This window comes from Nonomuraea sp. NPDC049309 (assembly GCF_043196965.1).
Classification (GTDB): domain Bacteria; phylum Actinomycetota; class Actinomycetes; order Streptosporangiales; family Streptosporangiaceae; genus Nonomuraea; species Nonomuraea fastidiosa.
On sequence record NZ_JBICSH010000008.1, the window covers coordinates 57,672 to 261,073 of the forward strand.

The window sequence follows — 203,402 nt, forward strand, 5'->3', positions numbered from 1 at the left end:
CGTTGAGTGGTGGACGATACTGGGATTGAACCAGTGACCTCTTCCGTGTCAGGGAAGCGCTCTCCCGCTGAGCTAATCGTCCATCGAGGTGGCGACGGGATTTGAACCCGTGTGGACGGCTTTGCAGGCCGCTGCCTCGCCTCTCGGCCACGCCACCGAGGTCAAACCCCTCTCCGAGCGGAAGACGGGATTCGAACCCGCGACCCTCACCTTGGCAAGGTGATGCTCTACCCCTGAGCCACTTCCGCGCTGTTGCGTGGTTAACAATAGCGCGTTTTCGGACCGGATGCTTACTTGCGAAGCTGGCGGGCCACGCTTCGCTCGGTCGCCGGGAGGCTCAGGAAGATCTCGAGGATGCGCGTGAGCCGGTGGACCTCGATGCGGTGGAAGGCCGGGCCCTCGCTGCGGGCGAGCAACAGGGAGAGCGCCAGCGGCGGCAGCGGCGCGTGGATCAGGTGGAGGCCGCCCTCGACGGTCAGCGCCGTCGGCCGGGCCGGCACGTCGGCGGGCAGCGTGAAGTCTTCGGGGGCGCGCCAGCTCGCGTACACGATGCGGCCCTCGGCGGCGGTGGCCGCCCAGTCGGCGCTGAACAGCACCGGCAGCGAGTCGATCAACGTGGTCAGGGCGCGGTCGCCCGCCGTGGTGATGTACTTGAGTATCTCGAGCTCGGGGTAGGTGCCCGGCGCTTCGCGCGTGGGCCAGATCCCGTCGACGGTCACGCCGTCGATGCTCTCCAGGGATGTGGCCAGTTCCTGCCTGGACATGCTCTCAGGGCTGAAGATCGTGATGTCGTCGACCGCCCGGCCGTCGCCCCTGTCGAGCACGGTCACCTGCGTGATGTCGGCCCCGGCGGCGCCCAGGGCCTTGGTCACCTGCGCCAGCGAGCCCGGCCGGTCGGGCAGCGTGAGGCGTACGCGAAGAAGCATCCATCCCCCTCAACCGAAGATGCCGATCACAGACTATCGGGCGGAATACCGGTTACGGCCTGACCTGCGCTACAACTGACGGGGTGAAGATTGGGCCGATCGGGGTGTGGCCCCCGGTGGTGCTGGCGCCGATGGCGGGCATCACGAACGCGCCGTTCCGGGTGCTCTGCCGGGAGCAGGGCGCGGGGCTCTTCGTGTGCGAGATGATCACCACGCGGGCCCTGGTCGAGCGCCATCCGAAGACGATGCGGATGATCAGGTTCGCCGAGTCGGAGCGGCCGAGGAGCATCCAGCTCTACGGCGTCGATCCCGTCGTCGTCGGCAGGGCGGTCCGGATGGTCGTCGAGGAGGACCTCGCCGACCACATCGATCTCAACTTCGGCTGCCCGGTGCCCAAGGTGACCAGGCGCGGGGGCGGGGCGGCGCTGCCGTACAAGCGGAATCTGCTGCGGCGCATCCTGCGCGAGGCGGTCTCCAACGCCGGGCCGCTGCCGGTGACGATGAAGATGCGCAAGGGCATCGACGACGACCACCTGACCTACCTCGACGCCGGGCGGATCGCCGTCGACGAGGGCGTGGCGGCGATCGCGCTGCACGCCCGCACGGCCAAGCAGCACTACGGCGGCGTCGCCGACTGGGATGCCATCGCCCGGCTGAAGGAGGCCGTGCCGGAGATCCCCGTGCTGGGCAACGGCGACATCTGGTGTGCCGACGACGCGCTCGCCATGGTGGCGCGCACCGGCTGTGACGGGGTCGTGGTCGGGCGCGGCTGCCTCGGGCGGCCGTGGCTGTTCAAGGACCTGGAGAACGCGTTCAACGGCGGCTCCGAGCGGGCCCGCCCGACGCTGGGCGAGGTCGCCGACGTGATGGCCCGCCACGCCCAGGGGCTGGTGGAGAGCTTCGAGACCGAACGCTACGCCATCGCCGACTTCCGCAAGCACATCGGCTGGTACCTCAAGGGCTTCACGGTCGGCAGCGAGCTGCGGCGCGAGCTGGCCACCGCGAACTCGCTCGATGAGCTGCGCGAGAGCCTGGCGAAGCTGGACCGCGACCAGCCCTGGCCGCCCAACACCGACACGCCGCGCGGCAAGTCGGGGGAGCGGCCGAAGGTGCACCTGCCCGACGGGTGGCTCGACGACCCGTGGGACTGCCCGGTCCCCGAGGGCGACGCCGAGTCCGACATCTCCGGCGGCTGACCCGGTCCGCCGCCGAGACCGTCCGGCCTCGTCTCGCGCCGCTTCGGTCCGGTGGATCCGGCTCGACCGGCTCGCACCGCTTCGGCCTGGCGGATCCGGCTCGACCGGCCGGCGCTGCCCCGGGCACGCGTGAGCGGGTCCCGCGCGGCCGTTCGACGCGCCCAGCAGCGGGTGACCGGGCGGCGGGTGATCGGGCTCAGCGGGTGACCGGGAGCGGGCCCGCGTCGGGGGTGAAGAGCTGCTCGTCCAGGTGCTCGACGGCGTAGTCGATCGCGCCCGCCACCACGCATTCGTCGCCGAGCGGCCCGGCAGGCCCGAGTCGCCGGAACGGTGGCAGGCCAAGCTGGACGCCTGGACGCGCAGGCTGCGCGCGCTGAGCTGACGGCACCGCCGGGCTACGGCCCGCCCTCGCGCGCTTCGTGAGCCGCCCGGCGCTTGCCGGGCGGTCCCGTGGACGCGAGAACCCTCAGACGTCCACGGGGCCGCCGCTGCGCCAGTACACGTTGCCCTCGCGCGACAGCAGCCCCTCGTCCACCAGGTAGCGGCGCAGCGCCGCGTAGTCGTCGTGAAAGGCGCGCAGGGCGACGTTCACGTCCTTCTCCGGGTAGCGCACGCCCGGCTCGAAGACGCGCGAGATGTAGCGCAGGACGACGAGCCGCTTGTCGCGCCGCATCGCCAGCGTCGTCAGCCGTCCGTCCACCAGGAACGTGCGCAGCACCCGCTCCTCCTCGTCGAGCCGCGGGGACGGCTCGGCGTGCGAGCGCAGCAGCTCGCGGAAGCGCTCGGGGGTGGCGCGCCACTTGCCGCCCTCGTCGCAGGCGGCCAGCCCGCCGGCCGCCAGCTTGCGCAGCGCCTCGGGCGACTGGCCCTCGGTCAGGCCGAGCACCAGGGAGGCGAAGGCGGTCAAGGTGTCGTGCTGATAAAGCAGTCCCAGAACACGGCGGATCTCTTCATCGTTCATTTCTCTCATTCTGATGAACGACCCGCCCGCACCGCCATGCGTTATCACCCAGGTCAGGTCCCGGCGGTGTCCGCACGGTCACAGGCCCCCGGATACGGGGAATGTCACGACCTTGCGACACGACCATGACGAATCTCCGACGTTTTCCGGCCGACACTGAAGGTGACAGGCCGGTGCCGGGACGCCCGTTGCCAGTCCGTTCCGGCATACGGCTTGTTCTTTTTCCTCCTGCTTTCCCCACACGCTTTCCCCGGCGCGCCGCAGCCGATCCTCCCGCCGCGCTACAGCCGGTTGAGCCCCTTCACGTGCAGGACCGCGCGGCCCTCCTCGTCGGAGGCGGCCAGATCCACCTCGGCGTCGATGCCCCAGTCGCCGTGACCCTCCGGGTCCCTGATCGTCTGGCGCACCTTCCAGACGCCGTCCTCCTCCTCGATCCGCAGCAGCGCGGGACCGCGCGCGTCGGCGTCGGTGAGGATCTCCTCGTGCTCGTCGTAGTACGCGTCGAGCGCCGCACCCCAGTCGACGTCGGGAGCCAGCTCCTCCAGCTCCTCCTCCTTCTCCAGGGCGCACAGCTCGACCAGCCGGAACATCGCGTTGCGCACCAGCACCCTGAAGGCCCGCGCGTTGCCGGTGACCGGCCGCACCTTGGTCTCCAGCTGCTGCTCCTCCTCCAGCGCCGCCGCCGGGTTGGCCAGCTTCTCCCACTCGTCGATCAGCGACGAGTCGACCTGCCGCACCATCTCGCCCAGCCACTCGATGAGATCGACCAGGTCGTCGGTCTTGAGGTGCTCGGGCACCGTACGCGACAGCGTGCGGTAGGCGTCGGCCAGGTAACGCAGCACCGTGCCCTCGGAGCGGGCCAGCTCGTAGAACTGGATGTACTCGCTGAACGTCATCGCCCGCTCGTACATGTCGCGCACCACCGACTTCGGGCTGACCGTGTAGTCGGCCACCCACGGGTGCCCGCGCCGGTAGGTCTCGTACGCGCCGAGCAGCAGGTCCTCCAGCGGCATCGGGTACATGACCTCGGTCAGCCGCTCCATGCGCTCTTCGTACTCGATGCCGTCGGCCTTCATCTGCGCCACGGCCTCGGCCCGGGCCTTCTTCAGCTGGGCCGACAGGATCTGGCGCGGGTCGTCGAGGATGGACTCGACGATCGAGACGATGTCCAGCGCGTACGACGGCGACTCGCGGTCGAGCAGCTCGAACGCCGCCAGCGCGAACGTCGACAGCGCCTGGTTGAGCGCGAAGTCCTCCTGCAGCTCGATCGTCAGCCGGGCCCGCCGCCCCTGCTCGTCGGGCTCGGGGAACTGCTCGACGATGCCGCCCGCGAGCAGCGACCGGTAGATCGCGATGGCCTGGCTGATATGCCGGCGCTGCCACTTGCGGTCCTCGTGGTTGTCGGTCAGCAGGTGCTTCATCGCCTGGAAGCAGTCGCCGGGACGGTTGATCACCGCGAGCAGCATCGCGTTGCTCACCTTGAAGCGCGAGGTGAGCGGCTCCGGCTCGGCCTCCTGGAGCTTGACGAACGTCTCCTCGCTCCAGCCCACGAAACCCTCCGGCGGCTTCTTGCGGGCGTAGCCGCGCCGCCGCTTGGGATCATCGCCGATCTTGGCGAGCGCCCTGGCGTTCTCGATCTCGTGCTCGGGCGCTTGGCAGGCGACGTAGCCGATGGTGTCGAAGCCCGCGCGCCCGGCACGGCCGGCGATCTGGTGGAACTCGCGGGCGCGCAGCCTGCGCACCTTGTTGCCGTCGAACTTCGACAGGGCCGTGAACAGCACCGTGCGGATCGGCACGTTGACGCCGACGCCGAGCGTGTCGGTGCCGCAGATGACCTTGAGCAGCCCCGCCTGGGCCAGGCGCTCCACCAGCCTGCGATACTTCGGCAGCATGCCGGCGTGGTGGACGCCGATGCCGTGGCGCACCAGCCGCGACAGCGCCCGGCCGAAGCGCGTGGTGAAGCGGAACCCGCCGATCATCTCGGCGATCGCGTCCTTCTCCTCGCGGGTCGCCATGTTGATCGACATCAGCGCCTGGGCCCGCTCCATCGCCGCCGCCTGGGTGAAGTGCACGACGTAGATCGGCGCCTGGCCGCCCTCGAGCATCTCCTCGATGGTCTCGTGCAGCGGCGTCATCCGGTACGAGTAGACCAGCGGCACCGGCCGCTCGGCGTGCTTGACCACCGCGGTCTCCCGCCCGGTGCGGCGGGTCAGGTCCTCCTTGAACATCGTGACGTCGCCGAGCGTGGCCGACATCAGGATGAACTGCACCTTCGGCAGCTCGAGCAGCGGCACCTGCCAGGCCCAGCCGCGGTCGGGCTCGGCGTAGAAGTGGAACTCGTCCATCACGACCTGGCCGATGTCGGCGTCGGCGCCGTCGCGCAGCGCCACGTTCGCGAGGATCTCGGCCGTGCAGCAGATGATCGGCGCTCCCGGGTTGACGCTCGCGTCGCCGGTCATCATGCCGACGTTCTCGGTGCCGAAGATCGCGCACAGGTCGAAGAACTTCTCCGACACCAGCGCCTTGATGGGAGCCGTGTAGAACGTGCGCTGGTCGCGGGTCAACGCCGTGAAGTGCGCGCCGGCCGCCACCAGCGACTTGCCCGACCCGGTCGGCGTGGCCAGGATCAGGTTGTTGCCGGAGACGACCTCGATGAGGGCCTCTTCCTGAGCGGGATAGAGGGTGAGCCCCCGCTCGGCGTTCCACGCGACGAACGCGTCGAAGATCTCGTCGGGATCGGCGTCGATGTCTTCGGGCAGGCGGTCAACGAGTAGGCTCACACCCCTATCCTGCCGAAGTTCACCCGGTGCTCGAACCGCCGGAGGCCATCCGAGTCAGGAAGCCCGCAGGTCGAGCTGGAAAAGCGCGGTGTCGATCCAGCGGCCGAGCTTGAAACCCACCCCCCGCAGCCGCCCCGCCGCGCGGAAGCCGTGCTGCTCGTGCAGCCGCGCCGACGACGGGTCCCCGGTGTCGGCGATCACCGCGATGAGCTGCCTCGCGTGCGTCTCGCGCGCCCGCCCGATCAGTTCGCCGAGCAGCCGCCCGCCGAGGCCCTTGCCGGTGCGGCCGGGCGCCAGGTAGATGCTGTCCTCCAGCGTGTGGCGGTAGGCGGGCTTGGGGCGGTACTGGGACAGGTAGGCGTACCCGGCGACCTCCCCGTCCGCCTCCGCCACCAGGAACGGCAGGCCCGCCTCGGCGATGGCGGCGGCCTTGGCCCGCCAGTCGCCGAGCCCCGGCGGCGTCTCGTCGAAGGTGACCGCGCTGGTCGTCACGTAGTGGGCGTAGATCTCGGCGACGGCCGGCAGGTCCGTCTCAACGAGCGGGCGAATCAACGTCATGTCCCGATTCTCGTGATCGGCGGATGACGACCGTGTTTCCGAACCATCACCGCGCTCGGGCGCGCCGCCGGCTCAGGACTTCAGCCGGGGCACGGTCATCAGCAGGCCGCCGAGCACCGCCAGCACCGCCAGGAACGGCCCCGCGCCCGGCGCGAAACCGCCCACCGTCAGCGTCAGCACCCCGGCGCCGACCAGCGCCGACGCGCCCAGCATGCCGCGCATCCCGGTCCTGCCGTACGGCAGCGCCGGCGGCGCCTCGAACCTCGCGAACCACCTCACCAGCGGCCACAGCACCAGGCACAGCAGCCCGAACCAGACCGGCCAGCCGGCGAACCACAGGACGCTGCCCGGCCGCGGCGTGTCCACGCCCAGCAGCACCACGACCACCCCGGTCACCGCGAACAGCGCCGGCATGTGCCACAGGTACACCGTCATGACGCGCGGCCCCGCCCAGTCCAGCAGGCGGCCGACCGGCAGCCGCACCAGCACCGGGCGCAGCAGCACCGCCAGCCCGATCTGGCCCAGTCCCACCGCCAGCATGGCCAGCGTGGGCGGCGCCATGTTCGACACCTCGGCCCCCGGCAGGCCGATCATGCTGCCCGGGTACGGCCCGTACGCCACCAGCAGCGCCGCCGCGCCGAACCCGCCCGCCGCGAGCGGCCACGCGCCGCGCAGCCTGCCCTCGGCGTAGAAGAAGCCGAGCTGGTGCACCGCCAGCCAGACGAACACCACGTTCACATAGCCCACCGGATCGAACCCGGTCGAGAACCGCGCCACGTCCGTCACCACCGCGCCCAGCGCCAGCGCCGCGGGCACCCGCCAGCCGTGCCGGGCGTGCAGCCGCAGCGCGTACGGGGTGGCGACCACCGCGATCAGGTACACCGCGAGGAACCACAGCAGCTGCCCGGTCAGCCGCGCGCCCACCTCCAGCGGCTGGGCGGGCACCCCCAGCGTGAGCAGCACCTGCGGCAGCGGGATCCACACCGCCGCCAGCGGCAGCAGCGGCCAGGCCAGCCGCCGCAGCCGCACCGCGAGCCACGCGGGCGCCTGCGCCCCGGCCTGCTCCGAGCGGGTGAAGCCGATCGCGTTCGCCGCGCCGCCCGCGAAGAACACCAGCGGCATCACCTGGCTGAGCCAGGTCACCACCCACACGCCGGGCGTGGCCAGCGCGTTGCCGGTCGTCAGCCGGCCGTCCTCGTAGTCGAGCACCGGGATCGTCCAGTGCTGGAAGACGATCAGCGCCATCCCGGCCACGCGCAGCAGGTCGATGAACGGGTCGCGGCGCGGGCGCGCGGGCGGCGCGGGCGCCGGCGGCGCCGCCTGGGCAGGGGGCCGGTCCAGCAGCACGGTCATGACGGGAGCCTCGATTCGCACGGGGGAGAGCGGACGAACTCCAGGCTCCCGCCGCGCGGCCCCGCGCACATTGACGCGAGCCGCACTCCTTCGGTCGGCACGCCACCACCGCCGGCGGTAGGGACAGCCCTACCCCTGGACACCGGCGCACCCACTCGATCCGCCGCGTCCCGCCGCCTACCGTGGTGGCCATGCGCTCCCTGACGAGGCGTGTCCTCCTCGACTCCCGTTACACGCTGGTCGGCTTCCCGACCACGCTCATAGGCTTCGTGCTCATGGTGACCGGCCTGGCCGCAGGCGTCGGCACGGTGGTCATCTGGATCGGGCTGCCGGTGCTGGCCGGGACGCTGCTGATCGCGCGCGGGTTCGCGGACGCCGAGCGGGGATGGCTCGCCGACGTGCTGCAGCGGCCGCCCGTACGGCCCCGCTACAAGCCCGCGCCGCCAGGTGCCGGCCGCTTCCGCCGCATGGTCAACCCGCTGTTGAGCGGGCAGTCATGGCTCGACCTGCTGCACGGCATCATCAACCTGCCGTTCGCGGCCATCGCGTTCGTGCTGACGGTCGTGTTCTGGGCCGTCCCCCTGGCCTGCCTCGCCTGGCCCCTGTACGGCGTCATCACCATGCGCATCCCCGGCAACGTCGAGCTGCCCGAACTCCTCGGGCTCGGCGACGGCTACCTCGTCAACGCCGCCTTCTACGTCCTCGCCGGCCTGTTCTTCCTGCTGCTGAAGCCGTTCGTCATCCGCGGCGCCGCGCTGCTGCGCGCCGGCCTCGGGCGGGCGCTGCTGACCGGCGTGGCCGAGCTGCAGGAACGCATCGACGACCTGCAAGAAGGCCGCGCCGCCGCCGTATCCGCCGAGGCCAACGCGCTGCGCAAGCTGGAGCGCGACATCCACGACGGGCCGCAGCAGCGGCTGGTCTCACTCGCCATGGAGCTGTCCCGCGCGCAGCGGCAGCTCGCCAAAGACCCCGAGGCGGCCCAGGCCACGCTCAAGTCGGCCATCGACGCCACCCGCGAGACCCTCGACGAGCTGCGCGCGCTCTCGCGCGGCATCGCGCCGCCCATCCTGTCCGACCGCGGCCTCGCGCCCGCCCTGGCCGCGCTCGCCGGCCGCTGCACGGTCCCCGTCGATCTCGACGTACAGACCGTCGAGCGCTACTCCGCCGCCATCGAGAACGCCATCTACTTCGTCTGCGCCGAAGCCCTCACCAACGTGGCCAAACACAGCCGCGCCACCGTCTGCACCGTCCAGCTCGTCCGCCTCGGCGACGCCCTCATGCTCACGATCGGAGATGATGGGGTCGGCGGCGCACACGTCGCCAAGGGACACGGGCTCGCGGGGCTGGCCGACCGGCTGCGCGCCGTGGACGGCGAGCTGACCGTCCAGTCGCCTGAAGGCGGGCCCACGGTGATCGTGGCGGAGGTGCCGTGCGGGTAGTCGTGGCCGATGACGCGGTGTTGATCAGGGAGGGCCTGGTCAGGTTGCTCGAGGAGTTCGGCTGCGAGGTGGTGGCGGCGGTCGGCGACGGAGACGCCCTCGTCGAAGCCGTCACAGAGCACAAGCCCGACGTGTCGGTGATCGACGTGCGCATGCCGCCGTCGTTCACCGACGAGGGCCTGAGGGCCGCCGTCGAGGCCAGGCGGCGGGTGCCCGGAGCGCCGGTGCTCATCCTGTCGCAGTACGTCGAGGTCTCCTACGCCGACGACCTCCTGGCCGACGCCAGAGGCGCGGTGGGCTACCTGCTGAAGGACCGCGTGGTCGACGTCGACGAGTTCCTGGAGGGCCTGCGGCGGGTCGCCGCGGGCGGCACGGTCTTCGATCCCCAGGTGGTGTCCCAGTTGATGGTCCGAAGGCGCAAAGACGACCCTCTCGCCTCGCTCACGCCGCGCGAACGCGAAGTGCTCGGGTTGATGGCCGAAGGCCGCTCCAACCCCGCCATCGGGCGGCAGCTCGTCATCAGCGACGGCGCCGTGGAGAAGCACATCAGGAGCATCTTCGCCAAGCTCGGCCTGTACGCCGAGGACACCGACCAGCACCGCCGCGTCCTCGCCGTCCTGATGTACCTCCGCTCCTGACCCATCACCCGCCCCACCCGGCACCACCCGCCCCGCCGGCGACGCCTCCCGCCCGGCACCACCGGCCTCGCCGGGCGGCGTGCTCCCCGGCCGGCACGGCCCGCCTAGCCGGGCGGCGTCCGCCCTCACTGGCATGGCCGGCCCCGTCAGGGAGCGCGCGCCCCGGGCCGGTCGCCTCCGTTCCGGCCCCTGCGCGCCCGGTGCCTACGCCATCTCCCCGGTGATGCGCCCGCCCGGCTGGCTCCGCGGGCCCTCGGCGGTCGTGCCGGTCCCGGTCGGCTGCGCATGCCCGGCCGGTTGCGCACGGCCGCCTCGGCCCGGACTGTCACTCAGGATCCGGCACGGCGATCTGTCCTCTTGCACGGGCTGGGCACGTGGGACTGCCTGTCTGCACGGGCCTGGCGCGTCGGTCTGGTCTCTGTGGCCGCTGCTGATCCGCCGGTTCCTTCGCTCCGCTCCGGCGATGATGCGGTACGGGCGATGGCCCGTTGGCGGTAGCGGGCGTTCTGGGGGGCTTCCGGCCTGACGCGGGCGCCCCACGGGCGTGCTCCGGTTCCGTCCCGGTCGATGCGCCCGAGGGTTACCGGACGCGTTCTCACCCGGATGCGCCGGTCACAGGCCGGCACCGAGACGGGCGCGCCGTCTACCGGACGCGGGGTATGCCGGCCGGTCCTTCGCCGGACTCGTTGCAGGACTCGCTCCGCCGCCTGCCGTGACGCGGCCAGGACCGCTCGTCGCGAAGGGGCGGGCCCTGAAGGCCGGGAGGCCGCGGAGGAGCGTCGAAGACGGCCCAGAGGGCGGTCTCGGTGCGGTGAGGCGACGTTGGAGGGGGAGTGGGTCCTGGGCGGCGGGATGGGGGTGGCCCCTGGGCGGGAGCCGGGGGAGGGCTCCCTGAGGGGCGGCCCGCCGGCCGAGCGGGGCGGCTCCGCTCGCCGGGTTCTCCTGGGCTGCCAGGGTCGCCGGCCGGTCCGCGCGGCCTCACGCGCGCGGACCTGGCCGCCCGGCATCAGCCGAGCGCTTCGACCAGCTTCTTGCGCTGCTGGGCGCCCAGGCCGCCGAGGCGGCGCTTCTCGTCGACGCCCGCCTCCTCCATCAGCGCGCTGGCCTTGGCCGGCCCCACGCCCTTGACGGCGCGCAGCGCCTGCGACACCTTGATCTTCTTCGCGATGTCGTCGTCGCGCTCCAGCAGCTGGGCGAACGTCAGCTCGCCCGCCTTGACCTTGGCCAGCAGGGCCGTGCGGGCGGCACGGGCCTCGGCGGCCTTGGCCAGAGCGGCTTGACGCTGCTCGGGGGTGAGAGTGGGAAGTGCCATCTCAGTTCTCTCCTCGGGGAGTTTTACGTTCGGGTTCTGTCACCCGTGGTGCAGTGGCTAATCATGGCGGATACCAGCGGTTCGTGTTGCGGAAAGCGGCCTGTCAACGTGCCTGTCGCCCCGATGCGGCGGCCTCCGCACACCTCGCGCCCGGCGCGACGGTGCCCCCGCTGACCCCTATGCCGCCGACCACGCGTTCTGTCCCACCGTAGCCCTGAAAGAGCCGAATGCCCCCTTTGCTCGGGCCATTCCGCAGCCGTCCGCGCCCGCCGCGGCCCCTGCGGAGGGTGACGGCCGCCACGGCTCCCCCGGGAGCGGTGAGAGCCGTGTGCGGGCATCGATCCGAGGCCTTTCGGACCCGTCGTGAGCTGGGCGGACGCGCGGTGCGACGCCGGGCCGGCGGCACCCGCGAAGATCGCCGCCGGGTGCGGAACTCCAGCTCGGGGGCCGCCTCGGTCCGTGCGGTGCGGGTACGGGAGCGCCGCGCCCCCGTCCCCGTACCATGATCGTCACGCCTCTCCTGACTCCGAAACTCCACTCGCGGACGCCTGGCCTGCAAAGATCGCGTACGAGGCCTTCCTGGAGCGCCCTATCACGCCCGATCCCCGGCCGGGGTGGAATGCGTCACACTTTGCCGTCCGGGCGTGTCGCGGGCCTGGTCAGGGTGGTTGTCGCGCCACATCTCCAGCCCCTCGACGGTCAGGAACGCGTCGAACACGGACTCCATAGCACCCAGAAGCGCTCCCCGCCACCCGAGCGCCGACGCCTCGATCCGCGGCGGCCGTTCGCGGCGGATCGCCATCAGGTACGGCTCGCACGCCTCCAGCAGCGCCGCTCCGGCCCGTTCGTACAGCTCGGGGCCGTGGCCCGACAGCGTGACCACCTCGGGGTCGTGCGCGTTCACCAGGCTCGCGATGCCGCGTCCCAGCGTCCGCGCGGTCTCCTCGACCGCCGCCGCGCCGGTGGCCAGCACGCGCTCGGCCTCCTCGCGGCCCCGCCCGCCTCCGTGAGCCAGGCCCGCGTGCCGCAGCAGCGCGTTCGCGCCCACGTCCGCGCCCCAGCAGCCGAGCGCCCCGCACGCGCACAGCCGCTCGCTCCCGGTGAGCGTCATGTGGCCGAACTCCGCGCCCACGCCGCCCGCCCCGGCGACCGGCCGCCCGTCCACCACCAGGACGCCGCCCAGGTCGAAGTCCACGTGCAGGTGCAGGCCCACCCGCACGTCGCGCAGCCGCCCCCGCCGCGCCTCGGCCAGCGCCGCGAACGCGGTGTCGTTCCCGACGACCGGCATCCCCATCCCCCCGAACGCCCCCCGCCCGGTTTCGGCCTCACCGTCCGGGCTCCCATACGGCCCGCTGGATGCCCCGGCCGCGCCTTCGGCGCCGGTCCCCCCGGGTACACGAGCCGCCCGGGACGGCGCGCTGGTGTGCGGCCGGTGGTGCGCGTCGGTCTCATGCGCGCCACAGGGGTCCGGGATGGCGGGCGGCAGTCCGGGTGAGCCGGTCCCATGTGCGCTGGAGGACGGCGCGCTGGTGTGCGGCCGGTGGTGCGCGGCGGCCTCATCCGCACCCTGGGAGTCCGCGACCGTGTGCGGCGGGCCTGGCGCGTCGGACTCGTGTGCGCCTTGGAGGTCCGCGCTCGTGTGCGGCCTGCCGGTGGCCTCCGCACCGGCTGTTCCGCTCGGACTCCTCCGGCCGGCGGGGTGGTTCTCGCCGCGGGCGCCGGCGGCCAGCAGGGCGGGGACGTCGACCGCGTTCCAGCCCAGGTGGGCGATGTCCACCAGGCCGCCGTGGCGTACCGGGCCCGCCAGCGCGACGCCGACGCCGATGAAGCGGTTGCCGAGCCGTTCGCGGTGTGCGGCCAGGGCCGCGCCCAGCGGGCGGAGCGCACCCTCCGGCGTGCCGTCGTGCGGGCGTACCTCCAGCACCGTGATCCGGCCGCCCAGCTCGCACTCGGCCAGCTCCCAAGCGTCCTCGCGCACGTCCACGGCCAGGGCCACCGGCCCGTACGGATGCGGCCCCGGCACCTGCGTCGGCCGCCCGCGCCCGTGCTCGCGCGCGGGCTCCTCGTGCAGCAGCGCGTCCTCGACGAGCCCGGCGACCAGGACCGAGGCCGTGCCCCTGGCCAGGCGCAGGTCGCGGGTGAGCTGGGAGCGGGTGCGGGTGGCCCCGCAGTCGTGCACGGCGCGCAGCAGCCTGACCCGGTTGTGCGCGCGAAGTTCGCCACTCGTCGTAGCACCGTTCACGGGCCACAGTTTATGCTCTAGCCGTGAACAAAAGCACCAAAGTCGCCAGACGGGCTCGTGTCGGAGTTTTCGGATTCTTCTTTCTCGCCGGTCTCGTCATGGGTGTGTGGGCCGCCGGGCTGCCCTCGCTCAACGACCGGCTGGACCTCGGGCCCGCCCTGCTCGGCCGGGTCCTGCTGCTGATCTCCGGAGGCGCTCTGGCGTCGATGCTGCTCGCCGGGCGGCTGGTGGACCGGTGGGGGAGCAGGCGGCTGTGCTGGATCGCCGGGCCACTGTCCGGGGCGGCCCTGCTCGGGCCCGCGCTGGCCCCGTCACCGGGGGTGCTGATGGTGCTCGCGGTGGTGTTCGGGATGGGGCTGGGGATCCTGGAGATCGCCATGAACGCCCACTCCGTCGAGGTCGAGCGGTGCTACGGCCGGCCGATCATCTCGGCCTTCCACGGCACCTGGAGCCTCGGCGGCGCGGCCGGCGGCGGGCTCACCTCGCTCGTCCTGCAGGGCGGGCTGGACGCTCAGGGGCTGCTCGTGGTGGCGGCGATCGTGGTGCCGTTCCTGTACCTGCCCGCCGCCCGCCTCCTGCTCCCCGACGCCTGCACCCGCCCGGGCTCCGCCGGTGACACGGCGGCCGACGTGAGCGGGGGAGAGGCCGGGGCCACCGCGGCGACGGGCGGGGGAGCCGGTGAGCCGGCGGGGAGCGCCGCAGCGCTCGGCGAAGGCGCCGGTGAGCCGGCTCGGGCTGCTGCGGGGCTGACCGGAGGTGCCGGTGAGCCGGCTCGGGCTGCCGCCGGGGTGGGCCGGGATGCCGGGGAGCCGCTCCGGAGCGGCCCAGGGGCGGACGGCGGTGCCGGGGGCGGTGACAAGGCCGGCCAAGAGGCGCGGACGTCCGCCGGGCGCGGGGGTGACGGCGGGCTCAAGTGGGGGCTGATCGCGCTGCTCGGATTGGCGGCGTTCGCCGGGCACCTGAGCGAGGGCGCGGCCATCGACTGGGCCGCGCTGCACGCCAAGATGGTGCTGGAGACGGATCCGGCGCTGGCGCCGCTGGCGTACACGATCTTCTCGATCGCCATGACGACCTTCCGGCTGCTCGGCGACCCGATCAGGGGACGGCTCGGCTCCGTGCCGACCATCAGGCTGGCGGGCGTCCTCGCCACCGCCGGGTACGTCCTGGTGCTCGCCTCGCCGCTCCTGGGCGATCCGCTGCGGGTGGTGTGCGCGTGGACCGGCTGGGCGCTGGCCGGCATGGGGCTGGCGACGGTGGTGCCGGTGCTGTTCAGCGCCGTGGGCGCGGCCGGCGGCCGGGTCGGGCGGGCGCTGGCCATGGTGACCGCCTTCGGCTACAGCGGCCTGCTGCTCGGGCCCGCCGTGCTCGGCTTCGTCGCTGAGGCGGCGTCCCTGCCGGTGGCGCTCATCATCCCGGCCGTGCTCGCGGCCGTGGTCACGGCGGCCGGCTCCCCGGCCATCCGCGCCCTGTCCGGGGCCGCCCCGTCAGAGCCCTCGGCCCCGGAGAAGGCACCGGCCCCGGATCCGGCGGCCGTCCGCGACTGAGCCACCGCCCGGGGCCGGTCCGGCGGCCGCCCCGGAGCGTGATCGGTTTGCGGGAAACGGCGCTGACCTGGTGTTATGCGATCGTGACTTGACCTGCACGTTACACCCAGGTTTCATGTCCCCCACGCCGTAAACGTTTACAGCAGATCATCTGTAAACGTTTACATCACGAGGGAAGGACAGCCTTGGCCGACGGACCCACGATCACCACGATCGCCGAGCGCGCCGGTGTCTCGATCGCCTCCGTCTCGCGGGTCCTGAACGGCCTGCCGACCAGGCAGGAGACGGTGCGCAAGGTGATGGCGGCCGCGGACGAGCTGGGCTACGTGCGCAACGCCGTGGCCAGGTCGCTCAAGTCGCGCCGCACCAACCAGATCGCGTTCGCGATGGCCGACGTCGGCAACCCGGCGTACCTGGCGATGCTGCGCGAGATCCAGCCGGTGCTGAAGGCGGCCGGCTACCGGCTCGTGCTGCACTCGACCGACGCCGTCGTGGCCGACGAGATCGACGTGCTGCACAGCCTCGGCGAGCGGTACGTGGACGGCCTCATCATGAGCCCCCTGCGCGTCACCGACGCCCACCTGGAGATGCTGGCCGCCGCCAGGGCCCCCGTCGTGATCATCGGCTCGGTGCCCGACGGCACGCGGGTGGACAACGTGCGCGCCGACTCCCGCACGGGCGTCCGCCTGGCCGTGGACCACCTGTACGCGCTCGGCCGCCGCCGCATCGCCATGGTCAACGGCCCGCTCGACACCGTGCCGGGCGCCGCGCGCGGCGCGGCCTACCGGGAGGCGCTGGCGGACCTCGGGCTGCCCTACGACGAGAACCTCGTGCAGATCGGCGACTTCTACCGCGCCGAGGGCCGGCGCGCGGTGGCCGAGCTGCTGGCGCGCGCCCCCGAGGTGGACGCGCTGATGTGCGCCAACGACCTGATCGCGCTCGGCGCGCTGGACGTGCTGCGCGAGCAGGGCCGGCGGGTACCGGAGGACGTGGCGGTGGTCGGCATGGACGACACCGACCTCGCGGCGGCGTCGTGGCCGTCTCTGACCAGCGTCTCGCTCGGCTCGGCCGAGCGCGGCAAGGCGGCCGCCGAGCTGCTGCTCGAACGCCTCCAGGGCGACGACGGGGAGCCCAAGCGGGTCACCGTTCCGCCCCGGCTGGCGATCCGCGCCTCGACGGCCGGCCCTGATTACGAGCACTCGCTGAGGAAGGAGGGCGGCGCGTGACGGCGACCGTGGCGCGACCCGCGCCGCCGCGCACGCCGGGAGCCCGGCACCGCGCGGCCTCGCGGCAGCGGCGCGAGATGTGGCTGCTGATGCTGCCGGCGCTGGTGCCGGTGGTGCTGTTCAGCGTGGGCCCGCTGCTGTACGGCATCGGCCTGGCGTTCACCGACGCCCGCAACACCCGCAACCACCAGACCGAGTTCGTGGGCCTGGAGAACTTCACCAGGCTGCTGACCGACGACGAGTTCTGGGCGTCGTTCCAGATCGGCGCGATCTGGTCGGTCTCGGTGACGGTGCTGCAGTTCCTGGCCGCGCTCGGCCTGGCGCTGCTGCTCAACGAGAAGCTCAGGGGCCGGTCGGTGGCGAGGGTGCTGTCGGTGGTGCCGTGGGCGATGCCGCCGGTCGTGGTCGGCCTGATGTGGAAGCTCGTCTACCACCCCGACGCGGGCATCCTGAACGACCTGCTCGGCACCCACGTCAACTGGCTGGCCGACTTCTCGCTGGCGCTGCCGGCGATCATCGTGGTCGGCGTCTGGGCGGGCATGCCGCAGACGACGGTCGTGCTGCTCGCGGGCCTGCAGAACGTGCCCAAGGAGCTGTACGAGGCGGGCGCGATGGACGGCGCGGGCACCTGGCGGCGGTTCTGGAACATCACGCTCCCGCAGCTCCGCCCGGTGATCGTGGCGATCACCTCGCTCGACTTCGTGTGGAACATCAACCAGTTCGGCCTGGTCTACGTGCTCACGCAGGGCGGGCCTGGCGGGCGCACCCGGCTGCCGATGCTGTTCGCCTACGAGGAGGCGTTCAGGTACCGCATGGCCGGCTACGCCTCGATGCTCGGCCTGGCCATGGCCATCGTCGTGCTCGCGGTGCTCGGCCTGTACCTGTGGCGCCAGATGAGGGAGGCCAGGTGAAGCGCGTCTCGCAGTACGCGGCCCTGCTCGCGTACGTCGTCTTTCTGGCGTTCCCGCTGCTGTGGCTGCTGTCCACGTCGCTGAAGACGCCGCAGGAGATGGCGCTGACGGAGCCCACGTGGATCCCGCGCGAGCCCACGCTGGCCAACTTCAGCGCCGCGTTCGGCGAGCAGGACCTGGTGGGCGCGGCGCTGCGCAGCCTGGTGGTGGCGCTGTTCGCCAGCGTGATCACGGTGCTGATCTCGCTGCCCGCCTCCTACGCGATGGCCCGCTACCGCGGCCTGGTCAACAAGATCGCGATCGGGTGGGTGCTGGTCAGCCAGGTGTTCCCGTTCATCCTGATCATCATCCCGCTCTTCCTGATCCTGCGGGACCTGGACCTGGTGAACACGCTGCCCGGCCTGGTGCTCGTGCACGTCACGTTCACGCTGCCGTTCGCGCTGTGGATGCTCCAGGGGTACGTGCGCGCGGTGCCGTCCGAGCTGGAGGAGGCCGCGGCGGTGGACGGCGCGTCCCGGGTGCGGGCCATCGCCACCGTGGTGGCCCCGCTGCTCGCGCCCGGCGTGGTGGCGACGCTGCTGTTCTCGTTCATCTCGTCCTGGAACGAATTCATGTTCGCGCTCGTGATCCTCCAGGACCCCGACGTCATGACGCTCCCGCTGACGCTGGTGAGGTTCACCGGTCCTGAGGGGGTGGCCAGGCTCGGCCCGCTCGCCGCGGCGTCGCTCATGGCGACGATCCCGAGCCTGATCTTCTTCGCAATCATCCAGCGGCGCCTGAAGTCCGGCCTGATGGCCGGCGCCGTCAAGGGCTAGGAGGCTCATATGCGTATCAAGTCCGCTCTGGCGGTGGCGGCGGTCCTCACGTTGGCCGCCGCGTGCGGCGGGGGAGGCGGCGAGTCGTCCGCCCCCGGCGAGCCGGTCAAGATCGATTTCCTCAGCCTGGCGTGGCAGAAGGAGTCGGTGGCCGCGAACAAGCAGATCGTGGAGGAGTGGAACAAGGCCCACCCGGACATCCAGGTGACCTACGTCCAGGGCAGCTGGGACAACGTCAACGACCAGCTCGTCACCCAGTTCTCCGGCGGCACCGCCCCCGACGTCATCCACAACGACTCGCCCGCGCTGGCCGGCTTCGCCTCCGACGGCTACCTGCTCGACCTGAAGGACAAGCTGCCCGCCGAGCTGAAGAGCGACATCCCGCAGGCGGCCTGGGACACCGTCACCTTCGACGACGGCCAGGGCGGCCAGGGGATCTACGGCGTGCCGTTCCTGCAGGAGTCGCAGGTCATCATCGCCAACAAGAAGCTGCTGGACGCCGCCAAGGTCCGCATCCCCACCCCGGACGACCCGTGGTCGTGGGACGAGTTCTCCGAGGCGGCCAAGAAGATGACCAAGGGCGGCACGTACGGCATCGCCTGGCCGATGAAGTCGCCGGTCAACAAGACGCTCAACCTGGCGCTCAACTTCGGCGGCACGTTCTTCCAGACCACCGACGGCAAGACCACCGTCAAGGTCGGCCCCGAGGAGCGCGAGGTGCTCCAGCGCATCCACGACCAGCTCTACAAGGACAAGTCGGCCGACCCGGCCGCGCTCGGCCAGGGCACCGCCGACCCGCTGCCCGCCTTCTACCAGGGCAAGTTCGCGATGCTGCCGACCGGCGTCTACCTGCGCCAGCAGGTGGCCGAGCAGGCGCCCGACGACTTCGAGTGGGTCACGCTGCCCGCGCCGAAGGGCACCACCGCCGAGCAGGGCGCGGTCTCGCAGACGCTGTCGATCGCGCAGGACAGCAAGCACCCCGACGAGGCCATGCAGTTCATCGCGTTCTTCCTCAACGCCGAGAACCAGGCCAAGCTCGCCAAGGGCGACTGGCTGCTGCCGACCTCGCAGAAGGCCGCCTCCGACCCGGCCATCACCACGAAGGAGAACGGCTGGGACGTCGCGACGGCCTCGGCCAAGAACCTCGTCGTGGCGCCGTTCCTGAAGGTGAACGGCTTCGACGAGTGGAAGTCCAAGGTGGCCACCCCGGTGCTGCAGGAGTACTTCGCCAATAAGATCACCATCGACGAGGCGGCCAAGCGGCTGGTCGAGGACGGTAACAAGGTGCTGGAGCGGTACTACCGGTGACGTCACCACGCGACAGGGCCCGGGGGTGCCTGCTCGGCCTGGCGGCCGGCGACGCCCTCGGCGCCCCTGCCGAGAACCTGACCCCGGAGGAGATCCGCCGCAGGTGGGGACGGCTCACCGAGATCGAGGGCGGCGGCACCGACGACACCGAGTACGCCATCTACGCGGCCTCCCTGCTGGTCCGCCACGGCCACGCGCTCACCGCGGCGGACGTGGCGGCGGCCTACCGGGCCGAGGTGATCCCCCGCGTGACGGGCCCCATGCGCGGAGCCGGCTTCTCCGAGCTGGGCACCGTCGAAGCGCTTCGCCGCGGCCTCGAACCGCCGCTGACCGGGCTGGTGCACAACCACGGCTGGTCGGACGGGCTGGCCATGCGCGCGGCACCGTACGGGATCTTCTGCCCCGGCGACCCCGCCGAGGCCGCCCGGCTGATCGAGCAGGACGGCCTGGTCAGCGCATCCGGTGAGGGCATCACCGGCGGCCGCGCGGTCGCCGGAGCCGTGGCCGCCGCCATGGGCGGCGCGACCCCGCAGGAGGTCGTCGACGCGGCGCTGTCGGTCGTCCCGGCCGGCTCGTGGACCGCGCGGAACATCGTCAGGGCACGCGAAGCGCTCACGGCCGGCGACCCCGCCGCGCTGCACGACGCCGTCGTCGTCCGGCACTACCCGTGGACCGACGTCGCGCCCGAGGCCGTGGCGCTGGCGATGGCCGCGTTCCTCGCCGGAGACGGCGACGTCGAGGCGGCCGTCACGTACGGGGTCGGCCTCGGCAGGGACGCCGACACCATCGGCGCCATCGCCGGCGCGCTCGCCGGAGCCTGCCAGGGAGAGAGCGGCGTGCCGCCCCGCTGGGCCGCCAAGATCGGGCCCGTGACCGGCAAGTGCCTGCCCGTGGTGGCCGGACGGCACGTCCTGGACGTCGCCGACGAGCTGGCCGACCGGCTGGCGGAGGGCGGCGGACGGGCCGGCGCTCCCGCCGCGACCGGAAAGCCCGCCGAAGCCGGCAGAACGGCCGGAGCCGACGTGCCGGCGGAAGGACTGTAGATCGATATGTCGGGGGACAGAATCAGGGGAGCCTTCGCCGGGCTCGCCGCCGGTGACGCCGCGGGCTGGCCCGCGCCCCGGCACCGGGCGGCCCTGCACGCGCCCTGGAGCCGCCGCCTGCACCGCGAGCTGGACGCGTTCGCCGAGGAGCACCGCGTCACCACGCTGCCGGTGCCGTTCGCGCTCAACCAGCCGGTCGCGCCGCTGCGCCTCGGCCCGTCGGACGACGCCGAGTGGCTGGCCTGGACGGCGCTGACCATCGACCGGCCCCGCGAGGAGGCGTACGCGGAGCTGGTGCCCGTACGTCCGGGCACCGGCCCGGAGAGCATCAGGGCCCGCATCTCCGTCGCGACGGCGCTGGACAACCTGGCCAAGGGGATCGCTCCGCCCGCGTCCGGGCACGACAACCCGCACCACTTCGACGACGCCGCCGCCGTCAGGGCGGTCGCGTACGGGGTGCTGCGCCGCGACCCCACATCCGACGCCCAGGTGACGAACGCCTATGACGGCGTGCTCGCCGCCCGCGCGATGGCCGCCGCCGTGGCCGAGGCCGTCACGTCCGGCCGGATCACCGGGGCGGTCGAGGCGGCGCTGGCCGAGCTGCCCGAGGACACCGCGATCGGGCACAACGCCCGGCTCGCGCTGGCCGCCGCGCGTAGGGCGGGCGACGCGTTCGCCGCCGTGCCCGCGCTGGACGCCGCCCTGCTCGACCACGTCTACAGCTACGGCGTCGGCGCCGCGCAGACCGTGCCGGCCGCGCTGGCGCTGGCCGAGGCGGCGGGCGGCGACCTCGCCCGCGCCGTGCCGGCGGCGGCCTGCCTGGCCGCGCTCGCCGACTCGGCGCCCGCGCTCACCGGAGCGCTCACCGGAGCCTGCGGCGGGCTTGAGGCGATCCCGGAGGGGTGGATCGCCTCGGCACGCACGCTCACCGGCTGCTGCCTGCCGGAGCTGGCGGGCCGGGATCTGATCGAACTAGCGGACACACTTTCGGAGGGAATCGCATGACGCCGCTTGAGGACAGGGCGACTGGCTGCGTGGCGGGGGCGGCGGTCGGTGACGCGCTGGGCGGCGCCACCGAGGGCTGGACCGCCGAACAGATCGTGGAGCGCTACGGGGGCCGCGTCGAGGGGATCGTGCCGCCGTACAACGCCGACTGGCGCAACGCCCGGCCCATCGCCCCGTACCACAAGGGCGACGGCCACATCACCGACGACACCCTCATGACGCACGCGCTGATCCGCGTGTACGAGAAGGCCGGGCGGCACCTGGACGCCTACGCGATGGCCGAGTATATGGTGCCCGAGCTGATCGGCGAGAAGCGCTGGATCCCCGAGCTGGAGGACGAGGCGCTGCCGCTGCAACGGATCTTCCTGGCCGAGAAGTGGATCGTGGCCCGCCTGCACTACGGGCACGCCGACCCGCGCGAGGCCGGCGTCGGCAACATCGTCAACTGCGGCGCCGCCATGTACGTCGCCCCCGTCGGCATCGTCAACGCCGCCGACCCCGACGCCGCCTACGCCGAGGCCATCGACCTGACCGGCGCGCACCAGTCCAGCTACGGCCGCGAGGCCGCCGGCGTGATGGCCGCCGCCGTCGCCGAGGCCATGCGTCCTGGCGCCACCGCCGACTCCGTGGTCGCCACCTGCCTGCGCCTGGCCAAGGACGGCACCAGGGCCGCCATCGAGGCGGTCTGCGAGACCGCCTCCGGTCTCGGTCACTGGGAGGGCTCGTTCGAGGCGCTGCGCGCGGCCATCCGGCCGTTCGACACGGTCGCCGACACCTACCGCGACCAGGGGCTCGGCGCGCGGCGGCCGAGCCGCGTGCACAGCATCGAAGAGCTGCCGCTGGCCCTCGCCTTCCTGGTGATCGCCAAGGGCGACTACCGCGACACCGTGCTCGGCGGCGTCAACTACGGCCGCGACGCCGACTCCATCGCCTCCATGGGCGGCGCCATCGCGGGCGCGCTCGGCGGGCTGTCCAGCGTCCCGGCCGAGTGGGTCGAGCAGGTGGGCACGGCCAGCCGTACCGACCTGGTGGCGCCCGGCCGGGCGATCGCCGAGGTCGCGCGCCGCCTGCACGCCGCCGACGTGGCCCGCCGCCGCGTCCACGAGGCCGCCTTCGCGGAGCTCGACCGCGCATGATCCGCCTCACCTGGGTCCAGCCCGAGGACCTGATCGGGCACGAGCTGCGCCAGGCGGCCGAGGACGGCCGCGACGCCCGCGAGATCGCCGCGCGCTGGCACGCCGCGGGCGGCCACGACGCGCCGCCGCGCGCCGGAGCCTCCGAGCCGGGCGCCGCCCGCCTGCGCGGCCTGGCCGAAGAACTGCTGGACGAGCTGGCCGCGCTGCCCGCGCCGCCCGGCGAGCCGTCCGACTGGGACGCCATCGTCGCCGCCTGCCCCGACTGGCCCGCGCCCCGCGAGGGGAGCGCCGACGTGGACCCCGACCGCGTGCTGGGCGCCTGGCGCGGCAGGGCCGCGGGCTGCGTGCTCGGCAAGCCCGTCGAGAAGATCCCGCGCGAGGGCATCAGGGAGATCGCCGAGTCGACCGGCAACTGGCCCATCACCGGCTGGTTCACCGCCGAGGGCCTGCCGGAGGACGTCGCCCGCCGCTGGCCGTGGAACCGCCGCAGCCGCGTCAACTCCCTCGCCGAGAACATCGACGGCATCCCCGAGGACGACGACCTCAACTATCCGCTGCTCGCCTTGTCGGTGCTGGAACGCCACGGCCGCTCCTTCACCACCGACGACGTGGCCAAGCTCTGGCTGGACGAGCTGCCCGCGGGGCGCACGTTCACCGCCGAGCGGGTCGCCTACCGCAACCTCCTCGACGGCGTCGAGCCGCCGGAGACCGCCACCAGGCGCAACCCGTTCAGGGAGTGGATCGGCGCGCTCATCAGGGCCGACGTGTACGGCTGGGTCAACCCGGGCGACCCGGCCACCGCCGCCGAGTACGCCTGGCGCGACGCCCGCCTCACCCACACCGCCAACGGCATCTACGGCGCCATGTTCACCGCCGCGATGTGCGCCGCCTCCCTGGTCGCCACATCGGCCGAGGAGGTCGTGCGGGCCGGGCTGTCCGTGGTGCCCGCCGGGTCGCGGCTGCACGAGGCCGTCACCCTCGCCGTCGCCGACGCCGAGCGGGAGAGCGACTTCGAACGCGTCATCGACCGCCTGCACGAGCGCCACGGCCACCTGCACTGGGTGCACACCGTCAACAACGCCGCGCTCATCGCCGCCGCCCTCGTGCACTCGCGCGGCGACTTCACCGCCGCCATCGCGGGAGCGGTCGCAGGCGGCTGGGACACCGACTCGGCCGGAGCCACGGCGGGGTCGGTGGCGGGGGCGCTGAACGGTGGCGTGCCCGAGCGCTGGCGCATCCGCGACAGCCTGGCCAGCAGCCTGACCGGGTTCGACGGGGTCAGTCTCGCCGGGCTGGCCGCGCGTACGCAGGAGATGATGAAGCCATGATCTCGGTATTCGGCAGCGCCAACATGGACCTCGTCGCGTACGTCTCCCAGGCGCCCAGGCGCGGCGAGACCGTCACCGGCCACAGCTTCCGCACCGTGCCCGGCGGCAAGGGCGCCAACCAGGCGATCGCCGCCGCGCGGGCGGGCGGCGAGGTGGCGTTCCTCGGCGCGGTGGGCGACGACTCCTTCGGGGCCGAGATGCGCGCCACGCTCGCCGAGGCCGGCGTCGACGTGCGCGGGCTGCGCCAGGTGCCGGGGCCCAGCGGCATCGCGCACATCGTGGTGGACGACTCCGGCGGCAACTCGATCATCGTCGTCCCCGGCGCGAACGGCACGGTCACCGGGCCGTCGGGGAGCGACCTGGCCGTCATCGCCGGTTCCCAGGCGCTGCTGCTCCAGCTCGAACTCCCCATGGAGGCCGTGGTCAGGGCCGCGCAGGCCGCCCGCGTCTCCGCCGCCCACGTCTACCTCACCCCGGCGCCCGCCCGGCCGCTGCCCGGCGAGCTGCTGGAGGCCGTCACGACGATCGTCCCCAACGAGCACGAGGCGGCCGCGATCACCGGCGTCACCGGTCCCGACCAGGCCCTCGACGCGCTGCTCGAGCTGGTGCCCGAGGCGGTGATCACGCTCGGCTCCGAGGGCGCGCTCTACGGCTCGCGCTCGGGTGAGCGGCACCGGGTGCCCGCCAGGAAGGTGAACGCCGTGGACACCACCGCCGCGGGCGACACGTTCGTCGGCGCGCTCGCCGTCGCCAGGACCGAGGGAATGCCGGTGCCGCGCGCGCTGGAGTTCGCGACGGTGGCGGCGGCGCTGTCGGTGCAGCGGGAGGGCGCCAGCACCTCGATGCCGGCCCGCCGCGACATCGAGGCCGCCCTCACCTGACATCCGCCGGCATCGGCCCGATCAGGGGCGGAGTTCGTGCAGGCGGGCGAGGGTCCGGTCCAGCTCGTCCTGCAGGATCGCGCCCGCCGCGTCCGCCTCGCCGTCCCTGATCGCGGCCACCAGCGCCGCGTGCGCGTCGTGACCCGTGTTGGGGTCGCGCTCGCGCAGCGACAGCATCTCGACCAGGTCGATCAGCCCTTCCCTCAGCACGGGCGCGAACTCGGCGAACAGGTCCGACAGGACCGGGTTGCGCGCCGCCGCCACGACCGCCGCGTGCAGGTCGATGTCGGCCGCGACGAAGGCGGCGTCGTCGCCGTCCGACGCACGGACGCGGGCGGCCAGCGCCGCCTCCAGCGCCGCCACGTCCTCCTCGGTACGCCGCTGTGCCGCCAGCCGCGCCGCCTGGATCTCGACGATGGCGCGGACCTCGTACACGTCGGTGACGGCGGCCCGCCGCAGCCGGGCCGGCCAGTCCTCGGCCGGCTCGGTGGCGATCACGTACACGCCGGAGCCCTGCCGCGCCTGCACCAGGCCCGCGCCGGCGAGCGCCCGCAGCGCCTCGCGCACCGTCGAGCGGCCCACGCCGAGCGTCTTGGCCAGCGCGTTCTCCCCGGGCAGCCGGGTGCCGACCGGCCACTCTCCCTGGGTGATCTGCTCGCGCAGATGTTCGGTGGCCTGCTCGACGAGCGGGCTGGGGCGGATCGAGCCGAGCGGCATGGGCGCCAACCTCTCAGGTTGTCTGAGGACCTGTGGTGTGGTTAGTTTACCCGGCATGACGTCGTACGGTCTGCTGCTTCTCGGCCGCCGCGGCGGGGCTTGACCGGACCGGCACCCCGCCGCGGTGGTCAGGGTGCCCGCCGGTCCTCCAGGAAGCGACCGTGAAGGAACACATCATGTACGACTGGAACCGGCAGCGCCCGAGCGCGATGCCGTACCACCGCTACCGCCCCGTCCACGAGCGCGTCGAGGTGCCGCTGACCGATCGCACCTGGCCCGCGCGCCGCATCACCGAGGCGCCCCTGTGGGTGCCGGTGGACCTGCGCGACGGCAACCAGGCCCTGGCCGAGCCGATGGATCCGGCACGCAAGCGCCGCATGTTCGACCTGCTCGTCCGCATGGGCTACAAGGAGATCGAGGTCGGCTACCCCTCGGCCAGCCAGATGGACTTCGACTTCGTCCGCCACCTCGCCACGCCGGGCGTCGTGCCCGACGACGTGAGCGTGGTGGTGTTCACGGCGGCGCGGCGCGATCTCATCGAGCGCACGTTCGCCGCCATCGAGGGCATGTCCCGCGTGGTCGTCCACCTCTACACCGCCACCGCCCCCACCTGGCGGGAGGTCGTGCTCGGCCACGACCGGGCCGAGCTGTACGCCATGATCAGGGACGCCGCCGGGCACGTCGCCCGCCTGGCCGGCGACCGCGACATCCGCTTCGAGTTCTCGCCCGAGGTGTTCAACCTCACCGAGCCCGACTACGTGCTGGAGGTCTGCAACGGCCTGACCGCCCTGTGGGACGCCTCGCCCGACCGGCCCGTGATCCACAACCTCCCCGCCACCGTCGAGATCGCCACCCCCAACGTGTACGCCGACCAGATCGAGTACATGCACCGCCACCTCGACCGCAGGGACGCGGTGATCCTGTCGGTCCACCCGCACAACGACCGCGGCACCGGCGTGGCCTGCGCCGAGCTGGCCGTGCTCGCCGGAGCCCAGCGGGTGGAGGGCTGCCTGTTCGGCAACGGCGAGCGCACCGGCAACGTGGACCTGGTCACGCTGGCGCTCAACCTGCACTCCCAGGGCGTCGACCCGATGGTGGACCTGTCGGACATCGACGAGGTCCGCAGGGTCGTCGAGCACTGCAACCGGCTGCCGGTGCCCGACCGCCACCCGTACGCGGGCGACCTCGTCTACACCGCCTTCTCCGGCACCCACCAGGACGCCATCAGCAAGGGCCTCGCCCGCCACGCCGAGCGCGCCGCCGAGCTGGGCGTGCCGCCGGGGCAGGCGCCGTGGGACGTGCCGTACCTGCCGATCGACCCCGCCGACGTGGGCCGCGACTACCAGGCGGTCATCCGGGTCAACAGCCAGTCGGGCAAGGGCGGCATCGCGTACCTGCTGCACACCCGCTACGGCCTGGAGCTGCCGCGCCGCCTGCAGATCGACTTCTCCGCGGTCGTGCAGCGGGCCACTGACGGCAGCGGCGAGGAGATCACCGCCGAGGAGCTGTGGGAGCTGTTCCGCGCCACCTACATCGCGCCGGGTGAGAGCGCCGCGCCGCTGGAGTGGAAGGCGGTGGAGACCGGGCCCGGCGTGCACGAGTTCGAGGGGACGCTGCCCGACGGGCGCCGCCTGCACGGCACCGGCAACGGCCCGCTGGCCGCCCTCGCGTCCGCACTCGCCGAGGACGGCACCGAGGTGGACATCCTGCACTACACCGAGCACGCCCTCGACCCCGGCAGGGGCGGCAGGGCCATCGCGTACGTGGAGGTGCGCGCGGGCGGCGTCACCCGCTGGGGCGCGGCCGAGGACACCTCGGTGCTGACGGCGTCGGTGCACGCCGTGCTGGCCGCGGTCGCACGGGCCAGGAGCGCTGGGAGCGGCGGCGCGCAGGGCTGAACGGCCGTGCGGAGCGCCCGCGCAGGCCGAGCGCCGGACCTGCGGCGCCGCCCGGCCCTGGGCGGCCGCCTCTGCGGTGGCTCAGGGCCGGGCGGCTGCGGTCTGGGGCGACAGGCAGGCGGCGCATTCGTCGCGGTAGCGCAGCACGCGCTCGCGCAGCCGCGCCGGGTCGCCGAGCACGGCGCGGGAGACGGACGGCAGGACGGCGTGGCGCACCGGACCGAACAGCCGCGCCACGTCGGCCGGCGTCGCCCCCTGCGCGCCCACGCCCGGGGCCAGGATCGGGCCGTTGAGGTCGTCGAGCGGGTGGTCGAGCCGGTCGAGCGTCGCCCCGATCACCAGGCCGACCGGCCCGAACGGCGCGTGCCCCGCGTTCACCTCGGCCGCCCCCTCGATCACCTGCCCGGCCACCGGCCGCTGGAAGCCGGCCGACTCGGGATTGGAGGTGCGGGTCACCACGAACACGGCCGCGTCGTTGGCGATCGCCGACGTGATCGCGCCCTCCAGCGACCCGAACCCCTGGTAGGGGCTCAGCGTCACCGCGTCGGCCGCCAGCGGGCCGCCCTGGTCGAGGTACGCCTCCGCGTACGCGGCCATGGTGCTGCCGATGTCGCCGCGCTTGGCGTCGAGCAGCACCAGCGTGCCCGCCGCGCGCAGGTCGGCGATGGTGCGCTCCAGGACGGCGACGCCGCGGCTGCCCCAGCGCTCGAAGAAGGCCGACTGCGGCTTGACCACGGCGGCCACGTCGGCGACCGACTCGGCCACCGTGCGGCTGAACCGCTCGAGACCGGCCGGGGCGTCGTCGAGCCCCCAGGCGTGCAGCAGCGCGGGGCTGGGATCGATGCCCACGCAGAGCGGCCCGCAGGCGTCCAGCCTGGCTCGAAGGCGGGTCCCGAACGACTCGATCACGGTGAGACCTCCTCACGGCCGCGTCTGCGGCGGCCACGGATGGGCGCGGGCACGGATGGCTCTCCGGTGACCCTACGGCATGGGGTGAGGCCATGCCTCGCCTCCGCCCGATCCGCGCGGCGGACGCATCTTTCGCGCGCGCCGCGAGGGGTAGTGCGACAGGCATGTACGAGATCGCCCAACGGGTCCTGGTGCTGCACACCGAGCCGCCGCGCGAGGTCGTGGTGACGATCGGCCTGCCCTTCGAGGAGCCCACCGGCGAGTGGTCGTGCCCGTACCGGATCGACGGGCTCGAAGGGTGGGAGCACGAGCGCAAGGTGACCGGGCTGGACTCGCTCGAGGCGGTCGAGCGGGCGATGACCACGGTACGGGAGGCGCTGGCGGGCTCGCCCGAGGCCAAGGAGGGGCTGCTGTCCTGGGAGGGCGCGTTCTGACACCCGTACGGGAGATCAGCGGGACAGCAGCCAGCGCCAGCGGGGCAGCTCCAGCACCGCCGTCACCACGCCGAGCACGGTGACCACCCCGGCCACCACGGGGTGCCAGACCGTCCACGCGGCCGCCACGGCCGCCACGATGTGCAGCACGACCAGCGCGATCGTCACCCATCCCGGCACCGCGACCACCACGTGCCGCTTGTCGCCCGGCGTGGAGAACACCGTGGGCAGCCCGATCAGCACCACCACGGAGAGCACGGCCAGCGGCACCGAGGACGCGGCGAGCGCCCACGGCGTGGCGACCCACGCCAGCAGCTCGACGGCGAACCGGAACACCGAGGCGAGCCGGTCGTCGGGGCGTGCGGCGGAGGGCCGCGATGAGGGAGCGGCAGATGACACGCGCGTACCCTAACAGGCCCGGATAGAGATGATCTAGAAGGTTAGGTGTGGATAATCACGTTTGTGACTTCCGCCCCCTTTCCGCGCATCGTGGCCACCGACCTCGACGGCACGCTGCTCGCCTCCGACGGCACCGTCAGCCCGCGTACCAGGAAGGCCTTACAGGCGGCCCGCGCCGCCGGCGCCGAGATCGTCTTCGTCACCGCGCGGGCGCCGCGCGGCGTCAGAGAGGTCGCCGGGCAGGCGGGCGTGAACGGCATCGCCATCTGCAGCAACGGCGCCCTCGTGTACGACCTGGCCGCCGATGAGGTCGTCGGCGGCACCCCGCTCGCCCCCGAGGCGGCCCGGGAGGTCGCCGAGGCGCTGGCCAGGGCGGTGCCCGGCGTCGGCCTGGCCGTGGAGACCGGCACGAACGTGCTGGCCGAGGCCGCCTACACGCGCCGGGTCGCGCAGGACATCGCCGCCTACCGCGAGGTCGCCTCGGTCTTCGACACCGGCCGGCCCATCGTGAAGCTGCTCGCCATGTCGGCCGCGCACACGGCGGACGAGATGTACCAGGCCGTCGCCGGCGCGGTCGGGGACCTGGCGGAGGTCACGTACTCGGGGTCCGAGGGGCTGCTGGAGATCAGCGCCGCCGGGGTGAACAAGGCGTCCACGCTCGACCGGGTCTGCCGGGAGCGGGGGATCGGCGCGGAGGAGGTCGTGGCGTTCGGCGACATGCCCAACGACCTGGCCGTGCTGATGTACGCGGGGAAGGGGTACGCGATGGCCAACGCGCACCCGCTCGTGCTCGCGGCGGCGCCGCACCGCACGCTCTCCAACGACGAGGACGGCGTCGCCGCCGCCCTGGAGGCCCTGCTGGCGTGACACCGGCCGCCCGCGTGCCCGCGTTCTGAGGGCCGCTATCGGTTGCTCCGCGTCTATGGCGCGTCGTGGGAACGCATGGCATCCATCCGCTCCTGTGCCGCCAGCACCTCGTCGGCGTGGTCGAACGCCCACGCGCCGAACGCCTCGATCGGCGGGAGCAGGGAGCGGCCGAGCGGCGTGAGCTCGTACTCGACCCTGGGCGGGGCCTCGGCGTAGGCGTGGCGGGTCACCAGGCCGTTGTACTCCAGGCGGCGCAGCGTCTCGGTCAGCACCTTGGTCCTGATGCCGCCGATCTCCTCGCGCAGCTGCCCCGGCCGGCGCGGGCCGTGCCGCAGCGCCCACAGCACGACCGCGTTCCAGGTGTTGCCCAGCAGGTCGAAGGCCAGCCTGGCCTGGCAGTCGGCGAGGAACAACGGGAGCCTCCGCTAGACAGGTCGATAGGCACCGAATGGTGCGTGACGCGCTTCCTACTGTCCTCCTCAACGGTAAAGCCCCACATCGGGGACTTATAGCAGGAGGGCATGACATATGAGGATCGGGATTCTGGGCGCGGGCGGCATGGCGGACGCCCTGGGCACGCAGTGGGCCCGCGCCGGGCACGCGGTGATGATCAGCGGCCGCGACGCCGCGCGCACCGCCGGACGAGCCGCCGCCATGACCACCGCCGCCGGCCAGGCTTCCGCTGCCGGGCCCGTGGAGGCGGGGTCGTTCGAGGAGGCGGCCGCGTTCGGCGACGTCGTGATGGTCGCGGTCAGGGAGGCGGGCCTGCTGGACACGCTCAGAGTCACCGGTACGGCCCTGCGCGGCAAGCCGCTCATCGACGTCGTCAACGCCGCCGACATCTACGCCTACGACCCCGCCCGCCCGATCGCCAGGCTGATCGCCGACGTCACCGGCGGGCACGTGGTGAAGGCGTTCAACCTGTGCCACGTGGACGTGTGGCGGATGACGCCGCCGGTGTTCGACGGCCGGCCGCTGGCGGTGCCCCTGTGCGGCGACGACGAGGAGGCGCTGGCGGCCGTCCGCACGCTGGTCGCCGACCTCGGCTGCACCCCCGTGCACGGCGGCGGCCTCGACCGGGCGACGCTGCTGGAGGCGACGGCGGCGTTCGTGATCGGGCTGTGGTTCGGCGGCGCCGACGCCCAGGCGATACTCCCGCCGCTGGCCGCGTCGGGCGCGCACGGCCGGGGCTGAGCGCGCGTACATCCGGTGGTGTAGAGGCGATCGCGACGTACGGCGGATGCCCGCTCCGCCGCCTGCCGAGATGCTGAAGTTCTTCGTTCAGCTGTCCGTCAGAAGGAGAAGTCGAGTGGTCACCGAGGTCGCACAGAAGAGCGGGTACGCAACCACGTTCAAGGTCGTCGCCGCGCTCAACGCGCTCATCGTGCTGCTGCAGGCGGTGACGGCCGGGCAGCTCATGAGCGGGGGAGCGGGAGGCCTGCACGGCCTGGGGTCGTTCGCGGTGCACCTGCTGGGGCTGGTGCTGCTCGTCGCGGGCGTGCTGCTGTGGCGGCCGGGCCGGGGCGCCGGATGGCCGGCGCTGGTGAGCGCGGCGGTGCTGCTGCTCGGGTTCGTCCAGTCGGCGGCGGGCGGCGCCGGTGCGATGGCGCTGCACGTGCCGCTCGCGATGGCGCTGTTCGGCCTCAGCGTCTGGCTCGTCGTCTGGGCCTGGCGCCGCTGACCCGTTTCCGGGGCGCGGCAGCCGGACCGCACGAGGATCGGGTGGCCGCACGGGTGCGCCGAGCCGCCGGGCCGGCCCGGCGGCGGCCGGTGCGGCCGGTCAGGGGTGGCGGGCCAGATGGTCGGCGCGGCGGATCGGCTCGGGCAGCCGGTAGCGGGCGGCCAGGTGGAGCACCTGCTCGGTGGCGACGTCCAGCGAGATGCGGTGGCCCTGCGAGACGTACACCGGCTTGACGCCCCGCTGCGTGCGCAGGGCACGCCCCACCACGGCCCCCTCGTGCACGATCGGCGTCCAGGAGCCGCGCTCCTCCCCGGGCGGCTGGTGCGTGCCGACGAACGGCGTCTTTCCCACGCCGAGCGACGGCAGCCCGGTCAGCACGCCCAGGTGGCAGGCCAGGCCGAAGCCGCGCGGGTGCGCGAGCCCGTACCCGTCGCAGACCAGCAGATCGGGCGTCGTCGTGAGCCGTTCCAGCGCGTCCACGAGCGCGGGCAGCTCGCGGAAGGCGAACAGGCCCGGCACGTACGGGAACGCCGCCTCCCCGTGCGCCACCACCTGCTCGACCGGCTCCAGCGTGGCGGCGTCCAGCACGACAACGGCGGCCGTCAGCGCGCCGTCGCCCCTGTAGTGCACGTCGAGCCCCGCGACCAGCTCGAACGTGTCCGGCCCGGTCAGCTCGACTCTGGACCTCAGCCGGTCCTGGATGGCCTCGGCCTCGGGGATGCCGGCCGGCCACGGATGAAGCCGCTCCACACGCACGCGCCTAAGCTATCCCGTCGCCCGCCCCTCAGGAGGGTCGGGGATCATGAACGAGGTCCTGGTCGTGGTGGCCGACGCGCGGCTGCTCGACGAGATCGCCGAGCGCGAGTTCGCCGCCGGCTCAGCGCCGGAGCGGTCGCCGCACCCCTCGGCCACCCGCCACGCGAGCGGCGCACCGGCCGGTACGCCGCGTCGTCCCCGCTGCTGCACGTCCCCCTGGGCGTCCCGCAGCTCGTCGCCCAGGGCGCCGATGACGATCTCGACCTGGTCGACTTCTCCCGCCGCTACGCCGCGGCGGCCAGGGCGGCGGGCGACGACGTGACGTACCTGGAGCCGCCCGGCGGCCACTTCGACATGATCGACCCGAAGAGCCCCATCTGGCGGGCCACGGCGAGCGTCATCGCCGCCGCGCTCACCTGAGAGGGTCACCCACGGCCGTCGGAGGCGGGGGAGGAGGCGGCGCCGGCGGTCAGGGCGGCGAAGCGGCCCGCCACCCGCCGCCAGACCGGCGTGGACACCGGCTCGTCGGCCACGGCCTGTGCGTAGACCTCCTCGGGGTCGAACCCGTCGGCCCGCCACTGGCGTACGCGCTCAGGCAGCACCTCCGGATGGAACTGCACGCCCCACGCCCGCGCGCCCACCCGGAACGCCTGATACGGGCAGCGCTCGGTCTCGGCGAGGTGGACGGCGCCGTCGGGCAGCCGGGTGACGGCGTCCTTGTGGTGCTCGATGGCGGGCACGACGGGCGGCAGGCCGTGAAAGAGCGGATCCTCGGCCGCCTCGGCCCGGATGGTGACGGGCAGGCTGCCGTTCTCGGGCCGGCCGGTGTCGCCGGTCACCTCGCCGCCCGCGACCTCGGCCAGCATCTGCCCGCCCAGGCAGATGCCGAACAGCGGCACCTCGTCGGCCAGCGCCTGCCCCATGAGCCGGCGGGCGTCCGCCAGCCAGGGCGCGCGGTGGTCGTCGCCGGGCAGGTAGCCGCCGCCGAGCATGATCAGCGCGTCGTGCTCCAGCCGCTGGGGGAGCGCGGCGCCCTCGTGGGCGGGCACGACGTCGAGCCGCAGCCCTGACTCGGCCAGCCAGTCGCCCAGGCGGCCGGGGCCGCCGCTCCTGCTGTTCTGGATGATGAGGACGTCAGGCAACGCCGGCCTCCAAACACAAAGGGGTGAAACACGGTGGCGGGGACGGGTCAGCGCGGACCCCGCCGTACGGGCACACTCGAATCGAGCAGAGCCGAATCGAGCACGATCGCATCGAGCAGAGCCGAATCGAGCACGGCCGGATCAAGCAGGGTCGAATCGAGCACGGCCGGATCAAGCAGGGTCGAATCAGTCAGGGGCGAATCAAGCACGGGCACGTTCACGGAATCAGCCACGATCACGGACGGACATGACCAGGGAGGAGCGCGGTCACGGCAGGCCGGCCGCCCTCGCGGTGTGGCGCAGCAGCAGCGCGGTGGTCACCGGCCCGACGCCGCCCGGCACCGGGGTGAGCGCGCCCGCCACATCGGCCACCGCGGCGGCGTCGACGTCGCCGGTGAGCCCGCCGTCCTCGGTGGGGTTGGTGCCCACGTCGATCACCACCGCGCCCGGGGCGACGTGGTCGCGGCCGATCAGCCCGGCCCGGCCGGCGGCGGCGATCAGCACGTCGGCCTGCGTGGTGACGGCGGCGAGGTCGCGGGTGCGCGAGTGGGCGACGGTGACCGTGGCGTGCCGGTCGAGCAGCAGGTGTGCGACCGGCTTGCCGACCACGGTCGAGCGGCCGACCACGACGGCGCGGCGCCCCTCGAGCGGCACCTCGTAGTGGTCGAGCAGCGCCATCACGGCGGCGGCCGTGGCGGGCGGGAACGCGGGCAGCCCGGCGGCGAGCCGGCCGAGCGAGAGCGGGTTGGCGCCGTCGACGTCTTTGCGCGGGTCGATGGCGGCGGCCGGCTCCTGCGCCGAGGCGCCGGCGGGCAGCGGGGTCTGCAGCATGACGCCGTGGACGTCGGTGGCGGCGGAGAGCCTGGCCAGCGTCTCGCCGATCTGGTCGGGGGCCGCCTCGGGGCCGAGGTCGACGATGTCGCAGGCGATGCCGACGGCGGCGGCCGCCTTGGCGATGGAGCGGACGTACCACAGGCCGGCCTCGTCGGCGGTCGCCACCACCACGGCCAGCCGTGGCTGCGGACCCGCGGCGGCCTCGGCCTGCGCCTGGGCTCTGATGGCGGCCGCCAGGTCCTTGCCGGTCAGCGTCTTCAACGGTCGTCTCGCCCCTTGCTGTCGCGCGCCGCTGCCGTCACGGCTTGATCTGCTCGCGTACCTCGGCGGTCACCCAGTCTGCCTTGGCGACGGCGGAGTCGACACCGGACAGGCGGATGTTCAGCTTCTCGCGTACTCGCTCGTCTTTGATGCCGCCGAGGTTGATCTCGACGTTGACCCGGCCCGTGGTGAGCGCGGCGCGGGCGGCATCGGATGCCGCGGCCACGTCGCTGAGCACGTTGCGGTTGCAGATCGGCAGCAGCACCTCGCACAGCTCGACCACGCGCGCGGCGGTCTCGACGACCTGGGCGGGCGGCTCGGCCGCGCCGGCCAGCGCCCTGGCGATCGTGGCGCTGCGCTCCTCGCCCTTGGGCAGCAGGTAGGCGTCGGTGACGGCGGTGAAGGCGGCGATGTCCTCCTCGGCCAGCTTCAGCGCCCGCGCCCGCAGCGTGTCGGTCTCGGCGATCACGGCGGCGACGGTGCCGGCGTGGCCGGCGTACTTCTCACCCGTGGTGTAGCGGGCCACCATGCCGAGCAGCGCGGCGGCCTGGGCGGCGTGCAGGGCCGCCGTGGCGCCGCCGCCGGGCGCGGGGACCCGGCCGGCCAGTTCGGTGAGGAAGCCGTCGATCGTCATGTCGCGCATGACGGCCATTCAATCAGGCCCGGCCCGATCGGACAGGGCTCGTTCAGGCCGCGTTCGTGCAGGTCGCGTTCGTTCAGACAGGGCCTGATCAGACAGGGCCTGATCAGACAGGGCCTGATCAGACAGGGCCTGATCAGACAGGGCCTGATCAGACAGGGCCTGATCAGACAGGGAATGATTCAGACAGGGCCCGATCGGACAGGGCGCGTCTCACTCGCGGTACATCGGCCGCGTGGCGTCGTCCGGCAGTCCGGTGGACGACGGCGGCAGGTACGGCGACGGCGTGGACCGCCACTGCCCGTCGTACGCCTCCACCTCCCGCGGCCGGCCCCGCCAGCGCGACGGGAACGCGGAGGCGGCCAGCAGCGCCACGCCGATCAGGAACTGCAGTCCCGTGAAGCTCAAGGTCGTGAAGCCGGTCCGCAGGTATCCCGGCAGCAGCCCGTCGGGCAGCAACCGCAGGCCTGTGGTGATCTCGACGAACGGCAGCACGCCGGTCCCGGTGAAGGCGAGCCCGCCGAGCAGCGAGGCCACGGGCGAAAGGCGCGAGCCGAGCAGGACGGCGAGAAGGACTCCCGAGGCGGCCAGCGCCGCGACCCCGATCCAGGAGATGCGGTATTGCGCCTGGGCGGTGAGGGACAGCTCGGCCACGCCGTACCAGAGGCCGGCGGCGAGCAGCGGCGGCAGGAGCAGCCCGGCGAGCACTCCCAGGGCGTGACGGGCACCGTTTGTCATGATCTACCCCGTTTGGTTGGCTCCGTCCCAACCTACTCGCCAGGCTCGCCGGCCGCAGGACCCAAGTCGCGCGAACTCCTCCGGCGCCGGGCATCGCCGGCGGTCACGCTTACTTCACCGGCTCCAGCGACCCCGTCCGGTACAAGCCGAACCTCGGCAGGGGCGGCAGGCCGCCGGAGGAGGCGGTGAGGATCCCGCTCAGCGGGGCCGTCGAGTACGGCGACGGCGTCGTGCGCAGCCCCCGCCGCCGCTCGCTGCTGATCGTGCGGTCGAACACCGGCCAGCTCTTCGAGGTGAACCCGACGTCAGAAGCCACCACGGAGGTCGGGCTCGGCTCACTTCGTGATCGTGTAGCGGTCGCCGTACAACTTCCAGGTGAGCGGCGGCGTCAGATCGAGGTTGCGCCGCCTGAGGAAGACGCGCTGCATGGTGTCGATCCTGGAGGTGTCCTCGTGGGCCTCCTCGGCCTTCATGGCGGCCTTGCGGGCGTCGAGGAAGAGGAAGGCGTTCAGGTAGCGCGTCTCGTCGCCGCCCCGCGCCGGCGGCCTGGCCTTGGCCAGTGCGCGCTTTTTGATGCCGCCGAAGCTCAGCCGGTCGTCGCCGGGGCCGTGCATGACCATGGCGTCGTAGGAGACGAACTGGCCGAGCGCGCGCAGGCCGTCCTTCTCGGCCAGGCGTACGGTGGCACAGGCGGGTCCGTAGCGTCGGGGATCTTCCCGGCGGACCCTACTCGCGATGTCCGTTCCCCGCCGCCGAGCCCCGGCCGTCCGGGCGCAGCGCGGCGAGCTGCTCCTCGAACGGCACGACCTCCTCGGGCTCCCCGGGTTCGTCCCGGCCGCCGGGCCGGCTCGGCACGCGGCCGGCCAGCAGCGCGGCCAGCTCCCCGGCGGCGCGCTCGATGCGCTCGCTCAGCCCGTCGGTGAAGTCGTCCTTGCCGCCGCCCCAGTCCTCGGGGGCCGCGTACACGGCGGTCGGCACCACCACGGCCCGCAGGTACGCCAACAGCGGCCGCAGCGCGTGATCGAGCGCCAGCGAGTGCCTGGCGGTGCCGCCGGTGGCCGCGATGAGCACCGGCTTGCCGGTGAGCGCGGTGTTGTCCATCACGTCGAAGAAGCTCTTGAACAGCCCGCTGTAGGAGCCGCTGAAGATCGGGGTGACCGCGACGAGCGCGTCCGCCTCCGTCACGGCCTCCAGAGCGGCCCGCAGGCGGGCGCCGGGGAAGCCGGTGACGAACGCGTTGGCGATGTCCACGGCCAGGTCGCGCAGCTCCACGTTGCGGACGTCGGGGGCCTCATCGACGCCGGCCCGCCGCGCCACCGCCTCGGCCAGGCGGTCGCCGAGCAGGCGGGTGGAGGAGGGCTGGGTGAGTCCCGCCGTGACGACGGCAAGCTTCATGAGGGGTCGTCTCCCTTCCGGAGAGATCGGGGGTCAGGCGCCGACGGCGGCCGAGGCGTTCTTCGCCGCCACCAGCGAGGCGTGCGTGGGGGCGTCGGGCACGCCGGCAGGGCGGTCCTTGGCGAACTCCTTGCGCAGCACCGGCACGACCTCCTCGCCGAGGATGTCGAGCTGCTCCAGCACGGTCTTCAGCGGCAGCCCCGCGTGGTCCATGAGGAAGAGCTGGCGCTGGTAGTCGCCGAAGTACTCCCTGAACTCCAGCGTCCTGTCGATGACCTGCTGCGGGCTGCCCACGGTGAGCGGGGTCTCGGCCATGAACTCCTCCAGCGAGGGCCCGTGGCCGTACACGGGGGCGACGTCGAAGTACGGGCGGAACTCGCGTACGGCGTCCTGGGAGTTCTTGCGCATGAACACCTGGCCGCCGAGCCCCACGATGGCCTGCTCCGGCGTGCCGTGGCCGTAGTGGGCGTAGCGCTGCCGGTAGAGGTTGATCAGGCGCATGAAGTGCTCCTTCGGCCAGAAGATGTTGTTGGCGAAGAAGCCGTCGCCGTAGTAGGCGGCCTGCTCGGCGATCTCGGGGCTGCGGATGGAGCCGTGCCAGACGAACGGCGGCACGCCGTCGAGCGGGCGCGGGGTGCTGGTGAAGCCCTGCAGCGGCGTGCGGAAGCGGCCCTCCCAGTCGACCACGTCCTCGCGCCAGAGCCGGTGCAGCAGCGCGTAGTTCTCCACCGCGAGCGGGATGCCCTGGCGGATGTCCTGGCCGAACCACGGGTAGACCGGTCCGGTGTTGCCGCGGCCCAGCATGAGGTCCACCCGCCCGTCGGCGAGGTGCTGCAGCATCGCGTAGTCTTCGGCGATCTTCACGGGGTCGTTGGTGGTGATCAACGTGGTCGCGGTGGACAGCAGCAGGCGCTCGGTCCTGGCCGCGATGTACCCGAGCAGGGTGGTGGGGGAGGACGGGACGAAGGGCGGGTTGTGGTGCTCGCCGGTCGCGAACACGTCGAGGCCGACCTCTTCGGCCTTGAGAGCGATGGCGACCATTGCCTTGATGCGCTCGTGCTCCGTCGGGGTCCTGCCGGTGGTGGGATCGGTGGTCACGTCACCCACGCTGAAGATGCCGAACTGCACTGGTCACCATCCGTGATAGTTGAATATTTGACGGCTACCCTAGCGCCGGAGCACGTCGCGATATTCCATCATCGGGCATCCCTCCGTAAACGACCCATGCGAAAGAGGGCCGGTCAGAGGGCGTTGACGGCCGGGTGAAGCGACGGGTCAGAGGGCGTTGATGTCGGCGGGGCCGAGGATCCGCTTGGGCGCGCCGTGCTCGGCCACCGCGATCATCGCCTGCCCGATGCGCTCCGTCGTGGTCACCTGCTCGGCGAACAGCCGCCGCAGCAGCGGCCAGAGCGGCCTGGTCACCATGTACGCCACCCGGTACAGCGGCGTCTGCGAGGTCACGCCGTGCAGCGGCTGGATGTAGCCGGGCCGGAACATGTACGCCTCCAGCGGCAGCTCCAGCAGTGCGTTCTCGGTCTCGCCCTTCACCCTGGCCCACATGGCCCGCGCGCCGGCGTCGGTGCCCGCGCCCGAGACGTACACGAAGGTCGATCCCGGGTTGAGCCGGGCCAGCGTCCGCCCGGCCGACAGCGCGAAGTCGTAGGTGATGCTGCGGTATTCGGGCTCGCGCATGCCGGTCGAGGAGACCCCCAGGCAGTAGAAGCAGGCGTCGTGGCCGCGCAGCTCGTCCTCGATCGGGCCGAGGTCGGCGAGGTCGGCGTGCCGGATCTCGCGCAGCTTCGGGTGCGAGAGGCCCGTGAGGCGGCGGCCGACCGCGAGTACGGCGGTGACCCGCGCGTCGGCCAGGCACTCCCTGAGCACGCCCTGCCCGATCATGCCGGTCGCCCCGAACAGGATCACCCTCATGCCGCAGTCCTACCCTCAGCCGGGCGATCACGCGAGGTCGCAGGCGGCCTCGGCGAGGCGGGCTCGGGCGCGCACGGGGACGCTCAGCCCGTGGGCCGAGATGCCCACGGCCCACGACGTGCCGGGCACCACCGCGCCCGCGCAGGCCACCTCGTCCCTGAACTGCCCGTGCTCCTCCACCACCTGGCCGGGGCGTAAGCCGGCCAGCTCCGCCTCGACCTCCTCGACGCTGGCGGGGGTGGAGGAGGTGAAGCGCGGCAGGCCGTACCCGGTCAGGATGTCGCGCCGCACCCGCGGCGGCAGCGCGAGCAGCAGCGCCTTGCCGAGCGCGGTGGCATGCGGGGCGGCCTCCAGTCCCGCCTGTAAGTCCTCAAGCCACGGCGAGCGCGGCCCCTCGGCCACGTCGAGCACGACCAGCCGCCCGCCCACCAGCTGCGCCAGGTACGCCGTGTGCCCCGTCACGGCCGCAAGGTGGCGCAGCACCACCGAGGCGCGGGGCGGGCGATCGAAGGCGCCGATCATCTCGTGGAACCGCTCGGCGATCTTGGAGCCCGGCAGGTAGTCGCCGTCGGGGCAGCGGTGGAGGTAACCCTCGTAGCACAGGGTGCGGACGAGGTGATAGGAGGTCGACAGGTTCAGCCCGCACCGGCGTGCGATGACCTTGACGGACAGCGGCCGGTCGGCGCGCGAGACCTCCTCCAGGACGCGAAGGGCACGGGAGACGCTGCGGATCAGATCGCTGGGTGCTTCGGTCATCCCTCAAGCATGTGCGCTATCTGAAAAACGGACGCCTACCCCGGGCGGCACACCCGTCCGGCGAAGAGGCCATGCCGGACCTACCGCGGCGGGGGAGGGCGCCCGGCTCTGGTGACCGCGCGACGACACCGCTCCCGCACCGTCCGGGGAAGCCCGCCGGTATCCGGGCAGGCCGCGCCTTCGACCGCTCATCCGCGGCCTGATGAGCCGCGCAGCGCACAAGAAAAAGCCCCGGCCGGTGAGGGCCGGGGCCGAAGAGTGGACGATACTGGGATTGAACCAGTGACCTCTTCCGTGTCAGGGAAGCGCTCTCCCGCTGAGCTAATCGTCCTTCGGTGCGAGGTGGCGACGGGATTTGAACCCGTGTGGACGGCTTTGCAGGCCGCTGCCTCGCCTCTCGGCCACGCCACCGAGCCGGAAGCTCCGAGCGGAAGACGGGATTCGAACCCGCGACCCTCACCTTGGCAAGGTGATGCTCTACCCCTGAGCCACTTCCGCGTGTCGCCCCGGTTGCTGCCGGGTGACGAAGAGAACTCTAGCGAATTCCGGCCGAGTCCCCAAACTGAAAGCCCGCGGGCAGGTCGCGGCCAGGGCGTGAGCCGCACGCCGACCGGGTGCGGGCCCTCCGTCTCCAGCCGGTACTCCCGCCCGGAGACGGCCCGGTCGCCGGCGATGACCCGCTCCGACGGAGGCTCCTCGCCGTCCATGGCGGCCTGCTGCATCCGGGTGAACCGCTCGTGCGCCTCGCGTACGTACCCGGTGCCCAGGGTGGTGACGTCCACCTGGGTCGTGAGCAGGTCGCGGATGTAGGCCTTGTTCGATTCGACGTTGGACCCGACGCTCGACTCGACGTGCGGCTCGAACGTCACCGGCGGCGGCAGCTCGGGCGCGAGCACCTGCTCGGGGTCGCGCCCGTCGAAGCGCTAAGCGGATGTACGGATCCGCGGCGTCCGGGGGCGACCGGCGTGACGTTCGGCTCCCGCCGGTCGCGCAGCTGCTCGTCCAGCGGGATACCCCGCTCCTGGAGCGGGTCGACGGCCATGCCGCAGCGCGTACCCGCGCCGGTGCCCGGCAACCTCCGCGTTCGGTGCGCGAAACGCCCGCGTTCGGTAAGGCGGCGCGTGCCGGGGCAGGGGCGGGGTAGGCCGCTCGACGTGGCTGAACGCGTGGCTGAACACGATGTCATCGACCTTCTGATGGCCCAGCACGGGCGGATCAGGGATCTGTTCGACGAGGTGGAGCAGGCGCCCCCCGACAAGATCGGGGAGGCGTTCGAGCGGCTGACGCGCCTGCTGTCGGTGCACGAGACCGCCGAGGAGGAGATCGTCCACCCGTACGCGCGCAGGAAGCTCGACAACGGCCAGGGCGTGGTGGCCGACCGGCTGGCCGAGGAGAACAGGGCCAAGCGGCTGCTGCTCGACCTGCACAAGGCGGGCGTGGACGACCCGGGGTTCTGGGAGGGTCTGGCGGAGCTGCGCACCGCCGTGACGGCGCACGCGCGCAGCGAGGAGCGTTACGAGTTCACCAGGCTGCGCGCCAAGACGTCGGTGGCGGAGCGGCGCACGATGGCGGCGGCGGTGCGCGCGGCCGAGTCGATGGCGCCCACCCGCCCGCATCCCGGCGCCGAGTCGATGACGAAGAACATACTGCTCGGCACGCCGATGGCGATCATGGACCGGGCCCGCGACATGATCCGCAAGGCGCTGGGCAGGCGCTGACCCTTCGATACCGGACGAAATGTGGGCGTACTAGCGTCGCAGGCATGGAGTACATCGCCGCGGACGCCGACATCGCACCCGTCGCCGCGCTCATCGCCGAGCCCGCGCGGGCCGCGATCCTGACCGCGCTGCTCGGCGGGCGCGCGCTGGCGGCGGGCGAGCTGGCCAGGATGGCCGGGGTCAGCCCCGCCACCGCGAGCGCACACCTGGCCAGGCTGCTCGACGGCGGTCTCGTCGACGTCGTACGCCAGGGCCGCCACCGCTACTACCGCCTGGCCGGTCACGAGATCGCCGAGGTGCTCGAAGCGCTGGCCAGGATCGGCACTCGTCCGCCGGTGCGCTCGCTGCGCCAGTCGCGCCAGGCCAGGCTGCTGGAGGAGGCCCGCACCTGCTATGACCACCTCGCGGGCCGCGCCGGGGTGAGCCTGCTCGACGGGCTCAAGCGCGGCGGCCACCTCGACGGCTCCGGCCTGACCGGCTCAGGGGAGTCGCTGCTCGCCGGGCTCGGCGTGGACGTGGACCGCGCGCGCAGGTCGCGGCGGCTGTTCGCGCCCGAATGCCTCGACTGGACCGAGCGCAGGGCCCACCTGGGCGGCGCGCTCGGCGCGGCGATCACCGAGGCGCTGTTCGAGCGCGGCTGGCTGCGCAGAGGCGCCGTCCCGAGGGCCGTGATCGTGACCGACGCGGGACGGGAGGGGCTCGCGGAACTCCTTGGAAGTAAGGAGCTAACATCGGGTACGCCGGTTACCTAATCGAGAGAGACGCACCATGCGCGACAACGAAGTCGTGACCGTCGGCCCAGAACCGCTGACCTTCGACGACGTCATCAAGGTGGCCCGCCACGGCGCCCACGTCCGCCTCAGCGACGACGCCGTCGCCGCCATCGCCGCCGCCCGCCAGCGGGTGGACGAGCTGGCGGAGAGCCCCGTCCCCCACTACGGCATCTCCACCGGGTTCGGCGCCCTCGCCACCCGGCACATCGACCCGGCGCTGCGCGCCCAGCTCCAGCGCTCCCTCGTACGCTCCCACGCCGCCGGCAGCGGCCCCGAGGTGGAGACCGAGGTGGTGCGCGCCCTCATGCTGCTGCGCCTGCACACCCTCGCCACCGGCCATACCGGCATCAGGCCGGCCACCGCCAAGACGCTGGCCGCGCTCATCAGCTCCGGCATCACGCCGATCGTGCACGAGTACGGCAGCCTCGGCTGCTCCGGCGACCTCGCCCCGCTGGCCCACGTGGCGCTCACCCTCATGGGCGAGGGCGTCGTCAGGGACGCCTCCGGCGCCGTACAGCCCGCCGCCGAGGCGCTCAAGCAGGCCAGGATCGAGCCGGTCGAGCTGGCCGCCAAGGAGGGCCTGGCGCTGATCAACGGCACGGACGGCATGCTCGGCATGCTCATCCTCGCCATCGACGACCTCACCCGCCTGGTCAAGACCGCCGACGTCAGCGCCGCGATGAGCGTGGAGGCTTTGCTCGGCACCGACCGCGTCTTCGCGCCCGAGCTGCAGGCGCTGCGCCCGCACCCCGGCCAGGCGCTCTCGGCGGCCAACATGGTGAAGGTGCTGCGCGACTCCGGCATCATGGCCAGCCACCGCGACCCGGCCGCCTGCACCCGGGTACAGGACGCGTACTCGCTGCGCTGCGCCCCGCAGGTGGCCGGCGCGGCCCGCGACACGATCGCGCACGCCGCCACCGTCGCCCAGCGGGAGCTGGCCGCCGCCGTGGACAACCCGGCCGTGCTGGCCGACGGCCGGGTCGAGTCCAACGGCAACTTCCACGGCGCGCCGCTTGCGTACGTGCTGGACTTCCTCGCGATCGTGGCCGCCGACCTGGCCTCGATGTCGGAGCGGCGTACCGACCGGTTCCTGGACGTGGCGCGCAACCACGGCCTGCCCGCGTTCCTCGCCGACGACCCCGGTGTCGACTCCGGGCACATGATCGCCCAGTACACCCAGGCCGCCATCGTCTCCGAGCTCAAGCGGCTGGCCGTGCCCGCCAGCGTCGACTCCATCCCCAGCTCGGCCATGCAGGAGGACCACGTCTCCATGGGCTGGTCGGCGGCGCGCAAGCTGCGCAAGGCCGTGGACGGCCTCACCCGCGTGCTCGCCGTCGAGGTGCTGACCGCCGCCCGCGCGATCGACCTGCGCGCCCCGCTGGAGCCCGCCCCCGCCACCGCCGCCGTGGTGCGGGCGCTGCGCGAGACCGTCCCCGCGCCCGGCCCCGACCGGTTCCTCGCCCCCGAGATCGAGGCCGCGGTCCGGCTGGTCGCCGAGGGCGGCGTGGTCGCCGCCGCCGAGTCGGTCACCGGCCCGCTGGACTGACTCCTCTCGGCGAGGCTCCCGGCGGGGCCGTCGGCGGGGCTGCCGTGGGGCTGCCGGTGGGCCTATCGGTGCGGCAGGGCCACGATCAGGTCCACCTCAAGGCGCAGCCCCGGCAGGAACAGCTTCGACACCTCCACGGTGGTGCTGGCCGGGGGAGTGCCGGTGATGTAGCGGCTGCGCACGTCGCGGTAGGCGGGCAGGTCCGACAGGTCCGTCAGGTACGAGCGGATGAACGCCACGTCCTCCCACCGCGCGCCCTGGTCGGCCAGGATCCGCGTGATGACCTGGAAGACGTGCTCGGCCTGCTCCGCCATGGTCTCGCCGACCACCTGGCCGCGCTCGTCGAAGGCGGCCTGGCCGGAGACGTAGAGCATGTCGCCGACGCGGACGGCGTGGGAGTAGGCGCCGTTCGTGCGCGGGACCGTCGGCGGGTTGATCGGCACCGTCCGGCGCCTGGCCGGGCCGGCGGCGTGACCGCCCGCCGGAGCCCCCGCTGGTCCGCTCGCCGGAGCCTCCGCCGGTCCGGCCGCCGGAGCTCCCGCCGGTCCGGCCGCCGCCCCGCCTGCGGGTCCGGCGAGATGGGTCGCGATGGCCGTCAGGTCGTGGCCGCCGAGCCCGGCCGCCTGCGCCTCCTGCAGCCGGGCGCGGGCGGCCGTGGCCAGCGTGGCCTCGGGCCAGGCGGCGAGGCCCAAATCCTTGGCCGCGTGCGCGAGCGCGTACCGGGTCTCCTGCGCCGGGGTGCGCAGCCGCTCGGCCAGCGCGCCCAGCGGGGTCGCCGCCAGCACGTCCGCCAGGGCGTCCCGATCGACGCCGTGCGCCCCCGCGTACGCGAACGTCTCGGCGAGCAGCACCTGGGCGGGCACGAGCGCGCTCATGACGGCGAGCTTCATGGCCGCCCCCGACCCGAGCGGGCCCAGCTCGCGCACCTGCCCGAACACCGACAGCACCTCGCGGCAGCCCGACACGTCGCCGCCGGCCAGCACCGTCAGCGTCCCTTCGGCCGCCGGGCCCACGCTGCCCAGCACCGGCGCGTCCACCAGGCCCACTGCCGGCGGCAGCAGCTCGCGCAGCTCGCGCACCGCCTCGGGCCCGATCGTGGACATCTCCACCACCGTCGCGCCCGGCCGCAGTCCCGGCAGCGCCGCCGTCAGCACCTCGCGCACCGCGGCCGCGTCGCTGAGCATGGTGATCACCAGCTCAGCCTGTTCCACCGCGGCGGCCACCGGGACACCGTCCGCGCGCCGCCACGTCGTCACCTTGTGCCCGGCCTCCATCAGCCGCCGGGCCATGGGGACGCCCATGCGTCCCTGTCCGAGGAAAGCAATCACATCCGCGAGTGAAGCCCACGGCTTGGTATTCCACAAACAACTTGATTGCATGGATGCCATGCATCCCGTGCATGCCTTTGACACCGGCACGCTGCGGCTGTTCGACGAGGTGGTGCGCAGCGGCTCCATCACCGCCGCCGCCGAGCTGCTCGGCTACACCCAGTCGGCGCTCTCGCGGCGCATCGCCGCCCTGGAACGCGCCGCGGGCGGGCCGCTGTTCGAACGCCTGCCGCGCGGCGTCCGCCTGACCCCCGCGGGTGCGGCCCTGCACCGGCACGCCGTCGCCGTGCTCGACCGGCTCGCCCGCGCGGGGGAGGAACTGGCCGCCATCCACCGGGGGGAGGGCGGCCAGCTGCGGGTCGGCTCGTTCGCCACGGCCAACGTCGCGCTCGTGCCGCGCGCGCTCAAGCGCTTCGCCGAGCGGCGGCCCGGCGTCGAGCTGCGCCTCGTCGAAGGGCTCAGCCGGCCGCTGGTCGAACGGCTGCACGCCGGAGCGCTCGACGTGGCCGTCATCAGCGACTACCCGGCGGGGCTGCCCGCCGAGGCGACGCGTGTCGTGCCGCTGCTCGAGGACCGGCTGCTCGTGGCCCTGCCCGCCGGGCACCGCCTGGCCGCGGAGCCGGACGTGGACCTGCGCGACCTCGCAGAGGAGACCTGGATCGAGGCCGCCCCGCGCGGCCAGCCGACGCTGCTGCTCAGAGCCTGCGCGGCGGCCGGGTTCACGCCGCGCGGCGGGCTGCGGGTGGCCGAATGGACGGGCAAGTTCGGGTTCGTCCTCGCCGGGCTCGGCGTGACGCTGGTGCCGGAGCTGGCGGCGGAGGCCGTACCGTCCGGGCTGGTCCTGAAACCGCTCAGGGGTACCGAGCCCGCACGCCGGGTCTACGCGGCCCTGCCCGATACGCCACTGCCCGCCGCGCTGGAACTGGTGGACATGCTGGGAGAATGGGAGATGTGCACCGCGACTACGCCCACTTAGGGCACGTCCTCGCCACCGGGCTGCGCGACGTGACCTCCGACCTCGCCGCACTCGACGGCGAGGGCTGGTGGGCCGTTGTCGTCGACTACGAGGGCAAGGTGACGTGCGCCCGCTTCGACCACGTACGCCCCGCGCCCCTGCCCGCTCCCACCAGGCCCTGGCACGGTCCACGCCCCGGCGAGTGGCGCAGCTCGCTCGACCGCGCCGCCTACGAGCGGGGCGTCCAGACCATCCGCGAACTCATCGCGCAGGGCGAGGTCTACCAGGCCAACCTCTGCCGCGTGCTGAGCGCGCCCATCGCGCACGACGCCGACCCGCTCGCCCTGGCGGCCAGGCTCGCCGCGGGCAACCCGGCCCCGTACGCGGGCGTGATCAGCCTGCCCGGCCTGAGCGTCGTCACCGCCTCGCCCGAGCTGTACCTGTCGCGCGACGGCGACGTGGTCGAGTCCCGCCCGATCAAGGGCACCGGCGTCACCGCCGGCGACCTGCTCGACAAGGACTACGCGGAGAACGTCATGATCGTCGACCTCGTCCGCAACGACCTCGGCAGGGTCGCCGAGGTCGGCTCGGTCGAGGTGCCCGCGCTGTGCGCGGTCGAGGAGCACCCGGGTCTGGTCCACCTCGTCTCCACCGTGCGCGCCCGGCTCCAGGCCGGAGCGGGCTGGCCCGAGCTGTTCGAGGCGACGTTCCCGCCCGGATCCGTCACGGGCGCGCCCAAGTCGTCCGCCGTGCGCATCATCAATCAGCTCGAACCAGCGCCGCGAGGCCCGTACTGTGGGGCCGTGGGCTGGGTCGACGCCGACCGCGGCAGGGCGGCGCTGGCCGTCGGCATCAGAACATTCTGGATCTCGTCCGGCGAGATCCGGTTCGGCACGGGAGCGGGCATCACCTGGGGCAGCGACCCCGGGCGCGAATGGCTCGAGACCGAGCTCAAGGCAGCCAGGCTGATCGCGCTGGCATCACAGGAGGAATCTGCATGAACGTCCCTGTCTGGGTCAACGGGGAGCTGATCGACCCCGCTCAGGCCACCGTCTCGGTGTTCGACCACGGCCTCATGGTCGGCGACGGCGTCTTCGAGACCATCAAGATCGTCAACGGCAAGTCGTTCGCGCTCACCCGCCACCTCGATCGGCTCACGCTCTCCGCCCAGCGCATGGACCTGCCGGAGCCCGACGTCGAGGCCATCGCCGACGGCATCGGCAAGCTGCTGGAGGCCGCGCCCGCCTGGGAGCTCGGCCGTATCCGCGTCACCTACACCAGCGGCCCCGGCCCCCTCGGCTCCGACCGCGGCGACCAGGGCACCACCACCGTCGTCATCGTGGACGAGCAGAAGCCGTTCCCCGCCACCGCCAACGTCACCGTCGTCCCCTGGCCGCGCAACGAGCGCGGCGCACTGGCCGGCGTCAAGAGCACCTCGTACGGCGACAACGCCAAGGCCCTCGCCTACGCCAAGCAGCGCGGCGGCGGCGAGGCGATCTTCGGCAACCTCGCGGGGAACCTGTGCGAGGGCACCGGCTCCAACGTGTTCATCGTCCGCGACGGCCGCCTCATCACCCCCACGCTCGCCTCCGGCTGCCTGGCCGGCGTCACGCGCGCGCTGGTGCTCGAATGGTGCGGCGCCGAGGAGGCCGACGTCCCCCTTAAGGCCCTGTACGAGGCCGACGAGGCGTTCCTCACCTCCACCACGCGCGACGTGCAGCCGATCAGGCTCGTGGACGACACCGATCTGCCGGTCGCCCCCGGCCCGATCACCACCAAGGCGATGCGGATCTTCGCCGAGCGCTCGGCCGCCGACCTCGACCCGTGACCTGACGGCCCCGCCACCACGATCCTGCGGGCCGGAAGGCCGGTCCGCACATCGGCCCGGCCCTTCGCGACGCGGGCCCGGCCGCTGCGCCCTCGGCCTCTCGGACATTTCCGAATACGCACTGTTTTCGTATGGCTGCTCGGCGGCGCGCTCGCCCGGCGTTACGATTTCGTTGCAGATGACGCCCGAAGCGAATGAGGGTTCGCTATGAGTGGGGATGGCGGCGCCTGCGTGCCGCCGATTGCGAAAATGGGCGCGATCGTCACCGTCGAGCGGGTGCTCGCCCGCACGCCCGCGCTCGCCGTGCTGCTACCGATGATCCAGGTCTACGACGTCGGCTGCCTGCTGCACCTCGACGTCGTGGCCCGCAACGCCGCCGCGCCTCCAGGGCTCGCGCTCCAGCTCGATTCGGCGTTCTCCGGCGAGGGGAGCACGTCGATGCACATCGTGCTGCGCTACCCGGGCGGCGTCGAGGTGCACTCCGACCACGACCGCGACTGCGCGCCGCCGAACCTGTCCTGGTTCCCCGGCGGCGTACGCGGCGACGCCGCTCACACGCTCTACCACATGCCGCTGTGGCTGCACCCCGTGCCGCCCGCGGAGGAGCTGCTGCTCACCCTGGAGTGGCCGTGGGCCCGCATCGAGCCCACGGCCGTCACGCTGGACGGCGCCGCCATCGCCCGCGCCGCCAAGCGCTCCTCGCCCTGCTGGCCGCCCTAGACCGGCTCAGTACGACTTCTGCGTCTGGACGTTGAAGTCGTCCATGTGGACCTTCTCGGCCGGGTCGGTGAGCGGGTCGTCGATCTTCAGCACGTCCAGGCCCGCCCTGATGTCGCTGGAGTAGATGTAGCCGTTGTAGTAGTACGCCGACCAGGAGCCCGCGATGCCGTCACCCGGGTAGGGGCCGCGGTCGAAGAAGCCGATCTCCTTCGGGGCGGACGAGTCGGTGAAGTCCCAGATCGACACGCCGCCCTGGTACCACGACTGCACCATGATGTCCTTGCCGGGCACCGGGATGAGCGAGCCGTTGTGCGCGACGCAGTTCTCGTTCGGCTGCTGCTCGCGGGCGATCTTGAAGTAGCCGCGCCGTTCGAGCCGGCCGTTCACCAGGTCGTACACCGCGTTCGCGCCCTTGGTCGGCGGGGTGTTGCGGTCGCAGGTGGCCTGGCTGCCGCCGCCCAGCTCGTCGCTGAAGACGACCTTCGTCCCGTCGTTGTTGAACGTCGCCGAGTGCCAGATCTGGAAGTTCTCGGTGTCGGTGAGCCGCTGTGTCACCCGCGGATTCACCGGGTCGCTGATGTCGAGCAGCACGCCGTCGCCGAAGCAGGCGGCCGCCGCCATGTTCTTCTCCGGGTAGGCGGTGATGTCGTGGCAGCCGGAGTCGTAGTCGCTGTTCGCCCGGTCGGGGAACAGGTCCGGCTTGGCCACCACCCTGGCCGTCTCCGGCGCGTCCAGCGGGATCTCCACGATCTGCAGCAGCTCGTGCGGGGCCGGGCAGGTCGGCGAGTCCGGCTCGGGGCCGGGGGAGGAGACGTACACGTAGAGCTTCTCGCCCGCGGGGACCATCGTGTGGGTGTGCGAGCCGCACTCGGTCTGGACGGCGCCGATGTAGCGCGGGCTCGTCTTGTCGCTGACGTCGAAGAGCCGCAGGCCCTCCCAGGCGCGGGGGCTGTCGGCGGCGTCGCACTCGGGGCCGCTGCGCGGCTCGTCGATCGAGAGCACCAGCAGGTCGCCGTGGATCGTCACGTCGTTCTGCTGGGCCGGGCAGGAGACCTGGCTGACCACCCGGGGCTGCTCGGGCCGGCTGATGTCGACGATCGAGAAGCCGCCGAAGTTGCCCACGTACGCGTAGTCGCCCTGGAAGGCCAGGTCGGTGTTGAAGTCCTCGTCGCCGTTGAGCGGGGCCGTCCGCGGGATGTTGGCGACATGCCGGACATTGGGGCTCGTCTGCGTGCCGTTCCCGCTTTGCCGCTGCGTCCTGGACGGGTCGCCCTGCTGCGTGCCCGGCGAGGCGGGCTCGGAGGTGCCCCGCTCCTCGGCGGGCGCCGCGCCGCAGGCGGCGACCAGAACCAGGACGGCGCCGAGCAGCGTGGCCCGCAGAGCGCCGCGCCGCAGCGCCCGCCTGCGGGGCGCGCCGCCGGGTGCGGACCTGTGCGCTCCTTGCGTGGCCCCCGTCATGGCCTCGGCCTTCTCCGCTGTGGCGTCACGGTGTGTGGCGTCACGCACTTCGGCCTTACCCCCTTGATCAAGCGCACCTTGGTCTCGCGCGATTCGGCGAAGATCAACGCGCATCCCCTTTGTCTCGTAGCTCACTATGGAAGCTATGTCAGCAGGTTCGGGGACGCGTACGGTAATCGTCACGCTTATGGTGACATTCGCCCTTGCAGGCTGCTTGCAATCACCGGCCGCTCCGGCGGGGCCGTCTCCCGTGGGCACGGAGGCGCCGGTGATCGTGCCCGGCCGCCCGGGGGAGCCCGCGCGTACCGCCCGGCCGGGCGAGCGGGTGGGGCGCACGCCGTCCGAAGTCGTCGCCGCCGACGTGCGCTTCGCCGAGAACATGATCCCGCATCACCGGCAGGCGCTGGAGATGACCGCGCTCGTCGAGGAGCGTACGACGACCGAGAGCATCCGCGCGCTGGCCCGCCAGATCACCGCCGCGCAGACGCCGGAGATCAAGGCCATGACGGCATGGCTCGCCGGGCTCGGCCGCCAGGCCCCCGCCGGTCACGACCACGCGCAGGAGAGCGCGTACGGGATGGCCACCCAGGAGCAGCTCAACGCGCTGCGGGCGGCCAGAGGCGGCGCCTTCGATCGCATGTTCCTGCAGCTCATGACCCGGCACCACGAGGGCGCGGTCAAGATGGCGGGCGAACAGCTCGCCGACGGCCGCGACCAGCGCATGCGGATGATGGCCAGGGACGTCTACTCGGGCCAGAGCATCGAGATCGCGCGGATGCGCCGCCTGCTGGAGTCGCTGCCGGCGTAAGGACCCCGTGCATGAGCACGTCCGGCGCTCTCGGGGGAGAACGCCGGACGCCTTCGGTCTTTCAGGATGCGGGGGGTCAGGACGGCCAGAGCATGTTGGTCAGCTCGGCGTCCAGGTCCATGTAGTCGGTCTCCCGCCCGGCCGGAACCTTCTCGTACGTACGGTGCAGGAACTCCGTGAGCGGGGCCAGCGGCACCTCGAACAGCGCCTGCCCGAAGGGGGAGGTCAGGCTGATGTGCAGGGTGCGCTCACCGTCGGCGCGCGCCGGCCACACCTGCACGTCGCCGTCGCCGACACGCCGCACGATGCCCACGGTCAGCAACTCGCGGGCGAAGATCCACTCGACCGGTTCGTCGTTCCCTACGTGGAAGGCCATGCGGATGGCGTACGGGTCGTCGGCTGTATAGCTCAGCCCGGCGAGCAGGGGGACGGTCGTACGGTCGGGGACCACAAGCCGAAGGCCAAGCTCGGCGGAGACGGTGGTGCTGTTCATCGTCAGCCAAACCTTTTCGTCGTAGGTCCCCTCTTCGGGGCTTTCACTGCTCTGACGGACTTCGTCCTGAGCTATGACGCGGAACGAAGAAACCCGTAGGAAAGATTCCGCCTCAGGGGCCTTCTGTAACGCACATCACAGCTGGACATTTAGGCATCTACCAGGCTAAACGGCATCAATCGGGTCGTATTTACAAGGGTTTTGCGTGCTGTGGAGCCTGCCCCGGACGCACCGTCCATGAACGTTCCAGGACCAAGATCCTCTCCCGAGATCGTGGCCGATGCTTCCCGGACAGGACGATGGTATGCCACACGCCCGCCCCGCCGGTGGGCAACCGCCGCGTTTCACCCGAATCCCTCTGGCTCGGCCCCTCTGGCGGGCTATCGGTTCGCTGTAGGTGCCGGAGTGCGGTATGGTTTTCCCCGTCGGGACCGCGAGGGGCCGGCAGGGCGGGCGATTAGCTCAGCGGGAGAGCGCTTCGTTCACACCGAAGAGGTCACTGGTTCGATCCCAGTATCGCCCACCACAAAGACGCAGGTAGACGGGGTTTCGGAGCTGATCCGGGGCCCCGTTCCTCGTATCCGGGGGTTGTCGGGGCCGGTGGGGGAGTCACCGCGCTCCGGCTCCCTGGCGGGGTCTTGGCGAGTAAGGCGGCCCCTTCCCTCGGTGATCTTCAGCCTCGGTCCCAGCGTGGCGCTCAAGCTTCCTCGGTTCCGTCCCCTGCGGTGAGTCTCGGCCCATCGCGCGAATCGGCTCATTGCGCGAAGAAGAAGAGGCATGAGGCGCTGAGGTGCCGCGAGGGGCGAGCGCTTCAGTGCGGCGGCGAGGCTGATCGCCTCGTGCGGATCCGCGACGCCTGCGGCCCTCCCGATGGGAGGGGTGCCCGGGTAAGGGGCTCGTGGGGCGCTGGGCGAGGTGGTGCCCGCGCAGGCGCATCCGGTCTGGGTGCGCGGGCGAAGCCACACGATCAGCGCTGCGGCCAGGACGACCGCAGCGATGATCGGACACTCGGCCATCCCATCCCCGGCATCCCGCGCCTCCGATCGTGACCTCGTCTCAGCCGGGCGGGTGAGGGCCGAGGAGGGTGGAGCGGGAGGCGCGCCACATCGTGTGCTCGCGGCTGATCGCCTCTTCGGCGTCCCGGGCTTCGGCGGCCCACGCCTCTTCCGTGCGCACCGCCTCCAGGCGGGCGCGGATGATGGAGAGTTCGTTGGCCGCCAGCGCGTACGCGCGGCCGAGCGTGTCGTGCTGCTTGATCGCGAGCCAGGCGACGCCGATGCCGATCATCGCGGCGATGACCCCGGCCAGGTCGATCGAGATGACGCCGAACGCGCGGAGCATCGCGGTGAGCACACCGAGGATTTCGACGACGACCAGGGCGATGCTCCACGCGAGGCCGCGTTTACGATTCCACTCCGCTTTGCGGGCGTACCACGATTGCTGGCCGATGATGCGTTCTTCGATGTAGACCTTCTTGCGGCGCGCTAAATCCGAGCCGCGCAGCTCGCGCATCTCCGGGCTGATGGCGGGGGCGGCGCTCGGCGCTATTCCGGTGTGCGGCGCGTCGTGCAGCAGGTTCGCCAGTTGCTCGATGTACCGGGAGTCCGTCCGGCTTTCCTCGCCGTCCTTACCGAAAGGGGCGGCTCCCACGGCATATCGCCAGGCCGTCGTTTTGGCGGATTCGGCCAGAGCGCGCCCGTCGTACCAGGTGCGGTCCGGTTTCTCGGTGAGCAGCCAGGTCTCGACCAGGGCGGTGCCCACGAGGGCGACGGCCGTGGCGGCGGCGGCCAGGTCGAAGGCGGAAGCGCCCGCCCGGAGGGTCACCGCGCCTCCGATCGCCGCGACGAGCACGAGTCCGAGACGGATGCGCGACGCCGTCAGAAAGCGGCGCTGGCCGTCGAGCGAAGCCCGGTCGGCGGCCTGGAACAAACCCGGGAGCGAAGCGTCCGGCAGGGCCATGACCTCGGCGCCGTCACGTTGTTCGAGGGCCACGATGCTTCTCCTGGGCGACGTTGGGCCGGGCGAGTTCGCCCGCGTCCGGCGGAACGTCGCCGGTTCGCTCGCACTCGCCTGTCGAAGTGTGCCACCGAGAGCCACATTAATCGCAGCGATGGCGCCGGCACAGGTGGTGATCTTCTTTGTTCCCGCGGCGTGCTGAGTTCCCGCGGCGTGCTGAGTTTCCGCGGCGTGCTGAGTTTCCGTGGCGTGGCCGGTTTCCCAGCGCGGCGAGTTTCCGCGGCATGGTGAGGAGATGCGGTCTTGTATCGTGCCGGAGGCCGAATTCTCGGCGTTCTTTTCTCCGCGGAAACCGCGCGCGGATGGTCGGCGGAACGCGAAATCGGGAAAGCGCCTCGTCAGGGGACGTAGGCGAGGACGTGGTCGCGGAGAAGGGCGGGCAGGGCGGGGTCGTCGCGTTCGATCGCCTCGACGAGCGGCTCGTGGTCGCGCGCGTTGTCGTACGGCCGCAGCCCCAGCAGCCGGATCGACAGGTGGGTCCAGACCTCGACCCCCAGCGACTCCCACACCGACAGCAGGACCTCGTTTCCCGCCGCCGCGACGATCTCGCGGTGGAAGGCCACGCCGTGGCGGACCTGGTCATCACGGGAGCCGGTGGCGATTGCACGGCGCAGGTGGCGTAGGTTGTCTCGGAGCGCGTCGGGGGAGGGGCGGCCGAGACGGACGGCCGTCTCCTCCAGGCCGGCTCTCACCTGGTAGACCTCCCGCAGGTCGGCCTCGGTGAAGCCGCGCACCTGCGCGCCCTTGTTAGGGGAGGTTTCGATCAGCCGCAGTGTCTCCAGCTCGCGGAGCGCCTCGCGTACCGGGGCCTGGCTCACGCCGAGCTCAGCAGCCAGCCGGCGCTCGACGATGCGATCGCCGGGCGCCCATCGGCCGTTGATCAGCCCCTCAACGATCGAGGTGCGGATCTGTTCGCGCAACGGGACCCTCACCACCGGTTTCACGCCACGATCCTAGCCGCCTTCGCACATCGGATGATCGATCATAGGATGGATGTATGGAGACAGACTGGGACCCCCAAGAGACGGCGGAATGGCTTGAGTCGCTGGAAGCCGTCCGCCGGGAGGCCGGCCCCGACCGGGCCGAGTTCCTGCTGCGGCGGCTGGCCACGAGCAGCCGCTACGTCAACACGGTGCCGACCGAGGACGAGCCCGAGTACCCGGGCGATCTGGAGCTGGAAGAGCGCATCGCGGCCTACGACCGCTGGAACGCCGCCGCGATGATCACCAGGGGCAGCAAGCTGGGACTCGGCGGCCACCTGTCCACGTACGCCTCTGCCGCCTGGCTCTACGAGGTCGGTTTCAACCACTTCTTCCACGGCGAGCACGACCAGGTGTACTTCCAGGGTCACGCCTCGCCGGGCATCTACGCCCGCGCCTTCCTGGAGGGCCGGCTCAGCGAGCAGCAGCTCGACCTGTTCCGGCGCGAGCCCGAGGGCGGCCTGCCGTCCTACCCGCACCCGCGGGCGATGCCGGGGTTCTGGCAGTTCCCCACCGTGTCGATGGGCCTGGGGCCGCTCAACGCGGTCTATCAGGCTCGGTTCAACCGCTATCTGCACAACCGTGGCATCAAGGACACGTCGGCCTCCCACGTATGGGCGTTCCTCGGCGACGGTGAGATGGACGAGCCGGAGTCCACGGCCGCGCTGACGCTGGCCGCGCGCGAGGGGCTCGACAACCTCACCTTCGTGATCAACTGCAACCTGCAGCGGCTCGACGGCCCCGTACGCAGCAACACCCGCATCGTGCAGGAGCTGGAGGGCGTCTTCCGCGGCGCCGGCTGGAACGTCGTCAAGGCGCTGTGGGGCCGCGACTGGGACCTGCTGCTGCAGGACGACGAGCTGGTGGCGCGGCTCGCCGAGGTGCCCGACGGGCAGTTCCAGACGTTCGCCGCCTCCTCCGGCGAGTACATCCGCGAGAAGCTGTTCCACGGCCTCAAGGTGCCGGTCTCCGACGAGGAGCTGCGCCGCATCGTGGGCGGCTCGCGGGCGGGTCACGAGCCGCGCAAGGTGTACGCCGCCTACCGCGCCGCGCTCGACCGCAAGGGCGTCCCGACGGTGATCCTGGTCCAGACGGTCAAGGGCTGGACGCTCGGCGCCGGCGTCGAGGCGCGCAACGCCAACCACCAGATGAAGAAGCTCTCCCAGGACGAGTTCCGCGCCCTGCGCGACCGCCTGGGCCTGCCGATCAGCGACGAGGCGCTCTCCGGCGAGCTGCCTCCCTACGCGCACCCCGGCCCCGACTCGCCCGAGGTCCAGTACGTGCTCGAGCGGCGCCGCGCGCTGGGCGGCCCGGTGCCGTCGAGGAAGGTGTCGTACCACCCGCTGCCCGTCCCCGCCGACCGCAACTTCGCCAAGCTGGCCAAGGGCTCGCAGCAGCCGGTCGCGACCACGATGGCGCTCGTGCGGCTGCTGAAGGACCTGATGCGGGAGCCGGAGACGGGCCGCCGCTGGGTGCCGATCGTGCCCGACGAGGCGCGTACGTTCGGCATGGAGTCGCTCTTCCCCTCGGCGAAGATCTACTCGCCGCTCGGCCAGCGCTACGACGCGGTGGACCGCGACCTGCTGCTCGCCTACACCGAGTCCACGGAGGGCCAGATCCTCCTGGAGGGCATCACCGAGGCCGGCTCGATGGCGTCGTTCACCGCCGCGGCCACCAGCTACGCCACCCACGGCGAGCCGATGATCCCGTTCTACATCTTCTACTCGATGTTCGGCTGGCAGCGGACCGGCGACCAGATGTGGGCGCTGGCCGACCAGCTCGGCCGGGGCTTCCTCATCGGCGCGACGGCGGGCCGCACCACCATGACGGGCGAGGGCCTGCAGCACGCCGACGGCCACTCCCAGCTGCTCGCCTCGGCCAACCCGGCCTGCCTGGCCTACGACCCGGCGTTCGCGTACGAGATCGGCGTGATCGTCCGCGAGGGTCTCCGGCGCATGTACGGCGAGCAGGGCGAGGACGTGTTCTACTACCTGACCGTCTACAACGAGCCCAAGCCGCAGCCCGCCATGCCGGAGGGCGTCGAGGAGGGCATCATCAAGGGCATGTACCGCTTCCGCGAGGGCGGCGGACAGGCCCACCTGCTGGCCAGCGGCACCGCGATCCACTGGGCGCTGGCGGCGCAGGACCTGCTGCGCGAGGAGTACGGCATCGGCGTCGACGTCTGGTCCGTCACCTCGTGGAGCGAGCTGCGCAGGGACGCGATGACGGCGACGGGCGTGCCGTACGTCCAGGAGGCGCTCGCCGGGGCCAAGGGCCCGGTGATCGCGGTCAGCGACTGGATGCGGGCGGTGCCCGACCAGATCGCCCCCTGGGTACGCCAGCCGTGGACCTCGCTCGGCACCGACGGCTTCGGCCTGTCGGGCACCCGCGAGTCCGTGCGCGAGCACTTCGGCGTCGACCCGCGCTCGATCGCGGACGCCGTGCTCAAGGCCGTCCAGGACAACGCCTCCTGATCGCTGTTCCGAAAGAGCCGGGCGGGGCGTCCCGCCCGGCTCTCCGGCGCTCTCAGGGCTTTCCCGCGGGCTCCGGGCGGGGCTCGACGGCGGGGCCCGGCTCGTGGGCGGGCAGGCGTACGGTGAAGGTCGCGCCCTCGCCGGGCCGCCCGTCCGCGGTGATCGTGCCGTGGTGGCCCTCGACCACCTCGCGCACCAGCGCGAGTCCCAGCCCGAACCCGGTCCCCTCGAACCGGCCGAACAGCCGCTCGGCGTCCCCGGGATCCAGGCCCACCCCGTCGTCCTCGACGGTGAGCAGCACGACGCCGGGCGCGCCGGACAGCCGCACCCGGATGTGCCCGCCGGGCCCGGTGTGGCCGAGCGCGTTGTCCAGCAGCGCCGAGACGACCCGGCGCAGGGCCGACTCGACCCCGCGTACGACGTGGTCGCCCGGACCGTCGCAGCGGACCTGCAGCTCCACCCCGCGGGCGGCGGCCCTGGGGCTCTCCGCCGCCACCACCTCGGCGGCCAGCACTTCGAGGTCCACCGGCCCGAACGGCCGCCGCAGCTGCTGGAACTGCGCCGAGCGCAGCAGGTCCTCCACCACCTCGCCGAGCTGCCTGGTGCCGGTCACCAGGTGATCGACCTCGTCGATGAGCAGGATCGGGTCGGTGCCGCCGCGCAGCCGCCGCGACAGGAGCTGGGCGCGGGTGTTCAGCCGGGTCAGCGGGGTGCGCAGCTCGTGGCTGACGTCGGCGGCGAAGCGCCGCTGCCTGGCCAGCGCCTCGCCCAGCGGCGCGATGGCCCGCCGGGACACCACGTGGCCGACGACCAGGGCGGCCAGCAGCCCGGCCACCTCGGCCCCGATCAGCGTCCGCAGCAGCCGCTGCCGCTCCGACACCTGGTAGCGCAGGTCGAGCGCGGCCTGCACGACGGTGTCGCCGCGGCGGCGGGTGTGCACGATGTACTCCTGCCCGGCCACCGTGACCTCGAGGGTCTCCTCGCTCTGTCCGCCGCCCGCGACGTGGTTGAGCGAGCTGCGCACGGGCAGCTCCGCGGGCGCCCCGGGCGAGGCGGCGATCGTCCCGTCGGCGCGCAGCTCGTACAGCCACACGCAGGGCGGCGGGTACGCGACCGGCGAGCGGGCGGCGGTGGCGGTCAGGTCGCGGACGGCGGCGGTGCCCTGGCTGTGCACCATCGCGCACCACACCAGCACGCCGACCAGCGCGAGCACCACCGAGAACGCGCCCGCCACCTGGAAGGTGATGCGCCGCCTGGCGCGGGCCAGCAGGCGGCGGTCCGGATCGGGGCCGGGGCCCGGCGGCCTGCCGGGATCGGCCGGGCGGCGCAGCGGCGCGATCACGCTCACAGCGAGCCCAGGCGGTAGCCCACGCCCCGTACGGTGCTCACCACACCTTGTCCCAGCTTGCTGCGCAGGTAGTACACGTAGGTGTCCACGATCGACTCCTTCTTCGCCCCGTCGAAGACCTGCTGGCGCAGCGCTGCGCGGGTGTGCACCTGCCGCGGGCGCGCGGCCAGCGCGCTGAGCAGCCGGCACTCCTGCCCCGACAGCGTCACCTGCTCGCCGCTGGGCAGCCGGACGACGTGCGACTCGGCGTCCAGCCAGCCGTCGCCCAGCGGCAGCAGCGTGGCCATGTCGAGGTTGCGGCGGTGCAGCGCCCGCACCCTGGCCAGCAGCTCGTCGATGTCGAATGGTTTGACCAGGTAGTCCTCCGCGCCGGCGTCGAGCCCGGTGACCCGGTCGGAGACCGAGCCGAACGCCGTCAGCAGCAGCACCGGGGTGGTGATCGCCTGCCGCCGCAGCCGGCGCAGCAGGTCGATCCCGTCCATCGAGGGCAGCCCGCGGTCGACGATGAGCACGTCGTACGGGCGGCTCAGCCCCAGATGCAGCCCCCGCTGCCCTTCCAGCGCCAGATCGACCGTGTAGCCCTGATCGGTGAACAGGTCGACCAGCATCTGCCCCAACTCGCGGTCGTCCTCGACGAGCAGCAGCCGGCGGGAGGGCGAGCCGGCCGTGCCTGTAGTCCCAGCCACGGCACCACGGTTACACCACTGTGGCGGAAAAACCAGGTCCACTTCGCTCTCCGGCTTTCCAGAAGACGTGTCAACAGCGGCTGACCTGGGCGATCATGAGGAATTGGACTGCAACTCCACGGGCTGCGGCGCGGGCGCGCCGGCCTTCCTGGTGCCGAGCTCCAGGCGTTCGGGCAGTGCGAGCTTGTACAGCGGCATCGCGCCCGCGGTGGTGAGCACGGCCACGAGCACCAGCATCGAGAACAGCTCCGTGGTGATCATCTGCTGGGCGAGCCCGATGTTGATGAAGATGAGGATCATCAGGCCGCGGGCGTTCATCAGCCCGCCCACCGCGTACGACTCCCGCCACGAGAACCCGAGCCCCCGCATCGCCAGCGAGCACCCGAAGTACTTGCCGGCGAACCCGGCCGCCAGGATCAGCAGGAACGCCAGCACCATCGAGCCGCCGGCGATGCCGCCGAGCTGCGTGTTCAGCCCGGAGAACGTGAAGAAGACCGGCAGCAGCAGCGTCGAGACGACGTCCATCATGCGGCCGTGCAGCACCTGGCGGAAGGCGGCGTTCCTGGGCATGGCCAGGCCCGCGAAGAAGCCGCCGAAGACGGAGTAGACGCCGATCCAGTCCGTGATCCAGCCGGCCGCCAGCGGGACGAGGACGACCACGTACATGCCGGTCGGGCCGAGCCGCCCGGTGCGCGCGACGCTCTCGCCCAGCGGGCGCAGCAGCGGGGCCACCACCTTCAGCATCAGGATCGCGAACCCCGCGGTCAGCGCGACCGTGGGCAGCGCGCCCGTCACGCCGTCGCCCAGATGCATGGCCGTCAGCACCGCCAGCAGGCACCAGGCGAGCGCGTCGTCGATGGAGGCGCCGAGCAGGGAGAGCCGGCCGAGCGGCGAGTTCTCCAGGCCGCGCTCGTACAGGATCCGCGCCAGCATGGGGAAGGCGGTCAGCGACAGCGCGCCCCCGACGAACAGGGCGAACTGCAGCGGCGGCACCTCGGGACGGGACAGCAGGTCGTACAGGACGAGACCGGCGCCCGCGCCGAGCAGCAGCGACGGCAGGACGCCCGACGCGGCGAGCACCGACGCCTTGCGGGCCTCGCCGGGCGTGCCGGCGCTGTGGTCGAGGCCGGCCCCGACCAGGAACATGTAGAGGGTCAGGCCGATGGTGCTCAGCACGTACAGGACCGGCCGGACGTCGGGCGGGAAGAGGGCCGCCTGCGCCTCGGGGAACAGCCAGCCGAACAGCGTGGGGCCGAGCAGCACGCCGGCGACCATCTCGCCGAGCACGCGCGGCTGCATCACGAGCTGGGCCAGCCGCCCGCAGATCGCCGCCGTGACGAGGATCACGACGAGCGCGGGCAGCACCTTGAGCACCAGGGAGAGGTTGGGGTCAGCGGGTGCGGCGTGAGCCAGGGTGACGACCATGGTGTGCATACCGGTTCTCCGCATCGAAGGCGTCGGAAGCGTCAGGAGCTTGCGGTGCGTCGGTGGTGCGTTCGGGGTCTTCCGCGGTGGTGCGGGCCTGCCCCTCGGCCGGGTCGCGGCCGGCGGACCCGGCGAAGTGGCGCTCGCACAGCCGCAGCCGGTGGGCGTCCCAGACCATGTACGTGCCGAGCACGAGCTGCACGAGGCTGCGCCAGACGTCCTCCCAGCGATCGCGCGCCCGCATGTAGGCGAGCGCGAGGCCGGGCCGGTGCGGGGCGCCGAGCGGCGTGAGCAGGCAGGGCCCCCGGCTGGGCAGGGACCTGGTGTGGGAGACGGACGAGTCCAGCACGTAGCGGTCCAGGACCTCCCGCGCCACCACGCGCATGACGATCGGCGCCAGCCGCCAGGCCGGGCAGGGGCGGTTGGCCGCGACGCCGAAGGGGATGTGGTTGAGCTCCTTGGCGGGCCGGTCGAACCGGCCGGGGTCGAAGCGGCCGGGATCGGCGAACCCCGCCCGGTGGAACTCCGGATAGTTGAAGCAGAGCACCGAGCCGGCCGGGATCGTGGTGTGCTCGTCCAGCGCGATGTCCCCGCTGGTGATCCGGTGGGCGATGCCGAACAGCGGATACATCCGCAGCGTCTCGTTGATCACCCGGTCGAAGTGGCGGTCATCGGACGTACGGGCGCGCTCCTGCTCCTCCGGATGCTGGGCGAGGACGAGCAGCAGGTGCGCCATGCCCTCGGAGAGCTGCACGACGGCGGTGTTGAAGAACGCGCCCTGCAGGTAGTACGCCTGCTCGAGCGGCGTCAGCCCGTCGGGCAGCGGCACCCTGACCTTGTCCAGGCGGGGCAGCAGGTAGCGGGTCAGGCGGTCGCGGCGGTCCATGTGCCGCAGGCCCGTGCACTTCAGCGAGGTGACGACGTCGTTCGCGTTGGCCGCGATCAGGTCGCGGGCCTCGCGCGGGCAGGGCTCGGCGAAGACCAGCTCGTACGCGAACTCCGCCCACAGCGGCATCATCAGATCCCGCAGCCTGACCATCCCGCGCACGCCCTCCAGGCGGCGGGCCGCGCAGCGGCGGGCCAGCTCCTCCGCCTCGGCCTTGGGCACCGCGAGCAGCGCACGGGTGGTGCGGGCCACGGCGTCGTACCGCTCGCCCGGCTCCAGGTGCTCCTGGTGCATCTCAGGGCCGGGGGACAGCCAGTACCAGAACAGGTCGGACAGGGCCGCGCCCTTGCTGCGGCCGTTCGCGGCCGGATGGGAGTACAGCTCGCGGAAGCGGTCCACGCCGACCAGGTCGCCCGGCACCGGGATGCCCTCGTCGCCGTTGATCTTCGCGAACACCCGCTCCCGCAGCGCCACCACCCGGCGCGGCAGCCAGTACGGCAGGCTCACCAGGACGGCCACCACCGCGAGCGCGACGGCGATCGGCACGGCGACGGCCGGCTTGGGCACCATCAGCGGGGGCGCCAGCAGCGGGGGCCCCATCAGCACGGGCGCTGTCAGCAGGGGCACGCTCAGCATGGCGGCACCACCCTCCGCACCATGTCGGGGGTCAGGTCGCCGGCTCCGGCGCAGCCGCACAGCGTCATGGCCTGCTCGACCTCCGCCCTGAGCAGGCCGAGCACGTCGGCCACGCCCGCCTCGCCGCCCGCGGCCAGGCCCCACAGCACCGGCCTGCCGACCGCGACGGCGGCGGCCCCCAGCGCCAGCGCCTTGACCACGTCGGTGCCGCGCCGCACGCCGCCGTCCATCAGCACGGGCACCGCGGCCCTGTCGGCGCCTCCGCCCGCGCCTCCGGCCGAGCTCCCGGTCGTGCGCGCGACCTCGGCAACGATGTCCGGCAGCAGGTCGATCGCCGCGGGCACGCCGTCGAGCTGGCGGCCGCCGTGGTTGGACACCATGATCGCGGCCGCGCCGTGCTCGACCGCGAGCCGGGCGTCCGCCGGATGCGTGACGCCCTTGACCACGATCGGCAGGTCGGTCATGCCGCGCAGCACGTGCAGGTGCTCCCACGACAGCTCCGGCCACATCGCGATCGGCCGCACCGGGCCGCCCGGACCGTCGCGCAGGTTCTCGCAGTGCAGGTGGGCGGGCAGGTCGAGGAAGCCGTTGCGGATGTCGCGCCGGCGCACGCCCATGACCGGCGAGTCGGCCGTGACCACCAGCGCCCGGCAGCCCGCCGACTCGGCGCGGCGCACGATGCGCTCGGTGAAGGCCAGGTCGGGCTGCACGTAGAGCTGGAACCACAGCGTCGCACCCGGCGCGGCGGCGGCCACGTCCTCGACGGCGACCGTGGCGGCCATGCTGACGATCATGATGGTCTCCGCGGCGGCGGCCGCCCGCGCCGTGGCCCGTTCGCCCTGCGGGTCGGCGAGGCGGTGGAACGCCGTCGGAGCGATGAGCACTGGCATCGACGCGCGGCAGCCCAGCAGGGTGACCGCGGTCTCCGGGCGGCCCGCGCCGCGCAGGACCCTCGGCACCAGCGCGAGCCGGTCGAAGGCGGCCACGTTGGCGCGCAGCGTGATCTCCTCGCCCGCGCCGCCGGCGAAATAGTCGTAGTGCGCGGGGGCGAGCCGCTCACGCGCGGCTGCTTCGACGTCGCACAGTCGCCGGCCGCTCATGGGGCCACGCGCCTCGGCGGCAGGTACGCGCTCCGACGGGCCGTGCGGCGCGTGCGGGCCGTGCGGGCCGGTGGTCTGCGGGGCGGCTTCCTGGGGTGCGGCGGGCTCCGGGCGCGGGACGGAAGCCCGGCCGTCGACGGGGGCGGCCATCGTCGCGCGCATCACGCCGGGACCGCGGCCGTGCACCGGGCGAAGAAGGCCCGCAGCGGCTCGACGTGCACCTCGGGGGAGTCCCACTCGTTCTCCAGGTTCTCCGTCACGTGGTGCACGGCGACGGGCTCGCCAGGGACGTGATGACGGACGACGGGATGCAGGTAATGGCCCTCGTGGGCGCGGGCCGCGTCGTCCTGGCCAGGCCGGCTCACGTCGATGTCGAACGGGTCCACCTTGTCGTGGCCGGGGCCGTACTCCAGGGTGATGGAGAAGTGGCCGTGCCCGCCGATCGGGTCCTCCTGGAGGTCGTACGGCACCTCCTCGAAGTAGCGCGCCGTGCCGCCGTCCACCGTGATCACGTCGGCCAGCAGGCCGAACTGCTGCCACAGCGCCGACGTGCGGTTGATCCTGGCGATCACCGCGTCCGCCATCGCCGCCGGGTCGGCGGGCAGCTCCCTGCTCGGCCACGGCACCCCGTGGTAGCGCTGCTCCAGCACGCGGTGCAGGGCCCGCGCGCCGTAGCGGAAGCCGTGGATGAAGCCGCTCGTGCCGCGCTTGAAGTCGCGTGACTGGGTGAGGGTGCCCGCGAAGTACAGGCCGGGCACGTTCACCGACTCGTACGCGGGCGTCAGCTCGGGGAACCTGCCGCTCGGCGCCGGTTCGGGCCGGCAGTCGTCGGCGAAGATCGAGGAGTCGAAGCGGAACCCCGTGCACACGATGACCTTGTCGTACGGGATGTCCTTGGTGACCTCGTTCACCCGGACGAAGGCGACGGTCACCAGGTACGTGCCGTCCGGCCGCCGCTCGATGTTCCTGACGTGCCCGTCGAGCACGGCGTTCTGGGACTTCAGCTGGTAGGTGTCCAGCAGGCCGTTGTTGATCGCGCGGAGGTGGCCCACGTAGTGAGTGCGCCAGGCCAGTCGCAGCGAGCGGGGGCCGGCGACGTGGATGACCGCGGCCGTCTCCATCAGGTTGTCGGCGGTCTCGAACGCGGAGTTGCCCTTGCCGATGATGAGCACCCGCCGGCCGGTGTAGTCGGCGGGGTCGATGGAGGCGGTGCCGTACAGGTCGGCGGTCTCGACACCCGGGATGTCCGGGATGTTGGGCTTGCTCACCCCGGTGGCCACGATGACGCGCCGGGCCTCGAACGTCCGGCCGTCCTCGGCCGTCACCACGAACGGTCCCGGGCGCTCCACCCTGGCCACGCGGGTGCCGTACGCGATGCGCAGACCGCACGCCCGCGCGAAATCCCCGAGATAGCGGACCATGTCATCGGCATGCGGGAAATAGCGGTCGCTGTAGCGGGTGAACAGCAGCTCCGGATCGTCCGACAGCAGGGAGTTCCAATCCATCCGCAGGTTGAGCTCGGGATCGTCCCAGCCGGTGTGCTTCTTGTTGATCGAGATGAGCGTGCGGTGGCGCGGGAACGTGCGGAAGAACTGTCCGGGCTCCGTCCCCGCCTCCAGGATCAGGTAGTCGCGGCCGGCTTGCTGCAGGAAGTGACCGATCTGCAGGCCCGCCGGGCCGGCGCCGATCACCAGGTATTCCAGGGATTTGTCCGCCATTGCCGCCTCCGTCAGACAAAGTGCTTGACAGGACGATCGACATTTTTGGCAAGGAATTCTCAGAGAATGCTCAGAGAATCGTCCGGCCCTCCCGTGCCCTCCGCCTCGGCGAGCGCGGCTCGCCGCGTACGGGCCTGCGTCCGGAATTCGGCGTGGACGTGTGCGGGTGCGCGTCCCGGATCCGGGCGAGGGGGTGCGGCGGTGGGCCGAGGTCGCCGCGCCATGACCCTGGCGTGTCAGGGGGCGTGCTCAGGGGGCCGGCCGCGCGGCCTTCGCGGACTCCTCCCGCCCGCGGCTGCCCGTGAAGGCCGGGACGGCCGCCGTGGCCCCGTCCGGGCGGGGCCGCTCCGGGGGTTAGGCGAGGGTCCACTCCGCTCGCTGCGAGCCGAGGCCGCCCTTGATCGCGTACTGCAGCTTGGCGGGCCGCGCCGTCTGCGGCACCTCGAACACCACGACGCCCTTGCGCGAGTCGCCGCCGCTGATCGAGACCGAGCCGCCGAAGGCCTGGCCCTCGCGGATCCGGTCGAGGCCGGGCGTGTACTGGTGGTTCTCGTGGTCGATGAGCCAGGCGCTCACCAGCGGGGTGTCGTCGTAGTCGGTCTGGCCGGTGTTGGCGAGGGTGAGCTCGACCGCGACGAGCTTCTTGCCGGCCTCGGGTTTCAGGAAGTCGCCGGCGGGCGTGGCGGGGTCGATGACGCGGTTGACGGTGACGGTGACCTTGAGGCCGGGATCGGTGGCCTGGAGCGCGATCGTGCCGCCCAGGCCCGCCGTGCCCTGCCCCTGGTTCTGACCCTGGCCCTGCGACGCCGGCTGGGAGGCGGGCGGCCGCCCTGCCGGGTCCGTGGGCTGCGCCTGTGCGGGGTCGTACAGCCCCTGGGCGGGATCGGTGCTCTGGGCGGGGCCCGGCGTGCCCGCCAGCGGCTCTCTGGACGGCATGACCATGGTGGCCGACCCGCGCGCGTCCGGGCCGCCGTCCTCCGTCAGCACGATCGCCAGGGACGCGCCGCCGCCGGCGAGCAGCAGCGGAAGCCCCACCACGAGCAGCACGATCAGCGGAAGGTTCTCGTTACGCGCAGGCGTGGACGGCCCGTGGTGCGGCTGCCAGGACGGCGGGGCGCCGTAACTCGGGGCCTGCCGGTACGGCGGCGGGCCGTAGCGCGGCGGCTGATGGTACGGCGGGGGCGGGTATCCCACGGGTGACTCCTGGTAGGCGACGCACGAGATGGGACGATCCACCCGGCCATCCGGTTGTCCTTGATCGGTTTCCGGGGGCGCTGTCCATCCTAGGCCGCCCGAGGGCGGCTGCCGAGCGTCCAATATCGTGCGGGGGATGAGCAGACGTGGAGTACTTGTCACAGGGGCGTCCCGGGGCATCGGACGTGCGATCGCGGCGGCCTTCGCCGAACGCGGCGACCGGGTCGCGATCCACCACCGCGGCTCCGCCGAGGCGGCGCGGAGCCTCCTCGACGCGCTGCCGGGCGACGGGCACGCGGTGGTCCAGGCGGACCTGGCCGACCCCGAGGCGGTCAGGACCATGGTGGACACGGCGGCGGAGGAGCTGGGCGGCCGGATCGACGTCCTGGTCAACAACGCGGGCGTGTACCTGCACCATCCCATCGCCGAGACGTCGTACGAGGAGTGGCAGGACGCCTGGCGGCGCACCCTCGGCGTCAACCTGGTCGGCCCGGCCAACGTCGCCTGGTGCGCGCTGCGGCACATGGGCGAAGGCGGCAGGATCGTCAACGTCTCCTCGCGCGGCGCCTTCCGCGGCGAGCCCGAAGGCCCGGCGTACGGGGCGAGCAAGGCCGGCCTGAACGCCCTCGGCCAGTCGCTGGCCATCGCCCTGGCGCCGCGCGGCATCGCGGTGGCCACGGTCGCGCCCGGGTTCGTCGAGACCGACATGATCAACGAGCACCTCAAGCCCCCGCGCGGCGACGAGATCAAGGCGCAGAGCCCGTTCAACCGGGTGGCGCGCCCCGAGGAGATCGCCGCGGCCGTGGTGTACCTGGCCTCGCCCGAGGCCGAGTGGGCCAGCGGGGCCGTCCTCGACCTCAACGGAGCCTCGTACCTGCGCTGATGCCCGTCTGACGCAGATCTTGTGATCTGTCGGCTTTTCGGGGTTATCAGCGCGCACCGACGACGACGAAGGGCCGGCCGCCCTGGAGGCCCAGGCGCAGGCGCTGGAGGAGACGCCGGCCAGGAGCGTCCGCGAGGCCGTCGACGCCGGCCACACCCTGACATCCTGAGCTCCGGCGACATCCTGAGCTCCGGCCGCGGCGGTCAGGCGCGGGCCCGCCGCTCCAGCAGGAGCGCGCCCCGCCCGGCGAGCAGCGTGCGGCACCAGCCGCGCAGGTCCGCCGCCTTCGGCCCGTCCACCTCACCCGTGTCGAGCAGGTCGGCCCAGTCGAGCAGCGACTCGGCCAGCATCAGCGGCACCCCTCGCCGCTCGTGCACCTCGGCCGCCGCCTCGAAGTGCCCGGCGGCCCGCTCCTTGTCGCCCATCGCCACGCACAGGTGCGCGAGGTAGTGGTGCCCGCAGTGGTGGGCGACCGTGCCGTGCCCGAACGTCTCGCCGCCGCCGGCGAGCCGGTCGTACAGCCGCCCGGCCAGCTCGGCGCGGCCAAGCCGGGCGGCGGCCACGGCGAGGTTGTCCAGCGCGGGCCGGTGGGCCATGTTGCGCGGCGGAGTCTCGCCGCCGGCGGCGAGTATGCGGTCGAGCAGCGGCCCCGCCTCCTCGTCGTCCAGCTCGCACAGGTAGCGCAGCACCGCGTGCACCGGGTCGACCCGGGGCCCCTGCCCGGCCCTGCGCAGCCGGTCGCGCAGCTCCCACAGCCGCCCCTGGAGCCGCCGGATCTCCGCGATCTGCTCGGAGAAGATGGCCACCGCCTCAAGGCGGCGGCCGATCTGCGAGCCGAGCCGCAGCGCCGCCTCCGCTTCGGCCTCGGCCTGCGCCAGGTCGCCCTGCATGAGGGTCAGCCCGGCCCTGGAGTAGCCGATCAGCCAGGTGAGGTGCGGCTGGCCCAGGCGGTGCGCCAGCTCGTCGGCCCGGTCGAGCAGCGCCGCCGCCCGTTCCACGTCGCCGCTGTCGAGCACGGGAGGGGTGCGCTGCACGTACGCGTGGAACATCGCGAGGTCGTCGCCGGTGCGGCGGGCCGCCTCCAGCATCTCGTCGCCGTCGCGGTGGCGCTGGTGCAGCGGGTCGGCGGGGATGATGGTGAGGCTGCGCATGCCGAGCACGCTGGCCAGCGTGCGCGGGTCGCCCGACTTGCGGGCCAGGGCGACCGCCTCGTCGCTGAGGGCGAAGCGGCGCTCGCCGTCGGGCGCCCAGATCAGCTCGGAGGCGAGCTGCGCGGCCAGCAGCGCCCTGGTGCTGACGTCGGTGGAGTCGACGACCTTGCGCGCCTCGGTGAGCAGCGCGATGCGCTCCATGTCGGGGGCGGCCGAGATGCTGGTGCCCCGGTCGCCGCCGAGCGCCGCGGTGACGATGAGGTCGTTGCGCTCGCACTCCCTGGCCAGGTCGGCGGCGTCGAGCAGGGTGCGGCGGGCGTCGGGGTGCCCGGCCAGCCACATGGCCCTGCCGCACTCGACCAGCAGCTCGGCGCGGCGCTCCCGGGTGGCGCCGGCGGAGTCGGCGAGCAGGCCGAGCGCACGCTGGTACCAGGTGACCGCCTCGCGGTGCGCCAGCCCGGCCAGCGCGTGCTGAGCGGCGTGCACGGCCGCGTCGGCCGCCGCGCTCACCCGCGCCGGGTCGTGGCCCAGCTCGGCGGCGGCCAGCAGGTGGGCGGCCACCACGTACGGCCTGGTCCGCATCGCGTCGGGGTCGGTGGCGAGCAGCGCGTCGGCCACCCGCCCGTGCAGCAGCGCGGCGCGCGGGGCCGACAGCGTGTTGCAGAGGGCGGTCCTGGTCAGCTCGTGGGAGAACTGGCAGGACCCGTTGTCCAGCATGGTCACCAGGCCCGTGCCCATGGCCTCCTCGACGGCGGCGACGAAGCGCGGCTCGTCCAGGCCGAGAGCGCCGCGCAGCTCGGCCGAGTCCATCCGCTCGCCCACCGCGAGCAGGCTCACCAGGTCGCGGGCGTCGGGGTGGAGCTGCGCCAGGCGGGCCGTCACCATCCGGGTGACCGAGTCGGGCACGGCCAGCGCGTCGAGGTCCTGGCCCGCGGCCAGCTCCCTGATCACCTCGCTGAGCAGGAACGCGTTCCCGCCGGTGATGTGGTGCAGCCGCGCGGCGTCGGCGCGCGCCCGCGCCTGGATGAGCGCGTCGCTCACCTCGTCGAGCCCGAACGCCGGCACCGGGATCACCCGGGCGTCGGCGGTGAGCTTGTGCAGCTCGGCCAGTGTCTGCGAGGGCGCGGAGTCGACCGGCACCGGGCGCGACATGGCGAGCACGAGCAGCGGCAGCGCGTCGGAGTCCCACATCAGGGCGCTGAGCATCTGCAGCGACTCCAGCGTGGCCCACTGCAGGTCGTCGATGATCAGCAGGACCGGGCGCACGGTGGCCAGGCGCTCGACCAGCGTGCGGGCCGCGGCCATGAGCTGATAGCGCTCGGAGACCGGCTCGGTGGCCGGCGGCACCTGCAGCGACAGCGGCGGCGCGGCCAGCGACGGCGCGAGGCGTACGAGCTGGCCGCACTGCTGGTCGATGCCGGCCCGCAGCAGCAGCGCGGGCGAGGTGCGGGCCAGCCGCTCCACGGCGCCCGCGATCGGCTCGTACGCCCTTCGCGCAGGATCGGTGCACCGCCCGGCCAGCACCGTGAACTGCCGCTTGAGCGCCCGCCTGGCCACCTCGGAGGCCAGCCGGGTCTTGCCCACGCCCGCCTCGCCCTCCAGGATCACCAGCTTGCCGCCGAACTCGGCCGCCGCCAGCTCGCCGTCCAGCGCCTGCAGCTCCTGCTCGCGGCCCACGAACGGCAGCGCGTCGCCGTACTCCAGCCACGGCGCGAGCCCGCCGCCGAGATGGTGGTCGGCGCTCTGCCAGTGCAGCTCGTAGGTGTGCAGCGGCTCGCGCAGCCCCTTGCCGGGCAGCCGCCCGAGGTCCTTGAACTCGTGCCTGCTGCGCCCCTGCGCCAGCCGGCGCACCAGGTCCGTGCAGAGCACCTGGCCGCCCTCCGCCACCGCGACCAGGCGGGCCGCCTCCACCGTGGGCAGCCCGCTCACGTCGTCGTGCCCCCAGCACACGTCGCCCGCGGCCAGCGCCGCCCTGATGGAGATCTTCTCCATGGCCCGCTCGTTCTCGTCGGCCACCGCCTGCTGCACCGCGATGATCGCGTCGAGCCCGGCCGTGGCCGAGTCGAACACCGCCATGAGCCCGTCGCCCAGGCTCTTGGTGAACGACGAGCCGCTCGCCGTCACGACCGAGCGCAGCAGCTCGTACAGGCGGCGGAAGACGACGTTGGCGCGCTCCTCGCCGAGCCTGATGCGCAGCGCGGTGGAGCTCACCACGTCGGTGAACAGGATGGTCGCCGTGGTGAGCGTGCCCGGCTCATGTGGGGCTGTCACTGTGCGGCCCTTTCCGCCCGCGGGCGGGCGCTCGTAGCCTCGTGCGTACGTTCCTGCGGATCGCGCGCGCCTTCACCGCGGCGCGCGACTGCCTGATCCGCCAGGCGCGGGCCAGCTCATCCGGGATCCTGAACGCCGCCTGCCCGTCGGAGTAGCGGTCGATCATGGCGACCACGATGTGCCGCCCTGCCTTGCGTACCAGCCAGCGAATCACACCGTCCAGCGGCCCGGCCAGCCACGAGGCGCGGTGCGCGGCGCGCGCGACGGCGAACAGCGCGGTGAACCACCAGGCGGGCGCGGGCACGGCGAGCAGCTCGGGCACCCGGTGCGCGCCGTACGGGGCGTCCCTGAAGATCCAGTGGACCAGGCTGCGCGGCATCTTGCGCCAGCCCAGCGGCATGAACGCCTCCATCTCGCGCAGCATCACCGACATCAGCAGCCGGCCCTCCTCGCTGGACTCCAGCAGGCGGCCGAGGCGCGCGCTGACCGGCTCGACGTCGTCGAGCGTGAGCGGCCCTTCGCGGCAGACCTCGATGCCCATGAGGTGGCCGAAGACGCTCCAGGTGTAGAGGTTGGCGGCGCGCTCCTCGCGGGTCAGCACCACGCCCATGGTCTCCATGGCCTCCCAGGTCACCACGGAGAAGTCGAAGAGCGTGGCGAGCAGCAGCTCCTGGTTGACCGGCGGGCCGAACCGCTCGGTGTCCCACGTGTCGCCGTACCGCTCGTCGACCAGGGCGCGTACGAACGAGTGGAGGATGCGCAGCCCGATCGCCGTCGTGTGCCCGGGACCGCCGGGCTGGAGGCTGTCCGACGCCTTCAGCCCCATCACGTCCACCAGCATCTGCCCGGTCTCGGCGACCCTGCGGGTCAGGGCGTGCGAGGCGAGGTTCGACACGCCGGCCAGCACCTTGGCGCTGGAGACCTCCGCGTACGCCATGGGCAGGCAGGCGAAGAACAGCGCCGCCGACTGATACAGCCCGTAGTCGGCGAAGACGGCCTGCCCCCGCGCCAGCAGCTCCCGGTCGTTCCCCCACTCCGGCAGCTCCTTGGAGAAGTCGAGCGCGTCGAAGATCTTCGTGGCCGGTGGCTCCGCATCGGGGTCGCGCGCCGCCCGCTTGGCCGCACCCAGCTCCGCGACCACCTCCTTGACCAGCTCCAGCGCGTCCCGGCCCGGAGGCTGCGCCCGCATGTACTCGGCGACCACCTTGTCGATGCCGGGATCGGCCGACTGCCGCAGCCGCCGGAACCGCTCCTGCGGCCAGCGCTCGTCGAGATCGTTCATGTGCCCCGTACTCCAGATTCGGTCAGAGGCCGCCCCTTCTCCGCAGGGCGGCGACGTCCAGCAGCCTGATCGTCCGGCCCTCGACGGCGATGAGGTTGCGCGCCACGAGCGACTGCAGCGCCCGGTTGACGGCCGGGCGGGAGGCGCCGATCAGCGCGGCGAGGTCGGACTGGGTCAACCCGGGCAGGTCCACCACCTGGCCCGACCGGCCGTGCTTCTCGGCCAGCTGCAACAGCAGCTTGGCCAGCCGCCCGCCGAGGTCGAGGAAGGCGAGGTCGGCGGCCTGGTCGGTGAGCCTGCGCACCATACGGCCGAGCATCCGCAGGAACTCGTCGGCCAGCCCCGGATGCTCGCGCATGAGCTCCAGCAGCCGCGCCCTGGGCAGCGCGAACACCCAGGACGGCCGCGCGGTCACGATGGAGGCCGAGCGCGGCGAGTCGTCCAGCAGCGCCATCTCGCCGAACGTGTCGCCGCGGCCCAGCATGTTGAGGACGATCTCGTCGCCGTGCTCGGTGGTGAACACCACCTTCACCAGACCGTCCAGCAGCACGTAGAGCGACTCTCCCGGGTCGCCCTGATGGAAGATGATCTGCCCCGACCGGTAGCGGCGGTTCAGGCCCGCCCGCGCGGTGTCGCGGATGCCGCTCTCGCCGAGCACTTGGAACAACGGGATCTCCGCCAGCACGGCGGCGACCGGATCGGCGTCGTGGGAAAGGCCGCTGCGCCCGCTCATGCAAGAACTCTAGGCCGCGTACGCCCACCGGACAGCATCCCGAAAGCGATCTTTGAAATGTGACCAGCGACACACCCGGGCTGTCACGTCCGGAACAGCCATCCCTGATCATCCGGCGCACGGTGGGTGAGCCGGCCGGAGCCGACCCCCCTACTGTCCGGGCCGGCAGGGAGAACGACATGCACGTGGACACCATGGAACGACCCGGCACCCGCACCGTCGCCGAGCCCTGCCACGACGGCTGGTCCGACACGGGCGCGCTGGTGGCGGCCGCCCAGGAGGGCGACGCCGAGGCGTGGGAGCGGCTGGTCGCGGAGTTCAGCCCCATGCTCAAGGCCCGCATCCGCAAGTTCAGGCTCAGCCACGAGGACGCCCAGGACGTGCTCCAGACGACCTGGATGCTCGCCTGGCAGAACCTCAGGAGCGTCGAGGACGGCCAGCGCATGGCGGGATGGCTCGCCACGATCGCCTTCCGCGAATGTCTCAAGCTCACCCGTCGTACCAAGGAGATCTGCACCCCTGACCTGGACTCGCTGGGCAGCACCGACGACGTCGACAGGGAACTCGCCAGGATCTGGCTGGCCGGCACCCTCGAAGAGCTGGTCGAGGAGCTGCCCGTGGCCCAGCGGACGCTGTTCAGAGCGCTCACGGAAACCTCCGAGCCCCACTACGTGGACGTGGCGCGCAGGCTGGGCAGACCGGTCGGGAGCATCGGGCCCACCCGAGCCCGCTGCTTCGCGAAGCTGCGCGGCCTGCTGCAGGCACGCGAGATCACGCGCGACTTCCTCGACTGAGCTATTCGCCCGGTTCGCCCTGTGAGCCGAGCGGGATCGCCTCCAGGAACGGCTCGAAGTCGAAGTGCGCCATCTCGTACACGTCGGGGTCGGTCTCCGACGGGTACCGGTAGAGCCTGCGCGGACGCAGCCCCGGACGGTCGGCGAACATCCGGCTGATCGCCTGGGGCACCAGCCCCTTGCGCATCTCCTCGGCCAGCCCGTCCGCCACCTCCGGGTCGAACGGCACCCTGAACAGGGCGTCCACCTTGTGGTAGACGCGGAAGTAGCTGACGATGAAGCGCATCCTGTCGCGGTAGGACACCCAGTCGCGCACCCCCGCCAGCGACGCCTCGCGGTCCTCGGTGATGAACTCCTCGGCCAGCTTGCGCACCTTCTCGTTCTGGATGGGCGCCCACGCCTCGTCCAGGTCCACGCCGGGCGGCGGGGCCAGCGGCTTGCCGACCTTGATGTCGCTCAGCGGGGTGGCCACGGCGAACAGGTGGCGGGTGTAGAGCGAGGACCACAGGCTCTCCAGGACGCGGGTCGGCCAGGGCTGGTCGTCGTGCGCGGCGGCGTACAGGGGCAGGCGCTGGAACGGCCGGCGCGTGATCAGCGAGCGCAGCGAGCGCCACGAGACCCGGGTGAGCCAGCGCACCGGGCGGTACAGCACCAGCTCGAGCGCCGCCTGGGCGCGCGCCTGCTCGTACGCCGACAGCGCGATGTTCGCCCCCAGCAGCAGCTCGGCCCGCTCGTCCGGGTCCTCGGCCCGCGCCGCCTGCACCATGAGCTGCGCCGCGTCCTTCAGGTAGCGCGGGTCGGCGGGCGAGAGCAGGTCGGTGAGGAACGTGGGCGGCTGGGGCGTCAGATCCGACTCCGGGCTGACCTGCAGGAAGCGGTCGGGCGTGTCGTTCCACAGGTTGACCGCCAGGCTCGCCGTCTCCAGGAAGATCGCCCGGTTGGCCAGCGACAGCCCGAGCTGGTAGCTCGGGCCGAGCAACGTCAGCAGCGCGGCACGGAACAGCCGGCGGAAACGCTGCGGCACGCGCAGGCGACGGCCGAAGTCCTCGATGAACGGCGATTCGGGGCCGAGGTCGAGGCTCCTGCCGATGGCCTTGGAGGTCCAGGCGGCGTAGCAGTACCAGTTGTTGGCCTGGCGGCCGAGGCGCGCCGCGAGGTCGCAGGCCACGCGATGGTAGCTGTAGGCGATGACCATCGCTTCGAGCGCCGCGCTCCGGTCCTTGTACGCCGCGATGCGCAGCACGTCGTCGGCGGTCATCGGAGTGTCGGACATCAAGTCTCCCGTTATGCCGATCCCGTCGCCCCCGGGGCGTGCTCATCGGGTACAGAGCGTTCCCCGGCGGCGTCAGATACAGGACGTCAGTGACAGCCGGCGGCCCTCGCTTCGCCCCCGAAGCCGCCAGAGCGGAGCGTAAAAGCGCCCGGTTGCGGAGGACTTGCAATCTGACCGCCGTGCTTGTCAGGAGGCACGTCGTTCGTTGCGCGCGGCCCGCTCCGTCCGGGATGCCCGTATCGTCCTGCCCGCGCCGCTGGGGCCTCGGCCTGCCGTCCGGGGGCTTGGAGTGTCCTGCCCGCGCGCTGGGGCCTCGGCCTGCCGCCCGGGAGGCCCGGAGCGTCCTGCCCGCGCCGCCGTGCCTCGGCCTGCCGTCCTGGCCGCCCCGGGCGCGCCGCCCGGGGCGGGGCCGCTCACTCCTTGACGGTGATCTTGCTGAGCACCACGAAGCCGCCGAGCGCCCCCGCCGTGCCGGCGGCCGTGGAGGTGGTGAGGTTGACCACGAGGTCATAGATTCCGGGGGCGAGCTGCCCCCGCATCGGGATCGAGGCCGTATATCGCCCCGAACCCGGAGTGAACGTCATCTCGACAGGAGGCGAGGGGTGCCGCGACTCGCCACCGCCCATCCGATCGGCGATGATCTCCAACCGCCAGCGGCCCGTCAGCCAGTCGACGAGCTCACCGGTCACCTCCCAGCTCACATCCACGGTCCAGCCCTCGTCACGATGGACGACGTTCGTGGGTTGCGCCCCGGGATCGACCACCTGGCCGTGCAGAGTGCCGGCAAGCTGCTCTGGCGGCACTTTCATCACCTGGAATTCTCCGGTCGCCATGACGCGCTCCTCTCCGCGGGGCGGGTCCCCGTGTGAGGAGCAGAGCGACGACCATGGCGGCGAAATACCCGCATTTCACCGGGAGGTATGACAGCCGAGCCTGACCGGCAGGCCGGTGGCTAGCCGTCTCTGAGCCTGACCAGGTCGGGGCTCAGACCGTCCACGCCGCCCGCGCCGAGCAGTTGCAGCGTCCGTACGAGCTCGGCCCGCAGCAGCTCCAGCACCCGGTCCACGCCCGCCTCGCCGCCGGCCATCAGCCCGTACAGGTAGGCCCTGCCGACGAAGCAGGCGCGGGCGCCCAGCGCGACGGCCGCCGCCACGTCGGCCCCGCTGCGCACGCCGCCGTCGAGGAAGACCTCGGTGCGCCCGCCGACCGCCTCCACCACAGCAGGCAGCAGCTCGAGAGGAGTGGCCGCGCGGTCGAGCTGCCGCCCGCCGTGGTTGGACACCACGACGCCGTCCACGCCCAGCGCGGCCAGCTCCTTGGCGTCGTCGGCCCGCTGCACGCCCTTCACCAGCAGCCGCCCCGGCCACGCCGACCTGATCCACTCCAGGTCGGCGAACGTCACCGACGGGTCGAACATGAGGTTCGTCAGCCCCGCCAGGTCCTCAGGCGCGCCGTCCACCGTGGCGAACCTCAGCGGCTCACCGGTCAGGAAGTCGAACCACCACGCCGGATGCCGCACCGCCTCCAGCGCGCCGCGCCAGCGCAGCGTGGGCGGGACCGTCAGCCCGTGGCGCACGTCGCGCAGCCGCGCCCCCGCCACCGGCACGTCCACGGTCACCACCAGCACGTCCATGCCGGACTCCGACGCCATGGACAGCGTCTCCAGGTTGCGCGCGCGGTCGCGGACCACGTACAGCTGGAACCAGTTCCAGCCCGCAGGGGCGGCCGCGGCCACACCGGCCGGGGTGGTGGTGCCCATCGTGGACAGCGTGTACGGCACGCCCGCGCGCTGCGCCGCCCGCGCCACCGCCCGCTCGCCCGCGCGGTGCATCATGCGGGTGAACCCGGTCGGCCCGAGCACGACCGGCATCGAGATCCGCCGGCCCAGGATCTCCACCGCCGTCGGCGCCCGCGACACGTCGCGCAGCACCCGCGGCGCGAACTCCACCCGCCGGAACGCCGCCACCGACCTGGCCAGCGACACCTCCGACTCGGCCGCGCCGTCGACGTAGTCGAACACCATGCGCGGGGCCCGCCTGGCCGCCAGGCGCCGCAGGTCCCAGACGTCGGCCGCGGCCGCCACCCGGGCCGCACGCGACCACCGGGGGCGTTTCGGCATGACGGCTCGCAGCTCCCGCCACCGGGGCAGGCGCCGAGCGTCACCGCCTGTCGTACCGATGCAGGCACGCTACCACTACGGTGTCAGCATGATCGACCGCGCTGCAGGAGATCCGGCGACGGCCTTCGAACGGTGGGCGGCGCTCGCGGGGGACTCGCGCGCCTCGCGGGCCGTGCACGCCGAGCTGCTGGCCCGCTGGTCCGAGCCGCACCGCCGCTACCACGACCGCGCCCACCTGGCGGCCGTCCTGTCCGCCATCGACCTGCTGCGGGCGGAGGCCGGCGACGAGACCGCGGTACGCCTGGCCGCCTGGTTCCACGACGCCGTCTACGACGGCAGGCCGGGATGGGACGAGGAGCGCAGCGCCCAGCTCGCGCAGGCGCGGCTGCCCCGCTGCGGCGTGCCCGGGAGCCGGGTGGCGGAGACGGCCAGGCTGGTCCGGCTCACGGCGGCGCACGATGCGCTCGCACCCGGCGACCGCAACGGCGCCGTGCTCTGCGACGCCGACCTGGCGGTGCTCGCCGGACCCGGCTACGACGATTACGCCCGCGCCGTCCGCCAGGAGTACGCCCACATACCCGACGACCTGTTCGCCGCCGGCCGCGCCGAGGTGCTGCGCCGGCTGCTCGGCACGCCCGTGCTCTTCCGCACGGCGCGGGGGAGGAGGCTGTGGGAGGAACGCGCGAGGGCCAACATGACCGCCGAGCTAGCGGCGCTTGCGCCGGCGCAGCCCGGCCGCGACGAGACGCCGTAACAGCTCGCGCGAGCTGACCGCCTCCGCCCCGAGCGCCACCGCCCGCGCGTGCACGGTCTCCGGCACGTCGTAGTGGTCGCGGTCGAACGCCCGCGCCGGCACCCCCAGCCGCTGCGCGAACTCGTGCAGCTCCTCCAGCGAGCGGTCGCTGACGAGGTGCGACCACATCAGGCCGCGCGGCCCCGGCCAGTTGGGCGGATCGATCAGTACGGTCACCCTCCCAAGGGTAGGACCCGCCCGCGCACCCCTCAGCCCGCCCAACCCGCCCACCACGGCGCCCCCGCCCGGCGCGCTGCGCCGGTCTCCCCTCTCGCGGCGATCACCGCGCCGAAGCCGCCCTTCCCGCCCGCCTCGATCGCGGAACGGCGCCGAGCGGCCGGCGGCGCTGATCACGGCCAGGCTGACGACGTGCTCGTCCGCATGGCGGACGGCACCGCCCTACCAGGCGACGGGCAGCTCCTTGACGCCGTAGACGATGGCGAGCTCCCGGAACGGCACCTCGCCCGCCACGCGCAGGGTGGGGAAGCGGCGCAGCAGCGCGGGGAAGGCGATGCGCATCTCCATCTGGGCCAGCGGCGCGCCGATGCAGCGGTGGATGCCGTGACCGAAGGCCAGGTGGGAGCCCGCGGTCTCGCGGCCCGGGCGCACCTCGTCCATGTTCTCGCCGAGCGCGGGGTCGCGGTTGGCGCCGCTGAGCGAGCACAGCACCATCTCGCCCTTCTTGATCGTCACCCCGTGCAGCTCCAGGTCGTCGCGGGCGAAGCGGGGGAAGGCGACCTGCACGACCGTCATGTAGCGCAGGAGCTCCTCGACCACGTCCACGATGTAGCCGTCCACCTCGCGCACCTTGGCGGCCTGCTCCGGGTTCCGCAGCAGCCACAGGGTGCCGAGCGCGAGCATGCTGGTGCTGGTGTCGTGGCCGCCGGTGAGCAGGCCGTCGGCCATGCTGGCGAGCGTGCGGTCGTCCAGCTCGTCGCCGTGGTCGCGCAGCAGCTGCCCGAGCAGGCCCTCGCCGGGGTTCTGGCGTTCGCGGGCGACCAGGTCCACGAGGTACGTCATCGCGTCGTTGATCGCCTGCAGCGACGCCTCGGGGCCGCCGGTGAAGTCGAACCGGTCCTTGCTGATCTTGACGAAGTCGGCGCGCTCCTCGTAGGGGACGCCGAGCAGCTCGCACACCACCAGCGACGGGATGGGCAGGCAGAACTCCTCCATGAGGTCCACCGGCATGCCCTCGGCGCCCTTGGCCTCCACGCGGTCGAGGTACTCCTGCACCATGGCCTCGATGCGCGGCTCGAGGCGGCGCAGGCGTCGCATGGTGAACTCGGGCGTCAGGAACCTGCGCAGCCGCGTGTGCTCGGGCGGGTCGCGGAAGCCGAGGCCGCCCGGGTCCTCCTGGTTGGAGCCGAGCCCGATCACGCCGGCGAAGTCGTTGCTGAAGCGCTCGTGGTCGCCGAGCACCGCGCGGACGTCCTCCCAGCGGGTGACGAGGTAGACGGTCTGCCCTCCGGGGATCTCCATGGGGTAGACCGGGTGCTCGTTCCTGATGCGAGCGAGCTCGCCCACGGGGTCGAACCCGTCACGCATGAACTGGACGAGCGGGAACTCTTCTGTCTCTGACATCGATATCCGTCCTGCTGGGATGCATCACACCAAGCGGGATAAGTCCCTCCGTCGATGCTCCCATCCGTCTAGGTGGATGTTCGCCCTCCGAAAGGAGGAATTTATCCCTCCGTCTGGCCGATGACCTCGGCGGGGTCACCTGGCTGAGCTGCCACTTCCCGGCTCTCATTGTGCGTTGCCCGCCCCCGCCCCTGCCACCCTTGGAACTCCCGGCCGCCTCTGAACGTGCCCCACCCCTGAGCGCTCGCCCGCCCTTGCGTGTGTCTCCTCATCCCCGGGGAAGCGGGCCAGCGGGGTGGTCGGTCGCGGTCGTGCACGTTGCGTCAAGGTCACAGAACTGCCGTGAAACCTGGGCAAACTGGGGCAGCAGACGGCGTTTGGCGTACAAGATGACGACATTCTGCAATGATCTCGTCGCATAGAGCCGGAGTTTGAGCCCTCACGGATAGTGACAGATGCCGACATTTGATGAAATAACAGCCTTCATCAGCGAGAACCCGCTCGCCACCGCCGTCTACGCGCTGCTGGGCCTGGCCGGACTGGGCCTTGCGTTCCTCGCGCTCAGGCTGATCTGGCGCGTCGTCTCCTGGCTGTGGGCCAGGTACGTCGCCCCGCGCCCCGTCGAGGACGTGCTGACCATCGTGGCGGCCTCCATCGCCACCGGCGTCTCCGCCCAGGGCATGTGGCGCTTCTCCGGTGACGTGCTGGGGCTCGACGGTCCCCTGAGGTTACTGCTGTTCGCGTTCATCGAGGTCGCGATCATCACCAGCGCCGTACGCGCCCGCCGCAACATGCGCGAGAACTACTCCGCCGGCATCGACGGCATCGCCGTGTGGGCCCTGACCTGCCTGACCGCCGTGCTGTCCAGCATGGACGCGCGCAGCCTGCCCGAGGCCGTCTTCCGCCTGGCCGCCCCGCTGGTGGCCGCCTGGCTGTGGGAGCGCGGCATGGCCATCGAGCGCCACCGCATCCGCGGCACCGGCCGCATCAACTGGCGCATCACCCCCGAGCGGATGCTGGTCAGGCTGGGCCTGGCCGAGGTCAGCGACCGCACCGCCAGCGAGGTCGACGCCCACCGCAGGCTGACCAGGGTCGCGCTAGCCGCCAAGAAGGCCAAGGCGCTGCGCGAGGGCGGCGCGTCAGAACGCAAGATCCGCGCCGCGCTCGCCAAGCTCGACAAGGCGATGGACCAGGCCGTCGAGCACACCGGCCTGGCCGTGGACCCGCAGCGGCAGGAGGCCCTGCTGGCCCAGATCGCCGCGCTCTACAACACCTCCGCACTCATCGACGCCGACCCCCGCGTGCCCTGGGAGCGCGACGCCGAGCAGCAGCCGGTGCCCGCCCGCCCCGAGCTCCCGCCCGCCATCGCCGAGCTGGTGCGCGAGGAGGACGAGGAGGTCACCGTGCTCGACACCACCCCGCAGGTGCTCAGCGCCGCCGAGCGCGCCGCCAGGATGCGGGCCGCCCGCGAGTACTGGGACCGGCAGATCGCCAAGGGCATCGTCCCCCGCACGATCGACATCGCCCAGGAGATCGGCATCCCGCTGGCCACCGCGCGCGAGTTCCGCGCCCTCTGGAAGCTGGAGCCGCGGGCGCACGCCCTCATCGAGGCGCTCTACCAGCAGCACGGCATCGTCGACACCGGCGCCTTCCCCGCGATCAACGACGACGGGCGGGTCCTGACCACCAAGTCCTAGCGGCCGTTCGCGGCTAGCATCGTGCCCGCAGGTGACCGGGCACGAGAGGGGGCTCGCTTGCGGGAGCGCACGCTCGACCGCGTCAGGAAGCTGCTGGCCAAGGCGGAACGCACCGACAACGAGCACGAGCGGGCCACGTTCATGGCCGCCGCGTCGGCGTTGATGGCCAAGTACGGCATCGACTCGCTGCCGCCCGCCGGCACCCGCCAGACCCCCGGCGACCGCATCGTCACCCTGCCGCCCCCGTGGGCGAGAGAGAAGGCCCGGCTGGTGAGCCTGGTGGCCCAGGCCGTGCGGTGCCGGCCGCTGCTCATCGGGCGCGGCGACGGCGGCCAGCGGGTCCACGTGTTCGGCTTCGCCGCCGACCTGGAGCGGGCCGACCTGCTGGCCACCTCGCTGCTGCTGCAGATGGCCTCCGGGCTGGCGAAGGCCGTGCCGCCTCCCGGCGCCGCCGTGCGCGCCTACCGGCGCTCGTGGCTGCTCGGCTTCACCGACGAGGTCTACCGGCTGTTGTGCGCGGCCGAGGCGAAGGCCGAGTCCGAGGCCGCGCCGGCCGGCACCGGCGCCGCGCTCGTGCTGGCCGACCGCAGGGCCGAGGTCGATCGGGCGGTCGCCGCCCGCTACCCGCGCATCCGCATGAGCGTGCCGAGGACCAGCGGCACCGGCTACCGCGACGGCGCCGCCGCGGGCCGCGAGGCCGACCTCGGACGTACGGGAATGACCGGCGCCACAGCCCTGGAGCTCCAGCGGTGAGCCCTGCCCGGCCGGTCGTTTGATCGCCCGGCGGGCGGGGCATAAGCGCGCACACGGAACGCAGTCCGCCGAAGCGAGACAGGTCACCGTGAACGCATCCGTCCGCGTCGCCGCCGGCCACCTCCGCTCGCTCGCCCGTGACCTCCTGACCGCCGCGCCCGTCCCGCCCGCGTGCGACGGCACGTTCGCCACGGTGATCACCGCGGCGGGCATCTCCGCCTCCGTGCCGCCGGACGATCACATCGCCCGGGCCGAGTCCTTCTGTACGGCCTGTACGGCCTGTACGGCCTTACGCGTGAGCGGCCCCGAGGCCGTCGTTCCTGGGGAGCCCGCGGCCCGCACGCGCGCCGAGCGGCCGACGGAGGGCGCGCCGGTGCGGGCGGAGCCGGACGCACCGAGCGGTTCGGCGTTCCGGCCTGCGCCACCTTCGGGACGGCGTTCGCGGTGCGGCCGTTCGGCGGCGTTCCTCATCGGCACGGCGGTCATCTCGTTCGCCGCCTGCTGCGCCTCACGCGAGAGCAAGGACGGACATCCACGCAAGGAGTGAGCCTGCATGGACATCAACGGCAGCGTCGCCGTGATCACCGGCGGCGGCACCGGCATCGGCGCGGCGGTGGCGGAGCGCCTGGCCGCCAAGGGAGCGGCGGCGGTGGTCGTCAACTACTCCCGCTCGGCCGATGAGGCCCGCGCCACCGTCGCCAAGCTGGAGAGCATGGGCTGCAAGGCGTCGGCGATCGCCGCCGACGTGTCCGGCGACGCCGCCGTCCGCAGGATGGCCGAGCGGGTGCTCGCCGAGCACGGGCGGGTGGACGCGCTGGTGTGCAACGCGGGCACGACCACGTGGGTGCCCTTCCCCGACCTGGACGGCCTCACCGACGAGGTGTGGCATCGGCTGCTCGGCGTCAACCTGCTCGGCCCGTTCTACTGCATCCGCGCGTTCGCGCCCGCCCTGCGCGCCGCGCGGGGCGCCGTCGTCAACGTCGCCTCCGTCGCCGGCCTGCAGGCCACCGGCTCGTCCATCGCGTACGGGGTGAGCAAGGCGGCGCTCATCCACCTCACCCGCGACCTGGCCGCGGCGCTCGGCCCGGAGGTGCGGGTGAACGCGGTCGCGCCCGGCATCGTCGCCACCCGCTGGCACATCGACCGGGTGGGGGAGCAGGTGTTCTCCGAGATGGCGGCCAAGGAGGAGCTGAAGGCGCCGCTGCGGCGCACCGCACGGCCCGAGCACATCGCCCAGATGGTCACGGCGCTGCTGGAGTCGGACATGGTGACGGGCGAGGTGCTGGTCGGCGACGGCGGCCGCCACCTCGGTTACTGACCCGGCGCTCGCGGAAGGCCCGCTCCCGGGCAGGGGCGGGCCGGTCAGCTCAGGGCGGCGGTGACGAGCGAGCGGGCCTCCTCCTGCACCTTGGCCAGGTGGTCGGGCCCCTTGAAGGACTCGGCGTAGATCTTGTAGACGTCCTCGGTGCCGGACGGCCGGGCCGCGAACCAGGCGCTCTCCGTGGAGACCTTCACCCCGCCGAGCGGGGCGTCGTTGCCGGGCGCGGTCGTCTGCACGGCCGTGATCGGCTCGCCGGCCAGCGACGTGGCCGTCACCTGCGCGGCCGAGAGCCTGCCGAGCACGGCCTTCTCCTCGCGGGTGGCGGGCGCGTCGACGCGGGCGTACGCGGGCTCGCCGAACCGCTCGGTCAGCCTGCGGTAGTGGGCGCTCGGCGACTCGCCGGTGACGGCCAGGATCTCGGAGGCCAGCAGGGCGAGGATGATGCCGTCCTTGTCGGTGGACCACACCGAGCCGTCGCGGCGCAGGAACGACGCGCCCGCGCTCTCCTCGCCGCCGAACCCGAGCGACCCGTCGAGCAGGCCGGGCACGAACCACTTGAAGCCGACCGGCACCTCGTACAGCGGGCGGCCGAGCGACTGCGCGACGCGGTCGATGATGCCGCTGCTGACCATGGTCTTGCCCACGCCGGCGCCGCCGGGCCAGCCGTCGCGGTGGGCGTAGAGGTAGGAGATGGCGACGGCGAGGTAGTGGTTGGGGTTCATCAGCCCGCCGTCGGGGGTGACGATGCCGTGCCGGTCGGCGTCGGCGTCGTTGCCGGTCGCGATGTCGTACCGGTCGCGCCTGGAGATGAGCGAGGCCATGGCGTACGGCGACGAGCAGTCCATGCGGATCTTGCCGTCCCAGTCGAGCGTCATGAACCGCCAGGTCGGATCGACCTCCGGGTTGACCACCTCGAGCGCCAGCCCGTGCCGCTCGGCGATCTCGCCCCAGTAGGCCACGCTCGCGCCGCCGAGCGGGTCGGCCCCGATGCGCACCCCGGCCGACCTGATCGCGTCGAGGTCGACGACGGAGGGCAGGTCGTCGACGTACGTGCCGAGGAAGTCGTAGCGGCCGGCCCGCTCCAGCGCCGTCGTGTACGGGACCCGGCGCACGCCCTTGAGACCGTCCTGCAGCAGCTCGTTGGCGCGGTTCTGGATCCAGGTGGTGGCGTCGGTGCCGGCGGGGCCGCCGTTGGGCGGGTTGTACTTGAAGCCGCCGTCGGACGGCGGGTTGTGCGACGGTGTCACCACCACGCCGTCGGCCAGGCCGCCGGCGCGGCCGCGGTTGTGGCGCAGGATGGCGTGGGAGACGGCGGGCGTCGGCGTGTAGCCGTCGCGCGAGTCGATCAGCACGTCGACGCCGTTGGCCGCGAACACCTCGAGCGCCGAGACCCGCGCGGGCTCCGACAGCGCGTGGGTGTCGACGCCCAGGAACAGCGGGCCGTCGGTGCCCTGGTCGCGGCGGTACTCGCAGATCGCCTGGCTGGTGGCCAGGATGTGGTCCTCGTTGAACGCGGCCTTCAGCGACGAGCCCCGATGCCCCGATGTGCCGAACGCGACCCGCTGCCCGGCCTCACCGGTGTCGGGATGCAGCGCGTAGTAGGACGTCACGAGCCTGGCGACGTCGACCAGATCGGAGGGCCTGGCGGGCTGTCCTGCGCGTTCGTGGGTCATGTAGGTCACTTTACAAACGCGGACCGGCCCGGCGGATGACCGCGCGGCGGCGTGGGGGATAGATTCGCCTCAGCCACTAGAACGGAGTTCTGTTCCATGCGATACGGCATCGTGCTCTCCCAGAACGCCAAGGATGGCGATCCCATCACCGACCTGCGCGACCAGATCGCCGACGCCGCCGGGCGCGGCTTCTCCTCGGCCTGGATGTCCAACATCTTCGGCCCCGAAGCCATCACCGCGCTGACCGCGGCCGGCGTCCAGGCTCCGCCCATCGAGCTCGGCACCGCCGTCGTGCCCACCTACCCGCGCCACCCCGCCGTGCTCGCCCAGCAGGCGATGACCGCCAACGCCGCGCTCGGCGGCCGCTTCACGCTCGGCATCGGCCTGTCGCACAAGGTCGTCATCGAGGACGTCTACGGCTACAGCTACGAGCGGCCCGGCCGGCACATGAAGGAGTACCTGGACATCCTGCTGCCGCTGACGCGCGGCGAGTCGGTGTCGTACCGGGGCGAGACGCTCACGGCGAACCTGCGGCTGACCACGCCCGGCGCGGGCCTGCCCGTGCTCGTGGCCGCGCTCGGCCCCCGCATGCTCAAACTCGCCGGCACCGTCGCCGCCGGGACCGTGCTCTGGATGACGGGCCCGAAGACGATCGCCGAGCACATCGCGCCGACCATCACGGCCGCCGCGGCCGAGGCCGGGCGCGAGGCGCCGCGCATCGTCTGCTCGCTGCCCATCTGCGTCACCGACGACCCCGAAGGCGCCGTCGCCCGCGCCAACAAGATCTTCTCCATGTACGGGACGCTGCCGAGCTACCGTGCGATGCTCGACAGGGAGGGTGCGGCGGGACCCGGCGACGTCGCCGTCGTCGGCGACGAGGAGACCGTGCTCGCCAGGCTGGAAACGCTCAGGCAGGCCGGGGTGACCGACTTCGCCGGCGCGCCGTTCGGCGACCGGCGGCGCGCACTCGACCTGCTGACCGGCGCGGCGAAGGGCTGAACGGCCGACATCCCCATAAGATCCGACAAGGTGAAGCACGTGCTCCATGGCATCGATGTGTCCAACTGGCAGGGCACCGTCGACTGGGCCGGACATGCCGAGGCCGGAGTCGCCTTCGCCTTCGCCAAGGCGAGCGAGGGCGGCGACTTCACCGACAAATGGTTCGCCCGCAATTGGAACGGCATGCGGGAGAGCTGGATCGTCTGCGGGGCGTACCACTTCGCCCGGCCCAAGGGCGACCCCATCGAGCAGGCGCGCCACTTCCTGCGGGTGATCGCCTCCGCGGGCGGGCTGCGCCGCGGCGACCTGGTCGCGCTCGATCTGGAGACGAACGACGGCGCGCGGCCCGAGCGGGTGGCCCGCTTCGCGCGCCGCTGGTGCCACTACGTCGAACGGCACGGCGGCGTGCGGCCCTTCATCTACACCTTCAACGCGTTCGCACGCGGCGGCCACTGCGCGGGCCTGGGCGAATATCCGCTGTGGATCGCCAGCCCGGAAAGCCCGCGCGGCCGTCCGCCGGTGCCCAGGCCATGGCGCGACTGGACCATTCACCAGTACGCCAACAGCCCCATCGATCGCAACGTCTTCCACGGATCGCGGCAGGAGCTGACAAAGCTGGGGTTTCACCCGCGATAGCATCGGTGTTCATCCACCGAACCCAGCCTCGGTGCCGGGCATCGAGCGCGATCCATGAGGAGACACCGTGTCAGCCGAGCTACGCATCACCCTCGCCGGAGCCGAGCGTGTGGTGGCGGCGGGCACGACGGCCGGTGAGGCGCTCGAGGCCGACGGCCGTACCGTCATCGCCGCCAAGGTCAACGGCGAGGCCCGCGACCTGACCCACGTGCTGTCCGACGGCGACGTCGTCGAGCCGATCGAGATCTCCAGCGAAGAGGGCCGGGCCATCGTCCGCCACTCCACCGCCCACGTCATGGCGCAGGCGGTGCAGGAGCTGTTCCCCGAGGCCAAGCTGGGCATCGGGCCGCCCGTCGAAAACGGCTTCTACTACGACTTCGACGTCGACCGGGCGTTCAACCCCGACGATCTCAAGCGCATCGAGAAGCGCATGCGCGAGATCGTCAAGCAGGGCCAGCTGTTCTCCCGCCGGCCCGTCTCCGACGACGAGGCGCGGGCCGAGCTGGCGGCCGAGCCGTACAAGCTGGAGCTGATCGGGCTCAAGGGCGGCGCCGACCAGGAGGAGTCCGTCGAGGTGGGCGCCGGGCAGCTCACCATCTACGACAACCTCGACCCCAAGACCGGCGAGCTGCGCTGGAAGGACCTGTGCCGCGGGCCCCACGTGCCCTCCACCCGGTCCATCCCGGCGTTCAAGCTCATGCGCTCCGGCGGCGCCTACTGGCGGGGCAGCGAGAAGAACCCGCAGCTCCAGCGCATCTACGGCACCGCCTGGGAGTCCCGCGAAAAGCAGGACGAATACCTCAAGCTGCTCGAGGAAGCCGAAAAGCGCGACCATCGCAAGCTGGGCGCCGAGCTCGACCTGTTCAGCTTCCCACCCGAGCTGGGCAGCGGCCTGCCGATCTTCCATCCCAAGGGCGGGATCATCCGCAAGGAGATGGAAGACTACATGCGCAGGCGGCAGGCCGAGGCGGGCTACGAGTTCGTCAACACGCCCCACATCACCAAGTCGTCGCTGTTCGAGACCTCCGGCCACCTGCCGTGGTACGCCGACGACATGTTCCCGGCGTTCGAGCTCGAGGGCACCGAATACCGCGTCAAGCCGATGAACTGCCCGATGCACAACCTCATCTACCGGGCGCGCGGGCGCTCCTATCGCGAGCTGCCGCTGCGGCTGTGCGAGTTCGGCTCGGTCTACCGCTACGAGAAGTCCGGCGTGGTCCACGGCCTGACCCGGGTGCGCGGCATGACGCAGGACGACGCGCACATCTACACCACCCGCGAGCAGATGGCCGACGAGATCAAGTCGCTGCTCCGGTTCGTGCTCAGCGTGCTGCGCGACTTCGGGCTCAACGACTTCTACCTCGAGCTGTCCACCCGCGACGACTCCGAGAAGTTCATCGGCGACCCGGCCGAGTGGGAGGAGGCCACCGAGGCGCTGCGCCAGGTGGCCACCGAGTCCGGCCTCACGCTCAAGGACGACCCGGGCGGCGCGGCCTTCTACGGCCCCAAGATCTCCGTCCAGGCCAAGGACGCGATCGGCCGCACCTGGCAGCTGTCCACCATCCAGCTCGACCTCAACCAGCCGAAGCGGTTCGGCCTGGAATACCAGGCGGCCGACGGCTCCCGGCAGACCCCGGTGATGATCCACCGGGCGCTGTTCGGCTCCGTCGAGCGCTTCCTCGGCGTGCTCACCGAGCACTACGCCGGCGCCTTCCCGCCCTGGCTCGCCCCGGTCCAGGTCGTCGGCATCCCGATCGCCGACGCCCACGTGCCCTACCTGCAGGACGTCGCCAAGCGGCTGCGGGAGAAGGGCATCCGGGTCGAGGTCGACGCCTCCGACGACCGCATGCAGAAGAAGATCCGCAACGCGCAGAAGGCCAAGGTGCCGTACATGCTGCTCGCCGGTGACGAGGACATCGCCAACGGCGCGGTCTCCTTCCGGTACCGCAGCGGTGAGCAGAAGAACGGCGTGCCGATCGACGACGCGATCGCCGAGATCGTCAGCGCCGTCGAACACCGCATCCAGGTCTGACCCGCCGCGGCCCCTCCACGGGTGCCCTCGCCGGTGACGGCTTGCGCGCCGCCCGTCTGCGGGGCGGCGCGCCCCGCGTCCCGGGGCCTGCGGCACCGCGTGCCGCCTCCGAGCGGCGGGCTCACCTCGTGAGGCGGCGCCACGGGCCTGGTTCCTGCGCGGTGTGCTCACCCCCTCGGGCGGCGATGCGCGCTTCACCAAGGCCCGGCCACGCTTCGGACGTGGCCGGGCCTTGACGCGTCGCCCCCGCTCACCTCGAGACCCCGTGAGGCGGGGCCGGGCGGTCGCCGGTGGGTGATCAGCGGGGGTAGAGGCGGAAGGAGACGGCCGGGCGGCCGTCGAAGCGCTTGGCCTCCTCGCGGGCGAAGCCCTCGATGAGCTCGCGGGCGTACACCTCAGGGTCCGCGCCGGGCTGCAGCGCCTCGATGTACGCGCGATGCTCCATCAGGGAGCGCACACCGCGTTCCAGGCCGTCGGTGACGTCCACGGCGTGCGTCGGAGCGTTGGAGCCCGCCACGGCGACCCAGCGCACGCCGTTCCAGGGGCCGGGGCCGGCGTCGGGGAAGATCCAGCGGTTGCCGGCGTCGCCGACGGCGTCCATGGTGGCCCGGCCGACCGCGCGGTGGTCGGGCGTGTTCCACTGCGCGCCGCCCCAGGTGTCGTCGAAGTTCAGCGTGATCACGAGCTCCGGCCGGTGGCGGCGGATCGCGGCGGCGAGGTCGCGGCGCAGCGCGGTGCCGTACTCGATCACTCCGTCGGTGTGGTCGAGGAACTCCACGGCCGTCACGCCGACGACCGCCGCGCTCGCCAGCTCCTCGCGCTCCCGCACGGGTCCCGCCTCGGCGGGGGAGAGCGTGTCGATGCCCGCCTCGCCTCTGGTCACCATCAGGTACGTGACCTCACGCCCGGCATCGGTCCACACGGCGACCGCCGCCCCGCAGCCGTACTCCAGGTCGTCGGGGTGGGCCACGATGGCCAGAGCGCGCTGCCAGTCGTCGGGCATGGGCTCAAGCTGCTCGGTCATGCCTGCCATCCTGGCAGCCCGGGACGGCGCCGCGCACCGGTGTCTCCCCGAACCTCAGGCCGCCCAGGTCGGCGGCGCCCGGCACCTCCAGCGCGGCCACCTTCCGCACGACCTCGTCGGCGACCTTGATCCGCCCCGTCACCGGCGGCGCCCTCGATGCCGGACGGCGCGGTCTTGGAGAAGTCCTCCGGGAGAGCACCGGCGGCGGGCTCGGCCACGGGCCGGTGCGGACTGTTCGGCCAGGGCTTCGCCCATGGCGTCCCCCTGCCGAAGGTGATCAGGATTCTGCCGGAAGAGACCCCGGTGTGTCCGGGGTCCTATGCTGCTAGATATGCACGATCAGGCAGGAGCCGGGACCCCCGACAACTTCGAGCGGCTGTGGACCCCGCATCGGATGGCCTACATCAAGGGTGAGAACAAGCCGACAGGCACCGGTCCGGACGACGGGTGCCCCTTCGACGCCATTCCGAAGATGAGCGACGAGGACGGCCTGATCGTCAAGCGCGGGCAGCTCGTGTACGCGGTGCTCAACCTCTACCCGTACAACTCGGGCCACCTGATGGTGGTGCCGTACCGGCACGTGTCCGGCTACGACGAGCTGGACGCGGCGGAGGTGGCCGAGCTGGGCGAGTTCACCCAGCGGGCGCTGCGCGCGCTGCGCAAGGCGAGCGGCGCGCAGGGCTTCAACGTCGGCATGAACCTGGGCCAGGTCGCGGGCGCGGGCATCGCGGCGCACCTGCACCAGCACGTGGTGCCGAGGTGGGGCGGCGACACGAACTTCATGCCGGTCGTGGCCCGGACGAAGGTGCTGCCGCAGCTACTTCGCGACACCCGCCGGCTGCTCGCCGACGCCTGGGAGTGACGCGCGCCGCGGCCTGGGCGGCAGTGCGCCGATGCCGGTGGCCGGCAGCAGCGGCACGGCCAGGGCGAGCGCCATCGACGGCACGGCCGCACGGGAGTCGTTGACGAGCATCCCGATGGGGCCGCTGACGAGCGTGCCGATGAGGCCGGCGCGCAGCGCGGGGAGTGCTCGAACGCGGCCGGCACGACCCCCGCCGACGCCTGCTCGAGCCGTAGCTTCCCATGCGTCACACCCGTACGGAGCCCACTTCGCCCCGATCATGTCCAGAAAAAGGCGAAGGGCCGGTCTCCTCCGATGGAGACCGGCCCCTGCGCGTTCAGGTCAGGCGGCGGACGTCAGGACGCCTTCACCTTCACCTTGACCGCCTCGCTCTCGTTGTGCAGCCGGTCGAGCGCGGTGACGAGGTAGGTGCCCGGCGACTTCACCGTGTAGGACGGGTCGCTCACCACGGCCACCAGGTTGCGCGCGTCGGTGGTGCGGCAGTCCTTGCCGGACTTCGGCACCTGGTAGATCGCGTACGAACGGGCCCCGTCGGACGGCTTCCACGACAGGCGCGTGCCGTCGGCCTTGGCACCCGCCGGCATGGCCGGAGCCTTGCCGCCGCGCTCCTCCATCAGCGGCAGCAGCGCGGGACGGCTGTAGTAGGTCTTGGTGACCCGGTCCATCGCGCCGAGCGGGTTGGAGACCAGCTGCTTGGCGCTGAAGTAGACGGCGCCGTCCACTTCCTTGTTAGCGCGGTTGAGGCCGATCTGGGCGGCCAGCTCGCCGGGCTTGGTCCAGGCCCTGTCGTCCTTGCTGCCGACGCGGTAGAGGCCCTGGCCGATGTAGAGCTGCACGTCGCTGCCCTTGACCGCGTCGGACCACCAGCGCACCAGCGTGCGGTAGTCGGCCGCCTTGTGGCCGCGCGGCCAGTAGAGCTGCGGCAGGACGTAGTCGACGGTGCCGGCCTTGATCCAGGCGCGGGCGTCGGCGTAGATCGAGTCGTAGGCGGACATGCCCGACGTCTTGGACCCGCGCGGGTCGTTGGAGGTGTTGCGCCAGATCCCGAACGGGCTGATGCCGAACTTGACGTGGTTCTTCGTCCGGTGGACCGCCTGGTCGACCTGCTCGACCAGCTTGTTGACGTTGGACCTGCGCCAGTCGGCGAGCTTTTGGCCCTTGCCGTACTTCTTGAAGGCCGCGGCGTCGTCGAACGTCGCCCCGGCCACCGGGTACGGGTAGAAGTAGTCGTCGAAGTGCACGCCGTCGACGTCGTAGCGGCCGACCACGTCGGTGATGACCTTGGTCACGTGGTCGCGCACGGCGGGCAGGCCCGGGTTGTAGTAGAGGCGGCCGCCGTACTTGACCGTCCAGCCCGGGTGCTTCTTCGCCGGGTGCCCCGCGGGCAGCTTGGCGATGTCGTCGCCGTAGGAGGCGCGGTAGGGGTTGAACCAGGCGTGGAACTCCATGCCGCGCTTGTGCGCCTCGTCGATGAGGAACGGCAGCGGGTCCCAGCCCGGATCCTTGCCGGCGGTGCCGGTGAGGTATTCGGACCAGGGCTCGAGCGAGGACTTGTAGAGCGCGTCGGAGGCCGGGCGCACCTGGACGAAGACCGCGTTGAGGTTGCGCTTGGCGGCGCTGTCGAGGATCTTCACGTATTCGGCCTGCTGCCTGGCCTTGCTCAGCCCCGCCTTCGACGGCCAGTCGAGGTTGGTCGTCGTGGCGATCCACACTCCGCGCAGCTCACGCTTGGGATAGCGGGCGTCGGGCTTGCAGGCCGCGGCGGGCGCGGCGGCGGCCGGCTTCTTCGCGCTCGCCGCTTTGCCCGGCTTGGCTTCGGGGCCCCAGACGTAGGCGGCCGACATGGTCGCGATCGTGAGAGCGGTGGCGGCGAGAAGTGGGCGTGCAGTTCGCATAGTGCCACCCAGTGTGGCAGCTTCTCAGGCATGCTCGCGACGAAAACCGCAATAATACCGTGATGTGTCTGTTACATAAGCCGCGAGCCGTGCCGGGAGGGGCAAATGCCAGGAAAATGCCCTCCCGGCCCGTCACGTCCGGTCGCGATCGCCGTACCCGCCGGTCAATCGTTCGCGGTCACCTTGCTCGCGAGGTTCGGCGGCAGCGGCTCGTAGCGCAGGAACGTCCGCGTGAACGTCCCCGTCCCGTGTGACATGGATCGCAGATCGATGGCGTACCGTGTGATCTCCAGCTGCGGCACCTCCGCCTTGACCAGCGTGCGGCCCTTGCCCACCGGCTCGGTGCCGAGCACGCGCCCGCGCCGCGACGACAGGTCGGACATCACCGCGCCCACGTAGTCGTCGGCCACCAGCACCGAGATCTCGTCCACCGGCTCGAGCAGCAGCGTCGGCACCTTCGACGCCGCCTCCTTCAGCGCGAGCTGGCCGGCGATCTGGAAGGCCATGTCGGAGGAGTCGACCGAGTGCGCCTTGCCGTCGTACAGGGTGACGCGCAGGTCCACCATCGGGTAGCCGGCCACGACGCCCCGCTCCATCTGGGTGCGCACGCCCTTCTCCACCGACGGGATGAACTGCCTCGGCACCACGCCGCCCACGATCTTGTCGACGAACTCGAAGCCGGAGCCCGACGGCAGCGGCTCGATCTCCAGGTGGCAGATGGCGTACTGGCCGTGGCCGCCGGTCTGCTTGACGTTGCGGCCCATCGCCTGGCACTTGCCGCCGAACGTCTCGCGCAGCGGCACCCGCAGCTCGACCCGCTCGACCTCGACGCCGTGCCGCTTGGCCAGCCGGTCCAGCAGCACGTCGGCGTGCGCCTCGCCCATGCACCACAGCACGAGCTGGCGGGTCTCGGCGTTGTTCTCCAGCCGCAGCGTCGGGTCCTCGGCCACCAGCCTGCCCAGGGCCTGCGACAGCTTGTCCTCGTCGGCCTTCGACTTGGCCTTGATCGCCACCGGCAGCAGCGGCTCGGGCATGCTCCACGCCGTCATCAGCAGCGGGCGGTCCACGTCGGAGAGCGTGTCGCCGGTCTCGGCGCGCGACAGCTTCGCCACGGCCACGATGTCGCCCGCGATCGCCTTGGACGCGGTGCGCTGCTGCTTGCCCAGCGGGCAGCTCAGGGTGCCGATGCGCTCGTCCACGTCGTGGTCCTCGTGACCGCGGTCGGCCAGGCCGTGGCCGGAGACGTGCACGCTCATGTCAGGGCGCAGCGTGCCGGAGAAGACGCGCACGAGGCTGATGCGGCCCACGTACGGGTCGCTGGTGGTCTTGACGACCTCGGCCACGAGCGGCCCGTCGGGGTCGCACGTGATGCCCTGCACCGGCTTGCCCGACAGGTCGGTGATCTCCGGCAGCGGGTGTTCGAGCGGGGAGGGGAAGCCCTGCGTCATCAGTTCCAGGATCTCCTGGGCGCCCACGCCCAGCCCGCTGCACAGCACCGGGTAGAAACTGCCGCGCGCGACGGCCTTCTCCAGGTCGTCGATGAGGACGCCGGTGTCGATGGGCTCGCCCCCGAGGTAGCGCTCCATGAGCGACTCGTCCTCGCTCTCCTGGATGATGCCCTCGATCAGGGAGCCGCGGTACTCCTCGATCTGCGCCTCGTACTCGGCGCCCGGCTCCTTCTCGGTGCGCTCGCCGGTCGCGTAGTTGTAGAACTTCTGCGTCAGCAGCCCGATCAGGCCGTTGACGTGGCCGTTGGTGACGACCGGGAGGTAGAGAGGGGCCACGCCGTCGCCGAACTTGTCCTGGCAGGTGGCCAGCACCTCGTCGAAGTCGGCGCGCTGGTGGTCGAGCTTGGTGATGACCACCGCGCGCGGCATGCCCACCTGGGCGCACTCCTCCCAGAGCATCTGGGTGAGCCCGTCCACGCCGTCGCAGGCCGAGACCACGAACAGCGCCGCGTCGGCCGCGCGCAGCCCGGCGCGCAGGTCGCCCACGAAGTCGGCGTAACCGGGGGTGTCCAGAAGATTGATCTTGATGCCGTTGTGCACCATGGGTGCGACGGCGAGGTTGACGGATCGTTGCTGCTTGACCTCGACCTCGTCGAAGTCGGTGACCGTGTTGCCGTCCTCGACGCGTCCCGGGCGCTGGATGGTGCCCGTCGCGGCCAGCAACTGCTCGACGAGGGTCGTCTTGCCTGCTCCTGAGTGGCCGACCAGCACGACATTGCGAATCGCATCCGCCCTGTCGGCCGCGGGTGCCCTGCCCGCGGCTCCTGCGGCGCCGCCAGAGTGCCTTTCCGCCACATCGCCTCCCGCTAACTGTTCGTCTCACTTCGTGAGACGGCTCGGTCGATGGGGGGACGCCGTCCAGCCGCGTCCGGTAGCTCGCTCCCGTCGCTCCTCGGCTCAGGCGGCGTCGCTCCCTTCGCGTTGGTCCGTCTGCCAACGCCGCGCCCGCGCGGAGGGTCGTCGGAAACCGCATGGACGCGGTGTGTTCACCAAATACCCGTGTGGCGGATATCACAAGGGGTCCGGGGCAAAGAAAGTTGTCAGCCCGTCCATGGCCTACGATCGGAGCGCGATGCTCAAACTCCTGCGCCCGGCCGTGACCCGGATACTCACCCCGCTGGGCAGGGCCCTCGCCGGCCGCGGGATAGGCCCGAACGCCGTCACGGCGGTCGGCACCCTCGGCACGGTGGTCTCCGCCCTGCTCTTCTTCCCCCTTGGCCAGCTCGCCTGGGGGGCGCTCGTGATCACCGTCTTCGTGCTGTTCGACCTGCTCGACGGCGTGGTCGCCCGGCTCGGCGGAAAGGGGGGCAGCACCTGGGGCGCCTTCCTCGACTCGACCTTCGACAGGGTCGCCGACGCCGCCATCTTCGCCGGCCTGATCCTGTATTTCTTCCAGCGCGGCGACACTCTGACGGCCTCGGTGACGCTCGCCTGCCTGATCCTCGGCGCCCTGGTCTCCTACGCCAAGGCCAGGGCCGAGGGGCTCGGCCTGACGGCCGACGTCGGGCTGGCCGAGCGGCCGGAGCGGCTGGTGGTGGCGCTGGTCGCGGCGTTCCTCGAAGGGCTCGGCGTCCCGTACGTCCTGCCGGCCGGCATGTGGCTGCTCGCGGTCGCCAGCCTGATCACCGTGGGCCAGCGCGTGATGGCCGTGCACCAGCAGACCAGACAGCAGACTGGGCAGACGAGGGAGAGATGAGCGACAAGCCATCGTTCGGCGACCGCGTCGTGGCCGCCGGGTTCGCGGCCGGCTGGACACTCGTGCCGCTGCTGCCCGAGCGCCCGACGGCCGCGGTCTTCCGGTTCCTGGCCGACCGGGTCCACGCCAGGCGCGGCAAGTCGGTGCGCCGCCTGGAGTCGAACCTCGCCCGCGTGACCGGCCTGGAGCCGGGCGGGCGCGAGCTGAGCGAGCTCACCAAGGCGGGCATCCGCTCGTACTTCCGCTACTTCCACGAGATCTTCCGCCTGCCGAAAATGGACCGCGCCGAGCTGGTGCGGCGCACCCACGTCATCGGGGCCGAGCACATCCATGACAACGTCGCGGCCGGGCGCGGCGTGGTGCTGGCGCTGCCTCACATGGGCAACTGGGACCAGGCGGGCGCCTGGCTGGTGAGTGTGGGCCACCCGTTCACCACCGTCGCCGAGCGGCTGCGGCCGGAGTCGCTGTTCCGCCGCTACGTCGCCTTCCGCGAGGGCCTCGGCATGGAGGTGCTGCCGCTGACCGGCGGCGACGGCCACAACTTCGGCACCCTCGCATCGCGGCTGCGCAAGGGCGGCGTGGTCTGCCTGCCCGCCGAGCGCGACCTCACCAAGAGCGGCGTGGAGGTGCGCTTCTTCGGCGCGGCCACGAAGATGCCGGCGGGGCCCGCGCTGCTGGCCGTGCAGACCGGGGCCGCGCTGCTGCCCGCCACCGTCTACTTCGTGGGCGACGACTGGGGCATCCACATCCACGAGGAGCTGCCGGTGCCCGCCGAGGGCACCCGGCAGGAGAAGGTCGCGGTGCTCGCGCAGGGCCTGGCCGACGTGTTCGAGAAGGGCATCTCCGAGCATCCGGAGGACTGGCACATGATGCAGCGGCTCTGGCTGGACGACCTGGATCCCCGATGAGGGTCGGCATCGTCTGCCCCTACTCGTGGGACATGCCGGGCGGGGTGAAACAGCACATCGACGACCTGGCGCAGGCGCTCATGGCGCAGGGGCACGAGGTCTCCGTGATCGCACCGGCGGCCGACGACGACGAGCTGCCGCCCTACGTGACCGGCGCCGGGCGGGCCGTGCCCGTGCCGTACAACGGGTCGGTCGCCAGGATGTCGTTCGGCTTCCTGTCGGCCGCGCGGGTGCGGCGCTGGGTGCGCACGGGCGAGTTCGACGTGCTGCACATCCACGAGCCGCTGATCCCCAGCCTGGGCGTGCTGGCCTGCTGGGCGGCCAAGGGGCCGATCGTGGCCACCTTCCACGCCTCGTTCAACCGCTCCCGGGCCATCGCGGTGGCCGAGCCGCTGCTGCGCAGCGCGCTGGAGAAGCTGAGCGGCCGCATCGCGGTCTCCGACGCGGCCCGCAAGAGCCTGGTCGAGCAGTTCGGCGGCGACACCGTGCTCATCCCCAACGGCGTCACCGTCTCCCGCTACACCGACGCCGAGCCGCTGGACGGCTGGGGCCCCGACGGCGCCACGATCGGCTTCCTCGGCCGCATGGACGAAGAGCGCAAGGGCCTGCCCATCCTGCTCGACGCGTTCACCATCCTGGCCGGGCAGCGGCCCGACGTGAAGCTGCTCATCGCCGGGCCGGGCGACGAGAAGGACGTCTACGAGCGGGTGCCGAAGCGGTTCAGGGACCGCGTGACGGTGCTGGGCATGGTGAGCGAGGCCGACAAGATCCGCGCCTACCACTCGGTCGACGTGTTCTGCGCGCCCAACACCCGCGGTGAGAGCTTCGGCATCGTGCTGGCCGAGGCCATGGCGTCGGGCGCGACCGTGCTGGCCAGCGACATCCCGGCCTTCCGCAAGGTGCTGGGCGACGGCCAGGCGGGCGCGCTGTTCACCAACGGCGACCCGGCCTCGCTGGCGCGCGAGGCCGCCGCGCTGCTGGACGCGCCCGAGCGGCGGGCCAAGCTCGCCGCCGAGGCGCTGGTGGCGGTGCGCAAGTACGACTGGTCGACGGTGGCGCGCGACGTCGTACGCGTCTACGAGACCGTCACCATGAGCGGCGCGGGCCGCGTGGAGGAGGACCTGTGAGACTCCTCGCGCGCGCGGCCGCCGCGCCGCCCCGGTTCGCCGAGGAGGACCTGTGACGACCACCATGATCGTGTTGATCGTGGGCATCGTGGTGGTGCTCACGGCGGTGTACATCTCCTGGCGCGCGGGCCGGCTCGACCGCCTGCACCTGCGCCTGGAGCTGGCCCAGCAGGCGCTGGACGCCGCTCTCATGCGGCGCAGGGCGGTGGTGCTGGAGCTGGCCGGATCCCGCCTGCTCGACCCCGCCACGTCGCTGGTGCTGGCCGCGGCGGCGCACGAGGCGCGCGCGGCGGGCCCGGAGGAGCGCGAGCACGCCGAGAGCGACCTGTCGCGCACGCTGCGCGCGGTGGTGGACCAGGAGCGCTTCAGGGAGAAGCTGTCGGAGTCGCCGGGCGGCCGGGCGCTGCTGGAGGAGCTCGACGCGGCGGTGGCCAAGGTGGTCTACTCGCGCCGGTTCTACAACAACCACGTCGCGGTCACGCGGGCGGCCCAGCGCCGCTGGCTCGCCAGGACGTTGCGGCTGGCCGGGCACACCGAATACCCCCAATTCTTCGAGATTGATGACAATCCGCCCGCAGCCATGGCAACCGAATGACCTAATTTCGGGAAGCCAGTAAGCTTCATCCCGATTTTGGGCTGAAGCGAGGAGATGTACACGTGCGGCTACCCCGGTTGATCACCCTCTGGCTGGCCGGAGCGGCCGTCTTGCTGCCTGTCGCGGCCTGCTCGTCCGAGGAGCCGGCCGCGGGTTCCGCACCCCAGGCGGCCACGGACGCACCGAGTGAGACGCCACAGGAAGAGGAAGAGGTCAAGGCGCATCCGTTCACCGGCAAGCCGTACGACACGCTCAAGCCGGTGCTGGCCGTCAAGATCGAGAACACCGCGGCGGGCAAGCCGCAGCTCGGGCTCAAGAGCGCCGACATCGTCTACGTCGAGCAGGTCGAGGCCGGCCTGACCCGCCTCATGGCGATCTTCTCGTCGAAGCTGCCGCCCAAGGTGGGCCCGGTGCGCAGCGCGCGCATCTCCGACCTGCACCTCACCCCGCAGTTCGGCAAGCCGGCCTTCGCCTACTCGGGCGCGCAGACCAAGATGCTGCCGTTCATCGCCGAGGCGTCGCTGTACGACGTGGGCGACACGCGCGCCCCCGGCGCGTACTTCCGCCAGCCGGGCCGCTACGCCCCGTACAACCTCTTCGCCCACACCAAGAAGCTGCTGGCCGCGGCGCCCAAGGCGAGCAAGGCCAAGGACATCGGCTTCACCTTCGGCGACCCGCCCGCCGAGGGCGGAGTGCCGCGCAAGTCGTACACGGTCAAGTGGCCCGCCGCGCGCTTCACCTTCACCTGGTCAGAGGCCAAGCAGGAGTGGATGATCTGGCAGGACGGCAAGAAGGACATGGCGGCCGAGGGCGGCCAGCTCAGCGCGCCCACCATCGTCGTGCAGTACACCAAGACCGAGCGCTCGCAGTTCCACGACCTGAACCAGAGCTACACGCCGCTCGTGCACACCACGGGCAAGGGCTCGGCGATCGTGCTGCGCGACGGCAAGGCGTACAAGGCCAGGTGGGAGCGGGAATCAGAGGACAGTGGCACGACGTTCACCACGGAGAGCGGCGAGCCGATGAACTTCGCGCCCGGTCAGGTCTGGGTGGCTCTCGCCAGCCGCAAGCCCGTCATTCCCTGACCCCGCACATACGCCGATCTGTAGATGTACGGCGCTGAATCCTGACATCTTGGCATGTCGGGGGAGGGGTCGTTCAGGACCTACGATGGGCTTGATAACTTACAGAACCGCCGTTGAGAGCCCGTGAGGATGACCGTGTCCAGCAGCACGCCAGAAAGCACCCCCGTCACCGGAACCGCGCGCGTCAAGCGCGGCATGGCCGAGATGCTCAAGGGCGGCGTCATCATGGACGTCGTCACCCCCGAGCAAGCCAAGATCGCTGAGGACGCCGGCGCGGTGGCCGTCATGGCCCTCGAGCGCGTGCCCGCCGACATCCGCGCGCAGGGCGGCGTGTCGAGGATGAGCGACCCCGACATGATCGAGGGCATCATCAACGCCGTGTCGATCCCCGTCATGGCCAAGGCCCGCATCGGTCACTTCGTCGAGGCCCAGGTCCTGCAGTCGCTGGGCGTCGACTACATCGACGAGTCCGAGGTGCTGACCCCGGCCGACTACGCCAACCACATCGACAAGTGGCAGTTCACCGTGCCGTTCGTGTGCGGCGCCACCAACCTGGGCGAGGCCCTGCGCCGCATCACCGAGGGCGCGGCCATGATCCGCTCCAAGGGCGAGGCCGGCACGGGCGACGTCTCCAACGCCGTCACCCACATGCGCACGATCCGCGCCGAGATCAAGCGGCTCACCTCGCTGCCCGAGGACGAGCTCTACGTCGCGGCCAAGGAGCTGCAGGCCCCGTACGAGCTGGTCGCCGAGGTCGCCAAGACCGGCAAGCTGCCGGTCGTGCTGTTCACCGCGGGCGGCATCGCCACCCCGGCCGACGCCGCGATGATGATGCAGCTCGGCGCCGAGGGCGTCTTCGTGGGCTCCGGCATCTTCAAGTCGGGCGACCCGGCCAAGCGGGCGTCGGCCATCGTCAAGGCCACCACGTTCTACGACGACCCCGACGTCATCGCCAAGGTCTCGCGCGGCCTGGGCGAGGCCATGGTCGGCATCAACGTCGACGAGATCCCGCAGCCGCACCGCCTGGCCGAGCGCGGCTGGTAGGCCCCGCGGGCGGCGACGACACGTTCCGGAAAAGGCGGCATCCGCGAAGGAGGCCGCCTTTTTCGCTGACTCTCCGTACGGACGCTGAAGCGCGGCCCGGCCCTGCACCGGGGGCCGGGCCGCCTTCCGCCCGGAATATTAGCCAGGCTAAGTTTGTTGTGACGTCCATGCAGGACGATCCCCCCTACCTGGCAGAACAGGTCTCAGCCGTGCTCCGCGACCTGGTGCTCCTGCTCCGGCGCACCGTCGCCGGACAGCCCGTCACCAGCCAGCAGCTCGGCGTGCTCGCCTCACTCGAACGCGGCCCCAGACGCATGACCGCGCTGGCCGAAGAGCACGGCGTCCAGCTGCCGACCATGACCGTGCAGATCAACCGGCTCGAAGACGCCGGGCTCGTCGCCCGCGGCACCGACCCGGACGACGCCCGCGTCAGGACGGTCGAGCTGACCGCCGAGGGCCGCGAGCGGCTGCACGCCGGCCGCCAGGCCAGGATCGCCCACCTGACCCGTGAACTGGAGGCGCTCACCGACGACGAGCGTTCCGCACTCGCGGCCGCGCTGCCCGTCCTGGGCAAGCTCGGCCGCTCGTAAGGACCTAAGGAGCATCATGCAAACCGGCGGCGGCATCCTTCGCCAGCCCATGTCCGTCTGGGCCACCGCGTTCGCCGCGGTCGTGGCCTTCATGGGCATCGGGCTCGTCGACCCCATCCTCCCGTCCATCGCCCAGGGGCTGGACGCCACCCCCAGCCAGGTCTCCCTGCTGTTCACCAGCTACTTCCTGGTCACCGCCGTGGCGATGCTCGTCACCGGATGGGTCTCCAGCCGCATCGGCGGCAAGCGCACCCTGCTCGCCGGGCTCGCGCTCGTCGTGGTGTTCGCCGCGCTCGCCGGCACCTCCACCAGCGTCGCCGAGCTGGTCGGCTTCCGCGCCGGCTGGGGCCTCGGCAACGCCCTCTTCGTGGCCACCGCGCTCGCCGTCATCGTCGGCGCCGCGAGCGGCGGCGCCGAGGCGGCCATCATCCTGTACGAGGCCGCGCTCGGCCTCGGCATCTCCGCCGGCCCCCTGGTCGGCGCCCTGCTCGGCGACTGGAACTGGCGGGCCCCGTTCTTCGGCACCGCCACCCTCATGGCCGCCGGCCTCGTCCTCATCCTCACCCTGCTCAAGGCCACGCCGCGGCCGCGGCAGAAGACCCGGCTCAGCGCCCCCATCCGCGCGCTCGCCCACGGCGGGCTGTCCACCACCGCCTTCACCGCGCTGTTCTACAACTTCGCGTTCTTCACCGTGCTCGCCTTCACGCCGTTCATCCTCGGCATGTCGCCGTACGGCATCGGCGCGGTCTTCTTCGGCTGGGGCGTCTGCGTGGCGCTCGCCTCGGTGTTCGGCGCGCCGCCGCTGCAGCGCAGGCTCGGCTCCGTCAAGGTGCTGCACCTGTCGCTCGCCCTGCTCGCCGTCTTCCAGCTCGGCATCGGCCTGTCCGCGTACGAGGGGTCCTGGCAGGCCGGCGTCATCGCCTTCACCGTCCTGACCGGGATCCCCATCGGGCTCAACAACACGGTCTTCACCGAGTCGGCCATGGAGGTCTCCGACGCGCCGAGGCCCGTCGCCTCCGCCGGATACAACTTCGTGCGCTGGATGGGCGGCGCGCTGGCCCCGTTCATCGCCACCAAGCTCGGTGAGGACGTCGGGGTCGCGGTACCGTACGCGGTGGGCGCCGCCTGCTGCCTCATCGGCATGGCCGTCCTCTACCTGCGCCGCCACCACCTGCGCTCGCTGATCGAGATCGACGCCGGCCACGGCGTGCGCGACGCCGCCACGGCCTGACTTCCGCGCGGCCCCGCCACGCTTGACCCCGTGCGGTCCTGCGGCGGCCACCACCTCCTGACCCCGCGCAACGCCTCTCGAACGGCCCCCGTCGGAAGACGGCGGGCCGTTCTGGTGTTGAATTGTCGGAAACCCGTACCCGGATGAAAGGATCGCCCGTGCCCACGATCGGTGTGCTCGCCCTCCAAGGAGACGTGCGCGAGCATCAGCGCATGCTTCAGGAGGCCGGCGCGACGGCCGTCGCCGTACGCCGCCCCGCCGAGCTGGACGCGGTCGACGCCCTGGTCATCCCCGGCGGCGAGTCGACCACCATGTGGAAGCTCGCCGAGAGCTTCGACCTGCTGCAACCGCTGCGCGTCCGCGTCAAGGAAGGCATGCCCGCCTACGGCTCGTGCGCCGGCATGATCATGCTGGCCGACCGCATCGAGGACGGCGTCGCAGGTCAGCAGACCATCGGCGGCATCGACATGGTGGTCAGGCGCAACGCGTTCGGCCGCCAGGTCGACTCCTTCGAATCCGACCTCGACTTCGCCGGACAGCAGGTGCACGCGGTGTTCATCCGCGCTCCCTGGGTCGAATCCGTCGGCTCGGACGTCGAAGTGCTGGGCAGGTGCGAGCCTGGGGATAGGATCGTCGCGGTCCGTCAAGGTCCGTTGCTCGCTACGTCGTTCCACCCCGAGCTCACCGGGGACGTACGCGTGCACCGTTACTTCGTAGACATGGTGAGGGAGCTCTAGGTAAATGTCCGGCCACTCAAAATGGGCGACGACGAAGCACAAGAAGGCCGCACTCGACGCCAAGCGCGGCAAGCTGTTCGCCAAGCTCATCAAGAACATCGAGGTGGCGGCACGGACCGGTGGCCCTGACCCGGACGCCAACCCCACCCTCTTCGACGCCATCTTCAAGGCGAAGAAGAACTCCGTGCCCAACGACAACATCGAGCGGGCGCGCAAGCGCGGCGGCGGTCTCGAAGCCGGCGGCGCCGACTACCAGACGATCATGTACGAGGGTTACGCGCCCGGCGGCGTCGCGGTGCTCATCGAGTGCCTCACCGACAACCGCAACCGCGCCGCGTCCGAGGTCCGGGTCGCGCTCACCCGCAACGGCGGCTCCCTTGCCGACCCCGGGTCCGTCTCCTACATGTTCAACCGCAAGGGCGTCGTCATCGTCCCCAAGACCGACGGGCTCGACGAGGACACCGTGCTCATGGCCGTCCTCGACGCGGGCGCCGAGGAGGTCAACGACCTCGGCGAGAGCTTCGAGGTGATCTGCGAGGCCGGTGACCTCGTGCCGGTCCGCAAGGCCCTCCAGGACGCAGGCATCGACTACGACTCGGCCGAGTCGAGCTTCGTGCCCTCGATCACCGTGCCGCTCGACGAGGAGGGGGCCAAGAAGGTCTTCCGCCTCATCGAGGCGCTGGAGGACAGCGACGACGTGCAGAACGTGTTCGCCAACTTCGACGTCTCCGACGAGGTGCTCGCCGCCCTCGACTGATCCGTCCTGACAGGGCCCGGCGGTCTCTCCGCCGGGCCCTGTTGCGTACGGCGGTGTTGCGTACGGCCCTGTTGCGTACGGTGGTGTTGCGTACGGCGGCGTTCCGTGGCGCGGCGTTTCGCATGGCGTGGTTCCGTACGGCGGCGTACCGCCTGGAAGGGCGGGTCCCCGGCCGCCCGGGACCCGCACGAGGGCGGGCCGCTCGAAGCGGCGGAGCACGCGGGACACCGGGCCGCCCTCCGCATGGTCGCTTCCCGACCCCGTGCGGGCGCCCCCCGGAAGGGCGGGGCGGGGTGCTTGAAGTGGCGTGCCGCTTGAGACCGTCACACCGAGCGCGGCCGATCACCCGGCGGGCGAGGACGACCCGTCGGCGGTGGGCCGCCTGGGCGGCGGGCAGCGGCGGCGCGTCCGGCCGGGCGGGTGTTCTCGCTGACGGCCGAGGGCGGGGCCGCTCGTGTCGGGTGCGCGGGAGGGGCCGGCACCGTAGGGCCGGGCGACGTGAGCGCTCGACCGGGCGGGCACGTGGGTGCGGTGCGCCGGGCGGGTGCTGCTGTCGCTGGCGGTGGTGACGTTCTCGCCGGTGGCCGTGGCGACGTCCTGGCTGCGCGGGCTGCTGCCCGAGGCGTCCGGCCTCGTCACGCTGGTCCAGGGGCTGCGCGATCCCGCCACCGCGCCCGGCGCGCTCCGGCTCATCGTGGCCGCCGCCACGTTCGGGCTCGTTGCGCGCTGGCCGTGATCGCGTTCCTGCCTGCGCGGCGCGGCGGCACTCCGAGGGGTGCCACGGTCGTGGTGGGCGTCCTCGTCGCGCTCGCCGTCGTCGCGACCGCGCTGCAGACGTTCGCGCTGGGGCAGGTGCTCACCGGCGCTCAGCGCACCGCGTTCGCGATGGGGCAGGGGTTCACCGGCGCTCAGGGCGCCACAGAGACGCTCGCAGGGCTCCCGTACGACTACGGCCTTCAGGGCGGCCCGGTTCGGCCTCGGTGCGGCCGTGGCGACGCTCACAGGGGCCGTTCTGGGCGTGCTGGGCATCGCCGCCACGGTGGTCGCGGTCGTCTCGGGCCTGCGCATCGGCCTGAGGCGCAAGGACGTACCGGCCGGCCCCTTGAGCGCGAAGAGCGCGACGGTTCCGGCTGCGGCGGGCGCGGCGACCGGCGACGGCCATCGAACGCCCGCGAGTCACGGCGGGGCGGGCGCGTACGGGCCTCGGAGCGGGCCGCCGTCCCCCTACGCGCAGGGCGGGCAGGCGGCGTGGGCCGGGCCAGGGCCGTCCGCCTACCCGCAGGGCGGGCAGGCGGCGTGGGCCTGGTCAGGGCCGGCCGCCGCACCGCATGGTGAGAAGGCCGCGCAGCCCGGACAGAGCCGGACGAAGCCGACCCCGGCGGGCCTGGCGATCGGCATCGCCGCCTTGGCGGTGGTCGCGGTGGCCGCGTTCCTGTTCACCTGGCCGTGGATCGACGGCCTGCTCGCCCCCAAGCCGGGCGCGGGCGGCGCTTGGACGTCCCCGCGCTCGTCGTCCTGACCTTGCTGTGCAAGGGCCTGGCCGAACGCGCCGGCGGCGACTTCTTCTCCGGCGTGGTGCTGCCCTCGCTGCCGATGGCGGGCATCCTGGCCGGCGCCGTCACGCTGGTGAACGCCCACGACGTGCTGTGCCGCTCCTCGTGGCCCAGAAGCCCGAGCTGCGCATCGCCCCGGTGTCGCAGATGGCCCAGGCGGAGCGCTGCACGTGGGGTGTCGCGGCCGACACGGGGGCCGCGACGCCGCTGCTCGTGGTGGCCGTCGCGCTGATCGCCCTGGTGGCCGCCCAGCTCTTCCACCTCGGCAGGCTCACCATCACGACCGCCGGTTCGCGGGTGCGCAAGGTTGTTCCGTAGGTTTGCTCAATGTGGAGATACGCGACATAACGCCCGACGACCTCGACGACGTCATCGACCTGCGCCGCCGGGCGTTCGGCCCGATGAGTGAGAGCAGCAAGGAGCAGTGGCGCAAATCCGTGCTGCCCGCCCTGGACGAGCGGCGCTACCTGGGGATGTTCGACGGCGACCGGCTCGCCGCCGCGGCCCGGCTGCGCCGCTTCACCCAGTGGTGGCACGGCAGGCCCCAGCCGATGGCCGCCGTCGCGGGCGTCACCGTCGCCCCCGAAGACCGCGGGCGCGGTGTCGGCACCGGCCTCATGCGTGCCGTCATCGAGCGCGCCGCCGAGCTGGGCGACGCGGTCTCCGCGCTCTACCCGGCCACCACGGCGATCTACCGCAGGCTCGGCTACGAGCACGCGGGCGCGCGGCACCTCATCCGCCTGCCCGCCGAGGCGCTGCGCGAGCTCCGCCCGTCCGGCCACGTCAAGCTGCGCAGGATGGGGCCCGGTGACGCCGCCGAGCTGATCTCGGTGCTGCACCGCGTCCACGGCGCGACCCGCGCCAGCGGCCCCATCTCCTACGGCGAGGACACCTGGAACCTGTGGCTCGCGCGCGAGGACGACTTTCTCTACCTCGCCGATGACGGCTACGCCGTCTACCGCTGGCAGGGCGACGACATCGAGGTTGAGAACGTCGTCGCCGGCTCCCCCGGCACCCTGCGCGCGCTGTGGGGGCTGATCGGCAGCGCCTCCTCGGTGGCCCGCGAGGTCGTCGCCGCCGTGGCTCCCGACGACCCGGTGCTGTGGATGCTGCGCGAACGTTCGAAGGAGCAGGTCACCCGGGTGCGGTGGATGTTCAGGGTGCTGGACGTGGCCGCCGCCGTCGAGCGCAGGGGCTATCCGGCGCATGTGACCTGCCGGGCCATGGTGACCGTGGACGATCCGGTGCGCGGCGGAGGCACCTGGCGGCTGGACATCTCCGGCGGATCGGGCACCGCCACTCCCACTGACGAGGCCGGCGTCACGCTCTCAGTGAACGGCCTGTCCGCTTTGTATGCCGGTGTCCCGACCTCGACGCTGCGGCTCAGCGGTCTCATGTCCGGAGATGACCGATACGACGAGGCACTCGACGCCGCCTTCGCCGCCAAGCCGTACATGCTGGATTACTTCTAGCCCCCGCTTCCCGGTGCGCGCCCTCCCCGGCCACGGTAAAGTCTCGTGCCGAACAGGTGTTCGGCGGCACGGGTCTCGGGAGGGCATGCCGGTGCGGGTGATGGGCGTCGATCCGGGGCTGACCCGGTGCGGCCTGGGCGCGGTCGAGGGGCGCCCGGGAGCGCCGCTGACGCTCGTGGCCGTGGGAGTGGTCCGCACGGGAGCCGACGAGGAGCTGGGGGCGCGGCTCGTCGGCATCGAGGCCGGCATCGAGCGCTGGCTCGACGACGTACGCCCCGACGCGGTGGCCGTCGAACGCGTCTTCAGCCAGCACAACGTCCGCACGGTGATGGGCACCGCGCAGGCCGCCGGCATCGCCGTCCTGTGCGCGGCCCGGCGCGGCCTTCCGGTGGCGCTGCACACGCCGTCCGAGGTCAAGGCCGCCATCACGGGCAGCGGCACGGCCGACAAGAAACAGATCGGCGCCATGGTCACCCGCCTGCTGCGGCTCACCGAGATGCCCAAGCCCGCCGACGCCGCCGACGCCCTCGCGCTGGCCATCTGCCACGTCTGGCGCGGCGGCGCCCAGCACCGCCTCGCCGACGCCCTCGCCAAGGCCAGAAACCCCCGCCGATGATCCCAGGCCACCCCGGCGAGCCCCGCCCTTCAGCGGGCACCCGCGCTCCGTCGCGCGCGGCGCCCTGCATCCGTCCCCTACGGGGCGTCCGCGCCCGCCCATGGGGACAGAGCCCGAGAGCGGGCCACGCTACGGGCCGGCCCTGGTCGGTGGTCGGGTTGTACTGCGCCCCGGTTCGGGTTGGTGGTCGGGTTGTACTGCGTCCCCGGTTCAGGCTGGCGGTTGGGGTGCGCTGCGTCCCGGTCTGGGTTGGTGGTCGGGTGGCGCTGCGTCCCGGTCCGGTCTGGGGGCGCGTTGCGTTGCGAGCCGGTCCCGGTCTGGGGGGCGGGTTGCGCTATGAGGCGACCTCGTTCTGCGAGTGGCCTGCTCCGAGCTGGTCCCGGTCCGAGGGGTGGGCTTCGCCGGCGGGCCGGATGCGTTCGGCGGGGTGCGGTCGGCGTGGCGGAGACGGGGGAGAGAGCGGAACTGCGCTATGACAGGGGACCAGGCGTGACAGTGCTGACAGCGACGGTGCTGACAGCGACGGTGCTGACGGTGATGGTGCTGACGGTGATGGTGCTGACGGTGACGGGGCCGACGGTGACGGGGCCGACGGTGACGGGGCCGACGGTGACAGGGCCGGCAGTGGTGACGGAGACGGGAGGCCGAACGTGATCGCGTCGGTGACGGGGAAGGTGACGGCGATCGCCCCTGACGGGGCCGTGATCGAGGTCGGCGGCGTCGGCGTCCTCGCCCACTGCACCCCGAGCACGCTCGCCACGCTCCGGGTGGGCGAGGAGGCCCGGCTGGCCACGTCGCTCGTGGTGCGCGAGGATTCGCTCACCTTGTACGGCTTCGCCACCGACGACGAGCGGGCCGTCTTCGAACTGCTCCAGACGGCCAGCGGCGTCGGCCCCAAGCTGGCGCTGGCGATGCTCGCCGTGCACAGCCCCAACGCGCTCAGGATGGCCGTCGCCAGCGCCGACCTGAAGGCACTCACCCAGGTGCCGGGCATCGGGCAGAAGGGCGCCCAGCGCATCGTGCTGGAGCTCAAAGACCGCCTCGGCACCCCGGAGGAGACCGTCAACGCCGCGCTCAACGGCGACCGCCGCGCGGCGGTGTGGCGCGAGCAGGTCCACTCGGGCCTGGTGGGGCTCGGCTACTCCAGCAAGGACGCCGACGAGGCCATCGCCGCCGTCGAGCCGGAAGCGGAGGCCGACATCGCCGCCGGCCGCCAGCCCCAGATCGCCGCCCTCCTGAAGGCGGCTCTCCGCGTCCTGAGCGTCCGATGACCCACCCGGCCGCCCTCCGCCACCCGCCGACCCGTACGGTGCGAGCCGTGCATCCGGCGTCCGCAGTGCCGACGGCCTCTGCACCCCGCCCAACCCGCACACCCTGCGCGGTGCCTGTGGTCCGGGCGGGGGTTGAAGCGCGTGCTGCGGGTGCGGTGCCGGTGGTGCTCACAGCGCCTGCGGCGGGCTCGGGGATGGTGGCGGCCGCTGCGTGTTCGGCGTCCGTAACGCGCCCTCCGCGCACCGCGCGTACCGGGTGGATGCGGGGCTCGGGTGAGCGGTTGCCGGTGATACGTGAGATCGTGGCGGTCCGGGGAGATCGCGGAGACGTCCGGCCGGTGGTTGAGGGGCCGCCGGAGCAGCGGCCGCCGCACGTGGCCGTGAAGCCGCGAGAGCCCAGGAACGCGAAGCCGCACAGGCTCAGGAAAGAGCCGCGGCGGCTCCTGACCGCTCGGCCGGAGCGGCGACCGGCCGCCGGGCCGCTGTTGCGACCTGCCGCCGAGCCGGCGCGGCGATCGGGTGTCAGGCCGGTGCGGCAAGCGGCTGCCGGGCCGGTACGAGCGGCAGGCCGTCGGGTCGGTCCGGCGGCAGGCCCTCGGGTCGGTCCGGCGATCGAGTGTCGTGCTGGCGTGGCGATCGAGCGTCGGGTCGGTGGGACGATTGAGCGTCGGGCCGGTGCGGCGATCGGGGCTGGGCCGGCGGTGTGCATGACCGTGGAGACGATGGTGGAGAGGAGGCGCAGGCATGGGGTACGAGCGGGATGAGATCCTCTCGCCCGCCGCGGGTGGCGACGAGCTGCAGATCGAGGCCGCGCTCAGACCCAAGCGCCTCAGCGAGTTCATCGGCCAGAGCCGCGTACGCGAGCAGCTGTCGCTGGTGCTGGAGAGCGCGCTGCGCAGGCGGCGTCCGCCGGATCACGTGCTGATGAGCGGCTCGCCCGGCCTGGGCAAGACCACGCTGGCCATGATCATCGCGGCGGAGCTGAACGCCCCGCTGCGCATCACCTCGGGCCCGGCGCTGGAGCGGGCGGGCGACCTGGCGGCGATCCTGTCCACGCTGACCGAGGGCGAGGTGCTGTTCATCGACGAGATCCACCGGATGGCCAGGCCCGCGGAAGAGATGCTCTACATGGCGATGGAGGACTTCCGGGTGGACATCGTCGTCGGCAAGGGGCCGGGGGCGACCGCGATCCCGCTGGAGATCGCGCCGTTCACGCTGGTGGGCGCCACGACGAGGGCGGGGCTGCTGCCCGCGCCGCTGCGCGACAGGTTCGGCTTCACCGCCCACATGGACTTCTACGAGGTCGCCGAGCTGGAGCAGGTGCTGCACAGGTCGGCCAGGCTGCTCGGTGTGACGCTGCCGGACGAGGGCGCGCACGAGATCGCCCGCCGTTCGCGGGGCACGCCGCGCATCGCCAACCGGCTGCTGCGCCGGGTGCGCGACTTCGCCGACGTGCGGGCGAACGGCGTCATCGACCGCGACGTGGCCTCGGCGGCGCTCAACCTGTACGAGGTGGACGGCGAGGGGCTCGACCGGCTCGACCGGGCGGTGCTGGGCGTGCTGCTGCGCAAGTTCGGCGGCGGGCCGGTGGGCCTGTCCACGCTGGCGGTGGCGGTGGGGGAGGAGCCGGAGACGGTCGAGGTGGTGGCCGAGCCGTTCCTCGTACGCCAGGGGCTGCTGGCGCGGACCCCGCGCGGCCGGGTGGCCACCGCGGCGGCGTGGATTCACCTTGGGATGGAGCCTCCGCCCGATGCGTTCGGTGCGTCGCTTTTGGACTGATCACGAATCGGTTGCAACCGTTTCAATATGGGAACTTCCCCGCGTGCCGAAACGCTGGTTCGTTGCCGCGTTTATCAACAAGCGCCTACACTCCGTGGCTTGGCTGGCTGTGTAGGCTGACGGGCTGAGCGGCGCGGCCCGACGCAACGCACGGAATTTCCGGCGCGAGGCCGGTGTCAACTCCTTGTACGACTATGGAAGGTCGCCCCTTATGGACATGGGACAACTCGGAAGCATCCTGCCGCTGATTCTTCTGGTGGTGGTGTTCTACTTCCTGCTGATCCGCCCCCAGCGCAAGCGCCAGCAAGAGGCGATCCAGATGCAGAACTCCTTGACGCCGGGCACCCGCGTCATGACCACGACCGGACTGTTCGGGACCGTCACCGCGATAGACAATGAGGACGTCATCCTCGAAGTCGCGCCGGGTGTCGAGACCCGTTGGGTGAAGGCGGCCATCGGCCGCGTCGTCGCCCCCGGCGACGCCCCGGCGACCGAGCAGGCCGCTGACCAGGCCGAGCTCGGCGAGGAGGACAAGAAGGAGTCCGACGCCACCGTGGAGCCCAACGGTGACCAGGACTCCAGCACCAAGAAGTCCTGACTAAGCTCTGCCACAAACCTCTTCTATCTGAAAGAACTGACGACCAGTGGCCCGACCGACCAGCCGCCACAGCCGACCGGGGCGAACGCTCCTGGTGCTGCTGGCACTCATCCTCGCCCTGGGCGGGACGATGTTCCTGCAGAAGGCGTACACGCCCAAGCTGGGGCTCGACCTAGCGGGCGGCACGACGGTGACCTTGTCCCCGGTGACCCAGAACAACGCGGCGCCGCCCGACGAGATTCTCGACCGGGCGGTCAACATCATCCGCGACCGGGTCAACGGCACAGGCATCTCCGACGCCGAGGTCGCCAAGTCCGGCGACAACATCATCATCTCCATCCCGGGCGTGGGCCAGGACGAGGCCATCAAACTGGTCGCGACGACCGCGGAGCTGCGCTTCCGCCAGGTGCTGGCCATGGAGGTCACGCAGCCGCCCGCCGACCTGGCCACCAACCCGCCGACGCCCAGCCCGTCCGGCAGCCCCTCGGCTCAGCCGAGCGGCAAGCAGTCCCCCAGGCCGTCGCAGTCGGCCGGCACTCCGAGCGCGTCCCCGACCGGCAAGGCCCTGTCGTCCGCGCTGACCTCCCCCACGGCGGCGCCGTCGGCGGAGGCGCCGCGGGCGTCCACACAGTCCGGTGACGGGCAGAAGACCCGGCAGCAGGCCCAGGACCCGGGTGGGGAGGACAACGGCGACGCCGAGGCCGAGAACTCCAAGGCCCAGGGCAACGCTCAGACCACCAAGGGCCGCAACGCCAAGGCCACCCCGTCGGCCTCCCCGACCGCGAGCACGCCGGCCACGCAGAACCCGGACATCGACACCACGGGCATCGACCCGGAGGTGCTCGAGCAGTTCAACAAACTCGACTGCTCCGACCCGGCCAACCGCGGCCAGGGCGTGCAGGACGACCCCAACAAGCAGTACGCCGCCTGCGAGAGCGACGGCAGCTTCAAGTACATCCTCGACGTCGCCAAGGTCGTCGGCACCGACATCGACACCGCCTCCGCGGGCGTCCGCCAGGGCACCACCGAGTGGGTCGTCCAGCTCGACTTCAAGAGCAAGGGCGCCGGGGAGTGGAGCAAGCTCACCACCGCCGCCTACAACGCGCCCGAGCCGCGCAACAAGGTCGCGGTCGTGCTCGACGGCGTGGTCATCACCGCCCCCAACATCATCAGCCCGATCCCGGGCGGCCGGGCGGAGATCACCGGAGGCTTCGACCAGGTGAGCGCCACCACGCTGGCCGACCAGCTCAAGTACGGCGCGCTGCCGCTGAAGTTCAACCGCAGCTCCGTCGACACCGTCTCCTCGACGCTCGGCCAGGACCAGCTCGAGGGCGGTCTCATCGCCGGCCTCATCGGCCTGGTGCTGGTGGTCATCTACTGCATGCTCTACTACCGGGGCCTGGGCATCGTGGCGGTGCTGAGCCTTGTGGTGGCGACGATCCTGACGTACCTCGCGGTGGTCGTGCTCGGCCACAACGCGAACTTCCGGCTCTCGCTGCCGCACATCATCGGCCTGGTGGTCTCGATCGGCATCACCGCCGACTCCTTCATCGTCTACTTCGAGCGCATCCGTGACGAGATGAAGGAGGGCCGGCGCTCGCTGCGGGCGGCCGTCGAGGTGGCCTGGGTCCGCGCCCGCCGCACGATCCTGATCGCCGACGCCGTCATGTTCATCGCCGCGGTCGTGCTGTACTTCCTGGCGGTGGGCGGTGTGGCCGGCTTCGCGTTCGCGATGGGCCTGACCACGCTGATCGACATCCTGGTGGTGTTCCTGTTCACCAAGCCGTTCATCGCCCTGCTGGCGCGGCTGAAGTTCTTCGCCAAGGGCCACCCGCTGTCGGGGCTCGACTCCGAGCGCATGAGCGAGGTGCCTTCCACCGGCCACAAGACCACTCCGCAGGAGGCATGACATGGGACTGGGACGTCGCCTCTATCGCGGCGAGATCGACGTCGACTTCGTCGGCAAGTGGAAGCTGTGGTACACGCTGTCCGGTCTGCTGATCGCGGTGTCGCTGGCCGGTCTGCTCATCAACGGCCTCAACCTCGGCGTGGAGTTCAAGGGCGGGACGATCTTCTCGTTCAAGGCTCAGCAGGCCACCGTCGAGCAGGTGCGCGCCACCGTCCAGGAGGAGGGCGCACACCAGGTGATCGTCCAGCAGGCCGGCGAGAACGGCTGGCGGGCGACCACCGAGAGCCTGGAGGAGAGCACGCGCTCGCAGGTGCAGAGCGCGATCTCGAAGGAGTTCAACGTCCCGACCGACCAGGTCAGCATCCAGGCCATCGGTCCCTCCTGGGGCGGTGAGGTGTCGCAGAAGGCGTGGATCGGCCTGGCCGTGTTCATGCTGGCGATCATCCTGTACCTGTCGATGGCGTTCGAGCCGAAGATGGCCTTTGCCGCGATCGTCGCGCTCTTCCACGACCTGATCATCACGGCCGGCATCTACGCCTGGTCGGGCTTCGAGGTCACCCCGGCGACCCTGCTGGGCTTCCTGACCATCCTCGGTTACTCGCTCTACGACGCGGTCGTGGTGTTCGACATGATCAAGGAGGTCACGGCCAAGCTGGGCCACACCTCGAAGCAGACGTACTCGATGGCGGCCAACGACGCGCTCAACCACACGCTGATCCGGTCGCTGAACACCTCGCTCGTCGCGATCCTGCCGGTGGCGGCGATCCTGTTCATCGGCACCACGCTGCTCGGCGCGGGCACGCTGAAGGACCTGTCGCTCGCCCTGTTCGTCGGCATGATCGTCGGTACGTACTCCTCGCTGTGCGTCGCCACGCCGCTGCTGGTGACGCTGAAGGAGCGCGAGCCGAAGTACCAGGCCATCGCCAGGCGGCTGGCCTCCACCGGAGGCGGCAAGAAGGGCCGCAAAAGCGCGGCCGTAGCCAAGGGCTAGCCGTTGTGACCACGAGCGCCCTCGCCCTTCATGGGCGGGGGCGCTGCGCATGTCCGGCCGCAGGTGACGCGGGCCGCGGCGGGCTGGGGCGCCGCGCGTGCCCGGCCGCAGGTGACGCGGGCCGCGGCGGGCTTGAGACGGTGCCGGGTACATGTCATGGCCCGATATGCACCATCATGGACGCGGCACACGGCCCGGTGAGAAAGGACGACCATGACGGAGCTGCGCACGATGATCCTCGACCGGATCAGGGATGTGCCGGACTACCCCAAGCCGGGGGTCCTGTTCAAGGACATCACTCCGCTGCTCGCCGACCCGGTGGCGATGGCGGCCGTGGTGGACGAGCTCGCCGGGCTGCACCAGGTGGACAAGATCGTGGGCATCGAGGCGCGGGGCTTCATCCTGGCGGCCCCGGTGGCCTACCGGGCGGGCGCCGGGTTCGTCCCGGTGCGCAAGAAGGGGAAACTGCCCGCCGCCACGCTCGAGGAGTCCTACGATCTGGAGTACGGCTCCGCGGTCATCGAGGTGCATCGCGACGCGTTCGCGCCCGGCGACCGGGTGCTCGTGGTCGACGACGTGCTGGCCACGGGCGGCACCGCGAAGGCCACCGTGGAGCTGGTGAGGAGGGCCGGAGCCGATGTCGTCGGCATCGCCGTGCTCATGGAGCTGGCCTTCCTCAAGGGACGCGAGCGCCTCCAGGGAGAGCGGTTGCACGCCCTGGTGACCGTCTGAGCCCGCCCGAGGCGGCCCAGGTTCGCCACCTGGATACACTGGGGGGATCTGGACTCGAACGTGAGGAGCCACTGCGTGAGGAGTCTGTGTGCCCCGTGATGTGGTCGCGCCCGACGTAGCCGACTCCGGCAGCGCGGAGACGCCCGGTGTGCCGTCGGTGCGCCGCAGGCGATTTGGGGGTGGGGCGATGAACCCGGTGCTGGAGCCGCTGTTCCGTACGGTCCGCGCGACGCACCCCAAGGCGGACCTGAGGTTGATCGAGCGTGCCTACGATGTGGCCGCCTACCACCATCGCGACCAGAAGCGGAAGTCGGGTGACCCCTACATCACCCACCCGCTGGCCGTCGCGACGATCCTGGCCGAGCTCGGCACCGACGACGAGACGCTGTGCGCGGCGCTGCTGCACGACACCGTCGAGGACACCGCCTACTCCCTCGACGAGCTGCGCAACGACTTCGGCGACACGATCGCGTCCCTCGTCGACGGCGTCACCAAGCTCGACAAGGTCAAGTTCGGCGACGCCGCGCAGGCCGAGACCGTGCGCAAGATGGTCGTGGCGATGTCGCGCGACATCCGCGTCCTGGTGATCAAGCTGGCCGACCGGCTGCACAACATGCGCACGATGCGCTACCTCCCCGAGCACAAGCGCCACCAGAAGTCGCGCGAGACGCTGGAGATCTTCGCTCCGCTCGCCCATCGACTGGGCATGAACACGATCAAGTGGGAGCTCGAAGACCTGGCCTTCGCCATGCTCTACCCCAAGCGCTACGACGAGATCGCGCGCATGGTGTCGGAGCGGGCGCCGCGCCGCGACCTGTTCCTGCAGGAGGTCATCGAGAAGGTCTCCGGCGACCTGCGCGAGGCGAAGATCCGCGCGGTCGTCAAGGGCCGGCCGAAGCACTACTACTCGGTCTACCAGAAGATGATCGCCCGCGATGTCGCCTTCGACGACATCTACGATCTTGTGGGCATCCGCGTGCTGGTCGACTCCGTACGCGACTGCTATGCCGCGCTCGGCACCATCCACGCCCGGTGGAACCCGGTGCCAGGCCGGTTCAAAGACTACATCGCGATGCCCAAGTTCAACATGTACCAGTCGCTGCACACGACGGTGATCGGTCCCGAGGGCAAGCCGGTGGAGCTGCAGATCCGCACCCACGCGATGCACCACAGGGCCGAGTACGGCGTGGCCGCGCACTGGAAGTACAAGGAGGAGGTCGGCTCCGGGCCCACGGGCAAGGTCAAGCCGGGCAGCGACATGGCCTGGCTGCGCCAGCTCCTCGACTGGCAGAAGGAGACCTCCGACCCGGGCGAGTTCCTGGAGTCGCTGCGCTTCGACCTGTCGGTCTCCGAGGTCTACGTCTTCACCCCCAAAGGGCAGGTCATCGCGCTGCCCGAGGGTGCCACGCCGGTCGACTTCGCGTACGCGGTGCACACCGAGGTGGGCCACCGCTGCATCGGCGCCCGCGTCAACGGGCGGCTGGTGCCGCTGGAGTCGCGGCTCGGCAACGGCGACACGGTCGAGATCTTCACCTCGAAGTCGCCCGACGCCGGGCCGTCGCGCGACTGGCTGAAGTTCGTCAAGTCGGGCCGGGCCCGCAACAAGATCCGGCAGTGGTTCTCGAAGGAGCGCCGCGAGACCGCGATCGAGGCGGGCAAGGAGGCCATCGGCCGGGCCATGCGCAAGCAGGGCCTGCCGCTGCAGCGGCTGATGTCCGGCGAGGCGCTGCTGGCGCTGGCCCGCGACCTGCGCTACCCCGACGTCTCCGCGCTCTACGCGGCGGTGGGGGAGGGCCACATCGCCGCCCAGGCCGTGGTGCAGAAGCTGGTGGCCTCGATCGGCGGTGTCGACAGCGCCGAGGAGGACATCGCCGAGACCTCGCTGCCCACCCGGCTGCGCGGCCGCCCGCGCGGCGGTGGCGGCGCCGGCGTGGTGGTGGCGGGCGACGCCGACGTCTGGGTACGCCTGTCGAAGTGCTGCACGCCCGTGCCCGGCGACGAGATCGTCGGCTTCGTCACCCGTGGCCACGGCGTGTCGGTCCACCGCAGCGACTGCACCAACGTCCAGCAGCTGCGGGCCCAGCCCGACCGGCTGGTCGAGGTGAGCTGGTCGCCGAGCGACGACAGCGTGTTCCTGGTGGCCATCCAGGTCGAGGCGCTCGACCGGCCCCGGCTGCTGTCCGACGTCACCCGTACGCTGTCGGACCAGCACGTCAACATCCTCAGCGCCTCGGTCACGACCTCGCGCGACCGGGTGGCGATCAGCAAGTTCACCTTCGAGATGGGCGACCCCAAGCACCTCGGCCACGTGCTCAAGGCGGTGCGCAGCATCCAGGGCGTCTTCGACGTCTACCGGGTGAGCGGCGCCGGCAACTGACGCCCCGATCACGGCCCGCCGATGGTCAGCGGGCGTGCAGGCCGGGCAGGTCGACCACGATGGCCTCCTGCGTGCTGCGTGCGATCACCACCACGGCCTCCCGCTCGGGGTCGGGGTTCTCCTCGCGGTGCGGAACGTACGGCGGCACGAACACGTAGTCGCCCGGCCGCGCGTCGATGCGCCGCTCCCTGCCGTCCTGCAGGAACACGAACGACGGTGTGCCGGAGACGACGTAGATGCCGGTCTCGGAGGCCCCGTGGTGGTGGTCGGACGAGCGGGTGGCGGGCGGGACGTGCGTCTGCCCCATCCACAGCCGCGACGAGCCGGTGGTGGCGCCGCTGACGGCGGCGAGCCGGCGCATGCCCGCGCTCTGCGCCGTCTCGTCCGAGAGCTCTCCTGCGGGCACGTGACGCAGGGTCTGGTGGAACGGGTCGCCCTGGGCCCGATAACCCTCCCAGAGGCGTCCTCCGGCCCGCTCGAGCACACGTGAGGCGACCGCGGCCAGCCTCTCCGGGTCGTCGTGCACCTCCAGCAGCTCGCCGGCCAGCTCGGGGTCGTGGGCGCGCAGCTCGCGCAGCAGCCACTTGCCGGTGCCCTGCCATCTGCCCGCCAGCCCCAGCGCCGTGACCGCCGTGGCCTGCACGAGCTCCCAGGAGATGAACGCCCGCTCGCCCGGATCGGTGGCGCCGGCGAGGTCGTCGAGCAGGTCGGACAGCACGTAGCGGGCCCGCTCCGACTGCTCGGCCCGCTGGCCGCCGGGCCCGGCCGTGACCCGCTCGCCCAGCTCCGCCTGCAGGTCGCTGGCCCGGCCGCCGGTCCTGTCGGTCAGCACCGCGCCCTCGGAGCAGATGCGGGCGAGCGTCGGCTTGCGCACCGCGAAGTCGCGCTCGATGTAGGCCGCCAGGCTGGTCTCGCTGTGCACGAACAGCTCGATCGGCCACTCGCGCCAGCGCAGGCTCTCGCGGTAGGGACGGTCGAGGCCGTCGAGCACCACGATGATGTCCAGGTCGGAGGTGCTGGTGCGGCGCTCGGTGAGCACGCTGCCGCCGACGAAGGCGTACAGGGCGCCGGGGAAGGTCTCCTCGACGAAGGCGCGCGCGGCGGTCACGGGGTCCATGCCGCACAGCCTAGATCGCGGGCCCCGTCGCACGCCGCCCGATTCGGCGACGGCGGCCCGCGTGAAGACCGGCGTCGAGGCCCTGCCGGGTCCGGCGCCTGCCCCGCGCGGGCCGGGCGAGATGCCGTCAGGGCCTGGCGAGACCGTCAGGGCCCGGCTAGATGCCGTCAGGGTCCGGCAAGATGCCGCCAGGGCCTGGCGAGACCGTCAGGGCCCGGTTAGATGCCGTCACACAGCCCGGCGAGACCGTCAAGGCACGGCGAGACGCCGTCAGGGCCCGGCGAGATCGGTGATGACCCCGCCGGGATCAAGCGCCGGGATCAAGCGCCGGGATCAGCTGAACTCGGCGAGCGTGCGCTCCGCCTCGGCCAGCCACGAGCGGCGTGCGGTCAGGGCCTCCTCGGTCTCCTTGATGTCCTTGACCCGGCCCGCCGCCTGTGCCTTGTCCAGGCGCTTCTCCAGCTGCGCGATGGAGGTGCGCAGCTGGTCGACGGTGCTCTGCGCGCGCGCCCTGGCCTCGGGGTTGGAGCGCTTCCACTCCGCGTCCTCGGCCTTGCGCACGGCCTCGTCCACCCGGCGCAGGCCGCCCTCGAGCCGGTCGCGCTGGTCGCGCGGCACGGGGCCGGCGGCCTCCCAGCGCTCCAGGATGCCGCGCAGGGCGGACCTGGCCGCGCGCGCGTCGGTGACGGGCAGGAGCTTCTCGGCCTCGGCGAGCAGCTGCTCCTTGACCACCGCGTTGGCGGCCAGGGAGGCGTCGCGTTCGGCGAACACCGCGGAGCGGGCCTGGAAGAACTGGTCCTGGGCGGCCTTGAAGCGCGCCCACAGCTCGTCCTCGGCCTCGCGCGAGGCGCGCCCCGCGCTCTTCCACTGCTGCATCAGGTCGCGGTAGATGGCCGCCGTGGGACCCCAGTCGGTGGAGTCGGCGAGCGCCTCGGCCTCGGCGACGATGCGCTCCTTGGCGGCGCGCACCTGCTCGCGCTGCTCGTCGAGCCCCGCGAAGTACGCCTTACGCCGCTTGGCGAACGCCGTGCGCGCCGCCGACAGCCGCTTCCACAGCACGGCCTCGGTGGCCCGGTCGATGCGGTCGGCGGCCTTCCACTCCTCGACGAGCTGGCGCAGCCGCTCGCCACCCGACTTCCAGTGGGTGGTCTCCTCGGCGATGCGCTCGGCCTCGGCGACGATGCGCTCCTTGACCGCCCTGGCCTCGGCCCGTGCGCGCTCGCGGGCCGCCTTGATCTCCTCGCGGCGCTGGGACACCAGCTCGCTCAACCCGTCGAGCCTGGCCGTCAGGGCATCGAGGTCGCCGACGGCGTGGGCGTCGGCCACGGCCTCGCGCAGCTTGGCGATGCTGGCCTCGGCCTGGGCCGGAGCGAGGTCGGTGCCCCTGACACGCTGTTCGAGGAGCTGGACCTGGCCGGCCAGCTCGTCGTACTTGCGATGGAAGTAGGCCAGTGCCTCTTCGGGTTCACCGGCCTGCCAGGAGCCGACGGCCCGTTCTCCCTCAGCCGTACGCACGTAGACGGTGCCGTCGTCGTCTACCCGGCCCCACGGGTCGGTGCTCACCGTGTCCTCCCGCACTATCCATCAGACCCTTCGGGACTGCTTCGTCCCTAGTTTGTATTACGTCAGCTCTTGCCGGCGATTGTCACGTCTTTGATTTCGACGGTTTGCTTAGGTGCTCCCGTGCCGTCTCCCGCGTCGTTGATCACGCCTGCTTTGTTCACCTTGTCCAGGATGTCGAGACCCTTGGTGATCGTACCCACAGGGGTGTAATCCGGGGTGAGTCCGATGTCGCCGTAAACGAGGAAGAACTGGCTGCCCGTGGTGCCCGGCGCGGAGGTTTTGGCCATCGCCATCACACCGCGCTTGTACTCGGCTCCTTCGAGGTTCTCCTCGGCCATGCGGTAACCGGGACCGCCGGATCCGTCCTGGCTCTTGCCGTCGGCCTTGGCGGTCGGGTCGCCGCACTGCAACATGGGGAACTGGTCGTTGCCGAGCCGGTGGCACTTGCTGCCGTCGTAGTAGTTCTTCTTCGCCAGGAACTCCAGCGAGTTGACCGTGCACGGAGCCTTGGCATTGTCCAGCTCGACTTCGATCTTCCCCAAATTGGTATTGATCGTCATCTTCTTCGTGGCCGGCTCGGTCTTCACCTTCGCCGGCGGCATGCCGACGTCCTTGACCTGACCGGAGGTGTCCTTGACGTACTCACACGTGCCCGTGGCCGCGTCATAAGGCTTCGGCCCCGTGCTCTCCGACGCCTGGTCCGTCTGCCCGGCCGACGCGGAGGGCGAGGCGGCCGCCTCAGTGCCAGGGTCGTTGCCCCCGAGCAACGCGACCGCGGCCACGATGCCGCCCACCACGACCACCACGCCCACCGTGGAGCCGATGATCGCGGTGCGCTTGGCCTTCTGCTCACGCTCCCGGCGGCGCTGCATCTGCCGCTCGTAGTGCTCGCGTGCCAGTTGCCTCTGCCGGTCCTTGCCCGTGGCCACCGCTTTGCCTCCCGTAGTCAATCAACTGAGGTGGGCGAATCGTATCGGCCAACGGGTGATGATTCGCAGCCCGGCGACCCGCACCGGTACCCTTCGGTTACATTCCCATTGGCTTTTCGACGAGATCACCTGAGGCAGATGCTCATCGCCGGCTTCCCCGCAGGGGCCTTCCAGACCAATTGTTACGTAGTCGCGCCCGCTGCCGGTGAGGAGTGCGTCATCGTCGACCCAGGTCAGGACGCCACCGAGGGGGTCGAGGAGCTGCTGCGCGAGCACCGGCTCAAGCCCGTCGCGGTCCTGCTCACCCACGGTCACCTCGACCACGTCTGGTCGGTGGCCCCCGTCTGCGGCGCGCGCGACGTCCCCGCGTGGATCCACCCCGACGACCGCCACCTGCTGAGCGACCCCGCCGCCGGCTGGTCGCCGACCAGCGCCGACCTGTTCGGCGGCATCACGCTGAGCGAGCCCGACGACGTGCGCGAGCTGTCCGACGGCGCCGTGCTGCGGCTCGCCGGCCTCGAGCTCGTGGTCGACCACACGCCGGGCCATACCAGGGGGTCGGTGAGCTTCCGGCTGCCCGGTGACCAGATCATGTTCTCGGGCGACCTGTTGTTCGCCGGCTCCATCGGCCGCACCGATCTCCCCGGCGGCGACTACGCCACGATTTTGCGCAGCCTGGCTACCAAGTGCCTGCCGCTGCCTGACGATACGGTCGTCCTGCCGGGCCACGGACCACAAACCACGATCGGCCGCGAGCGCGCGACCAACCCATACCTGAAGGAAGCAGCGCCGCACGCCGGTCCCACACGAGGGATCTGATGAGCTTCCAAGCACCGAAAGGCACGTTCGACTGGTTGCCACCCCGCTCCGAGCGGGTCCTCGCCGTACGCGAGGCGCTGGCCGCGCCGCTGCGGCTGGCCGGCTACGGCTACATCGAGACGCCGGTCTTCGAGGACACCCAGCTGTTCGCCAGGGGCGTAGGCGAGTCCACGGACATCGTCACCAAGGAGATGTACACCTTCCCCGACAAGGCGGGCCGCTCGCTGACGCTGCGCCCCGAGGGGACCGCCTCGGTCGTCCGCGCGGTGCTCCAGCACAACCTCCACGCGGGGCAGCTTCCGGTGAAGCTGTGGTACTCCGGCAGCCAGTTCCGCTACGAGCGCGCCCAAAAGGGCCGCTACCGCCACTTCTGGCAGGTCGGCGCCGAGGCGCTGGGCGCCGAGGACCCGGCGCTCGACGCCGAGCTGATCGTCCTCGCCACCCGCGGCTTCGCCTCGCTCGGGCTGAAGAACGTCCGGCTGCTGCTCAACACGCTCGGCGACAGGAACTGCCGGCCCGCCTACCGCGCCGCGCTCCAGGACTTCCTGCGCGGGCTCGACCTCGACGAGGACACGCGGGCGCGCATCGAGATCAACCCGCTGCGGGTGCTCGACGACAAGCGTCCCGAGGTGCAGGCACAGCTCGCCGGCGCGCCGCTGGTGGTCGACCACCTGTGCGAGGCGTGCAAGGCGTACCACGACGAGGTGCGCGCCCTGCTGCGCGAGGCCGGCATCGCCTTCGAGGACGACCCCAAGCTGGTGCGGGGCCTCGACTACTACACGCGCACCACGTTCGAGTTCGTGCACGGCGGGCTCGGCTCGCAGTCGGCCGTCGGCGGCGGCGGCCGCTACGACGGGCTCAGCGAGATGCTCGGCGGGCCGCCGCTGCCCAGCGTCGGCTGGGCGCTCGGCGTCGATCGCACGTTCCTCGCCATGGAGGCCGAGGGTCTGCTCGGCGACGACGCGGCACACGAGCGCGTGCAGGTGTACGGTGTCCCGCTGGGTGACGACGCCCGGCGCCGCATGTTCCTGCTCATCGACGAGCTGCGCGCGGCGGGCCTCAGCGCCGACATGGCCTTCGGCGGCAAGGGACTCAAGGGCGCGATGAAGGGCGCCGGCCGCTCCGGCGCCGCGTTCGCGCTGATCCTGGGCGAGCGTGACCTGGCCGCCGAGGCCGTGCAAGTGAAGGACCTGGCCACCGCCGAGCAGACCGAGGTGCCGCTGGCCAAGGTCGTCGACGTCTTGAAGGGGAAGGTGCAGTGACCGGCGAGCCAGGGCCGCTGCCTCCCCTCACTCATCCGCATGAAGGGAAAGTGCAGTGATCCGCACGCATACCGCCGGGTCGCTCCGCGAGGAGCACGCCGGGCAGAAGGTGACGCTCGCAGGATGGGTGGCGCGCCGCCGTGACCACGGCGGTGTCGTCTTCATCGATCTGCGCGACGCCTCCGGCTCGGCGCAGGTGGTCTTCCGCGAGGAGGACCACGCCCACGACCTGCGCGCCGAATACTGCGTGCAGGTCGTCGGCGAGGTCAGGAAGCGGCCCGAGGGCAACGAGAACCCCGAGCTGCCCACCGGCGCCATCGAGGTCGTTGCCGACAAGGTCGAGGTGCTGAGCGAGTCGGCGCCGCTGCCGTTCCCGATCGAGGGCAACGTGGGGGTGTCGGAGGAGGCGCGGCTGAAGTACCGCTACCTCGACATCCGCCGCCAGCAGGTGGCCGACGCGATGCGCATCCGCTCCAAGGCGACCTACCTCGCCAACGAGGTGATGCACGAGCTCGGCTTCGTCTACGTCGAGACGCCCACCCTGACCCGCTCCACGCCCGAGGGCGCGCGCGACTTCCTGGTTCCGGTGCGCCTGCAGCCGGGCAACTGGTACGCCCTGCCGCAGTCGCCCCAGCTGTTCAAGCAGCTCCTCCAGGTGGCCGGCCTCGAGCGCTACTACCAGCTCGCCAAGTGCTACCGCGACGAGGACCTGCGGGCCGACCGCCAGCCGGAGTTCACCCAGATCGACATCGAGATGTCCTTCGTCGACCAGGAGGACGTCATCGCGGTCGGCGAGAAGCTGATCGGCCGGCTGTGGAAGGAGATCGTCGGCTACGAGCTGCCCAACCCGCTGCCGCGCATGACGTACGCCGACGCGATGGCCCGCTTCGGCTCCGACAAGCCCGACCTGCGCTTCGGCCAGGAGCTCGTCGAGATGACCGACTACTTCGCGGGCACCTCCTTCCGCGTCTTCCAGGCCGACTACGTCGGCGCCGTCGTCATGCCGGGCGGGGCCTCCCAGACCCGCAAGGAGCTCGACGGCTGGCAGGAGTGGGCCCGCTCGCGCGGCGCCAAGGGCCTTGCCTACGTGCTCGTCCAGGAGGACGGTACCCTCGGCGGCCCGGTCGCCAAGAACCTCTCCGAGCAGGAGCTGTCCGGCCTGGCCGCCAAGGTCGGCGCGCAGCCCGGCGACTGCATCTTCTTCGCCGCCGGCGCCAAGAAGGACGCCCGCGAGCTGCTCGGCGCCGCCCGCCTTGAGATCGGCCGGCGCTGCAACCTCATCGACGAGTCGCAGTGGTCGTTCCTGTGGGTCGTCGACGCGCCCATGTTCGAGGAGGACGGCGAAGGCGGCTGGACGGCCGTGCACCACCCGTTCACCGGGCCGAAGCCGGAGTGGGCCGACACCTTCCAGGACCACCCGGGCGAGGCGCTCGCCTACGCCTACGACATGGTCTGCAACGGCATGGAGATCGGCGGCGGCTCGATCCGTATCCACCGGGCCGAGATGCAGCAGCGCGTCTTCGACGTGCTCGGCATCTCCAAGGAGGAGGCGGAGACCAAGTTCGGCTTCCTGCTCGAGGCGTTCAAGTACGGCCCGCCCCCGCACGGCGGCATCGCCTACGGCTGGGACCGCATCTGCATGCTGCTCGCGGGCGGCGAGTCGATCCGCGACGTCATCGCGTTCCCGAAGACGGCCTCCGGCTTCGACCCGCTGACCGGCGCGCCCACGCCGATCACGGCGGAGCAGCGCAAGGAGGCGGGTGTGGACGCCGCGCCCAAGCCGTGACCGGCGGCCTGGGCGTCCCTCGTCAGGGGCGCCCAGGCCTCGCGGAACGGACGACGGCCCGGAAGCCCCATGCGGGGGCTCCGGGCCGTCGCGCTCTGGAGAAGCGGGCCGGTCGCAAGGGCAGCGCTGGCCGCGAGCGGCAGCGCCGGATCCGCGCTGATGTCAAGGCGCCGGGCCGGTCTCAGAAGGTGGCGCCGGTCTCAGAAGGTGGCGCCGTCGCCGAAGGGAGCGCTGGTCTCAGAAGGCGGCGCCGTCGCCGAAGGGAGCGCCGCTCTCAGAAGGCCGCGCCGGTGCCGAAAAAGGAGCGCCGGCGCGGATGGCCGCGCCGGCGCTCGGGTCAGGAGAAGCGGATCACGAGAAGGTGATGCGCTTGATGATGACCGGGTTGAGCGGCGCGGTGGTGCCGCCGTCGCCGGTGATGTCGGCGTCGTTGATGATCAGGTCGGAGCCGTCCTTGGCCAGGCCCAGCAGCACGTCCATGCCCTCGCTGACCATGCCGACGACCGAGTAGCCCGAGCCGATCTGGATGTTCTCGTCGGACAGCGAAATGGCGAACTGGCTGTTGTTCAGCCCGGCCGCGTCGCCCGGCTGCGTCATGAAGACCACGCCCTTGCCGAGCGGGATGTCGATGTTCTCGTCGGCGTAGATGTAGCCCGCGGTGCCCTGGCCGTCCGTCGGGTTCTGGCCGTCGGCCTTGGCCTGCGGGTCACCGCACTGCAGCAGGTGGACGCCGGAGACGTCGGGCGTGACCAGGCGGTGGCACTTCATGTTGTCGTAGAACTTCTTCTGCGACAGGAAGTGCAGCGAGTTGATCGCGCACGGAGCCGCGTCCGTCATCAGGTCCACGACGACCTTGCCGCGGTTCAGCTGGATCGTCATCTGCTCGAACTTCAGGACCTTCTTGCTCGGCCTCTTCGGCGGCAGGCCCACGAACTTGTGCGGCACCGAGGTGTCGCGCTTGTACTCGCACGTCACCGGGCCGGTCCTGGTCGGCGTCGGAGTCGGTTCGGGCAGCACCCCGGTGCTGGCGGACGGGTCACTCTGCGCCGTCGCCTCACCCGGATCGTTGTTGACCAAGGTCGTCGCCGCGAAGATGCCGCCCGCGACCACGACGACGGCCACGGCCGCGCCGATGAGGGTGTTCCGCCTGGCCTTGGCGGTCTGCTCGGCGGCGCGCTTCGCCTGCCGTTCCTTGTGCTCCCGCGCCAGCTCTCTCTGGCGGTCCTCTTCGCTCTGGCGGTCGTCGCCGCTCACCGCTATGTCCTCTCGTCCTTTGCCAAGGTATGACCAAACAACTTCGCGAATGCTACCGGCCTTCGATATGTGGCGGACGTAAGTGGCGAAAGCTGGAGCAAGCGACCTGTGAGACTCCGAACCATAGGGCCGAGCCGGTCGTAGGTGAAAGGTAGACCAAAGAGCCGCCATGTTTCGACGAGATCCTCGGCCTCCCGGCCCATCCCCTGATCGTCCACTTAGCGGTGGCGCTCACCCCGCTACAGGCCGTCCTCGCGGTCGCGTACGCGGTGGTGCCGTGCTGGCGCGCCGCCACGTCCTGGGCCGTCGTGCCGCTCGCCCTCGCGGCGCCCGCGGCCGTCTTCGCCGCCAGGCGAAGCGGTGAGAGCCTCAGCGCGGCTTCGCCGGGCGTCGAGGGCGAGACGGCGGCGCGCATCTCCGCGCACGAGCCTCGCGACCCCCGCTGCTGCTGTCGGCGCTGGGGCTCGGCGCGGCGGCCCTGCTCCTCGTGTACGCCACCGGCCCCGGCCGCGGCGCACTGCCCGGCCACCGCTTCGGCCGCCCCGTCACGGCCGTCTGCGCGGTGCTGACGGTCGCGCCGGCCGCCGTGGCGGGCTGCTACGTCGTCCAGGCCGGCGACCCGGGGGCCAGGGCCGTCCGGTCCTAGCGGGTGCGCCGCAGCGTGTAATCTCGCGTTGTGGATAGCCTGTTCGATTCGGCCGCCGAGGAGGCCACTCCGCAGCCGCTCGCCGTGCGCATGCGCCCCCGCACGCTCGACGAGGTCATCGGCCAGCGGCATCTGCTCGGACCCGGCACCCCGCTGCGGCGCCTGGTCGAGAGCGAGGCCCCCATGTCGCTGTTCCTGTGGGGGCCGCCGGGCACCGGCAAGACCACGCTCGCCTACGTCGTCTCCAACGTCACCAAGCGCCGCTTCGTCGAGATCTCCGCCGTCTCCGCCGGGGTCAAGGAGGTCCGCTCCGCCATCGACGCCGCGCGGCGCGAGCTCGGCATGACCGGCCGCCAGACCGTGCTCTTCGTCGACGAGGTCCACCGCTTCAACAAGGCCCAGCAGGACGCGCTGCTGCCCGCCGTGGAGAACCGCTGGGTCACCTTCATCGGCGCCACCACGGAAAACCCGTTCTTCTCGGTCATCTCGCCGCTGCTGTCGCGCTCGCTGCTGCTCACGCTGGAGTCGCTGTCCGACGACGACGTGCGCGCGGTGCTGCGGCGGGCCGTGTCCGACCCGCGCGGGCTCGGCGGGCGTAACACGCTCGCTCCCGAGGCGCTCGACCACCTCGTCCGCCTCGCCGGCGGCGACGCGCGGCGCTCGCTCACCTACCTGGAGGCGGCGGCGCTGCTGGCCGACGACATCACGGTCGAGGTGGTGGAGAAGGCCGTCGACAAGGCGGCCGTGCGCTACGACCGGCAGGGCGACCAGCACTACGACGTCATCAGCGCGTTCATCAAGTCGATGCGCGGCTCCGACGCCGACGCGGCGCTCCACTACCTCGCCCGCATGATCGAAGCCGGCGAGGACCCGCGCTTCATCGCCCGCCGCATCGTCATCTTCGCCTCCGAGGACGTCGGCCTGGCCGACCCCACCTGCCTGCAGACCGCGGTGGCCGCCGCGCAGGCGGTGCAGCTCATCGGGCTGCCCGAGGCGCAGATCAACCTCGCGCACGCGGTCATCCACTGCGCCACCGCGCCCAAGTCCAACGCCGTCGTCAAGGCCATCGGCGCCGCGATCGACGACGTGCGCAAGGGGCTCATCGGGCAGGTGCCGGGCCACCTGCGCGACGCCCACTACCCTGGGGCGGCCAAGCTGGGCCACGGCGAGGGCTACAAGTACCCCCACGACTTCGAGCACGGGCTGGTACGCCAGGACTACGCGCCCGAGCAGGTGCGCGCGCGGCGCTACTACCAGCCGACCCGCCACGGGGCCGAGGCGCCGGTGGCCGAGCGGTGGGCGAAGATCCGCGACTTCCTGCGGAAGTCGTGACCGCATCCGGCCGCCCTCACCCGTGAGGCGCCCCGGTCACGTCCGGTCGCCGTCCCCGGCAAGGCGCGATGGCCGCATCCGGTCACTTTCGCCATCGAATGCTTCACAGCCGTACTGATTTCGCGATCACTGGGAAAGACGATCGTTGTGAAGCCGACCGTGACCCCCGGCGGCGGCCTTTTCGGCCCCCGATCGATCACCTGGCGCATCCACACCGAGGCGCCGGCCTGGCCGGCCGTCGTCCGCGCCTTTCAGCTCCAGGCCCTGCACCCGCGGACGATCCGCGGCCTCGTCCAGAACTTCCCGCTCGACGACCAGGAGTCGGCGGCGGCCTGGCTGAAGCGCCGGCTCGGCTTCATCGCGCTGCGCGCCTTCGGCACCCGCGAGCAGGCCGAGCAGGCCTGCGGGCAGGCCCGCGAGATGCACGCCAGGCTCGTCGGCCTCGACACCGGGACCGGCACGCTGTTCCGGCTCGGCGAGCCCGAGTGCCTGCGCTGGTCCCACTGCACCGAGGTGGCCTCCCACCTGGAGATCGCCCGGCTGTCGGGGGTGGCGCTGACGCCGGGGGAGCGCGACGCGTACGTGGCCGAGCAGCGCCGCGCCGCCCGCCTCATGGGCGTCGACGACGCGCCGGGCAGCGCCGCCGAGCTGGACGACCACATCGCGCGGATGCGCCCGCGGCTGTCGGCCACCGGCGAGGCCCGCGCCGTCCTGCGCCTCCTCGTCAGCCTCCGCCCGTCGCTGCGGCCTCCCGCGCTGTTCGCGCCGCCGCTCGGCCCCGGCTCGCTGCCCGCCGTTGGCGCGCTCGCGTTCGCGACGCTGCCGGAATGGGCCGGGCGCATGTACGGCCGCCCCGGCGATGCGGCGGCCCGCTACGCGGCGGGCACCGCGCTCAAGGCGCTGCGCGCCGCGGCATCGGCCATGCCGGAACGCCTGGCGGCGCCCGAGATCAGAGCCGCACGCGCCCTCATGAGAGCGGCGACGCGGACGCGGGAAGCCGACGTGGCTGCCTGAACGGCGGGGCTTTCCGCACTAACGTTGTCACCCGGACGCGATAGGGTCTTGACGTTCCGGCCCAGCGTACGAGGGAGATGCGCGGATGCTTACCGCTGGAGAGGTCGCCGGGCTGATCGCCGCCACGGGCTGGGTGGTCCTGGTGTGCGTCATGGCCATGGTGCTCGTCAAGCTCGCCAGGCTGCTCACCGAGACCACCAAGGCGGTCTCCGACCTGAACAAGCGCCTGGCACCGCTGCTCGACGACGTGAGCGTGACGGTCAACGAGACCAACAGGCAGCTCGTCGCCGTCGAGGCCATCGCCAAGGACGTCAAGCAGGTCAGCGGCCACGCCGCCAAGCTGAGCGCGGTCACGCAGACCATCTTCACCGGGCCGCTCATCAAGGTGTCCTCGCTGACCTACGGCGTGCGCAAGGCCATCGAGGCGCGCAGGCCGCGGCGGCCCGTACGCACGGGCCAGAGCCGTCCCCGGGCTCAGGCGAACGGCCGGCCGGCCGCCGAGCACGCGCAGGGGCGGGCCCGATGATCCGCCGGATGTTCTACATCTCGCTGGGCGCGTTCCTCGCCTTCTGGGTGATGCGCCGGCTGCAGGCCCTGCAGCCCGACCACATCGCCCGCAGGACGGCCGACAACGCCGCGGGCATGCTCCGGCGAGTGAGAGACTTTACTTCCGACGCACTCGGCGAGGCCGCGGAGCGCGAAACCGAGTTGCGCGCCCGCTTCGGCCTCGACAAGGCTGAAGACATCGCCTGACGGCTTCGGCCGGCGGCTACAGTGGACGGCCCGGAGTGCGGCCCCGCACCGGTGTACCGGCGGTCACACCGGTCGTTCACGGGCTCATCGACCACCTACGACACAAGACTGACTGACTACAGCAAAGGATGGCCACCATGGAGTCGGCAGAGATCGCGCGCCGCTTCCTGCGCTTCTTCGAGGAGCGTGGGCACACCATAGTGCCCTCGGCCAGCCTGATCGCTGAGGACCCGACGCTTCTCCTGGTCAACGCGGGTATGGTGCCGTTCAAGCCGTACTTCCTGGGGCAGCGCAGGCCTCCGGGGTCACGGCTGGCCACCGTCCAGAAGTGCGTCCGCACGCCCGACATCGACGAGGTCGGCAAGACCACCCGGCACGCGACGTTCTTCCAGATGCTGGGCAACTTCTCCTTCGGCGACTACTTCAAGGCCGAGGTGATCCCGTTCGCGTGGGAGCTGCTCACCAGGTCCGAGTCCGACGGCGGCTTCGGCTTCCCCGAGGACCGGCTGTGGGCGACGGTCTACGCCGAGGACGACGAGGCGTACGACATCTGGCGCAACAAGGTCGGCCTGCCCGAGGAGCGCATCCAGCGCCGCGGCCTCGAGGACAACTACTGGCACATGGGCGTGCCCGGCCCCGGCGGCCCCTGCTCGGAGATCTACTACGACCGCGGCCCCGAATACGGCAAGGAGGGCGGCCCGGTCGCCGACGAGGACCGCTACCTCGAGGTCTGGAACCTCGTGTTCATGCAGTACCAGCTCAGCGCGGTGCGGTCCAAGACCGACTTCGACGTCGCCGGCGAGCTGCCCAGCAAGAACATCGACACCGGCATGGGCCTCGAGCGCATGGCGGCGATCCTGCAGGGCGTCGACAACATCTACGAGATCGACACCACGTACAAGATCCTCGACAAGGCGGCCGAGCTCACCAAGACCCGCTACGGCCGCGACGCGCGCGCCGACGTCAGCCTGCGGGTCATCGCCGACCACGTCCGCACCGGCACCATGCTGGTCGCCGACGGCGTGCTGCCCGGCAACGAGGGCCGCGGCTACGTCCTGCGCCGCATCCTGCGCCGCTCGATCCGCAACCTGCGCCTGCTCGGCTCCGGCGACGAGCGCTACATGCACGAGCTGACCGACGTCGCGATCAACGTGATGGGCGAGCAGTACCCCGAGCTCAAGACCGACGCGCCGCAGATCCACGCGGTCATCGACGCCGAGGAGGCGTCGTTCCTCGGCACGCTGCGCACCGGCACCGCGATCTTCGACGTGGCCGTCGAGGAGACCAAGCGCAAGAACGGCACCACGATCTCCGGCGACCAGGCGTTCAAGCTCCACGACACCTACGGCTTCCCGATCGACCTGACCCTGGAGATGGCGGCCGAGCACGGCCTCAAGGTCGACGAGGAGGGCTTCCGCCGGCTTATGAAGGAGCAGCGGGCGGCGGCCAAGGCCGACGCGGCGGCGAAGAAGACCGGCAACGCCGACATCTCGGTGTTCGGCCGGCTGCTGGAGTCCGCGGGCAAGGTCGAGTTCCTCGGCTACGACGAGACCGAGACCGACACCCAGGTCGTCGGCATCCTCGTCGACGGCGCGTCCGTCCCCGCGGTGGGCGCGGGCACCACGGTCGAGGTCGTGCTGCAGCGCACCCCGTTCTACGCCGAGGGCGGTGGCCAGCTCGCCGACCAGGGCGTCATCCGCACCAGCGGGGCCGAGGTCGAGGTCGTCGACGTCCAGTCGCCGCTCAAGGGCCTCATCGTCCACCGCGGCAAGGTCCGCAGCGGCGAGCTGCGGGTGGGTGACGAGGCGCAGGCGGAGATCGACATCGAGCGCCGCCGCGCGATCTCGCGCAGCCACAGCGCCACCCACCTGGTCCACCGCGGCTTCAGGAACGCGCTCGGCGAGACGGCGGCGCAGGCCGGTTCCGAGAACTCCCCGGGCCGCTTCCGCTTCGACTTCACCGCGGCGGGCGCGGTGCCGCCGAGCGTGCTGCGCGACGTCGAGGACGAGGTCAACGCCGTGCTCATCAACGACCTCAAGGTCAACGCCTTCTACACCTCCCAGGCGGAGGCGCGGGCGATGGGCGCGCTCGCCATGTTCGGCGAGAAGTACGGCGACGAGGTCCGCGTCGTCGAGATCGGCGACTACTCCCGCGAGCTGTGCGGCGGCACCCACGTCCACAGCTCCGGCCAGCTCGGCCTGGTCAAGGTGCTGGGCGAGCAGTCGGTCGGCGCGGGCGTGCGCCGCGTCGAAGCGCTCGTCGGCCTCGACGCCTTCCGCTTCCTCGCCCGCGAGAGCGTGCTGGTCAACCAGCTCAGCGAGCAGCTCAAGGCGCGCCGCGAGGAGCTGCCCGAGCGCATCGAGGGCATCGTCACCCGGCTGCGCACCGCGGAGAAGGAGCTGGAGCGGCTCCGCTCCGCCCAGGTGCTCCAGGTGGCGGGCGACCTCGTGTCGCAGGCCCGCGACCTGCGCGGCGTCTCCGTCGTGACACACCGCGCGCCTGATGGCACCGGCGCCGATGACCTGCGTAAGCTCGCGCTTGATGTACGAGGCAGGTTCCCGGCCGACCGGCCGGCGGTCATCGTGATCGTCGGCGTCCCCTCCGACCGGCCCGTGGTGGTTGCCGCGGTCAACGAGGCGGGGCGCGAGCGGGGGCTCAAGGCCGGACAGCTGGTCGGCGTCGCCGCCAAGGCTCTTGGGGGTGGCGGTGGCGGCAAGGACGATGTCGCGCAGGGCGGCGGTTCGCGACCGGAGGCGATCGGCGACGCGCTGCGCCTGGTTGACGAGGCGATCTCGGGGCAGCTCGGCTGACATGAGATTCGGTTCGCGAATCGGCGTCGACGTCGGTTCGGTACGCATCGGCGTGGCCCGCAGCGACCCGTCAGGGCTGCTGGCCACGCCGGTCGAGACTGTCAAGCGGGGCAAGGGCGACCTCGACCGCATCGCCGCCATCGTCGCCGAGCACGAGGCGATCGAGGTCGTGGTGGGGTTGCCCACCTCGCTGTCCGGGCGTGAGGGCCAGGCCGCCGGGCTGGCGCGCGAGTTCGCCGCCAAGCTCGCCGCGCGGCTGGCGCCCACGCCCGTCCGCCTGTTCGACGAGCGGCTGACCACGGTCACCGCGCAGCACGGCCTGCGGGCCAGCGGCGTGCGGGCCAAGAAGCAGCGCGGCGTCGTCGACCAGGCGGCGGCCGTCGTGCTGTTGCAGGACGCGCTCGACTCCGAGCGCGCCACGGAGAGACCACCAGGCAGGCCCGTCGAACCGCCACGTGCGGCCGACGGACCTGCCCGATGAGGGCGCCGGCCTTCGCACCACAGCGCCGGCGGCCCTCGCTTCGTGCCGCTGTGACCGGCTTCCCGGGCTGCCGCCTTGGCCGGTGCTGTCGTCTCAGCCGGTGCTGCCGTCTTGGCCGGAGTCCGCGTCCGGCGCTTTCCCGCGCGGTCGGCGAGGTGGTCGCATGACCAGGGCACCGGGCGACGAGGACGACCTCGGCGACGTGATCCCGTTCCAGCCGGACGAGGACGAGCCCGAAAGCGCCGTCCGGCAGCCCTCCGGCGACTCAGCGGCGCCCGAAGCGCCTGCTGAGCTCGAGGGCGCGGCTGGAGCCGGCCAGGACGCGGCCGCTGAAGGGCCGGGCCCCGCTGAACGGCTGGGGCATGCGGAAGGGCTGGGGCCCGCTGAACGGCTGGGACCTGCGGAGGGGCTGGGGCCCGCGGAAGGGCTCGAGCCCGCGCCAAGCGGCGCTCCGGAGGCCCAGCAGCCCGCTGCCGAGACCACGCCCGCTTCCACCGCGCACCCCGTCCCCGAGCCGGAGCGCGCCTCTGCTCAAGCCGCTTCCGACGCATCGGCTGAGGGTGAAGAAGCCGGGCGTGAGGCCGAGGCGGAGCCTGGGCGGCGGCGGAAGAAGGCGTTGCGGAAGGCCGGGGTGCTGGCGGCCGGGCTGCTGGTGGGCGTGCTGGCGCTCGGGCTGGGCGCGATCACGGTGATCAAGCCGTACCTCAGCCCCGATGACTTCGAGGGGCCGGGCAGCGGCTCGGTGACGGTGCGGATCGCGCCGGGGTCGAGCGCGTACGCGATCGGCTCGGCGCTCGCCGAGGCCGGGGTGGTGGCGAGCGCGGAGTCGTTCGTACGGGCGGCGGAGAAGCGCGCGGTGACCGACCGGCTGCGACCGGGCCACTACCGCCTGCGCAAGGGCATGGCCGCGGTGGCCGCGCTCGACCTGCTGCTCAAGCCGGGCTCGCGGGTGGTGCGGCGGGTGACCGTGCCGGAGGGCCTGCGGGTGCAGGAGGTGTTCGACCGCCTGTCCAAGCTGGCCGGGCTGCCCATCGAGGAGCTGCGCAAGGTGGACCAGGCCCTCGTCGGCCTGCCCGAGTACGCGCGCGGGCTGGAGGGCTTCCTGTTCCCCGCCACGTACGAGATCGAGCCCGGCGACACGGCCGTGGACGTGCTGGCGGCGATGGTGGAGCGGTTCGCCGCCGCGGCCCGTCACGTGGGCCTGGAAGAGGGCGCGAAGCGGCTCAAGCTGACGCCGCTTGAGGTCGTCACGGTCGCCAGCATGATCCAGGCAGAGGGCGGCACGGACGAGGACTATCCGAAGATCGCTAGGGTGATCTACAACCGGCTGGCGAAAGGCACTCCGCTGGAGATCGACAGCACGGTGCTGTACGCGCTGAACCGGAGGACACTGAGAGTGACGGAGAGTGACACCAAGGTGGACTCTCCCTACAACACCTACCGGCATAAGGGGCTGCCCCCAGGGCCCATCGCCAACCCCGGCGAGAAGGCACTGTTGGCTGCCCTGAACCCGGCTGAAGGCGATTGGCACTGGTTTGTTACCACGGATCCCGCGCATAGAATCACCAAATTCACCAACAAAGAGAGCGAGTTCGTGAGATACCGGGAAGAGTTGAACAAGAACCTCGGGACGAGCTGATGTTCGATGGGACCCGACCTGTCCCGGCGCAAAAGCCCCCAAATGGGGCATGCGTCCTCTTTCCGTCCCCTAGCATGGCTACCCAGAGTGATCCCCGTCGGTCGTCCTGGTGCGTCCGGCGGCTACCCCCGTTTCGCTCGGTGATACCAGCCGGTCAGGCAGTTCCGCTTGACGCCTGGCGGGCAGTGCCGGGAGATTGGCCAGCGCATCTATGAACGATCTCGATCTCAACACTCTGCTCGGCCCCGAGGACGACGAAGGCCCGCCTCGGCGCCGTTCCCGGGGCGGCAGACGCGGTCGCCGCCGTCGCAGGCGGCGCAACCGCGGCGGCTTCCTCGCGCCGCTGCTGGCCTTCATCGTGCTGGTCGGCATCATCGGCGGCGGTGGCTACTACGGCTACCGGTGGATCAACGACGCGCTCGTACCCGATGACTACACCGGAGCCGGCACCGGCGAGGTGATCATCGAGATCAAGGACGGCCAGAGCGCCTCCGAGGTCGCGCAGGAGCTGGAGCGCAAGGGAGTCGTGGCCAGCGCGCGAGCGTTCACCAACGCCATCGCGAACGCGAACAAGAGCGGCTCGCTCCAGCCCGGCGAGTACAAGATGCGCAAGAAGATGGCCGCCGCCGAGGCCGTCAAGCTGCTCGACCACGACAAGCGGCTGCGCGCCACCTTCACCATCGCCGAGGGCCTGCGGCTGTCGCAGACGCTCTCCCAGCTCGCCGAGAAGACCGGCAGGCCGCTCAAGGAGTTCAAGGCCGCCGCCCAGGACACCGAGGCCCTCGACCTGCCGAAGTACGCCAAGGGCAAGCTGGAGGGCTACGCATTCCCGGCGACGTACGAGTACCAGCCCAACTCGACGCCGAAGCAGATCCTCGCGGCCATGGTGAAGCGGTTCAACCAGACGGCCGAGAAGCTCGACCTCGAGTCGGGCGCCAAGGAGCTCGGCTACACGCCGCACGAGATCATCACGATCGCGAGCATCGTGCAGGCCGAGGCGGGCCGCCAGGAGGACATGCCGAAGATCGCCCGCGTGATCTACAACCGGCTCTCGCGCAACCCGCCGATGCCCCTGTCGATGGACAGCACGGTCATGTACGCGCTGAACAAGTTCGGCACGTACGCCACCGGCGCCGACCTGGAGACCAAGTCCCGGTACAACACCTACAAGTACACGGGGCTGCCGCCGGGGCCCATCTCCAACCCCGGCGACCACGCCATCGAGGCGGCGCTCAACCCCGCCAAGGGGCAGTGGCTGTTCTTCGTGGCCACCGACCCCAAGAGCCAGGCAACCGAGTTCGCCGAGACCGAGGCCCAGCATCAGGCGCTGGTCGCCAAGTGCAAGGCGAACGGCGGCTGCGGCGGCTGACCACCCGGCCGTCCACTTCGCATGGGCGCCTGAAGGTCGCTTGCGGTCATCCGAAGGCGAGGCCGTCCACCGCCGGGCGTCCGCCCGCTGCGTCCCTGACGTGCGCGGGCAGGGCGCCCGGCCCTTCCGTGTGCGCCGGCGGGCCGCCCCGGACACGCCGGCGGTTGGAAGCGGCCTTCTGGGCGCTCGTGCGCTTCTCGGGACGCGTCGGCGCGCCCCCGAGGTCGCCCTCGCGTCGCTCAGCCGCTCCGCACGGCGCGGCTGCTCGAAGCGGTCCCCGGCGGGCAAGGTGCTGAAGCGGCGGTGCTCCGGGTGCGGCGTGCCGGACGTGCCACGGTCACCCGGCACCGTCCGGCGCTCCGGTGCGGTCTCACGCGGGCGGGACGGTGCCGGTGGCGCGCGGGTGAGCCGGTGCGGGAGGGCGTGGTGCCGCTCGGGAGCCGCGGGCGGCGGTAGGGTGCTGCCTGGTTGGAAAGGACGTGCGTGATGCGAGCTGCCGTGATGGGGTCGCCCATCGGCCATTCGCTCTCGCCCCACCTGCACCGGGCCGCCTACCGGGCGATGGGGCTCGACGGGTGGAGCTACGAGGCGTTCGAGTGTGACGAGGAACGGCTGCCGGGCCTGCTGGCCGAGCTGACCCCCGTACGCGGGCAAGGGGGCGACGACGAGCGCGCCTGGGCGGGGCTGTCGCTGACGATGCCGCTCAAGCGGGCGGTGCTGCCGCTGCTCGACACGGTCTCCGACCTGGCCGTCGAGGTCGGCGGGGCCAACACGGTGGTCTTCCGCGACGGGCGGCGCCACGGCGACAACACCGACGTCTACGGCATCGAGCGGGCGCTGGCCGAGGCCGGGGTGCCCGCGCCGCGCTCGGCGACCGTGCTGGGCGGCGGCGCGACGGCGGCCTCCGCGCTGGCGGCGCTGCGCGGCCTCGGGCTCTACTCGGCGACGCTGCTGGTCCGCGATCCCGCCAGGGCGGGGGAGACCGCCGCGGTGGCCGAGCGGCTCGGCGTGGCGCTGGCGGTGGAGACGTTCGCCAAGCTCGACGCGTGCATCGAGGTCGATCTGGTGATCTCCACGCTGCCGAGCGGCGCGGCCGACGCCTACGCGGGCCGGCTGGCGCGCGTGCCGGCCCTGTTCGACGTGGTGTACGCGCCGTGGCCGACCGCCGCGGCGACGGCCGTGCGGGACGCCGGCGGCATCGTGATCGGGGGCTTCGAGATGCTGCTGCACCAGGCGGTGCGGCAGGTGGAGCTGATGACCGGGATGTCCGATGTGCCGGTGGAGGCCATGCGTGCCGCGGGCGAGGCCGAGCTGCGCCGCCGCCAGGAGGCCGCCGCACGCGCGGACGGCCGGACGGGATGATTTGAGAACGCCCCGGCGTTGGGGTAGTGTAGCTCTCTGATCGGTCCGGCATGCCTTGCTGGACGCGCAAGCGGAGGTCTCCCTCCCACCTGAGTCGCCGCGAGGTGGCCGGGTCCAGGATCACGCCGGACTTCTCCGGGGAGCTCAAGGCCACGAAAGCCGAAGAGCTCAGTGGCCCCGCATGCGCGACGTGCGGGGCTTTTCGCGTTTTCGTGAAAAGCTCCGTAACGACGAGCACGTAGGGATCGCAAACCTAGGAGGCCCCATCAGCACTGAGCCCCGCATCAACGAGCGTATCCGAGTTCCCGAGGTTCGCCTCGTGGGCCCGAACGGCGAGCAGGTCGGCATCGTCTCCATTCATGACGCGCTGAAGCTCGCCCAGGAGGCCGACCTCGACCTCGTCGAGGTCGCGGCCACGGCTCGACCGCCCGTGTGCAAGCTCATGGACTACGGCAAGTTCAAGTACGAGTCCGCGATGAAGGCGCGCGAGGCGCGCAAGAATCAGGCGCACACGATCATCAAGGAGATCAAGCTCCGGCCGAAGATCGACCCGCACGACTACGAGACCAAGAAGGGTCACGTGGTGCGGTTCCTCAAGGCGGGAGACAAGGTCAAAGTCACGATCATGTTCCGCGGGCGTGAGCAGTCCCGGCCTGAGCTCGGCTTCCGGCTGCTGCAGCGGCTCGCGGAAGACGTCCAGGACCTGGGCTTCGTGGAGTCCCACGCCAAGCAGGACGGACGTAACATGATCATGGTGATCGGTCCGCACAAGAAGAAGGCCGAGGCCAAGGCCGAAAAGGCCGCCGCCAAGGCGCAACGTGGCAACGAGGGCCCTTCCGCACGGGAAGCGTGACCTCTGGTTCGGGTTAGCCTTACAAACACCCCAGCCAGCCACCGGTAGACCAAGACGCCGCGACCGGGCCGGAAAGCGCCGGCCCGGCCACCGGCACGACCGAAACGAGGAGAGACGGCGATCATGCCGAAGATGAAGACGCACAGCGGTGCGAAGAAGCGGTTCCGGCTCACCGGTTCCGGCAAGATCAAGCGTCGCCGTGCCAACCGCGCGCACTACAACGAGTGGAAGTCGTCCACGCTGACGCGCCGTCTCAAGAACGAGGTCGTCCTTTCCGACGCCGACACCAAGAAGATCAAGAAGCTGCTCGCCAAGTAGCGCGAACCCCCGGGGAGAAGAAACATGGCACGCGTGAAGCGGGCGCTCAACGCCAAGAAGAAGCGCAAGGTCGTTCTCGAAAGGGCGACCGGTTACCGTGGCCAGCGGTCTCGCCTCTACCGCAAGGCCAAGGAGCAGATGCTCCACTCGATGACGTACGCCTACCGGGACCGCAAGGACCGTAAGGGCGCGTTCCGTCGTCTGTGGATCCAGCGCATCAACGCCGCGGCCCGTCAGAACGGCATCACCTACAACCGTCTGATCCAGGGCCTGCGTCTGGCCAACATCGAGGTGGACCGCAAGATCCTCGCCGACCTCGCGGTCAACGACAGCCAGACCTTCGCCACGCTCGTCGAGGCCGCCAAGAAGGCGCTCCCGGCGAACGTGAACGCTCCGGCCGCGAGCTGAAGCGCTTGACCTGACCGAGGGGCCCACCGATGACGGTGGGCCCTTTGTTGCTGTCTGCACGCACTGCGGGTGAACCAGCGGGCTGCAGCGTCCGTACGACTTGGGGGAGACGATGGCCGGGTCCGAGCTGACCAACGTGAGATCGCCGCGGGTGAAGGCCGCCCGGCGGCTCACCAAGCGCGCCTTCCGCGAGCAGGACAGGAAGTTCCTGGCCGAAGGGCCGCAGGCGGTGCGCGAGGCGCTCAAGCTCGACGGCGTCACGCTGGAGCTGTTCAGCACCGCCGAGGCCGAGCTGCGCCACCCCGAGCTGATCACCGAGGCCACGCTCAAGGGCATTCCCGTGCACCGGGCCAGCGGCGAGGTCATGTCCGAGCTGTCGCAGACCGTGACCCCGCAGGGGCTGGTCGCCGTCTGCCGGCTCGTCCACGTGCCGCTCGACGAGGCGCTGGCGGGCGAGCCGCGGCTGGTGGCGCTGCTCGCGCACGTCCGCGACCCGGGCAACGCGGGGACCGTCATGCGGGCGGCCGACGCGGCGGGGGCGGACGCGGTGGTGTTCACCGACGCGTCGGTGGACCCGTACAACGGAAAATGCGTGCGCGCCAGCGTCGGAAGCCTTTTTCATCTCCCTGTCACGATCGGTGCACCGGTCAGGCCCGCCGTGCGTCAACTCAGGGAGCGGGGTTTGCGCGTGCTGGCGGCGGACGGCGCGGGCAAGCGTACGCTCGACGATGTCGATCTTTCTGGACCGACCGCGTGGATCTTCGGAAACGAGGCCTGGGGATTGCCTGAGGAGATACTCACCGAGGCGGACGATGTCGTGCGGGTGCCCATCTACGGACAGGCGGAAAGCCTGAACCTGGCCACCGCGGCGGCGGTATGCCTCTACTCCTCGGCCAGGGCTCAGCGGGTGCCCTAGGCGACGGGAAACCCGCTATTGTCGGCGTTGTAGGCGGAGGAGGCGAGGCGTGCACGGCGCAGACACCGACGGGCGAGTAGTCGCGGCCGCGTGCACGATAGCCATCGACGATCTCCCCGACGGCCTTATCGTGACCGACCGAAACGGATGCGTGCTGGCCGTCAACCGGGCGGCCACGCGGCTCACCGGCATCCCGGCAGAGCGCGCCGTCGGACGGCACATGAACGACGTTTTCCCGTTCCGCGACCACGACGGGCGCGACTGGTGGAAGGCCCTCGACCCCGAGGGCGGGCTGCGCACCCGCATCAGGGTGCCCGAGCGGCCGCTGCACCTGCCCGGCGGGCAGGAGCTCTACGTCGCGGCCCGGCTGGTCCGCGAGCCCGAGCGCGGCGGCGAGGTCGAGCGCGTCACGATCACCCTGCGCGACGGCGGCGCGCGCGCCCGGCTGGAGCGCAGCCGCGCCGACCTGGTCTCCACCGTCGCCCACGAGCTGCGCTCGCCGCTGACCAGCGTCAAGGGCTTCACGGCCACGCTGCTTGCGAAGTGGAGCCGCTTCACCGAAGAGCAGAAGCTCGTCATGCTGGAGACGGTCAACAACGACGCCGACCGCGTCACCCGGCTCATCACCGAGCTGCTCGACGTCTCCCGCATCGAGTCGGGCCGGCTCGAAGTGCGCCGCCAGATCGTCGACCTGCCCGCCAGGGCGCGCCGCCTCATCGCGGGCCGGGTCGCGGCCGGGGAGCCGGAGGACCGCTTCAGGCTGATCGTGGGCGACGACCTGCCCGAGATGTGGCTCGACCAGGACAAGATCGACCAGATTCTGGGTAACCTGGTGGAAAATGCGCTGCGTCACGGGCGCGGCACTGTGACAATCGAGATCGAGTCCATCGAATGGGGAGTGGCCGTGTCGGTGCGCGACGAGGGCGAGGGCATCGAGCCCGAGCTGGCTCCGCGCGTCTTCAGGCAGTTCTGGCGGGGCGGCAACAGCCGCCGCCGGGGCGGCACGGGTCTCGGCCTGTTCATCGTCAAGGGCCTGGTCGAGGCGCACGGCGGCACGATCACGGTGCAGCGCGCGCCCGAGGGCGGAGCTGAGTTCCGATTTACCTTGCCCACCGGCACCCCCGACTTCGCCGGCGTCTAGCCGTCGCGTTCGGGCCCGGTGGGCAGGCACCACTAGACTCTCTTCCGCTCAAGCCCTGGATACGGAGCTCACTCTTGTCTGACTACGATCCCGTCGAGGTGACACCGCTGCACGCCGACGAGGTGTCCCGGATGGAGGCCGACGCCATCGCGGCGATCAAGGCGGCCGGCGACCTCGACGAACTCAAGCAGGCCAGGCTGGCGCACGCGGGTGACCGCTCGCCCATCGCCCTGGCCAACCGCGAGATCGGCGCTCTGCCGCCCGCCGCCCGCGCCGAGGCCGGCCGGCGCGTCGGCGCCGCACGTAAGGCCATCAACGAAGCGCTCGCCGCCCGCCAGGCCGAGCTGGAGGCCGAGCGCGACGCCCGCGTCCTCATCGAGGAGACCGTCGACGTCACCCTGCCGTGGGACCGCCGCCCGCGCGGCGCCCGCCACCCGCTCACCACGCTGCAGGAGCGCATCGCCGACGCGTTCGTCTCCATGGGCTACGAAGTGGCCGAGGGGCCGGAGCTCGAAGGCGAGTGGTTCAACTTCGACGCGCTCAACATCGCCAAGGACCACCCGGCGCGCTCCGACCACGACACGTTCTTCGTCGGCTCCACCGACTCCGGCATGGTGCTGCGCACGCAGACCTCGCCCGTGCAGATCCGGGCGCTGCTCCAGCGCGAGCTGCCGGTCTACGTGATCTCGCCGGGCAAGACGTTCCGCACCGACGAACTCGACGCCACCCACACCCCGGTCTTCCACCAGACCGAGGGGCTGGCCGTCGACGAGGGCCTGACGATGGCCCATCTCAAGGGCACGCTCGACCGGTTCGCCGAGGTGATGTTCGGCAAGGGCATCACGACGCGGTTCCGGCCCAACTACTTCCCGTTCACCGAGCCGTCCGCCGAGATGGACCTCAAGTGCTTCGTCTGCCGGGGCGCCTCCGCGGTGCCCGGCAACCCGCCCTGCCGCACCTGCAAGTCGGAGGGCTGGATCGAATGGGGCGGCTGCGGCATGGTCAACCCGCGGGTGCTCGTCGCCTGCGGCGTCGACCCCTCCCGGTACTCCGGGTTCGCCTTCGGCATGGGCATCGAGCGGACGCTGATGTTCCGCCACAACGCCGAGGACATGCGTGACATGGTCGAGGGAGACGTGCGCTTCACGCTCCCGTTCGGAATGGAGATCTGATGAAGGTCCCGCTTTCCTGGCTGCGGGAGTATGTCGATCTCCCGGCGGTCACCGCCCACGAGGTGGCCGACAAGCTCACGGCCGCCGGGCTCAAGCTCGAGTCGATCACCTCGCACGGCCACGACGTCAAGAACGTCGTCGTCGGCGAGGTGCTGGAGATCGAGGAGCTGACCGGCTTCAAGAAGCCGATCAGGCACTGCAAGGTCGAGGTCGGCGAGGCGACGCCGCGCATGATCATCTGCGGCGCCACCAACTTCGCCGCGGGCGACCGGGTGCCGGTCGTGCTGCCCGGCGGCGTGCTGCCCGGCGGGTTCGAGGTCGGGGCGCGCAAGACGTACGGGCGCATGTCCGAGGGCATGATCTGCTCCGAGCGCGAGCTCGGCCTGGGCGACGACCACAGCGGCATCATGGTGCTGCCGGCCGACACCCCCATCGGCACCGACGTGGTCGAGCTGCTCGGGCTGCGCGACGACGTCATCGAGCTGGAGATCACCCCCGACATCGGCTACGCCCTGTCGATCCGCGGCGTGGCGCGCGAGGTCGCCACGGCGTTCGGGGTCGCCTTCCGCGACCCCGCCGGCGTCGAGCCGCCCGCCGAGACCGAGCCGTCGTGGCCGGCCTCCATCGCCGACCCGACCGCCTGCGACCGGTTCGTGCTGCGCGAGGTGCGCGGCTTCGACCCGCAGGCCAAGAGCCCGCTGTGGATGCGCGTACGCCTCCACCGCGCCGGCATGCGCCCGGTCTCGCTGGCCGTCGACATCACCAACTACCTGATGCTGGAGCTCGGCCAGCCGCTGCACGCGTTCGACCGGAGCAAGCTCAACGGCGAGATCGTGGTGCGCAGGGCCGCCCCGGGCGAGCGCCTGGAGACGCTCGACCACGTGGTGCGCGAGCTCGACCCCGACGACATCCTCATCACCGACCAGTCGGGGCCGATCTCCATCGCCGGCACCATGGGCGGCCTGGAGACCGAGATCTCCGACACCTCGACCGACATCGTCATCGAGGCCGCCCACTTCTCCGCCACCGGCATCTCCCGCGCCTCGCGGCGGCACGGGCTGGTCTCCGAGGCGTCCAAGCGGTTCGAGCGCGGCGTCGACCGCGAGCTGCCGCTCATCGCCTCATGGCGGGCCGTGCAGATGCTGGCCGAGCTGGGCGGTGCCACCGTGCAGCCCGGCGTCACCCACGCCGACGTCGAGGTGACGCCCGCCCGCATCGCGATCCCGGCCGACTACCCCGGCCGGGTGGCCGGCGTGACCTACTCCAAGGAGACCGTGGTCGAGCGGCTGCGCCAGGTCGGCTGCGTCGTCACCGACGGCGCCGACCCGGCCGTGCGGCAGGGCGGCGTCGACCCGACCGGCGTGGTCACCGGCGGCGAGCTGGCGGCCAAGCTGGCCGTCACCGGCGACGACATGATCACGGTGACCCCGCCGTCCTGGCGGCCCGACCTCACCGACCCCAACGACCTGGCCGAAGAGGTCATCCGGCTGGAGGGCTACGAGAACCTCCCGTCGGTGCTGCCCTCCGCCCCGGCCGGCGCCGGGCTCACCGAGGGCCAGCGACTGCGCAGGCGGGTCGGCAGGACGCTCGCCGAGGCCGGCTACGTCGAGGTGCTCAGCTACCCGTTCATCGGCCCCGCCGACTTCGACCGCATGCAGCTGCCCGCCGAAGACCCGCGCCGCCGCGCCGTCCGGCTGGCCAACCCGCTGTCGGAGGACGAGCCGCTGATGCGGACGACGCTGCTGCCGGGGCTGCTGAAGACCCTCGTACGCAACGTCGGCCGCGGCTTCACCGACGTCGCGCTGTTCGAGTCGGGCGCCGTCTACCGGCCCCGCGAGGGCGCGCCCGAGGTCGCTCCGGTGCTCGGCGTCGAGCGGCGGCCCACCGCCGACGAGCTCGCCACCATCGAGTCGGCGCTGCCCGACCAGCCGCTGCGGGTCGCGGTGGTGCTGGCCGGCGAGTTCGAGCGGTCCGGCTGGTGGGGGCGCGGGCGGCAGGCCTCGTGGGCCGACGCCGTCCAGGCCGCCCGGCTGGTCGCCGAGGAGGCGCGGCTCGAGCTGTCCATCAGCGCCGACCAGCACGAGCCGTGGCACCCCGGCCGGTGCGCCGCGCTCTACGTGGGGGACACGCTGGTGGGGCACGCCGGTGAGCTGCACCCGCGGGTCATCGAGGCGTACGGGCTGCCGCCCCGCACCTCGGCCATGGAGATCGAGCTGACCCGGCTGGAGGCCGCCATGCCGGGGCCGGTCCAGACGCCCTCCGTGTCGGCCTACCCGGTCGCCACCCAGGACGTCGCGCTGATCGTGCCCGACTTCACGCCGGTCGCCGACGTCGAGGCGGCGCTGCGCGACGGCGCGGGCGAGCTGCTGGAGTCGATCCGGCTGTTCGACGTGTACGTCGGCGAGCAGGTGGGCGAGGGTAACAAGTCGCTCGCCTACACGATGCGCTTCCGCGCGCCCGACCGCACGCTGACCGTGGAGGAGACCACGGCCGCCAGGGACGCCGCGGTCGCCATGGCCGCCGACCGCGTGGGCGCCCAGCTGCGCGGCTGAGCCGTTCGCCCGGGGCCGGAGCTTCGCCGCTCCGGCCCCGGTGCGTGCGCTCAGATGCGGTCGATCGCGGCGAGGTCGGCGTCGAGGTCGAAGGGAGCGGTCACCTTCAGCCGGTCGCGGTGCACGCCCATGCGGGCGTAGGAACGCAGCGCCGGGTCGAGCTCGTAGACGTACACGATCGGCTTGCCGGAGTTCTCCTCCACCCGCCAGAAGTGCGGGATGCCGGCCTGCGCGTAGAGCTGTGGCTTGCGCTCGCGGTCACGCGTGACGGACTCGGGGGAGACCACCTCGACGGCGAGCACGACGTCCTTCGCGTCGTAGTAGGTTTCCGCGCCGCCCCGCACTGCCTCCTCCGTGACGACGCAGAGGTCCGGCTCGGGCCGCTGGTCCTTGGCGAGGACCCCACGCTCATCTCGCGGCGGACCCGAACGCCGGCGGGCGCGGCCCGACGCAGCTCGGCCTCGAGGAGCGACACGGCCCGCATGTGGAAGGAGGTCTGGGGGCTCGCGAAGACCAAGCTTCCATCAATCAACTCTGTGTGCGCGGGCAATTCCGGAATGTGATCGAGAGCTTCTGCGGAGAAGCCTTGCGGTGGCGGAAAGACCCAGTCGGGGAGCGAGGAAGGCGTCATCACAGCGATCACCGCTTCGGCAGTCATGGTCCACCGCTACCAACCTAGTGTGATCGAGCCAGGTGAAAAGCGTGACACGGTCGAGGAGCCCGAGAGGAACGGAGATGGCGGAGCTGCTGGTGTTCGCCGAGCGTGAGGACGCCGAGGAGGTGGCCGAGACGCTGGGGGAGTGGTTTCCCGAGCTGGGGGTGCCGCGGGTGGTGCGGGAGACCCTGGCGGGGGAGGACGACGCCGAGGACGCGCAGTGGGTGGTCGTGGCCGAGGGACTGGACGAGGCGGCGCTGGCCAAGGTGGACGAGCTGGTCGAGCGGTACGACGGGTGGCGTGAGGCGGGCTGAGCGACCCCGTCGGCCCGACTCGGCCGCAGGGCAGGCGCGAGGCCGCCTCAGCCCGCACGTCGGCTCCGCGCCGTAGGCTCGCCTCGACCTGCGGGTCTCTTCGCGCCGTAGGCCTGCCTCGGCCTGCGGGTCTCTTCGCGCTGCAGGCCTGCCTCGGCCTGCGGGTCTGGTTCCGCTGCAAACTCGTCTCGGCCGCTCGGGCGGAACGCAGGGCGCGGCATTCGCGTCCTGGCGCGTCAGGCAGGGGCTTCGGCGGTCGCGGCGGCTTCGCGGCGGGCCTTTGCCGCGAGGGCGTGCTCGTCGGTCGTGGCGTCGTAGCGGCGGAAATCGGGCAGGGCGGCGGCCAGGCCGAGGACGGCGGCGACGCACAGCACGCCGCCCGCGCCCAGCGAGAAGCGGAAGCCGCCGAGCTCGGCCATCATGCCGGCCCGCGCGTTGCCCAGCATGGGCCCGCTGGCGTACGAGAGCAGCTCGATGCCCGCGAGGCGGCCGCGCAGCTCGGGCGGGATGGTCTGGTTCCACATCGTCATGCGGAAGATGCCGCTGATCATGTCGGCGGCGCCCGCGAGGGCGATGCACACGACGATCACCCAGATGTTCGGGGCCAGCGCGGTCAGCGCCACCGCGACACCCCAGAGTGCGGCGGCCACGATCACGCCGAGGCCGTGCCGCCGTACGCGGGCCGTCCAGCGGCCGGTGAGCGAGGCGATCAGCGCGCCGACCGCGGAGGCGGAGTACAGCAGCCCGAGCGCCTGGGGCGCCTTCAGCTCGGCGGCGATGAACGGGAACAGCGCCGTCGCCATCGCGAAGATCATGGCGGCCATGTCCACCAGGTACGTGCCGACGAGGTCCTTGCGGCTCACCGCGTACCGCATGCCCTCGACCAGCGACCGCAGCGAGGCGGGCGCGGCGTCCGCGGCCGGGGGCAGCGAGCTGACCCGCCACAGCAGCAGCATCGACAGCAGGAAGGACAGCGTGTCGATGACGTAGGCGGAGGTGACGCCCCAGGCCGTGATCATCAGGCCGCCGAGCGCGGGGGCGACGATGGCGCCGAAGTTCCACCGCAGGCTCGACAGGACGGCCGCGGCGGCCTGCTGGTCATGCTTGACGACCTGCTGGATCACCGCCTCCAGGCTCGGACGCTGGAGGCAGCCGATGCCGGTGGAGACGGCGCCGATGACGTACAGGACCCAGGTCTGCGGACTGGGCAGCATGGAGTTGACCATGAGAGCGGCCGAGGTGACCATCAGGCCCAGCTCGCTCATCACGATGATCTTGCGGCGGTCGAGGGCGTCGGCGATGGCGCCGCCCCACAGCCCGCACACCACCATCGGCACGAACTCCGCCAGGCTCACCAGCCCGACCGCGACGTAGGAGTCGGTGAGCTGCTTCATCTGGTACGGCACCGCGACCGTCGAGATCATCGTGCCGAACATGGTGATGACCCCGGACCCGAAGAGCAGCCGGTAGTCGCGGGAGTCGCGCAGCGGGCTCACGTCCAGCGCGAGGTGGCGGAGCAGGCGCTTCAATGCTGATGGCACGAGTGAGAATTGTCCGTTATCGCGCGTGGCCTGGGCAAATCAATAAACCGGGTGGTTTCGGGGCGGGTTTCTGCCCGGCCTTCGCGTCCTGTCCGGCCTGTCGTGTCCTACCCGGTCTGTCGTGTCCTGCCCGGTCTGGCGTCGTCTGTCCGGTCTCCCGAGGCTCCGGGCATCGCTTCGGCTCGCGGGGTGTTCTTCGGCTTGCGGGGCGTCAGGCTCGGGAGTGCTGCCCCAGCCCAGGGGATCGGGGGTGCGGGGTGTGCTGCTCCGGTCCAGAGGTGGCGAAAGGTTTGCGGGGTGCTGCTCTGGTCCGGAGGGGGAGGGGGTGGCGGGGACAAGCCGGGAAGGGGCCCGGGTCGCACTTTCCCGGGCCCCTGTGCGGCGTCAGGACGGGGCCTTGTCCAGGAAACCCAGGACCTTGCGGATGCGGCCGTCCTCGGCCAGCTCCACCACGTCGAACCCGACGGCGACCGGCTCCCCGCCCTCGGGGCCGAGGTGCCAGGTGAAGCGGGCGATGTGGTGGTGGCTGTCGTACAGGTCGCCGGGGGTGAAGACGAGGCCGGGGAACATGCCCTGCGCGGCCTCGATCACGGCGGCGATCCCGGCGTGGCCGGAGACGTCGGCGAGCGGGTCGGTGTAGGTGCCGTCCTCGGTCCACAGCTCGGCCACGGCCTTGGCGCGGGCCTCGGGGTCGGTCTCGTTCCAGCAGGCGATGTAACGGTCGATCAACGTGCTCATGACGGGTCTCTCCTCGTGTAGGTGATCTCAGTGGCTCTTGCGCAGGCCGGTGATCTGAAGCTCGGCGAACACGGCCACCACCAGGGCCTGGGCGATCGCCCAGACCGCGCCGACCGTGGTGAGGCCGGCCGCGCCGGTGACGACGGCGGCCACGCTGCCCAGGGTCCAGGCCACGTTCACGGCGATGACGGCCCTGGTGCCGGCCGGGCTGATGGCGCGGCGGGTGGCCAGGACGGCGACGGCGGCGGCGTAGACCAGCAGGAAGGCGCCGATACCCCGCAGCAGCGCCGCGTCCGGGCCGAGCAGGGCGCCGATGGGGGCGGCGAAGGCGAGGTAGGCCAGCCCGTTGACGCCCGTGACGGCGGCGTCGGCGGCCAGTGCGAGACGCAGGAACTTCGGACGGCCGGTGGTGATCGGCAGGGCGGTCATGGTCGGCTCCTTCGCGGTGACCTCGTTCGTGCTGACACCGGTGACGATGTCAGGACGCGGGTAGCCGCCTCGATTACCCGCCGGGTAAGCGGGAGCGGGGAAAGGCCATCCGACCAGGGGAGACGCACCTGCTGTGAGGCCCGTCACAGCGCGCGGCGGCTCCCGGACGTGACCGGGAGCCGCCGCGAAACCGGAGGTCAGGCGCCGAGGATCTCGCGGCGCAGGTGGGTCTTGAGGATCTTGCCGCCGGGGTTGCGGGGCAGCTCGTCCTCGCGGAACCAGTAGTGCACGGGGATCTTGAACTTGGCGATCCTGGAGGACAGGAACTCGCGCAGCTCGTCGGGCGTGACCGAGGAGCCGGGCACGAGGCGGAGCACCGCGCCGACCTCCTCGCCCAGCTCGTCGTGCGGTACGCCGATCACGGCCGCGTCGTCCACCGCGGGATGCTCGAACAGGGCGGCCTCGACCTCGGCGCAGTAGACGTTCTCGCCGCCCCTGATCACCATGTCCTTGGCCCGGTCCACGATGTAGACGAAGCCGTCCTCGTCGATCCTGGCCAGGTCGCCGGTGTGCAGCCAGCCCTTCACGAACGTCTGCGCGGTCGCCTCCGGCTTGTTCCAGTAGCCGAGGATGACGTTGGGTCCGCGTACGCACAGCTCGCCGACCTCGCCGGGCGGCAGCTCCTTGCCGGCGGGATCGACGACGCGCACGTCCACCACGGGCGAGGGCAGGCCGATGCTGTCGGGCTTGGCGCGGTAGTCGGCGCCGCCGTTGCCAATGGCGAGGGCGCTGGTCTCGGTCATGCCGTAGCCGTTGGAGGGCGCGCGGTCGGGGAGGTTCTCGGTGATGCGCTCCAGCAGCTTGGGCGGTGCGGGCGCGCCGCCGTAGCCCAGGTTGACCAGCGAGGACAGGTCGTACTTGCCGAAGTCGGGGTGGGACATGAGCTGCCAGGCGTTGGTGGGCACGCCGATCATGGTGGTGACGCGTTCGCGCTCGATGAGCCGCAGCGCCTGCTCGGGGTCCCACTTGTACATCAGCACCAGCCCGCCGCCGCTGAACATGGCGGTGGTCATCGCCGAGAAGCAGCCGGTGACGTGGAAGAGCGGCACGGTGAGCAGGGTGATCCTGCGGGTGCTCGCGGCCTGGGAGACGTCCTTGCCGGCCAGGGCGACGGCGCGCATGAGACCGTAGGCGACCGTCATGGGGGCCTGGCCGATGTTGCGGTGGCTGCCGAGGGCGCCTTTGGGGCTGCCGGTGGTGCCGGAGGTGTAGAAGATCGTCGCGGGGTCGTCGGGGGCCAGTTCCACCTGGGGGAGCGCGGCGTCGGCGGTCACCTCGCCCAGCACGTCGGCGAACGCGCGCGCACCGGCCGGCGGCTCGCCTCTGGTGACGATCATCGGCACGCCGGTCGGGGCCAGCTTGGGCGCGCGCTCGCCGTCGGCGATCAGCACCTTGGCGCCGGAGTCGCGCACCCCGTAGGCCAGCTCGGGCTCGGTCCACCAGGCGTTGAGCGGGACCGCGATGGCGCCGGTCGCCAGTACGGCGGAGAAGGAGATCACCCATTCCGGGTAGTTGCGCATGGCCACCGCGACCCGGTCGCCCTTGGTCACTCCGTAGTCGTCCACGAGGCGGCGGGCGAGGGTGGCGGCGCGGCGGAAGTGCTCTTCGAACGTGATGTGCTCGTCCTCGTAGACGAGGAAGACCTGGTCGCCGTGGTTTCTGCTGGTCTCCAGCAGCGCCCGGAAGTCCGGCGGGGCGTGCTTCCACGTGCGAACGCCGGTGTCGCCGATCTCCTCCATCTCGAAGAGCTGGCCTGGGCCGGTGAGCTGCGCCTGGACCTGGTCATGCGAAAGAGACATCCGCAGTACTCCCGCAGTGGACGATTGTTCCGGTCCTCACAGTACCGACCGGCCGGTACGTAGCGCTAGACGGCCGACCCTAGGCCTTTCGGCGATGAAAGTTTCATAGCGGTGCCGATATTTTCTGCCTGCCAACTGCTCCTTTAGCTCCGGCTCAAGCGCTTTATTGACCACTGACGAGCATGTCAATACCGTCTGCACAACGGTCCCCACGGGGCCGAAACTTTCGGAATCGAGTGCCTGCCTCCGGAGGTAGATGTCCGTGCATTCGTCCTCGCTCCCCAGAGCCCTCGCGTTAGTGGGGTTACTCGCAACCTTCCTCCTTCCCGCCGTCTCGGCGGAGGCATCGGCGCCCCTGCGTACGCACGCGGCCGCCAAAGGCAAGTTCATCGGCGCGGCGCTCGCCACCGGCCCCCTGTCGAACGAGACCGCCTACCGCGACATCGCGGCCACCGAGTTCAACCAGGTGACCGCCGAGAACGCGATGAAGTGGGACTCCACCGAGCCCAACCCCGGCCAGTTCACCTTCTCCGGCGCCGACGCCATCGTCGACTTCGCCGTCCAGAACGACCAGCAGGTGCACGGCCACACGCTCGTCTGGCACCAGCAGACCCCCGGCTGGGTGCAGGGCCTGAGCGCCGGCGCCATGCGTGAGGCGATCGAGAACCACATCTCGGCGGTCGTCGGCCACTACGCCGACAACCCGGCCGTGGTCTCGTGGGACGTCGTCAACGAGGTCTTCGAAGAGGACGGCAGCTTCCGCAGGTCGTTCTGGTACAACACGCTCGGCGAGAGCTACATCGCCGACGCCTTCAGGGCCGCGCGCGCCGCCGACCCCGACGCCCGGCTGTGCATCAACGACTACAACGTCGAGGGCATCAACGCCAAGAGCACCGCGATGTACAACCTGGTCCGCTCGCTGCGCCAGCAGGGCGTGCCGGTCGACTGCGTGGGCTTCCAGAGCCACCTGGCCATCCAGTACGGCTTCCCGAACGACCTGCAGCAGAACCTGCAGCGCTTCGCCGACCTCGGCGTCCAGGTGCGCATCACCGAGCTGGACGTGCGCATGCAGATGCCGCGCGACTCCTCCAAGGACGCCACCCAGGCCACCTACTACCGCAACGTGGTCAACGCCTGCCTGGCGGTCCAGGCCTGCGCCGGCGTGACGATCTGGGGCTTCACCGACAAGCACTCGTGGGTGCCCGACACCTTCGGCGGTGAGGGCGCGGCGCTGATCTACGACGAGAACTACCAGAAGAAGAGCTCCTACGACGCCGTGCACGACGCGCTGGCGAGCGGCTCCGGCACGGACGACACGACGCCGCCGACCACGCCGGGCACGCCGACGGCGAGCAACATCACCTCCAACTCGGCCACGCTGTCGTGGAGCGCCTCGACCGACAGCGGCGGCAGCGGCCTGGCCGGCTACAACGTCTATCGCGAGCAGGGCTCGACGGACACCCTGCTCGGGCAGACCTCGACCAACTCGATCAACCTGACGGGGCTGACGCCGAACACGGAGTACGAGGTGTACGTGCGGGCGCGTGACGGCGCGGGCAACCTGTCGGACGCCTCACCGACCGTCACGTTCACGACCGAGGACGGTCCCAGCGGCGGCGGTGGCTGCACCGCCACCGGCACCGTGCAGTCCGAGTGGCAGGACGGCTACGTCGTGCAGCCGGTGACCGTCACCAACACCGGCACCACGGCCATCGACGGCTGGACGGTGACCTTCACCCTGCCCTCCGGGCACACCCTGGCCGGGTCGTGGAACGCCACCGTGACCGTCAGCGGCCAGACCGTCACCGCCACGAACGCCTCCTACAACGGCAACCTCGCCCCGAACGCGAGCACCGAGTTCGGATTCCAGGTCAACCGCCCGAACGGCGACACGCAGACGCCTTCCGGCTACACCTGCGCCTGATCGGGGATCCCCTGGGGCCTGCCCGACTGCCCGCCCGGCAAGCGGTGACCGCCCCAGGGGATTCCTCCCTTTTGGCGAAGAAGAGTGGGCGTTGCCGGAAATGATGGGGATGCATAACGTGCTGCTGGTACCCGCCTTACCGGCGGGGAACCGGTGGCTTACGTCCCCATCTGCTGAGGAGCCTGCCTGATGCATGACGACCGCACGCTGGTCGAAGCCCGCTTGAAGCGCGTACTGACCGAGCGGATCCGCCCCGCGATCTACCCTGAGTCGGTGCCGCTGGAGGTGGGTGTATGGCACGCGCCGGGCGAGCCCGTGCCCGTGGCCGAGGGCCTGGCCGCGCCGCGCGAGCCGATCGCGGTCGGCACGCCATGGGGCCCGCCGTGGGGCACGAGCTGGTTCACCGTGACCGGCACCGTGCCGGAGGAGTGGCAGGGCAGGATCGTCGAGGCGGTGCTCGACCTCGGCTTCAACCCCGAGAAGATCGGCTTCCAGTGCGAGGGCCTGGTCTACCGGCCCGACGGCACCCCGGTCAAAAGCCTCAACCCGCGGACGCAGTGGGTCCGTATCGCGAACCCCGCCCAGGGCGGCGAAGAGGTGTGCCTGCACATCGAGGCCGCCTCCAACCCGATCATCCTCGACTACCAGCCCTTCAAGCCGACGCTGCTCGGCGACAAGGAGACCGCCGGCACCGAGCCGCTCTACCGGCTGGCCCGCATGGACCTCGCCGTCTTCGACAAGACGGTGTGGGAGCTGGCCATGGACCTGGAGGTGCTCGGCGACCTCATGCACGAGCTGCCGGTCGACAGCGGCCGCCGCTGGGAGATCCTGCGCGCCGTCGAGCGCGCGCTGGACGCGCTCGACCTGCAGGACGTGGGCGGCACCGCCGAGGCGGCCAGGGCCGAGCTGACCGGCGTGCTGTCCTCGCCCGCCGAGCCCTCGGCGCACCGCATCAGCGCCGTCGGGCACGCCCACATCGACTCCGCCTGGCTCTGGCCGCTGCGCGAGACCGTGCGCAAGGTGGCGCGCACCGCGTCCAACATGACCGCGCTGCTGGAGGAGGAGCCCGACTTCGTCTTCGCGATGTCGCAGGCCCAGCAGTGGGCCTGGCTCAAGGAGCACCGGCCCGAGGTGTGGGCCAAGGTCGTCAAGGCGGTGGCGACCGGCAGGTTCGTGCCCGCCGGCGGCATGTGGGTGGAGTCCGACACCAACATGCCCGGCTCCGAGGCGATGGCCCGGCAGTTCGTGCACGGCAAGCGCTTCTTCATCGAGGAGTTCGGGGTGGACAACGAGGAGGTGTGGCTGCCCGACACCTTCGGCTTCGCCGCCGGACTGCCGCAGATCATCAAGGCGGCCGGATCGAAGCGGCTGCTCACCCAGAAGATCTCGTGGAGCCAGACCAACACGTTCCCCCACCACACGTTCCTGTGGGAGGGCATCGACGGCACCCGGATCTTCACCCACTTCCCGCCCATCGACACCTACAACGCCCAGCTGCGCGGCGGCGAGCTCGCGCACGCGGCCCGCAACTTCAAGGACAAGGGCGCGGCCAGGCACTCGCTGGCCCCGACCGGGCACGGCGACGGCGGTGGCGGCACCACCCGCGAGATGGTCGCCCGCGCGGCCCGCCTGCGCGACCTGGAGGGCTCGCCCACCGTCACGTGGGAGACGCCCGCCGAGTTCTTCGCCAAGGCCGAGGCCGAGTACCCCAACCCGCCGGTCTGGGTGGGGGAGCTGTACCTGGAGCTGCACCGCGCCACGCTGACCAGCCAGGCCAAGACCAAGCAGGGCAACCGGCGCAGCGAGGCGCTGCTGCGCGAGGCCGAGCTGTGGGCGGCGACGGCGGCCGTGCGGACCGGGGCCGACTACCCGTACGAGGCGCTCGACCGGCTGTGGAAGACGGTGCTGCTGCACCAGTTCCACGACATCCTGCCCGGCTCGTCGATCGCGTGGGTGCACCGGGAGGCGCGCAGGACGTACGAGCTGGTGATCGAGGAGCTGAACGGCATCATCGACACCGCGCAGCGCGCGCTGGCCGGCGAGCCCACCGGCGGCACGCTGGTCTTCAACGGCGCCCCGCACGAGCGCCACGGCGTGCCTGCGGGCGGCGCCGCACCCGAGGCCCCGGCCGCCGCCGTGCAGGTGAGCCCTCGCGAGGGCGGCGGGTTCGTGCTGGAGGACGGGCGGCTCAAGGTCGAGATCGACGGGCGCGGCCTGGTCGTCTCCGCCTACGACCTGCGGGCGGAACGTGAGACGGTGCCGCCGGGGCGGGCGGCCTGCCTGCCGCAGCTCCACCAGGACTTCCCGAACAAGTGGGACGCCTGGGACGTCGACGAGTTCTACCGCAACACGGTGACCGACCTGACCGAGGCCGACGACGTGCGCCTCGACGGGGCCACGGTGGTGGTCGAGCGCTCCTTCGGCAAGTCGTCGCTGACCCAGCGCCTCACGCTCGCCGAGGGCCGGCTGGAGATCGACACCGAGGTCGACTGGCACGAGACCGAGAAGTTCCTCAAGCTGGCCTTCCCCCTCGACGTGCGCGCCGACCGGTACGCCGCCGAGAGCCAGTACGGCCACACCTTCCGCCCCACCCACACCAACACGAGCTGGGAGGCCGCCAAGTTCGAGGCGTGCAACCACCGCTTCGTGCACCTGGAGGAGCCCGGCTGGGGCGTGGCCATGGTGACCGACTCCACCTACGGCCACGACGTCACCCGCGACGTGGACGAGCACGGCACCACGACCACGCTGCGCGTCTCCCTGCTGCGCGCGCCGCGCTTCCCCGATCCCGAGACCGACCAGGGCCTGCACCGCTTCCGCCACGCGCTGGTGCCGGGCGCCTCGATCGGCGACGCGGTGCGCGAGGGCCACTTCATCAACCAGCCGGAGCGCAGGGTGCCGGGATCGGCCCCGGTCGAGCCGCTGGTCACGGTGGACGACGACGCCGTGGTGGTGACCGCGGTGAAGCTGGCCGACGACGGCAGCGGTGACGTGGTGGTCCGTTTCCACGAGTCGCGCGGTGGCCGGGCCCGCGCCACCCTGCGGCCGAACTTCCCGGTCGCCGAGGTCGTCACCACCGACCTGCTCGAGCGGCCGACGGGCGAGCCGGAGCGGCCCGGCGCGGCCATCCCCGTCTCGCTGCGCCCGTTCGAGCTGGTCACGCTGCGTATGAAGCGGGCCGCCCGACCGGCCGTCAGCCGCTGAGCAGCGTGCCCAGGCGGGGCGCGTAGGTGGCGTGGAAGACCAGGGAGGCCGCACCGATCGCGGCGGCGTCGGCCGCGATCGGTGAGGTCTCCACGCGCACGGCGTGCAGCCGCCTGGCCATCGACCGCTCCGCCACCGCCCGCGCGATCGCATCGCGGTAGATGCCGCCCACCTCCCTGAGCGCGGGACCGCCGAGCACGAGCAGGTCGATGTCCAGCATGTTCACCACGCTGACGGCGGCCACCGCCAGCCGCTCGGCCACCCGTTCGATCACCGCGCGCGCCTGCGGTTCGCCGCGCGCCGCCGCCGCGCACACGGCCGCGTGGTCGGCGCCGCCCGCCGCCGCCTCGATCGCGCTCGGGCAGCACACCGCCTCCACGCAGCCCCGGTTGCCGCAGTAGCACTCGGGGCCGTCCGGCTCGACGGTGATGTGGCCGAACTCGCCGGCGTTGAGCGATCTGCCGCGATAGACCTGGTTGTCGAGGAAGAGCCCGCCGCCGATGCCTGTGCCGAGGTAGAGGTAGGCGAAGCTGGGCGCCGAGCGCGCGATGCCCGCCCACCGCTCGCCGATCGCCGCCGCCGTGGCGTCGTTGTCCACGGTCACCGGGAAGCGGGTGTACTCCTCGAGTAACGCCTTGATCGGCGTGCCGGCCCAGGCGGGCAGCCGGGGCGGGCTCACCATCGCGCCGTCGGCGTCGAGCGGCCCGGGGCAGGCGAGCCCCACCCCGAGCACCTTGCCGTCCGGCACCCCGGCCTCGCGCAGGATGCGGCGCGCGGCCCTGGCCATCTGCCTGACCACCGCGTCCGGCCTGGCCTGCGGGCGCACCGGCAGGTGCAGCCGGGCGACCGGCCGCCCCGCCAGGTCGGCCAGCACGCACGACAGCGCCTTCGGATCGAAGTGCACGCCGACCGCGTAGCCGGCGCGGGCGTCGACCCGCAGGATCGTGGCCGGTTTGCCCCCACGCGACGGCGCGGAGCCGTCCTCGACGACCAGGCCCTCCTCCAGCAGCCTGCGTACGATCACCGACACCGTCTGCGCCGTCAGTCCCGTCACGGAAGCGACCTGGACACGGCTGATCCCGTCGGATGCCTGGATGGCCTCGAGGACCACGGCCCGGTTGTAGCTGCCGACCTTGGGCAGGTTGGTGCCCTGCTGCATGTGAGTAATGTCACCACAGAGTGTTGACTTAGTAAATCAAAAAGATTTACGTTCTCCGCAACCCACAGGCAACAAGGGGAGGCCGAGATGACACGTAGGCTGGCCGGATCCCTCCTGCTGTTGACAGCGCTGACAGCAGCCGGCTGCGGCGGTGGCGCCGCCGAGGAGTCCTCATCGAGCAAGGAACTCGAGGTCCTCTACAAGGTCGAGCCGACGTGGCCGCACCTGGAGAAGATGCTCAACGACGCCAAGAAGCAGTACGAAGCGTCACATCCAGGCGTCTCCATCAAGCTGACCCCGGTGCAGGGCAACAACGAGGCCTACTACACCAAGCTGGCGCTGCTGAACCGCTCGGCGGACTCCGCGCCCGACATCTACTACCACGACACCTTCCAGGTGAACGCCGACGTCGCCGCGGGCAAGCTGGCCCCGCTCGACGAGTTCCTGGCCAAGTGGCCCGACTGGGAGACGCAGTTCCCCGACTCGGTCAAGCAGGCCGCCAAGGGCGCCGACGGCAAGATCTACGGCGTGCCGATCAGCACCGACACGCGCGGCCTGTGGTACCACAAGGACGTCTTCGCCAAGGCCGGACTGCCCGTCCCGTGGGAGCCCAAGACCTGGGACGACGTGCTCAACGCGGCCCGCACGATCAAGCAGAAGGTGCCCGACGCCGTCCCGTTCAGCATGTACTCCACGAAGGTCCACGGCGAGGCCGCCACCATGCAGGGCTTCGAGATGCTCCTGTACGGCACCCCCGGCGGCACGCTGTACGACGACGCCTCGCAGAAGTGGATCGCCGGCGGCAAGAACTTCACCGACGCCCTGACCTTCATCAACACCATCTACCGCGAGGAGCTCGGCCCCAAGCAGTCCGACGCGCACAACGCCAAGCTCGCCGACAAGGTCAACAACGAGTGGTTCCCGGCCGGCAAGATCGGCATCTCGCTCGACGGCGCCTGGACCGCGGCGGCCTGGAAGGAGACCAGCACCAAGCCGTGGCCGGAGTGGAAGGACAAGGTCGGCTGGACCGCCATGCCGACGCAGAACGGCGAGGAGCCCGGCCGGGTCAGCATGTCGGGCGGCTGGGTCATGGCGATGAGCTCCTACACCGAGCTCAAGCAGGAGGCGTTCGACTTCATCACCGTGGCGATGAACAAGGAGAACGCGATGACGTACTCCGTGAGCACCGGTGACCTGGCGGTCCGCAAGGACGTCGCGGCCGACCCGAAGTACACCGCCGACAACCCGTCGGTCAAGTTCTTCACCGACCTGGCCGAGGTGACGCACTACCGGCCGGCGTACGAGGCGTACCCGAAGGTCTCGGCGCAGATCCAGGAGGCCATGGAGGCGGTCACCACCGGCAAGCAGACGCCTGAGGAGGCCACCGCGGCCTACGCCAAGGCGCTGCCCGGTGCGGTGGGCGGCCCCGACAAGGTCATCGCCAAATGACGGTCGCCACCGCGCCGTCGCCCGCCGTGACGGGCACGCCTCCGGGCGGCCCGTCGCGGCGGGGGGTCCTGCGCTGGCTGCTGCCCCTCGGGCCGGCGCTGGTCCTGCTGGCGATCTTCATGGCGGGGCCCATCCTGTGGAGCGTCTACATCGCCTTCACGAATGAGACCCTGACCGGCTCGGCCTCGGTGAACTCGCAGTTCGTCGGGTTCGACAACTTCGTCAGGCTCTTCGACGACCCGAACTTCATCAACTCGTTCCTGCTCACGTTCGTCTTCGTGATCGGCTCGGCCGTCATCGGCCAGAACACCCTCGGCCTGATCATCGCGCTGCTGATGCGCGGGCGCGGGCGGGTGACGCGCAGCGTCGTCAACGGCGTGGTCATCGCCGCCTGGGTGATGCCCGAGATCGTGGCGGCGGCATGCTGGTTCTCGTTCCTCGCCGAGGAGGGCACGCTCAACACCGTGCTCGGCATCGAGCAGGAGTGGCTCTACACCGCGCCGATGTTCGCGGTGATCCTGGCCAACGTCTGGCGCGGCACCGCGTTCTCCATGCTGGTCTACTCCGCGGCGCTGTCGGAGGTGCCGAAGGACCTGGTCGAGGCGGCGGCGGTGGACGGCGCGGGGCCCGGCAGGCGGCTGCTGCACATCACGCTGCCGCTGATCCGCCGCTCGATCATGTCGAACCTGATGCTGATCACCCTGCAGACGCTGGCCAGCTTCGGGCTCATCTACGCGCTGACCGGCGGCGGGCCGGGCACCGCCAGCCAGACCACCCCGCTCTACATGTACGAGCAGGCGTTCCGCTACTTCGAGATCGGCTACGGCTCGGCGATCGCGCTCGTCCTGCTGGTCATCGGGGCGCTGTTCTCGCTGATCTACCTGCGCCTGATCAAGGTGGAGGACGCATGACCAGACTCGCCGCGCGCGGCGCGGCCAACCTCGCCCTGCTGGTGATCGCCCTCGCGTTCCTGGGGCCGTTCCTGTGGGTGATCATCGCCTCGGTGCAGCCGGAGGCCACGCTGTCGGCCGCACCGACGTTCGAGTTCTCCCTGGACAACTTCAAGGCCGTGCTGACCTGGGAGACGATCGTGCTCCCGCTGATCAACTCGGTGATCATCTCGGGGTCGACGGCGCTGCTGACGGTGATCGTGGCGGGCCTCGCGGCCTACCCGCTCTCCCGCTACCAGCTGCGCTACCGGCGGCACTTCATGCTGACGCTGCTGTTCACCACGGGCCTGCCGATGACGGCCATCCTGGTGCCGGTCTACGCGATGTTCTTCAGGTTCAACCTGTACGGCTCGGTGCCGGCGATGGTGCTGTTCCTGACCGCGAGCTCGCTGCCGTTCTCCATCTGGATGATGAAGAACTTCATGGACGGCGTGCCGGTCAGCCTGGAGGAGGCCGCCTGGGTGGACGGCGCCGGATGGGTGCAGTCGCTGCGCGCCGTCGTGGGGCCGCTGATGGCGCCGGGCATCGCGGTGGTGGCGATCTTCGTTTTCGTCGGGCAGTGGGGCAACTTCTTCGCCCCGTTCGTGCTGCTCGACGCGCCGGAGAAGCAGCCGGCCGCGGTGACGATCTACACGTTCTTCTCCCAGTACGGGCAGGTCGCCTACGGTCAGCTCGCCGCGTTCTCGATCCTCTACACGGCGCCCGCGGTGGTGCTGTACGTGGCGGTCAACAAGTACCTGGCGGGGTCGTTCAACCTCGGCGGTGCGACGAAGGGCTAGGTGGCGGAAACACGACAAGTCAGGATGTGGCCACCGCGATTACATGGACAGCGCCGTTCGGGATGACTAGGAAATCGGTATTCGTGCTTACCGATTCTCTGGAGGTCGTCCCATGCCGCGAGGCTTAAGCCTGCTCAGGCAGCACCTGAGAAGGGGCCTGAAGCGGGGCACGGCGCTCGCCGTCCCCACGGCCCTGGCGGCCGCGCTGCTCGCGGCTCCCGGTGCGTACGCCGAGGACGCCCCGGTCACACCCTTCACGGCCGCGGCGGACAGCGACGAGATCACCCTGATCACCGGAGACCGGGTGCGGGTGCGCGCCGTGGACGGCGGCCACCACGCGGTCACCGTCACGCCCGCGCCGCGCCCCGACGGCTCCGTGCCGGCGTTCCAGGTGACGCAGACCGGGCGCGACGTCACGGTCATCCCCGACGACGTCGCCGCGCTGGTACCGCAGCGGCTCGACCCGGCGCTGTTCGACGTGACGGCGCTGGCCGAGCAGGACTTCGGCGACGCCATCCCGCTCATCCTCACCTTCGCGGACAACGCCCCCAAGCCGGCGCTGACCGCCCTGCCCGCCGTCCAGCAGCAGCGCACGCTGGAGAGCATCGGCGGCGCGGGCGTGACGGTGCCCGAGTCGGGCGCGGCCGCGTTCGGCGCGCAGCTCGCCGCGCTCGCGTCGGCCTCCCCGCAGGCGCGCGCCGCGGGAGCGCTGTCCGGCGTGGAGAAGATCTGGCTGGACCGCAAGATCAAGCCCGCGCTGACCGGCAGCGTGCCGCAGATCGCCGCACCCGCCGCGTGGGCCGCCGGCTACGACGGCAGCGGCACCACCGTCGCCGTGCTCGACACCGGCGTGGACGCCACCCACCCCGACCTCGCCGGTAAGGTGGCCGCCCGCCAGGACTTCACCGGCCAGGACGCCGCGGGCGACCCCCACGGCCACGGCACCCACGTCGCGGACACGATCGCCGGGGCCGGCGTCGAGGGCGGCAAGGGCGTCGCGCCCGGCGCCCGGCTGGTGGACGGCCGCGTCCTGGACGCCTCCGGCCAGGGGCAGCTCTCGTGGGTCATCGACGGCATGGAGTGGGCCGCCGCCGAGCAGCACGCCCAGATCGTCAACATGAGCCTGAGCAGCCCCGAGCCCGGCGGGCCCGTCAGCGACGCCCTCGCCACCCTGGCCAGGGAGCACGGCACGCTGTTCGTGGTCGCGGCGGGCAACGACGGCTGCGAGTCCTGCGTCGGCTCGCCCGGCGACGCCCCCGAGGCGCTGACCGTCGGTGCCGTGGACAAGCAGGACGCGCTCGCCCCCTTCTCCAGCCGGGGCCCGATCACCGCCACCCAGGCGGTCAAGCCCGATGTGACCGCGCCCGGCGTGGACATCACCGCGGCCAGGGCGGGCGGCGGGCTCGTCGCCATGTCCGGCACCTCCATGGCCACCCCGCACGTCGCGGGCGCGGCGGCGCTGCTGCACCAGGCCCGCCCGAACCTCACCGGCGGCGAGCTGAAGGCGCTGCTCATGGCCACCGCCACGCCGGGCGATGACATCCCCGTGGACGCCCAGGGCGCGGGCCGCATCGACGTGGCCGCCGCGCTCGGCAGCACGATCGTCGCCTCGACCGGCGCGCTCGACTTCGGGCGGCTCCAGGAGGGCGAGGACAAGACGCTCACCATCGGCTACCGCAACCTCGGCGATCAGCCCGCCGAGCTCGACCTGAGCGCCGGTGACGCGTTCACCGTCGAACCGGCCAGGCTCACCGTCCCCGCGGGCGGCACCGCCGAGGCCCGGGTCACGCTCAAGGGCGACCGCCCCGGCGTGCTGCGCCAGGAGCTCGTCGCGGGCGGCGCGCGCACGCTGCTGACGGGCAGCGTCGAGGAGAAGCGCGTCGAGCTGCGGGTACGCGGCATCGCCAGGGACGGAAGGCCAGGCCGCGGCGGTTTCACCGTGCTCAACCTGGACGAAGGCACGCTCGTCGGCCGCGTGCTGCCCGGCGACCCCTCCGAGCCCTGCACCGACGCCACCTACGGCTCCGGCACCTGCCTGCTCGTCAAGCCCGGCACCTACTCCGTGCTCGGCCACATCTTCACCATGCCCGCCACGCAGGACAGCACCGACACCGGCACGCCGCTCAACGAGAGCCTGCTCGGCGACCCGGAAATGAAGATCACCAAGGACACCGAGGTCGTCCTGGACGCCCGCAAGGCGGTCGAGGTCAAGGTCGAGACCCCCGACCACCAGACCAAGCGCAACCCCGGCGCCGCCGCGGCCCTCATGTGGTACCGGGCCGGCGAACAGGGCACGGCGCTGCGCGGCGGCACCACGATCACGCCCGGCGCGCAGATCGAGGAGCGGCTGTTCGTCCAGCCCACCAAGAAGGTGACCAAGGGCACGTTCGTCGTCGCCACCCGCTGGCGGCTCGCCGCGCCCGAGATCACCTTCACCGCGCCGGGACTGAAGCTCGACCCCCAGTACGTCGACCCCGTCCAGTTCAGCGACCTCGCCACCGAGTACCCGCGCCTCGACGGCACCCGCGTGCTGCTCGCCGTGGACGCCGGCCGCGGCACCCCCGCCGAGATCAAGGCGCGCAACCTGCGCGGCAGGCTCGCCGTCATCCGCCGCACCGACGGCGTGCCGGTCTCCACGCAGGCCAACGCCGCCGCCGCGGCCGGCGCGGCCATGGTGGCGGTCTACAGCGACACGCCCGGCGCGGACGTCACCACCGGCGGCAACGGCGTCAAGCTCGCCGTCCCGACCGTGCGGCTCACCCACGAGGAGGGGCTGCAGCTCGTCAAGCGGGCGCGCCTGCTGCCGGTGCCGGTCGTCGCCAAGGGCGTCGTGGCCAGCCCCTACCTGTACGACCTGTACCTGCGCGAGAAGGGCCGGGTGCCGGACAAGCTCACGTACAAGGTGCGGGCCAAGTCGCTGGCCAGGATCGAGACCGGCTACCACAGCCAGCTCGCCGACGACGTGACGGTCACCGAGGCCCGCTTCGCCTTCGAGCCGTGGGACGCCTCGTCCATCTCCGTCAACCACTCCATGGCGAGGACGCCGCGCGTCCGCACCGACTACGTCACCCCCGACCCCGAGGTGAGCTGGAGCACGTCGGCGAGCACGCCGGAGCGGCCGTACAACAACATGTTCCCGCACCCCGACACGGCCCGCGTGTCCGTGACCTCGCCGGAGCTCCGGCCCTACAAGACGGGCGAGCGGGTCGAGCGCACCGTGTTCAAGCAGCCGCTGCTGCCCGGCTTCAACCCGCTCAGCCCGACCCGCAGGGAGGGCGACAGGCTCCGGCTGTCCCCGCAGGGCTTCGTGGACGCCCAGGGCAACTTCGGTGAGGCGTACACCAGCCAGTTCGAACACGGCCTGAAGACCGACTTCCGGCTCTACCAGGGCGACACGCTGCTGTGGCAGACGAACTACCTGCCGTCGGGGTCGGGCGACCTGCCGCCGGAGAAGGCGACGTACCGGATCACCTACGACGTCGCCAACGAGGCCGACTGGGCCAGGCTCGCCCTGCGCACCCGCGGCGAGTGGACCTTCACCTCCGAGCACACCGACGGCACCACGGCCGTGCCGCTGCTGCTGGCGAGCTTCGACGCGCCCGTGGACCTGAAGAACCGGGCGTCGTCGCGCAGGATCGCGCTCACCCTGCGCAACCAGGAGGGCGCCGAGCAGCACGCGATCAAGGACGTCTCGCTCGAGGTCTCCTACGACGACGGCCGCACCTGGACGCAGGCCCGCCTGCGCGCCAAGGGCGAGCGCCGCTACGAGACGACGCTCGGCCGCGCGCCGTCGTCCGGGTTCGTCTCGCTGCGGCTGCGCGCCTCCGACGTGCGGGGCGACACCGTGACGCAGGAGGTGATCCGCGCCTACGCCCTGCGCTGAGCCCGCGGGCGTGACACGGGGGAGCGCCGCACTGGCGCTCCCCTCTCGTCATGCCCGGCTCTTCTCGGTGCGCCCGTCGCCGGGGCGGACGTCCGCGCCTCGTCCGTCACCGGCAGCGCGCCGGGCGGCCGGTCCCGCGCCGGGTGCCGCGTGAACCAGACGAACAGCGCCCCGCTGTCAGCCCGAAGGACGGACCGGTCAGCGGAAGCCGCGGTCGGCGCGGTCGGAGCGGAAGGCGTCCAGGCGGCCGAAGTCCAGCTCGTGCACCGAGACCGGCGCGTCCGGCGGGCCGGTGAAGAAGCCGTCGTGCGTGCGCGGGCACGGGTTGGCCAGTCCGGTGACGCCCGCGCAGGGGTGCCCGTGGTAGGTGGTCTCGTGGTGCCAGTCGCTGACCGCCACGTACGTCATGAACTCGTACGCCCGCGCCACGCTCATGTGCTGCCACAGCGTCCTGGCGGGGGCGGGGCCGTCCCAGCGGGTGACGGAGAAGGCGGGCACCAGCACGGCGTCGAGGCCGTCGCGCCCGGCCAGGCTGGCCGAGTACCACAGGTCGGCGCAGAGCAGCACGTGCAGGCGGCGGCCGGCCAGCTCGGGCAGCAGTACCACGTCGCCGGAGAAGCCGCCGAGCAGCGCCTCGACGGCGTCGAAGTTGGCGTGGCCGTCGGGGGACCAGTGCGGCGGCTGGACTAAAAGGATCTTCACGGGACTACTGTGGCTCGCTGACCCGCAGCGGTGCCATGTCCTCGGTCCGCACCGGCTCCCGGCAGTGCGCGCACACCATCACCGGCTCCAGCTCCGCGCCGCAGGCGTGGCCCCACACCGTGGGCGGCTCGCCGGGCGTGACGTAGCGGTCGCCCCACGACATCAGCGTCAGCAGCACCTCGTTCAGCGCCCTGCCGGACTCGGTGAGCACGTACTCGTAGCGCGGCGGGCGCGTCTCGTAGGGGCGGCGTTCGAGCAGGCCGAACTCCTCCAGCTTGCGCAGCCGGGCGGTGAGGATGTCGCGGCTCGCGCCGGTGTTGCGGGCGATCTGGTCGAAGCGCCGCACGCCGAGGAAGATCTCCCGCAGCGCGAGCAGGCTCCACCGCTCGCCGACGATCTCGAGCGCGTTGGCGATCGAGCATTCCCTGGGCATGAAACCCGCCTCCTGCCGCGTCCACCCGGTAAGTCGGATATTCCAACTTACCGGGTGCCGGGGATGGCGGCGAGCAGCTCCCGCGTGTAGCCGTCCGTGGGGTCGTCGAAGATCTCGGCCGCCGTGCCGCTCTCCACGATCCGCCCGCCGCGCATGACGTGCACGCGGTGGGAGATCATCCGCACCACGGCCAGGTCGTGGCTGATGAACAGGTAGCTCAGCCCCAGCTCCTGCTGCAGCTCGGCGAGCAGCTCCAGGATCTGCGCCTGCACCAGCACGTCCAGCGCCGAGACGGCCTCGTCGAGCACCACCAGCTCGGGGGAGAGCGCGAGGGCGCGGGCGATGGCCACCCGCTGGCGCTGGCCGCCGGACAGCTCGTGCGGCAGCCGCCCGAGCATCGAGGAGGGCAGCGCCACCCGGTCGAGCAGCTCGGCGGCCCGCTTCCTGCGCTCGGCCGGGGTGCCGACGCGGTGCACGCGCAGCGGCTCGGTGATCGACTTCTCCACCGTGTAGCGGGGGTCGAGCGAGGCGTACGGGTTCTGGAAGACCGGCTGCACCCGCCTGCGGAAGGCGAACAGCTCGCGCCGCCCCAGCCCGGCCAGGTCGGTGCCGTCGAAGCGGATGCTGCCCGCGGTGGGCTCGTCCAGGCCGAGCAGCAGGTTCGCGGTCGTGGACTTGCCCGAGCCCGATTCGCCCACGATCGAGACCGTCTGCCCGCGCGGGATCGAGAACGACACGCCGTCCACCGCCGTGAAGTCGGGGTCGCCGTCCCTGCCGGGGAACACCTTGCGCAGCCCCTCCACCACGACCAGGTCGGGCGCGTCGCGGGGCGGCTCGGGCACCCGTGCCGACGACAGGCTCGGCACCGCGCCGAGCAGCCTGCGGGTGTACTCGTGCCCGGGGTCGCTGAGGATGCCCGCCGCGGGGCCGGTCTCCACGATCTCGCCCTTGTACATGACCGCCACCTCGTCGGCACGCTCGGCCGCGAGCGCGAGGTCGTGCGTGATGAGGAAGACGGCCGTGCCCATCTCGGCGGTGAGCTGTTCGAGCTGGTCGAGGATGCGCCGCTGCACGGTCACGTCCAGGGCGGAGGTCGGCTCGTCGGCGATGAGCAGCTTGGGCCGGCAGGCCAGCCCCATCGCGATGAGCGCCCGCTGCCGCATGCCGCCGGAGAACTCGTGCGGGTACTGCCGGGCGCGCCGGCGCGGCTCCTGGATGCCCACCATGTCGAGCAGCTCGACCACCCGCTCGCGCGCCGCCTTGCCGCTCGCCAGGCCGTGCACCTCCAGCGCCTCGGCGATCTGGTCGCCGATGCGCATGAGCGGGTTGAGGTTCGACATCGGGTCCTGCGGGACCAGGCCGATGCCGGCGCCGCGGATCGCGGTCATCTCCCGTGCGGTCGCCTTGACCAGGTCGCGGCCGTCGAAGACGACCCGGCCGCCGGTGATGCGGCCGCCCTCGGGCAGCAGCCGGTTGACCGCCGCCGCGGTGGTGGACTTGCCCGAGCCGGACTCGCCCACCACGGCGACGGTCTGGCCCGGCATGATGCGCATGGAGACGTTCCTGACGACGGTCACGTCCTGCTTGCGGGTGCGGAAGGCGACGGAAAGGTCGTCGATCTCCAGGAGCGGGGTCGTCATGCGGTCCTCGATCGATCTTCGACGGCCTGCAGCAGGCCGGCCCAGAGGGCGTCCGTGGGGGTGGGGGAGCCCTCGACGAGCAGGCGGTTGCTCGCCAGGGCCAGCACGATGTCGCGGCCGGGCACGAAACCGACCGCACAGCCGACGTAGCCGGGGTGGCCGAGCACGGTGACCGTCTCGCCGGGCAGGTCGAGCGCGTACCTGCGGAAGCCCAGCGCCTGTTCGGGGTCGGGGCCGGGGGCGAAGAACTCCCGCACGACCTCGGGCCGCCACAGGTGGTCGTACTCCTCGTACCTGGCCATGGCGGTGGCGAACTTGAGCAGGTCGGGCACCGTCGAGAACAGGCCCGCGTGCCCCGACACGCCCTCGAAGGCGTGGTAGGCGTTGCCGTCGGCCACCTCGCCGAGCACCGGCCCGGTGCGCCAGCGGGCGAAGTCGGTGCTGCGGTAGGGCACCGGGTACGGCCGCCCGGTGTCCAGCATGGTCATCTCGACCCGGTCGTCCAGCGCGCTCATGGCGACCTCCGCGCCCGCCGGGCGGGCGTAGGTGGTGGAGGTCAGGCCGAGCGGCCGGGTGACCAGCTCGGCCAGCGCCCGGTCCAGGCGCAGCCCGGTGACCGCGCCGACGATCCGGCCGAGCAGGATGAAGCCCAGGTCGGAGTAGTGGCGGGCACGGCCGGGCCGGTAGCGCGGCGGCGGCATGTCCGCCTTGATGTACAGCGGCCACCACTCCCACAGACCGCCCCGGTGCAGCAGCAGCTCGCGCACCGTGATCGCCTCGTACGAGTGCGGCAGGTACGCGCGCAGCGGGGCGTCCAGGTCCACCAGCCGGTCGGAGACCAGCCGGATGAGCATCGTGGTGGTGGCCATGACCTTGGTCACCGAGGCCAGGTCGTGGTAGGTCTCCAGCGTCATCCGCGCCAGGCCCTCGAGGCCGTGCTCGGTGGCCTGCACCGTGCGGTGGCCGGTGACCTCGGTGAGCTCGAACCACGGCGTGCGGGCCGCCATGACCAGGCCGGGCGGCGGCTCCGGCTTCCGCCCTTCGTTCATCGGGTTCTGCGGGGTCATCGGGTGAGCACCAGCGAGCGCGGCCCCTGCGCGAGCGGCGCGGGGAGCACCAGCGGTCCCGCGCCGGGGGTGAGCGTGCCGAGGATGCGGGCGGCCGCCGCGCCCGTGCCGCCGGGGACGGTGCCCGGCAGGCCGTGCGCGGTCAGCCAGCCGATCAGCGCGAACGCGATGGCCTCCTTGTCGTCGGAGGGCGCGCCGTACTCGTCGGAGCGCGCCACCCGCACGCCGGGCAGCGCGGCGCGCAGCCCGTCCATGATCACGGGGTTGCGGGCGCCGCCGCCGGAGACGACCAGCGCGTCCACCCCGGACGCGCGCACGTCGCGGGCGACGGTCCGCACGGTCAGCTCGGTCAGCGTGGCCACCAGGTCGGCGTCGCCGACCGGCGCGGCGGTCCTGGCCAGGGCCTGCTCGACGTAGCCGAGGTGGAACAGCTCCTTGCCGGTGCTCTTGGGCGGCGCCAGCCGGTAGTACGGCTCATCCAGCAGCACCGCGAGCAGCCCCTCGTGCACCCGCCCGGACGCGGCGATGTGGCCGTCCTCGTCGAAGCCGCGCGGGTGCAGGCCCCGGCTCGTCACCACGGCGTCGATCAGGGCGTTGGCCGGGCCGATGTCGTAGGCGTGCAGCCCCTGCCCCGAAGCGCCGCGGACCACGGTCATGTTGGCGATGCCGCCCAGGTTGAGCGCCGCCGCGCCGCCCTCGTGCGCGCCGAGCAGCAGTCCGTCCAGCACCGACACCAGCGGCGCGCCGTGCCCGCCCGCGGTGATGTCCCTGATGCGCACGTCCGACAGTACGGGCGTGCCGGTGCGCTCGGCGATCCAGGCGGGCTGGCCGATCTGCAGCGTGCCGCGCGCGTGCGCGCCCTCCACCCAGTGGTAGACGGTCTGGCCGTGCGAGACGATCAAATCGACGGGCCCGCCCGCCTCGATCGCCTGCGCGGCGGCGTCGGCGAAGCTCTGCCCGATGAGCGTGTCCAGCTCGCACACCTCGGCCAGCGTGGTCGGCGCGGGCGGCAGCGCCGCGATCAGCCGCGACCGCAGCTCATCGGCGTACGGCGTGCTCGCGGTGTGGCCGAGGCGGCCTTCGAGCACGCTCCCGACGAGCTCGAAGTCCACCACCGCCACGTCGATGCCGTCGTGCGAGGTGCCGGAGATCATGCCGAGGACCTTCATGCGGTCTCTCCCAGCGCGACCCGCAGCCGCCCGCCCGCCTCGGCCAGCCGGGCCGCGGCCTCCTGCGGCGACAGGCCGAAGCGGGAGGCCACCACGGCCTGCTTGACGTTGAAGCCGTTGGCGTCCAGCGCGGCCAGCGCCTCCTCCCGGCCGGCCCCGGTGATGGTGCGGACCATGCGCACGGCGCGCTCGCGCAGCTTGCCGTTGCTGGCCTTCACATCGACCATCAGGTTGCCGTACGTCTTGCCGAGCCGCACCATGACGATCGTCGAGAACATGTTGAGCACGAGCTTCTGCGCGGTGCCCGCCTTGAGCCGGGTGGAGCCGCTGATCACCTCGGGCCCGACCAGCACCTCGATGGCGTGCTCGGCGGCGGCGCTCAGCGGGGTGCCCGCGTTGCACGACAGCCCGACGGTCAGCGCGCCCAGCTCGCGGGCCCGCCGTACGGCGGCCAGCACGTACGGGGTGCGCCCGCTGGAGGCGATCCCCACCACGGTGTCCAGCGGGCCGATGCCGGCCGCGTCGATGGCGGCGGCGCCGGCCTGCTCGTCGTCCTCGGCGCCCTCGCAGGGCGAGACGATGGCGCTCTCGCCGCCCGCGATGATCGCGAAGACCTGCTCGGGCGGGGTGGAGAACGTCGGCGGGCACTCGGAGGCGTCCAGCACGCCCAGCCTGCCCGGGGTGCCCGCGCCCACGTAGACCAGCCGGCCGCCGGTCTCCATGCGGGCGGCCGTGGCCTCGATGGCGGCGGTGATGCTGGGCAGCGCCGTCTTCACCGCGCCGGGCACGGTGGCGTCCGCCGCGTTCATGGTGGCCGCCAGCTCGCCCACGCTCATGGTGTCGATGCCGGCGAAGCGCGGGTCGGCCGACTCGGTCGTCAGTTCGGAGAGATTCACCGCTTTCCTCAGGTTCCTCGGTGTCCGCGGTTTCTGGGGTCGAGTGTGTCGCGCAGGCCGTCGCCGAGCAGGTTGAGCCCGACCACGAGCAGCACGACGACCGCGCCTGGCGCGATCAGCGTCCACGGGGCGATGAACACCAGGCTGCGCGCCTCGAAGATCATCGAACCGAGCGACGGTGCGGGGGGCGGAGTGCCGAGCCCCAGGAAGCTCAGCGACGCCTCGGTCAGCACCGCCCACGACAGCGAGAGCGCCACCTGGACGACGATGATCGAGGTGATGTTCGGCAGCACGTGGCGCAGCATGATCTGCCAGCGGCTCTGGCCGGTCGAGACGGCCGCCTTGACGTACTCGATCTCCCTGAGCGAGAGCACGGGACCGCGCGTCACGCGGATGAAGATCGGCACGTAGACGATCGCGATGGCCACGGCGATGGTGAACCAGTTGCGGTCCAGCACCGACGCCAGCGACAGCGCGAGCAGCAGCGGCGGGAAGGCGAACAGCACGTTCGTCACCCCGCCGATCGCGCCGTCGGCCCAGCCCCGGTAGAAGCCCGACACCAGCCCGCCCAGCGTGCCCACCACGGTCGCGAACGCCACCGCGACGACCGCGATCAGCGCCGAGTTGCCGACGCCCGCGGCCACCCGGGAGAACACGTCGCGCCCGAACTGGTCGGTGCCGAACAGGTGCTCGCCCGACGGCCCGAGGAAGCGCGACGGCGGGTTCTGCGCGATCGGGTCGTAGGGCAGCAGGTCCAGGTACGACAGCACGGCCACGACGGCCAGCAGCGCCAGGATCACGATGCCCGTGATGGCGGCGGGACTGCGCCTCATGACGCCCTCACCCGCGGGTCGATCACCCGGTAGAGCAGGTCGGTCAGCAGGTTGACCAGCACGAACGCCAGCGCGATCACCAGCACGGTGCTCTGCACGACCGCGTACTCCTTCTGCTGGATGCCGAGCAGCACCTGCCGCCCGATGCCCGGCACGGAGAAGATCTGCTCCACCACGACCGCGCCGCCCAGCAGGTAGCCGAACTGCAGGCCGGTCATGGTGACGATCGGGACGAGCGCGTTGCCCAGCACGTGCCTGACCTGCAGCCGACGCTCCGGCACGCCCTTGGCACGGGCGGTGCGCACGAAGTCGTCCGAGCGTACCTCCAGCACCGCCGTACGGGTGGTGCGCAGGATCGGCGCCGCGATGCCGAAGCCCAGCACGAGCGCGGGCAGAAACATCTGCTGCAGGTTGAGCAGCGGGTCCTCGGTGAAGGTGGCGAAGCCCTGCCCGTTGGGGTTGAAGCCGAACGACGCGGCGAACACCGACAGCAGCGTGGTCGCCAGCAGGAACGCCGGGATCGACAGCCCGGCCAGGCTCACCACCTGGCCGGCGGCGTCGCGCAGCGAGTTCGTCCGCGAGGCGGCCAGCATGCCGAGCGGCACCCCGATCAGCAGCGCCAGCAGGATCGACAGCACGGCCAGCTCGAACGTCACCGGCAGCGCGTGCAGGGTCAGCTCCAGCACGCTCTGCTGGGAGCGGGCCGAGTAGCCGAAGTTACCGGTGAACATGTTGCCGAGCCACGAGAAGAACTGCGTGACCAGCGGCTGGTCCAGGCCGTAGTACTGCTCCAGAGCCTGCCGCTGCGCCGGGGTGAGCGCGGCGGCCTCGGTGCCCAGCCCGGCGGTGATCTGGTCGCCGGGCAGCGCCCTGAGCATCACGAAGACCACCACGGCCACCCCGAACAGGATGCCGATCGTCTCCGCGATGCGGCGCAGCGCCCGGTTGCGTACGAACCTCATCGGTGGCGCCTCAGCCGACGGACGTGGTCCGCAGGTACTGCAGGGAGCCGCTGGCCATCGGCACGAAGCCCTGCACGTTCGACGTGGTCGCGGTGTAGGTGTAGCCGGCGAACAGCCAGATCCAGGCCGCGTTGTTCTCCAGCTCGGCGGCGACCTGGTCGTAGATGGCCTTGCGCTCGGCCTGGTCGGTGGTGGCCTTGCCCTGCGCGAAGAGCTTGTCCAGCGCGGGCGAGCTGTAGCCGGCGACCTTGTTGAGGTTGCCGTCGCTGGTGAAGTAGCGGCCGTAGGAGCCGTCGGGGTCGGGGCGGCCGCCGTTCAGCGCCACCGCCGCGTCGAAGTCGGCGGCGACCCAGCGGTCCACGTACGCGCCGGACTCCAGCACCTCCAGGTCCAAGTTGATCTTGGCCTCGGCGAGCTGGGCCTTGAGGTTCTGGGCCTCGTTGACGGAGGTGGCGTACTCGCCCTGGGAGACGATCGTCTTGACCGTCACGCCGCTGGACTTGCCGGCCTTGGCGAGGTAGTCGGCGGCCTTGGCGAGGTCGCGGGTGGGGCAGGGGCGCTTGTCCGGGTCCGACTTGAACGCGGGCGCGGTGATCGGGCCGGTCACCTCGCCCTCGCCGAGCGCGGCGGTGTCGAGGACCTGCTTGCGGTCGATCGCGCACTGGATGGCCAGGCGGACGTTGACGTCCTTCAGGTCGCCGCGCCGCGCGTTGAGCTGCAGGACGTGGTAGTTGAGCTGCGGCGTCTTGGTCACGGTGATCGTGCCGCCGCCTTCGGCGGTCTGCGCGACCAGCGGGTCGTTGAAGACCGCGAGCTGCACGTTGCCCGACTGCATGGCCGAGACGATGGACGACTCGTCGGGGATGACGCGGAACTCCACCGAGCCCACCTTGGGCTTCTCGGGGCCCCAGTAGGCGTCGTTCCTGGTGAGGGTGATCGACTGGCTGGGCACCCGCTTGCCGAGCGTGAACGGGCCGGTGCCGTTGGGGGTGGTGGTGAGCTTCTCCTCGGTGTCGTCGGAGGAGAGCATGGCCATGTTGACGGTCGCCAGGTTGGCGGGCAGCGCGGCGTCGGGGCTCTTCAGCTTCAGCACCACGGTGTTCTTGTCGGGCGCCTTCACCGACTCGACCGACGACAGCGAGGCGCGGGCCACCGCCGCCGTCTTCTCGTCCATGATCTTGTCGAGGGACGCCTTGACGTCCTCGGAGTCGAACGCGCTGCCGTCGGCGAAGGTCACGCCCTGGCGCAGCTTGAAGGTCAGCGTCTTGCCGTCCTTGCTGGTCTCCCAGGATTCGGCGAGGCCGGGGACGACGTTGAGGTCCTTGTCGAACTCGGTGAGCGTGCCGTACAGGTTCTGCAGCACGTTGACGGCCGTGAACTGGGTGGCCTTCCAGGGGAAGAGCGTGTCGGGGTCGGAGGTGACGCCGACGACGAGCGAACCGCCGCTCTGGGCGTTCCCCGGATCGGCGGCGGGGGTACCTCCGGAGGACGAGCAGGCGGTCAACGCGACGGACAGCGCAGCGGCGACGCCGACCGCGGAGAAGGCGCCACGGGGCATGTGCTCTCCTTGGTGCAGTAGGTCATAAAATTACACAGACCCTACCACCAGGGTATTTATTTTCCACCGACGGGGATGAGTGATGACGGGCGAGGACGCCGAGACCCTGCTGATCCGCATCCGCGCTGCCATGCCCGCCCTGCGCCCGTCGGAGCGGCGCATCGCCGAGATGTTCACCGAAGACCCCGCCGCCGCGGCCAACCTGTCCATCGCCGAGCTGGCCGCCCGCTGCCAGACCTCCACGACCTCCGTCGTCCGCTTCTACCGCCGCATGGGCTACGCCCACTACCGCGACTTCAGGATCGACCTCACCCGGGCCGTCGCCAGGGAGGAGCTGGCCACCGCGAGCCTGCCCGAGGTCTCCGGCGACATCGACAGGAACGACAGCCTGGCCGGCATCGTCACCAAGGTGGCCATGAACGAGACGCTGTCCATCGCCGACACCGCGCGCTTCCTCGACATGGACGCCCTCGGCCAGGCCGTGGAGCTGCTGCTCGGCGCCCGCAGGATCGACACCTTCGGCGTCGGCGCGAGCGCGCTCGTCGGCCTCGACCTGCAGCAGAAGCTCTCGCGCATCGGCCGCACCGCGATCAACTGGCCCGACTCGCACTCGGCGTGGACCTCGGCCGCCACCCTCGGCCCCGGCTGCGTGGCGCTCGCCGTCTCCCACACCGGCGCCACCGTGGACACCGTCGAGTTCCTCGCCATCGCCGGCAAGTCGGGGGCCGCCACGATCGCGCTCACCAACTTCCGCGAGTCGCCGCTGGCCCGCACGGCCGACGTGACGCTCACGACGGCCGCGCGGGAGACCAAGTTCCGCTCCGGCGCGCTGGGCAGCCGCATCGCCCAGCTCATGGTGGTGGACTGCCTGTTCACCGGGGTCGCGCAGGCCTCCTACGACGAGTCGATGGAGGCGCTGCGCAACACGTACGCGGTGGTGCACGACCGGCGCGTCACCCGCGACTGAGCCCTCGCCCCGCTGCGGGAGCGCGCCGTCATCCCGGCGCGTTCCCGGACCCCCGGGGGCTGCACGGCATCCGCCGCGCGTGGGGTCACCTCTCCTGAGCGCCGGAGTGAGTTCGCCGGGCATTCGCCCACCATACGCCGTGACCTCCGCTATGTTGCCCTTCGTGATCAACGGGCCTTCGCGCCGAGCCTTCTTCGCCGGTGCTCTCGCCGGCCTCGCCATGCCCGCGGCCGCCTCGGCCGCCGCCCCGGCGAGCGCCGCCACACTTGACACCGCCGCCGCGCGCGGCAGGCTGCCCGAGCGGCCGAACATCCTGCTCATCCTGGCCGACGACCTGGGATGGGGAGAGATCGGCAGCAACGGCCAGCGCGCCATCCGCACCCCCAACCTCGACCGCCTGGCCGCCGAGGGCGTGCAGTTCACGACCGCCTACTCGGGGGCGCCGCTGTGCGCGCCGTCGCGGTGCGCGCTGCTCACCGGGCTGCACGCCGGGCACGGCACCGTGCGCCAGAACCCCGCAGGCGGCCCGCAGCGCTCGCTGACCGCCGACGACCTCACCTTCGCCGAGCTGCTGCGGATGTCGGGCTACCGTACGGCGTGCATCGGCAAGTGGGGCTTCGGCCCCGAGGACCCCGGCCACGTCTCCCACCCGAACGCGCGCGGCTTCGACGAGTTCTACGGCTACATCGGGCACAAGCACGCCCACCAGTACTTCCCGAAGTACCTGTGGCACAACGGCGAGAAGGTGCGGCTGAACGGCGGCTCGTACGCGCCGCACCTGTTCCGCGAGCGCGCGATCGAGTTCATCAAGGACAGCGGCGACAGGCCGTTCCTGCTGTACTTCCCGACCAACCTGCCGCACGCCCCGAGCGCCGTCCCGGGCGACGCGGGGCCGTACGAGAACCGCCCCTGGAGCGGCCCCAACCGCCGGCACGCCGCGCAGGTGTCCAGGCTCGACACCGACGTCGCCGCGCTCATCAGGGCGCTGCGCGACGCGGGCGTGGCCGAGCGCACGCTGGTGCTGTTCACCAGCGACAACGGCCCCCACCACGAGAAGGGCGTGACGCCGGCGCTGTTCGACGGCAACGGCCCCTACCGCGGGGGCAAGCGCGACCTGTACGAGGGCGGCATCCGCGTCCCCATGATCGCCTGGTCGCCCGGCCTGCGGCACCGTGTGGTCAGGCGGCCGGTCGCGTTCTGGGACGTGCTGCCCACCCTGGCCGACCTCGCCGAGGTGCCGGTGCCCGCCCGCGTCGACGGCCTGTCCTTCCGCGGCCTGCTCACCGGCGGCGACGCCCCCGAGCACGATCACCTGGTGTGGAACCGCCCGCGCAAGATGCAGGCCATCCGCAGGGGCCGGTGGAAGGCGATCAGGTTCGGCCCGCACGTCGCCGGGGCCGGGCCGCGCGGCCGGGTCGAGCTGTACGACCTGCGCACCGACCCGTACGAGCGCAGGAACCTGGCCGCCGCCCGCCCCGGCCTGGTGAAGCAGCTCCTGACCAGGCTCGACCGGTCGATCGGCCCCGACTCGCGGCTGCCGTACGGGCTGCGCACGGAGGTGCGGGCCGATGAGGTCGTGGTGACCCTGCACAACGGCTCCGCCGAGCCCTGGCGCGACGTGCGGCTCGGCCTCGACGGCGAGCGGGGCGCGAGGCCGCGCGCGGTGGCGTCGGTGGCCCCCGGCATGTCGGTCTCGGCCCGCTTCCCCGTCCCTGCCTCCGGCGGGATCACCGCGCGCGCCGACTTCAGGGCGCGCGGCAGGAAGCAGGTCTTCCGTCGCGCCCACCGGGCGGCCGCCACGGGCTGACCTCACCTGGGCGGCAGCTCACTCTGATGACGAAGAGTGATGACATGACTACAAATGGTTGACATGCTGGTGACCAGGACATTCCCCCGAGAAGAGGAACGCATGAACCTGGTCACCAGAGCCGAATGGGGCGCCAAGAAGCCGACCGCCTCCTACACCAGCCTGCGGGCGACCAAAGGCGTGAAGATCCACTACACCGGCGGCGCGGTGCCCGCCGGCCTCGCCGAGCCCGCGAACCACGACCGCTGCGCGGACCTCGTCCGCGGCATCCAGCGCATGCACATGGCGGGCGGGCGCGGCGAGCGCTACATCGACATCGGCTACAACCTGGTGTGCTGCCCCCACCGGTACACCTTCGCCGGACGCGGCCCGCACGCCCTGCCGGCCGCCAACGGCGCCGGGCTCAACGCCGGCCACTACGCGGTGCTCGCGCTGCTCGGCAGCTCCGGGCTGACCGAGCCCAACGACGACCTGCTGCACGCCCTGGTGGACGCCATCGAGTACCTGCGCGAGCACGGCGCCGCCGGCCCCGAGGTCAAGGGGCACCGCGACGGCTACAGCACCTCCTGCCCCGGCGACCCGCTCTACCGCTGGGTCAAGGCCGGGGCGGAGCGCCCGTGACGTTCCCGGACCCGGGGCTCAGACCAGCCGGCCCACGTGGGCCAGCGCCTGCTTGAGCAGCACGCCCTGGCCGTTCGCCATCTCCTGCTGCACGCTCGGCGAGGCCGCCTCCTCCGGCGTGAACCACACCAGGTCGAGCGCGTCCTGCCGGGGCCTGCAGTCGCCGGCCACCGGCACGATGTAGGCCAGCGAGACCGCGTGCTGGCGCGGATCGTGATAGGGGGTGACACCGGGCGTCGGGAAGTACTCGGCCACCGTGAACGGCTGCGGCGAGGCCGGGATGCGCGGGAGCGCCACAGGGCCCAGATCCTTCTCCAGGTGACGCATGAGGGCGTCGCGGATCCGCTCGTGGTGCAGCACCCGGCCGGAGACCAGCGCCCGGCTGACCGTGCCGTCCGACAGGATGCGCAGCAACAGCCCGACGTGGGTGACCACACCGGTGTCATCGACGCGCACCGGAACGGCGTCGATGTAGAGGATCGGCATCCTGCCCCGCACCGACTCCAGTTCTTCGGGTGCGAGCCAGGCGGGCGTCGTTTCGGTCTTCTCGGTCATCTGCTGATCGTAAGGCCGGCCGGCTCAGCGCCGTACCGTGGGCCTGCCCCACAGGACGGCCCGCGGCGGGGTCCGGCCCGCCAGCCACGAGGCCGTGCAGACGACCAGCACGATGCCGAAGAACGGCAGATACTCCGCGACTTTCCGCTTCATCGAAGGTCACGCTCCGCTTTCGCCAAGGCCAGCCGCCTGCGCTGCGGCTGGACGGTGTAGCGGGGATCGCGAGCCGACTCCATCCCCGCCTGGAAGATCCCGAACCGGGTGCACGCCGACCCGGCCAGCAGCGCCGCGCCCGCCGCCACCGCCGCGAGCCTGCTGCGGCGGCCCATCGTCGCCCCCGCCACCGCGCCCGCCAGCGACAGCGCCTCGCCCAGGCGCAGCAGCCTGCTGCGCCTCAGCGGCTCGCCCAGCGGGCCGAGACGGCGCTCCATCCGCAAGGCGGCCACGCACTCCACCGCCGCGCCGAGCAGCGCCACCCGCCGGGCCGGTGCCGCCTCCGCAAGCGGCGCGGCCAGCAGGCCGAGCCCGCCCGCCGCCGCCGTGGCCGACCCGGCGAACAGGAACGGCATCTCCCGATGGCCCTCGTGCCAGGCCGGCACCGCCGTGTCGCAGATCAGCGCCGCCGTGTACGTCGCCACCGCGGGACCCACCAGCCCCGCGCCCACGGTGGCCGCCCGGCCCGCGCCCGGCGCGACGCCGGTGAGGTCGCAGGCCGCCGCCAGCCCGGCCTGCGGCCCGTACGCGGTGAGTATCCACGTGCCGACGCTCATCGGCGAGGTCACCTTGAACACCCGCAGCATGTTGACGAACCGCTCGGGCCTGCCCAGGTCGTGGATGAGCGCGTACAGCGAGCCGCCCAGCGCGCACAGCGCCCCCACCTTGCCCGCCCTGGCCAGGCGCGGCCTGCCGGTCAGCTCGGCGGCGGCGGCCAGCGTGGACGACGCGCCCGCCAGCCCGCCGAGGAACAGGTAACCGGCGATGTCGGGGGCCTGCCACGTCGGCTCCTTCAGCACCGGCCGCCCGTAGTAGGAGCCCGGCTCCGCCTTCGGCGCCGGCGCGAGCCGTTCGCGCCTTCGGCCCGCCGAGCCCGGCGTGGCCTCGCGCTCGCCGCGCAGCTCCGCCGAGCCGTCCATCCGCACGTCGGTCTGGCTCATCCGCGCCGCCCCCGTCGCATCCGCTCGTCCGTGAAAGGCCCCGCCGTCATCCGCGCCGCCCCTTCCACGCCAGCGCCGCCACGCCGGCCAGCAGGCCGAGCGCCGCCACGCCCACGTGCCGCCACATCGACGGCAGGTCCCTGGTCGTCACCACCGGGTCGGGCGGCAGGCCGTACACCTCGGGCTCGTCCAGCAGCAGGAAGAACGCGCCCGTGCCGCCCACGCCGTCACCGGTGTCGTGGCCGTACAGGCGGGCCGAGGTCGCGCCCGCCTCGTGCAGCTGGGCCAGCCGCCGCTCGGCGCGCTCGCGCAGCTCGTCGAGGTCGCCGAACTGGATCGAGTCCGTCGGGCAGGTCTTGGCGCAGGCCGGCTCCTGCCCGGCCCCGAGCCGGTCGTAGCACATCGTGCACTTGGCCGCCGTGCCGCTGCTCTCCCGCTTGCCGATCACCCCGAACGGGCAGGCCGGCACGCAGTAGCCGCAGCCGTTGCAGACGTCCTCCTGCACCACCACCGTGCCGAACTCGGTGCGGAACAGCGACCCCGTCGGGCACACGTCCAGGCAGGCCGCGTGCGTGCAGTGCTTGCACACGTCGGAGGCCATCAGCCAGCGGAAGTCCATGTCGCCGACGCCCGGCTCCTGATGGCCGAGCGGCCGCCGCTGCTCGACGAACGCCACATGCCGCCAGGTGTCGGCGCCGAGACCCGCCGTGTTGTCGTAGGACATGCCGGTGAACTCCATGCCGTCGTCCGGCACGGCGTTCCACTCCTTGCAGGCCACCTCGCACGCCTTGCAGCCGATGCAGATGCTGGTGTCGGTGAAGAAGCCGACGCGCCGCCCGTCGATCTGCTCCCTCAGGTCGAACGCCACCGCCTCACACCTCCGTTCCGGTACGGGCGTCGATCCCGGCCCGCCGCTGGTACGACCTGACCAGCTCCGGCAGCGCGGGCCCCCGCGGCCGCCGCCCGGGACGGATGTCCGCCGACAGCGCCTTGACCTCCTGGATGTGGGAGTTGGGGTCCAGCGAGATCGACGACAGCTCGTTGGCCGCGTCCCCGGTGACCAGGCCGTTGGGCCCGAAGTGGAACGGCAGCCCGATCTGGTGCAGCACCCGCCCGTTCAGGTGCAGCGACGGGATGCGGTCGGTGACCAGCACCCGGGCCTCGATGGCGTTGCGCGCCGTGATGATCGTCGCCCAGTCGCCGTGCACCAGCCCGCGCTCGGCGGCCAGCGCGGGGGAGACCTCGCAGAACATCTCCGGCTGCAGCTCCGCCAGGTACGGCGTGAACCGGCTCATGCCGCCCGCCGTGAAGTGCTCGGTCAGCCGGTACGTCGTCACCACGTACGGGTACACCGACGCCCCCGGCTCGTCCCCGCTCGGCTGGTAGCGGTTGTGCTCGTGCGGATAGACCTTGCGCACGGGGCTGCGCTGCCGGCCGTACAGCGGGTTGGCGACCGGCGAGTCCTGCGGCTCGTAGTGGGTGGGCAGCGGCCCGTCCACCACTCCGGTCGGAGCGAACAGCCAGCCCTTGCCGTCGGCCTGCATGATGAACGGGTCGATGCCCGACAGCGCCTCCACGCCCTGCGCGCCGGGCGGCGGCCGGTAGCCGGGGCTCTTGTCCGTCTCGAAGTCCGGCACGTCGTATCCGGTCCAGCGCTGCGCCCCGGCGTCCCACCACACCAGCCGCTTGCGCTCGCTCCACGGGGTGCCGTCGGGCTTGGCCGATGCGCGGTTGTAGAGGATGCGCCGGTTGGCGGGCCAGGCCCACGCCCACTCGGCGGAGATCCAGTTCTGCTCGGAGGCCGGTTTGCGGCGGGCCGCCTGGTTGACCCCGTCGGCGTACACGCCGCAGTAGATCCAGCAGCCGCAGGCCGTGGAGCCGTCGTCCTTGAGCGCGTGGTAGCCGGGCAGCGGCCGGCCCTGCGCGTCCCAGCCGTTGATCTCGGCCAGCACCGCCTCGGCCGACGGCTCCTCCGTCGCGCCCTCGGTCGGGTAGTCCCAGGTGAGGTCGAGCACGGGCCGGTCCATCGGGTCGGCCGAGCCGGCCAGCTTCTCCCTGATGATGCGGCCGAGGTGGTACATGAACCACAGGTCGCTGCGGGCGTCCCCCTGCGGCTCGACCGCCTGGTGGTGCCACTGCAGCAGCCGGTTGGTGTTGGTGAAGCTGCCGTTCTTCTCGGTGTGGCTCGCGGCGGGCAGGAAGAACACCTCGGTGCGGATGTCCTCGGTCTTCAGCTCGCCCGTCTCGATCTCCGGGCCGTCCTTCCACCAGGTGGCGCTCTCGATCAGGCTGAAGTCGCGCACCACCAGCCAGTCGAGGTTGGCCATGCCGAGCCGCTGCATCTTCGCGTTGGCCGAGCCGACCGCCGGGTTCTCGCCCAGCAGGATGTAGCCCTTGCAGGTGCCGTCGAGCTGCGCGAGCACCGTGTCGTACGTGCTGTGCGAGCCGGTCAGCCGGGGCAGCCAGCCGAAGCGGAAGTCGTTGTCCGGCTGCGCCGAGTCGCCCCACCATGCCTTGAGCAGGCTGATGAGGTAGGCGGGCATGTTGGCCCAGAAGCCCTTGTGCGGCGCGTCGGCCAGCAGGAAGTCGCGCAGCCGCTCGTTCTCGTGCGCGTGCGGCATCGGGATGTAGCCGGGCAGCAGGTTGAACAGCGTCGGGATGTCGCTCGAGCCCTGGATGCTGGCGTGCCCGCGCAGCGCCTGGATGCCGCCGCCCGGGCGGCCGATGTTGCCGAGCAGCAGCTGCAGGATGCTCGCCGCCCTGATGAACTGCGAGCCGTCGCTGTGCTGCGTCCAGCCCACCGCGTACACGAACTCCGACGTCTTGTCCGGCCCCGAGTTCTCCGTCAGGTGCCGGCAGACCTCCTCGAACAGGCGGCGCGGCACCCCGCACACCCGCTCGACCATCTCCGGCGTGTAGCGGGCGAAGTGGCGGCGCAGCACCTGCAGCACGCAGCGCGGATGCTGCAGCGTCTCGTCGCGCTCGGGCACGCCGTCCAGCGGCATCCCGGCGCTGCCCTGCACCTCGGGGCGGCCCGGCGGGGTACGGCCCTCGCGCCGGTCGAAGTCCTCGTCACGGTCGCCCGAGGCGGCGACCGTGGACATGCCCTCGTACTGCCAGGAGTCGATGTCGTAGGTGCGGCTCTCCTCGGAGAAGCCGGAGAACAGGCCGTCGAGGTCCTCGGCGTCGCGGAAGTCCTCGCGCAGGATGGCCGCCGCGTTGGTGTAGTTGACCACGTATTCGCGGAAGTACAGCTCGTTCTCCAGGACGTGGTTGATGATCGCGCCGAGGAACGCCACGTCGGAGCCCGCCCTGATGGGCACGTGCAGGTCGGCCATCGCGCTCGTCCTGGTGAAGCGCGGATCGACGTGGATGACGACCGCCCCGCGCGCCTTGGCCTCCATCACCCACTGAAAGCCCACCGGGTGGCACTCGGCGAAGTTCGAGCCCTGGATGACGATGCAGTCGGCATGCTGCAGGTCCTGCATGAACGTGGTGGCGCCGCCGCGCCCGAACGACGTGCCGAGTCCCACCACGGTCGAGCTGTGGCAGACGCGGGCCTGGTTCTCGATCTGCACCACGCCGAGCGCCGTCAGCAGCTTCTTGATGAGGTAGTTCTCCTCGTTGTCGAGGGTCGCGCCGCCCAGGCTGGCGATGCCCATGGTGCGCGCGGTACGCCGCCCGTCGTGCTCCCATTCCCAGGTCTCGCGGCGGGTCGCGATGATCCGGTCGGCGATCATGTCCATGGCCGTGGCCAGGTCGATCTCCTGCCAGTCGGCCCCGCCCGGCGGCCGGTAGAGCGCCTTGTGCATGCGCCCTGACCCGGTGGTGAGCTGCAGGCTGGCCGCGCCCTTCGGGCACAGCCGGCCCAGGCTGATGGGGGAGTCGGGGTCGCCCTCGATCTGGACGACCTTCTCATCCCGGACGTAGACGTTCTGGCCGCAGCCCACCGCGCAGTACGGGCAGACCGACTTGACCACCCGGTCCGCCGTAGCCGTGCGGGCCGTGCGCGCCTCCGTCTTCGCCGACTTGGCCGCCGGCCCCCGTGCCGTGCGGTCGGCCCCCGTGAGCTGCCGCAGCAGCGGCCACGCGAGATCCATGGCATCCCCCCGATGTCCCCGGCCCGAGTCCTGCCCGGGACGAGCGGGGGGAAAACCGGCAGGTCACAACGGCCGGGACGATCTCCCGGCTCCTGGTAGAAACAGGTCAGAACAGCCGGGAGGCCGCCTCGTCCCAGGCGCGCAGGTCGCCGGAGGGCTCGTAGCGGCGCAGCGGCTGGGTCTCGGCGACCAGCGCCCGCATCTCGCCGAGATCGGAGACCAGCCCGGCCGAGCGCGCCTGCACCAGCACGTTGCCGAAGGTGGTCGCCTCCGCCGGCCCGGCCACCACCGGCAGCCCGCAGGCGTCGGCGGTGAACTGGCACAGCAGCTCGTTGCGGGATCCGCCGCCGACCAGGTGCACCACCTCGACGTCGCGGCCGGACAGCTCCATCGCCTGCCGCACCGCCAGCCGGTGGCCGATCGCCAGGCTCTCCAGCACGCACCGCACGTACCCGGCGGGGGAGGAGGGCGGGCGCTGCCCGGTGCGGCGGCACTCGGCGGCGATCCTGCCCGGCATGTCGCCCGGCGGCAGGAACACCGGCTCGTCGGGGTTGACGACGGCGGCGAAGGCCGGCTCCTTCGCCGCGGCGGCCAGCAGCTCGCCCAGGTCGGAGCCGGGCCAGGCGCGCAGGCACTCCTGCAGCAGCCACAGGCCCATGACGTTGCGCAGGTAGCGGACGGTGCCGTCGATGCCGGCCTCGTTGGTGAAGTTCGCGGCCCGGCTCTCGGGGGTGAGCACGGGCTCCGGCAGCTCGACTCCGGCCAGCGACCAGGTGCCGCAGGAGATGTAGGCGAACGCGGGGCCGGTGGCGGGCACGGCGGCCACGGCGGAGGCGGTGTCGTGCGAGCCGACCGCCATGACCGGGGCCGACCAGCCGATCTCGGCGGCCACGTCGGGCCGCAGCCCGCCCGTCTCCTCGCCCGGCCGCCGCAGCGGCGGCAGGATCCCGGCGGGCAGGCCGAGCTGCTTGACCAGCGGTAACGCCCACGACCTCGTGCGGACGTCGAGCAGGCCCGTGGTGGAGGCGTTGGTCACCTCCGCGCCGATCTCGCCGGTCAGCCAGTAGCCGATCAGGTCGGGGATCAGCAGCATGGTGGCCGCGCCGTCGAGCCGGTCGGCCAGCAGCTGGTAGAGGGTGTTGAACGGCAGCACCTGCAGGCCGTTGACGTCGTAGAGGGCCTCGGCGCCGACCTCGGCGGCCACCCGCTCGGGAATGCCCGCGGTGCGGTCGTCGCGGTAGTGCACCGGGTTGCCGAGCATCCGGCCCGACTCGTCGAGCAGCGCGTAGTCGACGGCCCACGAGTCCACGCCGATCGAGGCGACCGGGCCCGCCTCGCGCAGCCCGGCCAGGATCTCCCGGTACAGGCCGAGCACGTCCCAGTGGAGGCGTCCTGCCACGCGCACGGGGCCGTTGGGGAAGCGGTGCGTCTCGGTCAGCGTCAGGCCCTCGGACAGGTCGGCGAGCATCACCCGCCCGCTGGAGGCGCCCAGGTCGACGGCGGCGAATCGATGGCTGGTGCTGCTGGTCATGCGGTCCTCGGCGATCTCACGGCTCCCGGTGCGCGGCGGCTCATTGCGTGGACTCCCTGGCGACGAGCTCCGGCTGGAACATGATGTGCTGGTGCGCGTGCGTGTCGGGGTTGTCGCACTCGTCCAGCAGCAGCTCGGTGGCGATGCGCCCGAGCTGGTACGTCGGCTGCCGCATCGAGGTGAGCGACACCGTCGAGGCGGCGGCGAAGTCGATGTCGTCGTAGCCCATCAGCACGACGTCCTCGGGCACCCGCACCCCCGAGCGCAGCAGCGCGCGCAGCACGCCGAGCGCGAGCAGGTCGTTGGCGCAGAAGATCGCCTCGGGCAGCCCTTCCGCGGCCAGCTCGCCCGCCGCCTTCTCGCCCGCCTTGGCGGTCATCGTGGCCGCCTCGACCACGCGCAGGTCCCCGGGGTCGAGCCCGGCGGCGGTCATGGCCATCTTGGCGCCCTCGCGGCGCTCGACGCACTGCCGGATGGTCAGCGGCCCGGTCACGTACGCCAGGCTCCGCGCGCCCTTGCCCAGCAGGTGGGCCACGGCCGCGCGGCCGCCCGCGACGTCGTCGACGGCCACCGCGCACTGGTCGGGGCGGTGGGCGGGATGGTCGACGAGCACCACGCTGATGCCGTGCTCGCGCAGCCGGTCGAGCCTGGCCGGGTCCTCGCCCGACGGCGTGATGAGCACGCCGCGCACGCGGTGCTCGGCCAGCACGCGCAGGTTGCGGTCCTCCTTGTCGGTGGAGCCCGCCGAGTTGCCGAGGATCACCGCGTAGCCGAGCTCGCTGGCCACGTCCTCGACGCCGGCGGCGACCTCGGTGAAGAACGGGTTGCCGATGTCGATCACGCTCAGGCCGATCGTCCTGCTGTATCCGGCGCGCAGTGTGGAGGCCGAGCCGTGCCGGACGAACCCCAGCTCGCTGATGGCGGCCTCGACCCGCTCGCGCGTGGCCGGCGCGACTTTGCCCGGCCGGTTCAGTACGTTGGAGACCGTGCCGGGGGAGACGCCGGCGAGTGCGGCGACGTCCTTGATGCTGACCATGGCCATGAAGACCAATTAAAACGTACTAACGACCGCTTGGCCAGTCACACCACCGGTGGGAGCCCGGTTCCCCTTCGCAGAACGCCGTCAATTGAGCGGTGAGATGAAAAACGTTCAACCGCGAACGTTCCACAGCGTGGCGCGGCGTGCCTGAGCGAGCGCTCAGGGTCGCCCCGTTCCTCCCGAACCCCCGCCTGAGCAGCGGAGATCTGTCGCGGGGCGCTGCCGGGACTTGTGTGCCGATATGTGGAAACGTTTTAATCCCCAGGTAAACGACCCATGAAAGGCAGGCTTCATGCCGGATGTCATCGCGTACGGCGGCGACTGGAACCCCGAGCAGTGGCCCGAGGAGACCTGGGAGCAGGACGTCGCGCTGATGCGCGAGGCCGGAGTCAACAGGGTCAGCCTCGGCATCTTCTCCTGGTCGCTGCTCGAACCCGTCGAGGGCGTCTTCGAGTTCGGCTGGCTCGACCGGGCCATGGACCTGCTGGCGGCCAACGGCATCCGGGCCAACCTGGCCACCCCCACCGCCTCACCACCGCCCTGGTTCGCCGACACCTACCCCGAGGCGCTGCCCGTGGACGCCGACGGCTGGCGGCTGTACCACGGCAGCAGGCAGGCGTTCTGCCCCAGCTCGCCGATCTACAAGGAGAAGGCGCTGCGCATCGCCGAGCAGGTCGCGCTCCGCTACCGCGACCACCCGGCGCTCGCCCTGTGGCACGTGCACAACGAGTACGGCTGCCACAACGCCCGCTGCTACTGCGACGCCTCCGCCGCGGCCTTCCGCGCCTGGCTGCGCTCGCGCTACGCCTCGCTCGACGAGCTGAACGACGCCTGGGGCACCGCCTTCTGGTCGCAGCACTACAGCGACTGGGCGCAGATCCTGCCGCCCCGCGCCACGCCGAGCTTCGTCAACCCCGGCCAGCTCCTCGACTTCCGCAGGTTCAGCTCCGACGCCCTCGTCGAGCTCTACCTGGCCGAACGCGAGCTGCTCAAGCAGATCACCCCCGGCGTGCCCGCCACCACCAACCTCATGGCCGGCGCCCACTGGGACATGGACTGCTGGGCCTTCGCCGCCGAGCTGGACGTCGTCTCCACCGACCACTACCTCATCGGCGCCCGCGCCGAGCCGCACATCGACCTGGCCTTCGCCGCCGACTACGCGCGCTCGCTCAACGGCGGACGGCCCTGGCTGCTCATGGAGCACTCCACCAGCGCCGTCAACTGGCAGCAGCCGCGCAACCTCGCCAAGGCCCCCGGCGAGCTGCGCCGCAACTCCCTGGCCCACCTGGCCAGGGGCGCCGACGGCATCATGTTCTTCCAGTGGCGCCAGTCCAGGGCGGGCGCGGAGAAGTGGCACTCGGCGATGCTGCCGCACGCCGGCCCCGACACCAAGATCTTCCGCGAGGTGAAGGCGCTCGGCGCGGAGCTGGCCGGGCTCGCCGATGTCGCGGGCAGCCGGGTCGAGGCCGAGGTGGCGCTGCTCATCGACCACTCCAGCGTGTGGGCCCAGGACCACCCCGCCCAGCCCAGCTCCGAGCTCGACCCGGTGGAGGAGGCCAAGCGCTGGCACGCGGCCCTGTGGCGGGCCGGCATCACCTGCGACATCGCGCACCCCGAAGGCGACCTGAGCGGCTACCGGCTCGTGCTGGTCCCGCAGCTCTACCTGGTCAGCGACGCGGGCGCGGCCAACCTGGAGGAGTTCGCGCGCCGGGGCGGCGTCGTGCTCGTCGGGCCGTACAGCGGGATCGTGGACGAGCACGACAGGGTGCGGCTCGGCGGCTACCCGGGCGCCTGGCGCGACCTGCTGGGCGTCACCGTCGAGGAGTTCTTCCCGCTCGCCGAGCCGATCAGGCTGGCATCCGGCGCGACGGGCCGGCTGTGGAGCGAGGCGGCGCGGGTCACCACGGCGAAGGTGCTCGACACGTACGCGAGCGGCGAGCCCGCCTGGACCCGCAACGAGTTCGGCGACGGCGTCGCCCACTACCTGACGACCCTGCTCGACGACGCCGCGCTCGCCGGGGTCATCGGCACCGTCTGCGGGGAGGCCGGGGTCGAGCCCGCCGCCGGCACCGTGCCCGGTGTGGAGGTGGTGCGCCGCACGCGCGCCGACGGCGGCTCCTTCCTGTTCGCGATCAACCACACCGGCGAGGACGCCGCGGTCACCACCCGCGACGGCCGCACCGTCACGGTCGCGGCGGGGGACGCCGTCGTGGTGCCCGGCTGACCCGCGCCCGCCCGGGCCGCTCCCTCGCGGATCGCGCCCTCGCGAAGGCGGGGCGCTCCTGGGGTGGGCGGCGCGCGTGGCTTGAAACGTGTCAGAGCCCGATCGCGGGCCCGCAGCGCAAGGCCGGGGCCGGGCCGCGCATTGACAGCGGCCAGCGGGAATCATAGTTTCCTGCCCAGAACATTAAAACGTTTTGAAGGGAGTGTCAGTGCAACGCGTGTGCTTCCTGCTGAAAGTCCGCCAGGATCGGCTGGCGGAGTATCGCGAGCGCCACCGCGACGTCTGGCCGGAGATGCGCGAGGCGCTGTCACGTACCGGCTGGCACAACTACTCGCTCTTCCTCAGGGACGACGGCCTGCTCGTCGGCTACCTGGAGACCGAGGACTTCGAGGCGGCCAAGAAGGCGATGGCCGAGACCGAGGTCAACGCCCGCTGGCAGGCGGAGATGGCGCCGTTCTTCGAGGACCTCGACGGCCGGCCCGACGAGGGCATGACGCCGCTGACCGAAGTGTTCCACCTGGACTGATCGGGGAGTAATGACTGACATCAAGGCCGCGCTGCGGGCGCAGCACATCGAGACGCCGTCCTGGGCCTACGGCAACAGCGGCACCCGCTTCAAGGTGTTCGCGCAGAGGGGCGTGCCGCGCGACCCGTACGAGAAGCTCGCCGACGCCGCCCAGGTGCACGCCCACACCGGCGTCGCGCCCACGGTCGCCCTGCACATCCCGTGGGACAAGGTGGACGACTACGCCGACCTCGCCCGGCACGCCCGCGACCTGGGCGTCGGCATCGGAGCCATCAACTCCAACGTCTTCCAGGACGACGACTACATGCTGGGCAGCGTCACCAACCCCGACCCGCGCGTGCGCCGCAAGGCCACCGACCACCTGCTCGAATGCGTGGACATCATGGACGCCACCGGCTCCGACACGCTCAAGCTGTGGTTCTCCGACGGCATCAACTACCCGGGCCAGGACGACCTGCGGGCCCGCCAGGACCGCCTGGCCGAGGCGCTCGCCGAGGTCTACGACCGGCTCGGCGACGGCCAGCGCTTCCTGCTGGAGTACAAGCTGTTCGAGCCCGCCTTCTACGCCACCGACGTGCCCGACTGGGGCACCGCGTACGCCCACTGCGTCAAGCTCGGCCCCAAGGCCCAGGTGGTCGTGGACACCGGCCACCACGCGCCGGGCACCAACATCGAGTTCATCGTGGCGTTCCTGCTGCGCGAGGGGAAGCTCGGCGGCTTCGACTTCAACTCCCGCTTCTACGCCGACGACGACCTCATGGTCGGCGCCGCGGACCCGTTCCAGCTCTTCCGCATCATGTTCGAGGTGGTGCGCGGCGGCGGCCTCGACCCCGAGGCGAACGTCGCGTTCATGCTCGACCAGTGCCACAACATCGAGCCCAAGATCGCCGGCCAGATCCGCTCGGTGATGAACGTCCAGGAGGCCACCGCCAAGGCGCTGCTGGTGGACCGCGACGCGCTGGCCGCCGCCCAGGCCGCCGGTGACGTGCTGGGCGCCAACGCTGTCCTCATGGACGCCTACAACACCGACGTGCGGCCGCTGCTCGCCGAGCTGCGCGAGGAGATGGGCCTCGCGCCCGACCCGATGGCCGCCTACGCCGCGTCCGGATACTTCGAGAAGATCGCCGCCGAGCGCGTCGGCGGCACGCAGGCCGGCTGGGGGGCCTGAACCGTCATGTCGAACGTCATCAACGAGCTGCTCGATCGCTCCCACCGCCTGGGCGCCGACCCGCGCAACACCAACTACGCAGGCGGCAACACCTCCGCCAAGGGCACCGCGACCGACCCGGTGACCGGCTCCGACGTCGAGCTGCTGTGGGTCAAGGGCTCCGGCGGCGACCTCGGCACGCTCAAGGAGTCGGGCCTGGCCGTGCTCCGCCTCGACCGGCTGCGCGCGCTCAAGGACGTCTACCCGGGCGTCGAGCGCGAGGACGAGATGGTCGCGGCCTTCGACTACTGCCTGCACGGCAGGGGCGGCGCCGCCCCGTCCATCGACACCGCCATGCACGGCCTGGTGGACGCCGCCCACGTCGACCACCTGCACCCCGACGCGGGCATCGCGCTGGCCACCGCCGCCGACGGTGAGGAGCTGACCAGGCGCATCTTCGGCGACCGCGTCGTGTGGGTGCCGTGGCGCCGCCCCGGCTTCCAGCTCGGCCTGGACATCGCCGCGATCAAGGACGCCAACCCGCAGGCCATCGGCTGCATCCTGGGCGGCCACGGCATCACCGCGTGGGGCTCGACCTCCCGGGAGTGCGAGGAGCGCTCGCTGGAGATCATCCGTACCGCGGAGGCGTACCTGGCCGAGCACGGCCGCCCCGACCCGTTCGGCCCGGTCGTCTACGAGACGCTGCCCGAGGCCGAGCGGCACGCGCGGGCCGCCGCGCTGTTCCCGATCGTGCGCGGCCTGGCCTCCACCGACGCGCGCGTGGTCGGCCACTACACCGACACGCCCGAGGTGCTGGACTTCGTCTCACGCGCCGAGCACCCGAGGCTCGCGGCGCTGGGCACGTCCTGCCCCGACCACTTCCTGCGGACGAAGGTCGCGCCGCTGGTGCTCGACCTGCCGCCGGACGCGCCGCTTGAGCAGGCCGCCGAGCGGCTGCGCGAGCTGCACGCCGCCTACCGCGCCGACTACACCGCCTACTACGAGCGGCACGCACAGCCGGACTCGCCGCCCATGCGCGGCGCCGATCCGGCGATCGTGCTCGTGCCGGGCGTCGGCATGTTCTCCTTCGGCAAGGACAAGCAGACCGCGCGGGTGGCCGGCGAGTTCTACGTCAACGCCATCAACGTCATGCGCGGTGCCGAGTCCGTCTCCACCTACGCGCCCATCCCCGAGTCGGAGAAGTTCCGCATCGAGTACTGGGAGCTGGAGGAGGCCAAGCTCCGCCGCATGCCCAAGCCCAAGCCGCTGGCCACCAGGATCGCGCTGGTCACCGGCGGCGGCTCCGGCATCGGTGCGGCCACCGCGCGCCGGCTGGCCGCCGAGGGCGCGTGCGTGATCGTTGCCGACCGCGACCTCGCCGCCGCCGAGAAGGTGGCCGCCGAGATCGGCGCGCAGGCGCACCGGCCGTCCGACGCGGCCGTGGCGATCGGCGTGGACGTCACCTCCGAGGAGCAGATCGCCGCCGCCGTGCGCGCGGGCGTGCTCGCCTTCGGCGGTATCGACCTGGTCGTCAACAACGCCGGGCTGTCGCTGTCGCGCTCCCTGCTCGAGACCACGGTCGAGGACTGGGACCTGCAGCACGACGTCATGGCGCGCGGCTCGTTCCTGGTCTCCAGGGAGACCGCCAAGGTCATGATTGACCAGGGCATGGGCGGCGACATCGTCTACATCTCCTCCAAGAACTCCGTCTTCGCCGGGCCGAACAACGTCGCCTACGGCGCCGCCAAGGCCGACCAGGCGCACCAGGTGCGGCTGCTGGCCGCCGAGCTGGGCGCGCACGGCATCCGGGTCAACGGCGTCAACCCCGACGGCGTGGTGCGCGGTTCCGGCATCTTCGCCTCCGGCTGGGGCGCCAACCGGGCGAAGGTGTACGGCGTGGAGGAGGAGAAGCTGGGCGAGTTCTACGCCCAGCGCACGCTGCTCAAGCGCGAGGTGCTGCCCGAGCACGTGGCGGCGGCCGTCTTCGCGCTCACCGGCGGCGAGCTGACCCACACGACCGGCCTGCACATCCCGGTGGACGCGGGCGTCGCCGCGGCCTTCCTGCGCTGAGCGCACGCTCATCCGTGGCCCCGAGCCATACGGCTCGGGGCTTTTTACGTGTGGCGGACCGGAAAACGGACAAGAACTGGTGCATGGCTTGCAACACGCCCGCATGTTTCCGGCACGTGTCCGCCGCCGCCACGTCTCACGATGCGGTCAGCGGCCCCGGCCAGGCTTGCATGTTCATGCTCTAGAGTGCATCATCTTCACAAGCAAAGTCATAAGCTTTGATGCATAGTCATGCAGCGGGAGGATGTCGCATGAGGGCAGCGGTCGCGGGGGCCAGCGGCTACGCGGGAGGGGAGCTGCTCCGCCTCCTCCTCGCTCACCCCGAGTTCGAGATCGGCGCGCTGACCGCCGCCTCCAGCGCCGGCACCAGGCTCGGCGCGCACCAGCCCCACCTCGCCCCGCTCGCCGACCGCGTCATCGAGGAGACCACCGCCGAAGCGCTCGCCGGGCACGACGTGGTCTTCCTCGCCCTGCCGCACGGCCACTCCGCCGCCGTCGCCGCCCGGCTCGGCGACGAGACGATCGTGGTCGACTGCGGCGCCGACCACCGGCTCGCCGACCCCGCCGCCTGGCAGGAGTTCTACGGCGGCGAGCACGCCGGCACCTGGCCCTACGGCCTGCCCGAGCTGCCCGGCCAGCGCGAGGTGCTCAAGGGCGCCACCCGCATCGCCGTGCCCGGCTGCTACCCGACCTCCGTGCTGCTCGCGCTGTTCCCCGCCTACGCCGCGGGCCTGGCCGGGCCCGAGGTCGTCGTGGTCGCCGCCAGCGGCACCAGCGGCGCCGGCAAGTCGCTCAAGCCCCACCTGCTCGGCAGCGAGGTCATGGGCTCGGTCAGCGCGTACGGCGTGGGCGGCGTCCACCGCCACACCCCCGAGATGGAGCAGGGCCTGTCGGCCGTCGCCGGGCGGCCGGTCCGCGTCTCGTTCACCCCGACGCTCGCGCCCATGAGCCGCGGCATCCTGGCCACCTGCACCGCCCCCGCCGCGCCCGGCCTCACCAAGGAGGCGCTGCGCTCGGCGTATGAGGCGGCGCTCAAGGACGAGCCGTTCGTCCGCCTGCTGCCCGAGGGCGTCTGGCCGGCCACCTCCATGACTTACGGCGCCAACATCGCCGCACTGCAGGTGACGCTCGACGAGCGCGCGGGCCGCGTGGTCGCCGTCATCGCCATCGACAACCTCACCAAGGGCACGGCCGGAGGCGCGATCCAGAGCGTCAACCTCGCCCTCGGCCTGCCGGAAGAGCTTGGCCTCCCCACGACAGGAGTTGCTCCGTGAGAGAGCGCAGCGTAGAGATCAGCAAGCACGGGTGCCCGGCATCCCTGCCGGCGGCGAAGGAGGCGGCATGAGCGTCACCGCCCCACTGGGATTCAGGGCGGCCGGCGTCGCCGCGGGCATCAAGCCCGGCGGCGCCCGTGACCTCGCACTCGTCGTCAACGACGGGCCGAGCCGCGCCGCCGCGGGCGTCTTCACCGCCAACCGCGTGAAGGCCGCCCCGGTGCTGTGGTCGCAGCAGGTCCTGTCCGGCGGCCGGCTGCGCGCCGTCGTGCTCAACTCCGGCGGCGCCAACGCCTGCACCGGGCCCGAGGGCTTCCAGGACACCCACGCCACCGCCGAGAAGGTGGCCGAGGTGCTCGAAGACTCCGCGGGCGAGGTCGCCGTCTGCTCCACCGGCCTCATCGGCGTGCGGCTGCCGATGGACGCGGTGCTGTCCGGCGTCGAGACCGCGGCGGGGCAGCTCTCCCGCGACGGCGGCCTGGCCGCCGCCGACGCCATCCGCACCACCGACACCGTCTCCAAGATCTCCTTCAAGCGCGGCAGCGGCTACATGGTCGGCGGCATGGCCAAGGGAGCCGGCATGCTCGCCCCCGCCCTGGCCACCATGCTCTGCGTCATCACCACCGACGCCGAGGTCAGCGCGGAAGAGCTCGGCACCGTGCTGCGCGCGGCCACGTCCAAGACCTTCGACCGGCTCGACACCGACGGCTGCATGTCCACCAACGACACCGTGCTGCTGCTCGCCAGCGGCGCCGCCGGGGTGCGGCCCGACCTCGCCGAGTTCGAGGAGCGGGTCACCGAGGTCTGCGCCGACCTCGCCAGGCAGCTCCTCGTCGACGCCGAAGGTGCCAGCAAGGCCATCGCCATCGAGGTGGTCGGCGCCGCGTCCGAGGACGACGCGGTCAAGGTCGGCCGCGCGGTCGCCCGTTCCAACCTGCTCAAGTGCGCCATCCACGGCGAGGACCCCAACTGGGGCCGCGTGCTGGCCGCCGTCGGCACCACCGACGCCGAGTTCGAGCCCGACCGGCTCAACGTCGCCATCAACGGCATCTGGATCTGCCGTGGCGGCGCCGTCGGCGACGACCGCTCCAAGGTCGACATGCGTCCGCGCGACGTCACCATCACCATCGACCTGTCGGCGGGCCCGCACACCGCGACCGTGCACACCACCGACCTGACGGCCGACTACGTCCACGAGAACTCGGCGTACTCCTCATGAGGCTGACCACCGCGCAGAGCAAGGCCCAGGCACTGATCGAGGCGCTGCCCTGGCTCACCCGCTTCCACGGCGCCGTCGTCGTCGTCAAGTACGGCGGCAACGCCATGACCGACGAGTCGCTCAAGCACCGCTTCGCCGAGGACGTCGTCTTCCTCCACCACGCCGGCCTGCGCCCGGTCGTGGTGCACGGCGGCGGCCCGCAGATCAGCAGCGCGCTCGACAGGCTCGGCATCGAGTCCACCTTCACCGCCGGGCTCCGGGTCACCACGCCCGAGGCCATGCAGGTCGTCAGGATGGTGCTCACCGGCCAGGTCAACCCCGAGATCGTCGGCATGATCAACCGGCACGGGCCGTTCGCCGTCGGCATGTCGGGTGAGGACGCCCACCTGTTCACCGCCGTGCGCAAGCACGCGATCGTGGACGGCGAGCCCGTCGACATCGGCCAGGTCGGCGAGATCATCAAGGTCGAGCCGGGCGCCGTGCGGGCGCTGCTCGACGACGGCCGCATCCCCGTCGTCTCCAGCGTGGCCAGGGGCGACGACGGGGAGATCTACAACGTGAACGCCGACACCGCGGCCGCCGCGCTGGCCGTGGCGCTCAAGGCGCAGAAGCTGATCGTGCTGACCGACGTCGAGGGCCTGTACGCCAACTGGCCCGACGACACCGACGTCATCGACCAGCTCACCGCCGACGAGCTGGCGGCGATGATGCCCACACTCTCCAGCGGTATGGTGCCGAAAATGGAGGCGTGCCTGACGGCCGTGCAGGGCGGGGTCCCGCAGGCCCACGTGCTCGACGGCCGGGTGCCCCACTCGCTGCTGCTGGAGATCTTCACCAATGAAGGAATCGGAACGATGGTGATCCCGTCATGAACCTGCACGAGCGCTTCGGCAACGCCTTCATGCCCAACTACGGCGTCCCGCCGATCGCGCTGGCCCGCGGCGAGGGCACCCGCGTCTGGGACGTCGACGGCAGGCAGTACCTCGACTTCATCGCCGGGATCGCCACCAGCTCGCTCGGACACGCACACCCCGCGCTGGTCGAGGCGGTCTCCCGGCAGGTCGCCACGATCGCGCACACCTCCAACCTGTTCCTGCACGAGCCCGAGGTGCTGCTGGCCGAGAAGCTGCTCGACCTGCTCAACGCGCCCGGCCGCGTCTTCTTCGCCAACTCCGGCACCGAGGCCAACGAGGCCGCCTACAAGCTGGCGCTCAAGTACGGCCGCCGCGAGGGCCGCTCCTACTTCGTGGCCGCCGAGAACGGCTTCCACGGCCGCACCATCGGCGCCCTGTCGCTGACCGGCAAGCCGTCCATCCGCGACCAGTTCGGGCCGTTCCCGGTGGACGTCCGCTTCGTCCCGTACGGCGACGCCGCCGCGCTCAAGGAGGCCGTCACCGGCGACTGCATCGCCGTCTTCCTCGAGCCCACCCAGGGCGAGGCCGGCGTGGTGCCGCCGCCCGAGGGCTACTTCGAGGCCGCCCGCGAGGTCTGCGACTCCACCGGCGCGCTGCTGGTCGCCGACGAGATCCAGTCGGCCATCGGCCGTACCGGCCACTGGTTCGCCCACCAGGCCGAGGGCGTCACCCCCGACATCCTCACGCTCGCCAAGGGCCTCGGCGGCGGGCTGCCGATCGGCGCCTGCATCGGCTTCGGCGACGTCGGCAGGCTGTTCGAGAAGGGCGACCACGGCTCGACGTTCGGCGGCAACCCGGTCTCGTGCGCCGCCGCGCTGGCCGTGCTCGACAACCTCGACCTCGACCACGTCAAGTCCGTCGCCGCCCGGCTGCGCACCGGCCTTGAGTCCGTCGCGCACCCGCTGCTGAAGAACGTGCGCGGCCGCGGCCTGTGGCTGGCCGCCGTGCTCGCCGAGCCCCGCTCCGCCCAGGTGCAGCAGGCCGCCGCCGACGCCGGCTTCCTGGTCAACGCCCTGCAGCCCGACGCCGTACGCATCGCGCCGCCGCTCGTGGTGACCGCCGACGAGGTCGACGCGTTCGTGGCGGCGTTCCCTGCCATCCTCGCGGAGGCGGCCAAGTGACCAGGCACTTCCTGCGCGACGACGACCTCAGCCCCGCCGAGCAGGCCGAGGTGCTCGACCTCGCCGACGCCATGAAGAAGGACCGCTTCGGCTACCGCCCCTTCGAGGGCCCGCAGACCGTCGCCGTGCTCTTCGACAAGCCGTCGGCGCGCACCCGCGTCTCCTTCCACACCGGCATCGGCGAGCTGGGCGGCCTGCCGCTGGTCGTCGACAACGTCTCGGTGCTCATGGGCCGCGGCGAGCCCACCGCCGACATCGCCCGTGTGCTCGAGCGCCAAGTGGCCGCCATCGTCTGGCGCACCACCGGCCAGGAGCTCATCGAGGAGATGGCCGCGCACTCCCGGGTGCCCGTGGTCAATGCGCTCACCGACGAGTTCCACCCCTGCCAGATCCTCGCCGACCTGCAGACCGTCAGGGAGCACCTGGGCCGCACCGCCGGCGTCACGCTCACCTACCTCGGCGACGGCGCCAACAACATGGCCCACTCCTACCTGCTGGGCGGCGCCACGGCCGGCATGCACGTCCGTATCGCGGCGCCCGCCGGCTACCAGCCGGACGCGGTCATCCTCGACAAGGCCGCCGCCATCGCCGCCGGGACCGGCGGCTCGGTCGTCGCGCTGTCCGACCCCGAGGCCGCGGTCCAGGGCGCTCACGTCGTCGCCACCGACACGTGGGTGTCGATGGGCCAGGACGGCAAGGAGCAGCGCGTCGCCGCGCTCTCGCCGTACCAGGTGAACAACGAGCTGCTCGAACACGCCGCGCCCGACGCGATCGTGCTGCACTGCCTGCCCGCCTACCGCGGGTACGAGATCACCGAAGACGTCCTCGAAGGCCCGCGCAGCGTCGTGTGGGACCAGGCGGAGAACCGCCTGCACGCCCAGAAGGCGCTGCTCCACTGGCTGGTGTCCCAGCGATGATCCCGATGACCAAGGCGGCCCGCCAGGCCAAGATCACCGAGCTGCTGCAGCGCAAGGCCGTACGCTCCCAGCCCGAGCTGGCCAAGCTGCTGGCCGAGAGCGGCGTCGAGGTCACCCAGGCCACGCTCTCGCGCGACCTCGACGAGCTCGGCGCGCTCAAGCTGCGCGCCGACGACGGCTCGCTCGTCTACGCGCTGCCCGGCGAGGGCGGCGGCCGCATCCCGCTCGCCCGCACGGGCACCGGCGAGACCCCGGCCGCCCGGCTGCGCCGCATCGCCGAAGAGCTGCTGGTCGAGGCCGAGGCGTCGGCCAACCTGGTCATCGTGCGCACGCCGCCGGGCGCGGCGCAGTTCCTCGCCTCCGCCATCGACCACGCCGACTGGGAGTCCATCCTCGGCACGGTGGCGGGCGACGACACCATCCTCGTCATCAGCCGCGACCCCACCGGCGGGCAGGCCGTCGCCGACGCCCTGCTCAAGATCGCCGATCGGCGCGCCTAGACCGCGCCGCGCCTGCTCAGGCCCGCTCCCGGGCTAGGATCACGGCTGCCCGGCACACCACGAGGGGCCGACGTGCACTAATGTCGCGCAGGAGCCAGGGGAAAGCGCGAGGCACGATGCCGGCGAGCACCGACGCGGGCGCGGCCAGCCAGAAAACGTATATGGAGGACACAACGGTGAGTGAAGGCAAGCCGATGCGGCTGTGGGGCGGACGCTTCGAGAGCGGCCCGTCCGACGCGCTGGCCCGGCTGTCGGTGAGCGTCCACTTCGACTGGCGGCTGGTGCCGTACGACCTGGCGGCGTCCAGGGCGCACGCCCGCGTGCTGCACCGGGCGAACCTGCTGACCGACGAGGAGCTCGAGCGCATGATCGGCGCGCTCGACGACCTCGAGCAGGCGTGCAAGTCCGGCGAGTTCCGCCCGACCGTCGCCGACGAGGACGTGCACACCGCGCTCGAGCGCGGCCTGCTCGAACGGCTCGGCTCGCTCGGCGGCAAGCTGCGCGCCGGCCGCTCGCGCAACGACCAGATCGCCACCGACCTGCGGCTCTACCTCCGCGACCACGCCCGCACCATCGTCTCCCGCCTGGTCGAGCTGGAGACCGCGCTCATGGCGCAGGCCGAGCAGCACATCGAGACCGCCGCGCCCGGCATGACCCACCTGCAGCACGCGCAGCCGGTCTCCTTCGGCCACCAGCTGCTCGCCCACGTGCAGGCGTTCGCCCGCGACGTCGACCGGCTCACCGACTGGGACAAGCGCGCCGCGATCTCCCCGCTCGGTTCCGGCGCCCTGGCCGGCTCGTCGCTGCCGCTCGACCCGCAGGCCGTGGCCGACGAGCTGGGCTTCGCTGCCGCCGCGCCCAACTCGATGGACGCCGTCGCCGACCGCGACTTCGCCGCCGAGTTCCTGTTCGACGCCGCCATGATCGGCGTGCACCTGTCGCGGCTCGGCGAGGAGATCGTCCTGTGGGCCTCGCAGGAGTTCCGCTGGATCGAGATGGACGACGCCTACTCCACCGGCTCGTCGATCATGCCGCAGAAGAAGAACCCCGACGTGGCCGAGCTGGCCCGCGGCAAGTCCGGCCGCCTCATCGGCAACCTGATGTCGCTGCTCACCACGCTCAAGGGCCTGCCGCTGACCTACAACCGCGACCTGCAGGAGGACAAGGAGCCGGTCTTCGACGCCGTCGACACCCTGCTGCTGGTGCTGCCCGCGATGGCCGGCCTGGTCGCCACCATGCGCGTCAACACCGCCCGCCTGGAGGCCTCCGCCCCCGACGGCTACGCCCTCGCGACCGACCTCGCCGAGCTGCTGGTGCGGCGCGGCGTGCCGTTCCGCGAGGCGCACGAGGCGGTCGGCCACCTCGTCGTCTGGTGCCAGGTCAACGACAAGGACCTCGGCGAGCTGACCGACGACGAGCTGGCCAAGGTCTCGCCGCACCTGACACCCGACGTCCGCGACGTGCTGAGCGTGCCCGGCGCGCTCGCGGCGCGCAAGGCGTACGGCGGCACCGCGCCCGACCGCGTCCGCGACCAGCTCATCGCACTCCGCGAAGTCGTCGACGCGCAGGCGGCATGGGCGGCGGGCAGCTGAGCTCCGCACCGCTGCCGCGGAGCTTCTTCGACCGGCCCTCCCACGAGGTCGCGCCCGACCTGCTCGGGCGCGTGCTCGTGCACGGTTCCGTCGCCGTGCGCCTGACCGAGGTCGAGGCGTACGGCGGCCCCGGCGAGGACCCCGCCGCCCACACCTACCGCGGCAAGACCCCGCGCAACGCCGTCATGTTCGGCCCGCCGGGCCACCTGTACGTGTACTTCACCTACGGCATGCACTTCTGCGCCAACCTCGTCTGCCTGCCCGAGGGCTTCGGCTCGGCGGTGCTGCTGCGCGCGGGCGAGGTGGTGGAGGGCGTGGCCGAGGCGCGCGCCCGCCGTTCCAACGGCCGGCCGGTCCCCGACCGCGATCTGGCGCGCGGCCCGGCCAGGCTGGCCGTCGCGCTCGGCCTGCTGCGCGAGCACAACGGCATCGACGCCATACTCGAAGGCTCGCCCGCCGGCCGCCCCCGGCAGTCGGCCGTCGTGCTCGAAGGCCGTCCCGCCGACCCCGCGACGATCAGGTCAGGGCCGCGCACCGGCGTGTCGACGGCGAAGGAGACGCCGTGGCGGTTCTGGATCGAGGGCGATCCGACCGTCTCCCCGTACCGGGCTCACGTGCCCCGGCGCCGCAGGGCCGCGGCCACCTCCGTCGGAGAGGCGCCCAGCTCATGAGCGCTGAAGATGTGCAGATGGTCGCCGGTGTCGATCTCCAGCGTCTCGCTGCGCAGCCCCCACCGCCTGCGCACGTCCACCTTGATGTCCTCGATCGCCTCCCACGGCACGTGCCGCCGCCCCGCGAACCCGTGCACCACCGTGATGCCGCTCTCGTCGGCCGCCAGCCGCACCGGCGCCAGCACGTCGCGCAGCCCCATCGCCCCCAGCAGAACGGTCGCGGGCACGGCGAGGATCACACCGCGGACATCGCCGGCCGACCACCAGTAGACCCCGAGCCCGGCACACGCCAGAGCCCCTAAGATCTTGAAAACGGCCAGCTCGCGACGGACCCTCCACATGGGCACCCAGCGTATCCAAGTGGCGCGCATCCGCCCCGATCGGGCAGGCTAAAGGCACCGACATCCGACAGGAAAGCCAGATCACCGTGACCGACTTCCTTGACGACCTCGCGTGGCGAGGCCTGATCGCCCAGTCCACCGACCTCGATGCGCTGCGCGCGTCCATGGCCAAGGGACCGATCACGCTTTATTGCGGTTTCGACCCGACCGCGCCGTCCCTGCATGTCGGTCATTTCGTGCCGCTGCTGACGCTGCGCCGCTTCCAGCAGGCCGGCCACCGCCCGATCGGCCTGGTCGGCGGGGCCACCGGCCTCATCGGGGACCCCAGCGGGCGCAACACCGAGCGCTCGCTCAACGACGTCGATGTCGTGGCCGGCTGGGTCGAGCGGCTGCGCGGCCAGGTCGGGCGCTTCCTCGACTTCGACGCCCAGCCCAACGCCGCGCTCCTGGTCAGCAACCTCGACTGGACCGGCAAGCTGACCGCCATCGAGTTCCTGCGCGACATCGGCAAGCACTTCCCGGTCAACCGCATGCTCGCCAGGGAGTCCGTCTCGGCGCGGCTGGCCGGCGAGGGCCTCAGCTACACCGAGTTCAGCTACCAGATCCTGCAGTCGTACGACTTCCTCGAGCTCTACCGCCGCTACAACTGCACGCTGCAGATCGGCGGCAGCGACCAGTGGGGCAACATCACCGCCGGCGCCGACCTGATCCGCCGCGTCGAGGGCGGCCACGTCCACGTCATGACGCTGCCGCTGATCACCAAGGCCGACGGCACCAAGTTCGGCAAGACCGCGGGCGGCGCCCTCTGGCTCGACCCGGAGATGACCTCCCCGTACGCCTTCTACCAGTACTTCCTCAACTCCGACGACCGCGACGTGATCCACTACCTGAAGGTGTTCACGTTCCGCAGCCGCGAGGAGATCGAGGAGCTGGAGAAGGCCGTCGCCGAGCGGCCCTTCGCCCGCGAGGCCCAGCGCGTGCTCGCCGCCGACCTCACCGAGCTGCTGCACGGCAAGGAGGAGCTGGACGCCGTGGTCGCCGCCTCCAAGGCGCTCTTCGGCCAGGGCGCGCTCGAGGAGCTGCCCGCCGCCACGCTCGGTGCCGCGCTGGCCGAGGTGCCCAAGGCCGACATCCCGGCGCTCGGGGTGCCGTACGTCGACCTGCTCGCGCAGAGCGGCATCGTCGAGTCCAAGTCCGCCGCCCGCCGGGTCATCAAGGAGGGCGGCGCGTACCTCAACAACCGGAAGATCACCGACGAGGCGTACGTGCCCGGCCCCGAGGACCTGCTCGCCGGGAAGTACATGGTGCTGCGGCGCGGCAAGAAGTCGATCGGCGGCGTCGAGGTCACCGGCTGACGTTCCGTCCGAGGCGGCGCCCTGTGCGCCCTGTGTGACGGCACTGCTTGGTGACGGCACTGCTTTGCTGGGGGCGGGCACTGCGTGGCAGGCGCCCGCCCTCAGGCATGCCCGGCCACCTCTCCGGGGGCGGGTGCGACACGGCGGGCCTGCTGAGCACGCCTCTCATGGAGCCGGGTGCAGCCGGGTGCGGCGGGCCTGCTGGGTCCGCCTCTCATGGAGCCGGGTGCAGCCCAGTGCGGCGCGGCGGGCCTGTTGGGCCCGCGCAGGCCGGCGCCGTGCGACGGATTCGCGGCATCGCCCGGGGGCGCGGGGCCGTGCGACCGGTCGGCCCGTGCCCGGCGCTTCAGGGTGCCCGCGCTACCGCCGGGTTCCGGGCGTCTCCTGGTCCGTGTCCCGCCTGCCGGGTTCCTGGTCCGTGTCCCGCCTGCTGGGCGCGGTCGCGGCCGGGTGCGGCGTGCCGGTCCTGCGGCGCTGGGCGGCCTCGCCGGTGGATGCCCGCCGGCCGGCGCGCGGTGTGGTCGGCTGCTGCGCTTCCTCGGCGCGGGTGAACAGCGCGACCGTCAGCCCCGGCAGGTCGCCCGAATGTTTGGCCAGCTCCAGCTCGAACCCGGCCGCGCGTACCTGCTCGACCCGGGGCAGCCCGTCGGCCTTCAGGCCCGTCTGCTTGGTGCCGCGCCAGACCACCCACACGCGCTCGCGCCCGGCCAGCGCCGCCGCGACGTCCCGCCGCTCCCGGTAGCCGAACCCGCTGGAGGCGGGCTCGTCCTCCGTGCGCAGGACGTCGACCGGCATGAGGGAGCCGGCGTAGTAGTCGAAGCCGGTACGCAGCTGGCTCTGCCCGTAGACGATGGCGTCGTCCGGCTTCGCCTTGATCACCCGCAGCGCCCACGGGATGTTCTCCATGCGGCCGTTCTCCTCGCGCACGTCCACGTGCTGGGGCAGCGCGACCAGGCAGCCCGCCACCACGACGAGCACCCCGGCCACCACGTGGAAGCGCGGCAGGCAGGCGACCGCCATGCCCACGAGCAGCGCGAGTGCGGGGGCGGTGACGAAGAGGTAGCGGTCCACGTACACGGGGGTGACGAGCCAGGAGATCGCGAGCAGCAGCACGGGCGGCAGCACCAGCCACCCCGCGAGCGCCGCCGCCCAGAGCCGCGCACCCGCCACCCGCCACAGCAGCACGGCGCCCGCCAGCGCGATCGCGAACAGCGCGATGCCGAGCGGCTCCGAGCCCGCCGCCATCTTCGGGAACTTCAGCCAGACCTCGGGACCGCGCTGCGGGATCCAGCTGATGGCGTGCCGTTCGCCGAACCCGATCAGCCCCAGCACCGCGGCGGGGACGCATCCGGCGGCGAGCGCGGCCGCCATCCTGGCCGCCACGTCCCGCCGCACCAGGAAGATCTGGGCGGGGAGCACCAGCACCGCGAACAGGTGCGTGCAGCACACGAACGCCACCGCCGCCCCGTACGCCGCCCACCTGCGCCCGCTCGGGCGCTCCAGCGCCCGGTGCAGCGTCCAGAACGCGAGCACCACCGCGGCCGCGGCGAACGCGTACGACCTGGCGAAGGCGCCGTAGTAGGACACCGACGGCAGGATCGCGAACACGCCGGCCGCGACCACCCCGGCCCGGGTGCTGTGCACCCGCCGGCCCAGGTCCGCCAGCAGCCACGCCGCCACCCCGATGGCCACCGCCGACGGCAGCCGGAGCCACAGCTCCGCCGTGCCCGCCTTCACCCAGACATGCATGAACAGGTAGTAGGGCAGGAAGTGCCCGTCGATGTGGCGGGCAAGCTCGATCAGTCCGGAAAGCGACCGCTCGGCGGCACTGATGGTGGCCAGCTCGTCGCCGTTCAGGGTGCTCGCGCCGGTGCCCGAGAAGGCGGCGATCCCGCCGAGCAACCCCATCCACCAGGGAGCGGACGCGCGCCGGCGCGTGGCCGGACGTGCTGGAGCGACACGGGTGGCGACAGAGTTCACCCGAGGCAGGATACGTGCGGTTATGGTCGGGGACATGGCAAACGTGATCGTTTTCGACCTTTATGGGGTGATCGCCCTCAATCAAGCGGATGAGGCGCGGCGGCGGATCGTCGAGCTGGCCGGAGCCGAGGAGGAGCCGTTCTGGGAGGCGTACTGGGCGTGCCGTCCGGCGTACGACGCCGGCCAGGACAGCCCCGCCTACTGGGACGCCGTCGCCGACCGGCTCGGGGTGCGCTTCGCCGACGTGCCCGCGCTGATCGCCGCCGACCTCGACAGCTGGTCGCGCCTCGACACCGCCATGGCCGGCCTGATCCACGAACTCGCCGACCAGGGACACCGCCTCGGCCTGCTGTCGAACATCATCGCGGACCTGGTGCCCGTCTGGGAGTCGCGGCACGCCTCCCTGCTCGGCCGTTTCGCCGCGCTGACGTTCTCGTGCCGGGAAGGGGTGGCGAAGCCGGACCTGCGTGCGTACGAGATCTGCGCGCAGCGGATGGGCGTGACGCCGGGGGAGGTGCTGTTCATCGACGACCGCGAGGAGAACGTGGTGGCGGCGCGGAAGGCGGGCATCACGGCCGAGGTCTTCCGGTCGGTCGAGCAGGTGCGCGAGCTGGCCAAGACCGTCGTCATCCCGTGACGCCGGGGGCATGCCGCTCGGCAAGAGATCTTGGGCACGCGTTGGCAGGCATCTCCGGGCACGCGGCATCTGGGCAGGGACCTAGGCAATCGGCATCTGCCGCCGGAACACGCGGCACGCGCTCCGCGGAGCTCCGGGGCGCATGGGCGCCCGGTTCCTGGACCGTCCATGGGGGCCGGGTCGTGCATGGACGGCGCGCGGGCACCTGCCGATCGACTGGGGCCGCTGCCGATCGCGCTGACTGGGGGCGCTGTTGCCGATGGCGGACCTGCGGTGCGCTTCGGGGCTCGGCCGCAGACCTGCAGCGCATCGGAGCCGATGCGGCACCCGTGGAGCCCTCAGATGTCGCAACCGCCGCCCATCTCACCGCGCAGGCCGGCCTGCCGCGACAGATCGGGCCCTGCTCGCCCGCGCAAGGGCGACCTGCTGCCGCCGCCCGCGCAAGGCGCGGTTTGCTGCCGCCGCCCGCGCGCGGCGCGACCCGGCTGCCGCCGCCGCGCACCGCCGGCTCGTCATCAGAGCCAATCGGGACGTGCCACCCATCCCGTTGGTGTGTTCGGGCGGTTGGTGTGTTCGGGCGGAGATGTGTTTGTGCGGGGGGAGCGGCGTTGGGACGGGTTCCGGCGCGTAGGGCGGGGCGATTTGACGAGTCGTGGATCGGCACCTAATCTTTCACTTCGCCCCGGGAGTGAGCCGGACGCCGGACAGGCGGACGGGCCTCGAGGCGAACCCCTTGAAGTAACGAGCCACTCGGCGAAGCCGCTTCGGTGTGTTTTCGCACGGGCTGTCCTGGGGTGTGCCGAGATCACCGAAAATTCGGTTGATTCGACATGGCCACAGCGACACGGTACGTTGCGGGGGTTGCCCCGATCGGGGCGGACAATCTTGGACGTCCGACTCGCTTCTCGTCAAGTCGAGAGAGTTGACACGGAGCGGGACGAACTGATAAGATTGCGTCGAACGAGATAGCGCCTCACGGCGCGGGGTTCACCGGAAGTGAGCCTCAGCCGGGTGTACGCGTCCGTTTCTTGAGAACTCAACAGTGTGCTAAAAGCCAGTGCATGATGCATTACCCCGTCATGTTTCCATGACGTGGATTCCTTTTAG

The 203,402-nt window shown here is 71.9% G+C and carries 183 protein-coding genes, 7 tRNA genes and 1 pseudogene; 109 read left to right on the forward strand and 82 right to left on the reverse strand.

Annotation, left to right across the window (positions count from 1 at the left end):
- Window positions 1-7: 7 nt before the first annotated feature.
- From ACGFIM_RS36105 to ACGFIM_RS36120, 4 genes are all read right to left on the reverse strand, one after another.
- Window positions 8-82, reverse strand: a tRNA-Val gene (locus tag ACGFIM_RS36105).
- Between the two features lie 4 nt (window positions 83-86).
- A tRNA-Cys gene (locus ACGFIM_RS36110) sits at window positions 87-157 on the reverse strand.
- A 19-nt stretch (window positions 158-176) separates the two neighbouring features.
- Window positions 177-248 (reverse strand) — tRNA-Gly (locus ACGFIM_RS36115).
- A gap of 42 nt (window positions 249-290) precedes the next feature.
- Complete coding sequence (locus tag ACGFIM_RS36120) at window positions 291-926, reverse strand: ACT domain-containing protein (protein WP_393210248.1); 636 nt, start codon at window positions 924-926, stop codon at window positions 291-293.
- Between the two features lie 83 nt (window positions 927-1,009).
- Between ACGFIM_RS36120 and dusB the strand changes: the two genes are divergently transcribed.
- Together dusB and ACGFIM_RS36130 are read left to right on the forward strand one after the other, a co-directional pair.
- On the forward strand, window positions 1,010-2,122 hold the full coding sequence (gene dusB, locus ACGFIM_RS36125) for a tRNA dihydrouridine synthase DusB (protein ID WP_393210251.1): 1,113 nt from the start codon (window positions 1,010-1,012) through the stop codon (window positions 2,120-2,122).
- Window positions 2,123-2,372: 250 nt separating this feature from the next.
- A complete protein-coding gene (locus ACGFIM_RS36130; RefSeq protein WP_393210254.1) occupies window positions 2,373-2,504 on the forward strand; it encodes a hypothetical protein in 132 nt (43 codons plus the stop codon).
- Between the two features lie 84 nt (window positions 2,505-2,588).
- Here ACGFIM_RS36130 and ACGFIM_RS36135 read toward each other — a convergent pair whose 3' ends face one another.
- From ACGFIM_RS36135 to ACGFIM_RS36150, 4 genes are all read right to left on the reverse strand, one after another.
- Window positions 2,589-3,083, reverse strand: coding sequence for a DUF2087 domain-containing protein (locus ACGFIM_RS36135; RefSeq protein ID WP_393210257.1), 495 nt, complete (start codon window positions 3,081-3,083; stop codon window positions 2,589-2,591).
- Between the two features lie 281 nt (window positions 3,084-3,364).
- Window positions 3,365-5,863, reverse strand: a complete 2,499-nt coding sequence (locus tag ACGFIM_RS36140; RefSeq protein ID WP_393210260.1) for a DEAD/DEAH box helicase — start codon at window positions 5,861-5,863, stop codon at window positions 3,365-3,367.
- Between the two features lie 54 nt (window positions 5,864-5,917).
- Window positions 5,918-6,421, reverse strand: a complete 504-nt coding sequence (locus ACGFIM_RS36145; protein ID WP_393210263.1) for a GNAT family N-acetyltransferase — start codon at window positions 6,419-6,421, stop codon at window positions 5,918-5,920.
- Between the two features lie 72 nt (window positions 6,422-6,493).
- On the reverse strand, window positions 6,494-7,774 hold the full coding sequence (locus tag ACGFIM_RS36150) for an acyltransferase (RefSeq protein ID WP_393210266.1): 1,281 nt from the start codon (window positions 7,772-7,774) through the stop codon (window positions 6,494-6,496).
- A gap of 191 nt (window positions 7,775-7,965) precedes the next feature.
- On the opposite strand from ACGFIM_RS36150, the gene ACGFIM_RS36155 reads away from it, so the two are divergent.
- Window positions 7,966-9,213 carry a sensor histidine kinase gene (locus ACGFIM_RS36155; protein WP_393210269.1) on the forward strand — a complete coding sequence of 416 codons (1,248 nt, stop codon included), beginning with the start codon at window positions 7,966-7,968 and terminating at the stop codon, window positions 9,211-9,213.
- Window positions 9,204-9,851, forward strand: coding sequence for a response regulator (locus ACGFIM_RS36160; RefSeq protein ID WP_393210272.1), 648 nt, complete (start codon window positions 9,204-9,206; stop codon window positions 9,849-9,851). The genes ACGFIM_RS36155 and ACGFIM_RS36160 overlap by 10 nt, the downstream gene beginning before the upstream one ends.
- A gap of 1,006 nt (window positions 9,852-10,857) precedes the next feature.
- Here the strand turns inward: ACGFIM_RS36160 and mihF are convergent.
- Window positions 10,858-11,163, reverse strand: a complete 306-nt coding sequence (gene mihF / locus ACGFIM_RS36165; protein WP_393210275.1) for an integration host factor, actinobacterial type — start codon at window positions 11,161-11,163, stop codon at window positions 10,858-10,860.
- A gap of 592 nt (window positions 11,164-11,755) precedes the next feature.
- On the reverse strand, window positions 11,756-13,405 hold the full coding sequence (locus ACGFIM_RS36170) for an ROK family protein (protein WP_393210278.1): 1,650 nt from the start codon (window positions 13,403-13,405) through the stop codon (window positions 11,756-11,758).
- A gap of 23 nt (window positions 13,406-13,428) precedes the next feature.
- Between ACGFIM_RS36170 and ACGFIM_RS36175 the strand changes: the two genes are divergently transcribed.
- The 10 genes from ACGFIM_RS36175 (at window position 13,429) to rbsK (ending at window position 24,602) form a co-directional block, all read left to right on the forward strand.
- A complete protein-coding gene (locus ACGFIM_RS36175; RefSeq protein WP_393210281.1) occupies window positions 13,429-14,949 on the forward strand; it encodes an MFS transporter in 1,521 nt (506 codons plus the stop codon).
- Window positions 14,950-15,134: 185 nt separating this feature from the next.
- Window positions 15,135-16,175: a LacI family DNA-binding transcriptional regulator gene (locus tag ACGFIM_RS36180; protein WP_393210283.1), complete on the forward strand. Its 1,041-nt coding sequence runs from the start codon at window positions 15,135-15,137 to the stop codon at window positions 16,173-16,175.
- A complete protein-coding gene (locus ACGFIM_RS36185; RefSeq protein WP_393210286.1) occupies window positions 16,172-17,086 on the forward strand; it encodes a carbohydrate ABC transporter permease in 915 nt (304 codons plus the stop codon). The genes ACGFIM_RS36180 and ACGFIM_RS36185 overlap by 4 nt, the downstream gene beginning before the upstream one ends.
- Window positions 17,083-17,901 (forward strand): carbohydrate ABC transporter permease, encoded by an 819-nt coding sequence (locus tag ACGFIM_RS36190; RefSeq protein ID WP_393210289.1) that lies wholly within the window; start codon window positions 17,083-17,085, stop codon window positions 17,899-17,901. Before ACGFIM_RS36185 ends, ACGFIM_RS36190 begins: the two co-directional genes overlap by 4 nt.
- A gap of 9 nt (window positions 17,902-17,910) precedes the next feature.
- Complete coding sequence (locus ACGFIM_RS36195) at window positions 17,911-19,209, forward strand: ABC transporter substrate-binding protein (protein WP_393210292.1); 1,299 nt, start codon at window positions 17,911-17,913, stop codon at window positions 19,207-19,209.
- A complete protein-coding gene (locus ACGFIM_RS36200; protein ID WP_393210295.1) occupies window positions 19,206-20,252 on the forward strand; it encodes an ADP-ribosylglycohydrolase family protein in 1,047 nt (348 codons plus the stop codon). Before ACGFIM_RS36195 ends, ACGFIM_RS36200 begins: the two co-directional genes overlap by 4 nt.
- A gap of 6 nt (window positions 20,253-20,258) precedes the next feature.
- Window positions 20,259-21,257: an ADP-ribosylglycohydrolase family protein gene (locus ACGFIM_RS36205; RefSeq protein WP_393210298.1), complete on the forward strand. Its 999-nt coding sequence runs from the start codon at window positions 20,259-20,261 to the stop codon at window positions 21,255-21,257.
- The gene (locus tag ACGFIM_RS36210; RefSeq protein WP_393210301.1) at window positions 21,254-22,393 is read left to right on the forward strand and encodes an ADP-ribosylglycohydrolase family protein; all 1,140 of its coding nucleotides are present in this window, start codon (window positions 21,254-21,256) and stop codon (window positions 22,391-22,393) included. The genes ACGFIM_RS36205 and ACGFIM_RS36210 overlap by 4 nt, the downstream gene beginning before the upstream one ends.
- The gene (locus ACGFIM_RS36215) at window positions 22,390-23,721 is read left to right on the forward strand and encodes an ADP-ribosylglycohydrolase family protein (RefSeq protein WP_393210304.1); all 1,332 of its coding nucleotides are present in this window, start codon (window positions 22,390-22,392) and stop codon (window positions 23,719-23,721) included. The genes ACGFIM_RS36210 and ACGFIM_RS36215 overlap by 4 nt, the downstream gene beginning before the upstream one ends.
- Entirely contained in the window at window positions 23,718-24,602 is an 885-nt protein-coding gene (gene rbsK / locus ACGFIM_RS36220; protein WP_393210307.1) for a ribokinase, read from the forward strand. Before ACGFIM_RS36215 ends, rbsK begins: the two co-directional genes overlap by 4 nt.
- 21 nt (window positions 24,603-24,623) lie before the next feature.
- Here the strand turns inward: rbsK and ACGFIM_RS36225 are convergent, their stop codons facing one another.
- On the reverse strand, window positions 24,624-25,319 hold the full coding sequence (locus ACGFIM_RS36225) for a FadR/GntR family transcriptional regulator (protein WP_393210310.1): 696 nt from the start codon (window positions 25,317-25,319) through the stop codon (window positions 24,624-24,626).
- 209 nt (window positions 25,320-25,528) lie between these two features.
- Here ACGFIM_RS36225 and leuA point away from each other — a divergent pair, with 209 nt between their 5' ends.
- Window positions 25,529-27,217 (forward strand): 2-isopropylmalate synthase, encoded by a 1,689-nt coding sequence (leuA, locus tag ACGFIM_RS36230; RefSeq protein WP_393210748.1) that lies wholly within the window; start codon window positions 25,529-25,531, stop codon window positions 27,215-27,217.
- 81 nt (window positions 27,218-27,298) lie between these two features.
- On the opposite strand, the gene pyrF is transcribed toward leuA, so the two are convergent.
- Window positions 27,299-28,126, reverse strand: coding sequence for an orotidine-5'-phosphate decarboxylase (pyrF, locus tag ACGFIM_RS36235; protein ID WP_393210313.1), 828 nt, complete (start codon window positions 28,124-28,126; stop codon window positions 27,299-27,301).
- A 164-nt stretch (window positions 28,127-28,290) separates the two neighbouring features.
- Here pyrF and ACGFIM_RS36240 point away from each other — a divergent pair, with 164 nt between their 5' ends.
- The gene (locus ACGFIM_RS36240; protein WP_393210316.1) at window positions 28,291-28,560 is read left to right on the forward strand and encodes a DUF6968 family protein; all 270 of its coding nucleotides are present in this window, start codon (window positions 28,291-28,293) and stop codon (window positions 28,558-28,560) included.
- Between the two features lie 15 nt (window positions 28,561-28,575).
- Here the strand turns inward: ACGFIM_RS36240 and ACGFIM_RS36245 are convergent, their stop codons facing one another.
- The gene (locus tag ACGFIM_RS36245; protein ID WP_393210319.1) at window positions 28,576-28,959 is read right to left on the reverse strand and encodes a hypothetical protein; all 384 of its coding nucleotides are present in this window, start codon (window positions 28,957-28,959) and stop codon (window positions 28,576-28,578) included.
- A gap of 63 nt (window positions 28,960-29,022) precedes the next feature.
- On the opposite strand from ACGFIM_RS36245, the gene ACGFIM_RS36250 reads away from it, so the two are divergent.
- On the forward strand, window positions 29,023-29,826 hold the full coding sequence (locus ACGFIM_RS36250; RefSeq protein ID WP_393210322.1) for a Cof-type HAD-IIB family hydrolase: 804 nt from the start codon (window positions 29,023-29,025) through the stop codon (window positions 29,824-29,826).
- Window positions 29,827-29,879: 53 nt separating this feature from the next.
- Here ACGFIM_RS36250 and ACGFIM_RS36255 read toward each other — a convergent pair whose 3' ends face one another.
- On the reverse strand, window positions 29,880-30,239 hold the full coding sequence (locus ACGFIM_RS36255; RefSeq protein ID WP_393210325.1) for a winged helix-turn-helix transcriptional regulator: 360 nt from the start codon (window positions 30,237-30,239) through the stop codon (window positions 29,880-29,882).
- A 115-nt stretch (window positions 30,240-30,354) separates the two neighbouring features.
- Here ACGFIM_RS36255 and ACGFIM_RS36260 point away from each other — a divergent pair, with 115 nt between their 5' ends.
- Window positions 30,355-31,020, forward strand: a complete 666-nt coding sequence (locus ACGFIM_RS36260; RefSeq protein ID WP_393210328.1) for an NADPH-dependent F420 reductase — start codon at window positions 30,355-30,357, stop codon at window positions 31,018-31,020.
- Window positions 31,021-31,135: 115 nt separating this feature from the next.
- Window positions 31,136-31,507 (forward strand): hypothetical protein, encoded by a 372-nt coding sequence (locus ACGFIM_RS36265; protein WP_393210331.1) that lies wholly within the window; start codon window positions 31,136-31,138, stop codon window positions 31,505-31,507.
- Between the two features lie 99 nt (window positions 31,508-31,606).
- Here the strand turns inward: ACGFIM_RS36265 and nfi are convergent, their stop codons facing one another.
- Window positions 31,607-32,263: a deoxyribonuclease V gene (gene nfi, locus ACGFIM_RS36270; RefSeq protein ID WP_393210334.1), complete on the reverse strand. Its 657-nt coding sequence runs from the start codon at window positions 32,261-32,263 to the stop codon at window positions 31,607-31,609.
- 46 nt (window positions 32,264-32,309) lie between these two features.
- On the opposite strand from nfi, the gene ACGFIM_RS36275 reads away from it, so the two are divergent.
- On the forward strand, window positions 32,310-32,585 hold the full coding sequence (locus ACGFIM_RS36275; RefSeq protein WP_393210337.1) for a hypothetical protein: 276 nt from the start codon (window positions 32,310-32,312) through the stop codon (window positions 32,583-32,585).
- Between the two features lie 103 nt (window positions 32,586-32,688).
- Here the strand turns inward: ACGFIM_RS36275 and ACGFIM_RS36280 are convergent, their stop codons facing one another.
- From ACGFIM_RS36280 to ACGFIM_RS36345, 14 genes are all read right to left on the reverse strand, one after another.
- Window positions 32,689-33,405, reverse strand: coding sequence for a type 1 glutamine amidotransferase (locus ACGFIM_RS36280; protein WP_393210340.1), 717 nt, complete (start codon window positions 33,403-33,405; stop codon window positions 32,689-32,691).
- Window positions 33,406-33,452: 47 nt separating this feature from the next.
- Window positions 33,453-33,644 carry a hypothetical protein gene (locus ACGFIM_RS36285; protein ID WP_393210344.1) on the reverse strand — a complete coding sequence of 64 codons (192 nt, stop codon included), beginning with the start codon at window positions 33,642-33,644 and terminating at the stop codon, window positions 33,453-33,455.
- A gap of 28 nt (window positions 33,645-33,672) precedes the next feature.
- A complete protein-coding gene (locus ACGFIM_RS36290) occupies window positions 33,673-34,500 on the reverse strand; it encodes a bifunctional 5,10-methylenetetrahydrofolate dehydrogenase/5,10-methenyltetrahydrofolate cyclohydrolase (RefSeq protein WP_393210346.1) in 828 nt (275 codons plus the stop codon).
- A 37-nt stretch (window positions 34,501-34,537) separates the two neighbouring features.
- Complete coding sequence (locus ACGFIM_RS36295; RefSeq protein WP_393210348.1) at window positions 34,538-35,143, reverse strand: cyclodeaminase/cyclohydrolase family protein; 606 nt, start codon at window positions 35,141-35,143, stop codon at window positions 34,538-34,540.
- A gap of 210 nt (window positions 35,144-35,353) precedes the next feature.
- Complete coding sequence (locus ACGFIM_RS36300; RefSeq protein WP_393210351.1) at window positions 35,354-35,878, reverse strand: hypothetical protein; 525 nt, start codon at window positions 35,876-35,878, stop codon at window positions 35,354-35,356.
- 109 nt (window positions 35,879-35,987) lie between these two features.
- A complete protein-coding gene (locus ACGFIM_RS36305; protein ID WP_393210354.1) occupies window positions 35,988-36,197 on the reverse strand; it encodes a hypothetical protein in 210 nt (69 codons plus the stop codon).
- Window positions 36,198-36,213: 16 nt separating this feature from the next.
- The gene (locus tag ACGFIM_RS36310; RefSeq protein ID WP_393210751.1) at window positions 36,214-36,615 is read right to left on the reverse strand and encodes a chitosanase; all 402 of its coding nucleotides are present in this window, start codon (window positions 36,613-36,615) and stop codon (window positions 36,214-36,216) included.
- Window positions 36,605-37,273: an FMN reductase gene (locus ACGFIM_RS36315; protein WP_393210356.1), complete on the reverse strand. Its 669-nt coding sequence runs from the start codon at window positions 37,271-37,273 to the stop codon at window positions 36,605-36,607. Before ACGFIM_RS36315 ends, ACGFIM_RS36310 begins: the two co-directional genes overlap by 11 nt.
- Window positions 37,274-37,306: 33 nt before the next feature.
- Window positions 37,307-38,401, reverse strand: a complete 1,095-nt coding sequence (locus ACGFIM_RS36320; protein ID WP_393210359.1) for an LLM class flavin-dependent oxidoreductase — start codon at window positions 38,399-38,401, stop codon at window positions 37,307-37,309.
- Window positions 38,402-38,548: 147 nt separating this feature from the next.
- Window positions 38,549-39,199 (reverse strand): NAD(P)H-binding protein, encoded by a 651-nt coding sequence (locus tag ACGFIM_RS36325; protein WP_393210362.1) that lies wholly within the window; start codon window positions 39,197-39,199, stop codon window positions 38,549-38,551.
- A 27-nt stretch (window positions 39,200-39,226) separates the two neighbouring features.
- Window positions 39,227-39,955, reverse strand: a complete 729-nt coding sequence (locus tag ACGFIM_RS36330) for an IclR family transcriptional regulator (RefSeq protein WP_393210365.1) — start codon at window positions 39,953-39,955, stop codon at window positions 39,227-39,229.
- Window positions 39,956-40,214: 259 nt separating this feature from the next.
- A tRNA-Val gene (locus ACGFIM_RS36335) sits at window positions 40,215-40,286 on the reverse strand.
- Between the two features lie 9 nt (window positions 40,287-40,295).
- Window positions 40,296-40,366 (reverse strand) — tRNA-Cys (locus ACGFIM_RS36340).
- Window positions 40,367-40,381: 15 nt separating this feature from the next.
- Window positions 40,382-40,453 (reverse strand) — tRNA-Gly (locus tag ACGFIM_RS36345).
- Window positions 40,454-41,121: 668 nt separating this feature from the next.
- On the opposite strand from ACGFIM_RS36345, the gene ACGFIM_RS36350 reads away from it, so the two are divergent.
- The 3 genes from ACGFIM_RS36350 to hutH are packed head-to-tail and all read left to right on the forward strand — an operon-like array spanning window position 41,122 to window position 43,992.
- On the forward strand, window positions 41,122-41,673 hold the full coding sequence (locus ACGFIM_RS36350; protein ID WP_393210368.1) for a hemerythrin domain-containing protein: 552 nt from the start codon (window positions 41,122-41,124) through the stop codon (window positions 41,671-41,673).
- A gap of 44 nt (window positions 41,674-41,717) precedes the next feature.
- Window positions 41,718-42,425 (forward strand): ArsR/SmtB family transcription factor, encoded by a 708-nt coding sequence (locus ACGFIM_RS36355; protein ID WP_393210371.1) that lies wholly within the window; start codon window positions 41,718-41,720, stop codon window positions 42,423-42,425.
- Between the two features lie 16 nt (window positions 42,426-42,441).
- A complete protein-coding gene (gene hutH, locus ACGFIM_RS36360) occupies window positions 42,442-43,992 on the forward strand; it encodes a histidine ammonia-lyase (protein ID WP_393210374.1) in 1,551 nt (516 codons plus the stop codon).
- A gap of 62 nt (window positions 43,993-44,054) precedes the next feature.
- On the opposite strand, the gene ACGFIM_RS36365 is transcribed toward hutH, so the two are convergent.
- Window positions 44,055-45,320, reverse strand: coding sequence for a Rid family hydrolase (locus ACGFIM_RS36365; protein ID WP_393210377.1), 1,266 nt, complete (start codon window positions 45,318-45,320; stop codon window positions 44,055-44,057).
- A 58-nt stretch (window positions 45,321-45,378) separates the two neighbouring features.
- On the opposite strand from ACGFIM_RS36365, the gene ACGFIM_RS36370 reads away from it, so the two are divergent.
- From ACGFIM_RS36370 to ACGFIM_RS36385, 4 genes are all read left to right on the forward strand, one after another.
- A complete protein-coding gene (locus tag ACGFIM_RS36370) occupies window positions 45,379-46,296 on the forward strand; it encodes a LysR family transcriptional regulator (protein ID WP_393210380.1) in 918 nt (305 codons plus the stop codon).
- Window positions 46,263-47,276 (forward strand): chorismate-binding protein, encoded by a 1,014-nt coding sequence (locus tag ACGFIM_RS36375; RefSeq protein WP_393210383.1) that lies wholly within the window; start codon window positions 46,263-46,265, stop codon window positions 47,274-47,276. The genes ACGFIM_RS36370 and ACGFIM_RS36375 overlap by 34 nt, the downstream gene beginning before the upstream one ends.
- Entirely contained in the window at window positions 47,273-48,103 is an 831-nt protein-coding gene (locus tag ACGFIM_RS36380) for an aminotransferase class IV (RefSeq protein WP_393210386.1), read from the forward strand. The genes ACGFIM_RS36375 and ACGFIM_RS36380 overlap by 4 nt, the downstream gene beginning before the upstream one ends.
- A 207-nt stretch (window positions 48,104-48,310) precedes the next feature.
- Entirely contained in the window at window positions 48,311-48,823 is a 513-nt protein-coding gene (locus ACGFIM_RS36385) for a hypothetical protein (RefSeq protein ID WP_393210388.1), read from the forward strand.
- Window positions 48,824-48,829: 6 nt separating this feature from the next.
- Here ACGFIM_RS36385 and ACGFIM_RS36390 read toward each other — a convergent pair whose 3' ends face one another.
- A complete protein-coding gene (locus tag ACGFIM_RS36390) occupies window positions 48,830-50,281 on the reverse strand; it encodes an LVIVD repeat-containing protein (RefSeq protein ID WP_393210754.1) in 1,452 nt (483 codons plus the stop codon).
- Between the two features lie 268 nt (window positions 50,282-50,549).
- Between ACGFIM_RS36390 and ACGFIM_RS36395 the strand changes: the two genes are divergently transcribed.
- A complete protein-coding gene (locus ACGFIM_RS36395) occupies window positions 50,550-51,089 on the forward strand; it encodes a DUF305 domain-containing protein (protein WP_393210391.1) in 540 nt (179 codons plus the stop codon).
- A gap of 76 nt (window positions 51,090-51,165) precedes the next feature.
- Here ACGFIM_RS36395 and ACGFIM_RS36400 read toward each other — a convergent pair whose 3' ends face one another.
- Window positions 51,166-51,582, reverse strand: coding sequence for an SsgA family sporulation/cell division regulator (locus ACGFIM_RS36400; protein WP_103958541.1), 417 nt, complete (start codon window positions 51,580-51,582; stop codon window positions 51,166-51,168).
- 451 nt (window positions 51,583-52,033) lie between these two features.
- Here ACGFIM_RS36400 and ACGFIM_RS36405 point away from each other — a divergent pair.
- Window positions 52,034-52,108: transfer RNA gene (locus tag ACGFIM_RS36405), tRNA-Val, on the forward strand.
- 530 nt (window positions 52,109-52,638) lie between these two features.
- Here ACGFIM_RS36405 and ACGFIM_RS36410 read toward each other — a convergent pair.
- Window positions 52,639-53,574 (reverse strand): DUF4231 domain-containing protein, encoded by a 936-nt coding sequence (locus ACGFIM_RS36410; RefSeq protein WP_393210394.1) that lies wholly within the window; start codon window positions 53,572-53,574, stop codon window positions 52,639-52,641.
- Between the two features lie 362 nt (window positions 53,575-53,936).
- Complete coding sequence (locus ACGFIM_RS36415; protein WP_393210757.1) at window positions 53,937-54,533, reverse strand: GntR family transcriptional regulator; 597 nt, start codon at window positions 54,531-54,533, stop codon at window positions 53,937-53,939.
- 62 nt (window positions 54,534-54,595) lie between these two features.
- On the opposite strand from ACGFIM_RS36415, the gene aceE reads away from it, so the two are divergent.
- Window positions 54,596-57,052, forward strand: coding sequence for a pyruvate dehydrogenase (acetyl-transferring), homodimeric type (gene aceE / locus ACGFIM_RS36420; protein ID WP_393210398.1), 2,457 nt, complete (start codon window positions 54,596-54,598; stop codon window positions 57,050-57,052).
- 52 nt (window positions 57,053-57,104) lie between these two features.
- On the opposite strand, the gene ACGFIM_RS36425 is transcribed toward aceE, so the two are convergent.
- The 7 genes from ACGFIM_RS36425 to ACGFIM_RS36455 all read right to left on the reverse strand — a co-directional run bounded on the left by ACGFIM_RS36425 (window position 57,105) and on the right by ACGFIM_RS36455 (window position 66,045).
- On the reverse strand, window positions 57,105-58,400 hold the full coding sequence (locus ACGFIM_RS36425; RefSeq protein ID WP_393210401.1) for a sensor histidine kinase: 1,296 nt from the start codon (window positions 58,398-58,400) through the stop codon (window positions 57,105-57,107).
- Complete coding sequence (locus tag ACGFIM_RS36430) at window positions 58,397-59,086, reverse strand: response regulator transcription factor (RefSeq protein ID WP_393210404.1); 690 nt, start codon at window positions 59,084-59,086, stop codon at window positions 58,397-58,399. The genes ACGFIM_RS36425 and ACGFIM_RS36430 overlap by 4 nt, the downstream gene beginning before the upstream one ends.
- A gap of 93 nt (window positions 59,087-59,179) precedes the next feature.
- Complete coding sequence (locus ACGFIM_RS36435) at window positions 59,180-60,520, reverse strand: cation:proton antiporter (protein WP_393210407.1); 1,341 nt, start codon at window positions 60,518-60,520, stop codon at window positions 59,180-59,182.
- The gene (locus ACGFIM_RS36440) at window positions 60,477-62,033 is read right to left on the reverse strand and encodes a cytochrome P450 (protein WP_393210409.1); all 1,557 of its coding nucleotides are present in this window, start codon (window positions 62,031-62,033) and stop codon (window positions 60,477-60,479) included. Before ACGFIM_RS36440 ends, ACGFIM_RS36435 begins: the two co-directional genes overlap by 44 nt.
- Entirely contained in the window at window positions 62,027-63,133 is a 1,107-nt protein-coding gene (locus tag ACGFIM_RS36445; protein ID WP_393210412.1) for an alpha-hydroxy acid oxidase, read from the reverse strand. Before ACGFIM_RS36445 ends, ACGFIM_RS36440 begins: the two co-directional genes overlap by 7 nt.
- A gap of 161 nt (window positions 63,134-63,294) precedes the next feature.
- Window positions 63,295-64,851, reverse strand: a complete 1,557-nt coding sequence (locus ACGFIM_RS36450) for an NAD(P)-binding domain-containing protein (protein WP_393210414.1) — start codon at window positions 64,849-64,851, stop codon at window positions 63,295-63,297.
- Window positions 64,852-65,205: 354 nt separating this feature from the next.
- Window positions 65,206-66,045: a DUF4352 domain-containing protein gene (locus tag ACGFIM_RS36455; protein ID WP_393210417.1), complete on the reverse strand. Its 840-nt coding sequence runs from the start codon at window positions 66,043-66,045 to the stop codon at window positions 65,206-65,208.
- A gap of 136 nt (window positions 66,046-66,181) precedes the next feature.
- Between ACGFIM_RS36455 and ACGFIM_RS36460 the strand changes: the two genes are divergently transcribed.
- Window positions 66,182-66,928 carry an SDR family NAD(P)-dependent oxidoreductase gene (locus ACGFIM_RS36460; protein WP_393210420.1) on the forward strand — a complete coding sequence of 249 codons (747 nt, stop codon included), beginning with the start codon at window positions 66,182-66,184 and terminating at the stop codon, window positions 66,926-66,928.
- 203 nt (window positions 66,929-67,131) lie between these two features.
- Here ACGFIM_RS36460 and ACGFIM_RS36465 read toward each other — a convergent pair whose 3' ends face one another.
- The 3 genes from ACGFIM_RS36465 to ACGFIM_RS36475 are packed head-to-tail and all read right to left on the reverse strand — an operon-like array spanning window position 67,132 to window position 72,365.
- A complete protein-coding gene (locus ACGFIM_RS36465; RefSeq protein ID WP_393210423.1) occupies window positions 67,132-70,350 on the reverse strand; it encodes an ATP-binding protein in 3,219 nt (1,072 codons plus the stop codon).
- On the reverse strand, window positions 70,334-71,632 hold the full coding sequence (locus ACGFIM_RS36470) for an oxygenase MpaB family protein (RefSeq protein ID WP_393210426.1): 1,299 nt from the start codon (window positions 71,630-71,632) through the stop codon (window positions 70,334-70,336). The genes ACGFIM_RS36465 and ACGFIM_RS36470 overlap by 17 nt, the downstream gene beginning before the upstream one ends.
- 22 nt (window positions 71,633-71,654) lie before the next feature.
- Window positions 71,655-72,365: a Crp/Fnr family transcriptional regulator gene (locus ACGFIM_RS36475; protein ID WP_393210429.1), complete on the reverse strand. Its 711-nt coding sequence runs from the start codon at window positions 72,363-72,365 to the stop codon at window positions 71,655-71,657.
- Window positions 72,366-72,544: 179 nt separating this feature from the next.
- Here ACGFIM_RS36475 and ACGFIM_RS36480 point away from each other — a divergent pair, with 179 nt between their 5' ends.
- Window positions 72,545-73,159, forward strand: a complete 615-nt coding sequence (locus ACGFIM_RS36480) for an RNA polymerase sigma factor (protein WP_393210431.1) — start codon at window positions 72,545-72,547, stop codon at window positions 73,157-73,159.
- 1 nt (window position 73,160) lies between these two features.
- Here the strand turns inward: ACGFIM_RS36480 and ACGFIM_RS36485 are convergent, their stop codons facing one another.
- The 3 genes from ACGFIM_RS36485 to ACGFIM_RS36495 form a co-directional block, all read right to left on the reverse strand.
- Window positions 73,161-74,432, reverse strand: coding sequence for a hypothetical protein (locus tag ACGFIM_RS36485; RefSeq protein ID WP_393210434.1), 1,272 nt, complete (start codon window positions 74,430-74,432; stop codon window positions 73,161-73,163).
- Between the two features lie 413 nt (window positions 74,433-74,845).
- The gene (locus ACGFIM_RS36490) at window positions 74,846-75,265 is read right to left on the reverse strand and encodes a hypothetical protein (protein ID WP_393210437.1); all 420 of its coding nucleotides are present in this window, start codon (window positions 75,263-75,265) and stop codon (window positions 74,846-74,848) included.
- 119 nt (window positions 75,266-75,384) lie between these two features.
- Window positions 75,385-76,551 carry an alpha-hydroxy acid oxidase gene (locus ACGFIM_RS36495; protein WP_393210440.1) on the reverse strand — a complete coding sequence of 389 codons (1,167 nt, stop codon included), beginning with the start codon at window positions 76,549-76,551 and terminating at the stop codon, window positions 75,385-75,387.
- An 88-nt stretch (window positions 76,552-76,639) separates the two neighbouring features.
- On the opposite strand from ACGFIM_RS36495, the gene ACGFIM_RS36500 reads away from it, so the two are divergent.
- Complete coding sequence (locus ACGFIM_RS36500; protein WP_393210443.1) at window positions 76,640-77,305, forward strand: metal-dependent phosphohydrolase; 666 nt, start codon at window positions 76,640-76,642, stop codon at window positions 77,303-77,305.
- Here the strand turns inward: ACGFIM_RS36500 and ACGFIM_RS36505 are convergent.
- Together ACGFIM_RS36505 and ACGFIM_RS36510 are read right to left on the reverse strand one after the other, a co-directional pair.
- Entirely contained in the window at window positions 77,258-77,521 is a 264-nt protein-coding gene (locus tag ACGFIM_RS36505; protein ID WP_393210446.1) for a DUF4031 domain-containing protein, read from the reverse strand. The two genes, ACGFIM_RS36500 and ACGFIM_RS36505, sit on opposite strands and share 48 nt — an antisense overlap.
- Window positions 77,522-77,743: 222 nt before the next feature.
- Window positions 77,744-78,925, reverse strand: coding sequence for a cytochrome P450 (locus tag ACGFIM_RS36510; protein WP_393210449.1), 1,182 nt, complete (start codon window positions 78,923-78,925; stop codon window positions 77,744-77,746).
- Window positions 78,926-79,380: 455 nt separating this feature from the next.
- On the opposite strand from ACGFIM_RS36510, the gene ACGFIM_RS36515 reads away from it, so the two are divergent.
- The 4 genes from ACGFIM_RS36515 to ACGFIM_RS36530 all read left to right on the forward strand — a co-directional run bounded on the left by ACGFIM_RS36515 (window position 79,381) and on the right by ACGFIM_RS36530 (window position 82,693).
- The gene (locus ACGFIM_RS36515) at window positions 79,381-80,622 is read left to right on the forward strand and encodes a hypothetical protein (RefSeq protein ID WP_393210451.1); all 1,242 of its coding nucleotides are present in this window, start codon (window positions 79,381-79,383) and stop codon (window positions 80,620-80,622) included.
- Between the two features lie 57 nt (window positions 80,623-80,679).
- The gene (locus ACGFIM_RS36520) at window positions 80,680-81,375 is read left to right on the forward strand and encodes a DUF2786 domain-containing protein (RefSeq protein ID WP_393210453.1); all 696 of its coding nucleotides are present in this window, start codon (window positions 80,680-80,682) and stop codon (window positions 81,373-81,375) included.
- Window positions 81,376-81,463: 88 nt separating this feature from the next.
- A complete protein-coding gene (locus ACGFIM_RS36525) occupies window positions 81,464-81,922 on the forward strand; it encodes a hypothetical protein (protein WP_393210456.1) in 459 nt (152 codons plus the stop codon).
- Between the two features lie 6 nt (window positions 81,923-81,928).
- Window positions 81,929-82,693, forward strand: a complete 765-nt coding sequence (locus tag ACGFIM_RS36530; RefSeq protein ID WP_393210459.1) for an SDR family NAD(P)-dependent oxidoreductase — start codon at window positions 81,929-81,931, stop codon at window positions 82,691-82,693.
- Between the two features lie 44 nt (window positions 82,694-82,737).
- Here ACGFIM_RS36530 and pgm read toward each other — a convergent pair whose 3' ends face one another.
- On the reverse strand, window positions 82,738-84,369 hold the full coding sequence (gene pgm, locus ACGFIM_RS36535; RefSeq protein WP_393210462.1) for a phosphoglucomutase (alpha-D-glucose-1,6-bisphosphate-dependent): 1,632 nt from the start codon (window positions 84,367-84,369) through the stop codon (window positions 82,738-82,740).
- A 96-nt stretch (window positions 84,370-84,465) separates the two neighbouring features.
- On the opposite strand from pgm, the gene ACGFIM_RS36540 reads away from it, so the two are divergent.
- The 3 genes from ACGFIM_RS36540 (at window position 84,466) to thrS (ending at window position 88,036) form a co-directional block, all read left to right on the forward strand.
- On the forward strand, window positions 84,466-85,368 hold the full coding sequence (locus ACGFIM_RS36540; protein ID WP_393210465.1) for a TIGR03564 family F420-dependent LLM class oxidoreductase: 903 nt from the start codon (window positions 84,466-84,468) through the stop codon (window positions 85,366-85,368).
- A 39-nt stretch (window positions 85,369-85,407) separates the two neighbouring features.
- Window positions 85,408-86,004, forward strand: coding sequence for a glycoside hydrolase family 25 protein (locus tag ACGFIM_RS36545; RefSeq protein ID WP_393210468.1), 597 nt, complete (start codon window positions 85,408-85,410; stop codon window positions 86,002-86,004).
- Between the two features lie 67 nt (window positions 86,005-86,071).
- On the forward strand, window positions 86,072-88,036 hold the full coding sequence (thrS, locus tag ACGFIM_RS36550; protein WP_393210471.1) for a threonine--tRNA ligase: 1,965 nt from the start codon (window positions 86,072-86,074) through the stop codon (window positions 88,034-88,036).
- A 298-nt stretch (window positions 88,037-88,334) separates the two neighbouring features.
- On the opposite strand, the gene ACGFIM_RS36555 is transcribed toward thrS, so the two are convergent.
- Window positions 88,335-89,060 carry a PIG-L deacetylase family protein gene (locus ACGFIM_RS36555; RefSeq protein ID WP_393210474.1) on the reverse strand — a complete coding sequence of 242 codons (726 nt, stop codon included), beginning with the start codon at window positions 89,058-89,060 and terminating at the stop codon, window positions 88,335-88,337.
- Window positions 89,044-89,202, reverse strand: coding sequence for a hypothetical protein (locus ACGFIM_RS36560; RefSeq protein ID WP_393210477.1), 159 nt, complete (start codon window positions 89,200-89,202; stop codon window positions 89,044-89,046). Before ACGFIM_RS36560 ends, ACGFIM_RS36555 begins: the two co-directional genes overlap by 17 nt.
- A 189-nt stretch (window positions 89,203-89,391) precedes the next feature.
- Here ACGFIM_RS36560 and ACGFIM_RS36565 point away from each other — a divergent pair, with 189 nt between their 5' ends.
- Complete coding sequence (locus ACGFIM_RS36565) at window positions 89,392-89,922, forward strand: HIT family protein (RefSeq protein WP_393210480.1); 531 nt, start codon at window positions 89,392-89,394, stop codon at window positions 89,920-89,922.
- 335 nt (window positions 89,923-90,257) lie between these two features.
- On the opposite strand, the gene ACGFIM_RS36570 is transcribed toward ACGFIM_RS36565, so the two are convergent.
- Together ACGFIM_RS36570 and ACGFIM_RS36575 are read right to left on the reverse strand one after the other, a co-directional pair.
- A complete protein-coding gene (locus ACGFIM_RS36570; RefSeq protein WP_393210483.1) occupies window positions 90,258-91,817 on the reverse strand; it encodes a glycoside hydrolase family 10 protein in 1,560 nt (519 codons plus the stop codon).
- A 164-nt stretch (window positions 91,818-91,981) separates the two neighbouring features.
- A complete protein-coding gene (locus ACGFIM_RS36575; RefSeq protein ID WP_393210486.1) occupies window positions 91,982-94,120 on the reverse strand; it encodes an elongation factor G-like protein EF-G2 in 2,139 nt (712 codons plus the stop codon).
- A gap of 277 nt (window positions 94,121-94,397) precedes the next feature.
- On the opposite strand from ACGFIM_RS36575, the gene pgsA reads away from it, so the two are divergent.
- The 23 genes from pgsA (at window position 94,398) to ACGFIM_RS36690 (ending at window position 116,393) form a co-directional block, all read left to right on the forward strand.
- Window positions 94,398-95,021, forward strand: coding sequence for a phosphatidylinositol phosphate synthase (gene pgsA, locus ACGFIM_RS36580; RefSeq protein ID WP_393210489.1), 624 nt, complete (start codon window positions 94,398-94,400; stop codon window positions 95,019-95,021).
- Window positions 95,018-95,929, forward strand: a complete 912-nt coding sequence (locus ACGFIM_RS36585) for a phosphatidylinositol mannoside acyltransferase (RefSeq protein ID WP_393210492.1) — start codon at window positions 95,018-95,020, stop codon at window positions 95,927-95,929. Before pgsA ends, ACGFIM_RS36585 begins: the two co-directional genes overlap by 4 nt.
- Window positions 95,926-97,056, forward strand: a complete 1,131-nt coding sequence (locus tag ACGFIM_RS36590) for a glycosyltransferase family 4 protein (protein WP_393210495.1) — start codon at window positions 95,926-95,928, stop codon at window positions 97,054-97,056. The genes ACGFIM_RS36585 and ACGFIM_RS36590 overlap by 4 nt, the downstream gene beginning before the upstream one ends.
- Window positions 97,057-97,108: 52 nt before the next feature.
- Window positions 97,109-97,651: a hypothetical protein gene (locus ACGFIM_RS36595; RefSeq protein ID WP_393210498.1), complete on the forward strand. Its 543-nt coding sequence runs from the start codon at window positions 97,109-97,111 to the stop codon at window positions 97,649-97,651.
- A gap of 62 nt (window positions 97,652-97,713) precedes the next feature.
- On the forward strand, window positions 97,714-98,736 hold the full coding sequence (locus tag ACGFIM_RS36600) for a DUF3048 domain-containing protein (protein WP_393210500.1): 1,023 nt from the start codon (window positions 97,714-97,716) through the stop codon (window positions 98,734-98,736).
- A gap of 129 nt (window positions 98,737-98,865) precedes the next feature.
- Window positions 98,866-99,780 (forward strand): pyridoxal 5'-phosphate synthase lyase subunit PdxS, encoded by a 915-nt coding sequence (gene pdxS / locus ACGFIM_RS36605; RefSeq protein ID WP_364066689.1) that lies wholly within the window; start codon window positions 98,866-98,868, stop codon window positions 99,778-99,780.
- A gap of 167 nt (window positions 99,781-99,947) precedes the next feature.
- Window positions 99,948-100,370: a MarR family winged helix-turn-helix transcriptional regulator gene (locus tag ACGFIM_RS36610; RefSeq protein WP_393210503.1), complete on the forward strand. Its 423-nt coding sequence runs from the start codon at window positions 99,948-99,950 to the stop codon at window positions 100,368-100,370.
- 16 nt (window positions 100,371-100,386) lie between these two features.
- Window positions 100,387-101,601, forward strand: a complete 1,215-nt coding sequence (locus tag ACGFIM_RS36615) for an MFS transporter (protein WP_393210506.1) — start codon at window positions 100,387-100,389, stop codon at window positions 101,599-101,601.
- Window positions 101,602-101,744: 143 nt separating this feature from the next.
- On the forward strand, window positions 101,745-102,338 hold the full coding sequence (gene pdxT, locus ACGFIM_RS36620) for a pyridoxal 5'-phosphate synthase glutaminase subunit PdxT (RefSeq protein WP_364066010.1): 594 nt from the start codon (window positions 101,745-101,747) through the stop codon (window positions 102,336-102,338).
- 4 nt (window positions 102,339-102,342) lie between these two features.
- Window positions 102,343-103,095 (forward strand): YebC/PmpR family DNA-binding transcriptional regulator, encoded by a 753-nt coding sequence (locus ACGFIM_RS36625; protein WP_393210509.1) that lies wholly within the window; start codon window positions 102,343-102,345, stop codon window positions 103,093-103,095.
- 544 nt (window positions 103,096-103,639) lie between these two features.
- On the forward strand, window positions 103,640-103,831 hold the full coding sequence (locus ACGFIM_RS36630; protein WP_393210512.1) for a hypothetical protein: 192 nt from the start codon (window positions 103,640-103,642) through the stop codon (window positions 103,829-103,831).
- Window positions 103,832-104,083: 252 nt separating this feature from the next.
- Window positions 104,084-104,614, forward strand: coding sequence for a hypothetical protein (locus ACGFIM_RS36635; RefSeq protein ID WP_393210515.1), 531 nt, complete (start codon window positions 104,084-104,086; stop codon window positions 104,612-104,614).
- Between the two features lie 127 nt (window positions 104,615-104,741).
- Window positions 104,742-104,966, forward strand: a complete 225-nt coding sequence (locus tag ACGFIM_RS36640; RefSeq protein ID WP_393210518.1) for a hypothetical protein — start codon at window positions 104,742-104,744, stop codon at window positions 104,964-104,966.
- An 11-nt stretch (window positions 104,967-104,977) separates the two neighbouring features.
- Entirely contained in the window at window positions 104,978-106,120 is a 1,143-nt protein-coding gene (gene eis, locus ACGFIM_RS36645; RefSeq protein ID WP_393210521.1) for an enhanced intracellular survival protein Eis, read from the forward strand.
- Between the two features lie 91 nt (window positions 106,121-106,211).
- Window positions 106,212-106,736: a crossover junction endodeoxyribonuclease RuvC gene (ruvC, locus tag ACGFIM_RS36650; protein ID WP_393210761.1), complete on the forward strand. Its 525-nt coding sequence runs from the start codon at window positions 106,212-106,214 to the stop codon at window positions 106,734-106,736.
- A gap of 495 nt (window positions 106,737-107,231) precedes the next feature.
- On the forward strand, window positions 107,232-107,390 hold the full coding sequence (locus ACGFIM_RS36655; protein ID WP_393210524.1) for a hypothetical protein: 159 nt from the start codon (window positions 107,232-107,234) through the stop codon (window positions 107,388-107,390).
- The gene (gene ruvA, locus ACGFIM_RS36660) at window positions 107,387-108,007 is read left to right on the forward strand and encodes a Holliday junction branch migration protein RuvA (protein ID WP_393210527.1); all 621 of its coding nucleotides are present in this window, start codon (window positions 107,387-107,389) and stop codon (window positions 108,005-108,007) included. Before ACGFIM_RS36655 ends, ruvA begins: the two co-directional genes overlap by 4 nt.
- 744 nt (window positions 108,008-108,751) lie before the next feature.
- Complete coding sequence (ruvB, locus tag ACGFIM_RS36665; protein WP_393210530.1) at window positions 108,752-109,786, forward strand: Holliday junction branch migration DNA helicase RuvB; 1,035 nt, start codon at window positions 108,752-108,754, stop codon at window positions 109,784-109,786.
- A 217-nt stretch (window positions 109,787-110,003) separates the two neighbouring features.
- Window positions 110,004-110,384 (forward strand): preprotein translocase subunit YajC, encoded by a 381-nt coding sequence (yajC, locus tag ACGFIM_RS36670; RefSeq protein ID WP_393210533.1) that lies wholly within the window; start codon window positions 110,004-110,006, stop codon window positions 110,382-110,384.
- 94 nt (window positions 110,385-110,478) lie between these two features.
- The gene (gene secD / locus ACGFIM_RS36675; RefSeq protein WP_393210536.1) at window positions 110,479-112,293 is read left to right on the forward strand and encodes a protein translocase subunit SecD; all 1,815 of its coding nucleotides are present in this window, start codon (window positions 110,479-110,481) and stop codon (window positions 112,291-112,293) included.
- A 1-nt stretch (window position 112,294) separates the two neighbouring features.
- Window positions 112,295-113,284, forward strand: a complete 990-nt coding sequence (gene secF, locus ACGFIM_RS36680; protein ID WP_393210539.1) for a protein translocase subunit SecF — start codon at window positions 112,295-112,297, stop codon at window positions 113,282-113,284.
- A gap of 213 nt (window positions 113,285-113,497) precedes the next feature.
- Window positions 113,498-114,016 carry an adenine phosphoribosyltransferase gene (locus tag ACGFIM_RS36685; RefSeq protein ID WP_393210542.1) on the forward strand — a complete coding sequence of 173 codons (519 nt, stop codon included), beginning with the start codon at window positions 113,498-113,500 and terminating at the stop codon, window positions 114,014-114,016.
- Window positions 114,017-114,203: 187 nt separating this feature from the next.
- Window positions 114,204-116,393, forward strand: coding sequence for a RelA/SpoT family protein (locus ACGFIM_RS36690; protein WP_393210545.1), 2,190 nt, complete (start codon window positions 114,204-114,206; stop codon window positions 116,391-116,393).
- A 25-nt stretch (window positions 116,394-116,418) separates the two neighbouring features.
- Here the strand turns inward: ACGFIM_RS36690 and ACGFIM_RS36695 are convergent, their stop codons facing one another.
- The 3 genes from ACGFIM_RS36695 to ACGFIM_RS36705 all read right to left on the reverse strand — a co-directional run bounded on the left by ACGFIM_RS36695 (window position 116,419) and on the right by ACGFIM_RS36705 (window position 120,002).
- Window positions 116,419-117,510: a cupin domain-containing protein gene (locus tag ACGFIM_RS36695; protein WP_393210548.1), complete on the reverse strand. Its 1,092-nt coding sequence runs from the start codon at window positions 117,508-117,510 to the stop codon at window positions 116,419-116,421.
- A 333-nt stretch (window positions 117,511-117,843) separates the two neighbouring features.
- Window positions 117,844-119,073 carry a DUF349 domain-containing protein gene (locus ACGFIM_RS36700; protein ID WP_393210551.1) on the reverse strand — a complete coding sequence of 410 codons (1,230 nt, stop codon included), beginning with the start codon at window positions 119,071-119,073 and terminating at the stop codon, window positions 117,844-117,846.
- Between the two features lie 62 nt (window positions 119,074-119,135).
- Complete coding sequence (locus tag ACGFIM_RS36705) at window positions 119,136-120,002, reverse strand: peptidylprolyl isomerase (protein ID WP_393210554.1); 867 nt, start codon at window positions 120,000-120,002, stop codon at window positions 119,136-119,138.
- A gap of 138 nt (window positions 120,003-120,140) precedes the next feature.
- Between ACGFIM_RS36705 and ACGFIM_RS36710 the strand changes: the two genes are divergently transcribed.
- The 3 genes from ACGFIM_RS36710 to aspS are packed head-to-tail and all read left to right on the forward strand — an operon-like array spanning window position 120,141 to window position 123,869.
- Complete coding sequence (locus ACGFIM_RS36710) at window positions 120,141-120,821, forward strand: MBL fold metallo-hydrolase (RefSeq protein WP_393210556.1); 681 nt, start codon at window positions 120,141-120,143, stop codon at window positions 120,819-120,821.
- A complete protein-coding gene (gene hisS / locus ACGFIM_RS36715) occupies window positions 120,821-122,083 on the forward strand; it encodes a histidine--tRNA ligase (RefSeq protein ID WP_393210559.1) in 1,263 nt (420 codons plus the stop codon). The genes ACGFIM_RS36710 and hisS overlap by 1 nt, the downstream gene beginning before the upstream one ends.
- Before the next feature lie 55 nt (window positions 122,084-122,138).
- On the forward strand, window positions 122,139-123,869 hold the full coding sequence (gene aspS, locus ACGFIM_RS36720; RefSeq protein ID WP_393210562.1) for an aspartate--tRNA ligase: 1,731 nt from the start codon (window positions 122,139-122,141) through the stop codon (window positions 123,867-123,869).
- A gap of 351 nt (window positions 123,870-124,220) precedes the next feature.
- Here the strand turns inward: aspS and ACGFIM_RS36725 are convergent, their stop codons facing one another.
- Entirely contained in the window at window positions 124,221-125,123 is a 903-nt protein-coding gene (locus ACGFIM_RS36725; protein WP_393210565.1) for a peptidylprolyl isomerase, read from the reverse strand.
- Between the two features lie 182 nt (window positions 125,124-125,305).
- Here ACGFIM_RS36725 and ACGFIM_RS36730 point away from each other — a divergent pair.
- The 18 genes and pseudogenes from ACGFIM_RS36730 to ACGFIM_RS36815 all read left to right on the forward strand — a co-directional run.
- Window positions 125,306-125,455: pseudogene (locus ACGFIM_RS36730) on the forward strand (hypothetical protein); the annotation flags it as partial.
- A gap of 155 nt (window positions 125,456-125,610) precedes the next feature.
- Complete coding sequence (locus tag ACGFIM_RS36735; protein WP_393210568.1) at window positions 125,611-125,769, forward strand: hypothetical protein; 159 nt, start codon at window positions 125,611-125,613, stop codon at window positions 125,767-125,769.
- Window positions 125,770-125,799: 30 nt separating this feature from the next.
- Window positions 125,800-127,101 (forward strand): replication-associated recombination protein A, encoded by a 1,302-nt coding sequence (locus ACGFIM_RS36740; protein ID WP_393210571.1) that lies wholly within the window; start codon window positions 125,800-125,802, stop codon window positions 127,099-127,101.
- A gap of 147 nt (window positions 127,102-127,248) precedes the next feature.
- Window positions 127,249-128,115 carry an oxygenase MpaB family protein gene (locus ACGFIM_RS36745; RefSeq protein WP_393210573.1) on the forward strand — a complete coding sequence of 289 codons (867 nt, stop codon included), beginning with the start codon at window positions 127,249-127,251 and terminating at the stop codon, window positions 128,113-128,115.
- Window positions 128,116-128,200: 85 nt separating this feature from the next.
- The gene (locus tag ACGFIM_RS36750) at window positions 128,201-128,641 is read left to right on the forward strand and encodes a DUF948 domain-containing protein (RefSeq protein WP_393210576.1); all 441 of its coding nucleotides are present in this window, start codon (window positions 128,201-128,203) and stop codon (window positions 128,639-128,641) included.
- Between the two features lie 8 nt (window positions 128,642-128,649).
- The gene (locus ACGFIM_RS36755; protein WP_393210579.1) at window positions 128,650-128,868 is read left to right on the forward strand and encodes a hypothetical protein; all 219 of its coding nucleotides are present in this window, start codon (window positions 128,650-128,652) and stop codon (window positions 128,866-128,868) included.
- A gap of 137 nt (window positions 128,869-129,005) precedes the next feature.
- Window positions 129,006-131,678 carry an alanine--tRNA ligase gene (alaS, locus tag ACGFIM_RS36760; protein ID WP_393210582.1) on the forward strand — a complete coding sequence of 891 codons (2,673 nt, stop codon included), beginning with the start codon at window positions 129,006-129,008 and terminating at the stop codon, window positions 131,676-131,678.
- A 1-nt stretch (window position 131,679) separates the two neighbouring features.
- Complete coding sequence (ruvX, locus tag ACGFIM_RS36765; RefSeq protein WP_393210585.1) at window positions 131,680-132,159, forward strand: Holliday junction resolvase RuvX; 480 nt, start codon at window positions 131,680-131,682, stop codon at window positions 132,157-132,159.
- Window positions 132,160-132,322: 163 nt separating this feature from the next.
- Window positions 132,323-133,798 (forward strand): endolytic transglycosylase MltG, encoded by a 1,476-nt coding sequence (gene mltG / locus ACGFIM_RS36770; RefSeq protein ID WP_393210588.1) that lies wholly within the window; start codon window positions 132,323-132,325, stop codon window positions 133,796-133,798.
- Window positions 133,799-134,009: 211 nt separating this feature from the next.
- Entirely contained in the window at window positions 134,010-135,167 is a 1,158-nt protein-coding gene (mltG, locus tag ACGFIM_RS36775) for an endolytic transglycosylase MltG (RefSeq protein ID WP_393210591.1), read from the forward strand.
- A gap of 486 nt (window positions 135,168-135,653) precedes the next feature.
- Window positions 135,654-136,529 carry a shikimate dehydrogenase gene (locus tag ACGFIM_RS36780; RefSeq protein ID WP_393210594.1) on the forward strand — a complete coding sequence of 292 codons (876 nt, stop codon included), beginning with the start codon at window positions 135,654-135,656 and terminating at the stop codon, window positions 136,527-136,529.
- 265 nt (window positions 136,530-136,794) lie between these two features.
- Window positions 136,795-137,382: a translation initiation factor IF-3 gene (infC, locus tag ACGFIM_RS36785; protein WP_393210764.1), complete on the forward strand. Its 588-nt coding sequence runs from the start codon at window positions 136,795-136,797 to the stop codon at window positions 137,380-137,382.
- Window positions 137,383-137,505: 123 nt separating this feature from the next.
- Window positions 137,506-137,700 (forward strand): 50S ribosomal protein L35, encoded by a 195-nt coding sequence (gene rpmI / locus ACGFIM_RS36790; protein ID WP_026215152.1) that lies wholly within the window; start codon window positions 137,506-137,508, stop codon window positions 137,698-137,700.
- Between the two features lie 24 nt (window positions 137,701-137,724).
- Window positions 137,725-138,108: a 50S ribosomal protein L20 gene (gene rplT / locus ACGFIM_RS36795; protein WP_393210597.1), complete on the forward strand. Its 384-nt coding sequence runs from the start codon at window positions 137,725-137,727 to the stop codon at window positions 138,106-138,108.
- Window positions 138,109-138,220: 112 nt separating this feature from the next.
- Window positions 138,221-139,024 (forward strand): TrmH family RNA methyltransferase, encoded by an 804-nt coding sequence (locus tag ACGFIM_RS36800; RefSeq protein ID WP_393210600.1) that lies wholly within the window; start codon window positions 138,221-138,223, stop codon window positions 139,022-139,024.
- A 49-nt stretch (window positions 139,025-139,073) separates the two neighbouring features.
- On the forward strand, window positions 139,074-140,165 hold the full coding sequence (locus ACGFIM_RS36805; protein WP_393210602.1) for an ATP-binding protein: 1,092 nt from the start codon (window positions 139,074-139,076) through the stop codon (window positions 140,163-140,165).
- 131 nt (window positions 140,166-140,296) lie between these two features.
- On the forward strand, window positions 140,297-141,337 hold the full coding sequence (gene pheS / locus ACGFIM_RS36810) for a phenylalanine--tRNA ligase subunit alpha (RefSeq protein WP_364070425.1): 1,041 nt from the start codon (window positions 140,297-140,299) through the stop codon (window positions 141,335-141,337).
- On the forward strand, window positions 141,337-143,889 hold the full coding sequence (locus tag ACGFIM_RS36815) for a phenylalanine--tRNA ligase subunit beta (RefSeq protein ID WP_393210605.1): 2,553 nt from the start codon (window positions 141,337-141,339) through the stop codon (window positions 143,887-143,889). The genes pheS and ACGFIM_RS36815 overlap by 1 nt, the downstream gene beginning before the upstream one ends.
- 50 nt (window positions 143,890-143,939) lie before the next feature.
- On the opposite strand, the gene ACGFIM_RS36820 is transcribed toward ACGFIM_RS36815, so the two are convergent.
- Window positions 143,940-144,233 carry a Uma2 family endonuclease gene (locus tag ACGFIM_RS36820; RefSeq protein WP_393210608.1) on the reverse strand — a complete coding sequence of 98 codons (294 nt, stop codon included), beginning with the start codon at window positions 144,231-144,233 and terminating at the stop codon, window positions 143,940-143,942.
- A 391-nt stretch (window positions 144,234-144,624) separates the two neighbouring features.
- Here ACGFIM_RS36820 and ACGFIM_RS36825 point away from each other — a divergent pair, with 391 nt between their 5' ends.
- On the forward strand, window positions 144,625-144,858 hold the full coding sequence (locus ACGFIM_RS36825) for a hypothetical protein (RefSeq protein ID WP_364070387.1): 234 nt from the start codon (window positions 144,625-144,627) through the stop codon (window positions 144,856-144,858).
- A gap of 236 nt (window positions 144,859-145,094) precedes the next feature.
- On the opposite strand, the gene ACGFIM_RS36830 is transcribed toward ACGFIM_RS36825, so the two are convergent.
- The 4 genes from ACGFIM_RS36830 to ACGFIM_RS36845 all read right to left on the reverse strand — a co-directional run bounded on the left by ACGFIM_RS36830 (window position 145,095) and on the right by ACGFIM_RS36845 (window position 149,425).
- Window positions 145,095-146,399 carry an MFS transporter gene (locus ACGFIM_RS36830; protein WP_393210612.1) on the reverse strand — a complete coding sequence of 435 codons (1,305 nt, stop codon included), beginning with the start codon at window positions 146,397-146,399 and terminating at the stop codon, window positions 145,095-145,097.
- Window positions 146,400-146,783: 384 nt separating this feature from the next.
- On the reverse strand, window positions 146,784-147,137 hold the full coding sequence (locus ACGFIM_RS36835; protein WP_393210615.1) for a nuclear transport factor 2 family protein: 354 nt from the start codon (window positions 147,135-147,137) through the stop codon (window positions 146,784-146,786).
- A gap of 27 nt (window positions 147,138-147,164) precedes the next feature.
- Window positions 147,165-147,566 carry a hypothetical protein gene (locus ACGFIM_RS36840; protein ID WP_393210618.1) on the reverse strand — a complete coding sequence of 134 codons (402 nt, stop codon included), beginning with the start codon at window positions 147,564-147,566 and terminating at the stop codon, window positions 147,165-147,167.
- A 197-nt stretch (window positions 147,567-147,763) separates the two neighbouring features.
- Window positions 147,764-149,425: a class I adenylate-forming enzyme family protein gene (locus ACGFIM_RS36845; protein WP_393210621.1), complete on the reverse strand. Its 1,662-nt coding sequence runs from the start codon at window positions 149,423-149,425 to the stop codon at window positions 147,764-147,766.
- A gap of 298 nt (window positions 149,426-149,723) precedes the next feature.
- Between ACGFIM_RS36845 and ACGFIM_RS36850 the strand changes: the two genes are divergently transcribed.
- On the forward strand, window positions 149,724-151,349 hold the full coding sequence (locus tag ACGFIM_RS36850) for an endo-1,4-beta-xylanase (protein WP_393210624.1): 1,626 nt from the start codon (window positions 149,724-149,726) through the stop codon (window positions 151,347-151,349).
- Window positions 151,350-151,538: 189 nt separating this feature from the next.
- Window positions 151,539-154,553: an alpha-mannosidase gene (locus ACGFIM_RS36855; protein WP_393210627.1), complete on the forward strand. Its 3,015-nt coding sequence runs from the start codon at window positions 151,539-151,541 to the stop codon at window positions 154,551-154,553.
- Here the strand turns inward: ACGFIM_RS36855 and ACGFIM_RS36860 are convergent.
- Entirely contained in the window at window positions 154,543-155,712 is a 1,170-nt protein-coding gene (locus ACGFIM_RS36860) for an ROK family transcriptional regulator (RefSeq protein WP_393210630.1), read from the reverse strand. The two genes, ACGFIM_RS36855 and ACGFIM_RS36860, sit on opposite strands and share 11 nt — an antisense overlap.
- A gap of 87 nt (window positions 155,713-155,799) precedes the next feature.
- On the opposite strand from ACGFIM_RS36860, the gene ACGFIM_RS36865 reads away from it, so the two are divergent.
- The 4 genes from ACGFIM_RS36865 to ACGFIM_RS36880 all read left to right on the forward strand — a co-directional run bounded on the left by ACGFIM_RS36865 (window position 155,800) and on the right by ACGFIM_RS36880 (window position 162,773).
- Window positions 155,800-157,161, forward strand: coding sequence for an extracellular solute-binding protein (locus tag ACGFIM_RS36865; protein ID WP_393210633.1), 1,362 nt, complete (start codon window positions 155,800-155,802; stop codon window positions 157,159-157,161).
- A complete protein-coding gene (locus ACGFIM_RS36870) occupies window positions 157,158-158,072 on the forward strand; it encodes a carbohydrate ABC transporter permease (protein WP_393210636.1) in 915 nt (304 codons plus the stop codon). Before ACGFIM_RS36865 ends, ACGFIM_RS36870 begins: the two co-directional genes overlap by 4 nt.
- Complete coding sequence (locus ACGFIM_RS36875) at window positions 158,069-158,890, forward strand: carbohydrate ABC transporter permease (protein ID WP_393210639.1); 822 nt, start codon at window positions 158,069-158,071, stop codon at window positions 158,888-158,890. The genes ACGFIM_RS36870 and ACGFIM_RS36875 overlap by 4 nt, the downstream gene beginning before the upstream one ends.
- A gap of 112 nt (window positions 158,891-159,002) precedes the next feature.
- The gene (locus tag ACGFIM_RS36880; protein WP_393210642.1) at window positions 159,003-162,773 is read left to right on the forward strand and encodes a S8 family serine peptidase; all 3,771 of its coding nucleotides are present in this window, start codon (window positions 159,003-159,005) and stop codon (window positions 162,771-162,773) included.
- Window positions 162,774-162,971: 198 nt separating this feature from the next.
- Here the strand turns inward: ACGFIM_RS36880 and ACGFIM_RS36885 are convergent, their stop codons facing one another.
- Genes ACGFIM_RS36885 through ACGFIM_RS36925 form a run of 9 tightly spaced genes read right to left on the reverse strand, consistent with a single transcriptional unit; the run spans window position 162,972 to window position 172,033 of the window.
- Entirely contained in the window at window positions 162,972-163,475 is a 504-nt protein-coding gene (locus ACGFIM_RS36885; protein WP_393210645.1) for a hypothetical protein, read from the reverse strand.
- Between the two features lie 4 nt (window positions 163,476-163,479).
- Complete coding sequence (locus tag ACGFIM_RS36890; protein ID WP_393210648.1) at window positions 163,480-163,908, reverse strand: winged helix-turn-helix transcriptional regulator; 429 nt, start codon at window positions 163,906-163,908, stop codon at window positions 163,480-163,482.
- A 47-nt stretch (window positions 163,909-163,955) separates the two neighbouring features.
- Window positions 163,956-165,548 carry an ABC transporter ATP-binding protein gene (locus ACGFIM_RS36895; protein WP_393210651.1) on the reverse strand — a complete coding sequence of 531 codons (1,593 nt, stop codon included), beginning with the start codon at window positions 165,546-165,548 and terminating at the stop codon, window positions 163,956-163,958.
- Window positions 165,545-166,615, reverse strand: coding sequence for a serine hydrolase domain-containing protein (locus ACGFIM_RS36900; RefSeq protein WP_393210654.1), 1,071 nt, complete (start codon window positions 166,613-166,615; stop codon window positions 165,545-165,547). Before ACGFIM_RS36900 ends, ACGFIM_RS36895 begins: the two co-directional genes overlap by 4 nt.
- Window positions 166,612-167,784 carry an anhydro-N-acetylmuramic acid kinase gene (locus ACGFIM_RS36905; RefSeq protein ID WP_393210657.1) on the reverse strand — a complete coding sequence of 391 codons (1,173 nt, stop codon included), beginning with the start codon at window positions 167,782-167,784 and terminating at the stop codon, window positions 166,612-166,614. Before ACGFIM_RS36905 ends, ACGFIM_RS36900 begins: the two co-directional genes overlap by 4 nt.
- Window positions 167,781-168,680 (reverse strand): N-acetylmuramic acid 6-phosphate etherase, encoded by a 900-nt coding sequence (gene murQ / locus ACGFIM_RS36910; RefSeq protein WP_393210660.1) that lies wholly within the window; start codon window positions 168,678-168,680, stop codon window positions 167,781-167,783. Before murQ ends, ACGFIM_RS36905 begins: the two co-directional genes overlap by 4 nt.
- A gap of 8 nt (window positions 168,681-168,688) precedes the next feature.
- Window positions 168,689-169,513: an ABC transporter permease gene (locus ACGFIM_RS36915; RefSeq protein ID WP_393210663.1), complete on the reverse strand. Its 825-nt coding sequence runs from the start codon at window positions 169,511-169,513 to the stop codon at window positions 168,689-168,691.
- Window positions 169,510-170,475: an ABC transporter permease gene (locus tag ACGFIM_RS36920; protein ID WP_393210666.1), complete on the reverse strand. Its 966-nt coding sequence runs from the start codon at window positions 170,473-170,475 to the stop codon at window positions 169,510-169,512. The genes ACGFIM_RS36915 and ACGFIM_RS36920 overlap by 4 nt, the downstream gene beginning before the upstream one ends.
- A 10-nt stretch (window positions 170,476-170,485) precedes the next feature.
- A complete protein-coding gene (locus ACGFIM_RS36925; RefSeq protein WP_393210668.1) occupies window positions 170,486-172,033 on the reverse strand; it encodes an ABC transporter substrate-binding protein in 1,548 nt (515 codons plus the stop codon).
- A gap of 82 nt (window positions 172,034-172,115) precedes the next feature.
- Between ACGFIM_RS36925 and ACGFIM_RS36930 the strand changes: the two genes are divergently transcribed.
- From ACGFIM_RS36930 to ACGFIM_RS36940, 3 genes are all read left to right on the forward strand, one after another.
- Window positions 172,116-173,000, forward strand: a complete 885-nt coding sequence (locus ACGFIM_RS36930) for a MurR/RpiR family transcriptional regulator (protein WP_393210671.1) — start codon at window positions 172,116-172,118, stop codon at window positions 172,998-173,000.
- A 163-nt stretch (window positions 173,001-173,163) separates the two neighbouring features.
- On the forward strand, window positions 173,164-174,807 hold the full coding sequence (locus ACGFIM_RS36935; RefSeq protein ID WP_393210674.1) for an arylsulfatase: 1,644 nt from the start codon (window positions 173,164-173,166) through the stop codon (window positions 174,805-174,807).
- A gap of 54 nt (window positions 174,808-174,861) precedes the next feature.
- Window positions 174,862-175,428, forward strand: a complete 567-nt coding sequence (locus tag ACGFIM_RS36940; protein WP_393210677.1) for a peptidoglycan recognition family protein — start codon at window positions 174,862-174,864, stop codon at window positions 175,426-175,428.
- Between the two features lie 18 nt (window positions 175,429-175,446).
- Here the strand turns inward: ACGFIM_RS36940 and ACGFIM_RS36945 are convergent, their stop codons facing one another.
- From ACGFIM_RS36945 to ACGFIM_RS36975, 7 genes are all read right to left on the reverse strand, one after another.
- Window positions 175,447-175,983 (reverse strand): NUDIX hydrolase family protein, encoded by a 537-nt coding sequence (locus ACGFIM_RS36945; RefSeq protein WP_393210679.1) that lies wholly within the window; start codon window positions 175,981-175,983, stop codon window positions 175,447-175,449.
- A gap of 24 nt (window positions 175,984-176,007) precedes the next feature.
- Window positions 176,008-176,136 carry a hypothetical protein gene (locus ACGFIM_RS36950; protein ID WP_393210682.1) on the reverse strand — a complete coding sequence of 43 codons (129 nt, stop codon included), beginning with the start codon at window positions 176,134-176,136 and terminating at the stop codon, window positions 176,008-176,010.
- Window positions 176,133-177,137, reverse strand: a complete 1,005-nt coding sequence (gene nrfD / locus ACGFIM_RS36955) for an NrfD/PsrC family molybdoenzyme membrane anchor subunit (protein WP_393210684.1) — start codon at window positions 177,135-177,137, stop codon at window positions 176,133-176,135. The genes ACGFIM_RS36950 and nrfD overlap by 4 nt, the downstream gene beginning before the upstream one ends.
- A 46-nt stretch (window positions 177,138-177,183) precedes the next feature.
- Window positions 177,184-178,005 (reverse strand): 4Fe-4S dicluster domain-containing protein, encoded by an 822-nt coding sequence (locus tag ACGFIM_RS36960; RefSeq protein ID WP_393210686.1) that lies wholly within the window; start codon window positions 178,003-178,005, stop codon window positions 177,184-177,186.
- 4 nt (window positions 178,006-178,009) lie between these two features.
- Entirely contained in the window at window positions 178,010-181,237 is a 3,228-nt protein-coding gene (gene fdh / locus ACGFIM_RS36965; protein WP_393210689.1) for a formate dehydrogenase, read from the reverse strand.
- A gap of 106 nt (window positions 181,238-181,343) precedes the next feature.
- Complete coding sequence (locus ACGFIM_RS36970) at window positions 181,344-182,768, reverse strand: rhamnulokinase family protein (RefSeq protein WP_393210693.1); 1,425 nt, start codon at window positions 182,766-182,768, stop codon at window positions 181,344-181,346.
- 40 nt (window positions 182,769-182,808) lie between these two features.
- On the reverse strand, window positions 182,809-183,810 hold the full coding sequence (locus ACGFIM_RS36975; RefSeq protein WP_393210697.1) for a LacI family DNA-binding transcriptional regulator: 1,002 nt from the start codon (window positions 183,808-183,810) through the stop codon (window positions 182,809-182,811).
- A gap of 289 nt (window positions 183,811-184,099) precedes the next feature.
- Between ACGFIM_RS36975 and ACGFIM_RS36980 the strand changes: the two genes are divergently transcribed.
- The 12 genes from ACGFIM_RS36980 (at window position 184,100) to ACGFIM_RS37035 (ending at window position 197,982) form a co-directional block, all read left to right on the forward strand.
- Window positions 184,100-186,031, forward strand: a complete 1,932-nt coding sequence (locus tag ACGFIM_RS36980; RefSeq protein ID WP_393210700.1) for a beta-galactosidase — start codon at window positions 184,100-184,102, stop codon at window positions 186,029-186,031.
- A gap of 208 nt (window positions 186,032-186,239) precedes the next feature.
- Entirely contained in the window at window positions 186,240-186,557 is a 318-nt protein-coding gene (locus ACGFIM_RS36985; protein WP_364070310.1) for an L-rhamnose mutarotase, read from the forward strand.
- A gap of 10 nt (window positions 186,558-186,567) precedes the next feature.
- Window positions 186,568-187,725 (forward strand): L-rhamnose isomerase, encoded by a 1,158-nt coding sequence (rhaI, locus tag ACGFIM_RS36990; protein ID WP_393210704.1) that lies wholly within the window; start codon window positions 186,568-186,570, stop codon window positions 187,723-187,725.
- Window positions 187,726-187,731: 6 nt separating this feature from the next.
- A complete protein-coding gene (locus ACGFIM_RS36995) occupies window positions 187,732-189,774 on the forward strand; it encodes a bifunctional aldolase/short-chain dehydrogenase (RefSeq protein WP_393210707.1) in 2,043 nt (680 codons plus the stop codon).
- 251 nt (window positions 189,775-190,025) lie between these two features.
- Window positions 190,026-191,048 (forward strand): N-acetyl-gamma-glutamyl-phosphate reductase, encoded by a 1,023-nt coding sequence (argC, locus tag ACGFIM_RS37000; RefSeq protein ID WP_393210710.1) that lies wholly within the window; start codon window positions 190,026-190,028, stop codon window positions 191,046-191,048.
- A 67-nt stretch (window positions 191,049-191,115) separates the two neighbouring features.
- Entirely contained in the window at window positions 191,116-192,267 is a 1,152-nt protein-coding gene (gene argJ / locus ACGFIM_RS37005) for a bifunctional glutamate N-acetyltransferase/amino-acid acetyltransferase ArgJ (protein WP_393210713.1), read from the forward strand.
- Window positions 192,264-193,139: an acetylglutamate kinase gene (gene argB / locus ACGFIM_RS37010; protein ID WP_393210716.1), complete on the forward strand. Its 876-nt coding sequence runs from the start codon at window positions 192,264-192,266 to the stop codon at window positions 193,137-193,139. The genes argJ and argB overlap by 4 nt, the downstream gene beginning before the upstream one ends.
- Entirely contained in the window at window positions 193,136-194,302 is a 1,167-nt protein-coding gene (locus ACGFIM_RS37015; protein WP_393210719.1) for an acetylornithine transaminase, read from the forward strand. Before argB ends, ACGFIM_RS37015 begins: the two co-directional genes overlap by 4 nt.
- Complete coding sequence (gene argF, locus ACGFIM_RS37020) at window positions 194,299-195,219, forward strand: ornithine carbamoyltransferase (protein ID WP_393210722.1); 921 nt, start codon at window positions 194,299-194,301, stop codon at window positions 195,217-195,219. The genes ACGFIM_RS37015 and argF overlap by 4 nt, the downstream gene beginning before the upstream one ends.
- Window positions 195,216-195,719 (forward strand): arginine repressor, encoded by a 504-nt coding sequence (locus tag ACGFIM_RS37025; RefSeq protein ID WP_393210725.1) that lies wholly within the window; start codon window positions 195,216-195,218, stop codon window positions 195,717-195,719. The genes argF and ACGFIM_RS37025 overlap by 4 nt, the downstream gene beginning before the upstream one ends.
- Before the next feature lie 161 nt (window positions 195,720-195,880).
- The gene (argH, locus tag ACGFIM_RS37030; protein WP_393210728.1) at window positions 195,881-197,311 is read left to right on the forward strand and encodes an argininosuccinate lyase; all 1,431 of its coding nucleotides are present in this window, start codon (window positions 195,881-195,883) and stop codon (window positions 197,309-197,311) included.
- Window positions 197,293-197,982, forward strand: a complete 690-nt coding sequence (locus ACGFIM_RS37035; protein WP_393210731.1) for a DNA-3-methyladenine glycosylase — start codon at window positions 197,293-197,295, stop codon at window positions 197,980-197,982. The genes argH and ACGFIM_RS37035 overlap by 19 nt, the downstream gene beginning before the upstream one ends.
- On the opposite strand, the gene ACGFIM_RS37040 is transcribed toward ACGFIM_RS37035, so the two are convergent.
- Window positions 197,922-198,323 (reverse strand): PH domain-containing protein, encoded by a 402-nt coding sequence (locus ACGFIM_RS37040; RefSeq protein ID WP_393210734.1) that lies wholly within the window; start codon window positions 198,321-198,323, stop codon window positions 197,922-197,924. The genes ACGFIM_RS37035 and ACGFIM_RS37040 overlap by 61 nt on opposite strands.
- A gap of 86 nt (window positions 198,324-198,409) precedes the next feature.
- Between ACGFIM_RS37040 and tyrS the strand changes: the two genes are divergently transcribed.
- Window positions 198,410-199,678: a tyrosine--tRNA ligase gene (tyrS, locus tag ACGFIM_RS37045; RefSeq protein ID WP_393210737.1), complete on the forward strand. Its 1,269-nt coding sequence runs from the start codon at window positions 198,410-198,412 to the stop codon at window positions 199,676-199,678.
- Window positions 199,679-200,038: 360 nt separating this feature from the next.
- Here tyrS and ACGFIM_RS37050 read toward each other — a convergent pair whose 3' ends face one another.
- The gene (locus tag ACGFIM_RS37050) at window positions 200,039-201,658 is read right to left on the reverse strand and encodes a glycosyltransferase family 39 protein (RefSeq protein ID WP_393210740.1); all 1,620 of its coding nucleotides are present in this window, start codon (window positions 201,656-201,658) and stop codon (window positions 200,039-200,041) included.
- A gap of 34 nt (window positions 201,659-201,692) precedes the next feature.
- Here ACGFIM_RS37050 and ACGFIM_RS37055 point away from each other — a divergent pair, with 34 nt between their 5' ends.
- On the forward strand, window positions 201,693-202,295 hold the full coding sequence (locus ACGFIM_RS37055; protein WP_393210743.1) for an HAD family hydrolase: 603 nt from the start codon (window positions 201,693-201,695) through the stop codon (window positions 202,293-202,295).
- Window positions 202,296-203,402: the final 1,107 nt, after the last annotated feature.

Bases quoted from the DNA above. Each gene is read 5' to 3' on its own strand.
- ACGFIM_RS36515 (WP_393210451.1), top strand. From the start codon at position 79,381: ATGCCGACATTTGATGAAATAACAGCCTTCATCAGCGAGAACCCGCTC.
- ACGFIM_RS36855 (WP_393210627.1), top strand. From the start codon at position 151,539: ATGCATGACGACCGCACGCTGGTCGAAGCCCGCTTGAAGCGCGTACTG.
- ACGFIM_RS36240 (WP_393210316.1), top strand. From the start codon at position 28,291: ATGTACGAGATCGCCCAACGGGTCCTGGTGCTGCACACCGAGCCGCCG.
- ACGFIM_RS36900 (WP_393210654.1), bottom strand. From the start codon at position 166,615: ATGACCCCGCAGAACCCGATGAACGAAGGGCGGAAGCCGGAGCCGCCG.
- ACGFIM_RS36155 (WP_393210269.1), top strand. From the start codon at position 7,966: ATGCGCTCCCTGACGAGGCGTGTCCTCCTCGACTCCCGTTACACGCTG.
- ACGFIM_RS36890 (WP_393210648.1), bottom strand. From the start codon at position 163,908: ATGCCCAGGGAATGCTCGATCGCCAACGCGCTCGAGATCGTCGGCGAG.
- ACGFIM_RS36275 (WP_393210337.1), top strand. From the start codon at position 32,310: ATGAACGAGGTCCTGGTCGTGGTGGCCGACGCGCGGCTGCTCGACGAG.
- ACGFIM_RS36690 (WP_393210545.1), top strand. From the start codon at position 114,204: ATGAACCCGGTGCTGGAGCCGCTGTTCCGTACGGTCCGCGCGACGCAC.
- ACGFIM_RS36295 (WP_393210348.1), bottom strand. From the start codon at position 35,143: ATGCGCGACATGACGATCGACGGCTTCCTCACCGAACTGGCCGGCCGG.
- ACGFIM_RS36120 (WP_393210248.1), bottom strand. From the start codon at position 926: ATGCTTCTTCGCGTACGCCTCACGCTGCCCGACCGGCCGGGCTCGCTG.
- ACGFIM_RS36825 (WP_364070387.1), top strand. From the start codon at position 144,625: ATGGCGGAGCTGCTGGTGTTCGCCGAGCGTGAGGACGCCGAGGAGGTG.
- ACGFIM_RS36490 (WP_393210437.1), bottom strand. From the start codon at position 75,265: ATGGCGACCGGAGAATTCCAGGTGATGAAAGTGCCGCCAGAGCAGCTT.
- ACGFIM_RS36315 (WP_393210356.1), bottom strand. From the start codon at position 37,273: ATGAAGCTTGCCGTCGTCACGGCGGGACTCACCCAGCCCTCCTCCACC.
- ACGFIM_RS36555 (WP_393210474.1), bottom strand. From the start codon at position 89,060: ATGACCGAGCAGCTTGAGCCCATGCCCGACGACTGGCAGCGCGCTCTG.
- argJ (WP_393210713.1), top strand. From the start codon at position 191,116: ATGAGCGTCACCGCCCCACTGGGATTCAGGGCGGCCGGCGTCGCCGCG.
- ACGFIM_RS36875 (WP_393210639.1), top strand. From the start codon at position 158,069: ATGACCAGACTCGCCGCGCGCGGCGCGGCCAACCTCGCCCTGCTGGTG.
- ACGFIM_RS36300 (WP_393210351.1), bottom strand. From the start codon at position 35,878: ATGACAAACGGTGCCCGTCACGCCCTGGGAGTGCTCGCCGGGCTGCTC.
- ACGFIM_RS36565 (WP_393210480.1), top strand. From the start codon at position 89,392: ATGCACGATCAGGCAGGAGCCGGGACCCCCGACAACTTCGAGCGGCTG.
- argH (WP_393210728.1), top strand. From the start codon at position 195,881: ATGGAGGACACAACGGTGAGTGAAGGCAAGCCGATGCGGCTGTGGGGC.
- aceE (WP_393210398.1), top strand. From the start codon at position 54,596: ATGGAGACAGACTGGGACCCCCAAGAGACGGCGGAATGGCTTGAGTCG.
- ACGFIM_RS36840 (WP_393210618.1), bottom strand. From the start codon at position 147,566: ATGACCGCCCTGCCGATCACCACCGGCCGTCCGAAGTTCCTGCGTCTC.
- ACGFIM_RS36915 (WP_393210663.1), bottom strand. From the start codon at position 169,513: ATGAGGCGCAGTCCCGCCGCCATCACGGGCATCGTGATCCTGGCGCTG.
- pheS (WP_364070425.1), top strand. From the start codon at position 140,297: ATGGAGGCCGACGCCATCGCGGCGATCAAGGCGGCCGGCGACCTCGAC.
- ACGFIM_RS37055 (WP_393210743.1), top strand. From the start codon at position 201,693: ATGGCAAACGTGATCGTTTTCGACCTTTATGGGGTGATCGCCCTCAAT.
- hutH (WP_393210374.1), top strand. From the start codon at position 42,442: ATGCGCGACAACGAAGTCGTGACCGTCGGCCCAGAACCGCTGACCTTC.
- ACGFIM_RS36150 (WP_393210266.1), bottom strand. From the start codon at position 7,774: ATGACCGTGCTGCTGGACCGGCCCCCTGCCCAGGCGGCGCCGCCGGCG.
- rpmI (WP_026215152.1), top strand. From the start codon at position 137,506: ATGCCGAAGATGAAGACGCACAGCGGTGCGAAGAAGCGGTTCCGGCTC.
- ACGFIM_RS36480 (WP_393210431.1), top strand. From the start codon at position 72,545: ATGCACGTGGACACCATGGAACGACCCGGCACCCGCACCGTCGCCGAG.
- ACGFIM_RS36145 (WP_393210263.1), bottom strand. From the start codon at position 6,421: ATGACGTTGATTCGCCCGCTCGTTGAGACGGACCTGCCGGCCGTCGCC.
- ACGFIM_RS36460 (WP_393210420.1), top strand. From the start codon at position 66,182: ATGAGCAGACGTGGAGTACTTGTCACAGGGGCGTCCCGGGGCATCGGA.
- rbsK (WP_393210307.1), top strand. From the start codon at position 23,718: ATGATCTCGGTATTCGGCAGCGCCAACATGGACCTCGTCGCGTACGTC.
- ACGFIM_RS36615 (WP_393210506.1), top strand. From the start codon at position 100,387: ATGCAAACCGGCGGCGGCATCCTTCGCCAGCCCATGTCCGTCTGGGCC.
- ACGFIM_RS36205 (WP_393210298.1), top strand. From the start codon at position 20,259: ATGTCGGGGGACAGAATCAGGGGAGCCTTCGCCGGGCTCGCCGCCGGT.
- rhaI (WP_393210704.1), top strand. From the start codon at position 186,568: ATGACTGACATCAAGGCCGCGCTGCGGGCGCAGCACATCGAGACGCCG.
- ACGFIM_RS36225 (WP_393210310.1), bottom strand. From the start codon at position 25,319: ATGCCGCTCGGCTCGATCCGCCCCAGCCCGCTCGTCGAGCAGGCCACC.
- ACGFIM_RS36385 (WP_393210388.1), top strand. From the start codon at position 48,311: ATGAGTGGGGATGGCGGCGCCTGCGTGCCGCCGATTGCGAAAATGGGC.
- ACGFIM_RS36210 (WP_393210301.1), top strand. From the start codon at position 21,254: ATGACGCCGCTTGAGGACAGGGCGACTGGCTGCGTGGCGGGGGCGGCG.
- ACGFIM_RS36570 (WP_393210483.1), bottom strand. From the start codon at position 91,817: ATGCGAACTGCACGCCCACTTCTCGCCGCCACCGCTCTCACGATCGCG.
- ACGFIM_RS36325 (WP_393210362.1), bottom strand. From the start codon at position 39,199: ATGAGGGTGATCCTGTTCGGGGCGACCGGCATGATCGGGCAGGGCGTG.
- ACGFIM_RS36870 (WP_393210636.1), top strand. From the start codon at position 157,158: ATGACGGTCGCCACCGCGCCGTCGCCCGCCGTGACGGGCACGCCTCCG.
- ruvB (WP_393210530.1), top strand. From the start codon at position 108,752: ATGGGGTACGAGCGGGATGAGATCCTCTCGCCCGCCGCGGGTGGCGAC.
- ACGFIM_RS37035 (WP_393210731.1), top strand. From the start codon at position 197,293: ATGGGCGGCGGGCAGCTGAGCTCCGCACCGCTGCCGCGGAGCTTCTTC.
- ACGFIM_RS37025 (WP_393210725.1), top strand. From the start codon at position 195,216: ATGATCCCGATGACCAAGGCGGCCCGCCAGGCCAAGATCACCGAGCTG.
- fdh (WP_393210689.1), bottom strand. From the start codon at position 181,237: ATGGATCTCGCGTGGCCGCTGCTGCGGCAGCTCACGGGGGCCGACCGC.
- ACGFIM_RS36835 (WP_393210615.1), bottom strand. From the start codon at position 147,137: ATGAGCACGTTGATCGACCGTTACATCGCCTGCTGGAACGAGACCGAC.
- ACGFIM_RS36440 (WP_393210409.1), bottom strand. From the start codon at position 62,033: ATGCTGAGCGTGCCCCTGCTGACAGCGCCCGTGCTGATGGGGCCCCCG.
- pdxT (WP_364066010.1), top strand. From the start codon at position 101,745: ATGAAAGGATCGCCCGTGCCCACGATCGGTGTGCTCGCCCTCCAAGGA.
- ACGFIM_RS36800 (WP_393210600.1), top strand. From the start codon at position 138,221: ATGGCCGGGTCCGAGCTGACCAACGTGAGATCGCCGCGGGTGAAGGCC.
- ACGFIM_RS36470 (WP_393210426.1), bottom strand. From the start codon at position 71,632: ATGAACGATCTCGACGAGCGCTGGCCGCAGGAGCGGTTCCGGCGGCTG.
- ACGFIM_RS36940 (WP_393210677.1), top strand. From the start codon at position 174,862: ATGGTTGACATGCTGGTGACCAGGACATTCCCCCGAGAAGAGGAACGC.
- alaS (WP_393210582.1), top strand. From the start codon at position 129,006: ATGGAGTCGGCAGAGATCGCGCGCCGCTTCCTGCGCTTCTTCGAGGAG.
- pgm (WP_393210462.1), bottom strand. From the start codon at position 84,369: ATGACCCACGAACGCGCAGGACAGCCCGCCAGGCCCTCCGATCTGGTC.
- ACGFIM_RS36585 (WP_393210492.1), top strand. From the start codon at position 95,018: ATGAGCGACAAGCCATCGTTCGGCGACCGCGTCGTGGCCGCCGGGTTC.
- argB (WP_393210716.1), top strand. From the start codon at position 192,264: ATGAGGCTGACCACCGCGCAGAGCAAGGCCCAGGCACTGATCGAGGCG.
- ACGFIM_RS36445 (WP_393210412.1), bottom strand. From the start codon at position 63,133: ATGAGCGGCCGGCGACTGTGCGACGTCGAAGCAGCCGCGCGTGAGCGG.
- ACGFIM_RS36530 (WP_393210459.1), top strand. From the start codon at position 81,929: ATGGACATCAACGGCAGCGTCGCCGTGATCACCGGCGGCGGCACCGGC.
- yajC (WP_393210533.1), top strand. From the start codon at position 110,004: ATGGGACAACTCGGAAGCATCCTGCCGCTGATTCTTCTGGTGGTGGTG.
- ACGFIM_RS36780 (WP_393210594.1), top strand. From the start codon at position 135,654: ATGCGAGCTGCCGTGATGGGGTCGCCCATCGGCCATTCGCTCTCGCCC.
- ACGFIM_RS36880 (WP_393210642.1), top strand. From the start codon at position 159,003: ATGCCGCGAGGCTTAAGCCTGCTCAGGCAGCACCTGAGAAGGGGCCTG.
- ACGFIM_RS36475 (WP_393210429.1), bottom strand. From the start codon at position 72,365: ATGAGCGGGCGCAGCGGCCTTTCCCACGACGCCGATCCGGTCGCCGCC.
- ACGFIM_RS36695 (WP_393210548.1), bottom strand. From the start codon at position 117,510: ATGGACCCCGTGACCGCCGCGCGCGCCTTCGTCGAGGAGACCTTCCCC.
- ACGFIM_RS36485 (WP_393210434.1), bottom strand. From the start codon at position 74,432: ATGTCCGACACTCCGATGACCGCCGACGACGTGCTGCGCATCGCGGCG.
- ACGFIM_RS36950 (WP_393210682.1), bottom strand. From the start codon at position 176,136: ATGAAGCGGAAAGTCGCGGAGTATCTGCCGTTCTTCGGCATCGTGCTG.
- ACGFIM_RS36750 (WP_393210576.1), top strand. From the start codon at position 128,201: ATGCTTACCGCTGGAGAGGTCGCCGGGCTGATCGCCGCCACGGGCTGG.
- ACGFIM_RS36135 (WP_393210257.1), bottom strand. From the start codon at position 3,083: ATGAACGATGAAGAGATCCGCCGTGTTCTGGGACTGCTTTATCAGCAC.
- pgsA (WP_393210489.1), top strand. From the start codon at position 94,398: ATGCTCAAACTCCTGCGCCCGGCCGTGACCCGGATACTCACCCCGCTG.
- ACGFIM_RS36945 (WP_393210679.1), bottom strand. From the start codon at position 175,983: ATGACCGAGAAGACCGAAACGACGCCCGCCTGGCTCGCACCCGAAGAA.
- ACGFIM_RS36590 (WP_393210495.1), top strand. From the start codon at position 95,926: ATGAGGGTCGGCATCGTCTGCCCCTACTCGTGGGACATGCCGGGCGGG.
- ACGFIM_RS36510 (WP_393210449.1), bottom strand. From the start codon at position 78,925: ATGTCAGAGACAGAAGAGTTCCCGCTCGTCCAGTTCATGCGTGACGGG.
- ACGFIM_RS36215 (WP_393210304.1), top strand. From the start codon at position 22,390: ATGATCCGCCTCACCTGGGTCCAGCCCGAGGACCTGATCGGGCACGAG.
- ACGFIM_RS36495 (WP_393210440.1), bottom strand. From the start codon at position 76,551: ATGCCGAAACGCCCCCGGTGGTCGCGTGCGGCCCGGGTGGCGGCCGCG.
- ruvX (WP_393210585.1), top strand. From the start codon at position 131,680: ATGAGATTCGGTTCGCGAATCGGCGTCGACGTCGGTTCGGTACGCATC.
- mltG (WP_393210588.1), top strand. From the start codon at position 132,323: ATGACCAGGGCACCGGGCGACGAGGACGACCTCGGCGACGTGATCCCG.
- pdxS (WP_364066689.1), top strand. From the start codon at position 98,866: ATGACCGTGTCCAGCAGCACGCCAGAAAGCACCCCCGTCACCGGAACC.
- ACGFIM_RS36865 (WP_393210633.1), top strand. From the start codon at position 155,800: ATGACACGTAGGCTGGCCGGATCCCTCCTGCTGTTGACAGCGCTGACA.
- ACGFIM_RS36625 (WP_393210509.1), top strand. From the start codon at position 102,343: ATGTCCGGCCACTCAAAATGGGCGACGACGAAGCACAAGAAGGCCGCA.
- ACGFIM_RS36975 (WP_393210697.1), bottom strand. From the start codon at position 183,810: ATGGCCATGGTCAGCATCAAGGACGTCGCCGCACTCGCCGGCGTCTCC.
- ACGFIM_RS36995 (WP_393210707.1), top strand. From the start codon at position 187,732: ATGTCGAACGTCATCAACGAGCTGCTCGATCGCTCCCACCGCCTGGGC.
- ACGFIM_RS36815 (WP_393210605.1), top strand. From the start codon at position 141,337: ATGAAGGTCCCGCTTTCCTGGCTGCGGGAGTATGTCGATCTCCCGGCG.
- ACGFIM_RS36370 (WP_393210380.1), top strand. From the start codon at position 45,379: ATGCATCCCGTGCATGCCTTTGACACCGGCACGCTGCGGCTGTTCGAC.
- ACGFIM_RS37040 (WP_393210734.1), bottom strand. From the start codon at position 198,323: ATGTGGAGGGTCCGTCGCGAGCTGGCCGTTTTCAAGATCTTAGGGGCT.
- ACGFIM_RS36380 (WP_393210386.1), top strand. From the start codon at position 47,273: ATGAACGTCCCTGTCTGGGTCAACGGGGAGCTGATCGACCCCGCTCAG.
- ACGFIM_RS36500 (WP_393210443.1), top strand. From the start codon at position 76,640: ATGATCGACCGCGCTGCAGGAGATCCGGCGACGGCCTTCGAACGGTGG.
- ACGFIM_RS36330 (WP_393210365.1), bottom strand. From the start codon at position 39,955: ATGACCGAAGCACCCAGCGATCTGATCCGCAGCGTCTCCCGTGCCCTT.
- nrfD (WP_393210684.1), bottom strand. From the start codon at position 177,137: ATGAGCCAGACCGACGTGCGGATGGACGGCTCGGCGGAGCTGCGCGGC.
- ACGFIM_RS36905 (WP_393210657.1), bottom strand. From the start codon at position 167,784: ATGAAGGTCCTCGGCATGATCTCCGGCACCTCGCACGACGGCATCGAC.
- ACGFIM_RS36755 (WP_393210579.1), top strand. From the start codon at position 128,650: ATGTTCTACATCTCGCTGGGCGCGTTCCTCGCCTTCTGGGTGATGCGC.
- ACGFIM_RS36375 (WP_393210383.1), top strand. From the start codon at position 46,263: ATGGGAGATGTGCACCGCGACTACGCCCACTTAGGGCACGTCCTCGCC.
- ACGFIM_RS36195 (WP_393210292.1), top strand. From the start codon at position 17,911: ATGCGTATCAAGTCCGCTCTGGCGGTGGCGGCGGTCCTCACGTTGGCC.
- ACGFIM_RS36925 (WP_393210668.1), bottom strand. From the start codon at position 172,033: ATGCCCCGTGGCGCCTTCTCCGCGGTCGGCGTCGCCGCTGCGCTGTCC.
- ACGFIM_RS36895 (WP_393210651.1), bottom strand. From the start codon at position 165,548: ATGACGACCCCGCTCCTGGAGATCGACGACCTTTCCGTCGCCTTCCGC.
- rplT (WP_393210597.1), top strand. From the start codon at position 137,725: ATGGCACGCGTGAAGCGGGCGCTCAACGCCAAGAAGAAGCGCAAGGTC.
- ACGFIM_RS36860 (WP_393210630.1), bottom strand. From the start codon at position 155,712: ATGCAGCAGGGCACCAACCTGCCCAAGGTCGGCAGCTACAACCGGGCC.
- ACGFIM_RS36930 (WP_393210671.1), top strand. From the start codon at position 172,116: ATGACGGGCGAGGACGCCGAGACCCTGCTGATCCGCATCCGCGCTGCC.
- hisS (WP_393210559.1), top strand. From the start codon at position 120,821: ATGAGCTTCCAAGCACCGAAAGGCACGTTCGACTGGTTGCCACCCCGC.
- secF (WP_393210539.1), top strand. From the start codon at position 112,295: ATGGGACTGGGACGTCGCCTCTATCGCGGCGAGATCGACGTCGACTTC.
- ACGFIM_RS37015 (WP_393210719.1), top strand. From the start codon at position 193,136: ATGAACCTGCACGAGCGCTTCGGCAACGCCTTCATGCCCAACTACGGC.
- ACGFIM_RS36845 (WP_393210621.1), bottom strand. From the start codon at position 149,425: ATGTCTCTTTCGCATGACCAGGTCCAGGCGCAGCTCACCGGCCCAGGC.
- ACGFIM_RS36390 (WP_393210754.1), bottom strand. From the start codon at position 50,281: ATGACGGGGGCCACGCAAGGAGCGCACAGGTCCGCACCCGGCGGCGCG.
- ACGFIM_RS36920 (WP_393210666.1), bottom strand. From the start codon at position 170,475: ATGAGGTTCGTACGCAACCGGGCGCTGCGCCGCATCGCGGAGACGATC.
- ACGFIM_RS36685 (WP_393210542.1), top strand. From the start codon at position 113,498: ATGACGGAGCTGCGCACGATGATCCTCGACCGGATCAGGGATGTGCCG.
- ACGFIM_RS36450 (WP_393210414.1), bottom strand. From the start codon at position 64,851: ATGGCGGACAAATCCCTGGAATACCTGGTGATCGGCGCCGGCCCGGCG.
- ACGFIM_RS36980 (WP_393210700.1), top strand. From the start codon at position 184,100: ATGCCGGATGTCATCGCGTACGGCGGCGACTGGAACCCCGAGCAGTGG.
- argC (WP_393210710.1), top strand. From the start codon at position 190,026: ATGAGGGCAGCGGTCGCGGGGGCCAGCGGCTACGCGGGAGGGGAGCTG.
- leuA (WP_393210748.1), top strand. From the start codon at position 25,529: ATGCCGTACCACCGCTACCGCCCCGTCCACGAGCGCGTCGAGGTGCCG.
- ACGFIM_RS36970 (WP_393210693.1), bottom strand. From the start codon at position 182,768: ATGACCAGCAGCACCAGCCATCGATTCGCCGCCGTCGACCTGGGCGCC.
- ACGFIM_RS36540 (WP_393210465.1), top strand. From the start codon at position 84,466: ATGCGATACGGCATCGTGCTCTCCCAGAACGCCAAGGATGGCGATCCC.
- ACGFIM_RS36435 (WP_393210407.1), bottom strand. From the start codon at position 60,520: ATGCACACCATGGTCGTCACCCTGGCTCACGCCGCACCCGCTGACCCC.
- ACGFIM_RS36610 (WP_393210503.1), top strand. From the start codon at position 99,948: ATGCAGGACGATCCCCCCTACCTGGCAGAACAGGTCTCAGCCGTGCTC.
- ACGFIM_RS36355 (WP_393210371.1), top strand. From the start codon at position 41,718: ATGGAGTACATCGCCGCGGACGCCGACATCGCACCCGTCGCCGCGCTC.
- ACGFIM_RS36260 (WP_393210328.1), top strand. From the start codon at position 30,355: ATGAGGATCGGGATTCTGGGCGCGGGCGGCATGGCGGACGCCCTGGGC.
- ACGFIM_RS36710 (WP_393210556.1), top strand. From the start codon at position 120,141: ATGCTCATCGCCGGCTTCCCCGCAGGGGCCTTCCAGACCAATTGTTAC.
- mihF (WP_393210275.1), bottom strand. From the start codon at position 11,163: ATGGCACTTCCCACTCTCACCCCCGAGCAGCGTCAAGCCGCTCTGGCC.
- ACGFIM_RS36400 (WP_103958541.1), bottom strand. From the start codon at position 51,582: ATGAACAGCACCACCGTCTCCGCCGAGCTTGGCCTTCGGCTTGTGGTC.
- mltG (WP_393210591.1), top strand. From the start codon at position 134,010: ATGAACGATCTCGATCTCAACACTCTGCTCGGCCCCGAGGACGACGAA.